The sequence below is a fragment of the Synechococcus sp. RS9902 genome, assembly GCF_014279635.1.
In the GTDB taxonomy this organism is placed as follows: Bacteria; Cyanobacteriota; Cyanobacteriia; order PCC-6307; family Cyanobiaceae; genus Parasynechococcus.
Genome location: NZ_CP047949.1, coordinates 947,868 through 1,164,348 on the forward strand (window position 1 = coordinate 947,868; position 216,481 = coordinate 1,164,348).

General features: G+C 56.8%; 237 protein-coding genes, 3 tRNA genes, 7 pseudogenes and 1 riboswitch (1 of these 248 running past the window's edge). Of the genes and pseudogenes, 136 read left to right on the forward strand and 111 right to left on the reverse strand.

The annotated features are described in order from the left end of the window. On the forward strand, window positions 1-447 hold the 3' portion of the coding sequence (locus SynRS9902_RS04990) for an EF-hand domain-containing protein (protein ID WP_186510199.1). Its footprint begins 18 nt before the window's first position; 447 of the gene's 465 nt are visible here — the last part of the coding sequence; its start codon lies beyond the left edge, outside the window; its stop codon occupies window positions 445-447. Here SynRS9902_RS04990 and SynRS9902_RS04995 read toward each other — a convergent pair. The 3 genes from SynRS9902_RS04995 to SynRS9902_RS05005 are packed head-to-tail and all read right to left on the reverse strand — an operon-like array spanning window position 432 to window position 2,030. Further along, window positions 432-800, reverse strand: a complete 369-nt coding sequence (locus SynRS9902_RS04995; RefSeq protein WP_186510200.1) for a hypothetical protein — start codon at window positions 798-800, stop codon at window positions 432-434. The two genes, SynRS9902_RS04990 and SynRS9902_RS04995, sit on opposite strands and share 16 nt — an antisense overlap. Before the next feature lie 59 nt (window positions 801-859). Further along, window positions 860-1,474 carry a DUF4335 domain-containing protein gene (locus SynRS9902_RS05000; protein WP_186510201.1) on the reverse strand — a complete coding sequence of 205 codons (615 nt, stop codon included), beginning with the start codon at window positions 1,472-1,474 and terminating at the stop codon, window positions 860-862. A gap of 7 nt (window positions 1,475-1,481) precedes the next feature. Beyond that, window positions 1,482-2,030, reverse strand: coding sequence for a DUF3038 domain-containing protein (locus SynRS9902_RS05005; RefSeq protein ID WP_186510202.1), 549 nt, complete (start codon window positions 2,028-2,030; stop codon window positions 1,482-1,484). A 7-nt stretch (window positions 2,031-2,037) separates the two neighbouring features. Here SynRS9902_RS05005 and SynRS9902_RS05010 point away from each other — a divergent pair, with 7 nt between their 5' ends. Continuing rightward, window positions 2,038-2,592, forward strand: a complete 555-nt coding sequence (locus SynRS9902_RS05010) for an adenine phosphoribosyltransferase (protein ID WP_186510528.1) — start codon at window positions 2,038-2,040, stop codon at window positions 2,590-2,592. On the opposite strand, the gene SynRS9902_RS05015 is transcribed toward SynRS9902_RS05010, so the two are convergent. The 5 genes from SynRS9902_RS05015 to dapB all read right to left on the reverse strand — a co-directional run bounded on the left by SynRS9902_RS05015 (window position 2,583) and on the right by dapB (window position 5,833). Then, window positions 2,583-2,795, reverse strand: a complete 213-nt coding sequence (locus SynRS9902_RS05015; RefSeq protein ID WP_186510203.1) for a DUF2949 domain-containing protein — start codon at window positions 2,793-2,795, stop codon at window positions 2,583-2,585. The two genes, SynRS9902_RS05010 and SynRS9902_RS05015, sit on opposite strands and share 10 nt — an antisense overlap. A 20-nt stretch (window positions 2,796-2,815) precedes the next feature. Then, on the reverse strand, window positions 2,816-3,961 hold the full coding sequence (locus tag SynRS9902_RS05020) for an FAD-dependent monooxygenase (RefSeq protein ID WP_186510204.1): 1,146 nt from the start codon (window positions 3,959-3,961) through the stop codon (window positions 2,816-2,818). A 41-nt stretch (window positions 3,962-4,002) separates the two neighbouring features. Further along, window positions 4,003-4,254 (reverse strand): high light inducible protein, encoded by a 252-nt coding sequence (locus SynRS9902_RS05025; RefSeq protein ID WP_114987899.1) that lies wholly within the window; start codon window positions 4,252-4,254, stop codon window positions 4,003-4,005. Window positions 4,255-4,332: 78 nt separating this feature from the next. Further along, a complete protein-coding gene (locus SynRS9902_RS05030; RefSeq protein WP_186510205.1) occupies window positions 4,333-4,989 on the reverse strand; it encodes a hypothetical protein in 657 nt (218 codons plus the stop codon). A 10-nt stretch (window positions 4,990-4,999) separates the two neighbouring features. Next, entirely contained in the window at window positions 5,000-5,833 is an 834-nt protein-coding gene (gene dapB, locus SynRS9902_RS05035; RefSeq protein ID WP_114987897.1) for a 4-hydroxy-tetrahydrodipicolinate reductase, read from the reverse strand. A 117-nt stretch (window positions 5,834-5,950) separates the two neighbouring features. Between dapB and SynRS9902_RS05040 the strand changes: the two genes are divergently transcribed. Next, window positions 5,951-9,961 (forward strand): magnesium chelatase subunit H, encoded by a 4,011-nt coding sequence (locus tag SynRS9902_RS05040; RefSeq protein ID WP_186510206.1) that lies wholly within the window; start codon window positions 5,951-5,953, stop codon window positions 9,959-9,961. 80 nt (window positions 9,962-10,041) lie between these two features. Here SynRS9902_RS05040 and SynRS9902_RS05045 read toward each other — a convergent pair whose 3' ends face one another. Genes SynRS9902_RS05045 through SynRS9902_RS05060 form a run of 4 tightly spaced genes read right to left on the reverse strand, consistent with a single transcriptional unit; the run spans window position 10,042 to window position 12,806 of the window. Beyond that, entirely contained in the window at window positions 10,042-11,025 is a 984-nt protein-coding gene (locus SynRS9902_RS05045; RefSeq protein WP_186510207.1) for a GlcNAc-transferase family protein, read from the reverse strand. Then, window positions 11,022-11,867 (reverse strand): dihydropteroate synthase, encoded by an 846-nt coding sequence (gene folP, locus SynRS9902_RS05050; RefSeq protein ID WP_255446210.1) that lies wholly within the window; start codon window positions 11,865-11,867, stop codon window positions 11,022-11,024. Before folP ends, SynRS9902_RS05045 begins: the two co-directional genes overlap by 4 nt. Further along, entirely contained in the window at window positions 11,845-12,576 is a 732-nt protein-coding gene (gene tpiA / locus SynRS9902_RS05055) for a triose-phosphate isomerase (RefSeq protein WP_186510529.1), read from the reverse strand. Before tpiA ends, folP begins: the two co-directional genes overlap by 23 nt. Window positions 12,577-12,608: 32 nt before the next feature. Next, window positions 12,609-12,806: an RNA-binding S4 domain-containing protein gene (locus tag SynRS9902_RS05060; RefSeq protein ID WP_041435023.1), complete on the reverse strand. Its 198-nt coding sequence runs from the start codon at window positions 12,804-12,806 to the stop codon at window positions 12,609-12,611. 39 nt (window positions 12,807-12,845) lie between these two features. Between SynRS9902_RS05060 and SynRS9902_RS05065 the strand changes: the two genes are divergently transcribed. Continuing rightward, a complete protein-coding gene (locus SynRS9902_RS05065) occupies window positions 12,846-14,591 on the forward strand; it encodes an ABC transporter ATP-binding protein (RefSeq protein ID WP_186510209.1) in 1,746 nt (581 codons plus the stop codon). 49 nt (window positions 14,592-14,640) lie between these two features. Continuing rightward, a complete protein-coding gene (locus SynRS9902_RS05070; protein ID WP_186510210.1) occupies window positions 14,641-14,871 on the forward strand; it encodes a DUF6447 family protein in 231 nt (76 codons plus the stop codon). Window positions 14,872-14,930: 59 nt separating this feature from the next. Here SynRS9902_RS05070 and SynRS9902_RS05075 read toward each other — a convergent pair whose 3' ends face one another. From SynRS9902_RS05075 to carB, 3 genes are read right to left on the reverse strand one after another with little or no spacing between them, the layout of a single operon-like run. After that, window positions 14,931-16,283 carry a sodium:alanine symporter family protein gene (locus SynRS9902_RS05075; protein WP_186510530.1) on the reverse strand — a complete coding sequence of 451 codons (1,353 nt, stop codon included), beginning with the start codon at window positions 16,281-16,283 and terminating at the stop codon, window positions 14,931-14,933. A gap of 56 nt (window positions 16,284-16,339) precedes the next feature. Then, window positions 16,340-17,005 (reverse strand): DUF3386 domain-containing protein, encoded by a 666-nt coding sequence (locus tag SynRS9902_RS05080; RefSeq protein WP_186510211.1) that lies wholly within the window; start codon window positions 17,003-17,005, stop codon window positions 16,340-16,342. A 35-nt stretch (window positions 17,006-17,040) separates the two neighbouring features. After that, window positions 17,041-20,364, reverse strand: coding sequence for a carbamoyl-phosphate synthase large subunit (gene carB, locus SynRS9902_RS05085; RefSeq protein ID WP_186510212.1), 3,324 nt, complete (start codon window positions 20,362-20,364; stop codon window positions 17,041-17,043). Between the two features lie 104 nt (window positions 20,365-20,468). Between carB and SynRS9902_RS05090 the strand changes: the two genes are divergently transcribed. The 6 genes from SynRS9902_RS05090 (at window position 20,469) to SynRS9902_RS05115 (ending at window position 24,769) form a co-directional block, all read left to right on the forward strand. Beyond that, window positions 20,469-21,104, forward strand: a complete 636-nt coding sequence (locus SynRS9902_RS05090; RefSeq protein WP_186510213.1) for a DUF3318 domain-containing protein — start codon at window positions 20,469-20,471, stop codon at window positions 21,102-21,104. Further along, on the forward strand, window positions 21,097-21,453 hold the full coding sequence (gene rsfS / locus SynRS9902_RS05095) for a ribosome silencing factor (RefSeq protein WP_038554011.1): 357 nt from the start codon (window positions 21,097-21,099) through the stop codon (window positions 21,451-21,453). Before SynRS9902_RS05090 ends, rsfS begins: the two co-directional genes overlap by 8 nt. A gap of 11 nt (window positions 21,454-21,464) precedes the next feature. Then, entirely contained in the window at window positions 21,465-21,959 is a 495-nt protein-coding gene (locus SynRS9902_RS05100) for a CGLD27 family protein (RefSeq protein ID WP_186510214.1), read from the forward strand. Window positions 21,960-21,975: 16 nt separating this feature from the next. After that, window positions 21,976-22,944 carry an asparaginase gene (locus SynRS9902_RS05105; RefSeq protein ID WP_186510215.1) on the forward strand — a complete coding sequence of 323 codons (969 nt, stop codon included), beginning with the start codon at window positions 21,976-21,978 and terminating at the stop codon, window positions 22,942-22,944. A 45-nt stretch (window positions 22,945-22,989) separates the two neighbouring features. Beyond that, a tRNA-Met gene (locus tag SynRS9902_RS05110) sits at window positions 22,990-23,066 on the forward strand. 59 nt (window positions 23,067-23,125) lie between these two features. Beyond that, complete coding sequence (locus tag SynRS9902_RS05115; RefSeq protein WP_186510216.1) at window positions 23,126-24,769, forward strand: GMC oxidoreductase; 1,644 nt, start codon at window positions 23,126-23,128, stop codon at window positions 24,767-24,769. Here SynRS9902_RS05115 and SynRS9902_RS05120 read toward each other — a convergent pair. Next, the gene (locus tag SynRS9902_RS05120; RefSeq protein ID WP_186510531.1) at window positions 24,750-25,016 is read right to left on the reverse strand and encodes a DUF2811 domain-containing protein; all 267 of its coding nucleotides are present in this window, start codon (window positions 25,014-25,016) and stop codon (window positions 24,750-24,752) included. The two genes, SynRS9902_RS05115 and SynRS9902_RS05120, sit on opposite strands and share 20 nt — an antisense overlap. A gap of 405 nt (window positions 25,017-25,421) precedes the next feature. Next, complete coding sequence (locus SynRS9902_RS05125; protein ID WP_186510217.1) at window positions 25,422-26,519, reverse strand: sirohydrochlorin chelatase; 1,098 nt, start codon at window positions 26,517-26,519, stop codon at window positions 25,422-25,424. Here SynRS9902_RS05125 and SynRS9902_RS05130 point away from each other — a divergent pair. Both SynRS9902_RS05130 and SynRS9902_RS05135 read left to right on the forward strand, forming a co-directional pair. Then, window positions 26,460-27,773: an FAD-binding oxidoreductase gene (locus tag SynRS9902_RS05130; RefSeq protein WP_255446211.1), complete on the forward strand. Its 1,314-nt coding sequence runs from the start codon at window positions 26,460-26,462 to the stop codon at window positions 27,771-27,773. The two genes, SynRS9902_RS05125 and SynRS9902_RS05130, sit on opposite strands and share 60 nt — an antisense overlap. Before the next feature lie 30 nt (window positions 27,774-27,803). After that, window positions 27,804-29,366, forward strand: coding sequence for a SulP family inorganic anion transporter (locus SynRS9902_RS05135; protein WP_186510218.1), 1,563 nt, complete (start codon window positions 27,804-27,806; stop codon window positions 29,364-29,366). Here the strand turns inward: SynRS9902_RS05135 and SynRS9902_RS05140 are convergent. Then, window positions 29,345-29,668 carry a hypothetical protein gene (locus SynRS9902_RS05140; RefSeq protein ID WP_186510219.1) on the reverse strand — a complete coding sequence of 108 codons (324 nt, stop codon included), beginning with the start codon at window positions 29,666-29,668 and terminating at the stop codon, window positions 29,345-29,347. The genes SynRS9902_RS05135 and SynRS9902_RS05140 overlap by 22 nt on opposite strands. A 90-nt stretch (window positions 29,669-29,758) precedes the next feature. Here SynRS9902_RS05140 and SynRS9902_RS05145 point away from each other — a divergent pair, with 90 nt between their 5' ends. From SynRS9902_RS05145 to SynRS9902_RS05160, 4 genes are read left to right on the forward strand one after another with little or no spacing between them, the layout of a single operon-like run. Beyond that, on the forward strand, window positions 29,759-30,820 hold the full coding sequence (locus SynRS9902_RS05145; protein ID WP_186510533.1) for an amino acid ABC transporter substrate-binding protein: 1,062 nt from the start codon (window positions 29,759-29,761) through the stop codon (window positions 30,818-30,820). Then, the gene (locus SynRS9902_RS05150; protein WP_186510220.1) at window positions 30,820-31,710 is read left to right on the forward strand and encodes an ABC transporter permease subunit; all 891 of its coding nucleotides are present in this window, start codon (window positions 30,820-30,822) and stop codon (window positions 31,708-31,710) included. The genes SynRS9902_RS05145 and SynRS9902_RS05150 overlap by 1 nt, the downstream gene beginning before the upstream one ends. Then, entirely contained in the window at window positions 31,710-32,684 is a 975-nt protein-coding gene (locus SynRS9902_RS05155) for an amino acid ABC transporter permease (protein WP_186510221.1), read from the forward strand. The genes SynRS9902_RS05150 and SynRS9902_RS05155 overlap by 1 nt, the downstream gene beginning before the upstream one ends. Then, window positions 32,681-33,424 carry an amino acid ABC transporter ATP-binding protein gene (locus SynRS9902_RS05160; RefSeq protein WP_186510222.1) on the forward strand — a complete coding sequence of 248 codons (744 nt, stop codon included), beginning with the start codon at window positions 32,681-32,683 and terminating at the stop codon, window positions 33,422-33,424. Before SynRS9902_RS05155 ends, SynRS9902_RS05160 begins: the two co-directional genes overlap by 4 nt. Window positions 33,425-33,451: 27 nt before the next feature. Here SynRS9902_RS05160 and SynRS9902_RS05165 read toward each other — a convergent pair whose 3' ends face one another. The 3 genes from SynRS9902_RS05165 to SynRS9902_RS05175 all read right to left on the reverse strand — a co-directional run bounded on the left by SynRS9902_RS05165 (window position 33,452) and on the right by SynRS9902_RS05175 (window position 34,657). Beyond that, on the reverse strand, window positions 33,452-33,784 hold the full coding sequence (locus SynRS9902_RS05165) for a hypothetical protein (RefSeq protein ID WP_186510223.1): 333 nt from the start codon (window positions 33,782-33,784) through the stop codon (window positions 33,452-33,454). A gap of 99 nt (window positions 33,785-33,883) precedes the next feature. Further along, on the reverse strand, window positions 33,884-34,273 hold the full coding sequence (locus SynRS9902_RS05170; protein WP_186510224.1) for an AbrB family transcriptional regulator: 390 nt from the start codon (window positions 34,271-34,273) through the stop codon (window positions 33,884-33,886). A 198-nt stretch (window positions 34,274-34,471) separates the two neighbouring features. Further along, the gene (locus SynRS9902_RS05175) at window positions 34,472-34,657 is read right to left on the reverse strand and encodes a hypothetical protein (protein WP_186510225.1); all 186 of its coding nucleotides are present in this window, start codon (window positions 34,655-34,657) and stop codon (window positions 34,472-34,474) included. Between the two features lie 88 nt (window positions 34,658-34,745). Between SynRS9902_RS05175 and SynRS9902_RS05180 the strand changes: the two genes are divergently transcribed. After that, window positions 34,746-35,660, forward strand: coding sequence for an AEC family transporter (locus SynRS9902_RS05180; protein WP_186510226.1), 915 nt, complete (start codon window positions 34,746-34,748; stop codon window positions 35,658-35,660). Here the strand turns inward: SynRS9902_RS05180 and SynRS9902_RS05185 are convergent. Further along, complete coding sequence (locus tag SynRS9902_RS05185; protein WP_186510227.1) at window positions 35,651-36,235, reverse strand: alpha-ketoglutarate-dependent dioxygenase AlkB; 585 nt, start codon at window positions 36,233-36,235, stop codon at window positions 35,651-35,653. The genes SynRS9902_RS05180 and SynRS9902_RS05185 overlap by 10 nt on opposite strands. 59 nt (window positions 36,236-36,294) lie before the next feature. Between SynRS9902_RS05185 and SynRS9902_RS05190 the strand changes: the two genes are divergently transcribed. Continuing rightward, window positions 36,295-36,612 carry a hypothetical protein gene (locus SynRS9902_RS05190; protein ID WP_186510228.1) on the forward strand — a complete coding sequence of 106 codons (318 nt, stop codon included), beginning with the start codon at window positions 36,295-36,297 and terminating at the stop codon, window positions 36,610-36,612. 25 nt (window positions 36,613-36,637) lie between these two features. Here the strand turns inward: SynRS9902_RS05190 and SynRS9902_RS05195 are convergent, their stop codons facing one another. The 8 genes from SynRS9902_RS05195 to SynRS9902_RS05230 all read right to left on the reverse strand — a co-directional run bounded on the left by SynRS9902_RS05195 (window position 36,638) and on the right by SynRS9902_RS05230 (window position 44,677). Further along, entirely contained in the window at window positions 36,638-37,531 is an 894-nt protein-coding gene (locus SynRS9902_RS05195) for a homoserine O-succinyltransferase (RefSeq protein ID WP_186510229.1), read from the reverse strand. Window positions 37,532-37,548: 17 nt separating this feature from the next. After that, on the reverse strand, window positions 37,549-38,874 hold the full coding sequence (locus tag SynRS9902_RS05200) for an O-acetylhomoserine aminocarboxypropyltransferase/cysteine synthase family protein (protein ID WP_114988009.1): 1,326 nt from the start codon (window positions 38,872-38,874) through the stop codon (window positions 37,549-37,551). A gap of 28 nt (window positions 38,875-38,902) precedes the next feature. Further along, window positions 38,903-39,574 (reverse strand): hypothetical protein, encoded by a 672-nt coding sequence (locus SynRS9902_RS05205; protein ID WP_186510230.1) that lies wholly within the window; start codon window positions 39,572-39,574, stop codon window positions 38,903-38,905. A gap of 43 nt (window positions 39,575-39,617) precedes the next feature. Then, window positions 39,618-40,637, reverse strand: a complete 1,020-nt coding sequence (locus SynRS9902_RS05210; RefSeq protein WP_186510231.1) for a lytic transglycosylase domain-containing protein — start codon at window positions 40,635-40,637, stop codon at window positions 39,618-39,620. Window positions 40,638-40,676: 39 nt separating this feature from the next. Then, window positions 40,677-41,252 carry a DOMON-like domain-containing protein gene (locus SynRS9902_RS05215; RefSeq protein WP_186510232.1) on the reverse strand — a complete coding sequence of 192 codons (576 nt, stop codon included), beginning with the start codon at window positions 41,250-41,252 and terminating at the stop codon, window positions 40,677-40,679. Between the two features lies 1 nt (window position 41,253). Beyond that, window positions 41,254-42,384, reverse strand: coding sequence for a phosphotransferase enzyme family protein (locus SynRS9902_RS05220; RefSeq protein ID WP_186510233.1), 1,131 nt, complete (start codon window positions 42,382-42,384; stop codon window positions 41,254-41,256). A 70-nt stretch (window positions 42,385-42,454) separates the two neighbouring features. Further along, on the reverse strand, window positions 42,455-43,969 hold the full coding sequence (locus SynRS9902_RS05225) for a hypothetical protein (protein ID WP_186510234.1): 1,515 nt from the start codon (window positions 43,967-43,969) through the stop codon (window positions 42,455-42,457). A gap of 144 nt (window positions 43,970-44,113) precedes the next feature. Then, the gene (locus SynRS9902_RS05230; RefSeq protein WP_186510235.1) at window positions 44,114-44,677 is read right to left on the reverse strand and encodes a glutathione S-transferase family protein; all 564 of its coding nucleotides are present in this window, start codon (window positions 44,675-44,677) and stop codon (window positions 44,114-44,116) included. 287 nt (window positions 44,678-44,964) lie between these two features. Between SynRS9902_RS05230 and SynRS9902_RS05235 the strand changes: the two genes are divergently transcribed. Further along, the gene (locus SynRS9902_RS05235; protein ID WP_255446212.1) at window positions 44,965-45,387 is read left to right on the forward strand and encodes a hypothetical protein; all 423 of its coding nucleotides are present in this window, start codon (window positions 44,965-44,967) and stop codon (window positions 45,385-45,387) included. Here the strand turns inward: SynRS9902_RS05235 and SynRS9902_RS05240 are convergent, their stop codons facing one another. Further along, window positions 45,388-46,692, reverse strand: a complete 1,305-nt coding sequence (locus SynRS9902_RS05240; protein WP_186510236.1) for a Rieske 2Fe-2S domain-containing protein — start codon at window positions 46,690-46,692, stop codon at window positions 45,388-45,390. Between the two features lie 180 nt (window positions 46,693-46,872). Between SynRS9902_RS05240 and stpA the strand changes: the two genes are divergently transcribed. From stpA to SynRS9902_RS05265, 5 genes are all read left to right on the forward strand, one after another. Next, complete coding sequence (gene stpA / locus SynRS9902_RS05245; protein ID WP_186510237.1) at window positions 46,873-48,081, forward strand: glucosylglycerol 3-phosphatase; 1,209 nt, start codon at window positions 46,873-46,875, stop codon at window positions 48,079-48,081. A 75-nt stretch (window positions 48,082-48,156) separates the two neighbouring features. After that, window positions 48,157-49,110 (forward strand): arsenosugar biosynthesis radical SAM (seleno)protein ArsS, encoded by a 954-nt coding sequence (arsS, locus tag SynRS9902_RS05250; RefSeq protein WP_186510238.1) that lies wholly within the window; start codon window positions 48,157-48,159, stop codon window positions 49,108-49,110. Window positions 49,111-49,152: 42 nt separating this feature from the next. Continuing rightward, window positions 49,153-49,374, forward strand: coding sequence for a DUF3721 domain-containing protein (locus SynRS9902_RS05255; RefSeq protein WP_255446213.1), 222 nt, complete (start codon window positions 49,153-49,155; stop codon window positions 49,372-49,374). Window positions 49,375-49,377: 3 nt separating this feature from the next. Beyond that, window positions 49,378-49,773 (forward strand): GLTT repeat protein, encoded by a 396-nt coding sequence (locus SynRS9902_RS05260; RefSeq protein ID WP_045172888.1) that lies wholly within the window; start codon window positions 49,378-49,380, stop codon window positions 49,771-49,773. Between the two features lie 104 nt (window positions 49,774-49,877). Further along, entirely contained in the window at window positions 49,878-50,078 is a 201-nt protein-coding gene (locus SynRS9902_RS05265) for a hypothetical protein (protein ID WP_186510239.1), read from the forward strand. A gap of 15 nt (window positions 50,079-50,093) precedes the next feature. Here the strand turns inward: SynRS9902_RS05265 and SynRS9902_RS05270 are convergent, their stop codons facing one another. After that, a complete protein-coding gene (locus SynRS9902_RS05270; RefSeq protein WP_006851655.1) occupies window positions 50,094-50,549 on the reverse strand; it encodes a Fur family transcriptional regulator in 456 nt (151 codons plus the stop codon). Between the two features lie 146 nt (window positions 50,550-50,695). Between SynRS9902_RS05270 and SynRS9902_RS05275 the strand changes: the two genes are divergently transcribed. From SynRS9902_RS05275 to SynRS9902_RS05285, 3 genes are read left to right on the forward strand one after another with little or no spacing between them, the layout of a single operon-like run. After that, window positions 50,696-50,962 (forward strand): DUF3764 family protein, encoded by a 267-nt coding sequence (locus SynRS9902_RS05275; protein ID WP_186510240.1) that lies wholly within the window; start codon window positions 50,696-50,698, stop codon window positions 50,960-50,962. Then, window positions 50,962-51,195 carry a TIGR02450 family Trp-rich protein gene (locus SynRS9902_RS05280; RefSeq protein WP_186510241.1) on the forward strand — a complete coding sequence of 78 codons (234 nt, stop codon included), beginning with the start codon at window positions 50,962-50,964 and terminating at the stop codon, window positions 51,193-51,195. The genes SynRS9902_RS05275 and SynRS9902_RS05280 overlap by 1 nt, the downstream gene beginning before the upstream one ends. Then, window positions 51,173-51,934 carry a metallophosphoesterase gene (locus SynRS9902_RS05285; RefSeq protein ID WP_186510242.1) on the forward strand — a complete coding sequence of 254 codons (762 nt, stop codon included), beginning with the start codon at window positions 51,173-51,175 and terminating at the stop codon, window positions 51,932-51,934. Before SynRS9902_RS05280 ends, SynRS9902_RS05285 begins: the two co-directional genes overlap by 23 nt. A gap of 2 nt (window positions 51,935-51,936) precedes the next feature. On the opposite strand, the gene SynRS9902_RS05290 is transcribed toward SynRS9902_RS05285, so the two are convergent. Then, entirely contained in the window at window positions 51,937-52,188 is a 252-nt protein-coding gene (locus SynRS9902_RS05290; RefSeq protein WP_186510243.1) for a hypothetical protein, read from the reverse strand. A gap of 42 nt (window positions 52,189-52,230) precedes the next feature. Continuing rightward, a complete protein-coding gene (locus SynRS9902_RS05295; protein ID WP_115081914.1) occupies window positions 52,231-52,944 on the reverse strand; it encodes a putative 2OG-Fe(II) oxygenase in 714 nt (237 codons plus the stop codon). Between the two features lie 67 nt (window positions 52,945-53,011). Here SynRS9902_RS05295 and SynRS9902_RS05300 point away from each other — a divergent pair, with 67 nt between their 5' ends. The 3 genes from SynRS9902_RS05300 (at window position 53,012) to SynRS9902_RS05310 (ending at window position 55,311) form a co-directional block, all read left to right on the forward strand. Next, window positions 53,012-53,512: a L,D-transpeptidase gene (locus tag SynRS9902_RS05300; RefSeq protein WP_186510244.1), complete on the forward strand. Its 501-nt coding sequence runs from the start codon at window positions 53,012-53,014 to the stop codon at window positions 53,510-53,512. Between the two features lie 406 nt (window positions 53,513-53,918). After that, a complete protein-coding gene (locus SynRS9902_RS05305) occupies window positions 53,919-54,920 on the forward strand; it encodes a hypothetical protein (RefSeq protein WP_255446215.1) in 1,002 nt (333 codons plus the stop codon). 43 nt (window positions 54,921-54,963) lie between these two features. Further along, window positions 54,964-55,311 (forward strand): hypothetical protein, encoded by a 348-nt coding sequence (locus SynRS9902_RS05310; protein WP_244275867.1) that lies wholly within the window; start codon window positions 54,964-54,966, stop codon window positions 55,309-55,311. On the opposite strand, the gene SynRS9902_RS05315 is transcribed toward SynRS9902_RS05310, so the two are convergent. The 3 genes from SynRS9902_RS05315 to SynRS9902_RS05325 are packed head-to-tail and all read right to left on the reverse strand — an operon-like array spanning window position 55,312 to window position 57,108. Continuing rightward, window positions 55,312-55,902 (reverse strand): pyridoxamine 5'-phosphate oxidase family protein, encoded by a 591-nt coding sequence (locus SynRS9902_RS05315; RefSeq protein WP_186510246.1) that lies wholly within the window; start codon window positions 55,900-55,902, stop codon window positions 55,312-55,314. It abuts the gene before it with no gap. Continuing rightward, the gene (locus SynRS9902_RS05320; RefSeq protein ID WP_186510247.1) at window positions 55,899-56,816 is read right to left on the reverse strand and encodes a histone deacetylase; all 918 of its coding nucleotides are present in this window, start codon (window positions 56,814-56,816) and stop codon (window positions 55,899-55,901) included. The genes SynRS9902_RS05315 and SynRS9902_RS05320 overlap by 4 nt, the downstream gene beginning before the upstream one ends. 40 nt (window positions 56,817-56,856) lie before the next feature. Then, entirely contained in the window at window positions 56,857-57,108 is a 252-nt protein-coding gene (locus SynRS9902_RS05325; RefSeq protein ID WP_186510248.1) for a hypothetical protein, read from the reverse strand. A gap of 227 nt (window positions 57,109-57,335) precedes the next feature. Here SynRS9902_RS05325 and SynRS9902_RS13595 point away from each other — a divergent pair, with 227 nt between their 5' ends. Genes SynRS9902_RS13595 through SynRS9902_RS05335 form a run of 3 tightly spaced genes read left to right on the forward strand, consistent with a single transcriptional unit; the run spans window position 57,336 to window position 58,342 of the window. Beyond that, window positions 57,336-57,461 (forward strand): hypothetical protein, encoded by a 126-nt coding sequence (locus tag SynRS9902_RS13595; protein WP_006850800.1) that lies wholly within the window; start codon window positions 57,336-57,338, stop codon window positions 57,459-57,461. Beyond that, window positions 57,458-57,856, forward strand: coding sequence for a hypothetical protein (locus SynRS9902_RS05330; RefSeq protein WP_186510249.1), 399 nt, complete (start codon window positions 57,458-57,460; stop codon window positions 57,854-57,856). The genes SynRS9902_RS13595 and SynRS9902_RS05330 overlap by 4 nt, the downstream gene beginning before the upstream one ends. 3 nt (window positions 57,857-57,859) lie before the next feature. Further along, window positions 57,860-58,342: a DUF427 domain-containing protein gene (locus tag SynRS9902_RS05335; RefSeq protein WP_186510250.1), complete on the forward strand. Its 483-nt coding sequence runs from the start codon at window positions 57,860-57,862 to the stop codon at window positions 58,340-58,342. Between the two features lie 81 nt (window positions 58,343-58,423). Here the strand turns inward: SynRS9902_RS05335 and SynRS9902_RS05340 are convergent, their stop codons facing one another. Next, window positions 58,424-58,582: a hypothetical protein gene (locus SynRS9902_RS05340; RefSeq protein ID WP_170950551.1), complete on the reverse strand. Its 159-nt coding sequence runs from the start codon at window positions 58,580-58,582 to the stop codon at window positions 58,424-58,426. 155 nt (window positions 58,583-58,737) lie between these two features. Beyond that, entirely contained in the window at window positions 58,738-58,935 is a 198-nt protein-coding gene (locus tag SynRS9902_RS05345) for a chlorophyll a/b-binding protein (RefSeq protein WP_186510251.1), read from the reverse strand. Between the two features lie 144 nt (window positions 58,936-59,079). Between SynRS9902_RS05345 and SynRS9902_RS05350 the strand changes: the two genes are divergently transcribed. Then, window positions 59,080-59,310, forward strand: a complete 231-nt coding sequence (locus SynRS9902_RS05350; RefSeq protein ID WP_186510252.1) for a hypothetical protein — start codon at window positions 59,080-59,082, stop codon at window positions 59,308-59,310. 614 nt (window positions 59,311-59,924) lie between these two features. Here SynRS9902_RS05350 and SynRS9902_RS05355 read toward each other — a convergent pair. Beyond that, window positions 59,925-60,854 carry a pectate lyase gene (locus tag SynRS9902_RS05355; protein WP_186510691.1) on the reverse strand — a complete coding sequence of 310 codons (930 nt, stop codon included), beginning with the start codon at window positions 60,852-60,854 and terminating at the stop codon, window positions 59,925-59,927. A gap of 487 nt (window positions 60,855-61,341) precedes the next feature. Between SynRS9902_RS05355 and SynRS9902_RS05360 the strand changes: the two genes are divergently transcribed. The 3 genes from SynRS9902_RS05360 to SynRS9902_RS05370 all read left to right on the forward strand — a co-directional run bounded on the left by SynRS9902_RS05360 (window position 61,342) and on the right by SynRS9902_RS05370 (window position 62,866). Beyond that, on the forward strand, window positions 61,342-61,602 hold the full coding sequence (locus tag SynRS9902_RS05360; protein ID WP_186510253.1) for a hypothetical protein: 261 nt from the start codon (window positions 61,342-61,344) through the stop codon (window positions 61,600-61,602). Window positions 61,603-61,892: 290 nt separating this feature from the next. Then, the gene (locus SynRS9902_RS05365; RefSeq protein WP_186510254.1) at window positions 61,893-62,060 is read left to right on the forward strand and encodes a hypothetical protein; all 168 of its coding nucleotides are present in this window, start codon (window positions 61,893-61,895) and stop codon (window positions 62,058-62,060) included. A 590-nt stretch (window positions 62,061-62,650) separates the two neighbouring features. Beyond that, entirely contained in the window at window positions 62,651-62,866 is a 216-nt protein-coding gene (locus SynRS9902_RS05370) for a hypothetical protein (protein ID WP_114987852.1), read from the forward strand. Between the two features lie 124 nt (window positions 62,867-62,990). Here SynRS9902_RS05370 and SynRS9902_RS05375 read toward each other — a convergent pair whose 3' ends face one another. Next, window positions 62,991-63,152, reverse strand: a complete 162-nt coding sequence (locus tag SynRS9902_RS05375) for a hypothetical protein (RefSeq protein WP_255446216.1) — start codon at window positions 63,150-63,152, stop codon at window positions 62,991-62,993. 95 nt (window positions 63,153-63,247) lie between these two features. Here SynRS9902_RS05375 and SynRS9902_RS05380 point away from each other — a divergent pair, with 95 nt between their 5' ends. Both SynRS9902_RS05380 and SynRS9902_RS05385 read left to right on the forward strand, forming a co-directional pair. After that, on the forward strand, window positions 63,248-63,481 hold the full coding sequence (locus SynRS9902_RS05380) for a hypothetical protein (protein WP_255446217.1): 234 nt from the start codon (window positions 63,248-63,250) through the stop codon (window positions 63,479-63,481). A gap of 73 nt (window positions 63,482-63,554) precedes the next feature. Further along, window positions 63,555-63,716: a hypothetical protein gene (locus SynRS9902_RS05385; RefSeq protein ID WP_186510256.1), complete on the forward strand. Its 162-nt coding sequence runs from the start codon at window positions 63,555-63,557 to the stop codon at window positions 63,714-63,716. A gap of 526 nt (window positions 63,717-64,242) precedes the next feature. Here SynRS9902_RS05385 and SynRS9902_RS13790 read toward each other — a convergent pair. Next, entirely contained in the window at window positions 64,243-64,389 is a 147-nt protein-coding gene (locus tag SynRS9902_RS13790) for a DUF3104 domain-containing protein (protein WP_186510536.1), read from the reverse strand. Window positions 64,390-64,533: 144 nt separating this feature from the next. On the opposite strand from SynRS9902_RS13790, the gene SynRS9902_RS05395 reads away from it, so the two are divergent. The 13 genes from SynRS9902_RS05395 (at window position 64,534) to SynRS9902_RS13600 (ending at window position 71,993) form a co-directional block, all read left to right on the forward strand. Next, on the forward strand, window positions 64,534-64,722 hold the full coding sequence (locus tag SynRS9902_RS05395) for a hypothetical protein (RefSeq protein WP_115081747.1): 189 nt from the start codon (window positions 64,534-64,536) through the stop codon (window positions 64,720-64,722). 1,178 nt (window positions 64,723-65,900) lie between these two features. Next, window positions 65,901-66,044, forward strand: a complete 144-nt coding sequence (locus SynRS9902_RS05400; RefSeq protein ID WP_186510257.1) for a hypothetical protein — start codon at window positions 65,901-65,903, stop codon at window positions 66,042-66,044. Window positions 66,045-66,052: 8 nt separating this feature from the next. Then, window positions 66,053-66,238: a hypothetical protein gene (locus SynRS9902_RS05405; RefSeq protein WP_186510258.1), complete on the forward strand. Its 186-nt coding sequence runs from the start codon at window positions 66,053-66,055 to the stop codon at window positions 66,236-66,238. After that, complete coding sequence (locus tag SynRS9902_RS05410) at window positions 66,231-66,440, forward strand: hypothetical protein (RefSeq protein WP_186510259.1); 210 nt, start codon at window positions 66,231-66,233, stop codon at window positions 66,438-66,440. The genes SynRS9902_RS05405 and SynRS9902_RS05410 overlap by 8 nt, the downstream gene beginning before the upstream one ends. An 834-nt stretch (window positions 66,441-67,274) precedes the next feature. Next, window positions 67,275-67,436, forward strand: a complete 162-nt coding sequence (locus tag SynRS9902_RS05415; RefSeq protein ID WP_186510260.1) for a hypothetical protein — start codon at window positions 67,275-67,277, stop codon at window positions 67,434-67,436. Window positions 67,437-68,011: 575 nt separating this feature from the next. After that, entirely contained in the window at window positions 68,012-68,176 is a 165-nt protein-coding gene (locus SynRS9902_RS05420; protein ID WP_186510261.1) for a hypothetical protein, read from the forward strand. Window positions 68,177-68,210: 34 nt separating this feature from the next. Then, the gene (locus SynRS9902_RS05425; protein WP_186510262.1) at window positions 68,211-68,489 is read left to right on the forward strand and encodes a DUF3764 family protein; all 279 of its coding nucleotides are present in this window, start codon (window positions 68,211-68,213) and stop codon (window positions 68,487-68,489) included. A 241-nt stretch (window positions 68,490-68,730) separates the two neighbouring features. Then, on the forward strand, window positions 68,731-69,018 hold the full coding sequence (locus SynRS9902_RS05430) for a hypothetical protein (protein ID WP_186510263.1): 288 nt from the start codon (window positions 68,731-68,733) through the stop codon (window positions 69,016-69,018). An 84-nt stretch (window positions 69,019-69,102) separates the two neighbouring features. Continuing rightward, window positions 69,103-69,321 carry a hypothetical protein gene (locus SynRS9902_RS05435; protein ID WP_186510264.1) on the forward strand — a complete coding sequence of 73 codons (219 nt, stop codon included), beginning with the start codon at window positions 69,103-69,105 and terminating at the stop codon, window positions 69,319-69,321. Between the two features lie 48 nt (window positions 69,322-69,369). Beyond that, window positions 69,370-69,642 (forward strand): hypothetical protein, encoded by a 273-nt coding sequence (locus SynRS9902_RS05440; RefSeq protein WP_186510265.1) that lies wholly within the window; start codon window positions 69,370-69,372, stop codon window positions 69,640-69,642. 30 nt (window positions 69,643-69,672) lie between these two features. After that, window positions 69,673-70,206: a TM2 domain-containing protein gene (locus SynRS9902_RS05445; RefSeq protein ID WP_186510266.1), complete on the forward strand. Its 534-nt coding sequence runs from the start codon at window positions 69,673-69,675 to the stop codon at window positions 70,204-70,206. A 375-nt stretch (window positions 70,207-70,581) separates the two neighbouring features. After that, on the forward strand, window positions 70,582-70,851 hold the full coding sequence (locus SynRS9902_RS05450; protein WP_186510267.1) for a hypothetical protein: 270 nt from the start codon (window positions 70,582-70,584) through the stop codon (window positions 70,849-70,851). Between the two features lie 677 nt (window positions 70,852-71,528). Beyond that, a complete protein-coding gene (locus SynRS9902_RS13600; RefSeq protein ID WP_255446218.1) occupies window positions 71,529-71,993 on the forward strand; it encodes a hypothetical protein in 465 nt (154 codons plus the stop codon). Window positions 71,994-72,528: 535 nt separating this feature from the next. Here SynRS9902_RS13600 and SynRS9902_RS05460 read toward each other — a convergent pair. From SynRS9902_RS05460 to SynRS9902_RS05475, 4 genes and pseudogenes are all read right to left on the reverse strand, one after another. Then, a pseudogene (locus tag SynRS9902_RS05460) lies at window positions 72,529-72,714 on the reverse strand (tyrosine-type recombinase/integrase); the annotation flags it as partial. Window positions 72,715-73,154: 440 nt separating this feature from the next. Beyond that, window positions 73,155-73,228: transfer RNA gene (locus SynRS9902_RS05465), tRNA-Pro, on the reverse strand. 13 nt (window positions 73,229-73,241) lie between these two features. After that, window positions 73,242-74,393 (reverse strand): NAD(P)-binding protein, encoded by a 1,152-nt coding sequence (locus SynRS9902_RS05470; protein WP_186510269.1) that lies wholly within the window; start codon window positions 74,391-74,393, stop codon window positions 73,242-73,244. A 211-nt stretch (window positions 74,394-74,604) separates the two neighbouring features. Continuing rightward, window positions 74,605-74,676, reverse strand: a tRNA-Lys gene (locus tag SynRS9902_RS05475). Window positions 74,677-74,755: 79 nt separating this feature from the next. Here SynRS9902_RS05475 and SynRS9902_RS05480 point away from each other — a divergent pair. From SynRS9902_RS05480 to SynRS9902_RS05515, 8 genes are all read left to right on the forward strand, one after another. Further along, window positions 74,756-75,268, forward strand: a complete 513-nt coding sequence (locus SynRS9902_RS05480; RefSeq protein WP_186510270.1) for a gamma carbonic anhydrase family protein — start codon at window positions 74,756-74,758, stop codon at window positions 75,266-75,268. Window positions 75,269-75,461: 193 nt separating this feature from the next. Continuing rightward, the gene (locus SynRS9902_RS05485) at window positions 75,462-75,584 is read left to right on the forward strand and encodes a photosystem II protein Y (protein WP_025362202.1); all 123 of its coding nucleotides are present in this window, start codon (window positions 75,462-75,464) and stop codon (window positions 75,582-75,584) included. Window positions 75,585-75,631: 47 nt separating this feature from the next. Then, window positions 75,632-77,002, forward strand: a complete 1,371-nt coding sequence (trmFO, locus tag SynRS9902_RS05490) for an FADH(2)-oxidizing methylenetetrahydrofolate--tRNA-(uracil(54)-C(5))-methyltransferase TrmFO (RefSeq protein WP_186510271.1) — start codon at window positions 75,632-75,634, stop codon at window positions 77,000-77,002. Further along, window positions 76,999-77,964: a cation transporter gene (locus tag SynRS9902_RS05495; RefSeq protein WP_186510272.1), complete on the forward strand. Its 966-nt coding sequence runs from the start codon at window positions 76,999-77,001 to the stop codon at window positions 77,962-77,964. Before trmFO ends, SynRS9902_RS05495 begins: the two co-directional genes overlap by 4 nt. A gap of 24 nt (window positions 77,965-77,988) precedes the next feature. Further along, entirely contained in the window at window positions 77,989-79,545 is a 1,557-nt protein-coding gene (gene crtH, locus SynRS9902_RS05500) for a carotenoid isomerase (RefSeq protein ID WP_186510273.1), read from the forward strand. Window positions 79,546-79,580: 35 nt separating this feature from the next. Then, a complete protein-coding gene (locus SynRS9902_RS05505; protein WP_186510274.1) occupies window positions 79,581-79,865 on the forward strand; it encodes a hypothetical protein in 285 nt (94 codons plus the stop codon). After that, entirely contained in the window at window positions 79,862-80,416 is a 555-nt protein-coding gene (locus tag SynRS9902_RS05510; protein WP_186510275.1) for a hypothetical protein, read from the forward strand. Before SynRS9902_RS05505 ends, SynRS9902_RS05510 begins: the two co-directional genes overlap by 4 nt. 801 nt (window positions 80,417-81,217) lie before the next feature. Continuing rightward, window positions 81,218-81,610 carry a hypothetical protein gene (locus tag SynRS9902_RS05515; RefSeq protein ID WP_186510276.1) on the forward strand — a complete coding sequence of 131 codons (393 nt, stop codon included), beginning with the start codon at window positions 81,218-81,220 and terminating at the stop codon, window positions 81,608-81,610. Here the strand turns inward: SynRS9902_RS05515 and SynRS9902_RS05520 are convergent. Continuing rightward, window positions 81,575-82,501 (reverse strand): hypothetical protein, encoded by a 927-nt coding sequence (locus tag SynRS9902_RS05520; protein WP_186510277.1) that lies wholly within the window; start codon window positions 82,499-82,501, stop codon window positions 81,575-81,577. The genes SynRS9902_RS05515 and SynRS9902_RS05520 overlap by 36 nt on opposite strands. A gap of 773 nt (window positions 82,502-83,274) precedes the next feature. On the opposite strand from SynRS9902_RS05520, the gene SynRS9902_RS05530 reads away from it, so the two are divergent. From SynRS9902_RS05530 to SynRS9902_RS05540, 3 genes are all read left to right on the forward strand, one after another. Further along, a complete protein-coding gene (locus SynRS9902_RS05530) occupies window positions 83,275-83,895 on the forward strand; it encodes a primase-helicase family protein (protein WP_186510279.1) in 621 nt (206 codons plus the stop codon). Further along, window positions 83,895-84,056 (forward strand): hypothetical protein, encoded by a 162-nt coding sequence (locus SynRS9902_RS05535; protein WP_186510280.1) that lies wholly within the window; start codon window positions 83,895-83,897, stop codon window positions 84,054-84,056. The genes SynRS9902_RS05530 and SynRS9902_RS05535 overlap by 1 nt, the downstream gene beginning before the upstream one ends. Window positions 84,057-84,316: 260 nt before the next feature. Next, complete coding sequence (locus tag SynRS9902_RS05540) at window positions 84,317-84,514, forward strand: AlpA family transcriptional regulator (RefSeq protein WP_186510281.1); 198 nt, start codon at window positions 84,317-84,319, stop codon at window positions 84,512-84,514. Between the two features lie 576 nt (window positions 84,515-85,090). Here the strand turns inward: SynRS9902_RS05540 and SynRS9902_RS05545 are convergent. Both SynRS9902_RS05545 and SynRS9902_RS05550 read right to left on the reverse strand, forming a co-directional pair. Beyond that, window positions 85,091-85,498 carry a hypothetical protein gene (locus tag SynRS9902_RS05545; protein ID WP_186510282.1) on the reverse strand — a complete coding sequence of 136 codons (408 nt, stop codon included), beginning with the start codon at window positions 85,496-85,498 and terminating at the stop codon, window positions 85,091-85,093. Then, a pseudogene (locus SynRS9902_RS05550) lies at window positions 85,452-85,613 on the reverse strand (winged helix-turn-helix domain-containing protein); the annotation flags it as partial. The gene SynRS9902_RS05545 and the pseudogene SynRS9902_RS05550, both read right to left, overlap by 47 nt. 167 nt (window positions 85,614-85,780) lie before the next feature. Between SynRS9902_RS05550 and SynRS9902_RS13795 the strand changes: the two are divergent. Next, window positions 85,781-86,002: pseudogene (locus SynRS9902_RS13795) on the forward strand (hypothetical protein); the annotation flags it as partial. Window positions 86,003-86,206: 204 nt separating this feature from the next. Here SynRS9902_RS13795 and SynRS9902_RS05560 read toward each other — a convergent pair. Both SynRS9902_RS05560 and SynRS9902_RS05565 read right to left on the reverse strand, forming a co-directional pair. Next, on the reverse strand, window positions 86,207-87,010 hold the full coding sequence (locus SynRS9902_RS05560; protein ID WP_186510283.1) for a bifunctional 2-polyprenyl-6-hydroxyphenol methylase/3-demethylubiquinol 3-O-methyltransferase UbiG: 804 nt from the start codon (window positions 87,008-87,010) through the stop codon (window positions 86,207-86,209). Window positions 87,011-87,253: 243 nt separating this feature from the next. Then, window positions 87,254-89,623: a tyrosine-protein kinase family protein gene (locus SynRS9902_RS05565; RefSeq protein ID WP_186510284.1), complete on the reverse strand. Its 2,370-nt coding sequence runs from the start codon at window positions 89,621-89,623 to the stop codon at window positions 87,254-87,256. An 83-nt stretch (window positions 89,624-89,706) separates the two neighbouring features. Here SynRS9902_RS05565 and SynRS9902_RS05570 point away from each other — a divergent pair, with 83 nt between their 5' ends. From SynRS9902_RS05570 to SynRS9902_RS05610, 10 genes and pseudogenes are all read left to right on the forward strand, one after another. Continuing rightward, window positions 89,707-90,885, forward strand: coding sequence for a polysaccharide biosynthesis/export family protein (locus SynRS9902_RS05570; protein ID WP_186510285.1), 1,179 nt, complete (start codon window positions 89,707-89,709; stop codon window positions 90,883-90,885). A gap of 144 nt (window positions 90,886-91,029) precedes the next feature. Beyond that, the gene (locus SynRS9902_RS05575; RefSeq protein WP_186510286.1) at window positions 91,030-92,217 is read left to right on the forward strand and encodes a glycosyltransferase family 4 protein; all 1,188 of its coding nucleotides are present in this window, start codon (window positions 91,030-91,032) and stop codon (window positions 92,215-92,217) included. An 8-nt stretch (window positions 92,218-92,225) separates the two neighbouring features. Further along, window positions 92,226-93,575, forward strand: a complete 1,350-nt coding sequence (locus tag SynRS9902_RS05580; protein ID WP_186510287.1) for a hypothetical protein — start codon at window positions 92,226-92,228, stop codon at window positions 93,573-93,575. A 652-nt stretch (window positions 93,576-94,227) separates the two neighbouring features. After that, window positions 94,228-94,749, forward strand: a pseudogene (locus SynRS9902_RS13800) (ABC transporter transmembrane domain-containing protein); the annotation flags it as partial. A gap of 447 nt (window positions 94,750-95,196) precedes the next feature. Beyond that, window positions 95,197-95,820 (forward strand): annotated as a pseudogene (locus tag SynRS9902_RS13805) (ATP-binding cassette domain-containing protein); the annotation flags it as partial. Window positions 95,821-96,056: 236 nt separating this feature from the next. Beyond that, window positions 96,057-96,734 carry a sulfotransferase domain-containing protein gene (locus tag SynRS9902_RS13810; RefSeq protein ID WP_186510289.1) on the forward strand — a complete coding sequence of 226 codons (678 nt, stop codon included), beginning with the start codon at window positions 96,057-96,059 and terminating at the stop codon, window positions 96,732-96,734. A 104-nt stretch (window positions 96,735-96,838) separates the two neighbouring features. Beyond that, window positions 96,839-98,074, forward strand: a complete 1,236-nt coding sequence (locus tag SynRS9902_RS05595; RefSeq protein ID WP_255446220.1) for a glycosyltransferase — start codon at window positions 96,839-96,841, stop codon at window positions 98,072-98,074. A 218-nt stretch (window positions 98,075-98,292) separates the two neighbouring features. Next, entirely contained in the window at window positions 98,293-98,655 is a 363-nt protein-coding gene (locus SynRS9902_RS13605; protein WP_255446266.1) for a putative colanic acid biosynthesis acetyltransferase, read from the forward strand. A 94-nt stretch (window positions 98,656-98,749) separates the two neighbouring features. After that, the gene (locus SynRS9902_RS05605; protein WP_222929479.1) at window positions 98,750-99,622 is read left to right on the forward strand and encodes a glycosyltransferase; all 873 of its coding nucleotides are present in this window, start codon (window positions 98,750-98,752) and stop codon (window positions 99,620-99,622) included. A 444-nt stretch (window positions 99,623-100,066) separates the two neighbouring features. Continuing rightward, entirely contained in the window at window positions 100,067-101,308 is a 1,242-nt protein-coding gene (locus SynRS9902_RS05610) for a glycosyltransferase WbuB (protein WP_186510291.1), read from the forward strand. Window positions 101,309-101,572: 264 nt separating this feature from the next. Here the strand turns inward: SynRS9902_RS05610 and SynRS9902_RS05615 are convergent, their stop codons facing one another. The 9 genes from SynRS9902_RS05615 to SynRS9902_RS13615 form a co-directional block, all read right to left on the reverse strand. Then, entirely contained in the window at window positions 101,573-103,075 is a 1,503-nt protein-coding gene (locus SynRS9902_RS05615) for an undecaprenyl-phosphate glucose phosphotransferase (protein ID WP_255446221.1), read from the reverse strand. 24 nt (window positions 103,076-103,099) lie between these two features. Continuing rightward, entirely contained in the window at window positions 103,100-104,302 is a 1,203-nt protein-coding gene (locus tag SynRS9902_RS05620; protein ID WP_186510292.1) for a glycosyltransferase, read from the reverse strand. A 1,298-nt stretch (window positions 104,303-105,600) separates the two neighbouring features. Continuing rightward, window positions 105,601-106,506, reverse strand: coding sequence for a glycosyltransferase family 4 protein (locus tag SynRS9902_RS05625; protein WP_186510293.1), 906 nt, complete (start codon window positions 106,504-106,506; stop codon window positions 105,601-105,603). A gap of 125 nt (window positions 106,507-106,631) precedes the next feature. Then, window positions 106,632-106,793, reverse strand: a complete 162-nt coding sequence (locus tag SynRS9902_RS05630; RefSeq protein WP_186510294.1) for a hypothetical protein — start codon at window positions 106,791-106,793, stop codon at window positions 106,632-106,634. Between the two features lie 21 nt (window positions 106,794-106,814). Beyond that, window positions 106,815-107,975, reverse strand: coding sequence for a hypothetical protein (locus SynRS9902_RS05635; protein WP_186510295.1), 1,161 nt, complete (start codon window positions 107,973-107,975; stop codon window positions 106,815-106,817). 290 nt (window positions 107,976-108,265) lie between these two features. Then, complete coding sequence (locus SynRS9902_RS13815; protein WP_186510541.1) at window positions 108,266-108,484, reverse strand: recombinase family protein; 219 nt, start codon at window positions 108,482-108,484, stop codon at window positions 108,266-108,268. 493 nt (window positions 108,485-108,977) lie between these two features. After that, on the reverse strand, window positions 108,978-109,322 hold the full coding sequence (locus SynRS9902_RS05645) for an SGNH hydrolase domain-containing protein (RefSeq protein ID WP_186510296.1): 345 nt from the start codon (window positions 109,320-109,322) through the stop codon (window positions 108,978-108,980). Between the two features lie 44 nt (window positions 109,323-109,366). After that, window positions 109,367-110,356 (reverse strand): acyltransferase family protein, encoded by a 990-nt coding sequence (locus tag SynRS9902_RS13610; RefSeq protein WP_255446222.1) that lies wholly within the window; start codon window positions 110,354-110,356, stop codon window positions 109,367-109,369. A gap of 77 nt (window positions 110,357-110,433) precedes the next feature. Further along, window positions 110,434-110,991: an acyltransferase gene (locus SynRS9902_RS13615; RefSeq protein ID WP_255446223.1), complete on the reverse strand. Its 558-nt coding sequence runs from the start codon at window positions 110,989-110,991 to the stop codon at window positions 110,434-110,436. Between the two features lie 243 nt (window positions 110,992-111,234). On the opposite strand from SynRS9902_RS13615, the gene SynRS9902_RS13820 reads away from it, so the two are divergent. Then, window positions 111,235-111,402 carry a YgjP-like metallopeptidase domain-containing protein gene (locus SynRS9902_RS13820; protein ID WP_186510297.1) on the forward strand — a complete coding sequence of 56 codons (168 nt, stop codon included), beginning with the start codon at window positions 111,235-111,237 and terminating at the stop codon, window positions 111,400-111,402. A gap of 656 nt (window positions 111,403-112,058) precedes the next feature. On the opposite strand, the gene SynRS9902_RS13825 is transcribed toward SynRS9902_RS13820, so the two are convergent. The 3 genes from SynRS9902_RS13825 to SynRS9902_RS05670 form a co-directional block, all read right to left on the reverse strand. Continuing rightward, a complete protein-coding gene (locus SynRS9902_RS13825; protein WP_186510298.1) occupies window positions 112,059-112,277 on the reverse strand; it encodes a hypothetical protein in 219 nt (72 codons plus the stop codon). 33 nt (window positions 112,278-112,310) lie between these two features. Further along, window positions 112,311-112,559, reverse strand: coding sequence for a hypothetical protein (locus tag SynRS9902_RS05665; RefSeq protein WP_186510299.1), 249 nt, complete (start codon window positions 112,557-112,559; stop codon window positions 112,311-112,313). A gap of 157 nt (window positions 112,560-112,716) precedes the next feature. Further along, entirely contained in the window at window positions 112,717-113,553 is an 837-nt protein-coding gene (locus SynRS9902_RS05670) for a hypothetical protein (protein WP_186510300.1), read from the reverse strand. Between the two features lie 1,411 nt (window positions 113,554-114,964). On the opposite strand from SynRS9902_RS05670, the gene SynRS9902_RS05675 reads away from it, so the two are divergent. Next, the gene (locus tag SynRS9902_RS05675) at window positions 114,965-115,141 is read left to right on the forward strand and encodes a hypothetical protein (protein WP_186493457.1); all 177 of its coding nucleotides are present in this window, start codon (window positions 114,965-114,967) and stop codon (window positions 115,139-115,141) included. A gap of 81 nt (window positions 115,142-115,222) precedes the next feature. On the opposite strand, the gene SynRS9902_RS05680 is transcribed toward SynRS9902_RS05675, so the two are convergent. Further along, window positions 115,223-115,990 carry a response regulator transcription factor gene (locus SynRS9902_RS05680; protein ID WP_186510301.1) on the reverse strand — a complete coding sequence of 256 codons (768 nt, stop codon included), beginning with the start codon at window positions 115,988-115,990 and terminating at the stop codon, window positions 115,223-115,225. 74 nt (window positions 115,991-116,064) lie between these two features. Here SynRS9902_RS05680 and SynRS9902_RS05685 point away from each other — a divergent pair, with 74 nt between their 5' ends. Then, window positions 116,065-116,337 carry a DUF6761 family protein gene (locus SynRS9902_RS05685; RefSeq protein ID WP_115082587.1) on the forward strand — a complete coding sequence of 91 codons (273 nt, stop codon included), beginning with the start codon at window positions 116,065-116,067 and terminating at the stop codon, window positions 116,335-116,337. Between the two features lies 1 nt (window position 116,338). On the opposite strand, the gene grxD is transcribed toward SynRS9902_RS05685, so the two are convergent. Genes grxD through SynRS9902_RS05705 form a run of 4 tightly spaced genes read right to left on the reverse strand, consistent with a single transcriptional unit; the run spans window position 116,339 to window position 118,290 of the window. Next, the gene (grxD, locus tag SynRS9902_RS05690; RefSeq protein WP_006851683.1) at window positions 116,339-116,662 is read right to left on the reverse strand and encodes a Grx4 family monothiol glutaredoxin; all 324 of its coding nucleotides are present in this window, start codon (window positions 116,660-116,662) and stop codon (window positions 116,339-116,341) included. A 19-nt stretch (window positions 116,663-116,681) separates the two neighbouring features. Then, window positions 116,682-116,930, reverse strand: a complete 249-nt coding sequence (locus tag SynRS9902_RS05695) for a BolA family protein (RefSeq protein ID WP_186510302.1) — start codon at window positions 116,928-116,930, stop codon at window positions 116,682-116,684. Between the two features lie 48 nt (window positions 116,931-116,978). Next, window positions 116,979-117,506, reverse strand: a complete 528-nt coding sequence (locus tag SynRS9902_RS05700) for a hypothetical protein (RefSeq protein ID WP_186510303.1) — start codon at window positions 117,504-117,506, stop codon at window positions 116,979-116,981. 28 nt (window positions 117,507-117,534) lie between these two features. Further along, the gene (locus SynRS9902_RS05705; RefSeq protein ID WP_186510304.1) at window positions 117,535-118,290 is read right to left on the reverse strand and encodes a lysophospholipid acyltransferase family protein; all 756 of its coding nucleotides are present in this window, start codon (window positions 118,288-118,290) and stop codon (window positions 117,535-117,537) included. A 26-nt stretch (window positions 118,291-118,316) separates the two neighbouring features. Between SynRS9902_RS05705 and SynRS9902_RS05710 the strand changes: the two genes are divergently transcribed. The 7 genes from SynRS9902_RS05710 (at window position 118,317) to SynRS9902_RS05745 (ending at window position 127,233) form a co-directional block, all read left to right on the forward strand. Further along, a complete protein-coding gene (locus SynRS9902_RS05710) occupies window positions 118,317-119,066 on the forward strand; it encodes a pyridoxine 5'-phosphate synthase (RefSeq protein ID WP_186510305.1) in 750 nt (249 codons plus the stop codon). After that, window positions 119,063-119,383 carry an MgPME-cyclase complex family protein gene (locus SynRS9902_RS05715; RefSeq protein WP_186510306.1) on the forward strand — a complete coding sequence of 107 codons (321 nt, stop codon included), beginning with the start codon at window positions 119,063-119,065 and terminating at the stop codon, window positions 119,381-119,383. The genes SynRS9902_RS05710 and SynRS9902_RS05715 overlap by 4 nt, the downstream gene beginning before the upstream one ends. After that, a complete protein-coding gene (locus SynRS9902_RS05720; RefSeq protein WP_114987829.1) occupies window positions 119,383-119,718 on the forward strand; it encodes a hypothetical protein in 336 nt (111 codons plus the stop codon). The genes SynRS9902_RS05715 and SynRS9902_RS05720 overlap by 1 nt, the downstream gene beginning before the upstream one ends. 67 nt (window positions 119,719-119,785) lie before the next feature. Next, window positions 119,786-120,406, forward strand: a complete 621-nt coding sequence (locus SynRS9902_RS05725; protein ID WP_186510542.1) for a metallophosphoesterase — start codon at window positions 119,786-119,788, stop codon at window positions 120,404-120,406. Continuing rightward, on the forward strand, window positions 120,400-123,654 hold the full coding sequence (locus tag SynRS9902_RS05730; protein WP_186510307.1) for an exodeoxyribonuclease V subunit gamma: 3,255 nt from the start codon (window positions 120,400-120,402) through the stop codon (window positions 123,652-123,654). Before SynRS9902_RS05725 ends, SynRS9902_RS05730 begins: the two co-directional genes overlap by 7 nt. 1,207 nt (window positions 123,655-124,861) lie before the next feature. Further along, entirely contained in the window at window positions 124,862-125,833 is a 972-nt protein-coding gene (locus SynRS9902_RS05740) for a UDP-glucuronic acid decarboxylase family protein (RefSeq protein WP_186510309.1), read from the forward strand. Beyond that, complete coding sequence (locus tag SynRS9902_RS05745) at window positions 125,833-127,233, forward strand: nucleotide sugar dehydrogenase (RefSeq protein WP_186510310.1); 1,401 nt, start codon at window positions 125,833-125,835, stop codon at window positions 127,231-127,233. Before SynRS9902_RS05740 ends, SynRS9902_RS05745 begins: the two co-directional genes overlap by 1 nt. Before the next feature lie 877 nt (window positions 127,234-128,110). On the opposite strand, the gene SynRS9902_RS05750 is transcribed toward SynRS9902_RS05745, so the two are convergent. Continuing rightward, complete coding sequence (locus SynRS9902_RS05750) at window positions 128,111-128,281, reverse strand: hypothetical protein (protein WP_186510311.1); 171 nt, start codon at window positions 128,279-128,281, stop codon at window positions 128,111-128,113. A 196-nt stretch (window positions 128,282-128,477) separates the two neighbouring features. Between SynRS9902_RS05750 and SynRS9902_RS05755 the strand changes: the two genes are divergently transcribed. The 6 genes from SynRS9902_RS05755 (at window position 128,478) to SynRS9902_RS05785 (ending at window position 136,896) form a co-directional block, all read left to right on the forward strand. Further along, window positions 128,478-132,134, forward strand: coding sequence for a UvrD-helicase domain-containing protein (locus SynRS9902_RS05755; RefSeq protein ID WP_255446224.1), 3,657 nt, complete (start codon window positions 128,478-128,480; stop codon window positions 132,132-132,134). Then, the gene (locus SynRS9902_RS05760) at window positions 132,131-133,711 is read left to right on the forward strand and encodes an ATP-dependent RecD-like DNA helicase (protein ID WP_186510312.1); all 1,581 of its coding nucleotides are present in this window, start codon (window positions 132,131-132,133) and stop codon (window positions 133,709-133,711) included. Before SynRS9902_RS05755 ends, SynRS9902_RS05760 begins: the two co-directional genes overlap by 4 nt. 13 nt (window positions 133,712-133,724) lie before the next feature. Then, on the forward strand, window positions 133,725-134,066 hold the full coding sequence (locus tag SynRS9902_RS05765; protein WP_186510313.1) for a phosphomannose isomerase type II C-terminal cupin domain: 342 nt from the start codon (window positions 133,725-133,727) through the stop codon (window positions 134,064-134,066). A 104-nt stretch (window positions 134,067-134,170) separates the two neighbouring features. Next, entirely contained in the window at window positions 134,171-135,952 is a 1,782-nt protein-coding gene (locus tag SynRS9902_RS05770) for a DEAD/DEAH box helicase (protein WP_186510314.1), read from the forward strand. Beyond that, complete coding sequence (locus SynRS9902_RS05775) at window positions 135,952-136,200, forward strand: hypothetical protein (protein ID WP_186510315.1); 249 nt, start codon at window positions 135,952-135,954, stop codon at window positions 136,198-136,200. Before SynRS9902_RS05770 ends, SynRS9902_RS05775 begins: the two co-directional genes overlap by 1 nt. A gap of 411 nt (window positions 136,201-136,611) precedes the next feature. After that, window positions 136,612-136,896 carry an RNA-binding protein gene (locus tag SynRS9902_RS05785; RefSeq protein WP_186510316.1) on the forward strand — a complete coding sequence of 95 codons (285 nt, stop codon included), beginning with the start codon at window positions 136,612-136,614 and terminating at the stop codon, window positions 136,894-136,896. A 3-nt stretch (window positions 136,897-136,899) separates the two neighbouring features. On the opposite strand, the gene SynRS9902_RS05790 is transcribed toward SynRS9902_RS05785, so the two are convergent. Then, complete coding sequence (locus SynRS9902_RS05790) at window positions 136,900-137,094, reverse strand: hypothetical protein (RefSeq protein ID WP_186510317.1); 195 nt, start codon at window positions 137,092-137,094, stop codon at window positions 136,900-136,902. Between the two features lie 101 nt (window positions 137,095-137,195). On the opposite strand from SynRS9902_RS05790, the gene SynRS9902_RS05795 reads away from it, so the two are divergent. The 3 genes from SynRS9902_RS05795 (at window position 137,196) to SynRS9902_RS05805 (ending at window position 142,126) form a co-directional block, all read left to right on the forward strand. Continuing rightward, entirely contained in the window at window positions 137,196-138,953 is a 1,758-nt protein-coding gene (locus tag SynRS9902_RS05795; RefSeq protein ID WP_186510318.1) for an ABC transporter ATP-binding protein, read from the forward strand. A 62-nt stretch (window positions 138,954-139,015) separates the two neighbouring features. Then, entirely contained in the window at window positions 139,016-141,115 is a 2,100-nt protein-coding gene (locus SynRS9902_RS05800) for a cation:proton antiporter (RefSeq protein ID WP_186510544.1), read from the forward strand. Window positions 141,116-141,181: 66 nt separating this feature from the next. After that, a complete protein-coding gene (locus SynRS9902_RS05805) occupies window positions 141,182-142,126 on the forward strand; it encodes an LCP family protein (RefSeq protein WP_186510319.1) in 945 nt (314 codons plus the stop codon). Here the strand turns inward: SynRS9902_RS05805 and psbP are convergent, their stop codons facing one another. Then, window positions 142,127-142,681: a photosystem II reaction center PsbP gene (gene psbP / locus SynRS9902_RS05810; RefSeq protein WP_255446225.1), complete on the reverse strand. Its 555-nt coding sequence runs from the start codon at window positions 142,679-142,681 to the stop codon at window positions 142,127-142,129. Window positions 142,682-142,815: 134 nt separating this feature from the next. Here psbP and recR point away from each other — a divergent pair, with 134 nt between their 5' ends. Both recR and lipA read left to right on the forward strand, forming a co-directional pair. After that, on the forward strand, window positions 142,816-143,391 hold the full coding sequence (gene recR / locus SynRS9902_RS05815; protein ID WP_025362207.1) for a recombination mediator RecR: 576 nt from the start codon (window positions 142,816-142,818) through the stop codon (window positions 143,389-143,391). After that, window positions 143,388-144,287 (forward strand): lipoyl synthase, encoded by a 900-nt coding sequence (gene lipA / locus SynRS9902_RS05820; protein WP_186510321.1) that lies wholly within the window; start codon window positions 143,388-143,390, stop codon window positions 144,285-144,287. Before recR ends, lipA begins: the two co-directional genes overlap by 4 nt. Here lipA and SynRS9902_RS05825 read toward each other — a convergent pair. From SynRS9902_RS05825 to lysA, 9 genes are all read right to left on the reverse strand, one after another. Continuing rightward, window positions 144,272-144,769, reverse strand: coding sequence for a hypothetical protein (locus tag SynRS9902_RS05825; protein ID WP_186510545.1), 498 nt, complete (start codon window positions 144,767-144,769; stop codon window positions 144,272-144,274). The genes lipA and SynRS9902_RS05825 overlap by 16 nt on opposite strands. Before the next feature lie 34 nt (window positions 144,770-144,803). Beyond that, a complete protein-coding gene (locus tag SynRS9902_RS05830; RefSeq protein WP_186510322.1) occupies window positions 144,804-145,775 on the reverse strand; it encodes a DUF952 domain-containing protein in 972 nt (323 codons plus the stop codon). 48 nt (window positions 145,776-145,823) lie between these two features. Beyond that, window positions 145,824-146,822, reverse strand: a complete 999-nt coding sequence (locus SynRS9902_RS05835) for a rhodanese-related sulfurtransferase (RefSeq protein WP_186510323.1) — start codon at window positions 146,820-146,822, stop codon at window positions 145,824-145,826. Between the two features lie 64 nt (window positions 146,823-146,886). Then, the gene (locus SynRS9902_RS05840) at window positions 146,887-147,057 is read right to left on the reverse strand and encodes a hypothetical protein (protein WP_006851366.1); all 171 of its coding nucleotides are present in this window, start codon (window positions 147,055-147,057) and stop codon (window positions 146,887-146,889) included. A 450-nt stretch (window positions 147,058-147,507) separates the two neighbouring features. After that, the gene (locus SynRS9902_RS05845) at window positions 147,508-147,933 is read right to left on the reverse strand and encodes a cupin domain-containing protein (protein WP_186510324.1); all 426 of its coding nucleotides are present in this window, start codon (window positions 147,931-147,933) and stop codon (window positions 147,508-147,510) included. 55 nt (window positions 147,934-147,988) lie between these two features. Next, window positions 147,989-148,984: a biotin synthase BioB gene (gene bioB / locus SynRS9902_RS05850; RefSeq protein WP_186510325.1), complete on the reverse strand. Its 996-nt coding sequence runs from the start codon at window positions 148,982-148,984 to the stop codon at window positions 147,989-147,991. Further along, the gene (locus SynRS9902_RS05855; protein ID WP_115082547.1) at window positions 148,981-149,763 is read right to left on the reverse strand and encodes an isoprenyl transferase; all 783 of its coding nucleotides are present in this window, start codon (window positions 149,761-149,763) and stop codon (window positions 148,981-148,983) included. The genes bioB and SynRS9902_RS05855 overlap by 4 nt, the downstream gene beginning before the upstream one ends. Further along, window positions 149,760-150,590, reverse strand: a complete 831-nt coding sequence (cdaA, locus tag SynRS9902_RS05860; RefSeq protein ID WP_186510546.1) for a diadenylate cyclase CdaA — start codon at window positions 150,588-150,590, stop codon at window positions 149,760-149,762. The genes SynRS9902_RS05855 and cdaA overlap by 4 nt, the downstream gene beginning before the upstream one ends. A gap of 22 nt (window positions 150,591-150,612) precedes the next feature. Then, window positions 150,613-151,992 (reverse strand): diaminopimelate decarboxylase, encoded by a 1,380-nt coding sequence (lysA, locus tag SynRS9902_RS05865; RefSeq protein ID WP_186510326.1) that lies wholly within the window; start codon window positions 151,990-151,992, stop codon window positions 150,613-150,615. Between the two features lie 3 nt (window positions 151,993-151,995). Between lysA and rimI the strand changes: the two genes are divergently transcribed. From rimI to SynRS9902_RS05890, 5 genes are all read left to right on the forward strand, one after another. After that, complete coding sequence (gene rimI, locus SynRS9902_RS05870; protein ID WP_114987812.1) at window positions 151,996-152,511, forward strand: ribosomal protein S18-alanine N-acetyltransferase; 516 nt, start codon at window positions 151,996-151,998, stop codon at window positions 152,509-152,511. A 176-nt stretch (window positions 152,512-152,687) separates the two neighbouring features. Then, window positions 152,688-155,228 (forward strand): ATP-dependent Clp protease ATP-binding subunit, encoded by a 2,541-nt coding sequence (locus tag SynRS9902_RS05875; RefSeq protein WP_186510327.1) that lies wholly within the window; start codon window positions 152,688-152,690, stop codon window positions 155,226-155,228. Further along, on the forward strand, window positions 155,228-156,328 hold the full coding sequence (locus SynRS9902_RS05880; RefSeq protein ID WP_186510328.1) for an iron-containing alcohol dehydrogenase family protein: 1,101 nt from the start codon (window positions 155,228-155,230) through the stop codon (window positions 156,326-156,328). Before SynRS9902_RS05875 ends, SynRS9902_RS05880 begins: the two co-directional genes overlap by 1 nt. Continuing rightward, complete coding sequence (locus tag SynRS9902_RS05885; RefSeq protein WP_186510329.1) at window positions 156,325-157,191, forward strand: alpha/beta fold hydrolase; 867 nt, start codon at window positions 156,325-156,327, stop codon at window positions 157,189-157,191. Before SynRS9902_RS05880 ends, SynRS9902_RS05885 begins: the two co-directional genes overlap by 4 nt. Then, window positions 157,184-157,804 carry a DUF2993 domain-containing protein gene (locus SynRS9902_RS05890; RefSeq protein WP_186510330.1) on the forward strand — a complete coding sequence of 207 codons (621 nt, stop codon included), beginning with the start codon at window positions 157,184-157,186 and terminating at the stop codon, window positions 157,802-157,804. The genes SynRS9902_RS05885 and SynRS9902_RS05890 overlap by 8 nt, the downstream gene beginning before the upstream one ends. A gap of 6 nt (window positions 157,805-157,810) precedes the next feature. On the opposite strand, the gene SynRS9902_RS05895 is transcribed toward SynRS9902_RS05890, so the two are convergent. Both SynRS9902_RS05895 and SynRS9902_RS05900 read right to left on the reverse strand, forming a co-directional pair. Then, window positions 157,811-158,677: a phosphatidate cytidylyltransferase gene (locus tag SynRS9902_RS05895; RefSeq protein ID WP_186510331.1), complete on the reverse strand. Its 867-nt coding sequence runs from the start codon at window positions 158,675-158,677 to the stop codon at window positions 157,811-157,813. A gap of 84 nt (window positions 158,678-158,761) precedes the next feature. Further along, window positions 158,762-160,165 carry a lysine decarboxylase gene (locus tag SynRS9902_RS05900; RefSeq protein ID WP_186510332.1) on the reverse strand — a complete coding sequence of 468 codons (1,404 nt, stop codon included), beginning with the start codon at window positions 160,163-160,165 and terminating at the stop codon, window positions 158,762-158,764. Between the two features lie 50 nt (window positions 160,166-160,215). On the opposite strand from SynRS9902_RS05900, the gene SynRS9902_RS05905 reads away from it, so the two are divergent. The 6 genes from SynRS9902_RS05905 (at window position 160,216) to SynRS9902_RS05930 (ending at window position 165,990) form a co-directional block, all read left to right on the forward strand. Next, window positions 160,216-161,865, forward strand: a complete 1,650-nt coding sequence (locus SynRS9902_RS05905) for an AarF/ABC1/UbiB kinase family protein (RefSeq protein ID WP_186510333.1) — start codon at window positions 160,216-160,218, stop codon at window positions 161,863-161,865. A gap of 71 nt (window positions 161,866-161,936) precedes the next feature. Continuing rightward, window positions 161,937-162,356: a hypothetical protein gene (locus SynRS9902_RS05910; RefSeq protein WP_006850033.1), complete on the forward strand. Its 420-nt coding sequence runs from the start codon at window positions 161,937-161,939 to the stop codon at window positions 162,354-162,356. Window positions 162,357-162,463: 107 nt separating this feature from the next. Further along, window positions 162,464-163,192 (forward strand): response regulator transcription factor, encoded by a 729-nt coding sequence (locus SynRS9902_RS05915; protein WP_186510547.1) that lies wholly within the window; start codon window positions 162,464-162,466, stop codon window positions 163,190-163,192. A gap of 7 nt (window positions 163,193-163,199) precedes the next feature. Further along, window positions 163,200-164,330, forward strand: coding sequence for a HAMP domain-containing sensor histidine kinase (locus SynRS9902_RS05920; RefSeq protein ID WP_186510334.1), 1,131 nt, complete (start codon window positions 163,200-163,202; stop codon window positions 164,328-164,330). After that, window positions 164,327-165,079 carry a pseudouridine synthase gene (locus SynRS9902_RS05925; RefSeq protein ID WP_186510335.1) on the forward strand — a complete coding sequence of 251 codons (753 nt, stop codon included), beginning with the start codon at window positions 164,327-164,329 and terminating at the stop codon, window positions 165,077-165,079. Before SynRS9902_RS05920 ends, SynRS9902_RS05925 begins: the two co-directional genes overlap by 4 nt. Next, window positions 165,070-165,990 carry a RodZ family helix-turn-helix domain-containing protein gene (locus tag SynRS9902_RS05930; protein ID WP_186510336.1) on the forward strand — a complete coding sequence of 307 codons (921 nt, stop codon included), beginning with the start codon at window positions 165,070-165,072 and terminating at the stop codon, window positions 165,988-165,990. Before SynRS9902_RS05925 ends, SynRS9902_RS05930 begins: the two co-directional genes overlap by 10 nt. Here SynRS9902_RS05930 and malQ read toward each other — a convergent pair. Continuing rightward, on the reverse strand, window positions 165,924-167,492 hold the full coding sequence (malQ, locus tag SynRS9902_RS05935) for a 4-alpha-glucanotransferase (RefSeq protein ID WP_186510337.1): 1,569 nt from the start codon (window positions 167,490-167,492) through the stop codon (window positions 165,924-165,926). The two genes, SynRS9902_RS05930 and malQ, sit on opposite strands and share 67 nt — an antisense overlap. Before the next feature lie 32 nt (window positions 167,493-167,524). Next, the gene (locus SynRS9902_RS05940; RefSeq protein ID WP_186510338.1) at window positions 167,525-168,553 is read right to left on the reverse strand and encodes an NAD(P)-dependent oxidoreductase; all 1,029 of its coding nucleotides are present in this window, start codon (window positions 168,551-168,553) and stop codon (window positions 167,525-167,527) included. Between the two features lie 79 nt (window positions 168,554-168,632). Here SynRS9902_RS05940 and SynRS9902_RS05945 point away from each other — a divergent pair, with 79 nt between their 5' ends. Further along, window positions 168,633-169,565, forward strand: coding sequence for an LCP family protein (locus tag SynRS9902_RS05945; protein WP_186510339.1), 933 nt, complete (start codon window positions 168,633-168,635; stop codon window positions 169,563-169,565). Here the strand turns inward: SynRS9902_RS05945 and SynRS9902_RS05950 are convergent. Further along, window positions 169,562-170,062 carry a hypothetical protein gene (locus SynRS9902_RS05950; protein ID WP_186510340.1) on the reverse strand — a complete coding sequence of 167 codons (501 nt, stop codon included), beginning with the start codon at window positions 170,060-170,062 and terminating at the stop codon, window positions 169,562-169,564. The two genes, SynRS9902_RS05945 and SynRS9902_RS05950, sit on opposite strands and share 4 nt — an antisense overlap. Window positions 170,063-170,118: 56 nt before the next feature. On the opposite strand from SynRS9902_RS05950, the gene SynRS9902_RS05955 reads away from it, so the two are divergent. The 3 genes and pseudogenes from SynRS9902_RS05955 to SynRS9902_RS05965 all read left to right on the forward strand — a co-directional run bounded on the left by SynRS9902_RS05955 (window position 170,119) and on the right by SynRS9902_RS05965 (window position 175,213). Beyond that, a complete protein-coding gene (locus tag SynRS9902_RS05955) occupies window positions 170,119-171,114 on the forward strand; it encodes a ribose-phosphate pyrophosphokinase (protein WP_186510341.1) in 996 nt (331 codons plus the stop codon). Window positions 171,115-173,801: 2,687 nt separating this feature from the next. Further along, a pseudogene (locus tag SynRS9902_RS13620) lies at window positions 173,802-173,960 on the forward strand (phosphoribosylpyrophosphate synthetase); the annotation flags it as partial. Between the two features lie 146 nt (window positions 173,961-174,106). After that, the gene (locus SynRS9902_RS05965; RefSeq protein WP_370586337.1) at window positions 174,107-175,213 is read left to right on the forward strand and encodes a glycoside hydrolase family 10 protein; all 1,107 of its coding nucleotides are present in this window, start codon (window positions 174,107-174,109) and stop codon (window positions 175,211-175,213) included. 153 nt (window positions 175,214-175,366) lie between these two features. Here the strand turns inward: SynRS9902_RS05965 and SynRS9902_RS05970 are convergent, their stop codons facing one another. Both SynRS9902_RS05970 and gmd read right to left on the reverse strand, forming a co-directional pair. Then, a complete protein-coding gene (locus SynRS9902_RS05970; protein ID WP_186510344.1) occupies window positions 175,367-176,362 on the reverse strand; it encodes a GDP-L-fucose synthase in 996 nt (331 codons plus the stop codon). After that, window positions 176,359-177,446 (reverse strand): annotated as a pseudogene (gene gmd, locus SynRS9902_RS05975) (GDP-mannose 4,6-dehydratase). The gene SynRS9902_RS05970 and the pseudogene gmd overlap by 4 nt, the downstream one beginning before the upstream one ends. A gap of 897 nt (window positions 177,447-178,343) precedes the next feature. On the opposite strand from gmd, the gene SynRS9902_RS05980 reads away from it, so the two are divergent. The 4 genes from SynRS9902_RS05980 to SynRS9902_RS05995 all read left to right on the forward strand — a co-directional run bounded on the left by SynRS9902_RS05980 (window position 178,344) and on the right by SynRS9902_RS05995 (window position 180,085). After that, window positions 178,344-179,078 (forward strand): YdcF family protein, encoded by a 735-nt coding sequence (locus SynRS9902_RS05980; RefSeq protein WP_186510345.1) that lies wholly within the window; start codon window positions 178,344-178,346, stop codon window positions 179,076-179,078. 173 nt (window positions 179,079-179,251) lie between these two features. Continuing rightward, complete coding sequence (locus SynRS9902_RS05985) at window positions 179,252-179,443, forward strand: hypothetical protein (RefSeq protein ID WP_186510346.1); 192 nt, start codon at window positions 179,252-179,254, stop codon at window positions 179,441-179,443. 227 nt (window positions 179,444-179,670) lie between these two features. Next, window positions 179,671-179,904 (forward strand): hypothetical protein, encoded by a 234-nt coding sequence (locus SynRS9902_RS05990; RefSeq protein ID WP_186510347.1) that lies wholly within the window; start codon window positions 179,671-179,673, stop codon window positions 179,902-179,904. Between the two features lie 16 nt (window positions 179,905-179,920). After that, window positions 179,921-180,085: a hypothetical protein gene (locus SynRS9902_RS05995; RefSeq protein ID WP_186510348.1), complete on the forward strand. Its 165-nt coding sequence runs from the start codon at window positions 179,921-179,923 to the stop codon at window positions 180,083-180,085. Window positions 180,086-180,100: 15 nt separating this feature from the next. Here the strand turns inward: SynRS9902_RS05995 and SynRS9902_RS06000 are convergent, their stop codons facing one another. Further along, the gene (locus SynRS9902_RS06000) at window positions 180,101-180,895 is read right to left on the reverse strand and encodes a metal ABC transporter permease (protein WP_186510349.1); all 795 of its coding nucleotides are present in this window, start codon (window positions 180,893-180,895) and stop codon (window positions 180,101-180,103) included. Continuing rightward, window positions 180,888-181,577, reverse strand: coding sequence for a metal ABC transporter ATP-binding protein (locus tag SynRS9902_RS06005; protein ID WP_186510350.1), 690 nt, complete (start codon window positions 181,575-181,577; stop codon window positions 180,888-180,890). Before SynRS9902_RS06005 ends, SynRS9902_RS06000 begins: the two co-directional genes overlap by 8 nt. A 105-nt stretch (window positions 181,578-181,682) precedes the next feature. Between SynRS9902_RS06005 and SynRS9902_RS06010 the strand changes: the two genes are divergently transcribed. Beyond that, window positions 181,683-182,600, forward strand: coding sequence for a metal ABC transporter substrate-binding protein (locus SynRS9902_RS06010; protein ID WP_255446226.1), 918 nt, complete (start codon window positions 181,683-181,685; stop codon window positions 182,598-182,600). A gap of 48 nt (window positions 182,601-182,648) precedes the next feature. Then, window positions 182,649-183,728 (forward strand): hypothetical protein, encoded by a 1,080-nt coding sequence (locus SynRS9902_RS06015; protein WP_186510352.1) that lies wholly within the window; start codon window positions 182,649-182,651, stop codon window positions 183,726-183,728. A 77-nt stretch (window positions 183,729-183,805) separates the two neighbouring features. Here SynRS9902_RS06015 and SynRS9902_RS06020 read toward each other — a convergent pair whose 3' ends face one another. The 3 genes from SynRS9902_RS06020 to SynRS9902_RS06030 are packed head-to-tail and all read right to left on the reverse strand — an operon-like array spanning window position 183,806 to window position 186,748. After that, complete coding sequence (locus SynRS9902_RS06020) at window positions 183,806-185,128, reverse strand: hypothetical protein (RefSeq protein WP_186510353.1); 1,323 nt, start codon at window positions 185,126-185,128, stop codon at window positions 183,806-183,808. Further along, on the reverse strand, window positions 185,125-185,778 hold the full coding sequence (locus SynRS9902_RS06025; protein ID WP_186510548.1) for a TIGR03943 family protein: 654 nt from the start codon (window positions 185,776-185,778) through the stop codon (window positions 185,125-185,127). Before SynRS9902_RS06025 ends, SynRS9902_RS06020 begins: the two co-directional genes overlap by 4 nt. Before the next feature lie 13 nt (window positions 185,779-185,791). Next, on the reverse strand, window positions 185,792-186,748 hold the full coding sequence (locus SynRS9902_RS06030) for a permease (RefSeq protein ID WP_186510354.1): 957 nt from the start codon (window positions 186,746-186,748) through the stop codon (window positions 185,792-185,794). 119 nt (window positions 186,749-186,867) lie between these two features. On the opposite strand from SynRS9902_RS06030, the gene SynRS9902_RS06035 reads away from it, so the two are divergent. From SynRS9902_RS06035 to SynRS9902_RS06075, 9 genes are all read left to right on the forward strand, one after another. Then, window positions 186,868-190,521: a hydantoinase B/oxoprolinase family protein gene (locus tag SynRS9902_RS06035; RefSeq protein ID WP_186510355.1), complete on the forward strand. Its 3,654-nt coding sequence runs from the start codon at window positions 186,868-186,870 to the stop codon at window positions 190,519-190,521. 25 nt (window positions 190,522-190,546) lie between these two features. Then, window positions 190,547-190,831, forward strand: coding sequence for a hypothetical protein (locus tag SynRS9902_RS06040; RefSeq protein ID WP_255446227.1), 285 nt, complete (start codon window positions 190,547-190,549; stop codon window positions 190,829-190,831). 118 nt (window positions 190,832-190,949) lie between these two features. Then, complete coding sequence (locus tag SynRS9902_RS06045; RefSeq protein WP_186510357.1) at window positions 190,950-191,255, forward strand: hypothetical protein; 306 nt, start codon at window positions 190,950-190,952, stop codon at window positions 191,253-191,255. An 81-nt stretch (window positions 191,256-191,336) separates the two neighbouring features. Next, window positions 191,337-192,041: a 16S rRNA (uracil(1498)-N(3))-methyltransferase gene (locus SynRS9902_RS06050; RefSeq protein ID WP_186510358.1), complete on the forward strand. Its 705-nt coding sequence runs from the start codon at window positions 191,337-191,339 to the stop codon at window positions 192,039-192,041. Window positions 192,042-192,075: 34 nt separating this feature from the next. Next, a complete protein-coding gene (locus SynRS9902_RS06055) occupies window positions 192,076-192,384 on the forward strand; it encodes a hypothetical protein (protein ID WP_186510359.1) in 309 nt (102 codons plus the stop codon). Continuing rightward, complete coding sequence (locus SynRS9902_RS06060) at window positions 192,381-192,632, forward strand: hypothetical protein (RefSeq protein WP_186510360.1); 252 nt, start codon at window positions 192,381-192,383, stop codon at window positions 192,630-192,632. The genes SynRS9902_RS06055 and SynRS9902_RS06060 overlap by 4 nt, the downstream gene beginning before the upstream one ends. Window positions 192,633-192,659: 27 nt before the next feature. Next, a riboswitch (cobalamin riboswitch) is annotated at window positions 192,660-192,809 on the forward strand. Between the two features lie 7 nt (window positions 192,810-192,816). Next, window positions 192,817-193,449: a HupE/UreJ family protein gene (locus tag SynRS9902_RS06065; RefSeq protein WP_255446228.1), complete on the forward strand. Its 633-nt coding sequence runs from the start codon at window positions 192,817-192,819 to the stop codon at window positions 193,447-193,449. A gap of 70 nt (window positions 193,450-193,519) precedes the next feature. Then, window positions 193,520-195,106, forward strand: coding sequence for an iron uptake porin (locus tag SynRS9902_RS06070; protein ID WP_186510361.1), 1,587 nt, complete (start codon window positions 193,520-193,522; stop codon window positions 195,104-195,106). Between the two features lie 320 nt (window positions 195,107-195,426). Then, window positions 195,427-195,975 (forward strand): Crp/Fnr family transcriptional regulator, encoded by a 549-nt coding sequence (locus tag SynRS9902_RS06075; protein WP_186510550.1) that lies wholly within the window; start codon window positions 195,427-195,429, stop codon window positions 195,973-195,975. 348 nt (window positions 195,976-196,323) lie between these two features. Here the strand turns inward: SynRS9902_RS06075 and SynRS9902_RS06080 are convergent, their stop codons facing one another. Continuing rightward, window positions 196,324-196,938 (reverse strand): ferritin, encoded by a 615-nt coding sequence (locus tag SynRS9902_RS06080; protein ID WP_255446229.1) that lies wholly within the window; start codon window positions 196,936-196,938, stop codon window positions 196,324-196,326. Window positions 196,939-197,053: 115 nt separating this feature from the next. After that, window positions 197,054-198,100 carry an extracellular solute-binding protein gene (locus tag SynRS9902_RS06085; RefSeq protein ID WP_255446230.1) on the reverse strand — a complete coding sequence of 349 codons (1,047 nt, stop codon included), beginning with the start codon at window positions 198,098-198,100 and terminating at the stop codon, window positions 197,054-197,056. Between the two features lie 81 nt (window positions 198,101-198,181). On the opposite strand from SynRS9902_RS06085, the gene SynRS9902_RS06090 reads away from it, so the two are divergent. Beyond that, entirely contained in the window at window positions 198,182-198,847 is a 666-nt protein-coding gene (locus SynRS9902_RS06090) for a Fe2+-dependent dioxygenase (protein WP_186510362.1), read from the forward strand. 35 nt (window positions 198,848-198,882) lie between these two features. Beyond that, window positions 198,883-199,164 (forward strand): hypothetical protein, encoded by a 282-nt coding sequence (locus SynRS9902_RS06095; protein WP_370586326.1) that lies wholly within the window; start codon window positions 198,883-198,885, stop codon window positions 199,162-199,164. Window positions 199,165-199,258: 94 nt separating this feature from the next. Here the strand turns inward: SynRS9902_RS06095 and SynRS9902_RS06100 are convergent, their stop codons facing one another. Together SynRS9902_RS06100 and SynRS9902_RS06105 are read right to left on the reverse strand one after the other, a co-directional pair. Continuing rightward, on the reverse strand, window positions 199,259-200,803 hold the full coding sequence (locus tag SynRS9902_RS06100) for an iron uptake porin (protein WP_186510363.1): 1,545 nt from the start codon (window positions 200,801-200,803) through the stop codon (window positions 199,259-199,261). Between the two features lie 391 nt (window positions 200,804-201,194). Next, the gene (locus SynRS9902_RS06105; protein WP_186510364.1) at window positions 201,195-201,770 is read right to left on the reverse strand and encodes a helix-turn-helix domain-containing protein; all 576 of its coding nucleotides are present in this window, start codon (window positions 201,768-201,770) and stop codon (window positions 201,195-201,197) included. A 680-nt stretch (window positions 201,771-202,450) separates the two neighbouring features. Here SynRS9902_RS06105 and SynRS9902_RS06110 point away from each other — a divergent pair. Beyond that, window positions 202,451-202,621, forward strand: a complete 171-nt coding sequence (locus tag SynRS9902_RS06110) for a conjugal transfer protein TrbI (RefSeq protein ID WP_115161875.1) — start codon at window positions 202,451-202,453, stop codon at window positions 202,619-202,621. A 15-nt stretch (window positions 202,622-202,636) separates the two neighbouring features. On the opposite strand, the gene SynRS9902_RS06115 is transcribed toward SynRS9902_RS06110, so the two are convergent. The 7 genes from SynRS9902_RS06115 to SynRS9902_RS06145 form a co-directional block, all read right to left on the reverse strand. Then, window positions 202,637-202,921: a hypothetical protein gene (locus SynRS9902_RS06115; RefSeq protein WP_186510365.1), complete on the reverse strand. Its 285-nt coding sequence runs from the start codon at window positions 202,919-202,921 to the stop codon at window positions 202,637-202,639. Beyond that, window positions 202,918-203,139, reverse strand: a complete 222-nt coding sequence (locus SynRS9902_RS06120) for a DUF3721 domain-containing protein (protein WP_186510366.1) — start codon at window positions 203,137-203,139, stop codon at window positions 202,918-202,920. Before SynRS9902_RS06120 ends, SynRS9902_RS06115 begins: the two co-directional genes overlap by 4 nt. A 4-nt stretch (window positions 203,140-203,143) precedes the next feature. Next, window positions 203,144-203,401 carry a hypothetical protein gene (locus SynRS9902_RS06125; RefSeq protein WP_186510367.1) on the reverse strand — a complete coding sequence of 86 codons (258 nt, stop codon included), beginning with the start codon at window positions 203,399-203,401 and terminating at the stop codon, window positions 203,144-203,146. Between the two features lie 258 nt (window positions 203,402-203,659). Then, on the reverse strand, window positions 203,660-204,766 hold the full coding sequence (locus tag SynRS9902_RS06130; RefSeq protein ID WP_186510368.1) for a GTP-binding protein: 1,107 nt from the start codon (window positions 204,764-204,766) through the stop codon (window positions 203,660-203,662). Window positions 204,767-204,882: 116 nt separating this feature from the next. Beyond that, complete coding sequence (locus tag SynRS9902_RS06135) at window positions 204,883-205,593, reverse strand: phosphoesterase (protein WP_186510369.1); 711 nt, start codon at window positions 205,591-205,593, stop codon at window positions 204,883-204,885. Beyond that, window positions 205,593-206,408 carry a metallophosphoesterase gene (locus SynRS9902_RS06140; RefSeq protein WP_186510370.1) on the reverse strand — a complete coding sequence of 272 codons (816 nt, stop codon included), beginning with the start codon at window positions 206,406-206,408 and terminating at the stop codon, window positions 205,593-205,595. Before SynRS9902_RS06140 ends, SynRS9902_RS06135 begins: the two co-directional genes overlap by 1 nt. 5 nt (window positions 206,409-206,413) lie before the next feature. Next, window positions 206,414-207,193 carry a GTP-binding protein gene (locus SynRS9902_RS06145; protein WP_186510371.1) on the reverse strand — a complete coding sequence of 260 codons (780 nt, stop codon included), beginning with the start codon at window positions 207,191-207,193 and terminating at the stop codon, window positions 206,414-206,416. 150 nt (window positions 207,194-207,343) lie between these two features. Between SynRS9902_RS06145 and SynRS9902_RS06150 the strand changes: the two genes are divergently transcribed. Next, a complete protein-coding gene (locus SynRS9902_RS06150; RefSeq protein ID WP_186510372.1) occupies window positions 207,344-207,613 on the forward strand; it encodes a hypothetical protein in 270 nt (89 codons plus the stop codon). Window positions 207,614-207,621: 8 nt separating this feature from the next. After that, entirely contained in the window at window positions 207,622-207,798 is a 177-nt protein-coding gene (locus SynRS9902_RS06155; protein WP_255446231.1) for a hypothetical protein, read from the forward strand. Between the two features lie 425 nt (window positions 207,799-208,223). On the opposite strand, the gene SynRS9902_RS06160 is transcribed toward SynRS9902_RS06155, so the two are convergent. Beyond that, the gene (locus tag SynRS9902_RS06160; RefSeq protein ID WP_186510374.1) at window positions 208,224-208,406 is read right to left on the reverse strand and encodes a hypothetical protein; all 183 of its coding nucleotides are present in this window, start codon (window positions 208,404-208,406) and stop codon (window positions 208,224-208,226) included. Window positions 208,407-208,537: 131 nt separating this feature from the next. Beyond that, entirely contained in the window at window positions 208,538-208,714 is a 177-nt protein-coding gene (locus tag SynRS9902_RS06165; RefSeq protein WP_186510375.1) for a hypothetical protein, read from the reverse strand. A 168-nt stretch (window positions 208,715-208,882) separates the two neighbouring features. Between SynRS9902_RS06165 and SynRS9902_RS06170 the strand changes: the two genes are divergently transcribed. After that, a complete protein-coding gene (locus SynRS9902_RS06170; RefSeq protein ID WP_186510376.1) occupies window positions 208,883-209,302 on the forward strand; it encodes a hypothetical protein in 420 nt (139 codons plus the stop codon). A gap of 532 nt (window positions 209,303-209,834) precedes the next feature. Then, entirely contained in the window at window positions 209,835-209,999 is a 165-nt protein-coding gene (locus SynRS9902_RS06175) for a hypothetical protein (RefSeq protein ID WP_170950627.1), read from the forward strand. Between the two features lie 11 nt (window positions 210,000-210,010). Here the strand turns inward: SynRS9902_RS06175 and SynRS9902_RS06180 are convergent, their stop codons facing one another. Then, complete coding sequence (locus tag SynRS9902_RS06180; protein ID WP_186510377.1) at window positions 210,011-210,886, reverse strand: GNAT family N-acetyltransferase; 876 nt, start codon at window positions 210,884-210,886, stop codon at window positions 210,011-210,013. Between the two features lie 165 nt (window positions 210,887-211,051). Here SynRS9902_RS06180 and SynRS9902_RS06185 point away from each other — a divergent pair, with 165 nt between their 5' ends. Further along, window positions 211,052-211,444, forward strand: coding sequence for a DoxX family protein (locus SynRS9902_RS06185; protein ID WP_186510378.1), 393 nt, complete (start codon window positions 211,052-211,054; stop codon window positions 211,442-211,444). Window positions 211,445-211,460: 16 nt separating this feature from the next. Here SynRS9902_RS06185 and SynRS9902_RS06190 read toward each other — a convergent pair whose 3' ends face one another. The 3 genes from SynRS9902_RS06190 to SynRS9902_RS06200 form a co-directional block, all read right to left on the reverse strand. Next, a complete protein-coding gene (locus SynRS9902_RS06190) occupies window positions 211,461-213,221 on the reverse strand; it encodes a gamma-glutamyltransferase family protein (RefSeq protein ID WP_186510379.1) in 1,761 nt (586 codons plus the stop codon). A gap of 639 nt (window positions 213,222-213,860) precedes the next feature. After that, window positions 213,861-214,040 (reverse strand): hypothetical protein, encoded by a 180-nt coding sequence (locus tag SynRS9902_RS06195; RefSeq protein WP_041434861.1) that lies wholly within the window; start codon window positions 214,038-214,040, stop codon window positions 213,861-213,863. Between the two features lie 70 nt (window positions 214,041-214,110). Beyond that, on the reverse strand, window positions 214,111-214,398 hold the full coding sequence (locus SynRS9902_RS06200; RefSeq protein ID WP_186510380.1) for a DUF1651 domain-containing protein: 288 nt from the start codon (window positions 214,396-214,398) through the stop codon (window positions 214,111-214,113). Between the two features lie 446 nt (window positions 214,399-214,844). On the opposite strand from SynRS9902_RS06200, the gene SynRS9902_RS06205 reads away from it, so the two are divergent. Together SynRS9902_RS06205 and SynRS9902_RS06210 are read left to right on the forward strand one after the other, a co-directional pair. Continuing rightward, complete coding sequence (locus SynRS9902_RS06205) at window positions 214,845-215,132, forward strand: hypothetical protein (protein WP_115082438.1); 288 nt, start codon at window positions 214,845-214,847, stop codon at window positions 215,130-215,132. Continuing rightward, the gene (locus tag SynRS9902_RS06210; protein ID WP_186510381.1) at window positions 215,125-215,379 is read left to right on the forward strand and encodes a hypothetical protein; all 255 of its coding nucleotides are present in this window, start codon (window positions 215,125-215,127) and stop codon (window positions 215,377-215,379) included. The genes SynRS9902_RS06205 and SynRS9902_RS06210 overlap by 8 nt, the downstream gene beginning before the upstream one ends. 42 nt (window positions 215,380-215,421) lie before the next feature. Here the strand turns inward: SynRS9902_RS06210 and SynRS9902_RS06215 are convergent, their stop codons facing one another. Both SynRS9902_RS06215 and SynRS9902_RS06220 read right to left on the reverse strand, forming a co-directional pair. Then, on the reverse strand, window positions 215,422-215,811 hold the full coding sequence (locus SynRS9902_RS06215; protein WP_186510382.1) for a putative quinol monooxygenase: 390 nt from the start codon (window positions 215,809-215,811) through the stop codon (window positions 215,422-215,424). A gap of 111 nt (window positions 215,812-215,922) precedes the next feature. After that, window positions 215,923-216,123, reverse strand: coding sequence for a hypothetical protein (locus SynRS9902_RS06220; RefSeq protein ID WP_255446233.1), 201 nt, complete (start codon window positions 216,121-216,123; stop codon window positions 215,923-215,925). Window positions 216,124-216,481 lie beyond the last annotated feature (358 nt).

The following is a 216,481-nucleotide window of genomic DNA, read 5'->3' on the forward strand; positions in this document are numbered from 1 at the left end:
ATCCGTGTGCTCGGCCCTTTGGCGTTGGCGCTGAGTTCGATGGCGTTGCAGGCTGCTCCGGGCGACAAGACCATGCGTGTCTACAGCACCAGGATGGAAACTCTGTTCATCCGCCTGGACGTCAACGGAGACGGTCGATTGGATGCCTCGGAAGTGCAGGGTCGACGTGCCCTGAGCCGTGTACTCAAGCGGCAGAACAATCGCTCCTATCTCCTCTTGAAGGACCTGCGTTTTCAGGATTCATCGCCCAGTGGCCCACGTCTGAAGCGCCATTTCCGCCAGGCCGATCGCGACCGAAACCATCGCTTGAATCGGCAGGAAGCCAAGCGCATTCCCTGGATCAGTCGCAACTTCAACGCTTTGGATGGCGATCGGGATGGAAGCGTGACCCTGGAGGAGTTGTGGAACCATCAGCGCTCGCTGGCACCGCCTCAGCGCCTGCCTTGAGTGGGGGGAGAGACCACCAGGCGGATGATGCGCATCAACCTCCAGAGCGCACCAAGCAAGAGGATGCCCGCCAAAAGTGCGATGGCAGCGATCAGCACGATGGCGGCGAGCCCGAGCATGGCTTCCAGCAGTTGCTGAACGCCGCCAATCAGGTCGTCAATGGCCTGGCTCAGCAGCAGCATGATGTCCACCTGCTGTGGCAGCTGATTCAGCAAGACAGCGATCCCTGCGGCAGCAGCCAGCATCAGCACGACAACCGTTGACTGCCGCAAGACGGGGCCATAGGGGAAGCGGCGACGGGGGCGGAAGACCCGTCGTTGATCACGTGTGCTGCTTCGGCGCGCCTTCCTCATGGCATCGGTGTGATCAGGGTGCCATCATTGCGGCGATTCTGAAGCGTGTTTCCTGCACGTCAACGGTCGGACTGCGTTTCAGGCTTGTCCACCGGTGCTGCTGCCGGCGATGTCTCCTTGGTTTCCTGGGGCAGAGGCACAAGCCAGGCGGTGGCGATGCTGCACGCCAGAGCAACCCCAGCCAGAAGGGGAGGTCCGAGGCGTTTCTGCAGAGGTATGCGATCGACGATCTCCTGACGCTTCAACGGGCGGTCTTCGGGGAACGTCCAGGTCAGCTTGACCCGGTTGTCGAGCCGCAAGCGATCGAGGCAACGCACCAGATCGGCCAGTTCGGCGTCATCGAGCTTGAGCTGCAGTGGCTCGACGCCCTCTCGGCTGCTGCGCAGTTCCAGCCGATGGTTGGCCTGATCCGGCGCGATGCTTACAAAACCGTTCTCCAGGCCAAAGCGGCGCTGCACGCCGGACAAGCGATGCCTGGCGTACGGCATCACCGCTGCCATCAGAGCCTCGAGATGATACCGGGTTCCTTCCAGTTCCGGTGCTCCGATCAACTGCAGCCGCCAGGACGACAGGATGCCGATCACCTCATTCGAATGTCCGGCGGAGAGGTCAGGCAAGCCCTCCACCACCAGCCGTGCTGCGGTCTGTTCGTATTGATATGTCGTTTTCAACATGGTCGGCCTAGGGCGTGGGGTCGAGCAGGGTTGCGCGGAGACGATCGATTCCTCCTGGGCCTGCGCAGAACGCCAGGGTGCTGATCAGCTGACGGTGCACAGGACCTGCCGGCTCCATCGTGAGCAGGCGAACAACGGCTTCCCGGCGCTGATTCATCCGCTCCTCGATCAGGTCCCGCAGGCGCTCGTGGAACAACTGCCAACGCTGTTGGGTGAGCTGTTCCGGTTCGCGGCTCGAGAGGAGTTGATGGAGCATGGGGTAGAGCCGATCAGCCATGGCACACACCAGGCAGATCAGCGATTCGGCGTCCACCGGGTCGAGCTGGTCCCGCCGGGTGGTGCGCCGAAGCGGGTTGTGACAGCGCCGCTTCCAGAGTTCAACCCGGTTGGGGAATTGCGCCTGGAGGCCCATCTGTTGGCTGGTCCAGACCATCGCCTCGCCACCATTGAGATCAAGAGCCTCGATGGTCAGCAGCAACAGGTCGAGGCGCTCGACGCCCCGTCGGCTGAGACGCGCGCCGTCAGTGGGTGCGCTGGGGGCTGAAGCTTCAGTCATGGCTGCGATGATGCCAGGGGCACTGCCATTGCGTCACCTGGATTTGGATCTTCAGTCGCACATTCGCTCAATTCCAGATTTTCCCAAGCCTGGAATTCTGTTTCGAGACATCAATCCGATGCTGCGGTCCCCCGAGGCCATGGCTGAGGTGATCCGACAGTTGGGCAAGTTCTGCGATCAGGTGAAGCCTGATCTGATCGTGGGAATCGAATCCCGGGGATTCATCTTCGGGGCACCCCTGGCCAGCGATCGACGGCTTGGCTTCGTGCCTGTGCGCAAGCCCGGAAAGCTGCCCGGTGAGGTGGTGGGCCTGGACTACGCCCTGGAGTACGGCACCGATCGGCTGGAGATTCAAGCCGATGCTTTTGAGAATTCACCCCGGGTGCTGGTGGTGGACGATCTGTTGGCCACCGGTGGAACGGCTGCAGCAACGGGACGACTGGTGGAGCAGGCCGGTGGTTGCTTGGTGGGCTTTGCCTTTGTGATCGAGCTGGAGGGGCTTGGAGGCCGTCAGGCCTTGCCCGCAGGCCAGCCCGTGGACGCGTTGTTGCGCTACGGCTGAGTGTTCTGCCAGTCGAAGACCTCTTCCAACTGCTGCAAACTCAACAACCCGAAGCTCCACAGCACGATCGGGAGGGGGGCTTGTTCCAGTTCCGCCTGGCGTTGTCCCAGCTCCAGTGCGCTTGGACTCAACCCCAAACGCCGCTGAAGAAATTGCAGCAGGGCGTCCGTTGCTGGGGGTTGCCGCTGGCTGGACATCACCATGGTCGCGACCCGCGCTTGGCTCAGTTTGGCAAGGCCCGCCAGAGCTGCATGGGGCCGTCACTCATGGCCCGCAAGCTGAGCTGGCGCAGCCCAGAAAACTGTTTCAGCAGCAGCAATGCAAAGCGCCGCAGGGGAAGCAACAGTGGTTGGCGGTTGGAGAACACCCGCACCAGAAGATCCGTCGCCACACCCACCTGGAGCACATCGAGCCAGCGGCTCATCCCGTAGCGCCGAGCGATTGTTGTTGCGCTGCCGCCCCGCTCCACGGCGCGCAGCAACCCTTCCACATCACGCCAGCAGAGATTGAGCCCCTGGCCTCCCACGGGATGGCAGCGGTGGCCCGCTTCGCCGATCAGCACGCCCCGTCCGCGATGAAAGCGGCGAGCCAGCAGCCATTGTTGGGGGAAGGCTCGGGGCTGATCCAGAAGGAAATCCGGTTCAATCCCCTCCGGCAGAACAGCGGCCAGCTGATCGAGAAAGGCGCTGCGCTGCAACGTGCTGCGCTGCTGGCAACGCTGCCAGGGTGCACTCCACACCACCTGGAACCTGCCCTCCCCCAAGGGCAAAACGGCGAGAGGGCCTTCCGGGCGAAACAACTCGCAGGCTCTGTCGTGGGGGAGTCCCCGCAGGGCAACCTTGGCGGTGAGACACCCCTGGCGATAGCGGATGCCCCAGTGACGGATGCCCCAGGCCTCTCGTGTGGGGGAGCGCGGTCCATCAGCCGCCACGATCAGAGCATCAGCGCTTGGATCAGGGCATGGTTCGGCCAAGTGCATCGCCACGTTGCCATTGGCCTCCAGCCGAGCCAGCAACAGCTTCATCAAGGGTCGGTGATCGAGGATCCAGCCAATGCCGTCGTGGTGTCGATTGGCTGCTGCCAGGTCCTCCTGGCCGAAGAGAACGCGGTCGTTGGTGGCCCCGTCCCGCAAATCCAGATCACGGAAAGGCACCAAGGCATCGCCCAGGTCGTGCCAAAGCCCCAGGTTGGTCAGCAGTCGGCGGCTGGAGTGGGTGATGGCGTACGCCCGACTTCTAGCTTGAAGTTCCGATGCCGTCAGCGGGTCAAACAGGACCACGCTCTGACCACGGAGGCCGAGGGCAAGAGCTGTGAGGGCGCCGGTGGGGCCAGCGCCCAAAACATGAATCTCTGGAGGGGATGGAGCCATTCAGGGAGTCTGGCCAGCCATCCCGATCCAGCGCGAGGCGATCAGCCCAGGCCGAGCAGCCCGTGAACGAAGGATTCGCCGCCCAGGGCCAACTCAGTGGCCAGCAGGGCAATGAAACCGAGCATGGCCATGCGGCCGTTCAGTTTTTCGGCGCGATCGTGGAAACCCCAACCCTGGGTTGCTTCAACCACTTCCATGCGGGGTTCCGTGGCGAAGGCGTTGAGGCGGCCGCCGTCTTCCGTGGTGACCTGTGCACCGCGCACGACAGGAGTGGTGGGAGAGGACTGGGACATGGATGCCGCCGTTTGATTACTAAGAAGTGTAAACCAGGTTTAAGAAATGTTCAGCAGTGGCTGCTCGACGCCGGCTGTTCAACGCCGGCTGTTCAGGCGGAGTTGGCAGAGCTCCTCAAAGGCGGGGCGGAGCAGGAAGGGGTACTCGCCAACCCACATCCGCATGCCCGGGAGCCAGGCATCGCTGAGGGCTCCGATCTTTGAAAAATCCTTGCGCTCGCTCAGCACCAGGCACCGGATCAGGCTGCCGCGGCGGATCGACTGATGCTTTTTCTCCATAGGAAAGGCCACCCTGCCGAGGTAACCCTCCTCGTCTTCAAGTTCGAGCAGCATCCAGGTGCGTCGGTTCTCCACGAGTTCCAGCTGCCCGCGGCTGTCGGCCTGCTCGTGGCGATTTTCCACCCGTTCACGCGTGATCACGTCCGCCACCTCGCCCTCAAACAGGGCAGCCGCGGGATAGCGCCGCAGCGTGGCGTTGCGCTGGCCGGCCTGAACGATCGGGCCCCAGAGCACATAGAGAAAGAACACAACGCTGATCACCAGCCAGACGGGGCCCCAGCGGCTGCCGAGCTGCGCCTGGTTGTAGATCAGGAACGTGATCACTCCCCCGATGGCGGCGATCATCAGGCGCTGCAGCACCTCCTGGGGGTTGCCGAGGGCAAAGCGGAACTGGTTGCCGGTGGCAACGGCCGGGATCAGCCGTTGCAGTTCACCGGGGCGGAGGGGAATGAGCATGGTGTCGCCTTCAGATCAGGCGCTCAAGGCCGTACACAAGGCTGCCGAGGCTGCCCACCTTGCGCACCGTGAGCAGCACCCCGGGCATGTAGGCGGAACGATCAATGGTGTCGTGACGCAGGGTGTAGGTCTCCCCTGGGGCACCGAACATCACTTCCTGGTGAGCCACCAGGCCCGGCAGCCGCACTGAGTGCAGCCGCAGGCCGCTGTCCCGCTGTCCGCCGCGGCAGCCCGCCAGGGATTCGTGCTCATCCACTTCCTCGGGATTGAAGCTCTTGCCCAGCTCCTCCATCAGCTCAGCGGTTTTGATGCAGGTGCCGCTTGGGGCATCCGCCTTGCGGTTGTGGTGCAGTTCCGTCAGTTCCGCGTGGTCGTAGAACCGTGCCGCTGCGGCTGCGGCTTGCTGCAACAGCACCATGCCCACGGAGAAATTGGGGATCACGGCCCCACCCACGGACGCTTTGGCCGAGAACTCGGTGAGGTCGTTGAGTTGTTCAGGCGAGAGCCCTGTGGTTCCGATCACGGGGTGAACGCCGTAGGCGATCGCCGCGCGGGTGTGCTCATAAACAACGGAGGGGTGGGTGAAATCCACCAACACGGCGCCGCTGCCGCTGTCCCGCACCGATTGGCTCACAGCGCAGAGACAGCCTTCGAAATCAGCCGTCACGGCCACCTCCAGCTCGCCAAGGCCCAGCTCCAGACCCACGTCTGCCCCTTCTTTGCCGGGGGTGTTGTCGATGGCGCCAACCAGGCTGCAGTCTTCGGCTCCCACCACAGCCTTGATCACCTCGGCGCCCATGCGCCCCAGGGCACCGGCAACAACGACGGGAATCGGAGCGGTCATGAAAGCGCAGCAGACGCTCCAAAGCCTATGGGTCTGCTCGTGTAACGGCCGATCAGAAATCCTCGCGCGCTAAGGGCCAGTCGCCGTAAGGTTCTTCACACTGCTCAAAGTGCGCTGATGTTCACACAGGTCCGCTCCGCCGATCGCCGCGTTGCTCCTGTGGAGGGCCAGAACCACAAGTCCGTCATGAAGGCGGTTTATGTGGTGCTGGAGCCCCAGTACCAAAACGCCCTCACCCAGGCAGCGACGGCTCTCAATGCCTCCGGTGGCGATCTCGGAATCGAGCTGAGCGGCTATCTGATCGAAGAACTGCGCGACGACGACAACTACGCCGGCTTCTGCGCCGACGTTGCTGAGGCTGATGTCTTTGTGGCCTCCTTGATCTTCATTGAAGATCTGGCTCAGAAGGTTGTGGACGCCGTCGCCCCACACCGCGACCGACTCAAGGCGGCTGTGGTCTTCCCGTCCATGCCGGAGGTGATGCGGCTCAACAAGCTGGGCAGCTTCTCGATGGCCCAGCTCGGTCAGAGCAAGAGCGCCATCGCAGGCTTCATGAAGAAGCGGAAGGAAGCCGGAGGTGCTGGTTTCCAGGACGCGATGCTCAAGCTGCTGAACACGCTGCCCACCGTTCTCAAGTACCTGCCCGTTGAGAAGGCGCAGGATGCCCGCAGCTTCATGCTCAGCTTCCAGTACTGGCTGGGCGGAACCCCCGACAACCTGCGCAACTTCCTGTTGATGCTGGCGGACAAGTACGTCTTCCCAACTGCAGAGGGCGAGGAGCGCCCGGCAATGGAAGTGGCGGAGCCCGAAGTGTTCCCCGACCTCGGCATCTGGCACCCCCTGGCCCCCTCGATGTTCGAGGACCTCAAGGAATATCTGAACTGGACTTCCAGCCGCACCGACCTTTCTGAGGAAGCCCGCAAAGGGCCGGTGATCGGTTTGGTGCTGCAGCGCAGCCACATCGTCACCGGTGACGATGCCCATTACGTGGCCACCATCCAGGAGCTGGAGTTCCGTGGCGCTCGCGTGATTCCGATCTTCTGCGGCGGTCTCGACTTCTCCAAGCCGGTCAACGCTTTCTTCTACGACCCGCTGAATCCCGAGCAGCCCCTGGTGGACGGCATCGTCTCCCTCACCGGTTTTGCGCTGGTCGGAGGTCCGGCCCGTCAGGACCACCCCAAGGCGATTGAGTCGCTTAAGAAGCTCAACCGTCCCTACATGGTGGCGCTTCCCCTCGTTTTCCAGACCACCCAGGAGTGGGAACAGAGCGACCTTGGCCTGCACCCGGTGCAGGTGGCCCTGCAGATCGCCATTCCGGAACTGGATGGCGCCATCGAGCCCATCGTTCTCTCGGGTCGCGACGATGCCACCGGCAAGGCGCACACCCTTCAAGACCGGGTTGATGCCATCGCTGAGCGGGCCATCCGCTGGTCATCGCTGCGGATCAAGCCCCGCAACGAGAAGAAGCTGGCGATCACCGTGTTCAGCTTCCCTCCCGACAAGGGCAACGTCGGCACTGCGGCTTACCTCGACGTCTTCGGCTCCATCCACCGAGTGATGCAGGAGATGAAGGCGAAGGGGTACGACGTGCAGGACCTGCCTTCCACGCCTCGTGAGCTGTTGGAGGCCGTCATCAATGACGCCGATGCCATGCAGGGCTCTCCGGAGCTTTCAATCGCCCACCGCATGAGCGTTGAGGAGTACGAGCGTCTGACGCCCTACTCCGAACGGCTCGAAGAGAACTGGGGCAAGCCCCCCGGCAATCTCAACAGCGATGGCCAGAACCTGCTGGTTTTCGGTCGCCACTTCGGCAACGTTTTCGTTGGCGTTCAGCCCACCTTCGGCTACGAGGGTGATCCGATGCGCCTGCTTTATTCCCGCAGCGCCAGCCCCCACCACGGCTTCGCGGCTTACTACACCTATCTCCAGAAGATCTGGAAGGCTGATGCGGTGCTGCACTTCGGCACCCACGGCTCGCTCGAGTTCATGCCCGGCAAGCAGATGGGCATGAGCGAAACCTGCTACCCCGATTCACTGATCGGTGCGCTGCCCAACCTCTATTACTACGCCGCCAATAACCCCTCCGAGGCCACGATCGCCAAGCGGCGGGGTTATGCCTCCACCATCAGCTACCTCACCCCTCCGGCTGAAAATGCCGGTCTTTACAAGGGCCTGAAGGAACTGGGTGAGCTGGTGGGCTCCTACCAGCAGCTGCGTGAGGGTGGCCGCGGCATTCAGATCGTCAACACGATCATCGAGACGGCACGTCAGTGCAACCTCGATAAGGACGTTGACCTTCCTGAGGAGGATGCCTCGACCCTCGACCTGGAGGGACGTGATGCCTTGGTGGGCGCCGTTTACCGCCAGTTGATGGAGATCGAAAGCCGTCTCCTTCCCTGTGGCCTGCACACCATTGGTAAGCCTCCCACCGCTGAGGAAGCCGTTGCCACGTTGGTGAACATCGCTGCTCTCGAGCGTGAGGAGGATGGGCTGCGCTCACTCCCCGGCCTGCTGGCTGAGGCGATGGGCCGCTCGATTGAAGACATCTACAAAGGCAACGACGAGGGCGTCCTCGCCGATGTTGAGCTGAACCGCACGATCACGGAGACATCCCGCGCTGCGATTGGCGCCATGGTTCGCACGCTCACTGGCCGTGATGGTCGGGTCAGCCTGCGCAACAGCTTCGGTTGGTTCTACGACCTGCTGGCCAAGTTCGGCTTCAAACTTCCCTCCCCGTGGCTGAGGGCCTGCTGCAGTGCTGGCTTCGTGCAGATCGATGCCACCGAGCTCGACAAGCTCTTTGCCTACCTGCGCTTCTGCCTCGAGCAGGTGTGTGCCGACATGGAGATGGAGAGTCTGCTGAAGGCTCTCGATGGTGAATACATCCTTCCGGGCCCCGGTGGTGATCCGATCCGGAATCCTGGTGTGTTGCCCAGCGGCAAGAACATCCACGCCCTCGACCCGCAGGCGATTCCCACCCGTGCCGCGGTGGCTGCAGCCAAGAGTGTTGTCGACAAGTTGATTGAGCGTCAGCGCGAGGAGCAGGGCACCTGGCCCGAAACCATCGCCTGCGTGCTCTGGGGAACCGACAACATCAAGACCTACGGCGAATCCCTGGCTCAGATCCTCTGGTTCGTTGGCGTCAAGCCGATGCCGGACTCCGTGGGTCGGGTCAACAAGCTTGAGCTGATTCCCCTGGAAGAACTCGGCCGCCCCCGCGTTGATGTGGTGGTGAACTGCTCTGGTGTGTTCCGCGATCTGTTCATCAACCAGATGGCGCTGATCGATCAGGCCGTGAAGATGGCTGCCGAGGCTGACGAGCCTCTGGAGCAGAACTTTGTGCGCAAGCACGCCCTCGAGCAAGCGGAGAAAGAAGGCACGAGCCTGCGCGATGCAGCGTGCCGGGTGTTCTCCAATGCCAGCGGCAGCTACAGCTCCAACGTGAATCTCGCGGTGGAGAACAGCACCTGGGAGGAGGAAGGTGAGCTGCAGGAGATGTACCTCTCCCGCAAGACCTTCGCCTTCAATGCCGACAATCCCGGTGAGATGAACCAGAAGCGGGAAGTGTTCGAGAACGTGATGAAGACGGCGGATGTCACCTTCCAGAACCTCGATTCGGCTGAGATCTCCCTCACCGATGTGAGCCACTACTTCGACTCCGACCCCACCAAGTTGATCGCTGGCCTGCGTGATGACGGCAAAGCTCCCACCAGCTACATCGCCGACACCACCACGGCCAACGCTCAGGTGCGTTCGCTGAGTGAAACGATCCGCCTGGATTCACGCACCAAGCTGCTGAATCCCAAGTGGTACGAAGGCATGCTCGACTCCGGCTACGAGGGTGTGCGTGAGGTGGCCAAGCGGCTCAACTTCACGCTGGGTTGGAGTGCCACCAGCGGTGCCGTTGACAACTTCGTCTACGAAGAAGCCAACGAAACCTTCATCAATGATCCTGAGATGCGCAAGCGTCTGCTGGAACTCAACCCCAACAGCTTCCGTCAGATCGTGGGCACCCTGCTTGAGGTGCATGGCCGCGGATACTGGGAGACCTCGGATGAGAACATCGAGCAGCTTCAGGAGCTGTACCAGGAGGTTGAGGATCGGATTGAGGGTGTTGTCACCGACTGATCGTCGACCAAGTGTTGAACATCAAAGCCAGAGCCCGGTAGGAACTCTGGCTTTTTTGTTGGCGATGAATGATGGGCAACTCAGGCTTTCAGGGCCTTGAATTCTGCATCCCTTGCTGCTCGGCTGATCTCTGCCGTTTTGAAATCAATTCCAGCCCATTGTTGATACATCGACAGGCTGCGTTTTCTCCCTAATCCGAAGGGTTTAATTTCTACAGGCTGATCATTGAAGCAGCGGATTGATGCCGGCGCATTGTTGAGACTTCCAAGCAGTGTGTGTACACGTTTGAGTGCGCAAAGGTTGTAATGGTGCCAATTGCTGTGATCGCCCCAATGGGTGGCTGCATGCTCTTGATCTGTTTGTTCTGTCTTGTAGAGATGAAACAGCAGCAGGCGATTCGGGGCGTAGATGTTGAAACCCGACGTCCAGAGTCGTGCCGACATGGCAATCTCTTCCCCATAGAAGTAAAGCTCGGGGTCGTAGGGCACTTCGCTCACGATTGAGCCAGGGCCGAACAGGAAGCCTCCGGCGATAAACGCCCCGGGGATGGGGCGATCGGGTTGTTCTTCTGGAAGTTGGAATCGGCTGATGCCTCGCAGCTTGAGGATGCCGTTGGTATCAAAGCCGCAAGCTCCCATCACAGGCAGGGTTGATGTCTGCAAACGGCATGGCAGTTGAAAGCCGTTCGGATAAACACTGAGAACGGCATGCGCATCGCCGCATTCCTTCCAGGTTTTCAGAAGCAGCTCATCCCAGTGCCCCACGGCCCGCATGTGGCTGTCTATCTGCAGCAGAAAGTCTTCCCCGCCGTAAATACCCTGAGCCTGTCGTCGGGCCCAGCAGGCTCCGCGGCTTTCCGCGGCATCGAACCGGATGAACTCCAGCTGGGGATGATCCGGAAATGCGCTTGTTCCCCAGTGGGGCGGGTCATCAGCCGCCAGTTGCAGGCAGATGCCGAAGCGCAGGCGCTCTGGCTTGGCCGCCCGCTCGACCAGGTTGTGCAGTGTGGCCGGGAGATCCGGATCCCTGTAGGCCGCGATCTGAACAAAGATCGTGGAGATCACCAGAGTGCAGCCGCCATGCGCAGCGTCTGGCTGATGGGCCCCACATCGTGCACCCGCAGCACGGCAGCACCCGCCTGGGCGCAGCGGCAGGCCACGGCAGCAGTTCCCCAGAGACGCGCTTTGGGTCTGGGTTCATCCAGCACGGCACCGATGAAGCGTTTGCGCGAAGGGCCGATCAGCACCGGTCGCGGTCCTGCTGTGAGTTGTTCCAGATCCCGCAGCAGCTGCAGGTTCTGCTCGTGGGTCTTGGCAAAGCCGAGACCTGGATCCCAGATGATTTGGCTTTCATCAACGCCGGCTTGAATCGCAGCTTCACTGCGCTCCAGCAACGCCGCTTTCACATCTGCCACGACATCGGCATAGGTCGTGAGCTGATCCATGGTTTGGCTGTCACCGCGGCTGTGCATCAGCACCACCGGACAGCCCGCATCGGCGACCACCCGCAGCAGATCGGGATCCCGCCGGCCACCGCTCACATCATTGATCCAGTTGGCCCCTGCTTCCAGTGCTTCGGCGGCCACCGGCGCCAGAAACGTGTCGATGGAGATCAGCGCCTTTGGGCAGTGTTTCCGGATGCTCTTCAGCGCTGGTAGGAGACGCCTCAACTCCTCTTCGGCGCCCACCTCCTCTGCTCCGGGTCGGGTGCTTTGCGCCCCCAGATCCAACACGTCCGCACCACGGCTCAGCTGCCGCTGAGCTTCAGCAAGGGCCCGTTCGCTCGCCAGAAATCTCCCTCCATCACTGAAGGAATCCGGGGTGACGTTGATCACCCCCATCACAGCTGTGCGTTGGCCCCAACCCTGGGGCCAGCCGCCTGAATCAGGCCGCTTGGTAGTTGGCAATCCGTCCAAAGCTTTCGGGCTCCAAGGAAGCACCCCCCACCAGCACTCCGTCGATATCGCTCATGCCCATCAATTCATCAATGTTGCTGGGTTTGACGGAGCCGCCGTACTGAATCACCAGATCGGGGGAGCCCACCCAGCTTCGGATCAGACCGCAGATGCGATTGGCTTCTTCGGCAGCGCAGGTCTTGCCTGTGCCAATCGCCCAGATCGGCTCGTAGGCCACCACCAGTTTCTCGGCATCGAGACCCTCCAGGCCCTGCTCGATCTGGCGGCGGATCACCCGTTCAGCTTCGCCCCGCTCGCGCTGCTCATCGCTTTCGCCAACGCAAACGATCGGAATCAGACCGTTGGACTGGGATGACCTGGCCCGGTGGTTGATCTGCTCGTCGCTTTCACTGAAGTATTTCCGTGGTTCGCTGTGGCCCACGATCGTGTGAGTCACCCCGTGCTCTTTGAGCATGGCTGGGGAGATCTCCCCGGTGAAGGCTCCATGGCCTTCCCAGTGCACGTTCTGGCTTGACAGGCAGACGCGAGAGTTCTGGCTGAGTTCCGCCATGGTCGACAGCGCCGTGAAGGGTGGTGCCAGCACCAGGTCGCGGTCGTCAGGGGTGTCAGCAATCAACGGCAGGAAGGCTTCCATGAACTCCCGCGACTGGGCACAGGTCATGTGCATCTTCCAGTTGCCAGCGATCACCGGTCTGCGCACGCCTTGCTTCCCCATGGAATGTGGCAGCCAACTTACGGCCCGGTCGCGTTTTCATCCCCGACAACGGACTCCTCACCAGCAAGCACAACCCGATCTCCCGGGGAAAGCTGACGGCCCCGCCGGGTTTCAACGCTCCCATTCACCTCCACTTCACCCATCTGGATGCGTTGCTTCGCTTCACCGCCGGTGGAGACCCAACCCTTCCATTTCAGGAACTGATCCAGCTTCATTGGGCAGAGTTTTGAGCTCACCATTGATACTGTGCCGCGATGCTGACCCCATCCCAGGCCGGATTCCGCCGGCTGCTGCCGTTGCTTCGCCCTCATCTGCGGGAACTGCTCTGGGGGGGCTGCTGCATGGTGTTTTACGTCGGCAGCTTTCCGCTGCTCGTTCAGCTGGCCGGGGACTTGTTTCCCGCGCTTGGCTCGGGTGATTTGGCTCGCGTGCTTCAGCTGATCGGGCTGGCGTTGCTGATCTTTGCTGTTCAGAAGATCGCTCAATTCGGTCAGGACTCGCTTCTTGCCGGGCCTGCATTGCTGGTGAGCCAGGACTTACGGCGTGATCTGTTCCGCCGCCTGCAGACCGTGGAGCTGGGGGCACTGGAGAAGCTCTCGGCCGGTGATCTCACCTACCGCTTCACCGAAGACGCCGATCGCGTCAGCGAGGTGCTGTACAAGACCATTCACGACACGGTCCCCAGCGTTCTTCAGCTCGTTGCGGTGCTGGGGATGATGCTCTGGCTCGACTGGAAACTGACGCTGGCCATCCTTTTGCTGGCGCCGGTGATCGTCTGGCTGATCAGCCTGTTTGGTGCTCGCGTGATGGCGGCCACGGAACGCAGTCAGAAAAAGGTGAGCGAACTGGCCGGTCTGCTGGGTGAGGCCATCGAAGGTTTGCCCCTGGTGCGTGCTTTTGCAGCCGAACCCTGGCTGCAGGACCGTTTCGAGACGGAAATCGATCAACACCGGCAGGCCCGCCACCGCACCTACAGCCTTGTGGCGCTCCAGCATCCGGTGGTTGGCATCATCGAGGTGGTGGGTCTGTTTGCCGTTCTGGCCCTTGGAGCCTGGCGAATCCAGAGTGGTGATCTGAGTATTGCCGGCCTGAGCAGCTACCTGACAGGGCTGATCGTGCTGATCGATCCCATTGCCCACGTCACCAACAACTTCAACGAATTTCAGCAGGGGCAGGCGTCGCTGCGACGTCTGCGGGAGATCGAGCGAGAGCCTCAGGAGGCTGCGGATCCAGCTGATGCGCAAGCCATCGGTGCACTTCAGGGTGATCTGGTCTTTGACCAGGTGAGCTTCGGCTATGACCCAGCCCAGCCGGTGTTGCGTCAGCTGAATCTGCGGGTGGATGCGGGCCAGGTGCTGGCCATCGTTGGCCCTTCCGGTGCGGGTAAAAGCACCCTGCTGTCGCTTCTGCTCCGGTTCAATACGGCGCAACAGGGCGAGATCCGTCTCGACGGCACCGACATCAGCTTGATGCGCGCCCGTGAGCTGCGTCAGCAGGTGGCTTTGGTTCCACAGCGCACAACCGTGTTTTCAGGAACCATTGCCGAAGCGATTCGGTTCGGCCGTCGTGCGACGGATGACGAGGTGCGCGATGCGGCGCGCTTGGCCAATGCGGATGATTTCATCCGTGCCTTGCCCGATGGGTATGACACCCAGCTCGAAGAACGGGGAACCAATGTTTCCGGTGGCCAACTGCAGCGGATTGCCATTGCCCGGGCGGTGCTTGGCAACCCAGCGCTGTTGCTGCTGGATGAAGCCACCAGTGCCCTTGATGCTGAAGCCGAGGCTGCGGTGCAACTCGGCCTGAAGCAGGCGATGAAGGGACGAACGGTGTTGGTGATCGCCCATCGTCTGGCCACGGTGCAGGAGGCCGATCGCATTGTGGTTCTTGAAAAAGGTGCGGTTGTCGATCGAGGAACCCACGACGAGTTGATGCAGCGTGGTGGGCGATATCGCGAATTGTGCGAACGACAGTTCATTCGAGATCGGCAAAAGTCCTGAATCCCTCTACGATCTGGCCGCTGGTTCTACGTAATCCCGGCAACGAACGATGACTGACTCCGCAGCCAACAACCCCGTCTTGACCTTTGAGGGCAAGCGCTACGACCTCAATACGCTTCCCGATGAGCTCAAGGAGCTCGTGCGTGGCATGCAGGTTGCTGATGCTCAACTGCGGATGCATGAAGACACCCTCAAGGTTCTGGCGGTGGGTCGTCAGAGCCTCGCCATGCAGCTCAATGAAAAGCTCAAGTCCGTGACGCCGTTGCCTGATCAGGGTTGATTGACTGCCAATAAAAAAGGGGGCTGTTACGCCCCCTTTTTTATTACCGGTCGTTCTGCTCACTCGCTGAAGCTGTAGGCCTTGGTGAGTTTGAACACGGTTCCGGACAGCAGGATCAAGGCCACAAGGTTGGGCAGAGCCATCAGGCCATTGAGGGTGTCGGCAATCGACCAGATCACTCCGCGGTCGCCGGCGACAGCACCAATCACGACCACAGCCACCCAAGTCAGACGAAAGGGCAGCACGGCGGAATCACCGAACAGGTAGGTGGTGCAGCGTTCGCCATAGAAGCTCCAACCGAGAATGGTTGTGAAGGCAAAGATCACCAGTCCCAGGGTGACCACCACGCCGCTGCCGGCGATGCCGGTGTTGAAGGCAGCGATGGAAAGGTCTGCGCCGCTGAGCTTGTCGCCGGCTGCATCGAGGATCAGATTGGCTTTGGTGGTGATGATCACCAGGGCGGTCATCGTGCAGATGATCAGGGTGTCGATGAAGGTGCCCAGCATGGCCACCGTGCCCTGACGAACGGGATCGTCGGTTTTGGCAGCTGCGTGAGCGATTGGAGCGCTGCCCAGGCCCGCTTCATTGGAGAAGATGCCCCGTTTGAAGCCCATCAGCACCACCTGACCGAGGGCCCCACCGGCTGCGGCTTGGCCGGAGAAGGCGTTGGAGAAAATCGTGCCGAAAGCTTCAGGCACGCTGCCCAGATTGGCCAGCAACACGAGAAGGCAGGCAGCGACGTAGAGGATCGACATCAACGGAACAATGGCGGAGGCCGCCTGGGCGATGCGTTTGATGCCCCCGATCACAACAGCGAAGACCAGGGCTGCCAAAACGACTCCGGTCGCCAGCTTCGGGATGCCGATCAGGCTCAAGGCAGACGACACCTCAAAAGCCTGAACCCCATTGCCGATGCCGAATCCCGCCAACATGCCGAAGAGGGCAAACAGGCCCGCCATCCAGCTCCAGCCGCTGCCGAGTCCGTTGCGGATGTAATACATCGGCCCACCCACGTGGTTGCCGTCGCCATCGGTTTCGCGGAACTGAACCGCGAGCACCGCTTCGGCGTACTTGGTTGCGATGCCGAAGATCGCGATGATCCACATCCAAAAGACGGCACCGGGCCCACCAACGGCGATGGCTCCGGCAACACCGGCTATGTTCCCCGTGCCGATCGTGGCCGACAACGACGTCATCAGGGCTTGAAAGGGACTGATCTCCCCTTCTGTTTGTGTTCCAGCCGGCCGCAGCATCATCGAGATGCCATAGCCCAGCCGTTGCAGGGGCATGAACCGAAGGCCCACCATCAGAAGAATGCCCGTCGCGGCAATCAAAAGGACGGTGGGCCATCCCCAGACGATGCTGTTGATCGGGCCATTGATGGCCTGAATGGTCGACTCGACTCCGCCCATGCCTTTCAACAGGTTTGGGCGGATGGTCTCATAGCCGGCTTGCACCGGCAATCAACTCAGAGCGATTCGAGATCTTCAAAACGGAAGGTCTGACTTCCGGCGGGGGTATCGCCATGGGCCTCGGTGGTCACAACCCGCTCGGTCAGCACCCATGGACCATCTCCAGGAAGAGCAGCGAAGCTGTCTTTGAAGCTGCTGCGGCCGCCCCGGGCTTCTCCCGTTGCCGGGTCGGCGTACTGACTGGTGTAGGTGTGGCTGAGGTAGCCCGCACCCGTGTCGGTGACATCGGTGGTGTAGATCGTCACGACGGTGCCGTGGATGTGGCGATGAACCATGGTCACCACGTCATCTTTGATGCGGTATTTGTCCCCGGCTCCCTTGCCGCCGACGAGCACTTCGGTTCCCACTTCGTTGGTGTCTCCCGCGGTGAAGGTGTTCTCACCGTGGGTCTGCTCGAAGCTGCGACGCACACGATGGATCGCGACTTCCCAGAGCTGGGAATTCACCGCCTTGAGGATCTCTTCGTTTTCAATGCCGTCCACCTTGGCTTTGAGATCGGCACCGATCTCAAAGGTGCCCTCGACCCGTTGATCGCCCTGCTGCCAGATGCAGCGGCCGCGATAGCCGGAGAATCCAGGCGCCCAGGTGTAGCGGTTCTCGTAGGCGCGACGGAAGTCATCACGCAGGTCGCTTCCAGGCTTAACGGGAACGGAGGCTGTCACAGCGTTGAAGTGGCTCTCGCAACCCTACCGGTGGCCTAAGGCTGCATGGCGTGCACGTCCTGCAGGGCATGGATGCTGAGCCTCGGCTCTTGCTGGAGCGCTGAGATCGCCTCCACCGCTGCCCGTGCTCCAGCGAGGGTCGTCACCGTTGGAACGGCGTAATCGAGCGCTGCCCGACGCAGGTACTTGTCGTCATGGGCGGCTTGGCGGCCAATCGGTGTGTTGATCACCAACTGCACCTGATTGGAGCGGATCTGATCCTCGATGTTGGGGCGCCCCTCGTGCACCTTGAGCACCGATTGCACCTTCAATCCCGCGTTGGCGAGCGCCTGAGCCGTGCCTGATGTGGCCGTCACATCGAACCCGAGTTCGATCAGACGAGCGGCGATGGGCACCAGCGCCTGTTTGTCGCGGTCGTGGGTGGAGAGGAAAACCGTCCCCTGGGTGGGCAGCGCTTCTCCAGCGCCGAGCTCAGCCTTGGCATAGGCCATGCCGAAACTGTCGGCGGAACCCATTACCTCTCCCGTGGAGCGCATTTCCGGCCCCAGTACCGTGTCGGCCCCCGGGAAGCGCCGGAACGGCAGCACCGCCTCCTTGATCGACTGAAGCGGCGGCTTCGGCTCGCTGGTCATGCCGATGTCGGCCAGGATTTCGCCCGCCATCAGTCGGGTTGCCAGGCGAGCGAGAGGTTGACCTGTGGCCTTGGCGACGAAGGGGACCGTTCTGGAGGCGCGGGGGTTGGCTTCGATGATGTAAACCACTTCCGAGCCATCGGTGTTGCGCTGCACGGCGAACTGAAGGTTGATCAGACCCCGCACCTCGAGCGTTTGCGCCAGGGAGCCACTCCACTCGCGAATCGTGTTCAGTGCCGCCTCGCCGAGGGAAACCGCGGGCAGGCAGCAGGCTGAGTCGCCGGAATGGATTCCCGCCGGTTCGATGTGCTCCATCAGACCACCGACGATCACAGCACCGGTGTGATCGCAGAGGGCGTCCACGTCCACCTCAACGGCGTTTTCGAGGTACTGGTCAATCAGCACCGGATGGTCGGGCTCCACCTGTACGGCTTCGCGCATGTAGCGGTTGAGTTCCTCTTCGTCGAACACCACTTCCATGGCCCGTCCGCCCAGGACGTAGGAGGGACGCACGACGACCGGGTAGCCCACTCGTGTGGCCACGGCCCGTGCTTCCTCCTCGCTGCGTGCCAAGCCGTTGCGGGGTTGGCGGATGTTCAGATCGCGGAGGATGGCTTCGAACTGCTCGCGGTCTTCGGCCCGGTCGATTGATTCAGGGGAGGTGCCCCAGATGCTGGTGCCCGTGGCGCGCCCCTCATCGCTGTCCAGCCAGCGCAGCAGAGGAATGGCGAGTTTCAAAGGCGTTTGTCCACCGAATTGGACCACCACGCCATCAGGACGCTCCGCTTCGATCACATTGAGAACGTCCTCCAGGGTGAGCGGTTCGAAGTAGAGGCTGTCGCTGGTGTCGTAATCGGTGGACACCGTTTCTGGATTGCTGTTCACCATCACCGTGGTGATGCCTTGATCCTGCCCGGCAAAGGAGGCATGGCAGCAGCAGTAGTCGAATTCGATGCCTTGTCCGATCCGGTTGGGTCCACCGCCGAGGATCATCATCTTGCGGCCGTCCTCACGACGACTCACCTCGGACGAGGCGGGAAGGGGCTTGAGGGATCCGTCGGCTTGCAGGGTCTGCAAGGGACGCTCGTAGGTCGAGTAGTGATAGGGAGTGGAGGAAGCGAACTCCGCTGCGCAGGTGTCGACGGTTTTGAAGACGGCGCGAACATCGAGCTGATCGCGCCGCTGACGCACCGACAATTCGTCGCTTTTGGTGTGCCAGGCGATCTGTCGGTCTGAAAAACCCAGCTGCTTGGCCTCAAACAAGCTGTCGGCATCCAGCTGATCCAGGCTTTTGCCCTTGATCAGCCTGGCCTCCGCCTCAATGATCCGCCGCAGTTTGGCCAGGAACCAGGGGTCAATCCTGCTGATCCGATGAATCTCCTCATCGCTGCGTCCGCGCACCATCGCCGTTCGCACGCTGAGGATGCGCTCCGGAGAGGGGGTCCTCAGCTGACGATCCAGCTCAGCATCCGTGAGTTCCGGTTCCTCCCGGTCGCCTCCCCAGCCCGAGAACCCTGTTTCCAGGGAACGCATGGCTTTCTGGAACGACTCTTCGAAACAACGGCCGATGGCCATCGCTTCGCCCACCGATTTCATTGAGGTGGTGAGCACCGCTGGACTGCCTCGGAATTTTTCAAAGGCGAAGCGCGGAATCTTGGTGACGACGTAATCGATCGTCGGTTCGAAGCAGGCAGGGGTCTTGCCGGTGATGTCGTTGAGGATTTCGTCGAGGGTGTAACCGACGGCGAGGCGAGCGGCGATCTTGGCGATCGGGAAGCCGGTGGCCTTGCTGGCCAAGGCCGACGATCGGCTCACCCTGGGATTCATCTCGATCACCACAACGTCGCCGTTGTCGGGATTGATCGCGAACTGGATGTTGCTGCCGCCCGTCGCGACACCGATCTCCCGAATGATGGCGATCGATTGGTCCCGCAACCGTTGGTATTCCCGGTCCGTGAGGGTCTGGGCTGGAGCCACCGTGATCGAATCCCCGGTGTGCACCCCCATGGGGTCGAGGTTTTCGATGCTGCAGACGATCACGACGTTGTCCGCCAGATCACGCATCACCTCAAGCTCGAATTCCTTCCAGCCCAGAAGCGATTGCTCGATCAGAATCTGAGACACCGGACTCGCTTCAAGCCCGCTCTTGCAGATTGCTGCGTATTCCTCGGGGTTGTAGGCAATGCCCCCGCCACTTCCCCCCAGCGTGAAGGCGGGCCGGATTATCCGGGGGAAGCTTCCGATCGCGGCCCCGACGGCTTCAGCTTCTTCTTGAGATGAGGCGATGCCCGAAGGGCAGACCTTCACCCCGATGCGCTCCATGGCCTGCTTGAACAGCAGACGGTCTTCCGCCTTCTGGATCGCTTTGAGATCGGCACCGATCAACTCAACTCCAAAGCGATCGAGGGTGCCGTTTTCCGCCAGGGTGACCGCCAGGTTGAGGGCGGTCTGCCCCCCCATGGTCGGCAGCAGAGCATCCGGGCGCTCCTGCTCGATCACCCGTGTCACCACGTCCGGCGTGAGCGGCTCGATGTAGGTGCGATCGGCCATTTCCGGGTCGGTCATGATCGACGCCGGATTGGAGTTGATCAGGATGACTTCATATCCCTCGGCTCTAAGGGCCTTGCAGGCCTGGGTTCCGGAGTAATCGAACTCACAGGCCTGGCCGATCACGATCGGACCAGATCCCAGCAGGAGAATGCGACGCAGATCAGACCGCCTCGGCATGGGAAATCGTCCTTGGCCAAACAGATCAAGCCTCTCACGCGGCCTCGCCCCAACTGGGGGACTTGGCCTCGCTACGGTGAAGGGAGATCAGCACCAGAGTTGCAATGAGTGAGCTCCAGCGCCTGAAGGGGCTGCTGCCACCGGAAATGCAGAGCTGGGTGTTTGTGGAATCAGCTGCTGCAGTCGATCCTCCATTGATCACCCTTGAGGAAATCGGCCGGGATGAAGTGGAGATCCAGGTGGATCTCGACGAATGGGATGCCCTGGCGTTGGATCACCGCAATTTGCTGTTTTGGCATGAAGTTGGTCGGATCCAGAACGACACGATTCCCCGGGACGGTTGGGAGATGGCTGCTCTGGCCATCGGCCTCGGAGGTGCCATCGGTGAATTGTGGGTTCAGGACGGCCTGCTGCTGTTGATGGCCCTCGGGCTTTCCGGCTTTGCGGGGTATCGGCTTTACCTGAAGAACAATTCCGAAAAACGCCTGCAGGACGCCATCAGTGCTGACGAGCGTGCGATTGATCTGGCCTGCCGATTTGGCTACAGCGTTCCGAACGCTTATCGCAGTCTTGGCGGCGCGTTGAAGGAGCTGGTCGAAAAGACCCGCAAGAAGAGCCGCCGCAGCTACTACGAAGACCGGCTTGAGGCGCTGCGCAAGAGTGCCAGCAAGGCCAGAGCTGAAATGGCCCAACAGGAGGGCTCACGCAGCTCCGTTACCAGTGAGAACGTTTATGGATAGCGAAAAGCTTGCTGAACTGGTGGCCGATGCTTGCGATGACCGCAAGGCCACCGACATCCGTCTGATTCGTGTGGATGAGGTGTCCAGCCTGGCGGATTGGATGGTGATCGCCGGCGGCCAGTCCGACGTTCAGGTGCGTGCCATTGCCCGGTCGGTTGAAGACCGCCTGGAAACTGAGGCTGACCTGCTTCCCTTGCGCAAGGAAGGGTTGAATGAGGGGCGCTGGGCGCTTCTTGATTACGGCGATGTGATCGTTCACGTGCTGATGCCCGATGAGCGCGGTTACTACGACCTTGAGGCGTTCTGGAGTCACGGCGAAAGCCGAACCTTCTTACCGTCGGTGAAGTAACCGCTTGATCCATGCCAGAAGCGGTGTCCTGCCCCGTTCCACCGGAGCAGCGGCCTCTTGAGGAGTTTCAACAGCTCTGCGAGTCATGGTTTTTCTCCTGGCCAGCGGGTCAGGAACCTCGCCTGAGCCAACGCCTTGTGGGCTTCTGGTTGCTGATGCTGCCGGTGTGCAGCCTGATCGCCAGTGGGAGCTGGACCCTGAAGCAGGATCCGCCCCGGCTCCTGGCTGCAGCCGCCGTGGCTGCTCTTGTGCTGCCCCTGCTGTTGCTGGTGCGGCAATGGCTGGGCTGGACCTACGTCATGCAGCGGCTTTTGCGTGAGTCCGTCGACTACGAGGAATCCGGCTGGTACGACGGGCAGACCTGGGAAAAGCCTCTGTCCTGGCGGGAACGCGACCTTCTGGTGGCCCGGCATGAGGTTCGTCCGATCCTGGGTCGTCTGGGACGGGCCATGGCCACCTCAGCGGGTTTGATGCTGGCCGGTGCCAGTCTCTGTCAGGCTCTCTGAACCAATCGGGGTTCCGATGACTTTGCCCTCGGGCTTCAGCCCTGCAGCCCGGACCGGGTCAGCCCCCCTTGAGGTCTGCTTGCGGCGCGGATCGATCACTGAATCGGTGCATCGCGTTCATGCCGTGGTCTGTGATGGCCGAGGACGGGTGTTGATGTCGGCAGGAAATCCCGGCATGGAAAGCTTCATTCGTTCGGCACTGAAGCCTTTTCAGGCCCTGCCGTTTCTCAGCAGTGGCACCGCCGACCAGCTGGATGTTGATGAACGGGGCATCGCCATCAGTTGCGCGTCCCATGCGGGCACCAATGCTCACGCCCGGGAAGCCTTCCGGTTGCTCTGGAAAGCGGAGTTGGACAGCGCATCACTTCAATGCCCTGTGCCGAATTGGGCCGACAGTCCGCTTCAGCACAACTGTTCCGGCAAGCACGCTGCCTTCCTGGCCACCAGCCGAAAGATGGGCTGGCCGATCGAGACCTATCTCCAGCAAGACCACCCGCTGCAGGTCGAAGTGAACCGCAGGGTCGCTGAACTGATCGGCTTGCCTGCTGAGGAATTGGTTGCCGAACGGGATGACTGTGGCGCTCCCACCCTGGTATTGCAGTTGGCCCAGATGGCCTTGCTCTATGCCCATCTCGGTGCTTCACAACATGCCGAACTCGAGCAGATCAGTCGGGCGATGCTGAGTCATCCCGACCTTGTGGCCGGTGAAGGTCGTTTCGACACCGAGCTGATGCGGCGCAGCCACGGTCAGGTCTTGAGCAAGGGCGGTGCAGAGGGCATTCAATGCCTCAGCCGTGTTGGTGAAGGTCTTGGAGTAGCCATCAAGGTCGAAGACGGCTCCCGTCGTGCCAAGCAAGCGGTTGCCCTGCACCTCTTGCGTCAGCTCGAGTGGCTCACACCCATGGGGCTTGATGAGCTCGATGAGCAGGTGCTGGTCGTGAACCCGAGCGTCAAGCTCAGCGTGTCCGGTGCCTTTCAGTCGTGACTTTGCTGTCACCTGCGACACCGACATGTATGATTTCTAGGCCGTCGCGGGGTAGAGCAGTCTGGTAGCTCGTCGGGCTCATAACCCGAAGGTCGGGAGTTCAAATCTCCCCCCCGCCACCAATTCTGATTGAATCAACAATCTCCCTCTTGGGAGATTTTTTTTTGTCTGTCGTACCTCCATGAGCAGTCGCTCCATGAACTGCGATGGCCCCTGGGACGCCATTGTTGTTGGCTCGGGAGCGAGTGGCGGCGTGGCCGCCATGACCCTGGCTGAAGCAGGAGCGCGAGTGCTTGTGGTGGAGGCAGGACCTGACCTCAACAGCACGCAGGCCTTCGGGGCTGAACCGGGAAATCTGCTGCGCCGGATCGTGGGCCTGACCAGCGGCAGCCATCGCCAGCAGTCCCAGCATCCCGGCTACTGGAAAGCCAACCCTCGTCTGTATGCCGACGAGCGTCTGCATCCCTATGAGCACCCGGCGGATCAGCCGTTTCTGTGGACGCGAGGCCTGCAGGTTGGCGGCCGCAGTCTCACCTGGGGTGGTATCACCCTGCGTCTCTCGGATGAGGATCTGGGCGGTGTGGATGTGGAGGGTGAACAGGTCCGTTGGCCGTTACGCAGCGGTGAGCTGACACCGCACTACGCCGAACTGGAGCGCTGGCTGGGCGTTCATGGTGGGCGCGATGGTTTGCAGCATCTGCCGGACGGTGAAACGCAACCGGCTCTGGCGGCGACGCCCGCGGAACAGCGTTTTGCTGAAGCTGTGCGGCAACGGTTGGGCTATCCCGTGATTCCCTCAAGGGGGTTTGGTCCGGCGCCGAAGGGGGAGGATCCCACCTGGCCCCGCTCCAGCAGTCGTGGCAGCAGCCTTCCTCGCGCCATGGCTACAGGACGCACCCAGCTGCTCTCTGCGCATCTGGTGGAGCATCTCTTGATGGATGCCGCCGGAGACAAAGCCATTGGTGTGGTTGCCGTTGACCAATCCAATGGCAACCGCAGGGAGTTGAAGGCGGATCTCGTCGTCCTGGCTGCTTCCACGATTCAGACCGTCTCCATCCTGTTGCGCTCCCGTCGTGGCGAACAGAGCAACGGTTTGGATGACCCTTCCGGACGACTGGGCACACGCTTGATGGACCATGTCTCCACATCGCAGTTTTTTGCCTTCCCCGAGCCTGTTCAGGGGGAACAGCCCATGCTCACGGGTGCTGGAAGTTTTTTCGTTCCGTTTGGCCGACACCTGCCATCGGCTGATTTTCAGGGCGGCTATGGCCTCTGGGGTGGCATTGGACGGTTTGATCCGCCGCGATGGTTACGGCGTCGCCCTTCAAGCATCACCGGGTTCCTGATAGGTCACGGCGAAGTTCTTCCCAGGGCTGATAACAGGGTGACCCTGAGTGAGCGCACGGATCGCTGGGGCGTGCGTGTTCCCTCGATTGCCTGCCGTTGGAGCAGCAATGAACTGGCCATGGTGAGGCACATGCACGCCTCGATCCAGGCCTGCATTGCCGCCGCCGGAGGCGAAGCCAAATCGATCAAAGACCTCTTTTACCTCCCCTTGGTTGAACCTTTCCTGGAGGGTGCTGTCGCTCTTTCTGAAGGTGCAGCCCCCCCGGGGTATTACATCCATGAGGTGGGAGGGGCTGCGATGGGGGGAAGCGAGACCAGCAGCGTCGTTGATTCCTCCAACCGTCTTTGGCGTGCGCCCAACGTTCTTGTGGTGGATGGCGCCTGTTGGCCGACGTCGGCCTGGCAGAGCCCAACGCTCACGATGATGGCCTTGAGCCGTCGGGCCTGCCTGCTGGCCCTCAGTGGTCGGGGCGGATGAACAGATCGTCGAGATAGCGCTCGGTCACGGCGCGGTCGTCACAGCCGTTCTGAAACAGGAAGTGGGCAAGAGCAGAACTCATCACGCGGTATTGGTCCCAGGTGGGGTGCTCCCCGATGAAATCCTTCATGCCTCGATAGAGCACCTCGGGAATTTCCGTCTCAAGACTCACGTAGCTGGCTTTTGAAGCAGTCCCGCGCTCCGTGGTTCCCATTTCATGGCATCGCTCGAGGTGATTTCGATTCATTCCGTCCAGCTTGTCCCTGTCCAACGCCCACCAAGAAAGCCACATCACCGGCGCTTGCGTCAAAGCCGTCGCCATTTGTTGAATTGCGGCTGAGACGAGATGAGACAGCAGTCTGTGACTGGGTTTGGGAGTGCGGGAATTGACGAGGTGCGGTTGCTTTAGGCCGAATAGACGGTCTGTCAACCCGGTGGTGCGATTCCCTCGGAAATTCACAGGTTGACCGTTACAGCCGGCGAGCCAACTTCAGCCTGTGGAAAACGACGTTTTTTTATGTGGAAAAAGGGGTGAAACCTGGCGAAGCAATTTTGATAAGAAAACCTGATCTTTGCTCCGTCGCTGCCGTCGCTTTCGAGAACCGTGTCATTGGCGACAAGCCAGCTGCAGGTTCTCTTTGGATCCATGGAATCAATCCTTAGGGATCCCGTTATTGCGTTTCAACGTGGTAGGTCCAAGCGGATGGTCGGCATGGGGGTACGGGGGGTGATGGTGGTCGTGGTTGTGGTCCGAGCCATGGCTGTGATCTGAAGAGTGGCTGTGGTCATGGCTAATCGGGATGCCGTCGGGTTGGCAGGCACCGGTGCACTCCAGTTCGCAGAGCGTGCAGCTTTCCGCAAGGCCTTCCACATGGTGGTGGTGGCTTTCCTGGGCGCGTCCCACGTCCTGTTCGAAGCCCAGCACCTGGGCGCGGTACTTGCAGAGCGAGCAGTTCATGGCGGTGTCCCCCCGCAACACCTCCTCGACCCGTTCCTTGAAGGTGTCCACCACCAGGGTGTGGTCGCCCAGATAGCCCGCAGAGAGAAACTCCACCTCGGGGTGATCGGCAGCCACCAGCTCGGTGTGTTGGCGGATTCGGCTCACCAGAACCCCTGAAAAGAGGAAATAGGGCACCACCACCACCCGGCGGAAGCCCAGTTTCACGGCGTGACGCAGCCCCGGTTCCACCAGGGGGAAGGTCACGCCCGAATACACCGTTTCTCCCCAGCCGAAACCAAATCCCTCCACCAACAGCCGGGTCACCTTGGCCACGTTGGAGTTGGCGTCTGGATCCGAGGAGCCTCGGCCCACCACCACGAGCAGGGTTTCGGCCAGGGGAACGTCGTGCTTCGCCGCATCCAGGCACTCCTGAACGCGAGCTCCGGCGGCCGACACCATCAACCGGTCCACACCCAGCTCCCGGCCGTAATCGATCGGTAACCCCGTTTCGGCCGTGTACGTGTTCAGAACGGAGGGGATGTCGTTCTTGGCATGCCCGGCTGCAAAAAGCATGGCGGGAATGGCCAGCACCTTGGTGACGCCTTTCTGCCGTAGGGCCTCAAGGCCATCGCGAAGGATGGGGCGGGCAAATTCCAGATAGCCGTGTTCCACCGGCATCGGGGCAAGCCGAGGCCGCAGGGCATCCACCATCTGGGCGAACTCCTCAACGGCCAGTCGGTTGCGACTGCCGTGGCCGCAGATCAGAACGCCAAGACGCTCGTTGCCGGTTTCCGCGTGCTGTTCGGCCAAAAGGTCGCTCTGCTGTTCCAATGGTTTGACGATATCAGTCGCATCGCAATGGATTCAGACCGTCCCGTTTTCTTCAGCGCGCAGGCGGCTGATGCGAGGCGATCCGGTCTGGTCTCCCCTCGACCAGCGGAGTTGGCGGAGTTGGTTCAGAACTGGTCCGGTCCCCGGCCGCTGCGTCTCTGTGGCGGGGGCACCACATCTCGGGCCGCCGTGGCCGACCACTGGACCCTGGATCTGCAAACCCATTTCCAACGTGTGGAGTGGCAACCCGCGGATCAGTCGGTCTGGATTGGCGCGGGCTGCCGCATGGGAGACGTGCTGGAGGCCTTGCTTCCCCACGGCCGAACCGTGGCGGCTGGTTTGTCGGGTCTGCCTGGTCTTGGCTACGTGCTCACGGGTGGCATGGGACCGCTGAGCCGGCAGGTGGGGCTTGCTGTGGATCAAGTGCTCGAGATCCATGGGGTCTGGGGTGATGGCAGCCCCTTTGCCCTATCTCGGGCTGCCGATGCTGGTTCGCTGGAGTGGAGAGGCCTCTGCGGTGCAGCCCCGTTTCTGGGGGTGGTGAGCGCGCTGCGCATGGCCACCCAGCCGCTCCTGCCGCTGTGGGTGGAGCAATGCGTGGTGGCTCCGGATCAACTGCCTAAGCTCATGCTCAGGGCCGAAGCGTCAAACGCCAGCACCAGTCTGCAGTGGCATTGGGAGAGGGCTGACGCGGTGCAGTTGCTCCGGATTGCCGATACCCCCTGGACCGGTGCGCAGAAGATCGAAGGCTTGCACCAGCTCCCACCCTTGCGGGGATCGGCTCCGATGCCTTCGCGATCTCACACGGAGGTGGTTGGCTTACTGGGGCCGGCCGCTGCTGAGCTCTGGAGGGCGTTGATCCCCGACTTATGCCGTTTGCTGCAACATCGTCCCCATCCCTTCTGCAGCCTGGCCTGTCAGCAGCTGGGGGCGGCGACGCAACAGGTTGCCGTGGAGGCCAGCTCGTTCGTGCACCGCACGGCCGAGTGGAAGCCCTGGATCACCGCCGCCTGGACTCCGGGGGATGCCCTGGGCCAGAGGCACAGCCTTGCTTGGTTGGAGGAGGTCTGGCAGGTCCTTCAGTCGGTCTGCCCTGGTGTGCATCTGGCGCAGTTTCATGACCATCTGCCCTTTCATCACAAGGAGTTGGAGGCGGCGTTCGGCCCCTGGTTGCCCGAGTTGCGAAAGCTGAAACAGCGCTTGGATCCAGCAGGCACCCTGCCGACGCTCTGATTTACCGTCGCCCCTAATCGGCATCCTTTGATGGCCAAACGATCCAGCCCAACCCTGGTGAATCAGTGGTTGGCCAACCCCAGCAAAGATCTGCTCTCGGGTCTGGTGGTGGCTTTCGCGATGATTCCCGAGGCCATCGCCTTCTCGGGGATTGCTGGGGTGGACCCCAAAGTGGGCCTGTTCGGAGCCTTCTGCCTGTCGCTGACCATCGCCGTCGTGGGTGGTCGCATGGCCATGATCACCTCAGCCACGGGCTCCACGGCCCTGTTGATGACAGGTCTTGTGGCCACCGGTGAGGCCCGGGGGCCAGGCCTGGGGGTCCAGTACCTGATGGTGGCGGGGTTGGTGACGGGTCTGCTGCAGATCCTCTGGGGGTATCTGCGTCTTGCTTATCAGATGCGCTTTGTCCCCCAAGGGGTGCTGAGCGGCTTCGTTAATGCGCTGGCCTTGCTGATTTTTCAGGCCCAGCTGCCCCAGCTCGGTCTCAACCTTCACGCTGGAGATGGTGACCATGGGGCCTCATCGTTGCTCCCCCACGGCGGCCAGATCCCCGTCGTCTGGGGCTTGGTCCTGCTGGGCCTGGTGATCATCTATGGCCTTCCCCGGATCACCCGGGTGGTGCCTTCACAATTGGTGGCCATCATTGTGTTGACCGCGATCAGCGTGGGATTCAGCTTCGACATCCCCACGGTCAGCAGCCTCGGCACCCTTCCTTCAGGTCTGCCTTCCTTCAGCCTTCCCTTCGGTGAGGGGGGCGTTCCCTTCAGCTTGGACACCCTTGGCTTGGTGCTCCCCACCGCCTTGGCCATCTCCCTTGTGGGTCTGATGGAAACCTTCCTGACCCAGGACATCCTCGACGATAAGACCGACACCACCACCAACAAAAACGTTGAGGCCCGGGGTCAAGGCATCGCCAACATCGTCTCCTCCCTCTTCGGTGGCATGGCCGGCTGTGCCCTGGTGGGTCAGTCCGTGATGAATGTGGACAACGGCGGCCGCACGCGACTGTCCACCCTGTTCTCGGGGGTGAGCCTGCTGGCGATGATCCTGCTGGCCGGGCCCTGGCTCAAGCAGATTCCGATGGCGGCTCTGGTGGCCGTGATGATCAGCATCGCTGTCAGCACCGCTGACATCAATGGTCTGCGCAACCTGCGTCGCATCCCCAAGAGCGACACCTCGGTGATGTTGATGACCTTTGCAGTCACGATGCTCACCACCCCGCACAACCTCGCCCTTGGCGTGTTGGCCGGCGTGGCGCTGGCAGGAATTCTGTTCAGCCGCAAGGTGGCCAAGGTGATTCAGGTGGAGGCTGTCGAGATCAGCGATCAAGAGCGGTTGTACCGGGTGTGGGGGCAGCTGTTTTTTGTGAGCAAGGTGTATTTCCTCCAGGGATTCGATCTTCACGACCATCCAGAGCGCATCACGATTGACCTCTCCCAAGCCCACATCTGGGACCAGAGCGGCGTGGCTGCGCTGGATCAGGTCATTCGCAAGTACCGCAGCGGTGGATCTGTGGTCAGCGTGATTGGCCTGAACGAGGAAAGTCTTGATCTGTTCGAGCGGATCGGCGGTCAGGAATCAGCCCATGCATGAGCCTCAGCTTGGTCTACAAGACAGGCCCTGAGGTCTTGGCGCATCGCCATGAGCCGCTGCTGGATCTGCACGTCCTCAAGGTTGGTCTCTACGTACCGCTCGGTGACGTCGTTGCTGATGCTCATCAACAGGCAAAGGGTTTGAACATCACGTCCGGCCCGTTGCTGAGCACTCTCTAGAAGAAAGCCCAACAGCGCCATTTTGTTGTTGTAAGTACCACGGTCGTGCTCTTCCCACGCGACAGCAGCGGGAGTCGTGCTTCCAGCGATCAGTCCGGCCAAAAGGCAGGCCCAGACCTTCATTGCAGCCAGGCTGATTGCCGTGAACGTAGGTCGGATGTGGGGGATTTGCTCGGGATCTGGGACAATCCCACCCGATCCGTACCAACGCTGATGTTCCGATCCAGTTCGCGTGTTCTGATCGTTGCGTTGGCCGGGTTGTCCTCGTTCCTGGCGTCCTGCGCGTCACTGGACAGTGCAGCTGGCTCGCGTCTGGATCTTGTCAAAGCGCGAGGCGAGTTGCTTTGCGGGGTGAGCGGCAAGATTCCAGGCTTCAGTTTTCTCAGTCCTGATGGGCGTTACACCGGCCTGGATGTCGACATCTGCCGTGCCATGGCTGCTGCTTTCGTTGGTGATGCCGAGAAGGTTCAATACCGGCCCTTAACTGCGCCCGAGCGGTTCACGGCCTTGCGATCGGGTGAGATCGATCTTTTGTCTCGCAACACCACCCACACCCTCAGCCGCGATGCGGTGGGGGGCAATGGTTTGCGCTTTGGGCCTGTGGTGTTCCACGACGGACAGGGCTTGATGGTGAATGCCGCCAGCGGAGTGCGTTCGCTGGCTGACTTAAGCGGCAAGGCTATTTGCGTGGGATCGGGCACCACAACCGAGCAAAACCTCAACGACGCCTTCGCCTCCGAGGGGCTTCCCTACACACCGATCAAATATCAAGATCTCAATCAGGTGGTGGGCGGCTACCTCCAGGGGCGCTGCGCAGCCATGACGTCTGATCGCTCGCAACTGGCGGCGGCACGCTCAGGGTTCAGTGATCCCCAGGCGCATCAGATCCTCGACGACCGGATCAGCAAGGAGCCCCTGGCTCCAGCAGTGGTGGGGGGAGATCAGCCCATGGGTGATGCGATGACCTGGGTGATCAACGCTCTGATCGAAGCCGAGGAACGGGGCATCAGCCAAGCCAATGTGGATGCGGTGGTGAAACAAGCCGCAGCCGATCCCTCCCAGACCGCTCTGCGGCGTTTCCTGGGGGTGGACCCAGGCCTGGGTCGCAAACTCGGACTCGCCGATGACTTTGTCGTTCAGGTGATCCGTGCCACCGGTAATTACGGCGAGATCTACAACCGCCATCTCGGACCGGACAGTGCCGTGGCGATACCCCGGGGGGCGAACCGCCTGGCCGGTGAAGGTGGTTTGATGATTTCCCCACCGTTCACCTGATGCGGCAGCGTCGTCTCCTGGTTCAGGTTGGTGTCGCCGCCCTTCTGATCGGCCTTCTGGCTCTGCTGGTCAACAATCTGGCGGTCAACCTGATTCGGACGGGCTTGGGACTGGGTTTTGGCTGGCTGGGCCGACCCGCTGGTTTTGCTCTGGCGGAAACCGCTCTCCCCTATGCCCCATCCGATAGTTACCTCTGGGCTCTGACCATCGGTTGGCTGAACAGCCTCAAGGTGATCGCGGCTGGCCTGGTCTTGGCCACCGGCCTGGGGGTGGCTGCCGGCGCAGCCCGCGGTAGCAACAACCGTCTGCTGCGCAGCCTGGCCGGAAGCTACGTGGCCTTAATTCGTCAGATTCCTCTGCTGCTGCAGTTGCTGTTCTGGTATTTCGTGGCCTTCCTTGGCCTTCCCTCGGTGCCGATCGGTGGGTTGATCCGGCTTTCGAATCAGGGCATTCAGCTGTTGGGCCTGAACCTCAGCGTTGAATTTTGTGCGGTTCTTGTGGGACTCACGGTGTTCACGGGTGCATCGATTGCCGAGATCGTGCGCGGTGGCATCAACGCGGTGCCGCGGGGCCAGTGGGAGGCCTTCCGCAGCCTTGGGATTGGAGAAGGGCTTGGGCTGCGGCGGATTGTGTTGCCTCAGGCCCTGCCGGCGATTCTTCCTGCGCTCACGAGCCAGTACCTCAATCTCGCCAAGAACAGCACCCTGGCCATTGCCGTGGGCTACGCCGATCTCTATGCCGTCAGTGACACCACCATCACCCAGACCGGCCGCGCCATTGAGGGCTTCCTGCTGCTGTTACTTAGCTTTCTGCTGCTGAATTTGTTGATCAGCGGCGGCATGGCTGCCTTCAACCGTGCCGTGCTGGGTCGTCTGAGCAGGAGCCGCTGATGAACCGTTGGTTGGATCGTGGGATCACCCTGCTGCTGCTGGCTCTGCTCGGATGGGCTGGCTGGTCCATGCTGCATTGGCTGCTGGTGGCAGCCGACTGGTCTGTGGTGACCACCAATCTCCCGCTGTATGCGGTGGGCAGTTTCCCTGCGGATCAACGCTGGCGTCCGTTGCTGTGGATGGCAGCACTGATCACACTGACGCTGCTGACTCTCACTGGTCCGAAGCGTGGCTGGGTTCGCCGTTGGTTGCCGTTGGTCTGGATCGCGATGGCACCGCTGGGGCTCTGGCTGTTGGCCGGAGGTTTGGGTCTGCTGCCGGTGGGGACACGCAGTTGGGGTGGTTTGACGCTCACGCTGCTGCTCACGGGAGGCAGTGGTGCTTTGGCACTTCCGTTGGGGATCCTCCTGGCTCTCGGCCGGCGCAGTGAGCTGCCGGTGCTGCGTTGGAGCAGCGCCGCTTACATCGAGTTGATGCGGGCTGTGCCGTTGATTGCGGTTCTGTTCTTTGGGCAACTGTTGATCCCGTTGTTCCTGCCGCCAGGCCTTGAGATCAATCGGGTTCTGCGGGCGGTTGTGGCCTTCGCCTTGTTTGCAGCGGCCTATATCGCAGAGGATGTTCGCGGTGGATTGCAGGCGACTCCGCCCACCCAGCGGGAGGCTGCAGCCGTGCTGGGGCTGTCGCCACGTCAATCGCTGCAATTGGTGGTGCTGCCGCAGGCGCTGCGGATTGCGCTTCCTTCGCTCACCAACCAGGCGGTGGGTCTGCTGCAAAACACAAGCCTGATGGCGATTCTCGGCTTGGTGGAATTGCTCGGCATCAGCCGCAGCCTCTTGGCGAATCCGGCTTTCATCGGCCGCTATCTGGAGGTCTACCTCTGGCTTGCTGCGGTTTACTGGCTTGCGTGTACCGCCATGGCACTGCTGGCCCGCCACCTGGAAGTTCAGCTTGACCCTGCCCGCTCCGCTTCATGACTGTCGCCATTCGTGCCACTGATCTGGTCAAGAGCTATTCCCAAGGGGTTCGAGCTCTCGATGGCGTCACCCTTGAGGTGAACAGCGGCGAAGTGCTGGTGGTGATGGGGCCTTCCGGCTCCGGCAAGAGCACGCTGATTCGTACGTTCAACGGTCTGGAGTCGCTGGATGGCGGAGCCTTGGATGTGCTCGGGGTTCCCTTGGACGCCACCCATGGGGAACGTCAGGTGCGGGAGATCCGCAAGCGCGTGGGGATGGTGTTTCAGCAGTTCAACCTTTTCCCTCACCTTTCCATCCTCGACAACATCACCCTTGCCCCGATCAAGGTGCAACAGCGTGCCAAGGCGGCTGCCGAGCAGCGGGCGATGGATCTCCTTGACCAGATGGGCATTCGCGAGCAGGCCTACAAGTACCCGGCGCAGCTCAGTGGTGGTCAGCAGCAGCGGGTGGCGATCGCCCGGGCTCTGGCTCTGGATCCTGAGGTGATGCTGTTCGACGAGCCCACCAGTGCCTTGGATCCCGAGCGGGTGAAGGAGGTGTTGGATGCGATGCGCCAGTTGGCCAAAGGCGGCATGACGATGGTTGTGGTCACCCACGAACTGGGTTTTGCCCGTGAGGTGGCGGATCGGGTGATGTTTATGGATCGGGGCCAGGTGGTGGAGACATCGGATCCAGAGAAGTTTTTCAGCAATGCCAGGGAGGAACGCAGCCGCAGATTCCTCAATCAGATGCAGCACTGAATGGTTTGCGCAACCTCGTGCAGGACCTCAGGCTGACTGTCGTTCTCTCCAAGCCTCAGTGGGCTTCCGGTTGTGCTTGTCGTGTGTTGAAGCTTTTCTGACCGTCCGAGGCATCGCCTGTTGCCCCGTCCAATGGAAGTAGGCCGTCACGCTGATCAGCCAAAACGCCACAAAAGCGAGGGTCAACGCCAGTCCGTGCATCCGAAAAAAGGTCAGCACGATATGGATGGACAGGGCGACTGAGCCCCCCAACAGAAAGGTATTGCTCAGGAACGATGCGACGGTTTCCCTGAAGGATTTCAACTCTGCCGCGCCACTTCGGCTCACATTACCGAGCAGCAATTGTGATGCCAGCCCCATCGTGGTTGCGGACGGACCTCTGTTGCTCCATTGCAAAAAAAAACTCCCCACATAGGGGAGGGCTCAAAGGGATTCAGCTGGGGATGATGGATACGTTGATCACTCGTCAACCTGGTCAGCAGCTTCGCTGTGCTCTGCAGCTGCACCCGTAGGGATCAGACGGATGGCTTTCTTGCCCAGCTTGATCTCAAACTCGTCACCGGGTTCCAGGTTCAGCATGGCGGTGTAGGCCTTGCCGATCAAAAGATTGCCATTGCCCTGCACCTTGGCGATGTAGCTCAGCTTGCGACCGCCTTTGCCGATCGCAGCACCACCGCTGCTGAGATTGACGCCCTTGGCCTCGAGCAGAGCCTCGTAGAACGCAGTGAAATTCAGGCGATCACCACCACCTTTCTTGTCAGAGACGTATCCGCAAGCTCTCACCAAATCGGATTTGGAAACATCTCCAAGTTCTTTGACCTTGGCAAGCAGATCGGAACCGGTCAGCATTTTAGATGCGTCTCAATGGATACATAGTTCATAACTGGTTGTCTGGCTGGATGTCAATCAATCGAGCCGATATTGCCCAGGCTCAGTGCTTTGAAAGGCTGGTATCTAGGGATGCGTCTCTGTGGTCTGGTTTTTGAGACTGCTCTGCTGCGATGAAGCCTGACGGGCTGATATGGAGGCCTTCTCAGTGGTTACAACCTAAGGACTCTCTGAGGCTTCACAAACGATCGTGTACTCGACACGATCATCATCAGAGCAGCAAAAATCGCCGTAGTAACGCTCAAGTTCATCGTAGGCAGCGTCGTAGCTGTCGAAGCGCTGCCGTGTCAGCCCATCCTCTGATTGATCACTGCGCACGATGCGATGGCGTGAAGCTGGTTGCATCAGCTTGATCCACGCGGCCGATTGGGATTCAGATTAAGCCTGGGGCTGAGGCATCAGTCATCTCAGGTTTCTAGGGTCGATTGATCTGATGGAGGTGCCAATTCTTCGGTTTTTGCTGGAGCTTGTGCCCTCTCTTCTGATTGGGTTCTGGGCTGGTCGACGCCATGAAACCCTGTCCACTCGCTTGGCTGCACCGCTGGTGCGGTTCGGTGTGCCGATCAGTGTGATGGGCCTGCTGTTGAAGGGTGGCCTCAGCGTCGACATGTTGCAGGCAGCAGGTCTTGCGGTGCTCGCCATGGGCCTTGTTCTGGTGGGGGGCTCGCGCCTGCCGGGATTGGCTGAGTTGGCGTCTCCCACGCTGCGGCTTGGCAGTTGCACCGGAAACACGGCCTATTTCGGGGTTCCTCTCGCCCTGGCTTTCCTTCCCGATGAGGCTCTGCCCATCAGCATTGGCTACGACCTCGGGGCGACTCTGCTGGTCTGGAGCCTGGGACCGCTGCTGATTGGGGGGCAGGTCGATGGATCTCAGCGGTTGCGAGGGTTGCTGAGCAGCGTTGCTGGGAGTCCGGCAACCCGCGGGCTCATCGGCGCTTTGCTGGTTCAGGCGACCCCATGGTCTGCGTCGGTGGCCGATGCGCTGTGGTGGCCTTCACGCTGCGTGATTGTGCTGGCTCTGATGGTGGTGGGCATGCGCCTGGGCAGCATTCATCGCCAGGGCATTGCGCCGGAAGCACGTCCCCTGCAGCTGCTTAAGCCACTGGTGGCCAAGCTGCTGCTCTACCCGTTGCTGCTTTGGCTTCTGGCGTCTCTGCTGCAGTTCAAGCCTTTGATGGTTCAGGCGGTTGCTCTGCAAGGCGCCGCGCCGACGGCAATCTCTCTTTTGCTCATTGCAGAATCAGTGGGTTCTGATCAGGAGCGGGCCGCAGGGCTGGTGTTTTGGAGCACGTTGCTGGCCCTAATTTCAGCGCCTGCATGGGGTGTGCTGCTGCGATCTCAGTTCTGAAAACGGCGAAAGGTGAGGTTGATGCGGGTGCTCTGCACTTTGCGCCGCTGAGGAACACTGTGCATCCATCGGCTCTGACAGCCCGGGTGCATAACCAGAAGGTCACCATCGGCCAATGGCAGAGACATTTTTAGGTGTGCAGTTTTGCGGTGGCGGAGCTGAAAATCCCGCGTTGCCCCGAGTGAAAGGGAGGCAATTGGAGCCCGCTGATCAATTTCCGGTTCGTCATCGGCGTGCCAACCCATGCGGTCATCGCCATGGCGATACCAATTGAGCAGGCATCCGTTGAAGTTGGTCTCACAGGCTTCATTCACCTGGTGCAGCAATGGCTTGAACCATGCAGGCCAGCCATCACCGGTGTGAATGGCACCGCTGTAGCGGTAGTGAATTCCTTCATTGGCAAGAAACACCGTCAGTCGGGGCACCGGGTGGCGCTTCCCATAGACCTGAACCACGGGCTGCTCCCACTGGAGCTGTTGTTCAAGCTGTGTTTGCCAGTGCCTGGCAAGCTCTGGCTTCAGCCAACCCTCATGCAGGGACCAGTCCGTTTCAGCTGCAGCTGGATGGATGGTCATTCGTGACGTCGGATGACGAGGTCGGTTCGATCCCGAGACTGTCCCATACATTCGGTGGCATGGGAGCCCGAATCACCCAAGACGAATTTCTCAAGCGCGCCGTGCAGCGCTTCGGTGATCAATTCGATTACAGCTTGATCCGCTGGCGGAGTTACAAGAGTCCTGTTCAAATCCGTTGCAACGCCCATCCGGTTCAACCGATCACGATCACACCGGAAAAGCATCTGCAAACCCTGGGTGGATGCCGTCATTGCCTTCGCGAGAGACGCATTGCCTCGCTGGAGCGGGAACTCAATCGCAAATCCGCTGAGCGTCCAGAGGCCGTCGCTCAGGAGTCTTCGGCCAATCTGGAACCCACTCCGAAACGACACGGTTAAGGGGTGCTGCTGCAACCAAGCCTGATCAGGCTTTGAGGCTGACCCGCTGATAGCAGAACCAGAGCCACTGCTGGAACAGAAGGTTCCGGTGGGAGCGCCAGAGGGTCTGGGGTTGGGCCGCATCGAAATTTTCGGGCGGCGGAACATCTCCGCGGGCTCGGTCGCGTTCCATTTCTCCGAGGATCCGCCCCACGTTGTACTCGGGGTGGCCGAGGTGCATCAGCTGCCGCTGATCCGGTGTCTCGAAAATGGTGTAGCCCACTTGTTCGCCATGGGCGAGCAAGCGAAGACGTCCGTCCCGTTCGGCGGCTTCCATCGCGGCATCCGGCAGTCCGGCATGACGGCTCTGGGGGCAGACGAAATGGTCGTCCTGGGTTCCCATCAATGGATGCCCCGGGACAAGGCTGCGCATCGGGTAGATCCCGAACAGCTTCTGCTGGAAGGGCACCTTGTCGACGCCCGCAAGGTAGGCGAGGGCGAAACCGGCCCAGCACAGTCCGAGGGTGCTGGCACAGGTGCTGCGCGCTTCCTCAATCAACTGGACCAGTTCGTTCCAGTAACTGACCTGTTCAAAGGGCAGGTGTTCCACGGGGGCACCGGTGATGATCAAGCCATCCAGAGGACCCTGGGACAAGGCTTCATCCCAGCTCACATAGAGCTGGTCGAGATGGTTCTGATCCCAGCTCTTGTAGGCGTGGGAGTTGAGGCGAATCCAAATCGGTTCGATCTGCAGAACCGATAGGCCCAGCGGATGCAGCAGGTTGAACTCGTACTGCTTGCCCAGCGGCATGATGTTCAAGATGCCGATCCGCAGGGGCCGGATGTCCTGGCGTTCAGCCTGTTCGGGCTCAATCCAGGAAATCCGGTTGCGTTCAACCTCCGCGATTTTGTGGTAACTGCCAGGAAGGATCAGCGCCATGGAAGCTGGGACGTCATTCAGCTGAGAACGGCGAGGGCCTGTTCGAAGTCGGCCTTGATGTCGTCGATGTGCTCGAGTCCGACGGAGACCCGCACCATCGTGGGGGTCACGCCAGCCGAAGCTTGCTCCGCCTCACTGAGTTGTTGGTGGGTCGTGGACGCGGGGTGAATCACCAGGGTTTTGGCATCGCCCACGTTGGCGAGGTGGCTGGCCAGCTTGAGGCTGTCGATGAAGCGAACCGCATCGTCATAGCCACCGTTGAGGGAGAACATCAGCATGCATCCCATGCCACGGCCTGTCAGGTATTTCTTCGCGGCAGCGTTGTAAGGATCACTGGCCAGACCTGGATAGCTCACATGGGCGATGGCGGGATGGTCCTGCAGCCAGGTGGCCAGGGCCATGGCGTTTTCGGTGTGGCGCTCAACGCGCAGGCTCAGGGTTTCCAGGCCCTGCAGCAGCAGGAAGCTGTTGAACGGACTGACGGCCGGCCCCCAATCCCGCAGGCCCTCCACCCGGGCCCGCAGGGCGAAGGCGATGTTGCGGTCATCGGGCAAGCCCAGCATTTTGCAGACGTCACTGCCGAAGCCAAAGGCATCCCAGTGCACCAAGCCGTGATAGGCCGCGCTGGGCTGGCTCATCAACGGGAACTTGCCGTTGCCCCAGTTGAAGGTGCCGGCGTCCACGATCACTCCCCCCAGGCTGGTGCCGTGGCCCCCGATCCACTTGGTCGCACTTTCAACGACCACATCAGCGCCGTGGTCAATTGGTCGCAGCAGAGCTCCACAGGCTCCCAGGGTGTTGTCGACGATTAAGGGGATACCTTTCTCTTTGGCAAGCGCTGAAAGACCCTCAAAGTCGGGGATGTTGAAGCGGGGATTTCCCATCGCTTCCACGTAGAGCGCCTTGGTGTTGTCGTCGATTTGCGCTGCAAAGCTTGCGACGTCGTCGCCTTCGGCAAAGCGCACGTCGATTCCCAAGCGAGGGAACTGCACCTTGAACTGGTTGTAGGTGCCGCCGTACAGGTAAGACGTTGAAACGAAGTTGTCTCCCGCCTGCATGCAGTTGGTGATCGCCAGGAACTGAGCCGACTGGCCTGAGGCTGTCGCCAGTGCGGCCACCCCGCCTTCAAGGGCGGCGACGCGTTTTTCAAACACGTCGGTGGTGGGGTTCATCAGGCGGGTGTAGATGTTCCCGAATTCCTTCAGACCGAAGAGGTTGGCTCCGTGTTCGGCGTCATTGAAGACGTAGGAGCTGGTCTGATAAATGGGAACCGCCCGCGCGTTGGTTGCACTATCCGGGGACTGCCCGGCGTGCAGCTGCAGGGTCTCGAAGCGGTGAGACATGGTCTTCGGCGGGGCCACTGCCCCAGTTCTAGTCGTCAGAGAGCTCGGGTTTGTCGGTTTCCGCCAAAGAAGGGAATGTGTTGCGGATCACCTCTTGAATATCGCGGTGCGCTTCGCTGCGGAATCCAGCCACGCCATCGGCGCTGAGCAGGGGATAGGTGCGATCACTTGCATCCACCTCGCGCAGATGCTTCCAGCGGTTGCTGCTGTCTTCTGCTTTCAGTGCAATCAGGGGCGCCTGGAAGTCGTAGGCCTTGGTGTTGCCGAGAGCAGCCACTTGGGCCGTGAGCTTTTCACGCACAGGGCTGAGGGCTTTGGCTTTCAACGTGTCGGGCAAGCCGAGCACTGGTTCGTAATGGTCGAGCAAACGGAGTTCAGCCTCCAGCAGCACCGTCCATGCTCCGCGTTCACCGTCGCCAAGGCCCATGCCCGCCTCGGCTTCGGTCATCGCATCGAGATGGAAGCGCAGCCAGCGGTAGTAGGTCTTGTCTTTGATTGATTTCTTGGCGGCGGCCCGTCCGGTCACAATCGCCGGCAGAGCTTTTTCGGCTTTGCGCAGGAACAGGCGATCCTCCCGTTCCAAATTCATGGCCCCCCAGCGCTGCCGGTATTCCCACAGCTCGACGTAGCGAGCCACATCCGCCTCGGACCAGCCGAGACCCTTCAGTTCATCACCGCGATGGGAGGTTTCCTTGGACACCCGCTTCCTGGATCACGCCAGGTCTCAGCGTAGGTGTCGGTGCTCACCCGTTTGGTGATCTGCTGGCTGGGTTGGCCTGCAGATGCTGCTCAACCGTGATGCGCTGCGGTTGGTTGTAACCCACCGGCAGCCAAAGATCACCGGCCGCTGCACTGAAGTGGATCTCCCAGTGATACAGGCCGGTGTAGGCCGCAGGGTCCTCCTTCATCAGTGAGGCATAGAGCAGCACGGCGCGGCCGTAGTAATCGCTGTTGTTGTAGCCCCAGAGGCCGCGGCGAATGTCCTGCAGTCCGCCCCGCCTCACCAGGTAACGCGCTGCTGCCTGGATGGCGTCGTGGGGATCGCGGATGTTCCCGGCGCCAATGCCGGGCTCGGCCCAGGTGGTGGGCAGGAACTGCATCGGGCCCTGGGCATTGGCCACGGAGATGCCATCGATGCGTCCCATTCCGGTTTCCACGAGGTTCACGGCCGCCAGAACCTCCCATTCGATTCCTGTCGCTGCCTCGGCCTTGCGGTAATAGCTGAGCAGCTTCGCCGCTGGTTCGGGCTGGATGATCCGCCAGGCGGGGAGCATCGTCGCTCCACGGCCGCGGCTCATGCGAACGAATTCACGCCGTGCTGCCAGGTGGCGTTTCGCCACGCTGCGCCAGCGCGGGGGTAACGCGTCAACGACCTGCTGAGATCTGGGTTGGTCCGTCGACAAGACCCGGTAGATCACCTGTTGTTGGTGGCCGAGATCGGGCAGGGCCTCGGCCGCTGTGGCGGGATCCCTCAGCGCCTGTTCAACGGCCGCCAGCAGTGTTGCCAGCTCGGCTGGCTCAGCGGGCACAAGGGGGTACTGCCGGCCATCTTTGGTTTTCGGTTGGCTGGCCTGGGCAGGAAGCAGCACAGGTGATTTCACCCCTGGCTCAGTCACCCCGGGCTTGCTGACAGCCTGCTTGGTGACAGCTTGCTGGGAAACAACCGCTTCGGCTGCGGCCTGCGGCTGTTTTGGTCTCAGCCACAGCCCGCTCAGCAGGCTTGCCGTGATGGCTGAGACAACAAGCACATTGCGGCTGCGCATGGTGGGGCAGGGGCGCTGTGTTGACCCTACCGGTGCGGTTCAGGCGGCAAGAAAGGTGCTGCGGTCGTGAAAGTCGGCCTTGGGGCCGTGGCGGAGGGCCCAATGGCTCAGCCCCTCCTGTCCACGGTCAATCACGGCTGTCAGTGCCAGGTCTGGGCAGACGTCTGGTGTCCACCAAGGCTCCAATGCAATACGGGCGTCGAGCCGCAGTTGGTGCAACCCACGTTGCAGCCGCACCGTTGGGGGTGTGCTCAGTTCCTGCTGCGTTTGTCCACTGCGATAGCCATTGAAGCGATAGAACACCCAATCGCCATTGGCAGCCAGATTCACTTCCCAGTAACGCTGCTCCCCGGGGGCAGCGATGAAGGCTTCGAAGCAGGTGGTGGTCCAGAGCTCATTTTTGCGCTGCCCCTGTTGGGGCCCATCCTTCAGCCCTGCCGGCAGCTTCAGGACGCCAATGCCCTTGGCCGCGCGGGCCAGAACCCCATAGCTGAGTTCCAGCCAACCCTCGCGCCTCCACACCAGCTCAGCGCTGATCTGGACCCCAGCTGGAATGGACCGTTCAAAGGGAATCAGGCGGCAGGCCTGACGCAGCATCACGGCAGAACGCGCCATCTCAGAGGTTTGGACTTGGCTGCTGCTTCAGCCGAGCAACCAGTTGCTCCAGGGCGTTGAACTGTTGCTCCACCGCTTCGGTGAGTCGGAATTGCACCAGGGCCCGTTGCAGGTTGTGCCCAGGTCGATCGCAGCGGAAATACACATCGCCCTCCAAATGATCCGTGAGAAAGCGCAGGCCAAGCTCGAGGGGGGTCAGGCGGATGCAGTGGGGCAGATAGTGCAGGTCCCAGTCACTCAGGAACCCACCAGCAACGGAGAGGTAGCCCGTGAGGATCGCCTCACAGAGCTCCATGTCGAAGCTCACATCGTCGAGGCAGAGGGTTTCCTCACCGGCTGGATTGCAGCAGGAGCGCACACAGTCACCGATGTCGTAATGAATGAGCCCCGGTTTGACGGTGTCCAGATCGATCAGACCGATCGCCTGGCCGCTGGCCTCATCGATCATCACGTTGTTGATCTTGGGGTCCCCATGGATGGGGCGGTGATGGAGTTCACCGCGGCTGAGCGCTGCTTCCAGCACATCGATGCCCTGACGACGTGCCTCGATGAACGCGCAGGCGTCACGTTCGGCAGGCCCAAGGCGGTCTGTGGCTTTGGCGACCGCATCGAAGTGTTGGAGGTAGGCCGGCGTGACGTGGAAATTCTCGAGGGTGTCCGCCAGTTGATTGATGGGTAGATCGCTGATCAGGTGGTGGAACATGCCCAGCCCGTAGCCCACTTCCTGGGCATGGGCACTGTCCCGGATGACATCGCTGGTGGTTGCCGCGCCGATGTACGTGATCGAGCGCCAGAACTCTCCGTTCTGTTCGATCCAGGGGGAGGCCTCTCGCCGAGAAGGAACCACCCTGGGCACTTCCCAGCGCCGCCCCTTCAATTGTGGGGGTGGAGAGGCGAGACGGCGTTCCATGTGGTCGCCCAGGGCTTGCAGGTTCTGCATCACCAGGTCAGGCCGATCGAACACGTTTGTGTTCAGGCGTTGCATGACGAAGGCGCCATCCTGTCCCTCGTGGGTCACGAGGAACGTTTCGTTGACGTTGCCCGAACCAAGGGAACGGATGGCTTTGATCCCCTCACGAGGATGGAAGCGATCGGCAATGGCTTCCAGGGCCTCGGTCATGAACGGTCGCATGGGTCTCACATGGCACCTTGCCGTTCTTCCGGTGCCTTGCCCCGTTCAGGTGTGCAGAACCACAGCCGACTCAGGCATCGAGCTGGCTTTCGATCACATCCATGAGCTCCAGGTAGGCCGGTGCCCCGGTCTCACCGTTCTCGTCCAGAGCCATCTTGCTGCCCATGGCCTGATTGGCGTTGTCGGCAATCACGGCATTCACCACCAGCTCGAGGGCTTTGGGAACATCGAGGTTCTGAAGTGCCTCGGCGTAGCGACGGCTGTGGCTGGGCCGCACGGATTCCTGGCAGTAACTGGAGAGTTCACGGCTTTCCGTCATCACCCGGTAGGCAGTCTTCTTCACGCCTGCCCGCCCGTAAATCGCCATGTACAGCAGGTTCACCATCGAGGCGTCGTTGGCTGGGATGGCGTACTTGCGGGCGATCTGAGGCCAGTACCGCAGGGATTTGAGCCCCTCCAGTCCACCCTTGCGCAGGCCTGCGGCTTCACACCACTGCTCCAATTCCTCCATGGAATGGGGGCAGCGGCCTTGATCGCGCATCGCCTCGGCCATCACTTGCCCGGCCTGGAAGTTGCGGGTGGGGCTTCCGGAGACCGGCAGCATCATGCTGCCGCGCACATCGGCCACCATCGCCGTGAGTTGGCTGAAGGTGTGGTCCCGCACCCGCTCAAAGTCGCCATCGCGCACCAGGGTGGATTCAATCCTGGGGACGGCGTAGCCCAGTTCCGTGAGCGGAAATGGCTGCCGGTGGTACAGCCGTTGACGGTCGGGGCGTGCCATCGACACTGTGGCCGCCTGGTCCAAGCACTGGTTCAGCAGCAGGGTCAGCAGCGTTGGCAACACCCCGGGGTTGTCCTGATGGAAGCCGTAGCCGAAACCGGCGAACACCGAGGCCATGTTTTTGGCGGCCTTGATGAACTGCCCCTCTACGTTGTGAACACCGGCCGAGACCTGGATGTTCGGGGACAGTTGATCCATCAGTTGAGCCCCCAACATGGCCGTCAGGGCATTGGGATGGCAGAAATTGGCGGTGAAGCTGTCGAAGGGGTTGCGCAGAGCCCCATGGCGATGGAAGCCGGAGAAGAAGGCGAGCTCGGGTTGTTGTTCGCACAGCACATAGGCGCTGTTGCTGATCGGGTCATGGCTGAAGGATCCCGCCAGGCAGGCCAGCACCACCTGCTCCCGATGGAGCTCCTTGCGCAGGCGGCAGGCTTCCTGGAGGTCTTCTTCGATGTGATTGCTGTTGGCGCTGAGCACCACAAGCTCGCAGCGCTGGATCAGATCGCTCAGGGTGTTGGCAACCAGCTCACCTCCGATGCGGTGGCCGCCCATGTTGAGCACGGTCTCCACGTGCTCATCGTCCATCGTTGCAATCGTCTCCTGGGGGAAAGCTCCTAGGAGGTCCCGGCCGGGGCGAGGGGCCAGCAGCAGACGCCCTTTGGCGTTCTGCATGGCGCAGTTGTAGGCCAGCGAGGCTGGATAAAGCCCGACGCTGTAGAACCCCACCTTGCCGGTCGAGAGCTCCTGCACGCGCCGACGGATTGCGCCGGCGTCGAGGCTCTGATCGAAGAAGGAATTGCGCATGCCGGCAAGACTAAGCAGCGTTCCGGATAGGACTGCTCACAGCAGACAGACACCAGTCCCTTGGGTGATGCGGAATTGGAAGCATCGAGCAGGGCGGGAAATTAAATGAAAGAAAGGCGTGAAATTCAACGGCAATTGAATGATTCAAAGCCCCATGATTGCTCTGTAATTCGGGTTGGATCGTGTTCGCTCATTGAGAGCCTGGATTTCGGGATAAGCGGAGAGGTCTTCGTTGGGATAGAAAATAGGGAGGTAGCCGAGGTATGCATTGACTGCACAGTCTGCTGCGGTCCAGCAATCCCCAACCAGGAAATGTTTCTTGGTATAGATGTCATTCAGGGTTGCCATCAGCCTGGGGAACTCTCGTTCCTTATTGGAGGGAACGAACAAAGCAATCGCCAGTGTGGAGTTGGCAAAAAGAATCCACTGGCTGATCGAGGCCCGTGTTGCGGCGTCATGGACTTCGTTGGCGTAATTCTCAGACAGATACTGAAGAATGGCGCCCGACTCAAACAGCACCAAACCATTGCTGGCGTCTTTGAGGGCAGGCAGTTTGCCGAAAGGATTGACCTCTAGATAGCTCGCTGCAAGGTTTTGACGAGCTGCCAGGTCGATGTTGACGTATTCGTAAGAAATTCCTTTTTCTGCTAAGTACCATTTCGGCATTGAAACTCGGGTCTTCGGGCCGCCGTAGAGATAAAGCGTCATCGCTGACTATTAACTTTCTCCATGCTATCCATTGGAATGAACCAGTGACGTTGCGTGGTGCAAGCTCTGGTGGGGTTTGATGTCAATGTTGCCCGCAATTTGGATGCCTTGTTGGATGCATTGATGGCGATCCCTTTGTGGTGGACAGGTGACATGTCAATCTTTTGCTTCGGCGTGCACGCAAAAACATCTGGTCGATAGCGGCCTGATGTGGCTGGGCGGTCGTCATCACGGGCAGGACCGGGTCAAACACGCTGTAATGCGCTCAAACCATTGCCCAGAGGCCTGTGACCAGCCGTGATCTGCTGATGGCGTATCGCTGGCCTGCAGCGGTTGTGTTGTCCAGCCTGGTTCTGGCGGTCACGGCCGCCAAGCTTTTGAGTCGGCCCATCCCCATCGCGATTAAGGGCGGATTGCAGGTCGACAAGTTGGTGCTTCCGCCCAGTGTCACCATCCGCTCCGATACCCCTTTGCCGGTCGTGGTGAAGGAGCAGGTCACCATTGGTGGCGCTGCGCCCCTCGCGATCGAAGGCCCGGTGACCATCAGCGGAAATGCCCCTCTGGCGGTTGAAGGAGCTGTGTCCGTCACAGCTGAAGACCCGCTTGCGGTACGGGCAGACGTGTCTGTCGACAACAAAGTCACCATCGGCGGCAAGGTCGACATCCAGGGCAAGGTGAAGCCGACCTTGCTTCCTGTTCCGGGGCTCTGATCAGCGGTTGCGGGGGGCCGCGCCGCTGCCAATGGTCAGCCCCTGCTCCCAGCGGTTGAGTTGTCGCAGTGCCAGGGCCGACAGTGCGGCAGTGACCAAGCCGGTGCTGCTCCAGCTGCTGCCCTGCTGGATGCCCACAAGCACGGCGGATCCCCAGAGCAGGGCCCAAGCCCAGGGGCGTGCCGCACGAATCCGCTTCAGCGCCGAGGAGCAGCTGCGGCAATGGATGGTGTGGCTGTTGTATCGATCCATCAGCGCCGTGGTGCTTTGCCGTGGAGGTAGGGGTTGTCCTGCAAAGGGCTCGCCGCCGTTGGCGTTCAACCAGCGATGCAGAGCCGCCACGTAGACGTCTGCCGTTGTGGGCATGAAAAAACTGCGTTCCACGGCGGGGCTGCCGCCGGCTCTCTCCAGCACCCGCTCCTGCCAGTGCAGGAACACCTGATCGTCTTCCAGCACCTTGTGATTGCCGATGTGTTGCAACCAGCGGGGCCTTAATCCGATCAGCAGCCGGGGGACGGCGGATTGGAACTGGAAGGGGAAGCGGGCGAAGAGGCGGCACTCGCCGCGGCGAATCGGAACGGCGTAAACCACCGTGAGAATTCGCCCGAAGCCCTTGGCGGTGAGGTCATGACACATCAGCTGCGGGGCATGAAAGGTGGTGGATTGGGCGCCGAGTTTGCCCCGACGCGGCCCCTCCTCCCAGTGGGCCGTGAAGCCGCTGGCGTCTTCCCCCGTGATGGAAGCTTCCACCGGCGCGGCGTTCTCCCGTTTGCCGACGGTCTTGTGGTGGGTGAAGGGAACGTGGCTCACATCCAGCACGTTCTCCAGCAGGGTCACGGCATCCATCGGCAGATCCCGGAAGGTGTCCTGCACCGTCCAGCTGTCGGGGTTCTCCTCCAGGGCTGGCACCAGGGGGAGCTGACTGGGGTCTGCGGCATCGGGGGCCCCCATCCAGACGAACAGCAGCCCCTGCCCCGTGGCTGTGGGAAGGCTGGCGCAGCGGGATCGACGGTTGTTGGGCTGGGTGTTTTCGAGAGCCTGCGGCACGCGCTGGCACTGGCCGCCGCCGTCGAAACTCCAGCCGTGATAGGGGCATTCAAGTAGCCCTTCCTCGTTGATCCGCCCTTCGCTGAGGGGCACCAAACGATGGGGGCAGACATCCGGGAAGATCCGCCAGCTCGATGCGGCGCGATCCCACCAGATCACCAGATCCCGTTCCAGCAGTGTGAACCGGCTCGGCTGATTGGGGTCGAGGTCCTGCACATAACTGATCGGCCACCACTGTTCGGTCCAGGTGGGGTGCATGGCAGGAGCATCAAGGCCGTCATGTTCGCTGGCCGGATGGCTTGGCTGTGGTGTTTCGCTTGTTATCCGTGCTTCTGACTGCCTTCCCCCACTGGACTTCTTACGGGTTTGGCACTAATCAGTTGCGCGATAAAAGTGCACCGCTGTTCCGTCGGCTGCAGCGACCTCCCCTGAACCTCCATGCCCCGTTTGACGCCCGACCAGTTGCTGCAGGAACTCACCGGTGCTGAGGATCTGCTGATCGTGCAGGACCTGGACGGCGTCTGCATGCAACTGGTGAAGGATCCACTGACGCGGCGCATGGACCCGTCCTATGTGGATGCGGTCGCCGCTCTGGATGGTCAATTCGCTGTGTTGACCAACGGCGAGCATGAAGGGCGGCGCGGGGTGAACCGCCTCGTGGAGCAGGCCCTGGGGAATTCCGATCTCCCCAGACATGAGGGCCGTTATCTGCCAGGCCTGGCGGCTGGAGGGGTGCAGCTGCAGGATCGCTTTGGCGACTTGAGCCACCCCGGGGTCTCGCCGGCGGAAATGGCGTTCCTCGCTGCAGCCCCCACCCGAATGGAAGCTCTATTGATGGAGCGATTGCCCGGCCTGCTGCCGCAGCTGGGTGTGGATGATCTGGCCGAGGTGGCCAAAGCCGCGGTGTTGGACACCCAGGTGTCACCCACCATCAATCTCAATGGGATTTTTGAACTTGTCCCCGCTGATGTCACCACTCAGCAGGCCCTGCAGACGATGCTCTCGGAGCTGATGCATCAGTTGCTTGCTGAGGCGGCAGGCCAGGGCTTGGAGGAATCGTTCTTCCTGCATGTGGCTCCCAACCTGGGCCGTGATGCGCAAGGTCAGGAACGGATCAAGCCCGCTGCTGCAGGTGATGTGGGAACCACCGACATTCAATTCATGCTCACCGGGTCCATCAAGGAGGCCGGCCTTCTGGTGCTGCTCAATCAGCACATCCAGCGCCGTTGGGGTGAATCTCCCTTGGGTGAGACGTTCAATGTGCGAACGGCTCCCCACGATCCCGAAGCGCTGTTGGCGTTGGTGCAGCAGCGCATCCCCGCGGAACGGATGCCGTTGCTGGTGGGTGTGGGAGACACGGTCACATCCACGGCATCGGCTGAAGGCACGGGCTGGTTGCGGGGTGGGAGTGATCGCGGTTTCCTCAACCTGCTGCAGGACCTCGGTGCCTGGTGCGGTCGATCCAATCGCGTTGTCCTTGTTGACAGCAGCCATGGAGAGGTGGATCGCCCCAGCCATGCCGATGGGACTTTGCGAGGCATCACCGATCCGGAGGATCCCCTGCGGATTGACACGCTCATGCCCGATGGCCCGGAGCAGTACATCGCCTGGTTCCGTCAGCTTTCTGAGCGTCGCCGGGTGGGTTGATCAGCTGCGCATCAGCGGGAGCATCCGTTTCTTTCGCCAGGACATGTTCTGTCTGGAAGAATCAGCCTCATCCGCGTGGAGCCGGTGGCTGTTGTTGAGACCGTTTTCCCGCCCCTGAAGCGCGGACAGCTCACAACGTTGCAGGTCAATCTCGGCTACCGCTGCAACCAGAGTTGTGCCCACTGCCATGTCAATGCAGGGCCCACCCGCACCGAGATGATGAGTGGAGATCTGCTGGCGTTGATTCCGCAGATCCTTGAACGGCATTCCATTTCCTGCCTCGATCTCACGGGGGGAGCACCGGAGTTGCACCCGGGTTTTCGCGCGTTGGTGCGCCAGGCACGTTCACTCGGCACCACCGTGATTGACCGCTGCAATCTCACGATCCTCAGCGAACCCGGCCAGGACGATCTGGCTGAATTCCTGGCGGAGCAGGGCGTTTGCATCACCGCCTCCCTGCCCTGTTACAGCGCCGAGAACGTTGACCAACAGAGGGGCGATGGCGTGTTCGAGCGCAGCATCAGCGGACTGCGCCAGCTCAATGCCCTGGGCTATGGAACGGGTGATCCAAACCGGCAGTTGGATCTCGTTTACAACCCGCTGGGTCCGGTGCTGCCTCCTCCCCAGCAAGCCTTGGAGGCGGATTACAAGAAGGTCTTGGGCGGGTTGGGAATCCGTTTCGATCGTCTGCTCACGTTGGCGAACATGCCCATCCAACGTTTCGCCAAGCAACTGGAACGCAGTGGCGATTTGCAGCGTTATCAGACCCTTCTTGAGGATGCGCACAACCCCGACAATCTGGGGGCTGTGATGTGCCGTCAGCTGATCAGTGTGGATTGGCAGGGCCATCTCTACGACTGTGATTTCAATCAGCAGCTCGGCCTGCCCTGCCCCGGTGAGGTGCGTCACCTTCGTGATCTGATCCAGCTTGAGGCCGTTCCTCTCGATCAGCCCATCCACACGGCCCCGCATTGTTTCGGCTGCACCGCTGGCGCCGGCTCAAGTTGTGGCGGGGCGCTTCAGGGCTGATCAGCGCGTTATGGGCATAGTGGGTGGATCTGTGAAGAGGCCATGCCGCTGCAACGCATCTGTTTTGCTGTCGCCGCGTTGATGTTCACGGCAACAACGGCCATGGCTGGATCCCACGGCAAGCCCAAGCAGGCGATGTTCAAAACGCAGGCTGAAGCCGAGGCGGCGGCCCCGGGCTTTGGCTGCACCGGTGCTCACCAGATGGGCGAGATGTGGATGGTCTGCGACAAGCACGGTGATGCGGATCACCAGGGAGCCCACTGATCCATGACTGAAGGCGGGCATTGCGGCAGCAAGCCGAAGCGGATCGCGATCGGCGTGGCTCCCCTCGGCACCATCTCCATCGGCATCGTGCCGATGGGGGTGATCTGCATCGGTGTGGTGCCGATGGGTGTGGTTTCGATTGGTGTGGTGGCGATGGGCGTGATCAATGCCGCCATCGTCGGGATGGGATTGGTGGCGGTTGGTGTCAACACCATGGGGGTGATCACCGCCGGCCCGATGAGCATGGGCTTGATTCAGATCCGCTCCACCACCAATCCCCGCTATCTGGCTTATCCCAGTCGCGAAGAGGCGGAGGAACAGGCGCGCCAATTGGGTTGTGAGGGTGTGCATCGCATGGGCGATCGCTACTGGATGCCCTGCAACGAGCATCCTCAGTAGGCAGCCCGCGCGTCTGCTTCACAAAAGCTTCGGAAGACTTCTGTTGCTAACGCCTTTTCAGCGGCTGTGCTGCTGGCTTCAGTGTGCGAAACAGGGCGCATCTGATGTCACCATCGTCGCCACGCCAACGTCTTCAAACCCTGCTCAGTGCCAGATGGTTTGAGATGGGTGAAGTGTCATTGATGCATCACCGCCAGGTTCAGATCTTGCTGAACACGTTGAGACGCGAAAAGGAACTGGTGTCCGTTCAGCTGATCGAGCTTCTGGTGGCTGATCTCTACGACAAGGAATTTCGCACCGAATGATTCCGGTGTTGCGATCTATCCCTGACATTTGGGGCAGATCGCACGCACGTTCAGGCTCGATTCAATCAACTGAAAACCAACGTGGGCGGCGGCGGCAGCTCCTGCTGCCAGCACGGGCTCACTTTCGAATTCCTCGGTGCGGCCGCAGCGGATGCACACCACATGGTGATGTTGGCGGTGATCGTCAACGGCGAGCTCAAAGCGTCGACCCCCTTCACTGAGCTCCAGTTCCTGGAGCAGACCCATATCGGCCAGCAGGCGCAGGGTGCGATACACCGTTGCCAGAGACACCTTCATCTCAAGGGCCGCTAGCTGCTGGTGCACCTCTTCGGCACTGAGGTGGCAGCCGGACCCACAGCGCTCGAACAGCTCAAGAACCCGTTTGCGCTGCGGCGTCAGACGGCGACCGTCCTGATGCAGCCCCTGCTGCAAGGTGATGTCCGTTGCGGCAGGCGCGGAGGACGATGTCACAGCTTCTCCTCGCTCATTCTCAAGAGTAGGCCTTAATGAGAGTGCTGTCTTGCCCTCAGGATCAGGTCCCTCGTCGGATCCCAACGGTCGCCGATGAGGACGATGAACGTTGGTGATAGCGTCCGCCGACGCTGTTGTTCTGGTCGATGGAAACCCACGTCCTCACCTTCACCATCACCAAGTCATTTGCCGAATGGGTCGCCACCTATGACGCATCCCTGCCGCTTCAGAAAATCGCTGGCATCACCTCGCTCTACCGAGGTGTCAGCAAGGACGACCCCAGCAAGGTCTGCGCGGTGATGCAAGCCGCTCCCGGGGTGATGGAGCAATTCATCACCGACAACACCGACATGATCGCGGCTTCGGGGCACGTGATTGAGAGCACCGTGAGTCAGGTGTTCGTCGCCAGCTGATGGCCTGGCGTCCTGCCCGGGCCTGGACCAGCCAGCGCCCGGTGGCCGGTTACCGCCATTTCGAGCTGATCACGCAAGGCGGGCGTGGTCCGCTGCGATGGGTTGAGTTGGCGGCTGTGCTGGCTCCGTCGCATCGCGAGCGGGTGCTCTGGAGTGAGCTCAAGGATCCAACCCGCTGGAGCAGCGGCTGGCAGTCCATTCCGGAGAGCGATGAGGATTCTTCACCTCAGTGATCCACACCTGGTGGCCGCTGATCAGGGGCTGGTGCGCGGTTGGCCGGCCCTGGCTCACTTCGAGCGAGCTCTCCAGCTTGGTGGGGCCTTGAACCCCGATCTGGTGCTGGTGACGGGGGACCTTTGCCAGGACGAAAGCTGGGGGGGATATGTCCGGCTTCGGCGGGTCCTGAGCCAACACGTGCGCTGCTCGGTGGCTCTGCTGCCCGGTAACCACGATCATCCGCTGTTGCTCGATGCGGTGCTGGGGAGACGCTGGACGACGGCACCAGCTGATCTGTTGGTGCAAGGCATGAGAGTGCTGCTGCTGAGCAGCCATCGGGTGGGTTCAGCCGCCGGTGCCCTTGGCTCGCTTCAGCTCCAGTGGCTGGCGCAACGCCTGCGGTGCTCGGAGCGCCGTGATCTGCCTCTGGTGGTCGCCCTCCACCATCCACCGGTCGCCATCGGTGATGCCGGCATGGATGCGATCAGGCTCGTCGATCAGGCAGATTTTGAGGATCTGTTGCGTCCCCATCGGGCCCTGCGGGCGGTGCTGTTTGGACACATCCATCAGCATTGGCAGGGGGCCTGGGCCACGCGGCCAGACGTGCTGCTGCTCGGATGCCCATCCACGCTTTGCAGTTTCAAAGCGGTGCAGCCCTGCCCCCTGGATCGCGCCGATGATCCGGGGGGCAGGCTGCTCGATCTGACGCCAGATGGAGCCGTTCAGCACCGGGTGCTGCGTTGGAGCAGCATCTGAATTCAGCCCATTCCCTTCTGCGACTCGCGGAAGGCCTTGAGTTTGTCGATGTCCTTCTCTTCGTCGATGGAGTAGTCCGTCAGGATCAAGGCCTTGCCGATGGTCCCGAGGGCGTATTCGATCCGGTCGAGATCGCGGCGCCCATCGTCATCCAGTCGTGCTGCACGAATCACCTCAGGGCGCAGCTGGTCGGCCAGCTGCTCCAGCGCCGCTGCGATCGCTTTGGCCTGCTGGAGCGGCGTGGAGTCACCCATGAATCCTGAACAGATGCAATCGGACGACTCTGACAGTTCTCCTCAGAATCCTTTGGCCGTGGGTCGCTGACTCGAGAGCGAGACGTTCCCCAGGGGTTGTTGCTGGGGGGCGGGCTGCTGCATCGCTGTGGGTGGAACACCGGGGGCCGCCACCACATTGAACGCCAGCGACCAGCGTTCCCCGTCCCCGCGGAAGGGCATCACTGAATGGGGTTGCCAGGCCGGGAACACATAGAACTCACCGGGCACAGGCAGCACGTAGTGCGCCATGCCGGTGCGGAACGACTGAATGTGCCAGTCTTCCGGGCCGTGGAAGCAGAGTTGGCCATCAAAACTGTTGGCGGTGATCTGCGGTGGCACCTTCAGAAAGATCACTCCGGAGAAGCTGCCGCCATGGGTGTGGGTGGGGTTGTAATCACCGGCGGTCTGGCAATTGAGCCAGAGATCAATCATCTGCAGGCGGTAGCGACCGGGAACCCAGGGGCCGCGACCCTGGGGAGGCTGACGGTCCATCACATGGCGGATCCAGCGATCACATGCCGGCAGCAGGTGGTTGTTGCTGAGCTCCTGCACGCCGGGTTGATCAGGTCTCAGTTCGCGCTGCTGACGCAGTTGACCCGCCAGCTTCGCTGATGCATCGGGGCTGGACTCGGGATGGGCGAGAACGCTTTCGCTCAGCGCAGTCAGCTGTTGGAGCAGAGGATCCGGAAGGGTGCCCCGAAGGATGGAGCGGGGAAACAGATCGAGAACGTCCACCAAGGCTTGGTCTGCTGCAGGCCATCGTGGCAGCCCCAAAGTGGGTGCAGCGTTCATGATGATCCTGATGCTGCGCTCCGCCCTTCTGGTGTCTGTGCTGCTGGGGAGTTGCGTCGCTGCAACGGCCGCTGATCTCCCTGGGCAACAGGGGCCAACGACAGCGTTGCTGCAGGGCGGCCCACTGCAGCTCAGCACCCGTCGTACGGCCGAACTGTTTCCGGACGGCAACCGCATCTGGAAGGTTGAACTGCATCGCGGCCCGCGTCTGCTGGCCAGCTGGCCAGCAGCCAGTGGTGTGGCCCGGCGTCAGAGTGCTGATCGTCGCTGGAGCCCCGGCAATGCAGCCCCTTTGCCCGCTGGTGAGTACAGCCTGGGGCGTCCAGAACCGTGGGGGAATGATCTGTGGTTTGACCTGACCCCTCGCTTCGACACCACCCGAAGTGCAATGGGCATCCACCGCTGTTATCCCGGCACGGGTTGCATCTGCATTCCCGAGAGGGCTGATATCGATGCGCTCGCGAATTGGGTCAAGGCCACTGGGATTCGCAGCCTGAAGGTGGTGAACTGATGCGACTGTCTTGACGTGCAGCAGTCCCAAATTCGGTCTCGAACGGAATTTGTGAATGTCGAAAAATCGTCGCCGACATTCCTGCAATCTCGTTCTTTTCGGCTCATTATGCGAGGGCCAAGCCGCTAAGGGGCTTGGAAGGCGGGCCGAGCGATGCCCGACGGGAACTGCGATTTGGCTTCGGCTGGTGCTGAGGTCAAATCCGTTCGTTCTTAAGACATTTGGGTGTGTATCCCTAAACACCGATCCGTTCGTCAACGTACGTTCGTGGTCGAATCGCTCCGGTGGTGCATCACCGTCGACCACACAACATTCCTTGATCACGACACGTTTGCGTGGCCTGGAGCACCGACTTTCCTCCTAGAGCTCCTTACAAGGAAGGAAAACCATCGGCTTGATCGGATTCATGGACGTCAGCATCTGGATGCTCGTCGGATTCCTGCTGGCGGCCTATTCCGTGGTGGCAAACGATTCGCTCCAGACCCTCGGTACCTATCTCTCTTCCAACCGGAAACGCACGCCGAAACCCCTGCAGATGCTGTTCATCTGCACGGTCACCTGTGGAGTGCTGCTGTTGGGCTGGTTCCTCAACAACGGTGATCCCACCTGGGGCCGCCTCAGTGTGCCTGGCAAGGAGTTTCCTTGGCCTGAGCCGTTCACCTGGGTGTATGTGCTTCCACCGCTCGCTGTTGTGGCCTTGACCCAGTGGGGAGCACCGGTGAGCACCTCGTTTCTGGTGTTGTCATCGTTCATGCCGTCCAACATCGGCACGCTGCTCAGCAGCTCGCTGACGGGGTATGGCCTCGCCTTCGCCGTAGGCCTGGCGGCCTACGGCCTGGGGTTGTGGTCACTGGAGCGCTGGGTGTTCTGCCGTTCCCAGGAGGGCAAAGACCCCAGCAAGGTCTGGTACGGCCTGCAGTGGTTCTCCACCGGCTTCCTCTGGTGCATGTGGCTGGTGCAGGACCTGGCCAACATTTTCGTGTTCCTGCCGCGCCAGTTGGACCTCGTCCCGATGCTCATCTGCACGCTGGTGCTCTGCATGGGCCTCTGTGTTCTGGTGGCCACTGGGGGAGGGCCGATCCAGGCCGTGCTCCGCACCAAGACCAACAGCTCCGATTTGCGTTCGGCCACGCTGATTGATCTGTTGTTCGGTCTTTGCCTGCTCTACAAGGCCTTCATCTCCAGCTTCCCCCTCAGCACCACTTGGGTGTTTCTGGGGCTGATCGGCGGCCGTGAGTTGGCCTTGCGGATCAAGCAACAAACATCAGATCTCCCGTTCACCAACAGGGACGGGGGCAGTCTGGCCAAGGTCATCGGCACGGATCTCTGGAAAGCCGCCGTTGGCGTTGTGGTGAGTGTGGTGATCGCCCTCAGCATTCAGCCCCTCGCTCAGCTCACCGCAGGCTGACCCCAGTGGTCAGCGCTCCGATCCATGGCTAGGTCAGAGAGGGATGAGCCTCTCCATGGCCCGTTGTGTTGTCTTGTCGCTGTTGCTGCCCTGGTTGGTGGGCGGGTCTGCCTTGGCCAGACCTGAGCCGCAGCTCAGTGCCAGGCAAACCATCCTTGAGGCGAATCGCCACCTGATTGCCGATGGCTGGCGTCCCGCGCCGGAAAAAAAGCCAACGCCTGAGGAGCGGCGCTGGGCCTCTGTTGCGCTCGAGAGCCTTTCGGCCTGTTCCGGCACGGGCGTCGGCTTCTGCCGATTTGATTACCGACGAGATCTGCAGCGGCTGTCGGTGGTGACGGTGCCCAGTGAACCGGGCCGGCCGTCGGTTGGTCGCGTTGAGCGCTGGTGGTGATCAGGGGTTCAGCGGTTGCTCCTGCCAGAGCGTGTCCGCGTTCCAACGTGTGCGTTGATGAGGGTGGGGGCCGAGGTTGAGCCGCTCAACGCTGATCACCTGCAGCCTCAGCACCACGAAATGCTCTGGCAGTGGTGCAGTTTCAGCCAGTTGATCGGGAAAGGCCGCCGTGGGGTCCAGTGGATCTGCCGGGGTGGGCCAGCCCCAGACGGCTCGTCCTGTGTCGGAGAGCTTTTGCCAGCGCTGCTGGCAGAGATCAGGTTGTTCGGTGGCTGTGATCAACGTCACCTTTCCCCGCAGGCGGTACTGCTGGCGAGCTTTGGGGAACAACCAGCACAGTTCAGCGGCTCCGTCGTTGGCAAGTTCCGTCACCTTCTCGCTGCGCTGATCGCTGAACAGTTCGAGCTGGTCTGCACCGGCCCAGCCGCGGAATACCAGGGTTCGCACCCGAGGTGCGCCATCGCGTCCTGTTGTGGCCAGTTGCACCCAGCGGGCGGCAATGGAGCGTCCCTCCCGCTGCATGGCCGCGCGCAGTAGAGGTCTCCAGGGGGGCATGTTCCCAGTGATGGCCCCAGAGATTTCCTCAGTCATGGAAGGTCGAACAAGCGAGCCTGCTCGGCAGCAGCACGCACCACGATGGCGTGGCGCTGCACCAGGGGAGCGAGGGCGTCGTAGCCCCCGCCGATCACCGTTGCGGTTGGAATCCTGCGGCGCAGACAGGCATCGAGCACGAGTCGATCGCGCATGTTTAATCCCGCATCGCTGAGGGCGAGTCGGCCGAGTCGATCATCGCGATGGGGGTCGACGCCCGCGTTGTAGAGCACCAAGTCTGGGGCGATCCTGTCCAAGGCATCAGGCAACCTGTCGGCAATGGCAGCGAGATAGTCGTCATCGCTGGTGCCGTCGGCAAGGGGGATGTCGATATCCCCGTCCACTTTGCGCAAGGGGAAATTGCTGGCGGCGTGCACCGAGAGGGTGGTCACCCTGGGGTCGTGTTGAAAGCAGGCTGCCGAACCATCCCCTTGGTGCACATCGAGATCCACGATCAGAATTCGCCGCACCTCCCCTGTTCCCAGCAACACCCGAGCGGCGACCGCACAGTCGTTGAAGATGCAGAAGCCACTCCCGAAGCCGGGGTGGGCGTGGTGGGTGCCGCCCGCCAGATGAGAGGCCAAGCCCCGCTTGAGAGCCAGTCGTGCCGTCAACAGGGTGCCGCCCACGGCAAGCCAGGTGCGCTGCACCAAAGGCCGCGTGGCCGGAAGCCCGATGCGACGTTGCTCCGGTCGGGTCAGGTGATCACGGCTAAAGGCTTCGTGATAGCTGCGTGGATGAACGTTCTCAAGATCTCTGCGGGCGATGCTCAGGGGCCGATGCACCTCGTTGGCCTGAACGATCCCCTGCTCCAGCAGGAGTTGATGCAGCAGCCGGAACTTCGCCATCGGAAAGCGATGGGTGCTCGGCAGTGGCGCGGAGTATTGCGGGTGGTAAACGACCGGAAGCGGCAAAGGGTTGTCTCACCCGGGATGGCTCAGCCCCATTCAAGGGTCAGGCAGGCTGCTGATGCAGTAACCAGTCATTGAAGCCACTGGTGTTCAGTTCGCTGATGCAGCTCTGCAGTTTGCGCAGATGGCTCTGCTTGATCTGGGTGAGTCGCTGCCCTTCCGGGGTTGTTGGCCCGACGCGGATGCGCTGCTGATTGAGCAGATCCATCTCGCGGTCGAGATGTTCCATCAGGTTGAGCAGCGAGTAGCCCTGCTTGATCTCCTGCGCGCTGAGCTGCCTAGCGAAGTGACCCATGCGGCAACCCTTAAGGATTACTTAATCATCCCATGATGAGGCGCGCTGGACTCATGAAGGGGTCTTGGTCCGTGTGTGAGGGGCGTCTCGTTCCCCGAATGAAGTGTGATGGCAGTGGTCTTGTGAAGGATGACCAGGTTGTGGTGAGGCGTGCCCAGGTGTGACTGGCGTTTGCGCTGCTGCTTCGGCCCGGACTGGTTAAGGTCCGCAAAATTGGCAGACATTGCATGGGTGACTACACGACAGCGATATGGGTCACCATTGGCCTGACGGTCGCCCTCACCGTTCCTGTCGTTTGGCAATTTCTGCAGCCCAACGACGATGATTTCGGTGATCTCACCCGCAGAAAGTGAGCCAACACGACGCCGTCACCATCCGTTGCTGGCAGTTGACGGGTGAAACAGCACTCGAGGACATGGTTCTCGGGGTCGACGAACGTGCTGTCCGTGATGGGGTCAATGTGCTCTCATCCGACGATTTCGATGCCTGTCTGGCCATCGTGGTCTGCCGCATCGGGCCCAATTTCTATGCGCACCTCTCGCAGGTGGCGGGGCATTACAAGGGTGACGCCAGCGGGATCTGGGACCGCAGTCGCGGTTCCGGTGCTCCCGAAGGGACGGCCTACGAGATCAAACCTCTCACGCGCATTCATCGTGTTCCCGAGGCGTTGATCGGCCCCGACTCCCCAGAAGGCATTGCTGTGTCCCATCGGGTTGCCGTCATGCACTATCTGCTCGATATGGGGTAGGCCATGCGACCCGTTGAAACGGATTCGAGCTATCCCCGTCCTCCCCTGATTGAGCTGGTGTCCGGTTCTGTGGAGATCTTGATTGCAGGGCAGCAGATCGCCCTCGATCAGCGTTATTTGCGCGTGTGTGAAACCTTCCACCCGCCCACGATCTATCTGCACCCATCAGCGTTTAGCCCCGGCACGCTCCACCCCTCCACGGGGCGGCCTTCGTTCTGTGAATGGAAAGGAGTGGCGGCTTACTGGGATGTGAGTGCTGCTCATGGAACCGACCGCCGTGTTCGGGCCGGCTGGAGTTACCCCAAGCCAACAGAGTCTTTCTCTCTCCTGGCCGGATGGATCAGTGTTTATCCCCGCCGCGTGGATCGCTGCAGGTTGGAAGGAGAGGACGTTCTGGCTCAGCCCGGAGAGTTTTATGGCGGATGGATCAGTCCATGGATCCAAGGACCTTTCAAGGGAGATCGCGATCGTCCCGAGTTGATCTGATGACTGTGGAGTGAGTGGACTTACTCCGACAAATGATTAAACAGATTTATGTCTTCGTCTGCCGCTGGCTTGAGGTGCCTGTCAGTTCTTGGGGCGGTGGAAGGGGGCTGCGGACGACTCGAGCTTGGCGTGGGCCTTGTCTGCCTTTCTCAAGATCTTCTGAGCTTCATCGCGGGTCAGGCACTCTTCAGCGGCGAGCTGGAGGGACTCGAGGCGTGAATGGGCGGTGCTTGTCTTCATCTCTTCATAACCGATTCATAACCTTTTATCGCAAAACGCCTGCAATATCAAGCATTTCAACCCAAAAAATGTGATCTGTTAGTGCTTGGCGACAGCCAATGGGGTGAGGAACGCGTGATTTCAATGTCACTTTCTGCCCCATTGGCCTGATCGATTCAGTTGCAGCCGAACACGCCAAAGGTGATCTGGCTCACGATCCCGTGCCCCGTCAGAGCTTCCGTCAGCACGCCCACCACAAAGCCGATCATGGCGGCGCGGCCATTGAGGAGCTCTGCCCGTTCGAAACGCTCGCTGCGGATTTGAGCTGATGCGGCGCTTTGGAACCAGTCGTCGTCGGGAGTTGAAGAAGCCATTGCTCGTAGGTGAGTTGCGAAATGTTAAGCCTCTTGTAACGGTTTGTAAATGGGTTGTGCTTGGGCTCCCTAAGAAGCATCACCAATTGCTGCAAAGCAGCTCGGTCCGTAGCCAGACCGGATGTAGGTGCAACCGCTCCAGTCATGTCAACGTCGCGAAACCGAGCCCACAGCCGCTTCTCCTCCCGTCGAATCGACCAGGAGCTGCAGGGAGCTCAAGACGCTTTGATTGCCTTTGAGGGGTATGGCTCCAATGGGCCAATGCTGCATGCCTCGGCATTGCAGCGGCCTGCTGGTCGGCGCTCAGGCACATGGCTCGACAAGCTTGTCGAGCCGATTCATCAACTCCTGGCTGCTTTCAGCCGCGGGAACTGAATGAACGGGTGGTGCGAACACCGCGTTGTTGATTCCTTCGTTGTTGGGATCCAACGGCCAGGTGGTGAAGTTCCTCTGGATTCAATGGACGCACTGCAGACATCAGTGCGTCATCAGTCCAATAGTCGGGACTATCGAGAACTCCCAGCCGCAATGGGCAGGATGGGCCAGAAATCATGGCTTCTCCTTTAAGGATGTCTTCAGCATGAAGCATCACAATTCCGAGGGGTTTGGACCTCCTGATCCAGATTTAGTGTCTCCTCAAGGCGGGCTTCCTTGCACTGGATGCAGTGCTGCTGTTGCGTTATCTGGCCACTTCACGCATGTTCACCAGAGTCTTAAGTGAGTGTTGACGTCCACTACATCTGGTGTTTGGTGGGTATTATTTTTTCATTGCATCAAAGATTGGTGCAGATCGCCGGGTGATGGGGATTGCCTTGGCTATGGAGCCGCTCCAGGGATGGAGCGGTTTTTTTGTCTGCACCAGACGATTTATACCCTTGGTGCCCTGTGGATCAAGTCCGCTGAGGCTGGATCAGGTCAGCTGTGTATCTGCACCTGAACCCCTTGCTTGGAGAGTGGCAAGGCGGAGGCCGGGCGCATTGAGCAGTTGTTCAGTGGCTTGGTTGCGGTTGAGCGTTGCCAAGAAGGATGTAGGTTCTCAATAAGTTCAGACCAGCAGCGAGATAGAGGAGAAATTCGGCCCATTCTTGATCGATATTGATCACAAGCTCCGTTCCCGACTCTGTCGCCACGAAGTAAGACAGAAATGCCGCGCAGAAGAAGAGGGGCCAGAAGTATCGCGGAATGAAAAAGTTGCTGTTGGGAATCCGACCTTCATCAAGGATCGTTGTGCGCATCCTTCGAATTGAAGGCCGCCACAGCACCAACACCAAAAGCATGACCGAAACCAGGAAAAGATTGAGGTCGAGGTAGTTCTGGAAGAACTCAAGGTTGTGAAGCGTTGTCTGGTTTTGGGCGTTGACTGCAGCGATGTTCTCAGGTGTTTTCCAGCCGAACAGGATTTGCCCCCAGGCAATCTCTTCCAGGCCAACCAACAGCATCACGAAAGCAATGATCGCGTAAACCACTGAATGCAGGCGCATGGACAAGCGCTGGCGGAAATCTTTGGAGATGAGCCACCCGATCCAAGCGGATGTAAAAAGAATCAGGGCTTGTGAATACTCGAGAATTCCTCCTTCGCCAAGCAGGCGTTTGTAGCGATAAATGTCCTGAACAGAAAGTTTCAGTAAAACAACGCAGCCGATGATGAATGATGAAAGGGCGAGCATGAAAAGGGCTCGTCTTGCGTGTGCTGAAGGATTGTTTTCCGACAGCAGTGTTGTTATGAATGCTGAGTTTCGAAAAATTCGACCTGCCGCGACCAAGATCAAGCCAGCTGTACCAAGTTGCAACTCAGGCCAAGGCGAAGCATCAAGCCAAAAAGCGCTGATGAATTTATAAAGAGAGACCCCGAGAACAGCGCTTCCAAACCACACAAGGGCCTGGCCGCAGATCCGCTGCACCGTTTTCTGTCTGGTCAAGCTCTCGGATCGCCTCTTCCTTTGGGACGAATCAGCCTCGAAGTCGTGCGTTAGGGGGCGATTCACGAAGCAGCCTTCTCATTAAGAGGAGGTTATGACGCGATCGCGTGGATTTGTGCCAGGGGAATCAGGATTCTTATCCGGTCACGCGGGCATCTCGGAATAACGCAGTGGTCGAACCAGTGACATCGATCTTGGGGGGATGGGACCTCAACCAACCAATCTGGCTTGCCGAATCAATTCAAAATCGATACCCATCACTTTGGTTAGAACGAGGTATCCGCCCCAAGCGACAACGTTGAGGCCAAGGGCCCAGAGATAAAGCGTGCGTCTGGCTTGGGTTGAGTCATCGCTCATCGGTTATTTCCGGTTCATCAGGCACCAGGCACCATAAAGGGCAAGGCCAAGCAGGATCCAGGGAAAGATTGCGCGCAGCAGTGTTAATCCAATCAGGACGACCACAAGTGTGATCGCAGATCGCTTCACCATGGCTTTGCTGCTGTCAGTCATGAACTGCCAGCGGGGAATCAAGGCCATTGCAACAACGATGCTGAACAGCGTTCTAGGAGACTTGGACGCAAATTGCCAACCTTTCTCTCAGGCTGGTCAGTTCGCCATTCAAGGCTTTGGTTGGATGCCTGTTACGTCGCTGTTTTTGGTTCTGATGAATCAGCTTGTGGCTTCAGCAATCGTATTCGAGATGAGATTTCTGCTCACGCTTGCCAAAATCGGCCTCTTTCATCTGTGATTCGTCATAAGCCCAGTCGCTGTAAATCCTTGATTCTGAAAAGCTCTTTTTAAGACGAAGTGCAGTGATGCGTTGGCCAAGTAGTTCGAATGACCACTTCGCTGCTGAAAGAACCTTGCCCATGACACCTCTTTGCAACGCTACCTATGTGATAGCCCATGGATATCAATTGAACATTGGTGCATATGCTCATTGAGGCTCGGTTTGATTCAAGACTCCTCGACGGAATCATCGACGTTTTGTTTGATGCCCTGTTGGCGTCGACTTGATTCACAGTTCCGGCACTCCTGTTGATCCAAGCCAAAGAAATTCAGAGGTTTGATGTCACCGCAGCTGATGCACTGACGTCCCTCTGCTGGGGGGGCTTCAAAGGCCATGGTGGTCACTCCTTGGTGTTGATCGGCGTTGGTTTGATCCGTTCTGACAACGCCTGGGGAGACCATAGGCGCCTCTGTTGATGGCACTGGGGGCAGTCCCCTCTCAGGCTCGAGTGCATGTGACCACAGTGCGCACAACAAATCAGTGCCATGGCTGTTTTTGCTGATGCACCACGCTGATTGTTGAGATCGCATCAGGCATCGGTGTTTGTCCCTAGTTCGATCCCAAGGTTTGGCGGTTCTCAGGATTGATCAAAGATCTTTTGCAGGGCAGTTCGCTCGTTTTGAAGCGAATTTGCCCTCATGGGGTTGCCCAGTGGCCTTGGCTGCCGGGGTCGATTCAAAAAGACCTTGCTGAGCCACCAGAGCTGAAGCCCGACAAACGCCAGGGCGAGTAGTGCCAGTTCAGTTGCCCCCTGCATCAATAGTGCTTGCCGCGATTGTCGATCGCATCTGTTTTAAAGCACTCCAACTCTTCGGGTGTATGCAATGGGGGTTTCTCCCGTTGGCCAGTCCATCGCCGAAGCAGCTGCAGCAATCGTTTCATCCCTTGAAAGTTGGTTCATCACAGCCATGTGCCATCAGGCTAGGGCAATCCTGATTTCATTCGGCATCGAATTAATTGATGCCATTGGATTTAGACTTGTCCGAATTGGAACAGTTTGTTTCTCGTGACCTTTAAAGAGCTTGTGGCCAGTTTCAACAAACAAGGCACGAGCTGGGATGAGCTTTGTCTTGAAATCAGGTGTGAGAGCTGTTTTGCATCGGTTTTTGATGAAGTGAACGAGCAAATGGGCTCTTCAAGTGATGTACTTGCTCGGCTTGCCGATGAATTTCCCAATCACTACAAGAGTTATGCCAAGGAGAGGGGCCTGGTTCAGCCTTGATCAAGAGGTGTGAGAGAGGCAGTAGGTCGTGACACCACCCACCAAATCAAGCAACCACGCCCGAAGAGGTCTCCCTCTCACCTTCAAATCCTAGTTGTGGCTCGGGCCTCCGTCAGCCCCGGGTTCACCGAGAGGCAGCCAAGTTCGCTTTCGCTGCTTTTAGGGCTTCCTCGCAGGCCGCTTGGTCTTCGCTGTCGATGTCACCCTGACTGCCGTTCAAGCGTGCCTCCCGGAAGGCGATCTCATCAATCCAGTAGGCCCTGTCTTTGCCTTGTTGATCAGTCACGCGTTTGGAAAGGTGCCAGTCCATCGCACCCTTCATAGAGGAACGCTGCCCAGGCGGCTGCCACCACTGTCTGGTTTGTTCATGGCTTTGGGCTTGTGCGCTTAGAGGACGCAGACTGGGTGGATCTGAAGAAGGAGCGCATCGCCATCGACGAGACGTCTCCAGTTACCCCCATGACCGCGCTGGTCATCGATGCCGATGGGCATCTGACGTATATGGGTGAAGACGGATGCCGCCGGCAGATTGTTGGTGATCCAGAGCTCTTGGCGCGTTTGCAAGAGTTGCAAGGGAAGGACTGCACTGATGGCGATAGCGATTGGCAGTTGTAGTTGGTCTCGCCAGATTTCCCAAGATCAGCCGAAGATTTCTTCTTTCTTCGGAGCTGAATGAGTCTTTTGACCGATGGGCTGTTTTGTTCGCTTTCCTTATGACGAGCAAAGCAATCTTGAAGTCATGGACACAATGTTTTTCGTTGGCGTGAATGCGGGGCTTCTGATCCTGCTGATTTTTGGTCTTGTATCTGCCAAAGCCAAGATCAAGGCCGGCCGTAAAGAGATCATCTGAGCTACCAACGGTGCCGGTTTCATTGCTGGTATGGGCAAGAAAAAAAACTCCGGCGCGTGACGGCACTAGGAATCTCTTCATCACGAAGATCAAAGTCCTGTCTATTTGGTCAGGGCTTTTCCTCGGTGGTCGTCAGAGCTGCCAGTGATCTTTCGACTTGTTCAACTCCTTTTGTTGGGTGGGGGTGCGAACGCCCCTGTAGGGGGGCAAACGGGTTGTCGTTCAGAGTCCTAAACCCAATCATCTGAATACTTTGTCTTGGTGGCGCTCAGTTCACGGATGTCTTCTGTGAGGTGCTGTGCTGCCCACATGCCTCTGACGACTTGGCAGACGCCTTCGTGGTCGCAAACTCTGTAGTACTCGAAGCCCTCTGGAGCGGTGGTGAGTCTGGTCTTGGTTCCTTTCATGTTCTTGATCGCTGCTGACCCAACAGATAGGCAGCGAAATGAGTCCCGACTAGGCGAATTGAGACAAAGGGTTCGACTTGTTACAAATCCTTGGATGGCTTACCAGGCGGAATCTAAATTCAGACCCTTGGCGCGCTGTGGGTGACCAGGTCAGCGTTGATCAAGTTGATAACGCTGATGTCCACGTCCGCGACCTGGAAGAGGTTGGGGGCTTGGGATTTTTGTCGCCACCTGCGATCACTTCGGGTACGTGACCCTCGATCAATGCCAAGTGCTCGGCAGCTGTCGCCTCAGGCAGGGCTTGCTGGCCCCAGGAGCGCACCCTCTGAAGAGCTGTGAGTCTGGGGGTTCTGCTCATAGGTGAACCCGCACAACGGAGTCGTATTGCCAGGCGCTGCCATCATTGATCGATGGCAAAGAAATCCAAGAAGTCGAAGAAGGCGAAGCAGCCGTGCTCAGTCCTGCTTTGGCACAAGACCTACATCAAGCGGATCAGGCAGCGGTTTGGTCTGAGCAAGTACCAAATGCTCTGGATCACCTTCGTTAAGGGCCTGCTGATCGGCTTCCTCCTGGCACTCGTAGTTCACGCCATCAACTAGCCAATGGACGCCACTCAGAAGCTCGTAGAGAGGCTCATCGAAAGACGAATGCAGAACACTGGTGAGTCACAAGCGGTGGCCACTGCAAACGTTCTGGCTGCTTACGAGAAGCTCAAGAAGATAGAGACCTAGCCCGCAGCCGGCTAATCGCTGTACGTGACGGTGCACCAGTAGCGGGTCGACATCCCAACGTCTTGACTCCTGCAAGCGGTGTCGGTCACCGATGCACCTTTGGGAACTTCACGCATTGCCTCAGCAGTCGCGAATTCTTCTGATATTCCTTCAGCTGTGACCTTGGCCTCATGGGCAAACACAGTTGCTGGGGCTAGCAAAGCCAGCGATAGGAGTACAGCGAGTCGCATCGGATACTACGCATCACTTCACCTTGATAGCCACTGAGGTTGAGATCGAGGCAAGCAGAGCTACCGCAAACGTTCTGGCGGCCTTCGAGAAGCTCGAGAAAAACGAGAGCTAGTGGGTATTAATTCTCATCGTGGGTGCTGAATCCACAGTCGTGTCAACGGGTTTTTTACATTTCGCAGACGCAGAGTTTGCGACTTCTCCGGACAGCTCGACTGGAGAAATCAGATCAGGTGGGTAATGCACGACCCACCTTTTTTATGCGCTTTTTTCTACACCGTTGGGCTCGTCTGCGAAGGTCTAGCGGTCATCCGTACCTCCGCACCCAGGCCTCGCTTCATAGCTTCAACGGGTCTGAATGCAGAGCTGCATCAGGCAGTTGGACGGTCTCCAGTTCTGAGGGGTTCTGGAGATTTTTCTTTCAGTATTGTGGGAGGTGCGGGTTAGCGCCCAAACGCAAACGAACTGGGGTCGAGGCCAGCACGGTATAGGCCGTAGGCAACGGCAGCCATTCCGAGCTTGACTCCCACCAAGATTCCCGCGTACTTCCAGCTGAACAGCTTTTTCAGCTCGGTGGTCACTACTAAGGCTCAGCCAAAAGCATCATGCGCCATTAACGGGCTGGGCTCCCGAAGTGGGCTGAGCCAACGAGTTGCATCTGGTCATCAACCCCAATCGTTCTGATCACACCCTGGTCATGTGGGTGCATCAACTTGAGGTCGGCGAGAAGAGCTGCACCCCTGGAACTGAAACCTCCAGGGGGCTTTCTTGTCCTTTGCGATGGAAGTAAGTTTTTCGCTCTCCTCGGCTTCTGCGCCATGGATCTTCTGAAGGCTTGCGACGAGATGAAGGAGTTCATCGAAACTGCGCAGAAGTTGGTCGATGCCTGGGATGCAGATCCAGACAACTACTCGCAGTTGGAAGAGGGACTAACCGCCTTGAAGGCTGCGCTGGAGAAGTGAGGGAAGCTATGAAAACCTTTTCCCAGGTTGGTCTGGTCATCCTGCTGGTTGTGGCCGTCGGTGCTGGGTTCTGGCTCAACCGCATGACATGGCGCCATAGGCTTCTGGTGTGGCAACTTCAGGCTGCAGTCTTTGCTGGTGGCGTTGGTTTTGTCGCTGGTCGACTTACCGCTGGCAAGGGCTCTGATGACTGACCCAGCAATCCCCTCCCCAGAGGAGCCGATGAAGCCCAGAGCGTTGACCTACACCGAGATGATGAACGGCGGCCGTCAGCAGATGGATGAAGCCGAGCACGTCCGCGAGCAACAGCTGCAGCAGCGGGTCGAAGACCTGGAGAAGGATGTTGATTGGCTTGAGAAATTACTTAAGGGCGGTATCGAAAGCGCCAGTCCGTAATTGGTGGCTAAAAGCAGGTAGCCACACCTGAAGAAAAGTGATCGCTCCTCTGTCGTCAGTGCTGGCGAGAATTATGCGATTTTTTTCATTGCCTAAATTCCGAGATTCTGACTGGCATATGCCGGTGGCGGCAGCGAGCTTCTCGGGGCTGTCGATATTCGAGCCAACGACGATCTGCCCAAGTGGGGGCTCAAAGAGAAAGGTCGAAGCATCTGGCTTAAGGCAACCCTGGAGCCAATGGATCCAGCAACTATCAGCTGACTGACCCACGGCGAGCTATTTCTGATGTTTGAGGAAGGTCGCTGAGGTCTTTAAGCAGCCTCTGCATCAATGTTGTCTACGGTTGCCTGAGTGTCTTTTAAGACCTGATCAGCCTTTTGCATCAATTTGTAGTAGGTATCTTTGTCTGTGGCGGTGTACGCAGCTTCCATTAAGAGGATGTACTTCTCTTTTGGAGACATCTGCTCGCTGTGAGTCAGCCGATAATGCCACAATCCTGAAGTTGTGCAGTAGCCAAAAATGCTTAATCCTTCCCCGTCAATGTATTAATAGCTACTTAGCTAAAACACTTGAATCCTGAAGGCTTTTCAAGCAGCACTCGGCATCCCATCGGTCAGCAAATTCCAGGCAAAGCCCACTCGACACGCACACTACAAAGCGCTTGTCATCAAGCTGATGCACCATCGGCGGAGTCCGCGAAATAATGCTGAATTCTTGGATCATCTCTCTTACGCTTTGTCTGATGGTCGGTTAATCACCCGCTCTTAAATGCATCAAGTGGTACATATTGACCACAACTTGCGGAAGCTTGATGAGATGTGTTATCTAGAATTTATGGACACTGAACTGCTCAAAGAATCCTGGGCCAAGTTGACAGAACTTGGTTACACGCTGAATAGCCCTGCTCCTGAAGTGGTGAATATCATCACGCCGACGGGTTACTCGACGCAGATTCGCCTGAAACGACTGCCCAGCTATGCCCGTTATGTGAGGTGATTGTCGAGTCACTCGTCTTCTTAGTTCGGCGCAGCCCCTTCTATCGGTGGGGCTGACTTCCAACAGCCTTACCGAATCAATGATGTGAGGCCACGGAACCGCGAGGAGAACATCGTTCTCCCCGAGAGATGCGGTTGCCGTTCCATAACTTTGACGAGGCGTTACGTATTTCGGTGCGATGCACTAAATCTTTCCCGTTGTTGGAAGACGGGGTTAAGCGCAGAAAGCCAGCCCCATCACGCTTGCCGTGTACTGGGACTGGATTGTCTGCCAGCCAACGGGTCGCTCTCCCGTGCTGCTGCGATGCCTCCTCAGCCGTATGAGGAAGTGCCGCAGGAACCATTAATAGAGACTCACCAGTGACACCGCACACCATTTTTGGGAGACCTTTGGGATCAAGAATTTCTTTCGTGTGCCTCTATTTCGCTGGTATCACTGACTACCGACGAAAAGCTGGTTGTTCACAACCGATTTTGCATAAACCGCTAGCCCAGTTGTCAAAATGAATGATCCGGGGAAGAGTCTTTGCGGCCCTCGAACCATTGGGCGTGAACGGTCGCCATTGAAGGTTTGAAGTGACAGAGCTTCTTCTGCTGCTGCTCGCTATAAAGCCAGCCCTCACCAACGGGCTTCTCTGGCGGTTCGTGGTTGCTGCGGTCCCTGTTCGCCATCGCTGGAGTCTGGCGAGCGTGGAGCACTCACTGCAGCAGCAAGTGAGCTGGACTACGGAAGTGGGATAAAAGAGATCTGTCACGAATGAACATCCGCTAAGCCATGACCGAGACAACTGCTCTGGACTTCAAGCTCAGCAACACGTTTGAGGAATATCGCGCACATATGAATGCTCCTGAGCAGCAAGCGATGTTTGCCGAGATGGGGGTCAAGACCTTCTTTATTGGCGTCTGCAAGGACGACCCCCAAAGAGCGACAGTGATGTTTCAAGGACCCGAGGACGTCCTCTACAACATCTTCACGAACCCAGAGACCAAGCCAATTGTTGAAGCTTCGGGTCACGTCTATGAAGGCACCGTGATCACTCGTTGGCTTGCATAAGACACTCCACTCCCCTGTGTCATTTGCCATGATGTTTTCTCTGTTGGGGAAGCCCTCGGCCAGGTTTCGTTATTCGAGGGCTTTTTCTAGGCAAGCGAAGCCACCCTTTCGCTAGGTGACCTCGCCGCTCCCAAGTGCAAATCAACGGGAGCAATCCATTTTTAGCTATTGAATACTGGTAGCAATTGCATCAACCAATACAAATACTCTTCAATATAAGTGGGTTTAATGCATTGGCTCCATGAAATTCTTTTTATTCGTCGCGGCAAGCCTCCTGCTTGCGCTTACTGCAGAAGCTGAGGTGCGGGGGTATGGAGAGCTGACTCTTGATTTCAAGCGAGCAAAAAAGACGGGCCAGTCAATCGTAATTCCAGCTGAAAACGGTCAAAAACAAAAACTATATGTCGCGGTTGTATGCGAAGGCAGAGTTTTTAACTCTACAGATGACGAAATGATATGGGGCGAATGGAGGGAGCCTAATAACATTTTTGAATCTAGAATTGTAGCTGATGTATGTAATTTTATTTGAAATAAGCTAAATCACCCTGTCGCAAGGCGGAGTTTTTATTGCCCGAGCAGAGCGGGGAACACTCAAGACAGTCACTACTGACCAATGACCCTCGACACCCGCATTGCTCTGTTCCTGATGGGGGAGCTTGTTGCTTGCCTACGCGCCAACGACCCTGATGCCTTCAGAGGCTTGCTTTCCGAGGGGATGCAGGAGCCTGGAGTGACAGAGGTGGAAGAGCTGCTCCTGGATTGGCTCTACTCCTTCCTGACCCCAGTGGAGCAGGACAGGCTGACGGGTTGGCACCTGGGGGTACGCCTCTAGTCCTTTTGGGGGATACGGCTAAGAAAGATCTCATCAAATACTCCCCAAATGAGTGAGGTGATTTGCCGCTGGAAGGGAGATGGTGTGTTCACGGGGCGAGAGTCCAACAACAAAAAAGGCATGGAATACCGAATGAGTGTGGAAGAGCAGCGAGTCTTCGAGGCTGCAAAAGTCTTCCTACTTACTTGCATTGCAGCACCATTCATTTACATCAACACAGCGGTGTCTATGGCAGCTCTTGGAATCACAGCTGGCGGTTCGATTGGTGTCCCAGTCGGCGATTTAATTGAAAAAGTAATTCCAAAACAATCTCAAAATTGACCCAATTACAAATCTATCGATAAAACGAAAATGACTCAAGCACTCACGCATGGAATCAAGCCTGCAAAGCAAAAAGAGGTTGTCTTTCTTTGTTGGGCAGCAATCTTCATTGGTGCAGGTGGAATTCAACGTCTATATGTAGGCAAGATTGGATCTGGATTACTCTACCTATTTACATGGGGAGTATTTGGCATCGGTCAGTTTGTAGATCTATTCCTCGTTTCAGAAATGGTCGACGACTACAATAGAAATTGTGGATACAACCTGCCAGGCGCCTATTCTTCTCCATTGGCACAGCAACAAGTTGTGGTCAACGTAGGCGAGAGCATCAAGTCAGCCATCTCAGAAATACAAACCCCACAGGGCGAGGATACAGCTTCAAAAAGTGATGAACAAGCGATTCTCAAGGCTTGCGTAGACAAGCCTCTCACAGTTGCGTTGATCTCGGTAAAAACAGGAATCGATCCGAAGCGCATTAAAAGCTTGGCAGAACATCTGGAAGCTGAGGGGATGTTGAGCACAACCATTACAGAATCTGGTCAAATCAAGTATTGGATTAATTAATTTGGTATTCATTTGTCGGGAAGCCTGATGCCTCACGGCTGAATGAAAGCCATACAAGACCCGCAAGGGGAAAGCAGGGGGCGGTGATGTTGTCGCTATCCATCTCCCGACAGAACATTTACCCCATCAGCAATGGCTGGGATTTTGATTACTGGTTAGTCACTCCTCATCTACTGGTGTTCAATCGACAACCTCATAGATAACCTCAGCCAGCCTCAACAGACTCTGAATGCTTGAAAGCTTCCGCTTCAGCTGTCGTGTGTCTGCCTTCCAACGTTCATCTCCTCTCGGCAGCAAAAACCTGAGAGCAGGTATGAGAACCTATTGATTTTGTATTAGTTGCTACTAAAATAGGCATAGAACCTCCATCGGCCTATGGCGACGTTGCATTCAGTCGGGAGAAAAATCCTGACCTATATATCACCAAGAGTCAAGGAACAATCTGCTTATTTTAAAATCACAAGAGATATTTCTGAGGCACAATTCTATCTTGGAAATAGATTCCAAGAGCTTTATCTATGGCAAGAGGTCGCGGATCGTGATATGGAAGTTTCTCGGATAGAAAACCTGTTGTATGGATGCTTCTTCCATGACGACGAAGAAGCAATGGTTGAAGCGGACAGAGAGTATATGGCAAGAAAATAAAATCCGTGGTGGGGATAGTCCCAAAATTCTTCTATGCTTATATTACTTTTAGCGCTGATTAGGTCAAAAGAGGCTGTTAGCTCGCTTTAAGGAAGCAACGCTCACACGATTTAAGTCTAGGGCTGATCATTGAGCTCGGAAAGCTCTTTCATGTTTTCCTCTATTTTTCTTATTAGAGGGCCAGAGTGCTTGCAGGCTTTGGGATCTACGGCCAAAAACTCATCCCTGTAAAGCATCAATTGAAGAATCTCAATTTCTTCGCTTAGGCAATCGCGGTAGGTATATTCCATAACAAAACTCCTAGTCGTAAAGAACATAGTCTCGTGATGGCCTGCGAAGCTCACGCTGTTCCTTCTCGTGCTGAATCCTCTGCAGTCGGTAATACGCAGAGGCGCAGCGGGGGCACTCGCAAGGAACACCACAATCCTCAAGCTGACGCATTGCAATATCAGCTTGATAATTTTCTGACCTGGTATATGGAGACACTCAATTTACGGTGAAAGTCCTATCAACCATGCACGAATTTCAAACAAGCTGTGGTCCAAGTGAATCAATGTGCGGAACTCAACAACACAAACTGTGTACTGAGTTACACGTCTATCGGAGATCCCACTTCGAATGGTTCCTGGCAGCTGTCTGAGTACAGCCCCCTTCATCCCCTGCCTTTGGGGCGGCTTGTGAAAGCCGCAGCCCTTGGTGGGCAAAGCTCAATTCCTAGCCAGACTGTCTGGTATCCCGAGCCATTGGACTTGAACCGGCTGCTGCTGCTCCTGGCTCCAGTGGTCTTAGCAGACCCAGCCATTGCCTTTGATGGAGGGGGCTTTGAGGCAGAGGAAAAAATTGAAGTTCCTACTGATCAGTCAAAAACAAAAACTCTTACCAAGTATTCAGAGTTTCACCAATCCTGCATGGACATACAAATGACCATGTGGGGAGAAGTTGCAGAACTAATGGAAGATCTGGCTACAGCGCACTGCTACTGCGAATACACCAAGCTTGAGGGCTTGGAGACTGTTACTTGGTCTGATAGGAATGATGCTGAAATTGCATGTGCCAATGAAGGCATCATCAGCAAAAAGGACGCTTTCATCAGGTGGGCTCTTCCCCTACATCGTCGTCGCTTAGGAGACGAGCGGCGATAGTTGTTAGCCCTCGTCAGCCAGTTCAATCATGCTGCTTGGCGTTCAAGCCTGAGGAGGTGTCGGCGTCCCGCTGCTGCGGCTTGCTTTTCCTCTTCTAGTTCCGACCGTAGAAACCGCTTTCTCTGAGCTGACTCGTAACCACTCAGATCTTGCTGTACAGCAAGATGTGTTGTGCGCTTTGGCTTGTCTAGACCCATCAACAGCGGGTGGATTCCTCTTCGGCTCATTGGACTGGTTCGATATGTGATTCTCGCGTAGTGGTCTGCCTGACCCAGCCGCGCAAGCTAATATCTCGCAGCTGGGCAAGGATTGCGGTATTGGGGGCGACATTTGCTCTCAAAGGTCGAACATGTTGAGCATTAGCTCTCAAATCAATCACGTTCCGCCGAGTCACCCACTGCTGTTCTATCCATGCTGGAGGCCCACACTGCGGCAGGTCCAGATGCTCGTTGGTTTCCCAGGTCAGAAAGGGCCATCAACCCAACTTGAGAGATGAACTCTCGCCAGGCTCAGCAAGAACGTAATGAGATGTGGCTCACGTCGAGCTGTGGCCGAGCGTGGCTGAGAGCGTGAAAAGATCCACCCCCAGCCGAATCGCATGATTGACATGGGTGTGTCGGCAACGGTGCGGATGGAGCCGGAGGTTTGCTCCCCGTCCCCACACCGCCATGCGAACGGCCAGCGTCTGAAGGGTCAATGGGCCATTCCTTTTTTTACTTGGGAAATATGTGGCGCCTGTTTCTTGATGCGGCGCTTATGAGATCAGCCGCTTTATGTGTGCGTGCGGGGTTCATTTGGCTGCCTCCACTCCGCCAGTGAGTTCAACGGCGCGGTCGCGTTGCCATTGCTCTTCTGCTGCCAAGTCCCAGCCGATCTTTCCGTTGCGCTGGCCACTGAGCCAACGCTATGCGTTCCCGCGACCAACTGGCCTTCAGCGCGGATACGGTTGAGTGTTGTTCTGGAGAGTCCGAGGCGCTGGTTAATGGCCTCGGTGGGAACCCAGATAGGTGCATCGGTTATTAAGTGGATTCCGCTCAAAGCAGGGCGGAAAGAAGGCCCTTGCCGATAGACCTGGACCTGATCCACCAGAAGGCATTTTCAATAAAAAAGCCACCCTGGGGTGGTGGCCGAATCTCTAGTCAGGGACTAGCTTTTTTCGCATCGGGGAGACAGGATTCGAACCTGCGGCATCTTGCTCCCAAAGCAAGCGCGCTACCAAACTGCGCCACTCCCCGGCGCATATAGAGATTAGCGGTCAGCGTGCAGCTGTTCAGCCAGGTTGACGCCGCTGCTGATCGCTCCCTCTGCTTTACCGAAGCCAGGCCCTGCGATCCAGTCGCCACAGAACCCAACAGCGCTGGTGGGGCACCACTGCAGTTCTTGTGGCAAGGGGTTGTTGAGGGGCCGTGAGGCGCCCCAGCGCATCACACCCAACGGCGTCACCTGGTTCAACGCAGCTGAAACAACCGGCAGGGCTTGCAGCAGTTCGGGCAACAGCTCCACCAGGCGCTGTTGCTCCTGAGCCAGCAGGTGCCCCTGGCTTTCGGGCGTGATTGCTTCCCCGGAATCCAATCCATGCACCACAAGCCCCCAGCGTCCATCGCTTTGCGGCTGCAGCACGAGGCGTTCCACCTTCCAGCGCGCCTTGGCGGCGTCGTCCAACCAGATCTGAGCGGGAAGCTCCTCAGCGTTGAGCGCGAGCACGCCCAGATCCACCATCAGGTTCCAGCGCACTTCGGCTTGGCTGTGTTGCAGCAGGCTCAATGCCTTGTCGAGGTCGTCATCCACGCCTTCTGCAACGGCTGTGCGCAGGGGTACGTCATCCCAGGCCAGCATCTTCAGTGAGCGGGGATGCGCCAGCAGGGTTCCACTGAGCACAAGGCGCTTGGCCCTGAGGCTCCAGGTTCGATCCTCGTTCTCCAGCAGCCAATGGTCCCGGCGTCGCTCCAACCAGCGCACACGAGTTGCGAACTGACAGCTCAGTTGCGCGGTGCCAGCCGTATCGAGCAGCGCCTCGCAGATGCTGGCCATGCTGGGTACACCATGCCACCAGCCACCATTTGGCCAGGCGTTTGGGCTGGTGGCAGGCGACAAACCGGCTTCAACATTGAGCGAAAGCACAACTCGCTCGTCCCGCTGGAGCACACCTGCTGCCCGCAATGGCTTCAGCAGTGAATCCATGCCCTCCGGCATGGATTCACTGAGGTTGAATCCCGGTGCTCCATGGTTGAGCAGCCAGCCACTTTGGTCGCGTCTCCTGCGGGTGGCCGTGCGTCCACCTGGCCCCCGGCCGGCCTCGATCAAAGCGATGTTGAGGTCAGATCCCAGCTGCTGGAGCCGGCCAATCAGGCTGCAGCCAGCCAGTCCTGCACCGATAACGGCGAGATCAACCTCAGCCACGTTCGCTGAAGCCTCTTCCGCTGATCACATCCAATAGCGCTCCGCGGCCACTCGAGAAAACAAACCACCCAGCAATGCCAGAAGAATCGTGACGCCAAAGAATGCGAAATACGCCATCTGAACTGTTGGCCTGATCAGAAATTCACGGCTTTCTAACAGCCGTTCGGTCGTCGGCTCGGTTGAGTCACGAGACGACATCAAATCGTGGATATGGGTCGCCTGAGATTCGAACTCAGGACCAGCCGGTTAAAAGCCGGATGCTCTACCGCTGAGCTAGCGACCCGTGCCCGCTTGGACATGCCATTTCGGCACCTGATGAGGCTATCACTCAGGTCGCCGGGGAGACTGGTGGCTGCTGAACCATGGCCATGACTGGCTCCAAGCCCTGGCCCGATCCCCAGATCGATGCCAACGCCTGGGTTGCTGAATCCGCCGTTGTGATTGGCAATGTGCAGATGGCAGCGGGCAGCAGCCTCTGGCCCACGGCCGTTGCGCGCGGAGATCTCGAGCAGATCAGCATCGGAGCGGGCAGCAATGTTCAAGACGGTGCCGTGCTCCATGGCGATCCGGGACAGCCGGTTCGCCTCGGTGCTGACGTCACCGTGGGGCACAGGGCCGTCATCCACGGCGCCACGCTCGAGGATGGATGCCTGGTGGGCATTGGGGCCATCGTTCTCAATGGCGTCACCGTCGGTGCAGGCGCCCTGGTGGCTGCTGGTTCTGTTGTCACCAAGGATGTGCCTCCCGGAACCCTGGTGATGGGTGCGCCAGCGGCGGTGAAGCGGGAGTTGTCGCCTGAGGCGATTGATGAACAGCGCTGCCATGCCCGGCGTTACGCGCAATTGGCGGCATCCCACGTCCAGATCAGGCCTTGAACGCACTCCTCTGATTGCTGCGAATTCGATCAGCTTTCAATGAAGGTCGTGGGATCAACGGAGAAGTCCGTAAGATCGGCGACACAGATTTCCGTTTTCAAGAATGGTCCGAGTTGCCATCGGTCTGGTCCTCATCCTGGTGATCGTCGGTTACTCGGCCTTCAGTGTGATCACCACGGGCCAGGTTCTGGGTATCGATGCCCGCCTGTTCCTGGTGGTTGCACCGATCCTGGCCGCCGTCAGCTGGGCTGCTTTCAACATCGGCCGTGCGGCTGTGGGTCAGCTGCAGCTGATGCTCAAGCGCAGCCGCGCCTGATCCAGGCAAGCGAGCTTCGTAGGCTGAAGGCTGCTTGATGCAGCCGGTTGTCTCAATCTCCCCATGTCACCGTTCTTGGTGCCGGTCTGGCCGGTACAGAGTCGGCTTGGCAGATCGCCCGAGCAGGGGTTGCGGTGACCCTGGTGGAGATGCGTCCGATTCGGCGCTCCCCTGCGCACCACAGCAGTGATTTCGCTGAACTGGTGTGCAGCAATAGCTTTGGCGCTCTGAGCAGCGACCGTGCCGCAGGCCTGCTGCAGGAGGAACTGCGCAGGCTTGGCTCTTTGGTCATCGGCACGGCCGACACCCACGCTGTGCCGGCCGGCGGAGCCTTGGCTGTGGATCGTGGCCGCTACAGCGCTGCCCTCACTGAAGCTCTCGACCAGCATCCTCTGGTCACGATTGAACGGCGCGAGCAGCAGGCTTTACCGCCGGAGGATGCGATCACCGTTCTGGCGACGGGGCCGCTCACGAGTGAACCATTGGCGGAGGATCTGCGCCAGTTCACGGGCCGCGCCGACTGCCACTTTTTTGATGCGGCCAGTCCGATCGTGCATGGGGACAGCATCGATCTGTCGGTGGCCTTCCGCGCCAGCCGCTACGACAAGGGGGATGCGGACTACATCAACTGTCCGATGGACAAGGAGCAGTACCTGGCGTTCCGCCAGGCCCTGCTGGAGGCGGAACAGGCGGAACTCAAAGACTTCGACAAGAACGACGCCACTTTCTTTGAAGGCTGCCTGCCGATTGAGGAGTTGGCGCGTCGTGGTGAAGACACCATGCGTTATGGCCCCCTGAAGCCGATCGGGCTGTGGGATCCCCGTTGGGGCGATGTGAACGATCGCGATGTGCGCCGGGCCAAGCGCGCCTACGCCGTGGTGCAGCTACGCCAGGAAGACAAGGACGGGCGCCTCTGGAATCTGGTGGGTTTCCAAACGAACCTCAAATGGGGTGAGCAGAAGCGGGTTCTGCAGATGATTCCCGGGCTGGGCCAGGCGGAATTCGTGCGCTTCGGGGTGATGCACCGCAACACCTTCTTGGAGTCGCCGCAGCTGCTGCAGCCCACCCTGCAGTTCCGCCAGCGCCCCAACCTCCTGGCGGCAGGCCAGATCACCGGCACCGAGGGCTATGCCGCCGCCGTGGCCGGTGGCTGGTTGGCCGGCACCAATGCGGCCCGGCTGGCCCTGGGCCTGGAGCCCATTGATTTGCCGGCCACCTGCATGAGTGGAGCCCTCACCCATTTCGTCAGCGAGGCACCAACGGCCAAGTTCCAGCCGATGCCCCCCAACTTCGGTTTGTTGCCGGAGCTGCCGGAACGCATTCGTGACAAGCGAGCGCGCTATGGCGCCTACCGCGATCGTGCCCTGCAGGATCTGGAGCCGATGCGGGCTCTCCAGCCGGAGACCGTGACGGCATGACAACCCCTGCGGAGGCTCGCCGGATCGAACAGCGCTCCCTGCGCTTCGGGGTCGGAGCCAATGCAGTGATGGCCCTGGCTGGGTTTTCCGCCCATGTGCTCACCGGATCCTCGGCCCTGCTGTTGGACGGCCTTTATTCCGCCGTGTTGGTGGGGTCGTCCTTGATTGCCAGTCGCATCAGCCGCAACGTGGTGCGGCCACCGGATCGAGCCTGGCCCTATGGCTACGAAGGCCAGGAAACCCTGTATGTGCTGTTTCGCTCCCTGGTGCTGCTCGGGGTGATCGGCTTTGGCGTCGGCAGCTCCTGCTCCACCTTGATCGATTGGTGGCGGGGAAACAGCATTGCGCCGCTGCATCTGGAGCCGGTGGCGCTCTACACCGCTTTGATGACGGCGCTTTGCGGACTGCTGGCTTGGCGACACCGCCGGGATTGGCGCCGCACCGGGCGGGTGTCGTTGCTGCTGCTCACAGAGGCCCGCAATGCCCGGATCGATGCCGTGATCACCCTGGCCACCGGTCTGGCCCTGCTGGCGTCGCCCCTGCTCTTGGCAACGCCGTTGTCTGCCCTGGCGCCAATCACCGATGCCCTGCTGGTGCTGGCGGTGAGCCTGGCCTTGCTGCGCGAACCGCTGGCGGCGCTGCGGGATGCCATGGCCCAGGCGGCGGGCTGTGCCGCCGACCCGGATGTGCTTCAGCGCACGCGACTGGTGTTGATGCAGGAACTGGTGGGGCTTCAGCTGCAGATGATGGATTTCACGGTCCAGCAGCTGGGCCGCACGGCCTTTGTCGTGGTTTACATCAATCCGCTGCAGCCCCAGGAAAGTCGGGTGATTGATGGGTTGCGCCATCACATCGATGCCCGCTGCAGTGCTGAACTTGGTCGTCCGGTGCGCTCTGAGGTGATCCTCACGGTAATGCCGCCGATTCACCGCCCGGATCCAAGGCCGCAGACGGCCCCTTAGCGTCACCCCCAAAGAAGCGATGCCATGAGCGAGTACCAGCAGTGGGATGCCGTTGTGATCGGTTCCGGCATCGGTGGTTTGGTCACCGCCAGTCAGTTGGCGGCCAAGGGAGCCAAGACCCTCGTCTTGGAGCGGTATCTGATCCCCGGTGGAAGTGGTGGTGCCTTCAAGCGCGAGGGCTACACCTTCGATGTGGGGGCCTCGATGATCTTCGGCTTCGGCAAGAAGGGTTTCACCAACCTGCTCACCAGAGCCCTGGCCGATGTGGGGGAGCAGTGCGACACCATCCCCGACCCCGCCCAGCTCGAGTACCACATGCCCGGTGGGCTGCGCATCGCGGTGGACCGCGACTACGAGCAGTTCATCGCCGACCTCACGGCGCGGTTTCCCCATGAGGCGAAGGGGATCCGCCGCTTCTACGACACCTGCTGGCAGGTGTTCAATTGCCTCGATGCCATGCCGCTTCTCTCGCTGGAGGATCCGGCCTACCTCACCAAGGTGTTCTTCAAGGCACCACTGGCCTGTCTGGGGCTGGCCCGCTGGCTTCCGTTCAACGTCGGTGCGGTGGCCCGCCAGCACATCAAAGACGAGCAGCTGCTCAAATTCATCGACATCGAGTGCTTCTGCTGGTCGGTGATGCCGGCGGATCGTACGCCGATGATCAATGCCGGCATGGTGTTTTCCGATCGGCATGCGGGCGGGATCAACTACCCCAAAGGAGGCGTCGGCGTGATCGCCGAAAAGCTGGTGAAGGGATTGGAACGTCACGGCGGCGCCATTCGCTACAAGGCCCGAGTCACCGAGGTGTTGATCGAGAACGATCAGGCGGTTGGCGTGAAGCTGGCCGATGGCGAGGTCATCCGCGCCAAGCGTGTGATCTCCAATGCCACCCGCTGGGACACCTTCTCGGGAGCGGGGGATGAGCAGCGTCGCTCCGGCCAATCCCTGGTGAATGCCGCCCACACGCCGGGTAAGGAGCAGTTCTGGCGCAAGCGTTATGTGCCTTCCCCTTCGTTCCTTTCGCTGCATCTGGGGGTTCGGGCTGACCTGATTCCGGCTGGCAGCCACTGCCATCACCTTCTGCTCGAAGACTGGAATCGGATGGAGGACGAGCAGGGGGTGATCTTCGTGTCGATGCCCTCGCTGCTGGATCCGGATCTGGCCCCGGCCGGGCATAACATCGTGCACACCTTCACGCCCTCATCGATGGAGGCCTGGCAAGGACTGACCCCCAGCCAGTACCGCGAGAAAAAGGAGGCGGATGCGGCACGGTTGATCCAGCGGCTGGAGGCGATCCTTCCCGGCCTCGCCGATGCCATCACCCACAAGGAGATCGGTACGCCCCGCAGCCACCGGCGTTTTCTGGGTCGCTTTCAGGGCAGCTACGGCCCGATTCCGGCGATGCAATTGCCGGGACTGCTGCCGATGCCGTTCAACCGCACGGGCCTGAAAAACCTCTACTGCGTGGGTGATTCCTGTTTCCCCGGCCAGGGCCTCAACGCTGTGGCCTTCAGTGGGTTTGCCTGTGCCCATCGGGTTGGGGCCGACCTGGGCCTCAATCCCTGGGCGCTGCCGGCCTGATCTTCTGCCTAGCGTGATCGTCCATAGGAGTTGGGATGCCGTCTGAGTTTCAGCCGTCGTCGGACGATCTGGCCCGCTACCTCGAGCAGAGGGGCGAGCTGACCAAGCCCTGGAATCTGCAAATGCTGCGGCTCAAGAAGCTCAAGGAAGCCAAAGACTCCATGGATCCTCAGCTCTACCTCGAGAAGGTGCAGGAGGCCCATGCCGATCTGATGCGGCTCGGTCAGTACTGGAAAGGCCGTGAACAGGAGGTGTTTGGCGGTACCTATCAACCCTCTGAACTGATTGAACCGCTGCCCGGTTCTCCAGACGACCGATGACCGGCATCGAACGCTTCGGGTTATCACCCCTGATCCGCTTCACCCTGCTCAGTCTGTATGGGGCCTTGGTGCTGCCCTTGCCGTTGCTCGCCCCTGCGGAGTCGCGCTGGCTGATGGTGGCAGGGCTGCTGCTGGGCTTGGTGTTGGTGATCGGTCTGTTGAGTGAACGGGTGGAGACCGATGCTGAAGGCATCCAGGTGCGTTACCCCGCCTGGATTCGCTGGTTGCTGCGGCGCGGCTGGTCCATGCGTTGGCAGGACATTCGGGCCCTGGTGCCCGTTGGCACCAGTCAGGGGGGAACGGTGTATTACGTCAAGGCAGCCGATCTGCGCCACCAGCTCCTGCCGCAACGCATCGAGCGCTTCGATCGATTCCTGGAGCTGCTGGCCGCCAACACCCCTGTGTCGACCAAGGGCATCGGGCGTCTGACCCCGCCATGGACGTATCAGCTCTTGGCTGGACTGGCCGTGGTGATGATCGCCGGCGAACTGGTGACTTCTCTGGCGCTGGCTCAGGGCTGGATCAGTTTGCCGGCGGGTTATCCAGGCTGACCAGAGCTGGTTGATCAACAGAAAACCCCTCCAGTGCTGACGGGGTGGAGCGTGTTTGGTTTGGTCGAGAGATGGATGGCAGCAATCAGCGCCCCCGCTTTCCCTTGACGGGTCTTGTATGGCCTTCAGCCTGTTTCAGAGACGCTCTCGGCAGGCATCAGGTCTCCGCAATTCACTTCCATGTGGGCGATGGTGAGCTTTGGATGCTTGGTGTTCTCCTCTCTGAGCACACCCTCTCCGTTTTTAGGGCATCTTGAGTTGTTCAAGGTTATCCAGAATTCATTGCACTGCAATGAGTCTGGGCATTTTTATTGTCTGGTTTTGTCCTGCCTTGTGCGTGATTGTGCATCAGCGGTGTTAGGTAAAGTGTTAGATATTTACAAGCAAGTGTTAGGTATTAAAATTCGCCTTAGGTAATCCTTCAGATGCCTTTCCCTGATAGCAATTTAAGGGGGTAAAAACCGCAAGCGAAGCAACATCGCGTTATGAGTGGGAAAGGTCTGCTTGTAGTCGTCTATCCGAACGGCAGCAAGTACTTCGTCTGGGGATACCGCTTCCCGCTTGGTTGTGGTGGTCAGCAGAGGTGGCACCACATCGGTGTGTAGGGGCATGGTTCAGGGCAATGGACCCTCAGGCAGCACGGGATGAGAAGAACAGTCTGGACCTGATGAGGAAGGAGGGGCAAGACCCCAGGGCAGTGAAGGCAGATGCAAAAGAGCAGTAGAGGAGCAAGCAATTGTTCCCAACCTCAAGGCAGTCGCTTAGGACTACCTGGAGCGTTCACGGAATCGCCAATCAACCGTGAACGACTACCGCAACATGCTGTTCAACCAGTTGTTGCCTTTTCTTGGTGAGGAGTCACCTGTGAACCGCTTTGAGTGGGACAAAGGAGGCATGCAGAAAGTCCTGGACCTGAAGAAGGGGATAGAGGCAAGAGGGTCGCTCTATCAGTCTGACAAGTGCCTCATGGTGATGAGGTCGATGTTTGAGCACGCCATCGACAAAGGGTGGATGCAACCACCGCACCCAGCACTGGGGTGGAAGGGTGCCAAGTCGAAGCACGAACCCAATCACCACCCAACGCTGGAGTGGAACCAGTTGCCTGACTTCTTTGACGCTCTGCACAGGAACGATTCAAATGGTTCGTTCGTTGTGGTGTCAGCGGTCAAGATGACTGATGCTGTATGGCTTTAAGCTGGATCGGCAGTCAGGGCTATTTAACAATGCATAAAGTTGAGTGTCATTTAAATTTTCTTTGACATTGCTTTTCCACAAACAACTTGTCCTTAGCTGTGATCTCGACTCAAATATATTGAAATTTCCCAAGCATATTGTGCTTACGCCGGTTACTTCAGAGCAGTACCAAAACCAAATATCATCAGCTGATGGGCAGTAAGTATTTGCAACTTCAAAATTGCCTAATTCTTTTCTGAAACTTTCGACCTTAGGATATAGAACCCCACCTGCCCCAGTTGGAAAAGTCGAATTATTAGCTGCCTGGGGAGAGGCCGGTGGCCAATCGTTATAGCTTTTGCAAATTTGACCATTCTCTATAGGAATCTCCCGGCATCTATGTGCAATGACACATCCTGGGTTGAATTCAGAAGAAGTAACCAAACTTCCTAGCCTAGTTTTTTCATAAATGATGTCATCATCGAATGTAACAATTTTGCAGTCTTCGTACAGGCCCAGTATTGGAATAAGCTTTTTGTAGCTCTTGAGATTTTTGCTAGTCCAGATTACTTTAACGCCTCTACGTATTTGCCGTTTGACTATAGAGGGTAAGTCCTTATCCTTGAATTCTTCAGTTGAAAGTACTAGCACAATCTCGCGACACTTGTATTCCTGCTGTATCAAGGATTCAATCGTTAGCCAAGAATTTTCGATTCTCTCTGGGAAAGAGGTCAATGAACAAACTACATCACTGTTCATTTCCCATTTTGGTTTTAAAAAAGACGAAAGATAATAATAAGATACAATTAGTCTGTAGCGTATGGCTGCGAATAATCTATCGACCATTCTCTTTTTTACTTTTCTGGACACACTCCCAAGATTTTTTGGGAATTTATTTGTATAGTTTTTCACTCATAGCATGTATTTTGTTTAAAATTTTATGATTTATTTACGCCCTTGTCAATTCAGATTAATTTTTCGTAAACAATGATTGCCTCGTGCTGATTCATCTGGCTCTGAAGAGTTATGTGCTTCGTAGGTGGCGAATCCGTGAAATTTCTTCTGATTTAGGTGCTCCTTCACCTTACTCTGATAAGCATTTGAATCAATGTCTCTTTCAGTCATGAACACTCACTGCTACTTGCTGCTGGAAGGTCAGAAGTTCTCTTTGGGGCTCCATCCCGATTCCGTGATTACTAAGGATCACCCACCCTCAAATGGTACATCAGTCCATATGATTGTCGGGGAAGAGGAGCAAGACAAATTGTTTGCTCTATAAGGAAGGCTTGATGAAAAGGGTTAATTGCTCCATCTAAGGACTTTTCGAATCCAGAAGACCTTCATGAATATTACTCAGTCGCTGTCTACTGCCCTTTGCTGCGTTGTGTTTGGTAGAAGTGCATTTAAGTTACCTCTATCAGGTGCCCCAACCTCCCCTTAAGGATATTGACGAGCAGGCACACGTCTGCTTTCAGAATAGGGTGGTGGTGGTCACCAAGCACCGACCCCCGACCCTGATTACCTACGCATACCTGCCTCCCGAAATCTTTGTCTGGGGGAAGCAGATCCGTCCTGCCAACTTCGAAGAAAACACCCTTGAGGAAGGACCCTACGGCAAGTGGTGGGACTTTCTGCAGAACCTGGCGCAGGAGAAGCAGTCAGGTCGTTAGGTGGTCAATCACGGGATGATTCTGACCCTGGTGACCTCTTACGGATACCTGCTCCACAACTTCTATCCACCTGAAAACAGACGGGCGATCGTCTTCTACGACCGCACCAAGGAGTGGAAGGCAGGGGGTAACGGCAAGTCGATCGTTGCCAAGTCCCTTCAGCACATCAAACCCTGGCACTTCTTGGACATTAAGAACGAGAAGACAGGGGACAACCGATTCCTGATGTCCGGTTTCACCCCTGACAAGCAGATCGTCGTGCTGTCCGACACAACCAAGGACTTCGAACTGGAGACCCTCTACAACCAGATCACAGATGGTTTCACCGTTGAGGACAAGGGTGTCGACAAGTTGATGATCGATGAGGACAAGGCACCCAAGTTGGTTATCGCGACCAACTACACGATCTGCACGACACAGCGGTTAGACCGCAGCCGCATCTGGTTTGCACCGATCAGCACGTACTACGGAGAGCAGGAGGACCTGACGGGCAAGACCCCTGCCGACTTCCACGGAGGACGACTGTGCGACAAAAAGGTCCTTGACACCAGCGAGTGGTCTGCCCTCTACACGACCTGCGTCTACTGTATGGACCAGTACCTCAAGACGGCCTGGTCAAGTTCGAGGACAACGTGATGGCAGAACGTCAGTTGCTCAAGGTCTGCTACGGAGACCAGATGCTCTTGGACGAACTGACCAAGTTCATTCAGTGGGGCGTCACCAACGGTTCAGAGGTCAGCAAGGACGAGGTAATTGCCTTCTACGGGTATTACCCGGAGTTCGAACGGTTCTCTTAGTACTCCTCCAAGTGGAAGACCAGCACTTTTAAGAACGCATGCACTGGACTTGGATACAGGGTCAACCCTGATCGACCCAATGGTCGGTGGTTGAAGACGGTGAACGGTGAGAACAAGGACTGGTAGCCCCTGGATGCACAGAAGGGGGGCATGACTGGTGTCAAATACGGTGCCACACCCCAGGAATCTGAACAGGCATCCGTTGTGACTGGCGGACGTTTCACCGACTTCCTGTTCGATCCAGAGGAAGAGTCGGTCTGATGCCTAAGCAAGTCACTTTACCCCGCTTTCTACGAGTCACGGAGGTCCTGGAAATGACGGGGATGTCCCGTTCATTCATCTATGCCCAGATGGCAGAGGGCGCCTTCCCCAGGCAGATCCACCTGGGTCCTCGCATCATCGTCTGGAACAAGCAAGAGGTGGTCCAGTGGATGGAAGACCGTATAGCGAACCGATGACCCCAGCACCAATAGACCTCAGCAGGCAGGGCACTCACGGGTGCTCTGCCTTTTTTTGTGCCTGCTTGAAATCGTTTGTGGTGCGAAATCGTTTAGGGCATTCCCCTTTGTGAGATCGCATAGAGCACTTCCTCAGCCCAGTGCAGGCCTGCACCGTCCAGTGGGTGTGTTAGGTAATGTGTTAAGTAATTTCAGGCAAAATCATCCTGAGGTTGTCGAAGATTGCGTGAGAATTTCCAAAAATGAGTGAATTGGACTTCCACCCTCTCCTTTCTTATCTGAGAATAACTCCCCTATTTGAGGGATTTGTTCACCAGCGCAGCTCCCCCATTCCAGGGACGTCATCCTACCAGCCACTCCTAATCCGGACGTGAAACGCTGTCTCGCGTCAGACCGGTATTGCCGCCTCGATCTCCCAGTCGTCGTTGAGCAGCTCCTCGGCCCGTTTCGAAGCCTCTTCTGAGGCAACATCGATGAGTAGAAATCTATCTCCTTGGTTGCAATACAGCCTGGTTAATCCGATCACGGCGGGGTCTCCCGGGTGTCGACAGGTCCATTTTGACTCGGTCGCGCTGATCAAGCAATGATGAGGCTCCTGCATGCAATTTTTGATTTTTTCCAGATGTTGGGCGTTGCCATGGGTCTCTCAGACGTTGAAATTTTTGCAGTTGTTCCGATCGGATGACAACCGAACTCACCAACCTCCCCTGCGGAACGGTTCAGCTCAAAGTTTGCTCGAATCACCTCTGTGAATGGGGTTGGGTGACCTCGTACTATCTGGTCCCGACCAAAGAGGCTCAGCTGAAGCAGGCCCTGCGTCATCACAAGACGAATTAAGGCTTTTCCAAGGGCTTGAGCACCAAGTTTTGTTATGGGGTTGCGTTGATTCCTTCCGATCCCGTAATTCCAGTCTTTGACTGAAATTACTTCAATTGACTCAGCTGGCTGGCAGGTTGTCGAGGCTGAAGCGGTAGCCCCGCTCACGCACGGTGGTGATTTCACCGCCCTCGCCAAGACCGGCCTGCTCCAGCTTTCTGCGCAGGGTCAGCACCTGAGTGTCCACCGAACGGGCGCCACCGCTGAAGGGAGGTCTGAGCATCGAATGGATGAAGGATCCATACGTGAAGGGTGAGGCAAAAAAAAGAACCCTGAGGTGCTCACACCTCAGAGGACCCGTTTCTGTAAGGGCCGTGAACAGGAGGTGTTTGGCGGTACCTATCAACCCTCTGAACTGATTGAACCGCTGCCCGGTTCTCCAGACGACCGATGACCGGCATCGAACGCTTCGGGTTATCACCCCTAATCCGCTTCACCCTGCTCAGTCTGTATGGGGCCTTGGTGCTGCCCTTGCCGTTGCTCGCCCCTGCGGAGTCGCGCTGGCTGATGGTGGCAGGGCTGCTGCTGGGCTTGGTGTTGGTGATCGGTCTGTTGAGTGAACGGGTGGAGACCGATGCTGAAGGCATCCAAGTGCGTTACCCCGCCTGGATTGACCGTGCTGATGATCGCCGGCGAACTGGTGACTTCTCTGGCGCTGGCTCAGGGCTGGATCAGTTTGCCGGCATCCAGGCTGACCAGAGCTGGTTGATCAGCAGAAAACCCCTCCAGTGCTGACGGGGGGTCTGCCAGGGAGATATAGAATAGCTGGTCTGGATCTATTAAATTGAAAACTCGAGACCTCAAAGAAGTAGTTATTCATTCTGGAACTTTGAGAACGAAGCAAGATCCATAGCAAAGCTTACGCTTTAATCTAAGGGGTAAAAAATTGGTCATAATCTCTGTTTTTTTGACAATAAACTTTGGAAGCAGGTTGAGGAGCTTCTGCAATTTGACGTGTCCGCATGTAAGAGAATTCCCAAAAAAATCATGACTTAAAACTTCTAATCCAAGATTTCTAGCCCAACCTCTTATCTCACTTTCATGAAGTAAAAAGATATGATCGTCACCATCAGGACCAAACTGGGTGCTCTCAAATATTTCGGGGTTCGGAAAGTCGGAATACTTCGGTAGCGAGTTTTTGAAATATTCTCCATTAGGGGTCGTCAAAACAATGAAACCTCCTTTCTTGACAAGCTTGACTAACGACTTTAAGAACCTGTCAGGATAAGCAACATGCTCAATAACCTCGCCAAGCAAAAGACAGTCAAAGAGGCGATCAAATTTCACTTCAAGGCAGTTACCAGGAACAAAGCCAATTTCACCCAATTCGTCTTTAAGCTTGACATATCCAATTAAATCAGCTCGTATATCATTCCATGTGACCGTGTATCCCATCTCGCTAAGCCTGATACAAAAGTTTCCTTGAGCAGCAGCGATTTCTAAAATACTTGAATTCCTTTCAACATATTGTGAGATCGATTGTATGATTATTGAAGACCGAAGTCTGTAAAACAGTGAATAACCAAGCTTGGGTCTTTCTCCATAAACTTCAAGTAGATCAAATTGATAGCTTTTTCGCCAAGAGGGCTTCCAGTCCTTGGCAGGGCTTATCCTTTTCATATACTAAATTTAACAAAAACTATTAATTAATTATACAACAATTAACTCCCCAAGGCAACATTGATTTCAGCGTTACTTGATAATATTTGTTAAAAGTGCTGAGGCTGTTGGCATGGCCTTAATTGTCGCTAAATATGGTGTGCACGCTTTCTATGGATTGAGGATAAATGAATTGCTTTACGTATGGCGCAGCTAAACAAATGAAGACAGCATTGAAGAGTAAATAATATAAACAACTATTGTTTAAGTAATAACCCAATTCTTGAATCTAACATACATCTTTGTAGCTGAGTTAATCGTCTTATTAACAAATGAAGTATTTGATGCGCGACGCATAAGCCTTTTTAGGCTTGATGCCGACGAAACAAGATTTTCTTGGCCGGACTCTTCATTAGAGGATTTGAACATTGATGATCTGCTGTAATAGCTGGAGTATTGTTTTGAATAATCGTCTGGAGAAGTTAATTCGAATTTAGTAGAGTTCGAAATAGCACCCAGGCAATTATCATAAACGGTTGTGAAATCATCTATGGCCTTAATTGCTATATTTTTTTTGACATTCCTTAAAGATACTATGTAAAGAGAAGTTGAACAATATCGAGTGATCATGGAAGCATCGGAACAAATAAGTGCTGGAGGTGTGTCAATCAGGATGAAATCATAGGAGGTTGAATCATGCAACAAATCCATCAATATTTTAAGGCGAGTAGAGCTAAATAACAGAGTCGGTTCAGTCAATGAGTTTCCTGCAGGTATTAGATCAAGATTGTCAAAATTGGAGATTTTATTTGTTACATCTTTAAATTGCAGGCTGTTATCATCTAATAAATTAGAAAATCCGTTTTCCAGTTTTATATTAAGTAACCTATGGAGCCGAGGCTTACGAAAATCACCATCGATCAGCAGGACTTTGCGGCCCAGTTGAGATAAAAATATTGCAAATGATGAAACTATCAGAGATTTACCCTCTGAAGCTACTGAGCTTGTAAAGACAATTGATTTAATATTCTTGTCGTAGTGTACAAACTTGATGATGCTGTAGAGCTTTCGGAACGAGTTTTCATATTCAATTAATGAATCAACATTTTTGGCAGAACCAAAAAGATTGATCATGATTCTGTCACTGGGACCGTTCTGGTCGTTATCAATCTTTGAAATTGAAAATGATTTCAATTTATTTAAAACTGGTACAAATGGAATGTGAATGATGCTCGCAAGTTTTATGGAAGAGAATACCGACTTTGAAGAATAGAATACATTTTGACGTAAATCAAAGACATAAGCAATTGCTGCACCGGAAACCAAAGAAAAAACAAAGGCAACTATAAAATCACGTTTTGGTCTGGGAGAAAAAGGAATGTGTGACATTCCAGGAGGCGAAATAATACGCCATGGAACACTATTCTGAGCACTATCAAGCTCAAATGCCTCGCGCGCGCTCACCAGACCATTAAGTTTGGATCTGGCTTGATTTAAACGTTCTTGAAGACTCTCATATTCCTTTATAATATTTTGAATCGAAAGAAATCTTTTTTCCGTATCTTCTGCACGTTTTTCTGCATTAATTAGACGTCCTTTATTCAACGCCAGAGCAGCATCGACAGCGTCCAGTTGGTTTGAAATTAACAGTGGACGTAAATTTTCCAGTCTCTTTGATAAGCCTCTCACCATAAGTGAATCGGGCTGATATGTTGAACGAGCAGCAGCAAGTAGAGACTCAACTTTCTGCATCTCTTTCAATAGGCTTTGGTCTACATCAGAGATTGTAAGCTGAGCCCCAGAACCCCTGTCTGTTATGCCTTCTTTATAACCTAAAGCAGAAACATTTCCAGCAACAATCTCAGAGCGAGCTTGTAGAAGGCGATCTCTAGACTTTTCAATTTCCAATATCTCATCTCGAATTTTATTCTCGTTTTTTTTGATATTTTCACCTGTTCTGAGTGGATCAACCATGGAGTGAACACGCCTAAAATCGGCAAGCTTTAATTGCATGTTTTCAACCTCTTTTTCTAAGTCTGGTGACTGCCTATTAAGAAAATCAATACCCTTTTGCAGCCGCAATTCCTTTTCTTTCTGTGAAAAATTTAAGATTGTATCCGTGAATAAATCAAGAATTTTCTTGCCCTCTGATCTGTCGTGCCAATTTAAAGAAATCTGCAAGATTCCTGCTTCTCCTCCGCCTCCTCGCATGGCTGCAAGCCCACCGCCGCCAGCGTTTTCACCCTTAGCAATGATTTCTATGGATCTAACCAATTTTCCATAAAAAATGTCATTGGATGCTGATAATTTTCCAAGTACAGACTTGCTTTTGAGTACCTCGATTAATGTGGGTATATTGGTTGCCGTATTGTTTCTCGCTAACTCTTCGAAAAATTGATTGTCTAAGCCTCCGCTTGGCATTCCTTGGCCGCCACTCGACTCTCCAAAAGGATCGACGATTAGAATTTTGACACCACCTTTATATTGTCGATTAAAGCTCCAATTGTAAAGTATATATATTGTATTGAATGTGAACAGTAAGCTGAAGGATATGAAAATAATTTTCCAACGACGTTTGAGTGAAAATGCTATCTCTGATAAAGAAATAGTATTTTCTGAGCTGTTTTCAGGCATATTAGTTGTCATTGGCTGCAGCCCAAGTGGACCTAGAACTTTCCACTTGCTATATTACCTCTTATAGAACGAAAGTCTTCTCGATGCTGCTCAGCACATATTTAAAGGGCTTTGTGGCATCAGTTGTAACATCACATACTTTTTTGGGAGTTGTTCAGGCATATGCCCAGGATGCAGGGCAATTAAGAGTTCCTAGCATTAGCAGTAGCAACAGCCATATTTCATCTGCTTTTGAGCGAGGTCAGTATTTAGTTGGCCCCGGTGATCTTTTCAATTTAACAGTATTTGATGCAAAAGAATTGTCGGGTAAATTGGAGGTGTTGAATGATGGATCTATATCTTTACCATTTGTTGGATCGATCAATGTAGAAGGGCTTACAATTAATCAGACTATAGATAAAATTAGATTAAACTTAGCCCGAATATTATTGCGGCCTGATATTACGCTTAGTCTTGTCACTCCGAGGCCTGTTCGTATTGCTTTGATTGGCGAAGTTGAGCAACCCGGCTTATATACCTTGGGTACTCGAGAGACCTTGGGAACAGAAGGTGCTGTAAGAGTGTCAGTTACTGGATTGCCAACAATTGTTGATGCAATCCAAAAAGCTGGAGGAATCACCCAAGAGGCAAAACTTGATGGAGTAATTTTAAAACGAAGAACGCAAAAAAAGTCAGATCAATATAGTGAGCTTACACTTGATCTGATTGATCTTATGCTAAGGGGAGATCAAACACAAAACCCATTTCTTTATGACGGCGATGTAATTGAGATACCAAAAGACAAAAAGCTATCAGCCGAAATCATAAAGATTGCAGCAATAAATTTATCTCCTCAAACCATTGAAGTCAATGTGATCGGAGAGGTTGAGAAACCAGGACGACTTAGAGTCAATTCAAATACTACATTGACACAGGCTATCTTGATTGCAGGTGGTTCTCATCAATATAGAGCAAATGAAAGAAAAGTCGAGCTTGTTCGAATGAGCAGAAATGGTACAGCAACTTTAAATAAATTTAAGTTAAACCTTAAAGAGGGTGTTTCATCTGACAAAAATCCAATATTAAAAAATGGAGATACAATACGTGTGAAAAGAAATCTTTTTGCTAAATCAACAGATATCCTAAACGAGGTTTCTGGTCCCATGGGTGATATCATGACAGCAATATCTCTATATAACATGACTGATGATACTTTTAACCTTAAACTTAAGGAGAATTTTGTGTTATTTGACAGAGAGGAAGATGGTGGAGCTTCTCAATGATTGTAAATACCTTCCAATATTATTGGTTTATAAAAAATCCCCTATATGAATTGTTTTGGGTAAATATATATACGATTTTAATCGGCTAAGATTTCAACCAAAATGATTATATTATCTCATCCTACTGGGAACTTTAATGTACGCATGACTGCAAAAGTATTGTACGATTGCGACCTTTTGCAGGAATTCAATACTTGTATTAGCCTTCCAAAATACAACCCTATCATAAATTCTCTTGGAGGAAAAATAAAAGATGAATACTTCCGTCGAGTTTTCAGTGAAATACCTGAATCAAAACAAGTTTGTTATCCGTATCGAGAGATTCTTAGACAGGTATATGCTCGAATAAGTTTTTTTCAGAGAATAAACCAAGAATCTCATCCTCTATCTGTCTATTCAGTTTACAAATGTTTTGATCAAAATGTTGCATCCAGGATTAAAAAAGGTACAACAGCTGCCGCGGTGTATTCATATGAAGATGGAGCAAGAGATACTTTTATTAATGCAAAGAAACAGGGATTAAAGTGTATTTATGAGTTGCCAATTGGATATTGGAAAAGTGCTAGAAATATATATGAGGAGGAGATGGAACTAAATCCTGATTGGGCTAATACTTTGCCTGGCTTAAGTGATAGTCAAGAAAAGCTCCGAAGAAAAGATGATGAGCTAGAATTAGCAGATCTAGTTATAGTCGCCAGTACATTTGTAAAATCAACACTAACAGAAAACTCTAAAGTTAACAAAAACACTTTTGTTATTCCCTATTGTTCTCCCATAAAATCATTACTGAAAGAACCTCCTAATCATAAAGGTCCACTACGTGTTTTGTATGTTGGATCATTGACGCAACGTAAGGGTCTTTCTTACGCAATTGATGCCGTTAATGCCTTAAAAGATAGAGTAATATTTACAATGATTGGGAAAAAAACGACACAGGACTGTGAACCATTAAATAAAGCCCTGGATCATCATGCTTGGATTCAAACACTTCCTCATGATCAGATTCTTCATCAAATGAAAAATCATGATGTCTTGCTGTTCCCTACGTTGTTTGATGGATTTGGTCTTGTGATAACTGAAGCATTGTCGCAAGGAATTCCTATTATCACAACTATTCATTCTGGTGGACCAGAATGTATTCGTCATGGAATAGAGGGATTTCTAGTACCAATAAGGGATACTTACTCCATTATAGAATGTTTAGATCTTTTAGATAAAGATAGGGATCGGTTGCGATGCATGAAAGAGGCATGTCTTCAGAGATCTAAATACCTAAGCTTCCAATTGTATCAGCAGCAATTAGTAAGAGCCATCAATAGTGTTACTTGTTGAAAATCCTTATGAATTCCCAAAAAAAGAAAATTAAATTTCTTCTTTGGTCCTATCTTTTTTTATTGATATTTGAGGGTGCATTACGTAAATGGTTCTTGCCTTTTTTATCGACTCCTTTGCTACTTGTACGAGACCCTATCGCTTTGCTGGCTTTGTTCTGGGCGTGGCCTTTACTTATAAAATCAATCTATTGGGTTAGGATTCAAATCCTTATATATATTGGTTTAATTGGCTTCATCTTGGCTCTATATGTTGGTCACGGCGATTGGTTCACTGCCCTTTATGGTTTAAGAATATATTGGATTCAGCTACCGCTTATTTTTGTTTTTCCGTTAGTATTCACCAGGTCAGATGTATTGCGTGCCTTGTGGGCTACGATGTTAATTAGTGTGCCGATGGTTTTATTAATTACTGCACAGTCTTCAACCCCTCCATCTCATATATTAAATGTTGCTCCAGGTGGATCTGGGACATCAGCATTTAGTGGTGCTGCTGGAAAATATAGACCCTCTGCTATTTTTAGCTTTACCAATTCTGTGGCTACTTTCTTTACATTTAGTGCCGCATCTTTGATGTCTGTTTTGTATGGCTCAACGCTTGAAAATCGCAATAAAAATTGCAAACAGAAATATATAGCACCCGTTAATCTGAAACGTCTGATTATTTTACTCTGTTTATTATCTCTAGTTATTGCTCTACCCGTTTCCATTAGTAGGCGTTTGATGGCAAATTATGCGATAGTATTTGTAACTACAATGGTTATATCTATTGTCACTAGAACGCGTATACTGTCACTGATTTATGGTCTTATTATAGTTTACTTTTTATCCTTGGCTGCCCTTAGCGTACCTTTGGTAAAAGATGCTACTGATGCTTTTGCTTTGAGATGGGAATTAGCAGCACAGGCAGAAGCAAGTGATGGATCTGAAAGCAATGCAGAAGTTGTAGGAGATCTTCTACAAGGTCGGGTGTTAAGCCAATACACTGCCCCCATCATACATAGAGATTCTTACCCTCTGTTAGGGCACGGCATCGGAATGGGCAGTAACATAGGTGCCGTTAGATTGAGTGGTAACAGGAAGTTTCTTTTGGGAGAAACATCTTGGGGTAAACAAATGGGTGAGCTGGGCTTGTTTCTAGGCACTATCTTTATTTTTTGGAGAATTTCACTCTCATACTACATAGTAAGGCTTTTTATCAATGAAATAATACATAATCATAACCTAACTACAGCAATACTTGCATCATCTTCTTTGTGGGGTGTCTTAAGTGGTCAGCTTGGCCAATCATCCGGTCTTGGTTTTATCGTTGCAACAACTGGCCTAACTTTAGCATCAAGTGTTCTGGATAATGAATGATTTAGCCATCACTCAATATTGACAATTATTCCACGGATAAATAATAGAATCGATCACTAGCTCAAAATATCTTTGCAATTTATTTACTCAATTATGGTTGCACTTGATTTTTTGCCTTCTTTAAATCCAGGGACATAAATTGTAGTTAAAGCTACAAAATAAAGACTTTGGCTCTTGTTTGAGGAATCCTATGTCTTCACGTGTTATGGTATGAGGGAATCTATTCTTGATTTATACAGTAAATAGATCATTCAGTTCTATCCAATATGCATTTGTATCCCCCGAAAATTCGTGTTTCAATCTCGACTTACTTAGAAATCTTTTAGTCTTAACTTTTCGACAATATGTAATACCCTAATAAACAACTTATCCCCTTACACTTTTAAAGTCTATTTACATTCTTGCGATGATTGTTAAAGTAGAAAAATTTAATAGCACTCTCAGAGATTATTTTTTTCTGCTTGGACTATTATCGAAAAGGAGAAGATTTCAAATTATTAGCCTTTTTGCGCTAAGTATTCTTTCTGCCATTTGTGAGGCTTTGAACATAGGAACATTGATTCCGTTTTTGGGAATACTCTCAAACCTTGAAAATAACATATACAAGTTAGGAATATTTGGGTCTCTATTCAAACATCTACCTTCTAATCTAATGTTGCCGGGGCTTGGGCTCTGTTTCATCATATTGATAATTGTTAGTTCTACTATACGAAGTCTTACAATTAGGAATCAGCTACGATTAGGCTCATTAATATGTGCAGATTTAGGTAAAATAACTTTCAAATCTGTTCTTAATAATTCCTATGAGTGGCATGTTCAAAACAATAGTAGCAACATTATATCTCTTTTGACACAAGATGTTGACCGTGTAGGTTCTATTATCAAGGGTCTTCTCACTCTTTGCGTTAATTCTACTCTTATACTCATTGTAGGTATTTACTTGTTTTTAATATCTCCACAAATTATGGTTTCAGCCTGTATTTCAATTTCTCTCTTCTATATTTTAATATTTCGTCTTTTTCGCAAAGACTTTCGGAAGATCGGCAAGGACCGAACGCTCAACTATCGTAAAAGTCTCAATATTTTACAGGAAAGCTTAGGTGGAATTCGAGAACTTATGTTGGGCAATCACTACAATATATTCGTCGATAACTATGATTTTTACAACAGGAAGCGCTTATTAAATGATGCTGTAATTCTTATCAAATCATCTATTCCTAGATACTTGGTTGAAGGTTTCCTGATAATAATAATTACTTTAGTCGCACTTTTTTATGTCATTCTTGGCAATGAATTAACTTTTTTGTTGCCAACACTAGCTGCTGTAAGTTTAGGCGCATACAAACTTATGCAACCGCTTCAGCAATGTTTCAATACGTTGGGATCATTGCAAGCAAACAAATCTCCATTAGAGGAATTTAAAAAGCACACTGGTACCAACGATTCATTTAATGACAAGTTTAAAGATGTTTCAATCTCATTGCCACAAAATTACTCCGATGAACCTCTTATTAAGTTTAATAATGTATGTTTCCAATACGCCAATGACGAAAATTTAACTCTACAAAATATTGATGTCTCCATTTCTAAAGGTGAGTTTGTAGCGCTTGTTGGCGTTACCGGTTCTGGCAAGTCTACATTCGTAGATCTTGTTTTAGGGCTGTTAAAGCCTAGTAAAGGTAATATTTTGATTGATAATGAAGATGTTCATCAAAATCAAAAATTTATGGAATCGTGGCAGAAACGTTTAGCACATGTGCCTCAATCCATCTACTTATCAGATAATGATATTGAATCTAATATTGCATACGGAGTACCATATTCTGACATAAATCGATCAAGATTGCGCTTAGCTGCACAGCAAGCTTCCATTGATAGTTTTATAGAAACCTTGCCAAATGGATTTAATACTACTGTAGGTGAAAGAGGTATTTCTTTAAGTGGAGGCCAACGACAAAGGATTGGCATAGCAAGGGCTTTGTACAAACAATCAGAATTATTAGTGCTTGATGAAGCCACAAGTGCCCTAGACAATTATACAGAGCACCAAGTTATGACCTCTATAAAAGAGTTAAAAACTAGTGTGACTGTGATTGCTATTGCTCATCGACTTTCAACGATAATGCATTGCGACCGTATTATTGTTTTGGATAAAGGTACCATTAAAGGTATCGGAACTTATGACGAGTTAATTGCCAATAATTCCATTTTTAGAAGTCTTGTCAACTCATCCGCAAGCGGATGAGCCGCTAAGATTTTAATTAAATACTTCATTTTTTATTATTTTACCATGTCTTGACCCATATTAAATAATTGCCACATTTTAAATTGATCTCAAATATTTCCCTTTTTTATTTCAAGATTTTGTTGATTTTGTAATCGGCCTTTGTGATGAGTTCACTTTGATTTTAAAAGTATCGTTTTCCTCACTTTAGATATTTGTGTTTAAATTTTGCTAGTATTTACTTTTAGAACATTTAGGTGAATCATCCTGTAGTTATTCTTGGTGCACCCAGATCAGGTACAACATTACTTGCCTCAATATTATCGTGCTCTGGCATCAGCAGTGGCTTGCCGGACAGGGAGTGGAATCCCAGCTCTGGATATTATGAGCATCCACTTTTGATTTCATGTTACGGAGATCTGAAGAAGTCAAGATTATTGGCTAACTATTCCGATTCTCTTTCCAATTATTTTCGTAATAGAGCTCTTCAGAAGCTTAGGAAATTGTCTTCTTTATCTCAGCTTTTCAAGTTTCCGCTTCTGTCGTATATGTTGCCGCCACTATTAATGGATCTTGGTTTCAATCCCATAGCAATTGTTATCTATAGATCTTTTTCTGATTATGCAAACAGCTATTTCAAGCTTAGACCTAGCCTTGCTTTTTCTGATATTAAGCAGATTTTTCTAGAGACTTACAATCAATCGCTCTTGTTGCCCAGTATATGTACAACCTTATATGTCTCCTATGATGAGCTATGTTCTTCGGCAGAGTTACAGCAGTTTTCTGTTTTAGAGAATTGTTTAAATATTGATAAAGGTAATTTGATTCAGTGTCGAAATTCGTTGGTAAGGCAAGCTTCTCGTCCAGCCGTTTCACCAATTTTAGATTCCCAATGTGATTCACTGTACGATTTACTTTCTAACAAATCTTTCTGAGATGATTCTTGGCTTCGAAGGATTTCTCATTCACATTCTCTCTATTTCTTTGACTGCTCTAACTTAGATTCCCATGTGTTTATATATTTTTTTGTCTGCTGTGTTTGATTGCTAACCTGCTTTGTCAATCATTCAAACGTTTTCTAAGATCATTTTGTAATTGTTTTTTTTTGAAAATACTTCGCCTTATACACTCGTTTGACCCTCGTGGAGGCGGGCCAGCTGAGGGGGTTCGGCAGATTTCGCCGCATCTTGCTGAGTTAGGGGTCTTTTCTACAGTCGCAAGCCTTGATTCTCCCAATTCTCCTTGGCTATACAACGAGGATCTTAAGGCGATTGGTCTAGGTCCTGTTTTTGGTAGTTATGGATATCGTCGCAAACTTCCTTGTGATATTCGAACTCTCGCCCTCGAGTCTGATTGTGTAGTCATTCACGGCCTGTGGCAATACCATGCCTTAGCAACTTGGCGTGCCTTGAGGGGAAGCGGTGTTCCTTATTTTGTCTATCCCCACGGAATGTTGGACCCCTGGTTCAAGCGCGCTTATCCGCTTAAACACCTTAAAAAATGGTGTTATTGGCCCTGGGCTGATTACCGAGTTCTCCGCGATGCATCAGCCGTTTTATTTACCACCGAGCAAGAGCGTTCGCTTGCAAGGCAGTCATTTGGGCTTTATCAAGCTAACGAAAAAGTTGTCGGATATGGTACTTCTCAACCTCCTTGCCACAAAGAACGGCAGCGTACTGCGTTTCTCGATCAATTTCCCCATTTGCGTGGTAAGCGCTTATTGTTGTTTCTCAGTCGCATTCATCCAAAGAAAGGCGTCGACTTACTTATTGAGGCTTTCGCGGCTGTGGCCTCACTCGAACCCAGTTTGCAGCTTGTCATTGCTGGGCCTAATCAGGTGGGATTTCAAGAAACTATGCAACAACGTGCCGCTGATCTTGGTATCGCAGAACGTATTACCTGGCCTGGCATGCTCTGCGATGACCTCAAGTGGGGGGCTTTTCGTTGTGCTGAACTTTTCTGCTTGCCTTCTCACCAGGAAAACTTTGGCATCGTGGTGGCTGAAGCTCTTGCCTGTGGACTGCCAGTCGTTATTGCCGAACCGGTGAATATTTCCGCCGATGTTGCTGCTGCTGATGCTGGCATTGTACATGCTGATAATATATTAAGTACTATTAACGCCTTACGTCAGTGGCTGTTGATGACGCCAGCTGATCGCACGGATATGGGTGAGCGTGGCCGGAAGCTTTTTTCCGATAAGTTTGACTTTGCTTCTGTGGCAAAAAATCTGATTCCGTTGTTTGATACCGCTCTCAAAAACAGCCGAAACAGATGATTCTGGCGAATTCGAATTCATTTGAGGGCCCTAGCTTTAGTCGGCTTAATCGATTAGCCAGATTGTTATGGCACCTTGTTTGGCTGTTTCTTTTCCGACCAACCCCGCCCTTGATGCATGCCTGGCGTTGCTGGTTGCTTAGGTGTTTTGGGGCATCCATCGCACCTGGTTGCCATGTTTACAGCGAGGTTCGTATCTGGGCTCCATGGAATTTAAAAATGTCTTCTAAGGCCTGTCTCGGCCCGCGCGTCAACTGTTACTGCATTGCTCCGGTCGTTCTGGGTGAACGAGTGGTTGTTTCCCAGGGTGTTCACCTTTGTACTGGCAGTCACAACTACAATTCGATTACGTTTTCCCTTTATGCTAAACCGATTACTATTGAATCAGATGCTTGGATCTGTTCAGAGGCTTTTGTGGGTCCTGGTGTTTCAGTTGGGGAGGGAACAGTTATCGGTGCTCGAGCCGTCGTGATCCGTTCTCAGCCGAGATGGATGGTCTGTGCCGGTAATCCTGCCCGGCCTCTCAAGGCTCGCATACATCCCAAAGCTGTCGATTCCCATTCTGGAGACACACAAATCTAATATTTTTTGGCTACTTCCTTGATTCAATAATGAGAGTACATTTGAGATATGTTTTTTACTTTCTTCCAACCGCATTTCTTCACTTTATTTCATCGTGACTAGTTCTAATTGCATCCTGACTCAACTCACGATAGCCATTCCTGTTAAAAACGAAGAATCCAACCTCGCTGTTTGTCTTCAAGCCATTGGTTCGGATTTTTGTAGTCGTGTTGTCGTCATCGATTCTTCGAGCAGTGATTCCACCTCTGATGTTGCTCGCAACTATGGCGTGGATGTTATTGATTTCCACTGGGACGGGCACTTTCCAAAAAAACGCAATTGGTTTCTGCGACACCATACTCCAAGCACGGAGTGGGTATTGTTCCTTGATGCTGATGAGATTCTTACTTCTGCTGTGAAGCTCGAGATTGCTTCCGCCCTCTCGGACTCAACCCATCAAGGATTTCTGCTTAGCTACACCAACTATTTCCTTGGACGACGCCTACAAGGCGGTTACCCCTTGCGAAAGCTTGCCCTTTTTCGTGTAGGCGAGGTCGAATACGAACGTATTGAGGAAGATCGGTGGTCGCAGTGCGATATGGAGGTCCATGAACATCCTGTTGTTTCTGGCTCTATTGGCTTGATCCGCTCCCGAATTGACCATCGTGACCTTCGTGGTATTGACTCTTACCTTTGCAAACACAATGAATATGCCGCTTGGGAGGCTCATCGTCTTTATCAATTTCGACATTTTCCCCCTTCTCAATCTGCTTGGAAACCTCATCAGCGCTTTAAGTACAGTCTGATCAGTTCACCGTGGGGGGGGTTGGCCTTCTTCCTTGTGAGTTTCTTTGCAATGGGTGGATGGCGAGATGGTTCAACTGGCTTCGCATTTTGTCTACTTAAGGCTGCTTATTTTACTCAGATTGCCTGTCGTTTGCGTGAATTGGAAAATCAGAATCATACCCCCCTGCCTCCAGTTTACTGATTGTTTGTAATTTTATATTAGGCTTCTTGCCGCCTTTTTTTTGATTTAATACCTTCAGTTATGTCATCTGGTCTGATACTACCTTCTTTTATGTTCCTAGGCTGAGATATTGCGGTGATGTAAGTGTTTTGAAGTCTGATCGTGCGCTTGCTATGGATTTTGATCAAAGCTTGTCAATTGTATATTTTTCTCTATCTCTATTGTGGATCCAGGAAAAATTTATTCACTACAATTATAATTCTTTTCCACAGACCATCTATTAGCGTTTGCTAAACCATTGCAATAGTGCCAATCAATATTTCTGTAGATACCGTAAGAATTTCTGCATATTATGCGGTAGCCACTGGCATCCTTTTCAACTGACACCAATAGGAGCGATATGCTTGTTTAGATTACAAGCGGTTATGTTGTTCGCGATTTTTCTAGTCTACCTCCCCATTTTTTATGAAAATTTTGCTTTACGGCCTTAACTACGCTCCCGAACCAGTTGGTATCGGTAAGTACAGCGGTGAACTCGCTAAATGGTTGTGCGCTCAGGGTCATCAGATTCGTGTGATCACTGCACCGCCTTATTTTCCAGCTTGGCGTGTATCACCTGGGTTTCTCAACTGTTATGGGATTGAAGTAGATGAAGGTGTGAAAATTTACCGATGTCCCATCTGGGTACCGCGTCGACCTAGAGGGATTACAAGGTTGTTGCACCTTGCAAGTTTTGCATTATCTAGTCTCGGCCCGCTCCTTGCTCAGTGCTTCTGGACCCCCGATGTTGTCATCACCGTTGCACCAGCAGTTTTTTGTGCTCCTGGAACTTTGCTCCTTGGTTCTCTTTGTGGAGAGCAAACCAATACCTGGTTGCATATTCAGGATTTCGAACTCGATGCTGCCTTCGAGTTGGGTTTGCTCAAGGGCCAATTGCTTCGTTCTTTGGCGGAAGCCTGGGAACGATCTACTTTGCGTCGTTTTACTCGAGTCAGCAGCATTAGTAATTCAATGGTTTCCAGACTCGGTGTTAAAGGTGTTCAACTATCCCATACTTATAAGTTCCCGAACTGGGTTGACCTTAATTTGATTTATCCACAATCCAATCACTATCGTGATGATAATTCATACCGTCGTGAGTTGAATATTGCCTCTGACCAGCTAGTGCTTATGTATTCAGGTTCCATGAACAAGAAACAGGGCCTTGATCTTCTTGTAAGGGTAATTCACCAACTTTCTGACATTCCTCATCTTACGTGGTTGCTCGCTGGTGAAGGTCCTACCAAGGCTGAGTTGGTTTCTGCCACACAAGGACTGTCCCAAGTTCGTCATCTGCCCTTGCAACCGTTAGAGCGTATGAACGATTGGCTTAACGTGGCAGACATTCATCTTCTTCCTCAAAAGGCCGAAGCTGCTGATCTGGTTTTGCCCTCTAAGCTATTAGGTATTCTTGCAAGTGGCCGACCAGTTGTGGCTACCTCAACGCCGGGTAGCGAATTAGCATGTATTGCTGATGAAGCAGGTTTCTGTGTCAATCCAGGTGACGTTGATACTTTTTCAACTCGAATTCGAAGTTTGATATCAGATTCGCAGTTAAGGTCCCGTTTGGGTACACAAGCAAGGAATATAGCTGTTAATTCTCTGGATAAAAATACTATTCTTAGGCGGTTTGAGGAGCAACTTCTACTTTTATCAAAAAATGGTTGATCATGTTTCGTTTTTGCGTCAATCTTATTGCCATCCTGAATAATATTTCCTTCTGTCTTGCTTACCTTAACTAATTTTTTATGTCCTAAGGAACGCTTTTATTATTAGATTTAGCAATGTTATGGTCCTTTATTTATTACATTGATATAAGACTTTTGCTTAATATTTATTTAGTACAGCGCATTAGCGTTTATCTCAATGTCTGAATATCTTGAAAGCAGTTTATAGATTTGTAATTTTACACCTTGGAGTTCCTTTGTAATGTTAATAGGCTTCTGAAGATGCCAAAGTAAATATTGTCCTGAATAATATTTCTATGTCAACTATTAGGCTCCAATCCTTTTGATACTCGAGATCTGCCTCTATTCTTGCCTGCATTGCTGAAATATCTTTTGTTTCACCACGATAGCCACTTACTTGTGCAAGCCCTGTCATTCCGGGCTTAAAGACATGTCTTTGTGTATAACCAGTGATTAATTCCCTATATATTCTATCGTGTTCTAATGCATGTGGCCTTGGTCCAACTAAACTCATATCTCCAAGAACTACATTTAATAATTGTGGTAATTCATCTAGGCTCCATCTCCTAAGAAACTTTCCGATGCTTGTCACCCTAGGATCATCCTTTGTTGCTTGTTTTAGATCACTTGTCTTACTTTCTGTATCAACATACATGGACCTAAATTTATAACACACGAACGTCTTACCATCTAGACCACATCTCTTTTGCCGAAATAATATTGGCCCTCGGCTTGATAATTTAATTCCAATCGCAATAGCGATTAATGCTGGGAGGATTACAACTATTCCTACCATTGAGATCGTTAAGTCAAATAATCTCTTTAAAACTATTTCATCGTATGTTTGTTTTGCACCCCATATTTCGATACAATGTTGATTTCCTATAGATTCACATTCAAATCTCATTGATTCAACATACCAATCAGGTGCGTAGAGAACTCGTGAACATGTATTTCCAAATATGTTGAAGATATTCTGATTTACCGATATCTTCTCTGATGATGATGAATTGCTAAACACAATGCAGTTTACACTATTTTTATCGCACCATTTCTTTAGTTCATCTATTCCGCCAAGACATTTAGGTAAATTACTAGGTTGTTCCTCTACTATTACTGGCGAGAACCAAGCTACTATTTTATAGCCCATCCATGGGTTGTTTAATAGCTGATTTGAAAAGTTGTATGCTGCCTGTGGATCCCCCCAATATAATACCGTTCTGCTATTTAGTCCTATTCTCCGAATACTACGCAAATACATTCTTGATAATATGTGCGTGCTAATTAACCAAATCCAACTTGATAAAGCCCATGCAGTCATTGCAATGCGCGAATAATATTCACTACTCTTGTTTAAAAATGTTGCTAGAACAACAAAACATACAACTGAAAACCAGGTTGAGTTAATTCTTTGGAGCATACGATTAAGTGTTTTATGACGATAGCTTTTGTATATTCCAGCTTTTGGAAGCAAAATAGCTGTAATTGTAATTACAATGTATATTGTAGGAATGCTCACAAAGCTTGCCGTCCATGCTGATCTAGGCTGATATCCATAAAATATTAACCCAATTATCAATATGTCTAATAATCGTTGAAGTCTTCCAATGCTTTTACCATTTGCATAAAGGCGACCTGAATGTAAAATACTTCCGATTAGTTTTTCAGCCATAATTCTTATTCTGTCCTCACCCAATAAGCTTCTATTCATTTTAACAATTTGCCCTCTGTACTTGGAGTTATTCACTATTTTAACGGGGCTCCAATTGTATTAATCGCTACTGTCTTTCTTGTTGATGCCCAGTGCGTCTTCATATGCCCTTCTGTACTCTTGCGCGAATGCCTTACGACAAAATCGTTTAACGTTTTGGAACCCTAACTCTGCCTGCATTTTTTTCCTATCTTTACTCCAGTTAATTACCTCGTTGGTTATCTTTGCGGCAGATACGCTATCTGAAGGGTCTATATATATCGCAGCACTTCCTCCAGCTTCTGTCATTGGTTCCTTACCTGTTGTAACTACTGGGCACCCACAAGCCATTGCTTCAACGATTGGCCAACCAAATCCTTCTTCAATTGAAGGAAATAGTAGTAAATTAGCCAAGGAATAGAGAGCGTTTATTTCTTTGTTTGTTGGTGATATTAAAAATATAATTTTCAGATCTCTATGTTTTTCTGCAAAGCATACAAGTTCTCTTGTTGGCTTCTTTCCTGCTAAGATAAGAGGTATTCTCGACTGATTTAAGTTAGATCGTATGCTATTTAATTCATTGTATATAGCACAGAGTCCCATTCTATTCTTGTACCATTGATTGCCACCAACATGCAATATAAAACCGTTTTCTATACATTCATTATACTGCACTATTTGTTTGATAACTATTCTAATTGCTTTCTCTTTTTTTATAGGTTCGAATTTATAATTTAATGGCTGCAATACAGTATTTATTTTTGTATTCTTATCATCTACCAATTTCCTGATCTCATTTTCCGTTTTTTTAGAAACGCAAACAATTCTATGATTACATTTAATTCCTACAAGAATTAATTTTTGCAGCAGCTTACCACTAAATTTTAGTCGTTTCTTTGGATTTTTCCCTAGCATTGAATTAATCGCCAAAACGTCGTGACATGTGATGACCTTAGCTTTATTTAGTAAGCATAGTGAATATATTGAATTAGAATGATCAGTTATATGATATACAATATTTTTGTTGTAGTAATTTAATATATTGTACCCGATTAGTTCTATAGAAAATATAATAAACTTGTCTATATAATTTAGCCATTTCTCCATTTTCGGGAAAATTTTTCTGAATTTGCCGATACGGTCAGTAGGACGCAATGTTTTGGTTTTTAATCCCTCTTCTTCGACAATATTTCTATACAGAGTAGATACTCGCAACATGCTTTCTTGCTTGTCTGGCAAGTAATTGGCAATAATTACTATTTTATATTTTGGTATGCTAGTCATTTAGTCGACTCCTACTCGTCCTCTAATATTAGCTATTAATACTGCACTACGTGTTATCAACTTAGATTAATATTATATTTTAATCTTTCTTCTGCCAAAATCTCAAATCTCTTGTAATTAACTTACCTCTACCTTTTCTTAATGTATTGAACCAACCTCCTCATTATACATATTTTCTCCTTTTTTCTCATCAATATTTGGTCTCGCTTTTTATCCCTTTACTTTAATGGTGATCATATCTTGTTTAACTGTCATAGGCTATATCTATTGGTAAAGACCTAAGCATTAATTCTATTGAGTATTCTGGTTGCGGTAATGGCTACCTCTTATGGCTTGTTCAATAGTATCGGTAAATATCTTCCTTCAAGTTGATAGTAAGTAGTTATCTTATATGAATTGAACTTCTTTACTACAGAGGACAATCTTTTCAGGAATTCCTAATGACTTTGCTATCACAATTGCATGTAATGATGTCCCTATTACTCCACTATATTTGGCAATCAATTCTCTTTTAAGCTTATATTTCTAGAGGATTGATAACTGTCAAATTTTCAGGTATTACACTTAATATTTTGATATTATAGAGATTTGGGTTAAATATTTCTTTTCCCCTCTATTAGCTGTGTTAGATAGGCCATGATTCTTTTATTTAGGAAATTAATTTGGAATCATTAATCCTCGGTATCTTTATACTTTTGGGCATTTTATTCAATTTTTTCATGATCTTCTCTTGACCTTAGCCCTAGGTCATCTCTATGTCTAGTATCTTAAATTTTAATTGATTTCATTCTAGCCTTCTCTGTTCATTTCATAACCATAAATTAGAGACTTTTTTGCAATATTCATTACCGTATTAATTCTTAATAAGTATTGGCTATCTTGATTTTTGTTCACTTTCACAAAAATGGTTTCAACCTTAAGTGCCTTACCCATTGTATCCATAAATATAGGGTTAAGAATATTCCCAAGGTTATTAATTCTTTTTTATTGGTATATAAGAAAATGGTTTTGTTTTTAATCTCCTGACTCTTCACTTTTACGATTATATATTTCTTCTAATTTTATCAGATATATTGCTTTACCACATCTCTCTTCTGTTATTTCCTAAATCCACAATGAATCTCAATCTAAGCTTCTCAAGTTCCTTTTTTATGTATCAAGGATATTTTATAGTTTCTCTTGTGTGTTTATCACAACCCCGATGATGAAATTTCCCCTCTATTAATCTTAATGATTTTGCGATTATCTATGTCATTTTGATACGCCTGCTACATGTATTAATATCAACCATTTTTAAATCAATATTTGTTTGGCTGATTTTGATTTTTCCTATTGGAATATGCTCTTTCAAGTACATTTAGATATTTATTGCATACAACATCTTCTAAGTGATTGCTGAGATGCTCTTTTATATGTTTTCTTATATTCATTTCAACATTCTTATTCTGGTAAATAAAAGCTATTTTCTGAACCAAATCATCTATGCATCCTCTTTTAAAGGTCAACCCCGCTTTGCCAACCGCGTCAGGAAGTCCTCCACCATCGGATGCCAGTACCAAGCAACCACATGCCATTCCCTCCAATGCAACATTTCCAAATGGTTCTTCCCAAAGGGATGGAATAACTAATATTTTGTGTGTGTTCAGCTCCTTAACAAGATTCTCACCATATAAATTTCCAGTTAATCGTAGCCTTATTCCAACTTCGTTTGCTAGTTTTAAGTATTTTGTTTCATCGTTCCCTGAGCCTATTAGCGTTAATGGAATATTAGTGAGATGTGTTCTTGAATATGCCTTTATCAATAGTTCAATACCTTTATCCGTCACGAAACGACCTAGGTATGCGACCGTATCCCTTCTTTCTATATCATCTATAATTTTAAATAGATTACTTCTATACGGATTTCCAATTATTATTGAGTCTTTATATGAATCTTTTCTTATCGCATCACTTATAGATATTACGTATTCCGCAAACATAAGTGTAACCCTTTTTAGATAATCAACAATTCTCTTTTTACCTTTTGGACTTCTTACCCAGGTTCTTATGGCGATTACATAGGGTTTACGGAATAAGATATTTGGCCAAAGTGATCTTAGTTCTATATTATTTTGATAAATTATATCGGCCCAAGCATATTGTCTTAGAACCGTGAATATTGCTGGCTTGCGATAGATTTTGTATGGTCTCGTCTTTTCGTCCATTTCACTCGTTCGTGTAATTAATCGAACTTGGTGGCCTCTAGATGAAAAATACTCAGCCAATATTTCTGAGTTGACTTCTATGCCTCCAACATCAGGGCTAAATCTGTGACTTGTGAATAATATTTTCATGGGAATGAATCACCTTCTTCTCCACTTTTTATGATTTCAGGATTATCTTTAGAGGCTGTAATTTTGGGTGAGAGATTACAATCATTGTTGTTTCGGTTTGCTGTTTCTATATTTTGTTTTTCTTGCTTCATCATAGTTCTATTTTTAGTTAGAGCCATTGTTGTAAGTCTACCAAATTGTTAATTATACGCACGGGATAAATCAGATTCAAATTTTTTTATTATTTCATAAAATGAATCAGTTGGTCTATCAATTTTATTTACTGTCCCTAGTTTATCCTGAAAATCCTTGTTAAGTAATATAAATCTTTCTCTCTCCATAAGAGTCTTTTTTAATGTATCGTGTTGTCCCGATATCCTGCTGACTATTACGGGTAATCCATGGCTCAACATAGCTGCTACTGACCCACTTTTCTGAAGCAAGGCGGAGGGTGTTGTTGATAGCCCAAAGTCAGAGGTCTGTAGATGTAAGGATATTTCTTCCTGTGAAATTTCTCCTTTGTAGTGAAACGTGAATGCAGGGTACAATGTTTTGGCTAAGATATTTATATCCTGCCATATTCTTTTTCCCCTTTCACCAGTTTTACCAATTGATAAGAATTCGCAGTGATCAATCCCATGCTTTATGCGGGCTTTTTCTACATTTGCGAGGAGTTCATATGGATTCCAGAATTCCGTGATCCTTCCGAATATCACAAATTTCCATGAATTACTATTTTTCGTGATCGTTTCTTTGATTGGGATAAATGGAATATTGCTGAAGACTGGCAGTATGTCTGAGCATATTCCATAACTTGCTAGTCTTAACTGGTATGAATGGTTGGAGACATGTACAATGTTCGGTCTGCAGATATATGTTATTGCGAGGATTATGGTTTTCTGAGCTTCTCCGATGATTCTCTTTATGATGTTTTTTATTGAATCATTATTGTTTTGCAATACCCATAGTTCATGGAACATGATATGCCATTTTACTTTTTTGCTTGTAAATAATATCAATGCGATTAGGGGCAAAGCCAACCCCTTGCTATTGAAGGCATATGGCACAAATTGTATAGACACTAAGTTTGGATTTAACGCCTCAATTCTCTTTTTTGTAATTTGAATTCTCTCCCACCAAGTTATCTTCGATGATAGTCTCAATAATTCGATATTCTCTGTGCCAGTAAGTTTTGTTCTAATCCTCTTCTCTGTGCAAATATGTTTATCATTTATGGCTATGCATGTGCAATTGTACTCTTTTTTGCCTAGATATGCGCATACCCGTCTCACGTAGTCAGAAACCCCGCACTTGTGTTCCTCCAGAGTCCCGAGTATAAATATTATATTTAATTTGCTCATTTTGGTTGCCCTGCTGGTTTTCTAATTAACTATTTTTGGATTAAATTGGATGTTATTTCTGCTTTCTTGCTTTGGCCCTTAGATTAAAATAGTTCATTGTGATACTTTTCTAAGATCCTTCAATTCAATCGGTTGATCATGCGACTCCTATATCACATCATATTTTATCATTTTTGTCCTAAAAACTTCTATTTATTTAAGGTCGTCTCATTTTGTTGTATTGTTTTCCGTTTCTCTCCCGAATTTTGCATCTCCACATGTAAGTTCGTCCCTTCTGTTCTTTAGTTGTATTAATGTTCCGACGTTCGGTCACTAGGCGTATTCAACGTCTTGATTGCGACCCCTCGCTCAATTAATGCGGTGTGCTCGAGCATCTCGACCATGGAGCGTTCGAGTCTGTTGAGTTTATGGACCACAAGGTTGTCTCCAACACTGAGATTATCCAAGCACTTTGAGAGTTCAGGGCGTTCTTTATAAGCAGAGATCTCAGTGATCTGTTCTCCATAGATTTGCTCGCATCATGCTTTTTTTAGCGTTATTTCTTGGCGATTGTTGCTCTCTTCGATGGTGGTTGTCCTCCCGTAACCCCGAGTTGCCATTGCTGTCATTTCTAATATCTGTCGAAACAGTTGTACATTCCAGATTCTGTTTTTTGAAGGGAAAAAAATCTAGTTTTTCTCGCTTTGTCTTGTTCGTAGTTGAGTCTTTTGTCTTTCGACACTCACAAACCTTAAGTAACTCTCCCTCAACTGTGCAGCGCAAACCCCAATGATCATGGTTGCGGTTGCTGAATTGTTACTTCAAAGGTTAAGTTTATCGCTATCGACCTAAATGAATCAGGCGATTTGTTGCTTATGATCATGTAGCTGTGAGTCAATGACAAATTAGTCTGTACTTAAATTTTAGCAACTATTTTTAAACCAATTTATGGAATCAATCAGAGCGAGTTCTGGTGAATTGTCAAGCATCAGATATTTGGATTTATCTATGGATTTTGCTGACTCAGTTGAGTTTATTTAAGAGACCTTTGCGCAGGGACAGAGAACCTGATTTAGAAAGGTGCCATTGATCTTTGTATTTTTCTGGAGTGCAAATCTCTTTGGACTCTGGACAGAGTTCTGAACATATATCGAAGATCTTGACATTTGAATGACTTCTTGCAACATCATTTAATGCCTCATTGACCTTACGATAGTTTTCGGTCAAGCATTTCCTATCCACCCCAATGTTCCGCTTGCTCAATGAATTAAACCATTGTTTGCTTGTGCCTGTGATTCTATTTGGGAATGTTCGAATAGAATTAAAGATAATCACTTCAATTCCCTTGTCGGCGGATTTTTCTGCCAAGTCGCCAAAAAGTATCTTCCATTAATTAAAGGCATTTTTTTGATTCAGGATTTTGTTATTTGCATCGTAGTATGAAAACTCATGTCTCTTTGTTGCTGAGGGATTGGGCGTTTCCCCCACCTTAATTCATATCGAGATGACAGAATCATAATGTCACCCTTCTCTAGTTGAGCAAAGTAATAATCAAAGTGATCTAACGTTTTTTTGTAATGCTTCCTGAAGTCATCAGGGCTTTTGTTATTTGTTCTTCTTGTTTCTGTCAATGATGGGAAGTTGGTCCCACTCGATTTATAGAACAATATATCAAAACCATCAACCTCGTTAAGCATTTCCAGCAGCGGTCTTAAATGCCTAGATTGACTATCGCCAATTACCAGCAGTCTCCTTCCATTGTTTGACTTAAGAATACAATCTTCAACCATTTCTAGTTTGAATTCTCTTCCGACAGGGCAGTTATCCCCTGTTAATCTCATGAATTTGCTTTCATCAGATTTATCACCAAGGTAAAAACTTCCCTTTAGTTGTTTACCAAGAACAACCAGGCCACCTGAAAGAGTAACCAATACACCACCACCAAGCACTAAGGTTTTCCATCGTTTTCCATGCCAGTTGCCCTTACGAAGTGGTGTCTCGATCCATCTGTACGAAGTAACCGCCATACACAGCATCACTGCGACCTGGAACGGCACTGACCACCAGTGGATGCCAATAGTCCAACGACTGATTGAGAGCACACCCCAGTGCCATAGATACAACGAGTAGGAGATCAGGCCGACATAGACGACCTTAGGATTGGTGAAGACCTTGAATGCTGCTGTCTGCTTCTTCAATGAGGCGATCAGGATGGATGACAGGGCAACCACTGCTACGGTGGATGCTGCCGCTAATGACATCGGTAAATACATCACAACCACAATCAATGCCACCACCAGAAAAGGTGGCACCTTCTCTAGCAATTTTTCAATAGATGCTCGCTTCTGAAATCCAATAAAGTTCAGACATCCTGCTGCCATCTCCCAAAATCGCGTCGGCATCAGAAAATATGCTGCTAATTGGTTGGTTGGGTATAGATAAATAAATGCAATAAGCGAAGCAATTGTCAGTGATGCAATTATGAGGAAAAGATTGCGAGACCATTTTTTGTTTGTCCTCCATATCCTGAGAACCAAATTAGAAAGGGAAACAATATGTAGAATTGCTCTTCAACTCCAAGGGACCATGTATGAGTAAAGATGTTGAGTTCTGTTGACTGTGCAAAGTAATCAGTCGATTGCTTGAGAAGGTAGAGATTGGATAGACCAAATAGTGATGTTAGACCAGTCCGTAAAGATGATCCTGCTGTTGGTTTAAGCAAGCAGATCGCGACGCTCGTGATTAGAACAAAAACAGATAGTGCAGGGACTAGTCTTTTGATCCTGCGTTCATAGAACCCACTTATGAAATCCTTGAAATCTTTGCTTGGCCTTCCGAACAGTGATGAGGTTATGACATATCCAGATATGACAAAGAAAATATCAACTCCTAGATATCCACCTGGAAGAATGTCCTTGTTGAAATGGTTGATGATGACTGCGACTACGGCAAATGCTCTTAATCCATCAATCTCTGGTCTATACCGACTTTGCTTTGATGGAGTATTTGAGTGAGTGTCGCTATACCTCGCAGTCATCTCATCCTGGGCGTCGAATTACTTTACAGTAAATTCACAGGTTCATACCTAAAAAGATGTTTGCATCCCTTTGCGATGCCTGATATGCCCCAGGTCTTTCTTGTTCCCTTGGACTTAAGGAAAGCAATGACTGACCCTTAGATTTTCGTTATGTAGTTTGCTGCTATTTATTTGGTTCCTTACCTGGCAGAGATCTTCGGCGAGGACTCGGCGGAGTCGGCATTTGCAACTACTGCATAGTTTTTGTCAGCAGAGGCATCTTATGTCATTACTGACAATGTGGTGGTTCATGAGTTGTGCAACCCGGTCCATCCCAATTATTCCAAGGGTTTCGGTGTGTTGGTCAGGCGGTTTGACGCTGCTCATAAGGAGCACAGTCAGTGGTTGAAGTTCACAGGGACGCTGCACTGAAGGTCTTCTGCATGTACTCGCTGTTGCTGGTGTGTAGCAACTCAAAAGATTGGATGCACCCAGGCACTCCCTTTTACGTTTTTTCACCATGTTGGAACCTCCTGCCAATTGAGACAATGGTTCTGACAAGGCTCCAAACCCTCGGATATTGGAATTGGTTCTGCAGGTCATGACTAATTTTTGTTCGCAACTTCCTACCAGTGCTTAGCGTTTAAATCCAGTCGTAGCCTGAGACATGTTGTCTCTAGAGTGATTTCTTTCCTAGGTCACCTCCTCAATTCCTTATATGTTTTTCGCGATCCTCATTCAATCTGAGGGTGAAACTGTTTTTCTTTTCAGACCGGTATATCCTCTTTGATCTCCCATCTATTGTTGAGCAGCTCTTCGGCCCGCTTCGAATCCTCTTCTGAGGCAACATCGATGAGGAGAAATCTCTCTCCCTGGTCGCAATACAGTCTGGTTAATCCAATCACGGCGTGCCCCTGGGTGTCGATAGCGCCATGTCGATCCGGCTGCGCTGATCAAGCGATGAAGACACTCCTGCAAGCAACTCTTGATTTGTCCAAATGTCCAGCGTTATTATTCATTCTTTTTTTCAATCTGCCCTTTTAATGATTGATTATATTGCTTCATAGTTTTTTTAATTCTTTTGATAATTATACGCTTGGGCCTCTTCTACCAATTTGTTTTGCAGGATTTCCTGCATTTCTCGTGTATTCATCATGCTTCCTATTTACAAGTGAGCTAGCACCAATAATGCAACCCTTACCAAGTACAACACCACTCTGCACAATTGAACTAGATCTGATCCAAACATCAGAATTGATAGTTATCGGTTTGTAGTTCGCATCTTGTGATTTGATGGTTATATTCACCAATTCAAAATTATGATTGGCGTCAGCAAAAATTCAACCAAGCGCTATTAATGATGAAGATCCTACAAAGAATTTTGATCCAACATTTATCTGCATTCCATAACCTATAAAACAGTCACTACTAATTTCAATTGTTCCTCTTTGCCATGAGCCTCCAGATCTAAATCTAACATTATCTTTAATAATACAATTGTCTCCAATTTTCAATAATTCTGGGAACGATACATAAACTTTCCCTAATGATATATTTTTACCTATTGATGCTCCCATCGCCCGAAGCATTTGAATTCTAAGTTTTGATTTGTATTTTTTTGCTATAGGCTTATTCTAAGTAGTATTTGATGGTGCATTCGTCTTTTCTTTCTCTCCATTTTTACACGTCGTATACTTCTCTATGCCTTAAACCTTTATCCGTGATTTTCAAATTGACAATCCAATATTAAGTTTTCCTAATAATTCTTGATATCAGTTTTGATAACTTTAATTCAATCCTTTTGTAGCTGCATTTGCCCTTCTTGAAAGCCGGGCAAGGATAATTCGCGTATCTCCAGAACAAAATATCTACAAGTCTTACAGGTTTACCTTTAAATGCATCAGCAATGAAATTACGTCTCCACGGCTTATTTTTTCCTATTGCATGTGGTATCAAACGCACCCCACCTTCCACAAATCCCATGGCATCCGGCCCTAGTGTGACAATCGATTTCTCAAACAGCATTAACGCCATATTTAATGTATCTTGATTCGGTGAAAAAATGCTATTCCATCGACCACCTATTCTCCAATCGCTAATATCGCCCTTGCCATTTATTGCAACGTCATTGGCTCCATACTTATCTATAAGATCAATCCATAAGTCCAGAAAATCTAAATCAGAGTAATTTATTGACAAGAATCCTGAATTGAAATAAATTTCCAAATCTCTTTTTGCTAGACACCCTGTCATTTCAAGCCATCTCAATCGTGATGGATGATTTGCCGACATATGGTAATTTACATCTGCACAAACAGTAGGTCCATTCTTGCACCATGATAAAATAAAATCGACTGGGCAATTTGCAACTATGTCCGGATCGAGATATGTGATAGTTGTTGCTTCGTTTATGTTGTTTGATATGAGCTTCATAAAGTTCGGTTTATAGTTTGCCAAGTGTATCGACGGATTTATCTTCTCCAAAACTAAGTCATTAGATTCACTCACGAAATTTCTGATATCTTCGCTTAAAGTGATCATATTTCTATAACCAATTATAAAAATCCCCTCAAAACCGTTCATCTTTAGTGAGTTATACAATACCAGAGCACCTATAATGTGATCAAATTCAGCCAGTGTTACTATTATGTCCATTTAGTGAATTTTTTATATATTTTAGCGCATTAGATTGTTCTGTCAATGGGGCTCTCGTGGTCTTAATCATTTAATTGCATCTGATATTTGATTTGATTTTTTACTACGCCTTTTGTCTGTTTATCCCTTCTATTCTATCGCTCCCCCTATTCCTTTGTGCTCTTCAGCTAACATTATGGTCTGGTTTAAGTGGTTTTCCTTTGTCACGGTTCCATTCTTTAATCGTACCTAATTGTTTTAATTTCCATTCATCGTTATGATTTTTTTGCTGGTCTAATCCTTGTTTACCTTCACCCTTTCGTGCATCACTCTTTTTTCTTTTAGATGCTCAATTTTACACCACTCCATTACAAGCCCTTTCTTGTCTCAACAGATTGTTGGAATTGCGATTTCTCTTTCCGAGCCATTATTGCAATTGTGTTGTCATTGTCAAATTTCTTCTGCATGAACTGCCCTCATTGCTTTTCTAGCGTACTTTTTATCCTTTCTTAATTGTATCTCAAAGAATTTTTTTAAATAACTCTTGATTTCCACTTGTTTGTATTTCTTGTGTCCCCCTCTTCTGGCTTTTTCGAGTTTGAATGCGTGTTACTTTAAATTTTCAAATTACTATTGTTAGTATCAATCTGACTTTTGTTTTTTTGGCCCTTAGGTGACAGTCTGATCATATTTTCAATCCATATTCCCTTCCTTTTGACTGACTTATTGTGTATTTGCGTCTAGTTTTACTTTTTTCTTGCTGTTACTTTGTGATTGTTGGGCCGCGTCAGATTGAAGATGCTCTTTCCTTTTCCTCGATAGTAAACCGTTTTTGCTTGATTCATTTGTATCGTTCTCATATTAAATACCTATCTGCTTGCGTCAAGCAACTGTACCGTGAGTTCTCAACTTTCCTCTTTTTTTTGCAACTTTGAATCTTTGAAGTCTGATGTTCATCTCGCTTTTCGCGTTTCGTCTGCGTTTTCTTTTAAAAACAATCTCCTACCCCATTGAATGCCTGCCGGTTTCCGATTCCCTTCCAATCTGTTCGTAAAGGGCTTCTAAGATCAGACCGGTATTTCCGCTTCGATCTCCCAGCCGTCGTCGAGCAGTTCCTCGGCTCTTTTCGAAGCCTCTTCAGAGGCAACATCGATGAGAAGAAATCTTTCTCCCTGGCTGCAATACAGCCTGGTTAATCCGATCACGGCGGGGGCTTCCGGGTGTCGACAGCTCTATGTTGTCTTGCCTGCCTTGATGAAGCAATGAGGATGGTCTTTTCAACACCTCTTGATTTTGTCCAGATGTCTGGCATTGCCATGGGTCGCTTAGACGTTGAAATTAATGCAGTTGTTTCGATCGGATGACAACTGAACTCACCAACCTCCCCTGCGGAACGGTTCAGCTCAAAGTCTGCGTGAATCACCTCTGTGAATTGGGTTGGGTGACCTCGCACCATCTGGTTCCGACCAAAGAGGCTCAGCTGAAGCAGGCCCTTCGTCACCACAAGACGAATGAACTGTTCCCCACAGGCAGCTGATGATATAAGTTGCGTCGTGCAGGATATTGATTGGCCCTGACCACAAAATTCCAGTCTCTGACTGGAATGAATTCACTTGATTCAGCTGGACGGCAGATTGTCGAGGCTGAAACGATAGCCGCGCTGACGCACGGTGGTGATTCCACCGCCCTCGCCAAGACCGGCCTGCTCCAGCTTGCGGCGCAGGGTCAACACCTGAGTGTCCACCGAACGGGGGCCACCGCTGAAGGGAGGCCATGCCATTCGCAGCAGTTCCTGTCGGCTTCGCACCAGCCCAGGCGGCATCAACAGCGCACAAAGCAGGGCAAATTCGCGGGGGCTGAGCTCCACCGGCTGCTCCCGCAGCGTCACCTGACGGAGGAGCAGATGCACCTCCAGCGGACCAACGGTGACCCGCTCCTGTAGGCCGCTGTGCCCCCGCTTGAGGAGGGTGCGGCAGCGGGCGGCGAGTTCCTCGAGGCCAAAGGGTTTGCGCAGCACATCGTCTGCACCGTCATCCAGCAGGCCCACTACCGGTTCGGCTCCGGCCCGTGCGGTCAGCACCATCACCGGGCAACGCAGCTGCTCCGCTAAACGCAGGGCGGAGCTGCGCTCCAGCAGTTCTGCACTCACCAGGAGATCCGGTGACTGTTCCTGACAGACCTCCAAAGCTTCAGCGGCACTGCCCACTGCTGCGGTGAGATGACCGTCCTGACGCAGCCGCTGCACCAGCACCGTGCGCAGGGTGGGGTGCGGTTCGACCACCAACACTCGAGAAGGTTCCTGACCGGTGCTGGGGCTTGGCATCACCACCGGATCGGTGCTGGCTGCAGACGCTTCCGCCGTGAGGTCGTGGGGAGTGGAGGTCACTGGATCGGCCCGGGCGCGCCTACGCTAAGCCGAAATTCCTGTCAGGCTGGTAGCAGGGGCTGCTGTTGTATCTCATGACATCACTCGACGACCCTGAAGCCATCCGCCATTTCCAATCGCTCTGCGATGCCTGCCAGGAGCTGACGACGAGATATCACACCCCGTCGGAGCTTCGGCTGTATTCCGACGGCTACCTGCATGCATTGCGGAAGTCAGGCTCGCTTGACCCCCGCTCTCAGCATCGTCTCGAGCAATTGATCGATCGCTGGATCCTGGATCCTTCCAGCTTCATTGGCCCTGACGGGGATGTGAGCACCTTGTATATGCGCCATCCCCAGGGCTATTGAGTTAACTGGCGAGAGCGATCTCCAGCTTTTCGCGAAGTTCTCCGGAGTTGTACATCTCGATCAGGATGTCGGAGCCGCCGATGAATTCCCCTTTCACATACACCTGGGGGATGGTGGGCCAGCTGGAAAATTCTTTGATTCCCTGACGAATCTCTGGATCAGAGAGAACGTCAAATGTCTCGAATGCCACACCGAGGGAGTGCAGGATCTGCACCACATTGTTTGAGAATCCGCACTGGGGCATCAGCTTGGAGCCCTTCATGAACACGAAGATCGGGCTGGAAGCGACCAGAGTTTCGATGCGAGCTTTGGTGGAGGGGTCCATCGTTGAGCGTGAGTTGGCGTTAAGCGGACGCAGCGTCCGAAGGGGTTGAGGTGTTGAGGGCGAGGGCGTGAATCGCTTCGCTGGCCAATTCCTGCTGCAGCGCGCCGTACACCATTTGATGCTGACGGATGCGTGAAAGGCCAGCAAAAGCAGACGACACTACCGTCACTTGGAGGTGATCACCGCCACCGGTGAGGTCATCAACGGTGACGTTGGCGTCGGGAATGACCTGTTGGATCGCGGCTTCAACGGCATCCGGCTGCACCATGGCGGCAGTTGTGCAAAAGGGGACTGGCTCAGATGCTGACAGACCGGCTCATTGGCCGGCAGCCGATTCACCCCGGAATTCGGTTTCAACGAAGCCCAGTTCCAGCAGGCTCTGATAGGCCTTTTGACCCTGAGGCTTGGCCGGCGTCATCAGCTTGACCACCTCGACAAGAACCGGGACAGCCACTTCAGGCTGATTCTGACGGCGGAACAGGGCTGCCAGGCGGAGGTTGGTTTCCGCCAGCAGTTCCAGGGCTTCACGGCCCTTGGTGTCCATCTCACGGGGGATCCGAGCATCAAGCCCCCGGAAGGCACCACTCAGGTCGCGATAGAAGGCCAGGAGCTGCTTGGAGGCTTTGCGGGCTTTGTCGTAATCAGCCCGTGCCTCGGCCAGATCTCCCCGGCTGGCTGCAGCATCGCCCTCAGCCAGCATCAAACGAACGGCCGCCGGGTTGAATCCACCCTGGCTCTGAGCCAGAACGCGGTTCTCGGCTGAGGTTTGGGCGATGCCGGGAGCTGCGGTGACGCCCAGGGTTGCCACCAGTGCAGCAGTCGTCAGCAATGCGCGACAACCCATTAGACCAGCAAGAAAACGTTGGCGGACTTTAGAAGCTCTGAAGCGGTCGGCCAACGGCAGCACGGGCCGCTTGTTCAGCCGTATGCATCGCCCGAGCGAGTTCGCTGTTGAACTTCCGCGTCGCCTCACGATCTCCCTTGGCTGGCACGCTGAGCGGTGCTCCGAAACAGAGCGCTGCCCGACTGAAGGGCCGAGGTGGGGCCTGGCTGTAGCCCAAGCCAACGGGAACCACAGGAACGGAAACACCTCGGCTCTGGGCCAGTTGGGCCAGACGCACCAGGCCTGGCCGCAGCTCAATCGCTGCGTCCTGCCGGTGAATCCTGCCTTCGGGGAACATCACCACTTGCTGTCCGTCGGCCAACAGGTCGATGGCCAGACGCAGGGTGGTCATTGAGGGCCGTCCCTGGTCCACCGGGAAGCAGCCGAGCCGTTGCAGAAACCAGCCCTGCAGCCCCCGCATTTCGGTGGTGGTCACCATGAAGCGGCAGTCGCGGCCACTGACCCGACGGCCAGCGGCCATCGGCAGCATCAGGGCATCCCAGCGGGCGCGGTGCGTCGGTGCCAGCAGCACCGGGCCCTGATGGGGGAGATGCTCTGGGTTGAGCACCAGACGCTCACGGAATTGAAGGCGCAGCGCCAGATCCTGGGTGGTGAACATCGCCAGGGGGGCCCAGAAGCTGTCGATGCCGACACGCAGGCTGTTTTCTCGGGTCGCCAGGGCCGCTTGCAACGGGCTGATCGGATTCGATGCCTGAGAACCTAAATCCCCCAGGCAAAGCTGCATAGGATCCGGCCAACGACTGCCCCGTCATGGCCAGCCTCGGCGTCAATATCGACCACATTGCCAACATCCGTGAAGCGCGGCGGACCGTCGAGCCAGACCCGGTGTCGATGGCACTGCTGGCCGAACTCGGTGGGGCCGATGGGATCACCGTGCATCTGAGGGAAGACCGGCGTCACATCCAGGATCGGGATGTGGAGTTGCTGCGCCAGACCGTGCGCTCCCGCCTCAACCTGGAAATGGCCGCCACCGAGGAGATGGTGGCGATTGCGCTGCGGATCAAGCCCGACATGGTCACCCTGGTGCCGGAACGGCGGGAGGAGGTCACCACGGAGGGGGGCCTGGATGTGGCCGGACAAGAGGCCTCCCTGGGGGGAATGGTGCACACCCTTCAGGCCGCCGGGATACCTGTGAGCCTGTTTGTGGATCCGGAGGCCACCCAGCTCCAGGCTTGCAAAGCCATGGGGGCCTGCTGGGTGGAATTGCACACGGGGCGCTATGCCGATGCCGACTGGAGCACCCAGCCCCAGGAGCTGGCGCGCTTGCAGGAGGGCACGGCCATCGCCCGGCAGCTCGGTCTGCGGGTCAATGCCGGCCATGGCCTCACTTATCAGAACGTTGAGCCCATCGCGGCCATTCCTGGGATGGAAGAACTCAACATTGGCCACACGATCGTGGCCCGCTCTGTCGCCGTCGGACTGCAACAGGCTGTGCGGGATATGAAGGTCTTGGTTCAGAATCCCCGCCTTGATCCCCTTTTCGGACAGGCGCCCGGATGACCACCTACCACTTCGTTGCAGCCAGCGAGCGCTTCCTCACCGTGGAGGAGCCGTTGGAGGAAGTGCTGCGGGAGCGCCAACGCAACTACGCCGAAACCGGTAAGACCATCGATTTCTGGCTGGTGAAGCAACCGGCTTTCCTGTCTTCCCCTGGGCTGGCTGAGCTCAAGGCAACCATTCCCCAGCCCGCTGCCGCTGTGGTGTCCACCGATCCCACCTTCATCACCTTCCTCAAACTGCGCTTGGAGTACGTGGCTGTGGGGACCTTTGAAGCTCCCTCCGCGGGGATTCCCGATGCCCTTGCCGGTGCCGTCTGATGAATCCCAGTTCCCTTCCCGTTCAGCAGCGCATTGCACTGCTGGTGCAGGCCCTCGATGGTGCGGAGAAAACCAACAAGGCGTTGGCCACTTGCCCCGACGGGGACGCGATGGTGGACATCCTGCTGGGGGCTTCAGCAAAGCTGGGGTTGGGGCTGACCCGCCGTGATCTCACGGAGACGCCGCCGATTCGCGACTGGATCTGGTTCAAGAACAACGATCCCCTGGTCACCGTTGGTGATGCCAAGCCCCGCTACCGGCGCGAAACCCCCGAAAAACCCAAGCCAGACCCGAGCCAACCCAAGGAACGCAAGCGCTTTCTCGGTTTGTTCTGATCTGCATGCCGGATTCTTGGCGATGCCTGGCTGAGCATCAGAATTGACGCATCTCCAGGTTGTTGCTTTGAACCTGCACAGCCGTCGGCACTGGGTGATTGGAGATGTGCATGGCTGCCATCAGCCCCTTTGTCATCTGCTCGCCACCCTGCCGCCGAACGACCATCTGGTCTTCTGCGGGGATGTGATCAACCGTGGTGAGGCCATTCCCGCCACGATGAATCTGGTCTGGGATCTGGTCCAGGCCGGCCGTGCCACATGGCTGCGCGGGAACCATGAGCAAGACCTCATTGATGCCCTTGAATCCAGGGATGGCTTGATTCAGCACGCCACCTATGCCCAGTTGGGCGACAGCAGCGTTCGCCAATGGTTGCCGCGCCTGCAACAGCTTCCGCTCGTTTATCGCGGTGACGGTTGGTGCGCCACCCATGCCGGGTTCGATGCAGCGGGCCAACCGGATCTCTCCATTCGTGATCCCTTCTGGGAGGCCTATGACGGTCGTTTTGGCCAGGTTGTTGTGGGCCATACGCCCCGTCCCCATGTGGAACGCCTCGGCGCGATCGTTCTGATCGACACCGGTGCGGTCTACGGCGGTTGTTTATCGGCCTACTGCCCGCAAACCGATGCGGTCGTTCAGGTTGAAGGAGCTGCAACCGATGCCGTGCTGGCTGGAGTTGGCCCTTGCTGACGGTTTATCGAAGCAACAGGGCTGAATTTCTGGCTCGCTTGCTTTCCCGTCAGTTGATCGAGCAGCAGCCGGGCCCCCTGGAAACGGTGGAGGTGATGGTCAACACCTGGCCCACCAGCCGATGGTTGGGGGAACAGCTGGCCACGGCCAATGGCATCAGTTCCCTGGTGCGGTTCCCCTTCCCGGGCAGTCGCCTGCGGCAGCTGGTGCGTCAGGTGCTGCATCTCCCCGCGCAGGAGGACGATCCCTGGCGGGCGGGCCAGCTGGTGTGGGCTGTGCTCGAGCTGCTGCCGGAGCTGTTGGAGCAGCCCGTCGCCCAGCCGCTACGGACCTGGCTTACCCAGCGTGAAGGAACGGCCTCGGGGTTGACGCGGGACCGTTGGCAGCTGGCACGCACCATCGCCGATGCCATGGACGATTACGCCCTCTACCGCCCCGATCAACTGGAGCAGTGGAAACGGCCGCGGCCCGATGACGACTGGCAGCCCGTGCTCTGGCGATTGCTGGCCCAACGGCTTCCCCGGGCTCCCTTTGGCCTGCAGGTGCGTGAGGCCGTCGATCGGCTCCGGCGAGGAGACGTTGATCCAGCCCTGCTGCCGGATCGGCTGCGGCTGTTTGGCATCAGTGCTCTCGCACCGGTCCAGGTGGATCTGATTCAGGCCTTGTCCGGTCTGCTGGAGGTGGAGATCTACCTGCTCACCCCGTGTCCGGATCTGTGGCAACGCTGCGGCAGTCGGCGTGCTTCGCTCGGGGATGACTGGCTGGTTCCGCCCGATGGGGGGTGGTTGGCGGAGGCGCCGCGCCTGGAGGCCGTGCTTGGGCGGATGGGTGCCGAATTTCAGCAGTTGCTGGAGGGCTCCGGTGAAGCGCAGCTGGGGGAGCGACGCGAAGGGGATCTGTTTGCAGGTTCTCTGCAGATGGCCGCAGCGGAAGAGCGCCAGCCCACCCTGCTCGATCAGCTTCAGCAGCAGCTGGTGGATGCCGACAGCGTCGCCGCATTGGAGCGTTCCTCCGACGACCAGTCGCTGCTGTTTCAAGCGGCGCCGGGACCTTGGCGGGAGGTGCAACTGGTGCGTGATCGCATCCTGCAGTGGCTGGCGGCCGATCCCGATCTCGCGCCCCGCGATGTGCTGGTGATGACGCCGCAGATTGAGCGCTATGCACCGCTGCTCAGCTCCGTGTTCAACGACATGGCGGCCATCGGTGTCGATTTGCCCTGGCGCCTCACCGACCGCAGTCAGCAGAGCAGTCCGGGGTTGTCGATGGCGATGTTCACGCTGCTGGAGCTGGCGGCCACACGCCTCACCGCCACGGGGCTGGAACGTCTGCTGGCCAATCCGGCCCTGCAGGGCCAGCAGGGACTCACGCCGGAGGAGGCGGTGCTGATCACCCAGACACTGCAACGCAGTGGTTTTCGTTGGGGCTTGGATGCCCGCGAGCGGGGTGGGGATGAGGTGCACAGCCTGCGTTGGTGTCTCGACCGTTGGCTGCTGGGCCTGGTGCTGCCGGTGGAGCCGGGCCTGGCTCCAGCAGGGGCGGCACCGTTCCAGCAGGAGCTGGATCCCGATCGCCTGGTTCGCTGGTGGACGCTGCTGGACCGTTTGGCGCGGATGCTCGATCGCCTGCGACAGCCCCGGCCGTGCCATGACTGGGTGCAGCTGCTGCAGACCCTGTTGCAGGAGCTGTTCGCTGAGGGTGGGGCCTGGGCCGATGAGTCGCAGAGCTGGGCGGCGGCCCTTGAGGAGTGGCGATTGCGGGCCCAAGACTGCCCCCTGGACCTCGATGCAGCCGTGGCCTTGGAGGTGTTGCAGGAGGCCTTGTCGGTGGACAGCGGTCGCTTCGGTCACCGCAGTGGCGCCCTCACCATCAGTGCCCTGGAGCCGATGCGGGCGATCCCCCACAAGGTGGTGGTTTTGATGGGCCTCGACAGCGCCGACTTTCCACGCCCGAGCCGCCGCCCTGGCTTTCATCTGCTCGAGCAGCAACGGCGCCTGGGGGATCCCCGCAGCAGCGACCAGGACCGCTACGTGCTGCTGGAGGCCTTGATGTCGGCACGCCGTCATCTGCTGATCAGCTGGTGCGGGCGGCTGGAGCGCACCGGTGAGCCCCAGCCGCCTGCTGCGCCGGTTGAACAGTGGCTTGCAGTGCTGCAGGAGCAGTTGCAACGGGCCGGTGTCTCCACGGAGGGATTGTTGATCATGCCGGCGGCTAACCCCCTCTCCCGTGAGAACTTCCGGCCCGAGGCGCCGCTCAGCTGTGATCGGCGTCAGCTGGAGGCCAGGCGCTGCCTGGATGCTGCTCCGGCTTCAGTGCCGAACGCCCAGGGCCTGGCCTGGGCATCGCTCTGGCAGCCGGAGATCAACGATGACGAGGCCGAGGGACGGGACGGAGATGATCTGGCCCTAGACCCTGAAGCGTTGCTGGCCTGGTTGCAGCAGCCCCAGAAGGTCTGGTTGCAGGCGCGGGGGTTGCGGCCTGGGGAAGGCATTGAGGCGGTGGAGGATCTCGAGGCGCTCGAGTTGGAGGGCCTGCAGCGCTATCTGCTGCTCAACCACGAGCTTGAGGAGCACTTCATTCTCGGATCGGCTCCGGATTGGACGGCGTCGCTGGCGGGCCAGGGTGTGCTGCCGGCGGGGGCTGGCGCGGCCCTTGAGCAGGAGGAACTGCAGAGGCGTTGGCAGGCCCTGCAACGGCAGCTCGCATCGCTTGGTCCCTGCCGCCGGGAGGTGCCGGTGCTCGCCGGCCTGCCGATGCCCCTGCTTTACGCCGGCGACACCCAGGTGGTGGTCCAGCCCGGGATGCTCACGGCCGCGGCGGTAATGCGCGGCTGGTTGCAGCATCTGTTGCTGTGCGCTGAGGGATCGGCGCCCGCTGCCGGCTCAGCGGTGGTGGCCCGCAGCACCCGGGTTGCCGGCGCAGAGGTGCACCTGCGCTGGACGGCGTTGCCGACGGCTGAAGCCGAGGACCAGCTGCAGCAGCTGGTGCGGCTGGCACAACAGGGGTTGGAGCGGTGCTGGCCAGTTCCCCCGAAGAGCGGCTGGCAGATGGTGGCCAAAGACCGGCGCAAACCGGGGGAGGGGCCGCAGGACTTCCGCAAGACCTGGCAGGAGGAAGGGGCCACCCCGGTGATGCAGCTCTGCTTCGGCACGGATATCGCTGCGGAGCAATTGATGGATCAGGCCGGATTCCAGGAGGCATGCCAGCTTCTGTATGGCCCGCTGTTGACTTATCTGAGATTGACAAAATAGCTTTCGCAAAGAACCGATTTTCAGGCCATTTCTTGAGAGATTTATTAGGCTATTCTCTCCGTTATCTGATTGGTAATTTCAGCCTGAATTGAGGTTCTGTTTTTTGTGATTGCTTGGCTCTTGTTGACGCCAGTAATAGATAAGGATCAATGGGCGGATTTTTAAGTACTTCCAGTGCATTAATCTGCGCTGAACTTTGTTGATTCATCTAAACAGTTTTTTGAAGGTTGAAAGCTTTTATTGCTCGAAATTCGGGTTCGGCTTTGAGTTGATATGAGCTATGAATTTTCAGTCGGATGCTGCAGCCTCTTTGCTGTTTTATCGGGTAGCGATCCTTTGAATTTGGATCATTTTTTCGATGCCTTGGGGGCAGATTTGCCTTGTCTTGTTTCTACTCGTCGCACAATTATTGTTGTTTTCGTGGTGATCATGCCTCCGTAGTTATGCTATCAAGCGTGTCGACCAGTCTTGGAAGCTCGACCATGTCTGCGTGGCCCTAGTCCTTGGTTGGTCTGCGCTTGTGTTCCTTAATCCCACAAGTTTCTCTTTACCTCTTCTATGCTCATCATTTTTTTGATTACTCTTTCGTTCCTTAGAGTAAGCGAAGCTGGAAGCGACAATTGAGCTGAATTCAATTCTTGCTCTGACGTATTCTTGTCTGAGATTTGTTGGGGATGGCTTTGGTTATTCAAAGGATTGTTGGCTCGGCTTGTCTTTTCTAGAAGGTGGCGAATGCTTAAGTTCGATGATTCATTTGGGCTCCGGTCGCTGATCGAGTTTTTCCCTGTTGTCGGTGAATTGTAGATCTCAATTATAACTTCTTCTATAGATGAATCCTTGACCAAGGGTTGCGTCAGCAGCCTGTGGATGTTCTGCCTTTTGGCTAGTCGGAATGATGGCTTGTTATATTTCATGCTTCTTGGGGGAGTGAGGTTCCATTAATTCGATCAGCGCCGCCTAAGGGACGATGATTTGATCTGAGCGAGAAATTTTTTGGAAATCGTTTGTTTCTCGGAAGTGTAGAATTCTTGACTTCAGATGCTGTTCTAGCTAGATTAGATGAGTCTTGTTTTGATGTTGCTGTTTGCAGCGCCGTGTTGCAAACTTTTCTAGCATCTAAATAACGCTTTTGAAGCGCGCGATTGGCTGTTTTGAGCATCCGCTTTTCGTGAAATCCTGACATTGCTAATCGTTTGTGAAACCTGACATGCCTTCTGGAAGGTCCGTCAAGAACATCCACCTTGTTACCGGCGGTGCCGGCTTTCTCGGCTCGCATTTGGTCGACCGGCTGATGGAGGCCGGCGAAGAAGTGATCTGTCTGGACAACTATTTCACCGGGCGCAAGGTCAACATCGCCCGCTGGATCGGCCATCCCCGCTTCGAACTCATTCGTCATGATGTCACCGAACCGATCAAGCTTGAGGTGGATCGGATCTGGCATCTGGCTTGCCCTGCCTCGCCGATTCACTATCAGTTCAATCCGGTCAAAACCGCCAAAACCAGCTTCCTGGGTACCTACAACATGCTGGGCTTGGCGCGGCGGGTGGGGGCACGGTTGCTGCTCGCCAGCACCAGTGAGGTGTACGGCGATCCTGAGGTGCATCCCCAGCCAGAGAGCTATTGGGGCGCGGTGAATCCGATCGGAGTGCGCAGTTGCTACGACGAGGGTAAGCGCATCGCCGAGACCCTCTGTTTTGACTACCAGCGCACGAATGGGGTGGAGGTGAGGGTAATGCGGATTTTCAACACTTATGGCCCGCGCATGCTCCCCGATGACGGCCGGGTGGTGAGCAACTTCATTGTTCAGGCCCTTCGTGGTGAACCGTTGACGCTGTATGGCGATGGCAGTCAGACCCGTTCGTTTTGTTACGTGAGTGATTTGATCGAGGGCATGATGCGATTGATGAATGGAGCTCATACGGGACCGATGAATATCGGCAATCCGGATGAATTCACGATCCGGCAGCTGGCAGAACTGGTACGCGCTCGGATCAACCCGGCTTTGCCTTTGATTGAGAAACCTTTGCCGCAGGATGATCCGATGCAGCGCAAGCCTGTCATCGACTTGGCTCGAGAGCAGTTGAATTGGCATCCGACTGTGTCACTGGAGCAGGGCTTGGATCCGACGATCGATTCGTTCCGTAAGGTCCTGAATTTTCGAGATCACCCTGAGGCTTGATGACTCAACGGATCTGCTGCATCGGTGCGGGGTATGTGGGCGGGCCGACCATGGCGGTGATCGCTGATCGCTGCCCGCAGATTCACGTGCAGGTGGTGGACATCAACCAGGCGCGCATCGACGCCTGGAACGATGCCGACCTCAGCAAGCTGCCGGTGTACGAGCCCGGGCTTGATGTGGTGGTTGGCCGGTCACGGGGGCGCAATCTGTCGTTCTCCACCGATGTGTCGGCTGCGATCGCCGCTGCCGACATGGTGTTCATCTCCGTGAACACGCCCACCAAGACCAAGGGGCTTGGCGCTGGACAGGCCAGTGACCTCCGCTGGGTGGAAGCCTGTGCCCGTGAGGTGGCTCAGGCGGCCACCGGTCACACGATCGTTGTGGAGAAGAGCACCCTGCCGGTGCGCACGGCTGCTGCCATCAAAACCATCCTGGAAGCTGCTGGTGACGGAGAGGATCAGCGCACCTTTTCGGTGCTCTCCAATCCTGAATTTTTGGCGGAAGGCACGGCCATCCGCGATCTCGAGGCCCCCGACCGGGTGTTGATCGGTGGCGATGATCCTGCATCCATCGATACCCTCGCTGCGATCTATGCGCATTGGGTGCCGCAGCGGCAGATTCTGCGCACCAACCTCTGGAGCAGTGAGCTCTCCAAGCTCACCGCCAATGCCTTCCTGGCGCAGCGGATCAGTTCGATCAATTCGATCGCGGCGTTCTGCGAGGTCAGTGGGGCGGACGTGCGCGAAGTGGCCCGGGCCATTGGCACCGACAGTCGGATCGGTCCAAAATTCCTCAATGCTGGCCCAGGTTTCGGTGGCAGCTGTTTTCAGAAGGACATTCTCAATCTGGTGTATCTATGCCGGCATTTCGGCCTGCCGGAGGTGGCTGATTACTGGGAGAGTGTGGTGGCTCTGAACACCTGGCAACAGCACCGCATTGCCCGGTTGGTGGTGGAAAAACTGTTTGGCACGGTGACCGGAAAGCGGCTGGCGATTCTTGGTTTTGCGTTCAAGGCTGACACCAACGACACCCGAGAGGCTCCGGCGATTCGCATCTGCCGCGACCTTCTTGAGGAAGGCGCTCAGCTAGCCATTCACGATCCCAAAGTGGCTGTTCAACAGATGGCCCGTGACCTTCAACAGAAGGCAGAACCCCAGGAAGACGCACTCAGTGGAACTGGCAGTTGGGCTGAAGCTTGCACTGTTGAAGAGGCTGTAACCGGGGCCGATGCGGTACTTGTGCTCACTGAATGGCAGGAGTACCGCACCCTCAACTGGATGTCTCTGGCCCCTCGGATGCGCAAGCCGGCCTGGGTCTTCGATGCTCGGGCGATCACCGATCACGAGCAGGTGAGAGCGGCAGGCCTCACCCTTTGGTGCGTTGGGGATGGAGATGTTTGACTGTAAGGAATATGACTTATCTAAGGAAATATTGTGGTAATTGTTTTTTCTGTTAATTCGTATGTGTGTTGATTTCTCCTGTTGATTGCAATTCGTTTTCCGTTGCACTTGCACCTTTTGGTTGGATAAAGATTGTTCGCTTTGTGTTTTCTGGTCAATATTTTGATGTCTTTGGCTCCCTGATTGACTGTTTGGCTTCCTTGTGTGTGGTCTTATTTGTGTGTAAATAGGTGTGGAAAGTGTCGAGTGGTCTTTGGTTCAATTTTTAATATCGCGAGCAGACGGGGGTTGGTCTCGCTTTCCTTGCTGGCCTCCGCGGATTCTCTATTATTGAAATTAATTGGAATGTGGTATAGGTTTTGTAGGGCTCAAATCGGACTTGTTGGAGCTCTATATAGTCAGTGAATTATTTGCACTTATTAGTTTCTCGATGAGAGAATCTTGTGTTAAGAGGTGGAAATATGTTCTAATTTTAGGATAATCCTAGTGAATTCTAGTCTGAGGTTAGGCGCTAGGTATTTTCGGTTTCTTGTAATCGTGTTGTGTGGGGATTAGCCCTGGATTAAGGTAATATTTAGACATCCTTTTGGTGGTTTTTTATTGATTTTTCTTAGTATGTAATCATTGTCTCCTGGGATTATTTGTCTTATTAATTTTGTGGTGATTCCTGGTTGACACAGCGTGTAATTTAAACAGGCTGAATACTTTTTATTGCTTGGAAAAATGCTCAACTTTGATCGGTTTGATGTTGGCATGATTAACCAGGTATTGGCGATTTCTCTTTTTTGTCACTAATAAAGTGCACTGCTTGCCCTGTTGTGTTACTGGTTAAATTTCTGTTTTCGCGCTGTTGATTTCCCTTTATGGCGAACCTGCGTTAGTCGAACAGCTCATCGAGCATTTCGCGCATGCGTTCGTTGGAAATCACCATCGGCTCGCCGGCCTGCCGGCGGAAGAAGTAGGCCCGATGTTCTTGGCTGATGCTTTCAACAGCGGCGGCCTTGCGCACCAGCAGCTGGGCCAATTTCTGACGACGTTCGGGGGACACAACAGGCCGGTGGCTTTCCCCAACGTGTTGGCCTGATGGCCCCGCACCCGCACAAGCCCCTGTTCTCTCAAGGGTTGGGTTGCATCCGTTCACAAGTCCATAAAAAGCGAGGGTTCTTCAGGCCCTCGCTCAGGTCGTCTTCTGTTCCGGGGTGTGACGACACCCAGTCCAGTTCGCAGCTTTCGCCGGCTGCTTCATGGAAGTTAACACTGGTTTTGAGGCCGGAGTTGAGCAGACTCCATCCATGGCTCAGCGCTTCGATGCCAACACCTACCCCCTCGACCCTGGGGTTCGCCTGCTTGAGGCCAGCGCTGGCACGGGAAAAACCTTTGCCCTGGCGCATCTCTGCCTGCGGCTGATCACGGAGGCCGACCACCCTCTCGAGGCGTTGTTGGTGGTGACCTTCACCGATGCGGCGGCCGAAGAGCTGCGCTCCCGCATCGGACAGCGGCTGCAACAAGCGTTGCAGGGGCTCGAACAGCTGGAGCAGGGGATGGAGGCTTCCGCTCCAGACCCCGTGCTGGCGTACTGGCTGGCGGGTTCCGAGCCAGGGGAGGCGCGTCAGCGGTGGATTCGGCACCTGCTGGTGGCCCTGGAGCAGTTGGACCGGGCCGACATCACCACCATCCATGGCTTCTGTCGCCGCAGCCTGCGCCGTCTGGCTCTCAGCAACGCGGCGGCGATGGAGCCCCAGCTGGACACCGACGCCACCGCGCTTCAGGCCGAGGTGGTGCAGGACCTCTGGCAACAGGAACTCCTCAGCCTGCCGCCGGATCAGTTCAAGGCGTTGCGGCAACGCGGCCTCTCGCCCCAGACCCTGCGCAAAGGGTTGGCGCAACTCGATGGCGAACAGCAGCCGCGGTTCAGGGGCGCTGATGGGGCGATCGATCTGGATCAGCCCCTCGCTCCTCAGCTGGAGCACTGGCTGGCGCAGCTCTGGCAAGACTTCGTGCCGCTCTGGCAGCGGGACCATGCCGACCTGGATGCTGGGTTCCGTCAGGCGGCCGAGCAGTGGAAAGCCCAGGGCTGTGGAGCCACCACCCCTTATTCCGCCAAGCCCAAGACCGATCGCTGCGCCCAGATCAACCAGTGGCTGGATGGGCAGACCGCAGCGCCATCGCTGCTGGAGATTGCCGCCCGTGAGAAGCCGCTGAAGGAGTACTTCCACCCCGGCAGTTGGTGCAAGGTCGCGCGCAAGTGCGGTGAGACCGACCCCAGCCTGGTGACGCCGGCTCTGCAGTCCGCCGTTGCGGCGCTCTGGGATGCACCGATTGAGCGCACCTGGCAGTACCTCTTGGAACGGGGCTTGCAGGAGCTGGACCGCCGCCGTCGCCGCCGTGGAGTGATCACCTTCGGCGGCTTGTTGGCCGCCATGGATCCCGGCGATGGCGATGTTGCCTGGCTTGCACCGCTGCAACAGCGTTACCGGGCTGTGATGGTGGATGAGTTTCAGGACACCGACCCCGTGCAGTGGCGCCTGTTGCAACGCGCCTTTGGTGCTGGTGAACGCCACCTGCTGCTGATGGTCGGGGATCCCAAGCAGGCGATCTACCGCTTCCGTGGTGGTGATCTGGCCACTTACATGGCAGCGCGCGATCAGGTGGAGAGGATCGATCACCTGCTCGACAACTTCCGCACAACGGCACCGCTGATGGAGGGGTTGAACCGCTTGATGGCTCCGGGGCTCCCCAGATCTGAACTGCCGGTGCCCGCGGTGCAGCCCCGCAGCTCCGCCACCCCGCCGCAGGATGCCCCGCCGCTGCAACTGCTGCTGCTTTCCACAGAGGCGCCCTCCAGCCGCAATGCCCTGGAAGCAGAGCTGCCCCGACGGCTCGCCGCGATGGTGCTGGAGCAACTGCAGCAACGGGACGACCTCACCCCAGCGGATCTCTGTTTGTTGGTGAGTCGCCATCAACAAGCTGAAGACCTGCGCCGCGCCCTGGGGGCCTGCGGCCTTCCCACCCGCCTGGTGACCCAGGGGGATGTGCTCGACAGTGAAGCCGCGTTGCTGTTGCAGTGGTTCCTCGATGCCCTGGCGGAACCGGGCGATGACGCTCGCCTGCGCCTGCTGGCCTGCTCGGGATTGATGAACATCGCGCCCGATGCTCTGGAGCCGGGGCGCTTGGATCAGCTGGCGCTCCAGCTGCGTGGTTGGGCTGAGCTGATGCCGCGGCTGGGCCTGCTCGGGGCTCTGGCCGATCTGCTCAACGGTGAACAGATGGCGGGGCTGTCGGAACGGGGCCGGATGCTGGGGGATCTGCAGCAGGCGGCGCGGCTTGTGCAGGAGGCGATGCACCGCCAGGGGCTTGATCTGGCCACCGCGGCGGATTGGTTGCGGCGGGAGCGGTTGCACCCCAGCCAGCCCGTACCGGAGGCCCGTCAGCCCCACAGCGATCAGGCCGACAGCGCCATCGCCGTGGTCACCGTCCACCGCAGCAAGGGGCTGGAATATCCGGTGGTGATCTGCCCCTATCTCTGGCAGTCGCCCCCAGCGGTGTCCGGTCCGCTCTGGCGTGATCCCCGCTCCGGGGAGTGCCTGGCGCGGGTGGATGTGCATTGGGGGGAGGGCTGGCAGGCCGCGCAACAGGCGCAGCAGGACGCTGCGGCGGAGGCCGAGCGGCTGGCCTATGTCGCGGTCACCCGAGCCCAAACCCAGTTGATCCTGATCTGGGCCAGGGCCAACGGTCAGGAGGATTCCCCGTTGCCCGCCTGGTTGTTCGGAGCTGAGGCCGCTGGGGATGCGATCGACAGCCTCACCGATGAGCGGCTGAGCCAAGCCCTGGCAGAGCGACAGGTCCTGATCAGCATCGAAGGCCTGGTCGAGAGTCTGCCCAGTGGCCAGCGTTGGCGGCCTCCGTTGCTGGCCGAGCCCTTGGCCCTTGGTTCCATCCCCAAGCGGATCGACCGGAGTTGGGGCCGGGCCAGTTACTCGGCCTGGATTGCCTCATCCGACGACGTTCAGCTGCATGAACAGGGTCGCGATCGCGATCCCGGTGCTGAGGAATCAATCTTGGCTGCGACAGAACCGGCATGGTCCGAGACCGGGCCGCTGGCGGCCTTCCCGCGCGGGGCCGGGGCCGGGGACTGTCTGCACCGGATCCTGGAACAGTTCCCCTTTTCTGCGGCGGAGGCCACGGAACCCCGCCAACGGCACAAGCTGATCGCCGCCGAGTTGCGCCGGGCCGGGCTTGATCCCGATCTTCAGAACGTTGTGTTGATGGGGTTGGAGCAGGTGTTGCAGACGCCCCTGGGGGGACCGCTGGGGGCGTTGTCGCTGGATCGGCTAGGGCCGCACCAGCGCCTGCCTGAACTCAGTTTTGATCTGCCGGTGCAGCACATGCGCACGGCCGATCTGGTGGCCGCCTTCGGTTGTGATGCCGAGGCCCGTTTTGGCCGCTCCTACAGCCCGGCGCTGGCATCGCTTTCAATCAACAGCCGCGGGTTTCTCACCGGTTCCATCGATCTGGTGTTTCAGGACCCCCAGCACCAACGCTGGTGGGTTCTCGACTGGAAGAGCAATTGGATCGGTGAACGGCGCACCAGTGCTGAGCCGGGACTGTGCGGACCGCATCACTATTCCCAGGAGGCGATGGAGGCGCAGATGTTGCACCACCACTACCCCCTGCAGGCCCACCTCTACCTGGTGGCCCTGCACCGCCATCTGCGTTGGCGGCTGCCGGATTACAACCCGCAGCAGCATCTGGGGGGCTACGTCTACTGCTTCCTGCGGGGGATGCCCGGAGCCGTGGCTGTTTCTCCGGAGAATGCTGTGGGGCCGGGGCGCATCGTTGAACCCGTGCCGCTCAAGCGCATCGCAGCCCTGGATCGAGCCCTGGGGGAGGTGCCGGCGTGACGGAGTTGCTGCCCCCCGGAACCAGCACCTGGCCCTCCAGCTTCACGGCCGGACTCCATGCCGCCCTGCGGCGACGGATCCCGCCCCAGGTGGATGGCCCCGCCCTGGAGGAGCTCAGCCGCGATCTGGTGCTGGCCTTGGAGCAGGGGGAGTTGACGGTGGCGCTGACGCCGGAGCGGCTGGTCGCTGCCCAGGCCAGTGGCTGGCTGGAGGGGGATGCCTCCCCCCTGCTGCTTCAGGCTGATCGGCTGGGCTGGCGCCGCTGGTTGCAGGCCATGGAGCAGGTGGTGGCCGAGCTGGTGGAGCGGGCCCATGCTCCGGTTCCCAAGCCCGTCAAGGCTGCCGATCCCGAGCTGTCGGATCGTCTCAACGCTGAACAGTGCGCCGCCGTGCGCGCCCTGGATCAGGCCTCGGTTGTGCTGCTCAGCGGTGGTCCGGGCACGGGCAAAACGAGCACGGTGGTGGAGATTCTGGCCAGGGCGGAAGCCCGCCATCCCGGCCTGCGCATCGGTTTGGCGGCCCCCACCGGCAAGGCGGCCCGGCGCCTGGGGGATGCGGTGCTGGCGCAACGGGCTCCGTTGCCCTGCAGCACCCTCCACCGCTGGTTGGAGGCCGGCAGCCGTGGCTTCGGCAGGCACCGCCAGCGTCCCTTGGAGCTGGATCTGCTGGTGATCGACGAGATGTCGATGCTCGATCTGGCCTTGACCCAGGCCCTGCTCGAGGCGTTGCCCAGGGGTTGTCGGCTGCTGTTGGTGGGGGATCCAGCCCAGCTGCCGCCGGTGGGGAGTGGAGCGGTCTGGCACCGGCTTCAGCAGCCGGACGTTCGCAGTCGATTTGGTGAAGGGGCGGTGCATCTCGAGCGCACGTACCGCAACCGCGGTGCCCTGGCGCAGGTGGCGCAACAGCTGCGCCAGGGGGATCTGGCCGCGTTCGCTGCGGATCTGGCTGCCTTGCCTGCACAGGCCAATCTGCAGGTGCACCCCAGCCCCCTGCGTCGTTTTCCAGCCCTGGTGCGTGAGCGCTGGCTGGAGCGCCTCCAGCAGCTGCAGGCGCTGACGGTTGATCTCAACCGCTGCAGAGAGCAGGAGCTGATGGCGGAGTCCCGGCCCTTGTTTGCGCTGCTCGAGCAGGACCTGTTGCTCTGTCCGCGCCGCCGGGGGCCGTGGAGTCTTGATGATGTGCACCGCACGCTGCTGGGGGCCAATGCCGCCGGCAGGATCGAGCGTTGGCCGATCGGCTTGCCGGTGATCTGCGGCAGCAATCAACCGGAACTCGGCTTGGCCAATGGCGACCTCGGGGTTGTGATCGGGGCAGGCTCTGAACGACGCCTGCTGTTCCAGGTGGTGGATCCGGACGGCCAGCTGCAGGTGCGCCGTCTGCATCCAGCCCGTTTGCGGCGTCTGGAGCCAGCGGTGGCGCTCACCATCCATCGGGCCCAGGGCAGTGAGGCGGATCGGGTGATCGTGCTCTGGCCCGATCCCCTCGAGGATGGTCCGGCTGCTGAACATCAACGCCGTTTGCTCTACACAGCGATCACGCGAGCCCGTGCCAGCCTTGATCTGGTGACGCTGATCTGACGCGGGTGGACTGATGCGGGTTGAGCGTCCCTGGGGCTGGTACGAAACGTTGACCCAGGGGGACAACTATTTGGTCAAACGGCTGCTGGTTCATGCCGGGCAGCAGTTGTCTCTGCAGCGGCATCGTCATCGCAGCGAAAGTTGGACCGTGGTGGCCGGTTCGGGGGCTTTGCTCTGCGGCGAGACATGGCAGGCCGCCAGCGCGGGCGTCATGCTCTCAATCCCCTGCGGCGCTGTGCATCGCGCCCGTGCAGACGATTCAGATCTGCTGATTCTGGAAGTTCAGCACGGTGATGATCTGCGGGAAGACGACATCGAACGGCTGCAGGATGATTACGGCCGGGTGATAACTTGAGGGCTAACCTTTGAAGCGTAGGCAACACAACCAGAGGGCAACTCTTACGTTGCAGGGAGGTTGTGAGCCTGATTTCAGAGATCAATCAGGCGAAGCCACCTTTCATGACTGAACAGCAACAGCAGCGCGACGATTCCGCCTGCGCAGTGGATCTTTCTGCATCCGACCTGCCGGAAGCCAACTCAAATGCTGAGGTGTTCACCACTACCATCACATCGGCTGAACCGGAATCCGGTTTCGCCGGTTTTGGTTTCAGTGAAGCCCTGCTCCGCACCCTGGCGGACAAGGGATACAGCGAACCTTCCCCCATTCAGAAGGCGGCCTTCCCCGAGCTGATGCTTGGCCGCGATCTGGTGGGACAGGCCCAGACCGGCACCGGCAAAACAGCAGCGTTTGCGTTGCCGTTGCTCGAACGTCTCGAGAGCGGCCAGAAAACACCCCAGGCCCTGGTGCTCGCCCCCACACGGGAGCTGGCCATGCAGGTGGCCGAATCGTTCAAGGCCTATTCCGCCGGCCATCCCCATCTGAAGGTGCTGGCGGTGTACGGCGGCACGGATTTCCGCTCCCAGATCAGTGCTCTCAGGCGCGGTGTGGATGTGGTGGTGGGCACCCCTGGCCGGGTGATGGACCACATGCGTCAGGGCACGCTCGACACCAGTGGTCTGCGCAGCCTGGTGCTCGATGAAGCGGACGAAATGCTCCGCATGGGCTTCATCGACGATGTGGAGTGGATCCTCGATCAGCTTCCTGAGCAGCGTCAGGTGGTGCTGTTCTCCGCGACGATGCCTCTAGAGATCCGTCGTCTGTCCAAGCGTTACCTCAAGGACCCTGCTGAGGTCACGATCCGCACCAAGGATCAGGAAGGCAAGCGGATCCGCCAGCGCTCGATCACGGTGCCGATGCCGCACAAGCTCGAAGCCCTGCAACGGGTTCTCGACGCCTGTGGTGGTGAGGGTGTGATCATCTTCGCCCGCACAAAGGCGATCACCCTGACCGTGGCTGAAACCCTTGAAGCCGGCGGCCATCAGGTGGCGGTGCTCAATGGCGACGTTCCCCAGAACCAGAGGGAACGCACCGTGGAGCGGTTGCGCAGTGGATCGGTCGACATCCTTGTGGCCACCGATGTTGCGGCGCGGGGTCTTGATGTGGAGCGCATCGGTCTGGTGATCAACTACGACATGCCGTTCGACAGCGAGGCCTATGTGCACCGCATCGGCCGGACGGGCCGGGCTGGACGCACCGGCGAAGCGGTTCTGTTCGTGACCCCACGGGAACGGCGCTTCATCCGCAACCTCGAGCGGGCCACGGGGCAGCCGATCGAAGCGATGGAGGTGCCCGGCAACACGGCCATCAACCAGGGACGGCTCGACCGTTTGCGCAAACGTTTGAGTGATGCAGCCCAATCCCAACGCCCTGATGCCGATGAAGCGGCCTTGCTTCAGGAGTTGATGCAGCGGGTGGCCACGGAACTCGAGCTCAGCCCCGAGCAGCTGGCCATGGCGGCACTGAATCTGGCGATCGGACCCGATGCGCTGCTGCGCAAGGGTGACGACGACTGGATTCAGAACACCCGTCGCAACGACCGCGACCGCGATCGCAATTCAGGAGACCGCCGTGAGCGGCGTGAGCGTCCGGCACGGGCACCTGAAGAGAACATGCAGCGCTACCGCGTTGAGGTGGGTCACCGCGATCGGGTCAAACCCGGCAACCTCGTGGGAGCCATCGCCGGCGAGACCGGACTGCAGGGCCGGATGATCGGCCGCATCCAGATCTTTGACAATCACAGCCTGGTGGATCTCCCCAAGGGCATGCCGGAGGATGTGTTCAGCAGCCTCCAACGCCTGCGCGTGATGAACCGCGAACTGCAAATCAGCAAGGCCTCCTGATGCGTGCGCTGCTGGTTGTTGGCCTGCTTTCGGCTCCCCTGGCCGCTTCAGCTTCGGACAACAGCCTGATCACCAAGTTCTGCAGAACCGCTGTGAAGGCCGAGCTGCAACGGGCAGGCACTGTTCCTCCGGAGGGAATGGTGGACGACACCTGCCGTTGTTTTCTTGCCGAGGTTCAGAACGGGGCGGGGATCCAGACGGCCCAGGCCACCTGCAAGGCCAGGGCGGCCGAGACCTACGGCCTCTGATCCCCGGGGATCAAGAACGGTCAGAGGTGGCTCACCTGAACGGTGGCCTCGGTTGTTAACAGAGCCAATTTCTCCACCATCTGAATCAACTCGATCTGCTCGCTCGGCGTGGCCTGCCGGATCAAGTTGTTGAGCAGCACAAGTTTGTCCGCTGGATCCAGCTCTCCATCGGCGGTCTAGCTCAGAGCCTGGAAACGAAGGCCCTCGAATGTCATCTCTCTCCTGTGTCAGGGTCTTCTGACAATGGAGTGGATGGCTCGGTTGCTGGCGAGTCTTCGCAATTGCTTCTTTTTTTGTGTTGATTCGTGCGACTGCCCTGTAACGTCATCGGGTTCACGCCTGAGCACTGGCCCTTTCCGAGCTTTCGGAACCGGCTCAAGCGACTGAGCACGTTCAACGGTTCCACGGTCCATGACCATCTACATCGGCAATCTTTCGTTCCAGGCGGAGCAGGAGCACCTCTTCGATCTCTTCAGTGAGTACGGCGAGGTCAAGAACTGCAGCCTGCCCCTGGATCGTGAGACCGGCCGCAAACGCGGTTTCGCCTTCGTCGAGATGGTCAACGATGCCGATGAGCAGAAAGCCATCGACGATCTTCAGGACGTGGAGTGGATGGGCCGCATGATCCGCGTCAGCAAAGCCACCCCTCGGGAGCGCTCCGGCGGCCCCCGTGGTGGTGGCGGTTACCGCGGCTGAGGCTCAGGTCTCGGCCTCCATCAGGTCCAGTTCGATTTCTCGCAAGCTCAGCCGACGCAGCACGTCATTGCTGTCGTCTGCTGGGCTTTCCTGATGATCACGGGCGTCCTGGAACTGGGGCAGGACAGCCCGCAGTCCGCGGCGTTTCTGCCGCGCAAGGTAGCGGTGAAAGCGGTTGAACGACCTTGATCGGCTCATGGCACCTCCTTCAGTTGTGGTTCTGTTGTAGTGCGTCTTCAGGGGTGAAAACCGTGTCGGAACGAACCCTCACGAAAGCTTCAGCAACGCGCTCCCCCCTGATGCGGTTGTTGCGCCATCTGGCGCCCCAGCGCCGCCTGGTGGTTGCAGCTGTGACGTGCTCCCTGCTCAACAAGCTCTTCGATCTGGCCCCACCGATCTTGATCGGCTTGGCCGTGGATGTGGTGTTGCTCAAGGAGCAGTCCCTGCTGGCGGGTTTCGGGCTGAGGACCGCCGGCCAGCAGCTGTGGGGTCTGGCCCTGCTCACCTTTGTGATCTGGGCGGCGGAGTCGCTATTCGAGTACCTCTACGACGTGCTCTGGCGCAACCTGGCGCAAACCACCCAGCACAGCTTGAGGCTTGAGGCCTACGACCATCTGCAGAAGCTGGAGCTCTCCTTTTTCGAGCAGGACAGCACCGGCCGCCTGATGGCAGTGCTCAACGACGACATCAACCAGCTCGAACGGTTTCTGGATCGGGGTGCCAATCAGATCCTGCAGTTGATCACCACCGTGCTGGTGGTGGGCATCGGCATGGCGATGGTGGCGCCGGAGGTGGCGCTGTTCGCTTACCTGCCGATTCCGGTGATTCTCTGGGGATCACTGCATTTCCAGCGCCAGCTGGCGCCCCGCTACCGGGAGGTGCGGGCCCGGGCGGGTGACCTCGCCTCCCGGCTCGCCAACAACCTGGGGGGGATGCTCACGATCAAGAGCTTCACCGCTGAAGCTCTTGAACTGGAGCGCCTGCGGGCTGAAAGCCTGGCCTACCGCCAGAGCAATGCCCGGGCGATTCGTCTCTCGGCGGCCTTCATCCCTTTGATTCGCTTCGCGATTTTGTTCGCCTTCCTGGCGATCCTGTTGATCGGTGGGTTCAAGGCTCTGGCCGGTGAACTGCCGGTGGCCACCTACAGCGTTCTGGTGTTCATCACCCAGCGGCTGCTCTGGCCGTTAACCGCCATTGGCCGAACTCTGGATGAATACCAGCGCTCGATGGCCTCCACGCAACGGGTGCTTGATCTGATTGACACGCCGGTGTTGATCCAGGGAGGAACGGTGCCGGTGGTTCCGCAGCGGCTGCGGGGTGAGATTCGCTTTGAAGCGGTTGATTTCGCCTATGCCGGCCGATCAACGCTGCTGCAGGGCTTTGATCTCACCGTGCCGGCGGGATCGACCCTCGGCATCGTCGGGGCAACGGGCTCCGGCAAGAGCACCGTGGTGAAGCTGCTCTTGCGGCTGTACGAGTGCGATGGCGGACGCATCCGCCTGGATGGGGTGCCCATCGACAGCCTGCAGCTGCAGGACCTGCGCCGCTGCATCGCCCTGGTGAGTCAGGACGTCTACCTCTTCCACGGCACCGTGGCCGAGAACATCGCCTATGGGGTCGCGAATCCCGATCCGGTGGCGATTGAGCAGGCCGCTCGCCTGGCGGAAGCTGCTGGATTCATCGACGCTTTGCCCCAGGGGTACGACACCCTGGTGGGAGAGCGGGGGCAGCGCCTCTCGGGCGGACAGCGCCAGCGCATCGCCCTGGCTCGCGCCATCCTCAAGGACGCGCCGGTGCTGGTGCTCGATGAAGCCACCGCAGCGGTGGACAACGACACCGAAGCCGCGATTCAGCGCTCCCTGGCGCAGATCACCCAGCAGCGCACCACCGTGGTGATTGCCCACCGGCTCAGCACGGTCCGCCATGCCGACTGGATCGTGGTGATGGACCAGGGTCGGATTGTGGAGCAGGGCTGCCACGACAGCCTGGTGGCCCAGGGCGGGATCTACACCAACCTCTGGCAGGTGCAGGCCGGCGAAGGGGTTATCGCTTCCTGAAGCAGCTGTTGTTGCCGTCAGATCCGGCGACCATGCTGGGTCAGCAAGCCGGCGGTGCAGCCATGGCCATGCAGGCCTCGATCAGCCACGTCATGCATCACCCCCTCGGGGTGTTCTCACTGTTGGTGGCGATCAGTGCGGCAGCGCCGCCGTTGATCCGGCGGCTGGGTCTTCCCGATCTGGTGGGGTTGCTGGCGGCGGGCGTGGTGGTGGGTCCCCACGCTTTGAACTGGGTCGACAGCAGCAGCGAAACGGTGCGACTCCTCTCCGATCTCGGGGCGGTGTATCTGCTGTTCACGATGGGTCTTGAGATTGACCTCGAGGAGTTCAACCGGGTCAAGCGCCGCTCGTTCATCTATGGCCTGCTGATCCTGTTGATCGGCGTGTGCACGGGCGTGTCGATCGGCCTGATGGCGGGCTTCGCCTCGGTGTCGTGCCTGTTGCTCGGTGCCCTCATGGCCACCCACACCCCCCTTGGCTATCCGATCGTGCGCAGTTACGGCGCCCAGAAGGATGAGTCGGTGGTGGTGAGTGTCGGCAGCACGATTTTCACCGACATCGTGGCCCTGCTGCTGCTGGCGGTGGGGCTGGGGCTGGGCCAGGGCAGCCTCAGCGGCCTGGGCCTGGGCCTGCTGCTGTTCAAGATCGGTGGTTTTGCTCTGGTGGTGGTGATCGGCATCCGCTGGCTGGGCCGGCGCCTCGTGCTGCGGGGCATCAGCGATGAAAACCGGATGGTGCTCGCTGTTCTGGTGGCCCTGTTCCTGGCGTCCCTGGGGGCCGAGCTGGCCGGCGTCGAGAAGATTGTCGGCGCCTTTCTGGCTGGTCTGGCGGTGAATTCCGTGCTGCCCGAGGGCCGGGTGAAGGAACAGGTGATTTTTGTGGGTGGGGTGTTGTTCATCCCGATCTTCTTCATCGACCTGGGATTGCTGCTGGATCTGGGCAGCCTTGGCGACAGCCTGGGCAACTTTCAGTTCACCGCGCTGATGCTGGTGGGGGCCATCGGCGGCAAGGGTCTGGCGTCCTGGCTCAGCGGACGGCTGTTCGGTTACCGCCGCGCCCAGATCATGATGATGTGGTCACTGACGATGCCCAAGGTGGCGGCGACCCTGGCCACGGCCTTCATCGGCTACCAGGCGGGTCTGCTCAATCAGACCGTGCTCAACAGCGTGCTGGCGGTGATGGTGGTGACGGCCACTCTTGGGCCGATCCTCACCGAGCAATCGGTGACACGGCTCAAGGATCCCAGGCCTGATGCGGTGCCGGTCAGCTTCGGTGAGGAGGCGGCGGTGCTGGATGGCGTCAATGAGGTGGTGCAGCGCCCCCTGCGCATCGTGGTGCCGGTGGCCAACCCCAGCACCGAGAAGGGGTTGTTGAGCATGGCGGCCCGCCTGGTGCAGGGCTCATCGGGGGCTGAAGGGTTGCTGCTTCCCCTGGCGATGGTGAATCCCAGCCTCGAAGAGATGCGCGGCGGTTTGAACAGGGCCGTTGCGGCAGCGCGCGGACGCCTCAGCACAGCGGAGAGCATCGGTGCCCAGTTAGCGGTACCCACCCGCAGCCTGCTGCGGCTGGATGAAGACATCGCCGGTGGCATGAGCCGCACGGCCTTGGAACAGGCTGCGGATCTGTTGCTGATCGGTGCGGCCCGCAGCGATCAACTTCGGGCCTGGCTGATGGGCGACATCGTCGATGGGGTCTGCCGCACGGCCCACTGTCCGGTGGTGGTGGTGAACCTGGGCCCTGAGACCGATAGCGGCCTGGGCCGGATCCTTGTTCCGATCAAAGACCTCTCCGCTAACGCCCGCGAGCAGTTCGAACTGGCGCTGCGGGTGATCAATTCAGCCCCGGAGGATCAGCGCGTCCGGATCACTCTGCTGCATGTGCACGATCCCCGCTTCAGCGGGCAGGACCGTCATTGGATGGAACAGCAGTTGATCCGCTGGCGTCCACCGGGCATCCCTGAGGAGCGGTTTCACATCGTGATCGTGCGGGGGCCCGGCATCGATGGGGCCATTCATCGCCTCAGCCGCGAACACGACCTGGTGATCCTGCGCACCCAGCGCAGGCGGGTGGCCGGTCTGCCGATTCCCGGCAGTGATCGCACCAGCAAATTGATCCGCCAGCTCCCCTGCGCCTCGATGGTGATCAGCGACCCCTTGGTTTAACGGAGGGCTGCGCCCCCCTACCGGAGACGGGACGAGCGCGCCAAAATGCTGCGTAGCGTGTGTTCCATGCCACAAGCCCCCCCTGCTAAGGCGTCCTCGGTGGCCATGAACTGGCCGGTGGCTACTGCTGTGGTGGCGGGTCTCAGTGGCGGTCTGATTCTCTCGGTTCCCCTGAGCCGGTTGATCACAGCGCCATCCAGCACGGAAGATGAACCCCTCGCGCTGCCTCAACCCTCGCCGCTTGCCAACCCGTTTGCTGGCTGGACCGGCTTAGGGGCCAGGGAGGTGGTGGTGCTGGGCCGGGACCGCTCCGGCAGCAACACCGATGTGATTTTCACGGTGCGGGTGGATGGCACCACCACATCAATCACCCAGATCCCCCGCGACAGCTACATCGATGCCGAGGGCTTCGGTGGCATCAAGCTCAATGCCTTGATGGCCTACGGCGGTGTGGAGGCGGTGGAGCGGGAGTTGTCTCGCCTGATGAACCGCCCGATCCGCCATCACATTGTGGTGCGCCTGGATGCGCTCGAAACCCTGGCCAACCTGGTGGGGGGTATCGAAGTGGACGTTCCCAAGCGCCTGTATTACGTCGATCGCAGCCAGAATCTGGTGATCGATCTGCAGCCAGGCCCCCAGCTGTTGAAGGGCAAGGATCTGGAGGGTTTTCTGCGCTGGCGCAACGACGGCCGCGGCGATTTCGGCCGGCTGGAACGGCAGCAGCTGGCGCTGAAGGGGCTGTTTGAGCAGATGAAACAACCGCAGAATCTGATCCGTCTGCCGGCGTTGATCACTGCGGCGGGCCAGGCCTTGGAGACGGATCTGGGGCCGATGGAACTGGGTGGATTGATCACCGCCATGGGCACCACCGATCTGCAGGCGTCCAGCCTGAAGGCGGTTCCGTTCAATGCCGATGGCATCAGTTATCTGGACACGGAGTGGCCGGCGACGTCGGGCAGTGGCACCGATGCCCGTGAAGCCGGTGGGGGGGGCTTCCGGTTCTTGTTCTGATCAGATCAGCAGGGTTAGTGAACGAACCACCCGGCCGCAGAGGTCACCAACCTTGGCCCAGCGGTCTTCGTTGACGCTGGTGGCCAGCGTGTAAAGCCTGCCCCGATCCACCACCACAGTCGCCAGCTCGTGGCGGTCGCGGTCTTCCAGGTGCACGGCGTATTCCAGGTCGTAGAAGGTGTGGCCATTCACCTCACGTTCCTGCGCTTCCACCAGCTCAGCGGTGCGGCCGCTGCCGGCGGTGGCGATGACTTCGCGGCGCAGGCGTTCGCCAACGGCCACGGCGCTGCCCAGTTCACTCAGCTCGTTGTCTTCGTTTACCTTGTTGATCATCAGGCTCACGGTTTCATCGCTGTGGATCAGGTCGTGAAACACCACCCGGGGGCCGTTGCTCACCTGCACCTCGGTCCAACCGGTGGGATAGAGGAAGGCGAAGCGGCCATCCGGGCTTTGGTACGACTGCAGCCCTGCCGTTGGTCCCGCCGCGCAGGCCCCCAGCACCAGTGCCAGGGCGCCGCAAAGGATCACGCGACTCAGAGACTGGAGGAGCTGCATCAGCGGGGCGATCAATCCACGGGCCATTCTGCCGTTGAGGCCTGATGGTCGTGACCACTGTTGCGGCAGATGATCTCCGCAACTCCTACATTTCCCGCATCGGCGGCAGATCCCTGAGCGGCTTCACCAAACCGTTGGCTCGGCTGATTGATCAGTTCGAGCGTCTGCCCGGCATCGGCCCGCGCACGGCCCAGCGACTTGCGCTGCACCTGTTGAACCAACCGCAGGAGCAGATCCATCAGTTCGCTGATGCTCTGTTGGCGGCCCGCACCCAGGTGGGCCAGTGCCAGACCTGCTTCCACCTCTCCGCCGATCCCGAATGTGAGATCTGCCGCAATCCCGAGCGTCGCAACGGCGTGATCTGCGTGGTGGCCGATTCCCGCGATCTTCTGGCGCTGGAGCGCACCCGTGAATTTCAGGGGCGCTACCACGTGCTCGGTGGCCTGATCTCACCCATGGACGGCATCGGCCCGGAGCTGCTGCACGTCACTGAATTGGTGCAGCGCATCACCAACGAGGAGATCAGTGAGGTGATCCTGGCCCTCACCCCCAGCGTGGAAGGGGACACCACCAGCTTGTATCTGGGGCGGTTGCTCAAGCCCTTCTGCTCGGTGAGCCGGATCGCCTATGGCCTGCCGATGGGCAGTGAACTGGAATACGCCGATGAGGTCACCCTGAGCAGGGCTCTTGAAGGGCGCCGGCCGGTATGAGCAAGTACAGCGCCATCCCCCCTGCCGAGCGACTGCCGGACTGGCTGCGGCGGCCGATCGGCAACGCCTCGGAGTTGGAGCGGGTGCAGGGGCTGGTGAAGCAGAACCGGCTCCACACCATCTGTGAGGAGGGGCGCTGCCCCAACCGCGGCGAGTGCTACGCCGCCGGAACGGCGACGTTTCTGTTGGGTGGCTCGATCTGCACCCGCAGTTGTGCCTTCTGCCAGGTGGACAAGGGCCAGGCCCCGATGCCGGTGGATGCCGCCGAAGCCGAGCGGGTGGCCGATGCGGTGGAGGCGATGCAGCTCCGTTATGTGGTGCTCACGGCGGTGGCCCGGGATGATCTCTCCGATCACGGCGCCAGCCTGTTCACCAGCACCATGGCGGCGATCCGTGCACGCAATCCGCTGATCGCCCTTGAAGTGCTCACCCCCGATTTCTGGGGGGGTGTGGCGGATCACAATCAGGCCTTGGCGGCCCAACGGGAGCGGCTGGCCACTGTGTTGGCGGCCCAGCCGCTGTGTTTCAACCACAACCTGGAAACCGTGCAGCGGCTGCAGGGGGAGGTGCGCCGCGGTGCCACCTATGCGCGGTCGCTCGGCTTACTGGCGGCCGCCCGGGAGTTGGCGCCGGAGATCCCCACCAAAAGTGGCCTGATGCTTGGCCTGGGGGAAAGCCGCGACGAGGTGATCGCCACCCTCCACGACCTCCGCGCTGTGGATTGCCAACGGATCACCCTGGGGCAGTACCTGCGTCCCTCACTGGAGCACATTCCGGTGGCCCGCTACTGGATGCCGCAGGAGTTCGATGAGCTGGCGGACGTGGCCCGAGAGCTGGGCTTTGCTCAGGTGCGCAGTGGTCCGCTGGTGCGCAGCAGCTATCACGCCGCCGACTGACGCCAGCCCCGCAGACTGCGCTCCAGCACGGTGGCCAGATCACCACTCATCAAGGCACCAGCACCGCCCCAGACCATGCGCAGGGGTAGATCCCAGAGCGCCGCTTCCACATCGCGAGTTTTGCTGAAGCCGCGTTGGCGGAAGTAGCGCACCAGCCGGCGGTGCTGCTGCTCGTCGTCGCGGATGGCCAGCAACCGGGCCCGTGAGCAGGGGGTGGTCTCCTGGGCCCAGGCCATGGTGGCCGCCCAGATCAGATCACCCACGCCGGCAGGCGCCTTCGGCATCACCCGCATCGTGTCGAGCTGCAGGCCCGTGGCGGCGGAATAGGCCCATCCCTTCATTTCCCCCAGCAGCAGCAGGCTGCCGCTGGCGGCTTGCTGGGCCACCACCAGCCGCAGGCTCCACAGCCCCAGGGGGCGGCCCACTTGCAACCTCAGCAGCAGTCCCCGTTCACGGGCTTCGGCTTCTAGTTGCTCAAGCATCGATCGGGATCTGGCCACGGTCATGGTTGTCCAGTCATGCTGCCGCGGGCATGGTGCCCACCGAGCGCACCGCCTTCAGGGGCAGCGGCCCGTAGAGATGGGGGAACAGTTCGCCGGTGGGGATGGCATCGGCCCGCAGCGGGGCGTTCACGGCCGCGGGATCAATCTCCAGCAGCAGCACCTCGCCGGTGTCGGCATAAAAGCGCTCAAAGGTGGCCTGCACCTGCTCCTGCCAGGAGCAGTGGATGAAGCCCACCTGCTCCAACGTCATCCCCCGGGTGGAGATGCGGTAGCTGCCGCTGGTCTGGGCGGCCTGCCAGTCGGCCTTGAGGGCCAGGTGAAACAGGGGCTGATCCAGGGGCACCGCCACGGCATCTGCGGGGAAGTGGTGTTGTTGCCCCCCGGCATTCCAGGGGTCGGCCCGTTGCATCAGCCGCTCGAAGCGGGGATCCTCGAGGAAGCGCTGGAGCCAGTGGCGCAGGGCTTCCAGGCTGTTGTCGTTGTCGAATCCTTCGGGATCGGCGATGCGCCACTGCCGCACGAACGGCCAGAGGGCGGCATCGGCCAGCGAGCAGTGTGTGCCCAGCAGCCAGCCCTGGTCGGCGATCCTCTGGTTCCAGCTCTGAAGGATCGCCAGACCGGCGGCGCGTTGCTCGTCTTTGTTGGTGCCGGGGTAGCGGTCGGTGTACTTGAAGCGGTCGAGATGATGTTTGAACGCGCCGTCGTTCTGCTCGATCAGCGCTGAGGCATCGCCGGCGTTGCGCAGCTCGCGAGGGTCCGCCTGATCCAGGGCCCAGTGCATTACCGCCAGGCTTTCCTCGATCACGCTGCCATCCGGCAGCACCAACACGGGCACCGTGCCCTTGGGGGAAACCGCCAACATCTCTGTCGGTTTGGCCTTCAGTGCGATCTCCCGCCACTGCACCAACAGTCCTGTCTCCAGCAGAGCCCAGCGGGCGCGCATGGCGTAAGGGCAGCGTCGAAAGCTGTAGAGGATCGGCAGCACGGCATCGGGGTGGTCCCTGGCAGGGATTGTCCGATGCGGCCTGACTGTTCAGGCCTGCTGCCGGCCGATGTTGTGTTGATCGATCTGACGTTGATCAATCTGGCGTTGATCGATCTGGCGCTGGCGCATGGCGAAGCGTTCCCGGTCGGCATCGCTGAAGCGATCCACGCAGTGCAGGCACTGCACCCCCTTGATGTAGCTCGGCAGTTCGCGTTGCTGGGCTGACACCGGCAGGCCGCAGGCGTGGCAAAGGCTGTGCTCTCCTGGTTCCAGCCGGTGGTTCAGCGCCACCCGTTGATCAAAAACAAAGCACTCCCCTTGCCAGCGGCTTTCGGCTTTCGGCACCTGCTCGAGGTACTTGAGGATGCCGCCGCGCAGGTGGTGCACCTCCCCGAAACCCTGTTGCTGCAGATAGCTGCTGGCTTTCTCGCAGCGGATCCCACCGGTGCAGAACATGGCGATGCGTTTGCTGCCCTGCTGTTCGATCAGGGGCCGCAGCGTGGACTCTGCCCATTGCGGGAAGTCGCGGAAGCTCTCGGTGCTGGGGTCGATGGCCCCCTCGAACGTGCCGATCGCCGTTTCGTAGCTGTTGCGGGTGTCGATCACCAGGGTGTCGGGATCATCCACCAGGGCATTCCAGTGTTCGGGTTCCACGTAGGTGCCCACGCTGGTGCTGGGATCCACGCTGGCCACGCCGATGGTCACGATTTCCTTTTTGCGGCGGGCCTTGAAGCGGCGGAACACCGGTTTGTCGGCCCAGCTGCGCTTCACCTCGAGCCGTGCGTAGTGGTCGTCGCCCAGATCCAACGAGGCGCGCAGGTGATCCAGCACCGCATCAACAGCTGATTCCGGTCCACTGATCGTGCCGTTCACCCCTTCATGGGCCACCAACACCGAGCCGAGCACGCTGCCATTGCGGGCCAGGGTCGGCAAGCTGCTCAGCAATGTCTCCCGACGCTCGTCATCCAGGGGCGTGAAGGCATAAAACGCCGCCACCAAGAGTCGGCTGTCGTTCGCTAGCCCAGGCTCCAGGTTGCTCGGGTTCACGCTGCTACGGGTTTAACAGTCCTCCAGCCTGCATCAGGCCGGGTCATGCCCCCGTGGTTCGTCCTCAGGCCTTCTTGCTGATGCGCACCGAAGCCGGCTTCAGGGGACAGGCCAGGGCATGGAAGGGCTTGTGTCCCCCTTCAAAGATCAGGCTTCCCATGGGTTGAGCGTTGGCGCTGTCGATCTTCATGGCTGAGCCACAGACCAGCACGGTGTAGCTCAACCGGGATGCCACCCACAATGAGTGTTTTGTGCAGTGTTTCCGGTTGGTGACAGTCGGGATGGTTCGCGCAGAACCTGTCCGGCCCGATCTCAATAGCGGTGATGGTGGTGACGCTGCCTGTCGTCCTTGATCGCTTCCAGGATCACCGAGAGAACTAACAGACCGAGCAGCGAGGGGATGACGATGGGATCAATCACGGCGCCTCATCGAAGGGCTTTTTCCGGTCTAGCCCTGCGCCCGCTCAGCCTGTGTGCCAGTCAAGAGATCTTCATAAGGGCTTCTTTGGGATGTTGCCCATCCCTCATTTGGGGGAAAGAGGATGGTCCAGCAATCCCTCCGTTGAGGGAGGTTGGATCCGGTGGGTGGCTCCAGACCACCTGGTTTGACCATTCATTCCGATGACCCATGAACCTTCCTCCCTCGACCGATTGAACGACGCTTTGGATGAAGCGGAGTGATCGCTTAGTTCATCTGAACCATGTTCGGGAGGCCTTCAACACTGGCGAAGGTCACGATCGCCTCTGCTGGTTCAGGGCCTTGGTTGGTCACGTAGTGCGGTTCATCCGGATGGCCCTCGAGAAAGCCATCACCAGGCCGCACCACGCTCACAACCTCCTTGCCGTCCACCAGGCGCACGTTGGTCATCGCGCCCTTGGTCACCACAACGATCACGGGTGATGGATGGGTGTGGAGTGGAATCGTTGCTCCCACCGGCAGGCCGACGCGAACCACCCGCATCTCCGGTGTTCCTTGCGGATAGGCCACCACCCGATCGCCAGGGGTACGACTCGCCTTGAACAACTCCTGAATCTCAGGCTGAGGAGCAGCTTGAACGCTGCTGGCCAGGAGCATCAGCCCGGCGGCCCAGCCAACTTGTTTGAGGTGCATGGTTTCGAAGCGATGCACCGTCTTAATCGATTTATTGAAGCCTGCCCTGAGCTGATCAGAGGGGCGAGCAGCTGGCCGGAGCCGCCGCGCCCTCCTGCCAGTTGGCGGTCACCCCCGCATCGGCGAGCAGTTGGCGGTCGGCCTCCACGTCCGGGTTGCCGGTGGTGAGCAGAACATCGCCGTAGAAGATCGAATCGGCCCCCGCCTGGAGGCAGAGGATCTGCGCTTCCCGGCTCATCGATTCACGGCCGGCGCTCAACCGCACCCGGGCATGGGGCATCAGGATCCTTGCCGTCGCCACCATCCGCACCAGCTCCAGCGGTTCGAAGGGAGTCTGCTCTTCCAAGGGGGTGCCTTCCACCGCCACCAGACCGTTGACCGGAACGCTTTCGGGATGGGGGTTCATGCTGGCCAGCACCTGCAGCATGGAGGCGCGGTCCCGCATGGTCTCACCCATACCGATGATGCCGCCGCAGCAGAGGGTGACGCCGGCCTTGCGCACCCGTTGCAGGGTTTCCAGTCGCTCCTGATAGGTGCGGGTGGAGATGATCCGGTCGTAGTGCTCGGGGCTGGTGTCGAGGTTGTGGTTGTAGGCCGTTAGGCCGGCTTCGGCCAAACGTTTCGCCTGCTGGTCGGTGAGCATCCCCGCGGTCACGCAGGCTTCCATCCCCATGCCGCGAACCCCTCGCACCATCTCGAGCATCGCCTCAAAGGGAGCGCCATCGCGGATCTCCCGCCAGGCCCAGCCCATGCAGAAACGATCAGCTCCGGCTTCCTTGGCGGCCCGGGCCCGCTGAAGCACCGGCTCCACCTGCATCTGGGCTTCAAAGGCCGTCACGTCGCTGCTGTTGTGGATCGACTGAGAGCAGTAGGCACAGTCTTCTTCGCAGCCCCCCGTTTTCACGCTCAGCAGCGAGGCCAGCTGCACCCGGTAGCCCGGGTTGGCTTCCCGATGCACGGTTTGGGCCTGCCAGAGCAGCTCCATCAAGGGAAGTTCCAGCAGGGTCTGGATCTCCTCGGTGGTCCAGTCGTGGCGGATGCTGAGGGTCATGGGCGGATCGGATCAAGACCGCCGAAGCGGCGGTGGCGACATTGGAAATCGAGCAGGGCGGCTTTCAAGGCATCGGCATTGAAGTCGGGCCAGAGCACATCGGTGACGTGAATTTCGGCATAGGCCAGCTGCCAGAGCAGGAAATTGCTGATGCGGTGTTCCCCGCTGGTGCGGATCAACAGATCGGGATCCTGTTCGCCAGCTGTGAACAGTTCGGCGGCGATGCTGTTCTCGTCGATGCTGTCGGGGTCCAGCTCTCCCGCAGCAGCGCGTTGGGCCAGCCGTTGAGCGGCCTGCACCAGCTCCCGTCGTCCGCCGTAGTTGGTGCACACGTTGAAGTGAATGCCGTTGTTGCCCGCCGTGCGGGCCGTGGCATCGGCAATCAGCTCCTGCAGTTTCTGGGGCAGGGCTTTCAGATCGCCGAGAAAGCGGATCCGCACCTGTTCGGCCTCCAGGGCCTGCAGTTCGGCCTGCAACACCCGTTCGAACAGGGTCATCAGGAAATTCACCTCCTCCCCCGGGCGCGACCAATTCTCCGTGGAGAAGGCATAGGCCGTGAGGGCTTGGATGCCCCAGTCGCTGCACAGCCGCAGGGTGGACTTCAGCGCTTCAACGCCGGCACGATGCCCCATCACGCGCGGCAAACCCCGGGATTTCGCCCAGCGACCGTTGCCATCCATGATCAGAGCCACGTGTTGCGGGAGCCGACCTGGGTCGAGGTCCGCAGGCAGAAGCGAACGATCGGCCGTGTCAGTGCTGGTGGCCGGAGGGCGGCTCAAGACAGCGATTCGGACGGAGCGCTACCCACCGTACGTCGTGCCGGCGGCATCGATTCGGCCGTACTGAACAGCTCCTTGAGCAGTTCCTGAAGGCGTGAACTGGTGATCGGTCGTTCCAGCTTGCCCTGGTTCGCCAGCGACAGCGTTCCGGTTTCTTCCGACACAACGATGCAGATGCAGCGATCGAAGCGTTCGGTAATCCCTAGGGCCGCCAGATGGCGGGTGCCGAAACGGCTCACGCTGTCCCTCGACAGGGGAAGAATCACCCCCGCCGATTCGATTCGATTGCCCCTTACCAGCACGGCACCGTCGTGGAGGGGGGTGTCGGCGGCGAACAGGTTGAGCATCAGCTCGCGACTCAGCACCGCACCAATGGGGATGCCGGGATTGAGAAAGTCCTCAGGCCTCAGGTCGCTGCCCAGGTCCACCACGATCAAGGCTCCACGCCGCAACTGCGACAGCCGGCCTGCTGCCTCGGTGATCTGGCTGACGGTGCCTGCCGAAGCGCTGAACTCTTTCTGGGGATTGCCCAGCAACACGGCCAGACGGCCAGTGCCCAGTAGTTCCATCAGACGGCGCAGCTCCCCTTGCCAAAGGATGGCCAGGGAGAGCGAACAGGCCATGACGAGCGCGTCCACCAGCTTTGTGGTGAGGGGCAGGTTGGCGAAACGCTGGACGAACCAGGCCATCGCCACCAAAAACAACCAACCCCGGAGCAGCCAGAGGGTGCGCTGCTCGTTGACGCGGGAAAAAAGCAGAAAGCCGATGGAAGAGGCAAAGAGAACGTCGAGCACAAGGCGCGGATCCACCACCGCCAACACGTTCACTCCGCTCTTCTCAGCACTGCTGTCAACGTAACGCGTTGAATCGTTCTGGCAAAACGTCGTAGCGCAGCAGGTCATCCGGCTGCTCCCGCTTCTGCACCAGTTCAGCTGCCCCGTCGTGCACCAGAACGGCAGCGGGCCTCGGGATCCGGTTGTAGTTCGAACTCATCGAGGCGTTGTAGGCACCGGTGGCAAACACGGTGACGATGTCACCGCTCTCGGTGGTGGGCAGGGGCAGGTCCTTCAGCAGCACATCGCCGGATTCGCAGTGCTTGCCCACCAGGTTCACGCTTTCGTCTGGCTTGGCCAGGGGGCGATCGGCCAGGCAGCAGGTATAGAGCGACTGGTAGGTGATCGGGCGAGGGTTGTCGCTCATGCCACCGTCGATGGCCACGTAGGTGCGCACGTTCGGGATCGTTTTGCGCGAGCCCACCGAGTACAGGGTCACGCCTGCGGTCGCCACCAGGGAACGGCCCGGTTCGCACATCAACCGCGGCAGCTCGAGGCCCCGTTCCTGGCAAGCGGTGGTGACGGCTTCGGCTACCACCTGGATCCACTGCTCAATGCTTGGGGGGTCGTCCGACTCCACGTAGCGGATGCCCAGGCCGCCGCCCACGTTGAGGTCGCTCACGGGATGGCCCAGGTCACGGGCCAGTTTCAGCTTGTCGGCCATCACCGCCGCCAGATCCCGGTGGGGCTCGAGTTCAAAAATCTGGGATCCGATGTGGGCGTGCAGCCCGGTGAGTTGGGCCCAGGGCTGTCCCACCAGGCTGCGCAGCACGGGTTCCACCTGGTCGGGATCGAAGCCGAACTTGCTGTCCAGGTGACCGGTGCGGATGTATTCGTGCGTGTGGCACTCGATGCCTGGGGTGAAGCGCAGCATCAGGCGAGCCGGTTCGGCTCCAGCGGGCACCAGTTCGGCGAGGCGATCGAGATCGTGCTGGTTGTCCACAACGATCGTCACCTTGTTGGCGTACGCGAGCAGCAGCTCCTCGTCGGATTTGTTGTTGCCGTGCAGCACCATCCGCTCTCCGGGCATCCCACCGCGCAGTGCGGTCAGCAGTTCACCGGCTGACACCGCATCCAGACCCAGCCCCTCGGAGGCCGCCAGGCTGCTCATCACCAGAGAGCTGTTGGCCTTGGAGGCGTAGATCGGCAGGGATGGTCCGGCGTAATGCTTTTCCAGGGCCTGGCGGTAGGCCCGGCACGTGGCCCGAACGGTGGCTTCATCCAGCACATACAACGGTGTGCCGTAACGTTCGGCCAGATCGCTGAGACGACACCCGCCCACAACAAGACGGTCGGTGTCGTCGAGTTCTGTGGTGATCGGGGTCAGGTTGCGATTGGGGCTCTCCGCATCCCGGTTGGCCTCGAAGGGCCGTTGACTGGTGATGGTTTGGGTCACGGAGTGGCGGCGTCGAAGGGCAATCTAGGAATCGACCCTGCAGGGGGCGAACCGACTGCGCAGATCCTGCGCCTTGACCCGTCCTGGCAGCAAGCCTGTCTGGCACTGGATCAACGGGCGCTCAACGGCCTCTGGACCGCAGAACAATGGCGGCGTGAGCTGGACGACCCCCGGCGCCTCTGCATCGGTCTTGTGCAGCCCGAAGCCCTATTGGGGGTGGCCTGCGGCTGGATGGTGGCCGATGAACTGCACATCACGGCGGTGGCTGTGGATCCCGACAGGCGTCGCAGCGGCCATGGAGGTGTGCTTTTGAAAGCACTGTTGCAACGGGCACGACAGCACGGTGCCGTGCACGCCACCCTCGAGGTGGCTAGCGACAACGTTGCCGCTCTGGCGCTTTACGCCAAAGCCGGTTTCCGTACCGCAGGCACCCGTTCCGGGTACTACTCCGATGGTCGCGACGCCCTCATTCAGTGGTGTCGCATCCCGTCAGCGCCGTCGCCCACGTCGGCGGCTTGAAGTTGTTCGGTTTCCCGTCCCTGGGAGACAAAAAAAGCGGTGAATCTTGTGGGATTCATTATTATTTTTTGTGCGCTTCAGGCCAGTCTCAGACTGGAAAGTGACCGAACAAACCGAACACTCGCAGCAGTCCCTCAACCCTGATAGCTTGGTTACATCACTGCATTGGCCCAGCGATGTTTGAACGCTTCACCGAGAAGGCCATCAAGGTGATCATGCTGGCCCAAGAAGAGGCCCGCAGACTTGGTCACAATTTCGTTGGTACTGAGCAAATCCTCCTCGGCCTGATTGGCGAGGGAACGGGGGTTGCCGCCAAGGTGCTCAAGTCCATGGGGGTGAACCTCAAGGATGCCCGGGTTGAAGTTGAGAAAATCATCGGCCGTGGATCCGGCTTTGTCGCTGTTGAGATCCCCTTCACACCCCGCGCCAAGCGCGTACTGGAGTTGTCTCTGGAAGAGGCCCGTCAGCTCGGTCACAACTACATCGGCACAGAGCACCTGCTGCTCGGTCTGATCCGTGAGGGCGAAGGTGTTGCTGCCCGTGTGCTGGAGAACCTTGGCGTCGACCTGGCCAAGGTGCGCACCCAGGTGATTCGCATGCTGGGTGAAACCGCTGAAGTCTCCGCCGGTGGCGGTGGCGGCGGTGCCAAGGGATCCACCAAAACTCCCACCCTCGACGAGTTCGGCAACAACCTCACTCAGCTCGCTACCGAAGCGAAGCTCGACCCGGTGGTGGGCCGTCACAACGAGATCGACCGCGTCATCCAGATCCTGGGCCGCCGCACCAAGAACAACCCTGTGCTGATCGGCGAGCCCGGTGTCGGTAAGACCGCTATCGCTGAGGGCCTGGCCCAGCGCATTCAGCAGGGCGACATCCCCGACATCCTCGAAGACAAACGCGTCCTGACCCTTGATATCGGTCTGTTGGTGGCTGGCACCAAGTACCGAGGTGAGTTCGAGGAGCGCCTCAAGAAGATCATGGAGGAGATCAAAGCGGCCGGGAACGTCATCCTCGTGATCGACGAGGTGCACACCCTGATCGGTGCCGGCGCTGCTGAAGGAGCGATCGACGCCGCCAACATCCTCAAGCCGGCCCTTGCCCGCGGTGAGCTCCAGTGCATCGGTGCCACCACCCTGGATGAGTACCGCAAGCACATCGAACGGGACGCCGCCCTTGAGCGCCGTTTCCAACCGGTGAATGTGGGTGAGCCGTCCATCGACGACACCATCGAAATCCTGCGCGGCCTGCGCGAGCGTTACGAGCAGCACCATCGCCTCAAGATCACCGACGACGCCCTTGTGGCGGCCGCAACCCTCGGAGATCGCTACATCTCGGATCGCTTCCTGCCCGATAAGGCCATCGATTTGATCGATGAAGCCGGATCCCGGGTGCGTCTGCTCAACTCGAAGCTGCCCCCTGCGGCCAAGGAGGTGGACAAGGAACTGCGTTCCGTCCAGAAGGACAAGGAGGATGCCGTCCGCGATCAGGACTTCACCAAGGCCGGTGAACTGCGCGAGAAGGAAGTTGAACTGCGGGAGCAGATCCGTTCTCTGCTGCAGGCCAACAAGGATGAGGCCAAGGCTGACACCACTGCTGATTCCGGTGAAACGGCGTCCACCGAGGCGGCTACTTCAGACAGCTCACCGATGGTGAACGAGGAGGACATCGCTCAGATCGTTGCCTCCTGGACTGGTGTTCCGGTGCAGAAACTCACCGAGAGCGAGTCGGTCAAGCTGCTCAACATGGAGGAAACCCTCCACAAGCGACTGATTGGCCAGGACGAAGCCGTCAAGGCGGTGTCCAAGGCCATCCGCCGTGCCCGGGTCGGCTTGAAGAACCCCAACCGCCCGATCGCCAGCTTCATCTTCTCTGGCCCCACCGGTGTGGGTAAAACCGAGCTCACCAAAGCTCTGGCCACCTACTTCTTCGGCAGCGAAGAGGCGATGATCCGCCTCGACATGTCGGAATTCATGGAGCGCCACACGGTCAGCAAGCTGATTGGTTCGCCTCCGGGCTATGTGGGCTTCAACGAGGGCGGTCAGCTCACCGAAGCGGTGCGTCGCCGGCCTTACACCGTGGTGCTCTTCGATGAAATCGAGAAGGCGCACCCCGACGTGTTCAACCTGCTGCTGCAGCTTCTGGAAGACGGTCGTCTGACCGATTCCAAGGGCCGCACGGTCGACTTCAAGAACACCCTGATCATCATGACCTCGAACATCGGTTCGAAGGTGATCGAGAAGGGTGGCGGCGGCCTCGGCTTCGAATTCTCTGGTGAAAGCGCTGAGGAGTCTCAGTACACCCGGATCCGTTCCCTGGTGAATGAGGAGCTCAAGCAGTACTTCCGCCCTGAATTCCTCAACCGTCTCGATGAGATCATCGTTTTCCGTCAGCTCAACCGCGACGAGGTCAAGGAGATCGCCGAGATCATGCTTAAGGAGGTCTTTGGCCGCATGGGCGAGAAGGGCATCACCCTGACTGTGTCCGATGCTTTCAAGGAGCGCCTGGTGGAGGAGGGCTACAACCCTGCCTATGGCGCACGTCCTTTGCGTCGGGCCGTCATGCGTCTTCTCGAGGATTCCCTCGCCGAAGAGGTGCTGTCAGGTCGGATCAAGGACGGCGATCATGCCGAAGTTGATGTCGACGAGGACAAGAAGGTGGTGGTCCGCCACAAAGGTCAGGTGGACACCGCACCGCAACTCGCCGGTGCCAGCGTCTGATGGTTCGATCCATCTCGTCCCATTCCATCGCCCCCGCGAGCGTTTTGCGGGGGGATGGAGCCTGGGATGAGGCCTTGCCTCAGATCAAATCCCTTGGCTCTCGTCCGCTGGTGCTCGGTCGCAGTGCTTCCACTGCGGATCAGCGTCAGCGGTTGGTCTTGGATCTCCAGGCCCAGGGGCTCAATCCCCTTCAGGCTCAGCTTCAGTTCGATTGCTGTGAGCTGGATCTCGAGAGGGTGGCTGCGGAAGCCAAGGGCTGTGACGCCGTTCTGGCCGTTGGGGGCGGAAAAGTGCTGGATGCCGGCAAGTTGCTGGCCCACCGCCTCTCCCTTCCCTGCATCACCGTTCCGCTGAGTGCCTCCACCTGTGCCGGTTGGACGGCTCTCTCCAACATTTATTCCCCTCAGGGTGCTTTCGAAGGGGATGTTGCCCTGGCTCGTTGCCCGGATCTTCTTGTCTTCGACCATGGCCTGGTGCGTCAGGCGCCACCGCGCACCTTGGCCAGTGGTGTCGCTGATGCCCTGGCCAAGTGGTACGAAGCCTCAGTGAGCAGCGGCGACAGCAGCGATGGTCTGGTGCAGCAGGCTGTGCAGATGGCGCGGGTGCTGCGGGATCAACTGCTGATCGACAGCCCAGCGGCGCTGCAGGACCCAGACAGTGCCGCCTGGGTGCGCACCGCTGAAGCCTGTGCTCTAACTGCTGGCGTGATGGGGGGACTGGGCGGTGCCCGTTGCCGCACTGTTGCGGCCCATGCCGTTCACAACGGCCTCACCCAGCTGGAGGCCTGTCACCACGTTCTGCATGGCGAGAAGGTGGGCTTCGGAATTCTTGTTCAGCTTCGCCTGGAGGAACGTCTGGGCGGCAACCGGCTTGCAGGCCAGGCACACCGCCAGCTGTTGCCGTTGCTGCGGCAGCTTGGTTTGCCCGTCAGCCTTGATGATCTGGGTCTGGCGCAGGCCAGCCTCAGTGAGTTGCAGGAGGTGTGTCGCTTCGCCTGCCGCGAGGGTTCCGATCTGCATCATTTGCCCTTCGCTGTGACGCATGGTGCTTTGCTGGAGGCCCTTGTGGGTGCTGCGGAACTCAGCCCCAGCAGCCTTTGAAGACGCTCCTGGATCAATTGCGGCCGGTTCTGCTTGACCCGCAGGCCGAGTCCCTCGCTGCTCAGGTGCAGTGGTGGAATTTGCCTGGCCTGGGTGTTGATGATCCCTTTCCGGTGGCGGTGCTTGGCCAAGGCTCTCCGTTGTTGCTGCTGCATGGTTTCGACAGCAGTTTTCTCGAATACCGGCGCCTGGCTCCCCTCCTGGCGGATCGGTTTCAGCTGTTCATCCCCGATCTGTTCGGTTTTGGTTTCTCGCCCCGTCCCCTGGGCCTCAACTACGGACCGGAACCTGTTTTGCGGCATCTCGATGCCCTGCTGAAGCGGCTTCCCACCGAGGCTCCAGTGGGTCTGATCGGGGCCTCAATGGGAGGGTCCGTGGCTGTGGAATTGGCCCGGCGTCATCCCGAGCATGTGGCGTCGCTCCTGCTGCTGGCTCCAGCCGGTCTCACGGGGCGTCCGATGCCTGTGCCGCCCCTGCTGGATCGTGTCGGTGCCTGGTTCCTGGGTCGTCCCGGCGTGCGTCGGGGGCTGTGTCGCCAGGCTTTCGCCGATCCCGATGCGGACGTGGGAGCTCCGGAAGAGCAAATCGCCTCGTTGCATCTGCAATGTCCCGGCTGGGCGGAGGCCTTGGCGGCCTTCGCCCGCAGCGGTGGTTTCGCTGGCTCTGGCGATCCCCTGCCCTCCCAGTCACTGCACGTGATCTGGGGTGATAACGATCGGATTCTGCATGCTCCGCAGAAACAGGCACTTCAGGCCTTGCTCGATCAGCCCGTGGAGACCTTTCCCTCCTGCGGCCACCTCCCCCATATCGATCAACCCCGCAAGGTGGCTGAGCGTTGTCATGCCCTGTTGACCCATGGCTGATCCCGTTCTCAATGTGCTGGCAGGGGCCCTGCGCCTCTGGATTCGCAGCCAGTGCGACAGCCTCGGCAGCCTCGAACTGGCCCTGAACGGTTCCAGCTGGTCATTGCTGCGGGGGCGTCTGGATGGTGTGACCCTCACGGCGAGGGATGCCTGTTTCCAGGGGCTGCCCTTGCAGCATGTTCAGTTGCGCAGCGGTTCGATTGAGGTGGACATGAAGCTGCTCAGTCCCGGTCAGATGCTGGCCCTGAAGCAGCCGTTCCAGGTGGCGGGCGAGGTGAGCTTCAACGGCCGTCAGCTCAACAGCGCGTTGCTGGCCGAACCCTGGCGCTGGCTCGGGGACTGGATGGCTGAACAGCTGATGGGGCTCAGCCCGTTGGGGGCGCTGCGCATTGACGTGGATCTGCTCGAGTTGCAGGTGCCCGTCGCGGCCCATCAAGACCCTGTTCGCCGTCGCTTCCGCCTCAATGCGGAACAGGGAACGTTGTGCTTCCGGCCGGAGGCCGCCGATGAACCGCGCACCTTGCTGCCGATGGACCCCGCGATTCGAATCGAGCAGGTGCAGCTGGCGGGTGGCCAGCTGGCCCTCAAAGGCCAGGCCAGCGTCAACCCATAGCGCTGCTTATGGGGCCAACAGTGGTTGGCACAAAGCGATCGCGTAAAAGACCACCGCTGGGGTGAACAGATAGCTGTCGATCCGGTCCAGGATCCCGCCATGGCCGGGCAGCACGTCACCGGAGTCCTTCACGCCTGCATCGCGTTTCATCATCGATTCCGTCAGGTCTCCCACCAGGGCGAACAGAGCGATCAGCGCCCCCAGCAGCAGGCCCGGCAGGCCATGCAGCGCCCAGCCCATCAGCTGGCCGCAGATCAGGCCGATCAGCATGGCCGAGATGAATCCCCCGATCGCCCCCTCGATGGTTTTCCCTGGGGAGATCGGTGAGAGGGGCCGTCGCCCGTAACGCCGTCCCACGGCCCAGGAGCCGATGTCGGCGGCCACGATCATCAGGCAGGCCGACAGGGTGATCTCCAGACCGTTGTCCAAACCGCGCAGACTCAGCCAGTGGCTGGGCAAAAAACCCAGGTAGAACAGCCCGAAGATCGATGCTGCAATGTCGGCGATGGACCCCGTCACCGGTTGCAGCAGCAACCAACCGCAGATGGCGGCTCCAGAGAGGGGCAGAACAGCGTGGGCCACATCAGCCGGCAGCCCGCCCTGGATCGCCCACTGGGTGGTGAACAGCAGCAGTTGGCAGGCCACCAGGGTGGTTTTGGTGGCGGGGCGAATTCCCTTGAATTGCGCCATCCGGAAGAACTCCAGCAGGCCAAGGTGCACCATTCCCCCCAGAGCGGCGGTGAACCACCACCCCCCCAGGCTCACCACCAGCAGGCCAAAGCCGCCTACACCGAGGCCACTGATCAAGCGCTTGCGCAGGGCTGCTCGGGCCGCTGGTGCTTGGCTCTGATCGAGGACAACCTCACGGATCACGCTGATTGGAGGCGTCCTGGTTTCACACTATCAATCGCTGTTGGCCGTGATCTCGAGGCTTGAGGCCACCTTTGCTGTCCCAGCTCAGCCCCCACTCACCACAGTCAGTGCGTCTGGGATCTGGTCACCCCAGAACAGCTGCTGGCGTTCAAGCCAGTGCTGCCGCTGGCGATCGAGGCGTTCGCCGGGAATCAGCAGGGGGATGCCCGGTGGGTAAGGGCACAGCAATTCAGCCGCGATGCACCCCTCCGCATCCTTCAACGCCACCTGTTGATGCTCCGCCGTCCAGGCCTGGGTTGGTGACTGGGCTGGGGAGGTGACCAGCGCAAGCGGTGGGGCTTCGAAGGCCGGCAAGGGAGTGCGATCGGGGAAGCTCTGCAGCAGGTTCTGCCAGTGGTGTCTCATTTGCCGCTCCAGCCCTCTATGGCGTACCAGCCCCAGGCAGAGGGTGAGGCTGGCTGGCTCCGGCAATTCGCCAACCAAACCGCGGGGCAGGAACCAATCGTCGGCATCCAGGCCGGTGATGCCCGCCTGCCCCGTGTGCAGGATCAGGCGCAGAGGATCCTGGTTGCTCAGCAGAGGCACGCCGCTATGGCGCAGGCCATCGGCGAGCGCTTCCGCCTCCTGCAGACGCCGCAGCAATTGCTGGCGTCCCTTGCGCCGCTGCCAGTGTTGAAGGGCTTCTTCGCAGGAGGCCAGCAGCAGCGCACTGGGGCTGGTGGTTTGCAGCAGGCCCAGGCTGCGTTCCACGCGCACGGGGTCCAGACGCTCTCCCTGCAGCCAGAGCACCGCTGTTTGCGCCAGTGCTGCAGCCGACTTCTGCAGGGAATGCACCACCAGATCAGCGCCGCAGTGCAGAGCGCTTGGGGGGAGGGGATAGTCCACCCCAGCGGCGAAATGACAGCCGTGGGCTTCATCCACCAGCACGCAACAGCCCTGTTGCTGCAGCCGCTGAATCACCGCCGTCGGGTCATTGGCATAGCCCTGGTAGGTGGGATGCACCAGAACCGCTGCACGGATCGGTGCTCCATCGCGGGGTAGGGCCTCAAGCACCCCTTCGATCCAGGCCGAATCCGCCGGAGCTGGCTGGCCCCGGTCGCTTTGAAAGGGGAGATCGAACAGCACCGGCCGCAGGTCCCCAAGAACGCAGGCCTGAATCAGGCTGCGATGCACGTTGCGGGGCAGCAGCACCCGTTCTCCGGGCCGGACCATGGCCAGCAGTGCGGCCTGCAGCAACCCCGTGGCCCCGTTCACCCCGTACCAGCAGCGCGCTACCCCCATCTGTGCCGCGGCGGAGCGTTGGCTGTCTGCGATGGCGCCGTCCGCTTCCAGCGGACCGCCAAGGGCTGGCAGTTCCGGCAGGTCCCAGACGCCGGCGCGGCGTCGCAGCAATTGACGCAGTCCATCCGGAAGGGCAGCCCCCCGTCCGTGGGCCGGCAGAAACAGGGGCTGACTGATGTGACGGGTGAGCTGGGGCAGAAGCGCCATCAAATCCGCCTTATCTCCTTAAAGTCTCCCTCTGTACTCAGCGCGATGCGATGCGTTACGACCCCGGGCGGGATCTCGGCTGGCTGCTGCTGCGTCCCTGGGTCGCCATTCCGCGCCTTGTTCAGGTGCTGTGGTCCCTGGCGGGGCTGGTGCTGGTGCTGGTGCTGCGTGGAGGCAGCAATGACCCCGCCGTTCAGCAGGGGCTGGCGCGTCGAATTCTCAACACCCTGACGGGTCTGGGGCCCTGCTTCATCAAGCTGGGACAGGCCCTCTCCACCCGACCGGATCTGGTGCGTCGGGATTGGCTGGAGGAACTGACACGCCTGCAGGACGATCTGCCGGCCTTTCCCCATGCCACCGCTCTGGCTTGCATCCGCGAGGAACTCGGTGCGCCGGCAGAGGAATTGTTTGAGGAGTTTCCCGACACGCCGATCGCCGCCGCCAGCCTGGGCCAGGTGTACAAGGCCCGTCTGCAGGGCCAGCACTGGGTTGCGGTGAAGGTGCAGAGGCCCAATCTCACCTTCATCCTGCGGCGGGATCTGGTGTTGATCCGGGCTTTGGGGGTGATGACGGCGCCGCTTCTGCCGCTCAACCTCGGTTTCGGGCTGGGCGGAATCATTGATGAGTTCGGCCGCAGCCTTTTCGAGGAGATCGATTACGGCCTGGAAGCGGCCAATGCCGAGCGGTTTTCGGCGCTTTTCGCAGATAACGATGCGGTCTACATCCCGAAGGTGGAGCGGATGCTCAGCTCCACCCGGGTGCTGACCACCACCTGGATCGATGGCGCCAAGATGCGCGATAGCGAAGAGCTGCGTTCCCAGCGTCTTGACCCAACGGCGTTGATCCGCACCGGCGTGATCTGCGGCCTGCAGCAACTGCTGGAGTTCGGCTACTTCCATGCCGACCCCCACCCCGGCAACCTCTTCGCCCTGCCGGGTCGCACCGGCGATCTCGGCCATGTGGGGTACGTCGACTTCGGGATGATGGACTCCATCAGCGACAGCGACCGGCTCACCCTCACCGGTGCTGTGGTTCACCTGATCAACCGTGACTTCTCCGGGTTGGCCAAGGACTTCCAATCCCTCGGGTTTCTCAGCCCCACGGCCGATCTCACGCCGATCATTCCTGCCCTTGAAGAGGTGCTCGGCGGCAGCCTCGGCGACTCGGTTGGATCGTTCAACTTCAAGGCGATCACCGATCGTTTCTCGGAGCTGATGTTCGATTACCCCTTCCGGGTTCCAGCGCGCTTCGCCTTGATCATCCGGGCCGTCGTCAGCCAGGAAGGCCTTGCCTTGCGGCTGGATCCGAACTTCCGAATCATTGCTGTGGCCTATCCGTACGTGGCCCGTCGACTGTTGGCGGGTGACACCAGCGAGATGCGCGAGAAGCTGCTGGAGGTGATCTTTGATGAATCAGGCCGCCTGCGCCTGGATCGGCTGGAAAACTTGCTGGATGTGGTGGGTCAGGACGCTCCCGCTCCTGGGAAGGAATTGATCCCTGTGGCTGGGGCAGGTCTGCGGCTGCTGCTCAGCCGAGATGGTGCCGACCTGCGCAAACGTCTGCTGATGACGCTGATCCGTGACGATCGTCTTCACACCGACGACGTGCGTGCCCTGGTCGGCCTGCTGGGTCGCACCTTCGGCCCAGGGCGTCTGGCCGGCGGCCTGTTGCAGCGTCTCAACCCGTTGGCGGCAGCGTGATCCTGAGATCACGATTCCAGCGAGATTGTGGAACTCACCGCTAAGGTCTCAGCTCTTTGAGATCGGCGTCGATGCCTGAGGAGATCAGCGCCCAGGAGCTTGAGCAGCTGCTCCAGATGATGACCCTGCCCCAGCCCCCCTACCTGCTGGCAGGCATCGGTTTGTTGATGGGTGTGCTCTGCGGCCTCACCTTTGGCCGTCAGGTGCAGAACAAACTGGATGGCTGGAAGCAGGACCGACTCCCTCTGATGCCCCTGGGGACTGCCGAGATCAACCTCAGCTATGCCGGCACCCTCATCGGGGTCACCCTGTTCATCGGCTGCTGCCTTCAGATCTTCGGGTTTGCCTCTGGCGCTGCCCTGTTGGTGGCCCTGCTGCTCTCGCTGCTGACCGGTGGTGCCTTGTTTTCTCAGCTGGAGCGCCTGATGCAGCAGGTGGAAGCGGGCAAGTTCAAAGCGGTTGATTTCGACAACTTCGACGAATTCTTCTGAGCGATGTTTCGCTGGGCCTGCTCCTCTGGGATCTGGGCCCTTAAGCGAAGCCGCTGTTCTGCTCCGTCGAGATGCGTCCCCGGCCAGAATGGACGCTCTCCCGCCTCATGGACGTGACAACCCTGTCTGCGGCTGTCTCCACCCGTCGTCTCCTCGTGGTGGAAGACGACGACAGCATCCGGGAAACAGTCGGAGAGGCCCTGCGCGCGGAGGGCTTCGAGGTGAAAACCTGCGCCGATGGCGCCTCAGCCCTCAATCTGATCACCGTCGAAACTTCAGATCCGGTGGATCTGATCGTGCTCGATCTGATGCTCCCCGGCTTGGGGGGGCTTGACCTTTGCCGCGAGCTCCGTCGCATCAACAACACCACCCCGATCCTGGTGATCAGCGCCCGAGACAGTGAGACCGATCGGGTGCTGGGGCTTGAGGTGGGCGCCGACGATTACCTGGTCAAACCCTTCGGGCTGCGTGAGCTGGTGGCCCGCTGCAGGGCCTTACTGCGGCGGTCAAGTCAATCGGAGACGTCGCCCTCCCAACCGCATTCCTTCACTCACGCCAACCTGTGCCTGTATCCCAGTGAATGCAGGGTCACCCGGGATGGAACGGATCTGACCCTCTCTCCCAAGGAATACAAGATCCTCGAGCTGTTCATCCAGAACCCCAAGCGCGTCTGGAGCCGCGATCAGCTGCTGGAGAAAATTTGGGGTGTCGACTTCATCGGTGACACCAAAACCGTGGATGTTCACATCCGCTGGCTGCGGGAAAAGGTTGAGCAGGAGCCCTCATCGCCTCAGTTGATCCGTACGGTTCGCGGCTTCGGGTATCGCTTCGGCTGAGGCCGCTGTGGTGATCTCCGCCGCACTCGGTTTTGCAGCTGGCATCGGGATCACGCTTCTGCTGCAGCGTCGCCGCCGTGTTCTGGCCTCCAGGCGAACGCCGAAGGATCGCTCCATCGTCTTGAACGCTCCCCAGCTGCTGGCCTGGATTGATGCGGCCACCCAGGGCTGGATGATCCTGGCCCCGGATCACTCCATCGCCTACATCAACGACCGGGCCGAACGCCTTCTTCACATCCCCTTCAATCGCCTGGTTCGTGGCATGAAGCTCCGGGATGTCCTCGACATTCCTGCCTTGGAGGAGTTGATCTTCAGCAGCGGATATCAGCTTCGTTCCCAGCGTTGTGAATGGGATCAACAGGGGACTCCGCTCGAGGCCGTTGTTCTGCCGGGAAGTGACGAATGCTGGCTGGTGCTGATCCAGAGCCGTCAGTCCCTCGAAGCCCAGCAACAGCAGCAGGAACGTTGGGTGAGTGATGTGGCCCATGAGCTCAAGACCCCCCTCACCGCCCTGATGCTGGTGAGCGATCGGCTGGAACTGGCCGTTAAGGAGGACGACGCGGCTCTGGTGCAGCGGCTGCAGAAGGAACTCCGGCGTCTTCAGCTACTGGTGGAGGACCTGCTGGAGCTGTCGCGGTTGGAGAACAGCCTGCCTCAGGACGACAGCGGGCATGTGCCCCTCACCCTGGAGGAGCTGGTGGACAGCGCCTGGGGATCGATTGGCCCGATTGCGGAGGAAAGGCGGGTGACGCTGCAGCTGGACCGAAGCGAATCCGGGCCCCTGCATGGTGACCAGCGCCGTTTGCACCGTGCGGTGCTCAATCTGCTCGACAATGCTCTGCGCTACACCCCTGATGGGAGCAGCATTGACGTGTCGGTGCGCCAGAGCGGCGGCTGGTGGTTGCTCAGCATTCGTGACCATGGCACTGGCTTGAGTGAGACCGATCTCACGCGCATGTTTCAACGCTTCTACCGGGGGGATCCCTCCCGCTCCCGCTCCAACCGCAGCGGCAGCGGCCTTGGCCTGGCCATCGTGCAGCAGATCGCCATCAACCATGGCGGCCGCATCGAAGCCCGCAATCATCCCGCCGGTGGAGCCTGCATGGATCTGCTCCTGCCCCGGGAGCCCCTGGGATGACGCGCCAGCGCCTGCAGAAACTGATCGCTGCTGCCGGCCTCTGCTCCAGGCGCCGGGCTGAGGAATGGCTGCAGGCCGGCCGCGTGACGGTGGATGGTCAGGTCGCCCGCGTTGGCGACCAGGCCGATCCGCAGCAGCAGACGATTCATGTGGATGGTCAGCCGTTGCCGTCCCGTGGTGTGGCGCGGGTGCTGCTGATGAACAAGCCGGTGGGCGTGATCTGCAGCTGCGATGACCCGCAGGGTCGCCGCACGGTGCTTGACCTGCTGCCTCCGAAGCATCGGGCTGGTCTTCACCCCGTTGGCCGCCTGGACGCCGACAGCCATGGTGCCCTTCTGCTCACCGATCTGGGCGAACTCACCTTGAAACTCACCCACCCGCGTTACAGCCACGCCAAGACCTACCGGGTGTGGGTGCAGGGTGTGCCGCTGGAGCCAGTCCTCGATCGCTGGCGTCGGGGTGTGCCCCTGGATGGGCGCTTGACCCGCCCCGCTCGGGTGCGCCGGTTGCGGACTTGGGGTGACCGCTCGCTTCTGGAGATTGAGCTGCGGGAGGGGCGCAACCGACAGATCCGTCGGATGGCGGAAGCTCTTGGCCATCCGGTTCTTGACCTGCAGCGCACGGCGATTGCCGGGTTGCCGCTCGGTGATCTGGCCGAGGGGTGCTGGATCTGGTTGAGCGAGGGAGAATGGAAGCCCCTGCTCGAGCGGGCTGGTTCGATGGATCCGCCCAACAGCCCATGCGACTGAAGCGTCCAGGACTCTGGTGGCGACGTCCCCGCAAGGGTTCCAGCCCTGATGCCGGCACGGTGGAGGCCCAGGAGCAACAGCGCCAGGATCTGGGGCTGATGCTGCGGCGTCGTCGTGAGGAACTGGGCCTCTCGCTTCGAGATCTCGCCAACGAGACCCGCATCACCACCCCCGTGATCGAAGCTCTGGAGCGGGGCTGGCGAGATCGCCTGCCCGAGCGGGCCTATCTCGCCTCGATGCTTCCGCAGATCGAGCGTCGTCTGGCCCTGCCCGGTGGCTGCCTCAACCCCCTGCTCCCCCCGCCGGTGTTGCTCCGCCGCGGACCCGCCAAAGCGGGTCTGGGCCGCTTCACCCTGGGCAACATCGATGTGTTCACCACCTGGCAGGGAACGGTCGTTTATGCGGCGGTGATCGCCTTCAGCCTGCTGGCCATCAACCGCCAACAACAGGATCTGGCCATGCGCAACAGCCTCAGCCTTGAGCCCGTGCGCGCCGATGTTGAGGCGATCAGCCGTGGTCCGAACCTGGCGGGTTCAGACGAAGGCATCGCGGCCCTGCGTCCCTTGGAACAGGTCCAGCAACGCACGCCTCAGCAGTGGTTTGAGCTGGTGCGGGACGCCCTGCCGCAGTCCCAGGGGGTGCTTGAGGTTGTGGTGGCTGAGCCGAGAGCGCTCAAGCTCTCCAGCGGTGGGGGAGACCGGGTTCAATTCATGGCCAGTGCCGGCAGGTTGACCCTGCAGTTGCAGGCCCCGATTGAGGTCCTTCTGGACCCCCCCGCTGGTGCTGAGGATCAGGTGCTCTGGAACGGAGAGCCTCTGACTGTGGATCAAGAACGGCCGGGGGTTTATCGGGTCAACAAACTGCCTGCTCCCGCAAGCGACCGTCCCCAGACGGCTCCCCTGCTTCCATAGCCGCTCAGTGCATTCCCCAGCGCGGCATCAAAGCTTTGAAGCCTCCAGCTCCAGTTGCCTTCGCTGGTGCCGGGGGTGTTGAACCTGGCCCGGTCGTCCAAGTGCATCAGATCCTGCAGTGGGGCGATCACCAGGCCTGCGGTCGTGGCAAAAGCCATGTCGAGCAGATGCCAGGCTGGAGCTGTGATCTCACCATTCACCCGCGCGGCGATGCGGTCCCGGCTGTCGGCATCCAAAGCGTTCCACCAGCCCAGGGTTGTGGGGTTGTCGTGGGTGCCGGTGTAGACGACCCATCGATGCCCATCGGTGTTTTCCGGCAGATAGGGGTTGTCGCGCTCGCCGTCGAACGCGAACTGCAGCACTTTCATGCCAGGCAACCGGAAGGCATCGCGGAGCTCCTCCACATCCGGTGTGATCACGCCGAGATCCTCGGCGATCAAGGGGAGAGCACCACCGGCATCTCTGCGCAGCTTGCGCAGCAGGGCATGGCCCGGGGAGGGCTGCCATTGACCGTTCTCAGCGGTGCTGTCGGCACCGGGGACGGCCCAGAAGGCCGCAAGGGCACGGAAGTGATCAAGGCGCAGCAGATCCACAAACTCTCTCTGGCGCGCGATTCTTCGCCGCCACCATCGGAATCGAGTGATCCGATGCTGGCCCCAGCGGTACACCGGTGAGCCCCACAGCTGTCCGGTCTCTGAGAAGTAATCGGGCGGCACACCGCTCTGGGTGGTGAGCTGGCCGTTCTCCTTGACGGTGAACAGCGAACGGTTGCTCCAGACATCGGCGCTGTCACTGCTCACATAGAAGGGCAGGTCGCCAAACAGCTGGATGCCCAGGTTGGCCGCCTGACGGCGGATCGCCTGCCACTGCCGATCGAGATGCCACTGGGTCAGTTGTTCCTGCAGCAGCGCGTCATGGTGTTGCTCAGCCCAGGCCCGCAGGGCCTTGTTGTCATGCCGTGCCAGGGGGAGCGGCCACTCCCACCAGGGTTTGCGGTTTTGATCGTGCAGGACGCGAAAACGGGCGTGGTCGTCTAGCCAGGAGCGCTGCTGGTCCGTCCAGCGCTTGAAGTCGGCATGTCGCGCTGGATCCTGATCAGGCCAGGCATCAAGCAGGGCATCGCCGAGGGCAGTGGACCGTTGCCTGGCGAGGCTGAAGTCCACACGCTCCGCTCCCTCCAGCGGTGCATCAGCTCCGGGAGCAGCTCTGAGGGCGTCATCGCTGATGAATCCCTCATTGGCCAGGTCCTGGCCGTCCAGGAACCAGGGGTTCAGCGCATTGCAGGAGGGAGAGCTGTAGGGCGAGCCGGTGGGATCCGGCGGGGCCAGCGGCAGCATCTGCCAGACGCCGATGTCATGGTCGGCCAGCAGCTGGAGCCAACGGCGACAAGGCTCTCCAAAGCTGCCGCAGACGGGACTGCCCGGCAGGGCGGTGGGGTGCAACAGCACCCCGGTGCTGCGCGCAGGTCCAGCCTTGGCCTTGTCTACAATGGACTGATCCATGGGGACCTCTTCGTCTCCCAAGGATGGCTGCTTCAGAAAAGTGCGGCATCCCCCAGGTCCTGCCCGGCCATGCCCTCCCGTGCCACACGCTCGAAGAACTGTTCCAGCGTGTCGGTTCCATAGGATGGGGTGGCATCCGCGTCGTAGCGCTGCCCCTGCTCGTCCCAGACGAGCATTGATTCGCTGGCGTAGTAGCGGCCGATGCGTCCAAACTCCGCCGTGTCGTTGATGCCTGGGAACAGCCGAGCCAGGGCGTTCAGCAGGGCGATCGGCCCATCCATAAGGGCAATCGGCACCGACAGCATTCGCTCTGGCTTATTCAGCGCACGGAAGAGCATCTCCCCTTGCTCCCGGGCATTCAGCGCCGGACCCGGTCCCCCGATGGGCAGCACCTGGTTGCGTTTGGACTCGTCATGGATGCAGTCCGCCATGAACCGGGCCAGGTCGGCTTCGCTGATCGGCTTGCAGCTGGCCAGAGTTCCACCTCCGAACATCACGTAGGGGCCGCCCTTGCGGCAGCTTTCCACCTGTCCACCCAGGCTTTTGAAGAAGGCGGTGGGGCGAACGATGGAGTGGGTCATCTCTTCATCCGCCTGCAATACGGCTTCGAAGGCCAGCTTCGCCTTCTGAAATTCCAGCAGTGGTTTCTGCACGCAGATGGCTGAAAGCAGCACGTAATGGGCTGCTCCTGCAGCGCGTCCCTGCTCGTAGGTGTTGAGGGTCGCTGCGTGGTCAATCGCCCAGGAATCCTTGCGGCCGCCGGTGCGGGATGCGAGGCAACTCACCACCACATCCGTGGGTTGATCGAAGGCCTCGGCCGCGATCGAGGCTGGATCGGTGACATCCCCGAAGCGCACCTCAGCTCCGGGGAAATCGGCGATGACTTCGTCTCTGCTCTGGCGACCACCGACCCCGCTGCGCTCGCGGGCGAAGGCGACCACCTGGTAGCCCCGCTCCACCAGCTCCTTCACCACAAAGCGGCCGATGTAGCCCGTGGCACCGAACACCACCACGCGCACCTGTTCGGGTGGTCGGCTGCGGTAGTCGTGGCGGAGGGACATCGATGACGGCTTCACGGGGCCCAGGCTAGGAACTGGAGATCTGGGCGAAACTAAGCGCCATTGCGGTTGGTCCAGCGAAATGAACTGGTTGTCGCCACCCCGAGTTCGCGGTGCGCTGTGTGTCGGTGCTGCCGTGCTGGGGATTGGTGTGACCGGGTGGTTGCTGGCGAGCCTCTGGCCGAAACCCGATCGTGTGGCTGCGGGCGCTCCGCTGAGTGCGGATCAACCTGAAACTCTGGCCCCTTTCCCTGAAGCCCCTGTCACCGTGTTGGTGATTGGTCTGGATGCGGATCGCCTGGGTGCGGCCTCCAATCAGGCTGCGCCCCAGGGGCCCGCCAATGCCGATGCACTGCTGCTGGTACGCATTGCCGCCCAGGAGCCGCTTCAGGTGCTCCAGATTCCCACCGAGCTCGGCGTTCAGCTTCCTGGTGACAAGGATCCGGGAAGCTTGGCTAAGTTGTGGCGTCGGGGTGGCGTCGGTCTTCTCAGCGATGCCATCCGCGACATTGTCGGCCTCCAGGAGGGTGATCCAAAGCGCTATGTGGTGATGCCCCGCGCCGCCCTGCGCCGCCTGGTGGATGGTTTGGGCGAGGTGGAGGTGGTGCTGACCGAGTCCTACAAGCGCCAGGACAAGACGCAGGACTACACCGTTCTGCTCCAGGCCGGACGACAGCGCCTCAACGGAGACCAGGCGGAACAGCTGGTGCGCCATCTGCCTGACCCGAAGGCTGGGTCCCAGCGTCGCCAGCGTCAAAACATCCTTGTGGAGGGTCTGATTGAACAGGTCAAGGACCCCAGTGGCATTGGGATGATTTCTGGGCTGGTGAACCAACTGAACCTCGAGCTGGAGACCAACCTCAGTCGTTCGGAACAGCTGAGCCTGGCTGCGGCGCTTATTGCCAGCCCTGAACCCGCACGGATCAGCCGCCTGCCCCTGGCCGAGCGGGCCGGTGAGCAGACCTTGCGCCAGATCGACGCCGGTGCCAGCCGTCCTCTCTGGCCCAAGCCTTAAGCAGGGCTGCGACGTTGAAGTCTCCGGGCGAGGGCGTCGATGCATTCGGCCTGTTCCGGATGCTGTTCATCAGGAATCCAGCCCAGCCAGCTGAGGCCGTCCCGGCGTCGCGCTGGGCCGTTCCAGGGGCCCTGGAGCTGCACCAGGCCGAGCAGCGGCACCTGCAGTTCCCGGCAGAGGGCGGCATAGGCCGCGGCTGCGCCAGAGATCGAACCGTCCCGGTCTGCATTGGTCAGCAGCAGCACCGGCTGACGCCAGTCGGCCAGGGCCTGCAGCCAGCTGGCATCACCCTCCGGGGTTGGCCTGGCTGCGTCACCGCTGAGCCGCACCAGCCCTGTTGCCGCTGGGTTGGTCTGCAGGACTTCAGCCGGTGATGCACCACTGGCCACGGTGGTGAGAGAGCAGCGGCAAGCCCGGGCCAGGGCTTCGCAGGCCTGGCGCATTTTGAGCTCAGGAACGGGGCCCGCACCCACCAACAGTGGGAAACCTGTGGACATGGGGGCACTGCTCACCTCTACCATCGGATTACAGCAGAATTCGTTCCGCGGGCGCCGTGACCAGTTTCCTGACAGCTGCCCGTGCCGAACAGGAGCAGATGGCTCCTGACAGCCGCCGCCTGCGTCTGTTCAGCGGCACCTCGAACCCTGCTCTGGCCAAGGAGATCTCCGCCTATCTCGGCGTGCCCGATGGTCCCCGCGTCTGCAAGCGTTTTGCCGACGGTGAGCTCTACGTGCAGATCCAGGAGTCGATCCGGGGCTGTGATGTGTTCCTGATCCAGCCCACCTGCGCACCGGTGAACGATCACCTGATGGAGCTGCTGATCATGGTGGATGCCTGCAGACGGGCCTCCGCACGGCAGATCACCGCCGTGGTGCCCTACTACGGCTACGCCCGAGCTGACCGCAAGACTGCCGGTCGTGAATCGATCACCGCCAAGCTCACGGCCAACCTGCTGGTGACGTCGGGTGTTGACCGCGTGCTCGCGATGGACCTGCACTCCGCCCAGATCCAGGGCTACTTCGATATCCCCTGCGATCACATTTATGGATCCCCGGTGTTGGTGGACTACCTCTTCACCCAGGATCTCGGAGATGTGGTGGTGGTGTCCCCTGACGTTGGGGGCGTGGCGCGGGCCCGCGCCTTCGCCAAGCAGATGAACGATGCCCCGCTGGCAATCATCGACAAGCGCCGCACCGGCCACAACATGGCCGAAAGTCTCACGGTGATTGGTGATGTGGCCGGGCGGACAGCGATCCTGATCGACGACATGATCGACACCGGCGGCACGATCTGCGCTGGTGCACGGTTGCTGCGGGAGCAAGGGGCCAAGCGGGTGCTGGCCTGCGCCACCCATGCCGTGTTCTCGCCACCGGCCAGTGAGCGCTTATCCGCCGAGGGCCTGTTTGAGCAGGTGGTGGTGACCAACAGCATCCCGATCCCGCAGGACCGGGTCTTCCCTCAGCTGAAGGTGCTCTCTGTGGCCAACATGCTTGGGGAAGCCATCTGGCGCATCCATGAAGAGAGCTCCGTGAGCTCGATGTTCCGCTGATCGAATTGCAGGCTGACTACTGAAATCCCTTTTGATGGGACGACACTTGGAAGAAGCCTGACATCAAAGTCGCACCATGGCTGGACCGCTAAAAGTATTACAACCGTGATCCAACATGACTTTATGCGGCTCATCATCTAAGGCAATACACTGACTCGCCGCCAGACAAAAAGTATGGGTTTTGGATACGTAGAGTACCCCCCCCCCATAAGTCGAATAAAACGAGATAAAAGATTCCGGAACGGAGTGATCACTCTGGATGTCTGATGAAGTGGGAATTGAGAGGTTTATCTCATCTAAAGCTGATGGCTCCAAGGATTGAAAAAACGTCAGAACACTGGAGTTGCAAGTCAGCCAGATAGCCGAGCGAGAGCAGCTACGAGGCATTAGGCCGAGAGATTTTGTGATATAGGCTGACGATGTAAGAAAGAGCAAGAAAAATGGGCTGGACTAAAGCAACATCCGGTAAGAAGATGTTTGTATTGATTAGATATGACCTCTTTGGAGTATTAACAAGCCACAACACAGGTCTTGACTGTATGGATAGTGGCTATGCAGAAGGTCGAGTCGGGTTGACATGAGATCGAGATCAACCGAAGCCACTTCAGATCACTAACTAACACCTGCATCAGATAAGGGCTGTTTTATGAATTTAAGGGGGGAAAATTACTTTTCTTCTTTGAGAATGCCTGCTTTCATGCAGTCTTTGTTAAACTTGCTCTTCCAGAAATATGGCCGGAGTTTCCATTTCAATGAGCATTGGCAAGCCTCTTCCATTATTCGTTGCATGTTTTTTTGACTTAAGTGTAGAAGCTTAGGCTTGCTCTAAGTCAACTCTCAGGCAAGTCTTTCGGAGAATTCATGCAAGAAACGATTGATTTCCATAGGATTTGGTCAAAAGTTAATTGCAGATGTCGAATATAGGCGGATGGGATATACCTTTTTTGGGATGTATTTCCCTTTCAAGTGGTTTATGGCTAGTGATCATCCTGGGTGGTGTAGAAGCAATTCAAGCTCTCAAATCCCCTCAAGAAAGCAAGATAGTTAGGAACATGGATCAGTCACGGCTTCATCCGTCACCTATTCCGCCAGAATTAAAAACAATCAGGGGATTGCTTAAAGATAAGTTTTAGGGCAAAGCACACTGTGACGGTTCGAACCAGCAGCAGCAGGCCGAATGTCTGCATACCCACCACTCCCGCCCGAGGTGATTAATGACTTGGTAACTTCATCAGTCGTCAACAGCCATATGCCCCGGAGGTACTGCATCCGAAGATTCCCTTTGGGATGTTTTTGTTTCACCGTATTAACTCTCGGGAAGGGTGTCGATGCTTACAAACAAAATTACTGCACTCCTTGATGATGAATTAAGTCGTACAAGGATTGATGACTAGAAGCTCTTGGCTAAAGTCTCCAACTAGGTGCTCCATTAGCTCGACTTGGCAGTCTTATCTCCCGCAGTCGACACAGTCGTCGACATCCCAATCCGAAATCACCAAGATTGAGTCTTCATCTAGTTCCGTAGATGCCTCGCCACCACAGAAGTGATCTAAGTTTGCTGTCTTCAAGAGACGGCATTAAGCAATTTATATTGATCAAGCTGCTTTTCTTGCTCTATTTTTCAGGAAGCGGTCTGAGGCAGCTTCCTTTTTGTATATCGAGATGAACCTGGCTAGCACTCTTGCAAAACTGAAGTGCCGTTGGCAGATGCCTATGCCAGAGATCGTCATTACTTCTATTGGATATGAAAAAATGTATGAAGCTCGTTCCACTTTTGAATGACGATAGCTCTTTAGTGTTTTTGACGAAGCAGCTAGGCAGACTCAAAAAGTCACCGAAAGATCAACCGCTATTAAATACGTATCTTTATCCGTAGGAGCATCACTCTCTATTCCGTCTAGATTTATAAGGACTTGATTTCATCGGCAGCATTTAACCTATGGGCAATTTTGGAAGCTCTGTGGACGTTTGTTCCCAAATCAAGTCAACCGTTGGATTATAATTTTTATTGCAATTTTATGTATTTTGTTTTGCAGTCGTCTATTAATCAAGAAATTGAGGCGAACAGATGAAAAAAAATGTTCAAATTGTAAAACTAGTTTATAAGCCCAGGAAATCCACTGAAGCCAGTATTTCAGAAATAGAAAAAAATAGCCCATGCATGCAGAGTGTGCGAAAAAGTCGCGCACTTTCTAAGATGCAAATAAAGGGGTGGGGTATTCCACTTTTAGGATGCTTATCCATTAGTGCTTTTTTTTGGTGCTTAACTTACTGGTCTGGAAGCTTTCTGCTGAAAATCGGTGAGTCATATCATTTTTTTAATTCTTATTCTCTCCCAGTCAATCCTGCAGAATCCAATTCCTCGGCCTCCCGATGACCCCGAAGCCTACACAGCTTCTTGCGCAACAACATCACTTAAGAAGTCTTAAATGACGGGAAGAAAGCTGGGAAGCACCATGATGAAGAGTCGATACGTCTTCAACTTATAGAAGGGTCTACTGCTCAATTATCCGCCACTACCCCTGGAGGTAATCGAGGGCATGGCTCCCATTGCGCTTGGCATCGAAGTTACCTACATACAGTCATCCCTTCAGATCCGCATCAATGCAACAATGACTTCCGAGTAGATGAAGGTTTCACCGCCGCGGTGCCTCTCGTGGTGTTAACCGTGTCGATGCAGGTGTAAATCCGAGGGCCTGTTTGAGCAGTTGGTGGTGACCAACAGCATTTCGATCCCACAGGACCGGGTCTTTCCTCAACTGAAGGTGTTCTCTGTGGCCAGCATGATTTGGGCAGCCATCTGGCGCATCCATGAAGAGAGCTCCGTGAGCTCGATGTTCCGCTGATTGTTGGCCTCGGGCCATGGACTGTTGAACGAGCGGGCTTGGATCGGCTTGATCAGCATTGATTCGGGCCATCCTTGAGGCCTGGTTCTTCAACGGCGTTGGTTCTGCAATGGGGGCCACTGATTGGTGTTGCTCTGGCCAGCCTGATGGCGGGGGCTCCGGCTCCTCTAATGGCCGAACCTCGATTGGATCGGCTGCTACGAAGCCGCAGCACCATGGGGGTGTGGCTGACCAACAGCCCCAGCAAGCTCTATTACGACCGGAAGCGCATCAGCGTTGCGATGCAGCAGCTGCAGGATGCCGGCTTCAATCGCGTGGTGCCCAACGTTTGGAGCCGAGGCACCACCTTTCATCACAGCCGTTTCGCTCCGGTGGAGCCACCGCTGAAGAAGGCTGGGCTCGGTCTTGATCCCATCTGTACCCTGGCCGAGGAAGGTAGGCGCCGCGGCATCAAGGTGATGCCCTGGTTTGAGTACGGCCTTATGGAACCGGCTGATTCAGCGGTTGTTCATAAGAACCCCAGCTGGGTTTTGGCCAAAGCCAATGGCCGGCGTTGGATGGCTATGCATGGCAACTATCGGATGGCTTGGCTCAATCCAGCCCATCCGGAGGTTCGTGCCCGTTTCATCGGTTTGGTGATGGAAACCCTCAAGCGCTGTCCGATGGACGGCCTGCAATTGGACGACCACTTCGCCTGGCCCGTTCAGTTCGGTTATGACCCCACCACCGTGGCGCTCTACCGGCAGGAGACGGGACTGGCGCCTCCTCGGGATCACAGCAATCGACATTGGATGAAATGGCGCCGCAATCAACTCACTTCGCTGCTGCGTGAATTGCGGCAACGTCTCAAGCAGGAAGGCCTCTCCACCCGGATCAGCTTGTCTCCAGGCCCCTTCCGTTCGGCCTACAACCTCTGGCTGCAGGACTGGGAGCTCTGGGCTTTAGGCGGGCTGATTGAAGAGTTGGTGGTGCAGAACTATGCCTATTCAGTTCGTGGATTTGCCAAAGACCTGGATCAGCCGGCTCTGCGCAAAGCCCGCGACTGGGGCATTCCTTCGCAGATTGGTGTGTTGGCGGGATTCGGCAAGCGCACCACCTCGATGGCCGTTCTGGAGCAAAAAGTCCGTCTGGCTCGCCAACGCGGTCATGGTGTGATCTTTTTCTATTGGGAAGGGCTATGGGGATCACATGTCCCTGAGTATGCAAGAAAGAATCGTCGAGAATCTTTCGCCCGAATGGGTTCTTTAAAATAGGCCTTTTGTCTTGATTGCAACTTAATCGTGGAGAATTAAAATTTCATATGAGGACAGAAGGCCATTTTGCGACGGTGTGCTGATGCATTCTTGAACTTGAAGCTGCTCACTGCATTAGAGCCTTCAGGTGGAGCAGGATGGAAGCATTACAGCTCATCCCCTTAATTGTTCAGTCGCCAGAGCTTCTTTGAAATCCGCGTAAGCACGCTGCAGGCCTTCGGTCAAAGAAATCGATGCCGACCAGCCCATAGCTCGCATTCGACTGATATCCAGCTGCTTTTTCGGCGTTCCATCTGGCTTACTTGGGTCCCACAGTAAGTTTCCGTTGAAACCCACCACGTCTGCGATCTGCTCCGCCAAGGCACGGATCGTGAGGTCTACGCCGGTTCCCACGTTCAAAAAGGCCAGGGGCTGGTTAGCGTCGCTTTTGGGGGCATCTTCCGCTAGGGCGCTCCAATGCTCTAGGGCGAACACAGATGCTTCACCCAGATCATCGGCGTGCAGGAACTCTCGTAGTGGAGTGCCGCTGCCCCAACAGGTCACTGCCGAATCGCCACGGATTTTGGCTTCATGGAAGCGGCGCAGCAGGGCCGGCAACACATGACTTTTTGTTGGGTGGTAATTGTCCCCTGTGCCGTAGAGATTGGTCGGCATCAGGCTGATCGCGTCGAAGCCGTGCTGGCGCAGCAGGGCCTCACACAGCTTGATACCGCTGATTTTGGGGATTGCATACCACTCATTAGTGGGTTCGAGAGCCCCGGTAAGCAGCGCTTCTTCGCGAATCGGCTGGTTTGCGAACTTCGGATAAATGCAGCTGCTGCCTAGGAACAGCAGCCGCCGGGCACCATTGGCCCAGGCCGCCTCGATCACATTGGTTTGGATCTTGAGGTTGTCCAGCAGGAAATCAGCCGGAAAGCTTTTGTTGGCATGAATACCACCAACTCGGGCAGCAGCCAGAACTACCACATTTGGCCGCATCTGCTTCATCCACTGCTCCACGGCAGTTCGATCTAGACAATCCAAGGCATCCCGGCTTGGCGTTAAGAGCGACCCATAACCGCGCTGCTGCAAGGCCCGGGTGACGGCACTGCCCGCCATCCCCCGAGCCCCAAAAATGGCAATTCGGTCGGTCACAGAAACCAAGGTCATTCGTGCGTCCCGACAACGTTGAAACCTTCCCGCTTCAGCAGCGCTTCCTTGCGCGCTTCCTCGTGGTCGGCCTCCACCATTTCAGCTACCAACTGCTCGAGCGTGGTGGTGGGTGTCCAACCCAGTTTCTCTCTCGCCTTCGTTGGATCCCCTAGCAGGGTCTCCACCTCAGCGGGACGGAAATAGCGTGGGTCGATCCGCACCACCACGGCACCGCTATCGGCACGACGGCCAACCTCCTCGAGCCCATCGCCTTCCCAGATGATGCCTTCCCAGCCAATCTTCTGTGATGCCAGTTCAATGAAGCGGCGCACACTTTCCTGGCGCCCAGTCGCGATGACGAAATCTTCGGGATGCTCCTGTTGGAGCATCCGCCACTGCATCTCGACGTAATCACGAGCGTGGCCCCAGTCGCGCTTGGCATCGAGGTTGCCCATGTACAAGTAGTCCTCCAGACCCGCATCAATGCGGCAGAGGCCCCGGGTGATTTTGCGGGTGACAAAGGTTTCACCGCGGCGGGGACTCTCGTGATTGAACAGCACGCCGTTGCAGGCATACATCCCGTAGGACTCGCGGTAGTTCACCGTGATCCAGTATCCGAACAACTTGGCGACGCCGTAGGGACTGCGGGGATAGAAGGGTGTCGATTCCTTCTGGGGAATTTCCTGCACCACGCCGTAAAGCTCACTAGTGCTGGCCTGATAGATGCGAGTTTTCTTGGTCAGTCCAAGCATCCTTACCGCCTCAAGGATGCGCAGGGTTCCCAAGGCATCGCTGTTGGCGGTGTACTCCGGGGCCTCAAAACTGACGGCCACATGGCTTTGAGCACCAAGGTTGTAGATCTCGTTGGGCTGCACCTGCTGAATGATGCGGATCAGGTTGGTGCTGTCGGTGAGATCGCCGTAGTGGAGGATCAGCCGTGGATCTGCGGCATGAGGATCTTGATAGAGGTGATCATTCGCCCGGTGTTGAAGCTGCTGGACCGGCGCTTGATGCCATGCACTTCATACCCCTTTTCCAGCAGAAGTTCGGCCAAATAGCTGCCGTCCTGCCTTGTGATCCCTGTAATTAAGGCTCTTTTCACGGTTGTATTACATGTATTGATGGACAGCAATAATTGACCAGTGCCGCTTGAAAGACCAAGATCGTCCTACCCGATGTCGTATAAGTCTACATCTGGGAAACACCGAAGTGCAATTATCCTAGGTGTGTTTAAATTCAAATAGGATGAATTCCTAGTTTGAAGGGCCTTTCTTTTTTATTGTTTGGTCAAATGTCTATCGCATCAATATATATTCGCCTTTAAAGGGTGAATTTGAGTGAATAAATCTAATGTTGGCTCCTCGTCGCTCCAGGTCTTGAGTTGCTGTTTTTTGGTTGACATTAGTATCCTGCGCTCAAGATTTTGCAAGTCCCACTGCAAGAATGTTGCGCCAATTGCATCTGTTGTTGCTCAATTCGCTTGATCTATGATTTAAGCTTATCAATTTTGATTGGTCTATGTCGTATTAGGTTGTGTGCCAGCATGAATGCAGATAGTTTGCTGGGGTATTGATTTGTCGAGAAGCCTTGAGAATTGCTTTAGTTGATATAAGTATTTGTACCTCAATTGTCAGTCGTACCTGTTGACAAAATCAAGGATTTGGATTGTTATCCCTTTTGGTAATGTTTAGGCAAGGCGCTGTCTTGATGGATTTCCTTGTCCTGAGAATGCAATGTAAGTTAATAAAATAATAAAATTTCACTAGCTTTGTCACTATTCGTGCAAGCCCCCAACACATCTAAAATCGATTCAAAGATTTTTTGGATCTTATATAATTCTACCGTTTTATCCCGAGTCATATAGGCCTAGGACAAGTGAGAGAATTTCATGCTGAAGACTCTCTCGTGTTACTCATGGAAATCGTGTATGAACGGATTTTCATTGTCATATTGTATATAGTTCCCGTTGGGCTTATATTTCAAGTCGTTGCTTTTTCGGTTGTTTCCTTTGATCAATACTCACTGGACCACTTGCGTTGATGAACAGCATGCATATCTCTTTGTCCGAAAACTTATTTTCTTTCTATTGTTTCAACCACTTGGTTCCTCTTTGCTGGTCTTTATAGTATCAATTTGTTTGCTAAGTCTGGTTCTTAAAAGTTATAAATTTTTGACAAGAGTGCTTTTATCCTTCTTGATTGTTCTTCTTTTCAGCCTTCAGTATCAGCCACTGACGACGAGGTATCTTACTAATCTCCTGTCTGCTGATATTCCATCTTCTGCGATTCATGATGGTGTTAATTCGTCAAAAGTTATTGTATTGGTTGGCCGAGGGCAGCAAATTGCCAAGGCAACCACGAAAGTTGCGATTGAAATATTTAATTCTCAAAATATTGACTCTGTTTATATTTCAGGTGATGATCCCAGGACCGCTCTACGCTTAATAGATGGTGGAATTTCTAGTGAATTAGTTTTTGGCGATTCCTGCGCTAAAAACACTTGGGAAAATGCTTTGTATGCTAACACTTGGATTCAAAACAATTACCCTCACGCTGATGTGATTCTTGTGACGGATATATGGCAGTTGAAACGAGCCAATCAGGCTTTCTTGCGATTTGGTGTTAATACAAGCCCTGTTTTTGCGGTACCTGATCTGTCAGAGCGTGCAAAAAACTTCCTTGCTAAAAGAGAGTTTCTTGCTTTGATGTACTATTATGTGACTGGCCGATACTGATTTATTAATAGCGGCTGTTTTTTGTCTTGCGCCAATTTCTTAATATTGATATCCTCTGAAGTCCTTGGGGCAAGCATGTGGCGGAGCGGTATCGAGATCCTCGTCGTGCAGCATTCACCAAACTTGGATCTGATTGACCAGCAGGTCTTGTTGAACACTTCTTTTTGCGCTGCATGAAACAGTTCACCGAAACCAGTTCCGACCCCTATGACCGTCATCACTACCGCGTTTGGTTGCGTGATGGATCGTTCAAGGATGTGGAGAGCTACGACGAAGCGCAACGGGTTTGGTACTCCAGTAAGACAAGGCCAAAGACGATTGAAGTGATGCAACCGAAGCGACGCGGCAGTGCCAAAGGTTTTTAGGGATTTTGAGGAACCTGACCGTGATCAATCGAGTTTGGGATGACTTGCTCTGACATCAGTGAGCTTTCTTTTCTTGGGGGACCACGTCAAGAGTTCGGTCTCGCTAAAATGATGAATCAAAAGTTTCTGGATCCGATTTTTTGACGTATGGTTGGTGTTTTCGACGTTGATTCGTTCGGAAAAGGAATTCAATGTTCGTGGCTGAAAAGTTGTGAGATTTTTGAGTGATGAATCAGTTTGAACTCAACCAGATCCGTTCCAAGCTTCGTCGGCTCGATCTCGATGATCAGTTCATCGAGCGGTATCTCGAAAAGTTGATCCGGAACAAAGAACCGTTTGTGACGGCATCGAAGGCCATTGATCGTTGGGAGAAGAAAGATTCAGGCCAATTTGTGCTTCAAGCCCTCGCCTGTGGCTTGATTGCAGCCCTGGCTGGTGGTTGGTTCGCTGTTGTTCAGTAGTGGGGTGAATGGAGTCATGAGCGATGCGAGCTTGATCGCCCTCTTCAGCGTGGGGATGGCCTCAACGCTGACTGTGTTGTTCCTGGCCTTTCGGCGCACCTTCCGCCAGGAGCAGGAACGCACATTGATGCGGAGAATGCGGCGCCGCCTTGATCGGATGTTCCTGCAGCAAAAGCCGTAAAGAAGGCTTCCCTTATTACCGTTGCTCTGCAGTGTTGCCCCTGTAGGTGAACAGAAGTGCCAGGCACAGTGTTCCGATCAGTGGGCCCGGGGGCAGGTCAACAGCAATCGCCAGCATCATTCCGCCACCACACAGAAGCAGCCCCGTGCTCGCGCTGCGCAGCATGAGTTCCTTCAGGCTTCGGCTGCGCTCCACGTGCATCAGCACCGGAGCGCACAGCAGGCCAATCACCAGAATCACGCCCACGGCAGTGATGGCACTGATCACCACCAGGGCGGTGATCAGGCTGCAGATCAGCCGGATCAGGAGCACCGGTCGTTTGGCGATGGCCGCTCCCTCAGGGTCGATGCCAACGAACACCAGGTCGCGGTAGCCCCACGCCAACATTGCGATCAGGGCGCAGGTTGAAAGCGCTGTTCGCAGCAGATCCGTTGCGTTGGCGGCAAGCAGGTCGCCGAACAGAATCGTTTCCAGGTCCACCCGGGCATCCAGCAGGGGAACCAACAGCACGCCCAGGGCCGTGAAGCCCGCTAGGACGGTGTTCATTGCGCCCTCGTCCCTTCCCTTGAAGCGCCGGTTCAGGCGTTCAGCCACCAGGGCGCCCAGCAGTCCACTGATCAGACCGCCGATGCTTGGCTCGATGCCGATGGCCAGGGCGATCACCAAGCCGGGCAGAACGGAATGGGCCATCAGGTTGGCCAGCAACACCCGGCGTTGGGTGATCAGCAACGCTCCCGTGGCCGGGCAGATGGCTCCGATCAGCAGCGAGATCGTGAGTGGCAGAAGCCACCAGATGTCGGGCTCAGCCACAGCAAGAACTCCCCATCATGCAAGTCAGATCGCTCAGTTTTTCGCGGACCGTGTCGGGTGATCCGTTGGCCAGGATCTGGCCGTCCATGACCACCACCTGGTCGTAGCTGTCGAGGGCGCTGCCCCAATCGTGGCTGCTCACCAGCAGCGTCTGGCCGACTTCCGCCTGATCCCGCATCACCTTGAGCAGGTGCTCACGCGTTGGTGGATCGATGGCGCTGCAGGGTTCGTCCAGCAGCAGGATCTCGGTCTGCTGCATCAACGCTCTGGCCAGCAGGACGCGTTGTTGCTGGCCGCCGGAGAGCTGGTTGAGGCGCCGGTTCCCCATGGCTCCCATGCCGACCCGTTCCAGCAGCTGATCGCAGTGGTCCGCTGCTGTGGCTTTGCCCTTTCTGGGCGCCCCCAGCTGCACCATGTCGCGGGCGGTGATCGGAAACGACCAATCAATGGCGGCCCGCTGGGGCATCAGGCCGATGGGCTTGCTGGAGTTGACCGTTCCCTGGCTGGGTTTCAGTCGCCCCTTCAGCAGGTGCAATAGCGTTGACTTGCCGGCTCCGTTGGGCCCCACCAGCGCCGTCAGTGTTCCCGCTTGGAGTTGCAGGTTGACGCGGTCAACGGTGTTGCGACCCCCGTAGCTGAAGCACAGCTCGGTTGTGCTCAGCACGCACGACGATTGGCTCATCAACTCTTCGGTGGCCGGACTTGGGCCTCTTGATGTTTTGCACACCCCATGTTGGCGAGGGATCAAGTGCTCAGCAAAATGATAATCATTCTCACTAAGACGTCCATGCGTCCTGTTTTGGCTCGATCGGCGGGGGTCAGCCTTGCTTTGGCCATTGGAGCTGCCGTAGTTCCGGCCCATGCGGCTCAACCTGTGGTGGTGGCCGTCGACGGCACGCTCTGTGATCTCACCAAGACCCTGGCTGCCGGTGCCGCCTCGGTCACGTGCCTGATCACTCCTGGGGGTGATCCCCATTCCTATCGCTTGAAGCCCAGTGATCGCAGCCAGATCGCCAAGAGTGATCTGGTTTTGCACATCGGTTTCGGGCTGACCCCGTCGGCCAAAAAGCTCAAGTCACCAGGAACGGTGGTGGCCGTCGGTGAAGTCGCTCTGCCGTCCTATGGCGGCAGCGACCCCCATGTCTGGCACGACCCGGCCAATTCCGCAGCAATGGTGCGGGTGATCTCAAGTTCTCTGGCCCCCGTTCTTCCAGCCAGTGATCGTGCGGCCTTGCAGCAACGCACGGCTCGTGCCGTTGCTGTTTTACAGGCTTTGCAGAGCTGGGAAGCCAAGCAGTTCAGTTCTTTGCCCCCGGCCCAGCGGGTCCTGGTGACCGATCACAGGACCTACAGCCATCTCGCGGATCGCTTCGGGCTTGTCGAGATTGCGATGTTGGACAGTCACACCACCGGTGGCGTTTTGCGGCCCTCCAGCCTCAAAACAATCACCCAAGAGGTGAAAGCATCCGGTGCCAAAACCATCTTTTCCCCTTCGGCTTCTCCGAACAAAACCCTGAGGCGCATCAGCAAGTCCACGGGATTGCCGATCGCGTCCACACCTCTTTATGGAGAGGGCATTGCTGCCGGTCGTAATGCCGTTTCAACAGCGACCCTGAACGTCTGCACGATCGTCAAGGGCCAGGGAGGCTCCTGCGACACCGCTGGGGCTAATGCCTTGAACACGCAGTGGTCATCGATCCGGTGACGTAACGCCTTTTCCTCTTCGGTCTTCTTTTTTCTTCCTTCTCGTCTCATGCTCCGTTCACGCCTTGCCCTGCTGGCTCTTCTGTTGAGCCCGTTCGCCTCCCTTTCACCTGCTGAAGCCCATGGCTCCCATGGTGGTGGTGGAGAGTCTCTCGAGGCCGGTGAATTCGATTTCACGCCCATCATCACCATCGAAGGCCATGGTGGATTTGACACCAACCTTGAGGGGGATCCCAAGCACTACGCCATCGATGGCATGTTTGGTGGCGTCTTTGAGTGGGGCCTCGCAAATGGCGGTTCTTTTGCGATCGAAGCTGCAATTGGGCCTGCTTTGGTTTGGGGGGAAGCAGAACATTTCTACGGCAAGGTTCATATCGATGATCACGACGATGATCATGAAGAAGAACATGACGATCATGATCATGAAGAAGAACATGACGATCATGATCATGAAGAAGATCATGGCAATCATGATGATCACGACGACGATCATGATGAACATGAAGACGATCATGATGATCACGAAGGACATGATCACGAAGGACATGATCACGGTCATGACCACAGCCACGACACCGACTTCAAGCGCACCGATATCAAGGGCTTTCTTCAGGCCCGTTATGCACCCAATGACCGCTTAAGTTTTGAGCTGTCCTGGAACCCCTATTACGTCACCCAAGACCAAGGTGATGACATTCAGGGCTTGAAGAATGAGCTTGGAGCCAAGGCGATCTGGGCTTTGGGTGATGGAGATGTGAATTTTGCCCTTGGTGATGGCATCGAGGATCTGGTGAATGGTGTTTATCTGTCAGTCGATCACCGTCAGGGTTGGGAATCCGACGGGATGTATGTGGGCAACTACACCGATCCTCGTGTGGGTTTGGGATTCACATTTGGCGCTGATGAGATCTCGTTGATGATCGAAGCCGGTCCGCGTTTTTATGTTCCCGGCAGCTACGCGGGATTGGATCAGCGCACGGATGTGGCTGGTGAAATTGAACTTTCAGTTCCCGTTGGTGATGCAACGTTATTCCTGCACTGGCAGCAGACTTACAGCTGGGACGATGCTCCGGGCTGGGGAGAAGGTTGGCAGCACCATGTCGGCACTGGGGTGACATTCACCTTCTAAGTCTCAACAATCGCTTGAGATTTGTTTGATCAGGAGGGCAGCTTTGTCCTCCTTTTTTGTTACTCAGTTTTTGTTGCTCAGCCTGCATTCAGCCACTGGGCTTCGCTGATGGCTGTGTTGATCACCTTGATGAGCTTCAAGTTGTCGCCATCGATCAGGCCGGCACGGGCATGGGTTTGCTTCGGTCGCGTCAGCGTCATCAGCACTTGATTCGTCACAGGGTTCCACTGGATGGGGCTGCCCGCCTTGAGCGTCCACGGCTCCAGGGCCCTGCGTTGTGTCACCTCTCCCGCGTCGCTGATCAGCACCAGTTCGTGATTGCCCCGTTGCTGCTCCCATCGCCCCAGCACAGCCCAGATCCGTTTGCCGCGGTTGTCGCAGGCCACCCCCAGCACCGCTTGATCACCGAGGTGCAGTTGCTTTGGTGCTTGCCCTGGAACCACCAGCTCGATCGAGCGCCTGTAATCCGGCCAGTGCCGGATCAGCACGGCCCGTCCTGAGGCACCGCAGAAGGCCCCTAGCTCCCTGCTCCCAGGCAGCATCTGCGGCTTTTGCTCGGTTGCCTGCAGGGGGCGGAGGCTCAGGCCGTTGCTGGTGGGCATCACCACCCCCCCTCCAGCCGGAAGCAACTGCATCGGCCCGGAGGGTTTCAGTGCCAGAGCCTTGCGTTTGCCATCGGCCTGCAGCAACAGGGCTTGGTCACTGCCTGGCTGGAACCCACCGCTCTGCACCAGCAGATCCCCATTGAGATTGCTGCTGAGATGGGCGAAGAGCACCTCCCCTTTCAGCAGGGGTTCCGTGCGGCTCAGCGTTGGTGGCCCCAAGGCCGCCAGATGGTTGGCGGTGCTGCGGGGCGTCAGTTGGTCCCACCACACCTGTTCGGTGCCGTTCTGATCGCGTCCCACCAGGGCAATGCCCCGGCCATTCCCAAGGGGGACGACGCTGGGGATGGCGGGCCAGATCCGACTGATCGGCATCCACGCTCCCGATCGCGTCTGCAGTTGAACCTGCTCACCTCCCGGCACAGGTCGCGTCGCGATCAGCCAGGGTCTCGGGTCCCACCACCATTGCTGCTGCCCCAGCTGCAGCCCGCGCTGGTCGTCCCCTGCGACCGATAGCTCGAGCGGAGCCGTGAGCACGACATCCGCATCAATCACCATCCGCAGTGGTGTCGTCTCCCCCAGCCACTGATGGGGTTCGGCTGGAGTGATTCGAGTGGCCTCGCTGACCCTCGGCCGAGCCATCGGGCGACTGAACTGCAGATCCAGGGCCGCGCTGCCGCTTTGTACCTGCTGGGGCACCAGGCGCAGCAGCCGCGGAGGCTGTCGCAACAGCAGTTGTTGCTGCGCCAGAACTGCGGCGCAGGCCATCAGCATCAGCAGCAAGGGCCGCCGCGTCATGGTTCCAGGGGCCGCTCGGGCCTGGCAATCGGCGTGATGTTTTGGGGAATCACGACGGGGATGCGCCGTTCCTTCCGCGTCTGCACGCCCATCGTTCCCTCGATGGCCAACCACTGGTTGGTTTGGGGGATGAACGACTCCGGCCATTCCACGGCCAGGCCAGCGGGTGTGGCATCGGCCAGGCAACAGCGCACCGTGAGCCGGGCGATCAGAGGTGGGCCCTGGGGTTGCCTCCAGATAAAACCGCTGATGCGCACAGGATTGCCGGCCACAAGGTCGGGATCGGGCTGGCTGCGCAGCAAGCGCACCCATTCCGTGAGGCTGCGTTGTTCGGGGGGCAGAACAAAGGCCAACTCCGGTGGATCGGGCAGGCCCTGGGGGCGGTTGCTGGCCAGATCGCTGAAGGAGGGGCTCGGCGGAAGGACCAGCACCAGCGCAGCCATCACGCCGCTGACCAGCCAGGGCAAGCGCCAGCGTTCGGCTTGCTTCTCTCTTTTCAGCAGAAGGGCCACGCCCAGCATCAGCAAGACCAGGCCCGTGACCCCCACCAGGCCATGGAAGACCCCGCGAAGCAGCAGATCGAGGCGTCCGCTGTGGAAGCTCCACAACAGCGTCAGGCCCCAGAGCAGCAGCAGGGTTCCGCGCTTCAGCACAACCGGCCCCTCACAGCAGCCACAGGTTGATCCACTGACCGATCAGCAGCACGCCAAGACTGGCACCGATCGCCGTGATCAGGATTGCCCTTGGCCGCATCAGCACGGTGAACAGGCCTGCGAGTTTGAGGTCCACAACGGGCCCCAGCAACAGGAAGGCCAGCAGGGCTCCGGGGGTGATTTGAGCGGCAAACCCCAGGGCAAGAAAGGCATCCACGCTGGAGCAGACCGACACCACCACGGCCAGCAGCATCAAGGCCAGGATCGATGCTGTCGGCGCGCCCCCCACGGCCAACAGCCAACTGCGCGGCAGCCAGGTCTGCACCAGGGCCGCAATCACGCACCCCAGCACCAGCAGAGCCAGCAGATCGAGAAATTCGCGGCAGCTCTGGTCCAGCACCTGCCAGCCCTTGAGGCGCCTGCCGCGCATGGATCGGGGGGGGCTGGGTGATCCGCCGATAACACCACTGCTGCGCTGCAGCAGCCCCAGGTTGCTGAGGGGCTGGCTCATGCGGCGTTCCTCCAGAAGGGCTGTGGCCAGGAGCTGCGTCTCGGGCAGCTGCACCAGCAACAAACTCAGCAGGATCGACAGCAGAAAGGCCCCCAATGGCCGGGCCACCAGCAGCCAGGGCTGATCAGGAAACGCTGCCCACGTGCTGGCCAGCACGATGGGATTCAGCACTGGGGCTGCAAACAGAAAACCGAAGGCCGTGCCCATCGGTGCACCGCTGGCCAGCAAACGGCGGGCGACGGGGACGTTGCCACATTCGCAGGCTGGGAGGGCAAAACCCATCAGGGCCCCGATGATCGGAGCCAGCAGAGGGTTCTTGGGCAGCCGCTCGATCCAGGCACCCGGTGGCACCGCCCATCGGGCCAGCCCTGCGATGGCAACGCCGAGCAGAAGAAACGGAATGGCTTCCAGCAGTAACCCCTGAAAGATCGCCCAGGCCGTGGCGAGCTTGTCCAAGCGTTCGGGCGGCGGTTGCTTCTCAACGTTCTCAGTTCAGCTCGCCCATCGGGGGGCGTCGACATGGTTTGTTGATTGGCCTAGGCGGCAGGCTGGGACGACGTTGGCCAGGGCCTGAGATGGGGTGGTGCTTCTGGATTGATCGCGGTGGCACCTTCACCGATCTGATCGGTCGCGATCCAGAAGGCCAGCTGCACGTGCGCAAGGTGCTCTCGGAGCAGGCCGGGGCTGGAGACCCTGCGGTGTCGGCGATGGAAGCGATGTTGGCGTCGGCGTCTCCACCCGTGGAGTTGGGCGACATTGACGACGTGCGTCTCGGCACCACCGTGGCCACCAATGCTCTGCTGGAAGGGGCTGGTGCGCCGCTGCTGTTGCTCACCAATGCCGGACTGAGGGATCAGCTGTGGATCGGCGATCAACACCGCGACGATCTGTTCGCACTTGAGCAGCCCCAGCGCCCCTTCTTGGCGCAAACGGTGCTGGAGCTGACCGGTCGGCTCGATGCCCGGGGTAAGGAGGTGGAGCCCCTGGTGCTGGATCAGTCGCTGCGGCGGCGTCTCGAGGAGCTGCGCCGTTCCGGCCTGGACGTCGCCGTGGTGGCGTTGTTGCATGCCCAACGCAACCCAGCCCATGAGCAGCGCTGTGCTGCATTGCTGTGGGAACTTGGCTTTCGCACCGTGGTCCTCTCCCACCAGGTGAGCGTGATGCCCCGCCTGGTGCCGCGGGGGCAGACGGCCTTGGTGGAGGGGGCCGTGCATCCGGTGCTGGATGGCTACCTGCAGCAGGTGCAGGGGGCGTTGGGCGCCGCCACGCCACTGCGGGTGATGACCTCCAGCGGAGCGTTGCAGGCTCCAGGCAGGCTGCAGGCCAAAGACACCATCCTTTCGGGGCCGGCGGCGGGGATGGTTGGTGCGATCGCCGCGGCGCGGATGGCCGGCTTTGACCGGGTGCCGGTGCTCGGCTTCGACATGGGGGGCACGTCGACGGATGTGTTCTGTGTGGCTTGTGCCGATGAACAGGCTTTGCGGCAGGTGAAGGAACAGACCGAGATCGCCGGCCTGCAGTTGCTGGCCCCACGCCTGCCGATTGAAACCGTGGCGGCCGGTGGCGGATCGGTGCTGGAGCTGCAGGGGGAGCGGTTGCGGGTGGGGCCACGCTCCGCCGGAGCACAACCGGGGCCGGCCTGTTATCGCGCCGGCGGACCGCTCACCATCACCGACGCCAACCTGTTGCTGGGGCGTCTGCAGGTGGACCGCTTCCCGGCGGTGTTCGGCCCGTCTGGGGATCTACCCCCGGATGTGGAGGTGGTGCGGCATCGCTTCGCCGAGCTCGCGGCAGCGCTGGGGCAGACCCCGGAGCGGGTGGCAGCCGGGGCGTTGCAACTTGCGGTGGAAACCATGGCCGCTGCGATCCGCCGGGTGTCGCTGCATCGCGGTGAGGACATTCGCGGCGGGGTGTTGGTGGCCTACGGGGGGGCTGGTGGTCAGCACGCTTGTCGCTTGGCGGACGAACTGGGGCTGTGCACGGTGCTGTTGCATCCCATGGCCGGCGTTCTCTCCGCCTTTGGCATGGGTCAGGCCCGCCAGCGCTGCCGGCGGCAGGTGCATCTCGGCACTGCCCTCTCGCCCGAGCTGTTGGCGGCCCTGCCGGATCAGGTGGAGCGACTGATGGCTGAAGCAAGGGAGATGTTGCATCGCCAGGGGGATGGTGCTGATGCCGAGGCGGGGGAGCCGGAGGTCTGGGTCAGCCTCGCCCTGCGTTATCCCTCTGCTGAACAGACCCTGGTGCTCCCTTGGGTCGCCGAGCAAGGCGTTGATGCCGTGATCTCGGCCTTCCAGTCGAGCCATCAGCAACGCTACGGCTACTGCATTGATGCCGATCAGGCCCTGATCGTCGAACAGCTCAATGTTGAGGTCACGGCTCCCCAACAGTTCGACGCCACAACCGCAGCTACAGCAACAGCCGCAGCTGAGATGGCCGAACCAACGCCAGAGGTGCAGCCATCGCCGCAGGTGTCGATGCACCTGGAGTCAAGCGGCTGGACGCAGGTGCCGTTGCTGAACCGCAGTGCCCTGCGGCTGAATCAGCGGCTTGCAGGCCCGGCCCTGATCGTCGAAGCCACGGGCTGCACGGTGCTGGAGCCGGGCTGGCAGGCCAGGGTGGCTGAGGGGGGCACGCTGTTTCTGGAGCGCTCGCATCCCCCAGAAGAATCACCGGAGCTGGCACAGGCCGGTGCCCACGACCCGTTGCAGGCGGAACTGTTTCGTCACCGCTTCATGGCGATCGCTGAACAGATGGGGGAACAGCTGCGGCAGAGCAGTCGCTCCGTGAACATCCGCGAGCGCCTGGATTTCTCCTGTGCGTTGTTTGATGCCACGGGGGGCCTGGTGGCCAATGCCCCCCACATTCCGGTGCACCTCGGATCAATGGGCGACAGCGTCCGCGACCTGCTGGCCCAGGTGGCGAGTGGTGATGTCGCACCGCTGCAGCCCGGCGACACTTTGCTCAGCAATGACCCTTTCCACGGCGGCACCCACCTGCCCGACATCACCGCCATCTCGCCGGTGTTCTGCGATGGGGATCAGCCCAGCTTCTTTGTGGCCAGCCGTGGCCATCACGCCGATGTGGGTGGCATCGCTCCCGGATCAATGCCGTCCTTCAGTCGCACCATTGCCGATGAGGGCCTGCTGCTGCGCAACCAGCTGTTCGTGCGCCAGGGCCGGGTTCTCGCCGCTGATCTGAAAGCGGTGTGGGGCGGCATGGCGACGCCGCCCCGCAACCCTCCGGAACTGCTGGCCGACCTGCAGGCGCAGGTGGCGGCCAATCAGGCGGGGATTGTGGCGCTGCAATCCCTCGTGAAGCGGGAGGGGCAGACCCTGGTGCAACGGCAGATGACCCTGCTGCAGCAAGACGCAGCCCGCAGTGTTCAGCGGCTGCTGTTGCGCCTGACGGACGCCCGGCATCAGCTGGCCCTGGATGACGGTTCCTGCCTGGTGGTGCAGGTGAGCCTTGATCCCAAACGCCAACGGTTGCGTTTGGATTTCAGCGGAACATCGCCCCAACGGCCGGGCAATTTCAACGCCCCCCTGGCGGTGACGCGGGCGGCTGTGCTGTACGTGATCCGTTGTCTCCTCGACAGCGACATCCCCTTGAACGAGGGGTGTTTCGCGCCACTCGATCTGGTGGTGCCGGAGGGCTGTCTGTTGAATCCGCGGCCCCCCGCCGCTGTGGTGGCCGGCAACGTGGAGGTGTCTCAGGCCCTCTGCAATCTGCTGTTCGCGGCTTTCGGCGCCCAGGCGGCCGGCCAGGGAACGATGAACAACCTCAGCTTCGGCAGTGGCCGCTGCCAGTACTACGAAACGGTGGCCGGTGGTGGCGGCGCGGGTGAGGGTTTTGCCGGATCGGTGGGGCTGCAATCGCACATGACTAACTCGCGGCTGACGGACCCCGAGGTGCTGGAGAGCCGTTATCCGGTGCGCTTGGAATCCTTCGCGGTGCGCTCCGGCAGTGGCGGCCAGGGCTTGTGGCCCGGGGGCGACGGCTTGGAGCGCACGATCCGCTTCCTCGAGCCGATGAGTGTGTCGCTGATCAGTGGCTCGCGGCAGGTGGCCCCGTTCGGTCTCAACGGTGGGGCCAGTGGTGCCTGTGGCGAGAACCTGCGGCTGGACCGTGAGGGGGTGGCCCATTCCCTGCCCGGTGCTGTGCAGCTGGAGCTCCAGGCGGGCGAGGCCATTCGCATGCTCACCCCAGGGGGAGGCGGCATGGGACGTTGAGGAGGGGATGCCTTCTGGTGGTGTGATGCTGATGCGATCACAGGGTTGGTGGTTGAGCGTGCTGCTGGGCTGCAGCCTCAACGGGGCTGCCCATGCCAGAAGCCTCGACCAGCAGATGTTCCAGTTGCAGCTGGTGATGGATCAGATCCGTCTGGCCCGTTCCGTGGGGGATCGCGTTGGCGTTTGCGTTGAATCCCGCCGGGCCAACAATCTTGTGCTCGATCTTCTTCCGGCCCTGCAATTGCATCGTCCAGGCCTCAATCACGCTGGCTTGCAGGACAGGATTCTTTTGGGATTTGATCAGTGTTGATCGAGCCCTTGATCGATCATTCCTGATCGGCTTTGGTGCTGCTGTTTGAAAACCAGCATGACGACCCATTGTCGATCGGCATCTGCGGATTCAATCTGAATGCAGCCAAGCTGATGGCATGGGTTTGCTTCAAACGATCCAGGGACGGTTGCTTCAGTACGACTCCCCGTCGCGGCAGTTGCAACAGGCCCATTTCGACGCAGCCCGACGCCTGGCCCAGGCTCAATTTCAGCTGGCTGATGCTGAATTAAGCCAACGCCTCTGGCAGGACGTGGCTGATCGTGATCTCGATGTTGATCGGATCCTGAATCTCCTTTATGGCTGCTGGTTCCAGGACGATCCTGCGGCGCTGCATGCTGCCGACGCTGAGTTTCAGGCGCGCCGCGAGCAGGAGTTGATCCCCGGGGTGTTCGAACACTGCTGAGGATTGTGGGCCTGAAAAGTTGTTGTGCTGAACTGACGGATCTGTTGGTGACGGCGTGCTGTTGATCCCTGAGATCCAGCCATGAACATCGTTGTTCTCAACCGCTCCGATTGGCTGGATGAACGGAGGGTTCGTCTTGTGGATCGTCGGGCGAATCACATCCGTTCGGTGCTTAGAGCTGCGGTGGGCGACAGCATCCGAGTTGGTGAGCTGAATGGCGATCTGGGCCAGGGCCGCATCTGTGCCCTGGATGCAGATGCCGTGGTGCTGGAGGTGGACCTCAACCAGCCACCGCCGCCCCGCCATCGGTTTGACATTGTTCTTGCCTTGCCGAGGCCAAAGGTGCTGCGCCGTCTGTTCCGCACCGTGGCCGAATACGGCGTGGCCAACCTTCACCTGATCAACTGCGCCCGGGTTGAAAAGAGCTATTGGCAGTCGCCTTTGCTCGCACCCGAGAAGGTGCACGAGGCCCTGCTTGCGGGGATGGAGCGCGCCAGCGACACCGTGGCGCCCCGGGTGCATCAGCACAGGCGCTTTCGACCCTTTGTCGAAGACCAGCTCAAGGATCTCTGTACCGGACGGCCCTGCTGGATCGCCCAGATGGGGGCCTCCCTTCCCTTGCGCGACACCCCAGCGGGGGCCGCTGTGGTGATGGTGGGGCCGGAGGGTGGTTTTGTGCCGTTTGAACTGGAGTTGGCTCAGGCGGTGATCGCGCAGCCCGTGCATCTGGGATCGCGCACCTTGAGCGTGGACACGGCCCTCACCACCGCTCTGGCCCAGGGATGATGGTGGTGCGTGTGTTGCTTCAACAGCGACGGCAATGAACGATCTGGCTGGCTTGCAAGCTCTTGTGGAGGACGTTGGGTCCGGCAACGTCATCGATGCTGAACTGCTCGATGGGTGTCCGGTTGAAGCCCACGAACTCGATGAAATGGATGCGTCCCAGGCCGCGCAGGTCGCCGCCCATTGCTTCGGCCTGCTCTTTGATCACCAGGTGGAGCAGCTGGAGGGAATCGAGGCGGATATTGATTCGGGCCTGTGGACCGGCACCGTTGATGGCTTCGGTTTCCAGATCAGCCGGGATGACGTTGGCGATCTGGTGCTCGATTTCTCGAGCCAGCCGGCGTGACGGTTGATGAGCTGCGCAGCGACCTGACGGCTCGGCTTGGTGAGCAGGTGGAGCAGGTGTTCAGCCGGGATGGAGCCCCTGTTGACGACATCACCGAGCTCTATCACCCCTCTCCGGCGGGTTTTGGCGGCCAGCTGCGACTGAAACGGAGCGGCCGCCGCCTGGCCTGGGAGCTCTGGCTGGAAGACGGTGATCGCTGGAATTTCCACACCACCGACCTTGCCGATGCACCGCCACAGGCCGAATGATTGTTGGTCAGGGGCGACGGCCAAGCGCCGGTAGGGTGGGGTGCTGGTTTCAGCGGGGAACAGCCGCTGAAGGAAACGGGGAAAGAGCAGTGAAAATCTGCCGCTGTCCCGCAGCTGTGAAACGTCGGCTCTCCGCCCACGTCAGTCAGAACGCCCGCCAGATCAAACCGACGAGGATCGACTTTTGAATTCTTTGCCACTGGCCCTGCGCAGGCCACTGCAGATCGCCGGCCCTTCGCTTCTGGCGGTTCTTCTCCTGGCCAGTCCGGCGTTCGCCCACCACCCCTTTGGCATGGGCGACAGCGCTGAACTCACCCCCCTGCAGGGATTGTTGAGTGGCATTGGTCACCCGCTGCTGGGTCCTGACCATCTCCTGTTCCTGCTGGCCATCGCCTTCATCGGCCTGCAACGTCCCCGCGCCTGGGTGATTCCTCTGCTGGCTGCAGGCCTGGGCGGCAGTGTTCTTTCGCAGTTCATCCCCCTGCCGGATGCCGTGGCTCCCTGGGCGGAGGCCATGGTCTCCCTCAGCCTGGTGGTGGAGGGTTTGATGGCCCTCACCGTGGCCTCCACCCGTTGGTTGCTGCCGCTGGTGGCCCTGCATGGTTTTCTGCTGGGCAGCACCATCGTTGGTGCGGAACCCACCCCGCTGTTCACCTATTTCCTGGGCCTGCTGATGGGCCAAGGCGCGCTGCTGCTGGTGGTGAGCAACTGGTCCAAGTCTCTGGTTGAGCGCCTCGGCTCCCAGGGGCAACGGCTTGGTGCCGGCATCTGGATGGGCATCGGCATGGCCTTTGCCTGGGTTGCCCTGATCGACTGATCACGAGCACGGTTTTTTTACCGCTTCTGACCCCAGGGATCACCTCTGGGGTTTTTTTCTCTTCCCAGTCATGACGTTTGTCCAGCAACTGCTGGTGGCGCCCGCCGCCCTTGGTCTGATCGCCCCTTTGGCTGTGGTCAACAGCCCAGCCGCCCAAGCCACCGAGCTGAACATCAACGGCGTTTCTGATGACGCGGCTACTGCCAGTGGCAACAGCCTTGAGCAGGTCACCAGCGTCACCCAGTTCGCCGACGTTGTCCCCACCGACTGGGCCTATCAGGCTCTGGCCAACCTGGTGGAGACCTACGGCTGCGTCGCCGGTTACCCCAACGGCAGCTTCCGTGGCAACCGGGCCATGACCCGCTACGAAGCGGCTGCCTCGCTGAACGCTTGCCTCGACCGGATCACTGAAGTGACCGACGAGCTGCGTCGTCTGCTCAAGGAATTTGAAATCGAGCTGGCCATCCTCAAGGGTCGCGTTGACGGCCTCGAGGCCCGCGTGGGCGAACTGGAAGCAACCCAGTTCTCCACCACCACCAAACTCAAGGGCCAGGCCACCTGGGTGTTCGGAGCCAGCCGCTTCAAGGGTTCCGCGTCCCGGCTGCGTTCGGACAGCAATTCCGAGTTCGGCGGAACGGTATTCAATTACGACCTCCAGCTGGCTCTGGAGACCTCCTTCACCGGCAAGGATCAATTGACCACGGTGTTGCGTGGCGGCAACTTCGACGGAGACGGCAACGTTTTCGGCAGTGGTGGCCCGTCGGGTCTGGCCACCCTGGAAACTGCGTTTCAGGAGGGTGATCGCCCCAATCTGGTGGCGATCGACAAGCTCTTCTATTCCTTCCCGTTGGGGGATGAGATCACCATCACCACCGGCCCGATTGTTGGCCAGGAAGACATGCTCGCGATCTGGCCGAGCGTCTATCCCAGTGACCCGATTCTCGATGTGCTCACGGTGAATGGAGCTCCGGGGGCCTACAACAAAAACAAAGGTGCGGGCGTGGGCTTCAGCTGGGCTGCGGAAAGCGGAGCCCGCGCTTCGGCCAACTATGTGGCGGCCAATGGTGCATCAAGCGACACCCGTACCGGTGGTTTCTCCACCGACGAGGCGGGGGGAACCGGCACCCTGCAGCTGGGTTGGGAGGGTGACAACTGGGGCGTTGCTGCCCTCTATTCCAAGGTTCAGAACGGTCAAGATCTGATCGTCTACGCCACGCCCTTTGTCAAGGATCGCTTCAGTGATCGGGGAGTGACCCACGCCTATGCCCTGGGTGGTTTCTGGCAGCCATTGGAAAGCGGCTGGCTTCCATCGCTGTCGCTCGGTTGGGGCATCAATCAGTCCGATACCCAGCGTGAAGGCCAGTTGAGCACCAGTCAGTCTTGGAGGGCTGGGCTGGAGTGGAACGATGTGTTGGTGGCGGGGAACAACGCCGGAATGGCTGTGGGCCAGCCCGTTTTTGCGACGGATCTGCGTGGTGGCGACACCGCTGCCGATGCCCAGTTCATCTGGGAGTGGTGGTATCAGTTCCAAGTGACCGACAAAATCAGCGTCACCCCTGCGCTGTTCTATCTGTCGCGACCGATGGGTGAGCTCACACCGGATGGTTCAACCTTCCAGCAACTGGGCGGCCTGATCAAAACGACATTTGTGTTCTGAGCCGTGAATCAATAGCGACGTCGCGCGGTTGCAACGGATCAACCTCCTGTTGAAGGCCCCGTTGAACGTGGTGGCAGCCCGTCACCACGCCAATGCTTCGGATTCAAGGGGATGCCCAGTTGCTCCGCGCCCTGCTGTTGCACGCCAACGAGCGGGTGTCGGCCGCAGTTGAGAAAAGATCTCAATTTGGGGGCCTTATTGAGAATGACTTGCAATATCGACAAGAGATCTGTATTGTTGCGAGTAATTCTCAATCGCGATAATCCGTGACCACGTCCGCCTACCGCTTCCTGCCGGACAATCCGATTGCTCCGTTGAGCATGCCCCGCTCGCAGACGGTGCTGATTGATCCAGCCGGGCGTGATCAGGCCACGGTTCTTGAGGTGATTGAAGGGGTGTGCCGCGTGTATTGCCCCTGCGAAGAAACGGAGGGAATGACCCTGGCGTTTTTGCAGTCGGGCGATCGCCTGCGCACCGATCGTCTCTGCAGTGATGGCGTGTGCATCGAGGCCCTTACAGCCTTGAAATTTCGGCGTGATGCTGTCTCAACGGATGAGCTGGGGCTTGATGCGGTGAACGAATGGACATTGCAGCTTCTCCGAGTCCGCCATCTCGGTCAGGCAGAGCAGCGTCTTCATGCTCTTTTGGCCCTTTTGGTGAACCGTTTAGGCGTCCGTTGCAGCGATTGTTATCAGCTTCCTTTTCGTCTCACTCATGATCGCTTTGGTGAGCTGATTGGTGCTACACGGGTAACCACAACACGTCTCCTCTCCAAATGGCGTCAAGCGGGTTTGGTGGCTATGGCATCTGGAGATGTCACCATGCGAATTTCGCCTGAGCTCATCGATTCTTCACCACTCCAATTCTGAAAGTTGTGAATTCGCTCGGTTTACTTGGTGACCTTTGCAGCGAAGTTGATTGGATTTGGCGGCGTATGCAATGTGCCACTCGATCAATTCAACGATGCCAGGATCAGGGATTAGTAGAACGGCTTCTTGCGGAGATATCTTTCTACCAATGCCGATGTTTGTCGATAAAATCCATATTGCCGGAAATTAATTGCTATTCAAAACCGCATTCGATGCAAAGATTATTGCTTGAAGAAATGCTCCGAAGGTGTTTTAGAACTATTCAAATGACATGTTGGATGCGCTGAATAAAGTTAGAAAGTATTTGTGGTCTTGTATGTCATTCGAATTTCTTTCGTTTAATCTCTTCTATCCTTGAAGAGATGCAGGCTTGTTATTTCCTTGATCAAGCTCATTGTCGATGAGTAATAAAGCTGCAGCTTGATTATCTGCAAACTTCACGCGTCCAAGAAGGTGCGCGAATTCGTGTTCTGACTGGGTTTGCATTTCCACCATCGGGTCGAGAAACACTGTGGTACGCGTATCGTTCACTCTCTCTGCCATCGAATAAAGCTGTTGCAACGAAGCTGTGACATCAACCTCCATTTGAAATGCTGTTGCCATCACATCTGCAGGAGATGCCCAGCTCTGCAAGGGGGCTTCGACCACTTGTAGTGCAACGCTTTGCCCTCGAGCAATGATGTATTCCGCGAATTTTGCAGCATGTACATGCTCGCTGTTGGATTCGTCTCGGAAGAATCGGGAAAATCCTCTCAACTCCCGTTCAGCAAACCAGATTGCAGCAGCGAAATAGGAGGCATGGCCTTGCCTCTCCATGTTGAGGTGGGCTTGGACTGCGTTCAGAAGATCAGCATCAATTGCTTCGGCAATTGCCCGACCTGCCGGTCCGCAAGCAATTGAAGAAGAGGGGCTTGAATTAGATGTTGAAAGCACTTTTTGCCTGCTGATATTTAAACGATACATACCGGTGAATTGAAATGCACGCTTGGCGTGTCATTTGCACCAAGTTAAATGAGACTCATTATCAATAACCAGTCGATCTTAGAACTTTCTCCTGCAAATAACTTAAAAGTTACTTTTAACGCCAGCCAGCCTGCGCCATCACTTGAATCGCTTTCTTCTGGTTAGCACCGATCGCGCTGATGGAGACGTTGTCTGGGATGAATCGTCCGTACTGTTTCAGCACGCTTGAGGAGCCCTGACTTTTCAGAGGATATTCGTGGGTTGGTCCAGCAAGCGTCTGGCTCCCCTTCGGAGATGAGAGAAATTCAATCAACTTCAGCGCTTCCCGTTTGTTTTGGGCTGAGGTGGCAATGCCCGCCGCACTGATGTTCACGTGTGCTGGATTGGGCATGATCAATTTTACATTCTTTGCTAGCTCCTGATCACCCTTGCCATTGTCTCCGGCTTGCATGCGTGCCAGGTAGTAGTGATTCACAACGCCAACGCCACATTTGCCCTGGCCAACGGCACGAATGAGGGATGTATCTCCGGAGAAGAATGGCTGCTTGACATTGCCCACCATGGACCTGACCCAGGCTGTTGCTCCGGCTTGACCCTTTAAGACAATTTGGTCAGCAACAAGGGATTGGTTGTAGACATTCTTTCTCTTGCGCAGGCAAAGCTTTCCTTTCAATTCCAGCTTGCCGAGATCGTCGTAGCTGTTGATCGTGGAGGGATTAACCAGCTTGGGGTTGATGATGATTGAGCGCACGCGCCTTGTTAGGCCAAACCAGCGGTTGGATGGATCCCGATAGCGCTCGGGGATGTTCGCTTTCAGGGTGTTGCTCTGAACCGGCTGCAGCAATCCTGCATTGGCTGCATCATTGATGCGCGCAGCATCCACCAACAGAATCACGTCTGCTTTGGAGTTGCTTCCCTCTCGCTTGAGTCGTTCCACCAGAGAGATACCGGTGGCTTCAATCAGGCGAACTTTGATTCCTGTTGTTTCACTAAAACGTTTAAAAACCTGTCGGTCAGTGTTGTAGTGGCGACCTGAATAAACACGCACTTCCTGCGCACCAACAGCTGCGCATCCAACCAAGGGAGTGATTAGGCAGAGTCCAGCAAGAATCTTCAACATGGATTTACTCTTAATCACTCCATCATAGGTCTTGGATGTCATCTGACTGTGCTGATTTGCGCGATGTTTTCGTATCATTTGGTCAACTGCCTAGGGTGAGGAAAGCTTTTGCCCTCATTGCCGATGGATCATCTTGTGCGTCCACTGCTTTCGCAGGCTGATGTTGGTTCCATTCATCAGCAACTGAGTGCTGCCGACTTGCCTTGGCTGGATGGACGACTCACGGCGGGAGAGCAAGCGGCCTCGGTTAAAAAGAATCATCAACTTGATCCTGAATCCCCTTTAGCAAATCGGGTGGCGAACTTGGTGTCGAAGGCCTTGAAAGCAGATCCTTTGATCAAGAGTTTTACTTTGATCCGCAAAGTGCACAGTGTCTTGATCTCCCGCTGTGCACCCAGCGATGGATATGGATGGCATGTGGATAATCCGTTTTCCCGTTACGGCCGACGCGATCTGTCCTTCACCGTTTTTTTAAGCGAGCCGTCCTCCTATCAAGGGGGAGTTTTGCAATTGCAGACGGGGCAGCATGGTGAGGAATTTCGTTGTTCTGCTGGTGAGGTGGTTGTGTACCCCAGCTCCTTACTGCATTGCGTTGCGCCAGTGATGCAGGGGACGCGTTATGCCTGTGTCGGCTGGATCGAAAGTTATGTGAAATCCGCTGAGGATCGTTCCTTGCTGTTCAACCTGGATGCTGGGGCGCGTGGATTGCTGGCCAAGTATGGACGTTCGGATGAGCTTGATCTCATTTTTCAGGCCTATTCCAACGCTGTACGGCGGCTCTCCGATTGATGGTGTTTCAAATGATGCGTTGACCTGGCTCATTCGTGGCGGCTTGGGCGCTAGCGTTATTCATAATGAATTTTTGGCGTTGCTACATGGCCAAACCCTCTGCAGTCACTGTTTTTCTGGCCGCTTCATCTCTGCTGCTGGCTTCAGCTGATTTACCGGTATTGCAGGCCCAGGATGGCGGCGGCTTGAAGGAGTGGTCGACGGATCAAGCTGTCGATGACGACAGTGTGATGAATGAAGAGGCTGAGGCTCTTCTCAAAAAAGCTGAACAAGAAGATGTTTGTGTTCCCATTGGTGAGGGTGAGAACTGCTGGTGAATCCGTGATTCAGGTCGTTTGAGGGGCGCTAGCCCCTCTTTTTTTGCAAAAAAAACGCCCCGTAGGGCGCCATTTGTTTGATTGATGTTGGTAATCAGAATTTGAACGTGGTCTTGACCAGGCCGCCAAACTTGTTGGCACCATCAATTTGATCCTTGCCCTTGGCATCATCAACCCAGAACACTGCAGGAGTGATGGTGATGTTGTCGGTTACAGCGAAGTCGTAGTAAGCCTCGATGGCGAAGTTTTGGTCGCCGCCATTTGGCCGGTCACGAATCTCGGTGGCGTAGCTGGAATAGGAACCGAAGCCCAGTCCCAGTTTGTTGCCCTCCATGAAGGCATTTTTCCAGTTCAGGCCAACCATCCACCCTTTTACGGCCTCGGCATTGCCGTAATACTCACTATCTGCCCAGCCGAAGTCCAATCCCGCACTGATCGTGGGAATGAATCCGTCGTCCTCAGGTGACCAGTAGCCGCGTAGGCCGACGGCGTGCAGGGGGTGAGCCAGGTTTTTAGCAGTGGGGGTCGAATACCCCATTGCTGCCTTGGCCTCCGTAACGCCATCGTCTTGTTGCGCATTCTTCAGCGCATAGAGCGCTGAGATGAACCACTTGCGGTTGCCATAGCCCACTTGGCTCAGCAGATAGGCATCGGTGTTTTCACCGAACATGCCTTTTTCTGAATTGCTCAGGGCACCGTCACCACCATCGGCGACGTAGTTCACTGCGATGTTGAAGGCTGCATCGCCAGGATCAACATCCTGACGCCATTGCACACCAAAGCCCTGGCCGGTGCTTGCACCAAGAGCTGCACCGTACCCGCCCAGTTTGAACGCCTTCAGGATCGGCTTGTAACGGGTGGGCGTCTCGATCATGTAGTAGTTCTCGATCAGCGCACCAACGGTGACCTTGAACTCATTGCCGATGGGGAAGCTGTACCAGAGCTTGTCCACCTTCATGGTGTTATCACCACTCTTGGCATCAGACAGATAAGAGTCTGTTTGCGTCCAGACGTTGTCCATATTTCCCGTGCGCAGACGGGTGTACAGCCGATCCTTACCAGTGAAGGAGGTGTCCAGATTCAGCGTGTAGCGATAGGAGAAGTTCAATCCATCGCTTTCGCAAGCTCCGGCTACTTCCTCGTTGCATTCATCACGGTCGTCATACTTCACGGCACCCATGAAGAAGTCGGCCTGACCACGCAGCTTGGTGGTGGTGGAGAACTGGGTTGCTTCCAGTTCGCCCACGCGGGCCTCGAGGCCGTCAACGCGACCCTTGAGGATGGCCAGCTCGGTTTCGAATTCCTTGAGCAGGCGACGCAGCTCGTCGGTCACTTCAGTGATCCGGTCGAGGCAAGCGTTCAGCAGGGCAGCCGCTTCGTAGCGGGTCATGGCCCGGTTGCCACGGAAGGTGCCGTTGGGGTAACCGGCGACGCAGCCGTAGGTCTCCACCAGGTTGGCCAGAGCCTGGTAGGCCCAGTCGGTGGGGTAAACGTCAGAGAACTGGGTGACGCTGGTGACCTGATCAGCGGAAGCCGCGTAATCAGAAACGCTGTTGATGTTCAGCTCGGCGGCATTAGCGCCGGTGGCCAGAAGGCCAAGGGCAGCAGGAGCCACCAGCAGTTGCTGGAAAAGCTTCATTGGATTCCTCACACGGGAAAGCCCATACGGGCGACCCCATATTGCGCTTCCGATGTTTTGCCTGCTACTCGTTTACTTCATTTCAAAGTAGCTTTTTATACGCCTGCGAGTTCTTTTGATTTAGGCCCTTACTGTTTGTTTGTATCTCCTTGAGTGCCCGAAATCTTATGCAGAGATTACTTGACTCTGATCAGATGACTTACGAGCTTGTGTCTTTTGTTGCTTCTCCAGGGTGGTTCTAACCCAGAGATGAGCAGTATTGTTGTTGAAATGAATGTCTAGGATCATGGCTGATTCTTCCGAAAAGCGTCTTTCGATAAATAAGAAAAAGGGTTGCAAGAAATCCAAATGCTCCAAGTGGAAAGGTGGAACATGTCGTTGTGGGCGTTAATTAATTCACGGGTAGAACGATCTGGCCCCTTAGCTCATCAATATAAATTTGACGGGTCTTCCTAAGAGTGCTAATCGTTCTTGATACGGTTGATCTCGTAGACCCAACGATTTCAGCAATACGTGCATGAGACAGTGTGTGCTCTAGTAGTAGCCCTTCTGATGTCCTCTTTCCTAGTCTTGTTATTAGTAATCTAAAAAATTTTATCAGTCGATTTTCTAGATTTGTCTCATGCCTCACAATATGCAGTTGAATGATCCAGTCCATAATTGCATCGCTTGTGTCGGGTTCTGTCTTGCTTATTGATTCAACTGTATATGTTGTGTCTGTTATTGCCTCTATCGAGAGTTCTAGGTTTTTTGGATACTGGAATTTGAAAACATCTGTTTTGCATGTAAAGGCTAAAGTTATGTCTTCTGCATTATTGAATTCTTTCGCTGCAATCCGGATGACTCCGTTTTTGACTATTAATTCTATTTTCTTTCCGGCTTGAGGCCTTTCTAGGCCGATTGTTTCGGACGGATTCAGGGATATTGGTCTGCCTCTCTTGGACCGGGAGTTGTTATCTGTATTCATTGATGTGCTGACTTGTGATTTTTGCTACGCCAAGATGCGCTTAATTTTTTTGCTAAAATCTTTTTTCTATGTATCAACAGATTGTTCAAGATTTTGTGCGTGTTTGATGTTTTTTATAGCACGATGTGGCTTACTGCTTTTGTCTGCTCTTGTGATATTTGCTTTCTTCGAGGTAAGATATGACACATTGCGCCGGCGCGATAAAGGGGCTATGTCTGTTAGTTCTCGACCCATAGCGTCTCTTCGGGCTTAGCGTTCTGGAGTGCTTCCATGTGCTCTTCCGTTAGGGCTTGCGCTGCCTGGTCGTGTCCTGTGATTGAAAGGTGAGATGCGCGTCGGTAGCACCATGCATTGATTTCTCGCAGCGTATTGCTTCTCAGTTGATCATTTCTGTTCATGTTCTTTGAGGCGCTGCTCTCATTATTTTTCTGCTTTCTGATTGATTCGTAGTGAATTTAATTGCTTCCGCTTGTGCTATTTGGCCTATTGCGCTGTGATTGTTGGCGTTTATCTTGTAATTCTTCTTCATTGCTGCTATTGGGAGTGGCCCTTTGCTTATAGGTCGCTGTGTGACGTGAGAATCATTGTCAATCTTTTCGTGTGAATTGTGTGTGGAAATGGTGTGTTTGCTCTGTGGTCATCTTTTTTCGGCTTAGACTACAGTTGATTGATTTGTTGTGATGGCTCCTGCTGCTCCCTGTGCCTGTCCGCGTTGCACCTGTGAGGTGCAGGCGTCCCAAGCTGTTGTTCGCGATGGCCAGAGTTTCTGTTCAGAGGCCTGTGCCACCGGCCATCCCAACCACGAGCCCTGTCATGGCAGTGGCTCCTGCGGCTGCACTTGCGCGGAGTAGGCGGACGGGGTGATATCAATTCCCTGTCGTACGGGCTGGCCTGAGCAGCATCGTCAGCCCAGACACGGTCACAACAATGGTGAGAGTTCCCAGCAGGATTGGGTACACGGGCTGGAGATTGAGCCAGCCGAATTGTCCTGTGTGCAGCTTGAGCAGCCAGAAAGCATCAATGTTCTGCTCCATCAGCAGGCTGTAGAGGGAGCCGGTTCCTGCGGTGATCAGCAGTGGTGCTGCGGCGATCGGCACTAGCCAGCGATGGATGCGCCGTGCCTGCCGGCTGGTTGTTCTGGAGGCTTTCATTGCTTCCGCAGCTGTTGGTGGAGTTCCCGTTCATCAGCGCAAGGCATCCAGCGCCCGTCGTTTTTGTGAACGGCGGTGCAGCCGATCTCAGCGGCTCGTTGCTTGGCTTCGGTTTCGGTTGCGTAGAGGCCTTTGCCGTGGGCCAAACCCGGCCTTTGGTTCACCAACAATGCCAAAACGCCGAAGCTGAGAGCCGATAACGGTTGAATGACGCGCATTGGTTCAGAAGCCTTCGCAGTGTTCAACGGCTTTGAGGTAGTTCATCTTGCCGGGATCTGTGCCTCCCTTGGGATTGATGCTGGCCCGCATGGTGATCTGTGCATCAATGCAGCGGTTGTAGCGATGGGTTTTGACCGCTTGCGGCATCAGCAGAATTGCGATGCTGAGCAGGCTGAGGCTGCTGACGGCAGCCAGTACGGGGTAGGCGTGGGCTCGCACCATCTCGCGAGCCGTGAGCGTTAGTTGGTTATGGTCGTTCATGCGTCGCTTGTTAGTGGTTTCAACGTATTGACAGCCTTGCGCGTTGATTGGCCTTGAGCAACGTTGCTGATCAGGCGTTACGGCAGAAGAACGCGGAGGTTTTGATCAGCGCGCATCGCGAGCTCGATTTCATTACTGAAAAATGACCGCTCTGGGTGCTGAGCAAAGGCGATTCCGTTGTCACGGGGCCTACGAGAACCAGCGCCAAGACGGAACCACCACAACGCGAGTTTTGGAGGGGTTGCGGGTTCTTTTGTCTCAATCAGCCACACAGGCCTTGAGTTGCTTCCGCAGGGTGGTGTGGTCGATGTCGCGGCCGATCAGCACCAATTGATTCTTGCGATCACCGGTCCAGTCGGTGTCGTCGATGGAAAAGCGTTTGCCCGCCAAATGGAACACATGGCGGCGTTCGCTTTCGTTGAACCAGAGGATTCCCTTGGCTCGGAACACCTCCTGGGGCATCTGGTTGTCGAGGAAGTTCTGGAACTTGCGCAATGCGAAGGGCCCATCACTCTGGAACGACAGGGAGGTGAATCCCTCGATGTCCTGATGGTCACCGTGCTCATGGCTGTGGTGATGGTGTCCGTGGTCATGACCGTCCCCATGGTTGTGGGCATGACCGTGATCGTGCCCATGGCTGTGATCGTGTTCATGACCGTGATCGTGGTCATGGCTGCAGTGGCCATGGTCGTGGTCGCAGTCGCTGTGATCCAGGCTCGGATCGTCGGCAGGGGAACTCACCTTGTCGGATTCGAACAGTCCGACACTGAGCAGCAGGGGCAGAGGGACATCTCCTTTCACCGAGCGCAGGATCCGGGCGTCGTTCTTGACGTCCCTGAGTTGCTGCTCGACAGCCTCAAGCCGCTCCTTGGAGACGAGGTCGCATTTGTTCAGCAGCAGGATGTCGCCGTAAATCACTTGGGCCCGGCCAACTTCCGTGTCCAGAACGACGTCGTCGAAGTTTTCTGCATCGATCAAGGTGATGATCGAATCGAGGCGGGTTTGATCCCGCAGCTCACTGCCAAGGAAGGTCATGGCCACCGGTAGGGGATCGGCCAGACCGGTGGTTTCCACGACGATGTAATCCAGCGGTTCTGGGCGTTCAATCACCCGTTCCACCGCCTCCATCAGCTCGTCGTTGATCGAGCAGCAGATGCAACCGTTGCTCAGCTCGACCATGTCTTCATCGGTGGTGATGACCAGATCGTTGTCGATGCCGATTTCACCGAACTCGTTCACCAGCACCGCGGTCTTCACCCCCTGCTGATTGCTCAGGATGTGATTCAGCAGCGTGGTTTTTCCCGCTCCGAGGAAGCCGCTGAGAATGGTGACGGGAACGTTGGTGCTGGTTGGTGCAGTGGTCATTGGGTCAGAAAATCAGAGGTGATCTTTGGGATCAAAGGTTGTGAAACGACGTTCCTGTGATCAGCCGAGCAACTCACTGAGCAGTTGTTGCGACAGAACATCTCGAGATGTGGCAGTCAGCCAAAGCCCCGTCCCGAAGCGTTGGAAGGTTCTCCCGCAATTCGAAATTCGATGTGATCGGTTGCGGGGTCATAGAGGGTGTAGTGCCTCCCCCCACCAATGCCGATCACGCTTCGTTTGGGCACAGCCTGTTCGCTCTGCTGTTCACCGGCATGGTCTTTGACGAGGGATTGGATGGATCCACCGGAAAGCTCCAGTCGGAACTGACGCTGACAGCGCGCCGTAAACAGCCGGTTCACATCCAGCCGCGTCAGCCGGTCCAGCAGCACCAGGGCTGAAGTGTCTTCCGTCAGCCGGTCGCCGACGTCGGCGGAGCTGCCATGAATCAAAGCGCAGTCGAGTTCGATGAAGCCGAACTGCAGCGATGCCAGCCAGTTGAGATGGTCAGTGTCCACCGAAGCGAGAAGTTCTCCGACCGCCGCCTCGCCTTGTTCTGCTCTGAGGGCTTCAGCTTTGCGTTCGCCGCGGTAACCACACTCTGCCAGAAGCTGCTCTTCCCACCAGCCATAGATGCAGTCGGGCTGAAGATCAGCGCGCTTCGGCTGCCTCAGCCGCTCGAGCAGAGCATTGCACTTGCGTTGTGACCCGATCAGATCACCGAGAACGAAGAGATTGGCAACACCCCGTTGTTGTTTCAACTCCTTTTGAATCTGTTCGTACAGATCCAGGTCTCCTTGGAGACCACTCACCAGGGCCCAGCGTTCCATCAGCGCTCACACACGTGGCTGGCGTCTTCAGCCCGCTCGGCGTATTCGAAGCCGTGGCTGAGCCTCCAGGCAAACACCTCCGGTAAGCCCGCATCAACGATCGCTCGACAGGTTTTGGCGACGTCGTAGTCGACCTCACGAATCGTCACCTCTCCGGTGTTGTCGTTATGGATCACATAGGTGGCCTTGGTGCTGCCATGCCGCGGTTCCCCCACAGAACCAGCGTTAACGATCCGCCGCATCGGCAGTTCCAGCTCCTGTTCTGTTGGTGCGCCTTGATCGCGTTGTTGCACCTTTACCCGAATGGACCCCTGCCGTAGTTCGCGCACATAGGGCTGGTGGGTGTGGCCGCAGAACAAGGTTTCCGCTCCTGCTGTTTCCACCCGTTCAAGGGCAGCAAAAGCATTCATGTCGGGCAACAGATATTCGTGCTGACTGTTCGGACTGCCATGCACAAACAGCAGCTTGTCGCGCCGCAGTGTCATCGGAAGTTCAGCCAGAAAGGCCTTGTTCTCCTCCGTCAGCAGATCGGCTGTCCAGTGATGGGCGCGATGGCCCCGTCGTTCCGCCAGCTGGGAGGGATAGCTGCATTCACAGGCATTCAAACCGTCAATGATGTCCTCGTCCCAGCACCCCTGACAGCTGGGAATCTCGCGCTGACGCACCAGTTCCACCACTTCATTGGGCTGGGGTCCGTAGCCCACAAGGTCGCCAAGGCAGGTGATGGTTTCGATACCATGGGAGTCGATATCGTCGAGCACCGCCTCCACGGCGGCAAGGTTGGCGTGCAAACAGGAGATGACGGCGTGGTTCATGTCAATCAGCCTTGCGATGTGAGTTGTTGTTGCTGGAGCTGTTGTTGCTGCATGGCGAGCACGTCATCCGCGAGCAGGCAGTCGTTGATGGTGGCTTGAATGCCTTCGGGGTTGAGTGCCTTGCCCTGAACAACGAGCTCTGAGGTTCGACAGGGGCGACCCTTCGTCGGTGCCGTGGCGTCCAGGGGCAGGAACTGGGATGACTCCTGGCTCACCATCCAATTGCAGAAAAATGCCCGCCCGTCAGGAAGATTCATTAGGCCTTTGGCGCGGTACACATCGCCGTAGGCACCGTTCACGAGTTCAAACCAGAAGCTGCTCAGGCTGTTGGGATCCCAGACACAACCCGAAAGAGAGGTGTGCCAGGCCTCGAGCTTGCTGAACTCCAAGGTGTCCTTTGCAGGCAATTCAGGGTCTCGCCCGAAGTGCAGGAGTTGGTCGGGGTGCAGCTGCAAGGCCTCCAGCTTGGAGCGAACGTCGTCTCCGAGCCCTTCAACTCCTTCCTTGCTGGGGGGATGGAACTGCTGCACTTCGATCAGGGTCAGCCCATCGTTGTCCTGCTTCAGATCCGTTGCGTTGGCTGTTGCCGGTTCCTCAAGCCTGGGCACCTGGTCCTTGAGCCAGGTCAGGTCGATTCCGCTGTCTTCCCCCTGTTCAAGCCCCGCTGTCTTCTCTCCCTCCAGCCGCAGGTAGGCGCAGGGGCCTTGATGCTGCTGAAGCCTTTGGAGCGCCCAAGTTGTTTTCCCGCACCCCGGAGGGCCTGAAATCAGGCACACCTGGCCCATCGCAACCTCCTCGACATCCGAGAATCATTCTCATTATGAGCCGCCACCGACGCCCTGTCCCGTTCTCTTCGTGCCTTTGGTTGCTTGGTATCGCTTGCTATGGCGCTCCCTGCTTCTCTCGCTAATGTCGTCAGAACCCGGTTTTGATCTATGCAGGCCTTGGAGTTCCTCGCCCTCGTGCTGGTGAACTTGGCTCTGACGGTTTATCTGGTTGAAAAGGGAACCAAGTTTTGGAAAGAGCAGCGCCGCCTCAAGCGCCTCGTCAACCGGCATCCTGAAATGAAAGGGGTGCATCCCGATGAGGATGGTCTCTTTGTGTTCGAGAGCGATGATTCGCTCAAGGTGCTCGTGCTGGAGAACGATCAGCCCGGCTCTGATGAACCCTTTTACGTCAGGGAAGAGGATCTCGAAGAGGACTGAATCGATTGGTGCAGGAATGGAACGATGAGTTCATCACCCAGGCTCAAGTAGAGCTCAAGGGGATGGTGGCTGACTGGAAATATGACTACGGCGTGAGTGATTGCGATTGCTCGGCCATGTTGCTTTGGATGCTGATCAAGCTCAATCCCGACGCCAAGATCGATGCTGGCCTGCTTGATCGCTGATGCGACCTTCGCTAAGTGCAATCACCGATGCCGTTTGGTTCCTGGGGATACAGAATGAACTGGTGACCCCCAGCTCAGAACAGGGGGAAACTGCGTCGAACAGGGGAGGGACTAGGGAACCCTTCCTTTTTTATGGACCCCCCCCCTTGCAGTGTTTGCCCCGGCGCTACATCTGGGGTGTTGCTACAAAAAAGCCCGCCGAAGTGGGCGGGCCGGGTGATGGGGCCTCTCAACATAACCCCGATGGCCACCACATGCAGCGTTGATGTGTAATCAACGGGCTTTGCATAAGTAATCGTGCTCCCCCTAGATCTGGGGCTGGATGAGTATTATCGAGCCAACGCATCAAGATCTGGTGCTATGAGCCGGGTGATGGGGATTGCTCCGGCTTGATGATTCGCTCCATGGCTGGAGCGATTTTTTTGTCATCGATCTGAGCGGTGGTTGTGTTCCACTTCAGGCACGTTGCGACTGAGGTAGAGGGCGTTGCTGAGCCCCATCACAACGGTGCATCCGGCTGGTCCGCAGACCCGATACAGGTGATTGCCGATCGATTCCACGGTTCCATTGCCTTGAACGGAGTAGGGCAGACGCAGGGTTTCGGCCATGGGATCACGCTTGAAACTGCAGCCGTCCTACGGATCCATGATTGGACCGGGCTGCGACAACCGATACTGGTTTGGCTTTCTTCGCGTCTCTCAGCATTCCTTAAGAATTGAGCCCTTTGGCTCTTGATGGTTCAGGTGCCTGGGAAATGGCTGGCCTTGAGCCGATCGAAGTGATCGCGCACTTCCAGATCGGGCATGCGCATCACCCGTTGCATCAGGTTCTCCCGATGGGCATAAAGCCCTTTGCATCCCTTCAGCGGTTCGATCAGCAGATCGAGCAATTGAGCTTTGGCGGTTGTGTTGGTCATGGTTTTCGGTGCTCCTCGCCTCGTGTTCCATCAGCATCAGCAAAACCTGAGATCCACGCATCACCCACTTGAGGGGTTGTGGAGTGGTGATCCAAATCGATGTCTCCCTCATCTGAGGGGACGTCGTCTGATGACTCCCCTTAACGTGACCTGGCTTCTGGGGTTCCGATGAGGGTTCTGCAATCCGTTCTGGCGTTGTTGCTGGTGCTGGTGTTCGGTTGTGCAACAACCTCAACGGTGTCTGCGGCAACGCTTGAGGAAGCGGCCAGTGGTGATCTGATTGCTACGCTGGAAAAGGCGCGGGATGTTCGTGAGCAGGCCGACATCAAGATCCGGGAAAACCTCAAATTGATGGCGTCGAGTTGTCTGTATATGAGTGATTCGTTGAAAGAGTTGATGGCTCTTGAGAATCAGTTTGAAGACCGCCAGATCGAAGATTTCACCGTGGGAATGGCAGACGCGGTTGAGCTGGAGTTGCTCGATGAGGAGTCACGCAAGATCAAAGCGCTCTATCGCAGATCCCACTGTGATGATCCGATCATCCTGCGGGAGCAACTGCGGCAGGCCGATCAAAAGCGCAAGGCCTGAACCAGCAGCAGACCCCCGGTCCCTGTGACGGAGGGGCCGGGGGTCTGTGTCTGAACGGTTCTGTTCAGAGTTGGAGTGGCCGACCCGTTCCGTTGAACAGGCGGCCTAACTCGCTCGTTTGTTCATGACGCAATCCATCAGAAGGGGCTGAAGGAAGCTCGAAGCGTCTGGCTTATGGCGCCTGGGGCCATGTTCCAAGGGGTCGGGTGATGGGAGCTCCTTAGGGCACCTGGCACGGTGCAGATGGAGTGCCGATCGGCCTGGCCTTTCGCACAAGGCCTGTCGAAGGGCGCACCCAACAAGAGGTGTGAAAACTGTTGGAGCAGGGGCCTGAAAGTCAGCTTGCTTCTGACGTCTGCTCGGTTGGACCGTCGTCTCGCATGGACGCCTCCGATCTCGATGCACACAGTCTTGGGGCTGGGCCATGCCCTGGCAATCAGCACGAACACGCATTGCCTTTCAGGCCAGAACCGCCTGAAAGTGGGGCTGGCGTGGCTGCGATCTGACTAGCCTGAACTTCCGCGCGTGGCTGATGACCATTCCCTTCGGCACGCCTGAGCCTTCGGACGGTCTGCTCAATAAGTCGGTGTCGTCCACCCGACTGCGCGCCTGGCTGAACACCCGCCTCCGCAAGCTCGCGGTGGGGCAGCGGATTCAGGATGCGCGGGCTTTGCGCAGCGAATTCCTGGTGGAGTGATCGTTCAGCGATCAACCCAGCTCGAGGCAGGCCAGGCCGTAAATGTTGCGGTCGTGCCCCCTGGGGATCACGCCCTTGTACATCCGCACCGTTGACGTCATCGGTTTAAAGCCCCTGGCGCTGAGGATGGTTTTGGCGCTCGGGTTGTGGCCGGGGGTGTCGATCAGGACGACACCGTTGTGGTGGTCCAGGGCGTTGTTCAGCAACAGCGAGGCCATGCCGGGGTCTTCGGCGAGCCAGGGGCCCACCCGCCAGCCCTCGCCGATTGGCAGCAGGCAAGGCCGAATGCGCACGTAGCCATGGCATTCGCCCTCGGCATCCCTCGCCGCGAACACATCTCCGGCTCTGTGGCGGAGCCATAGCTCAAGGAAGTGGGGCCTTGGGCTGATCTCATGGCGTTCGTCGTAGCGCTGAATCGCCTCCAGCGACACCTCGTGCAAGGGCACGACGGCAACGTCGCTGCGCTGGCTGGGGCTTGCGTCCAGTGATGCCTCGCTGCGGAACAGCATCTGCCGGCGGGTGGTGATGCAGTCCTTCTGAAATCCAGCTCGTTCGTAGAAGCCCACCATCTGCACAGCGGCCTCCAGGCCGATGCACTGCACGCCGCTCAGGGTTTTCAAAGCGTGCTGCCAGAGCCGACGGCCGATCCCCTGGCCCCGATGCTCCGGCTTCACCACGAACAGCCCGATGAAGGCGTAGTCGGGGTTGTAGGTGACCGCCGCGATGCAGCCCACCGGTGCGTTGTCCTGCCAAGCGAGCCAGACCCCCTGGCGATCGGTGTTGGCGTAGATCTCGATGTCGCCGATTCCTGGGGCGAAATCCTGCTCACGGGCCAGGGCCGTGACCACGTCGAGGTCGGCGGGGGTGAAGGGTCTGATCTCCAGCATCGAGCTCGGCCCATCCCGACCCTGCTGAACTCCGTCTTACCGCCTTTGACGGTTGATCTCCATCCCTGGATCAGCTCATCCTCTGGGGCATGTGAATGTTCTTGCTGAACAGTTGCTCTCTAGGGTGCTTCTCACGATTCCTCTGCCTGAGGGCTATTGATCCCCATGACTGCTTCGAAGCTGTTCGATTTCCTTGGCCGGGTGCTGATGGCGGCCGTGTTTGTGAATGCCCTGCCGGCCAAGTTCACCAACTTCGCTGAAATCGCAGGCTTCATCGCCTCCAAGGGAATCCCCGAACCTCTGGCTTCTGTGTTGCTCGTGGCGGCGATCGTGGTGCTGATCGCCGGATCGATCCTGCTGGTGTTCGGCAGCAACACGGTGCTGGGGGCCTCGCTGCTGCTGCTTTTCCTGGTGCCCACCACGCTGATCTTCCACACCTTCCCGGTGGACAGCGGCTTTGCGATGAACCTGGCTCTGATCGGGGCGTTGATCCTGGCCATCACCCGTGCCTGGGGCAATGGCGTGCCCAGCTTCACGCACCTGCGCTCCAAGGGTTGATCGCTTGTTGGCTGGATCAGGGCAGGGCCAGGGCCGTTCCTTCGCGGCGCGGATCAGCGGCCCCCTGCCAGCCACCACCGATTTTTTGAATCAGAGCGGTGCCACTGCCGATGCTCTGACGCCGGGAGTTTGCTTCGCTTTTGAGCTGCTGCAGCGGAAACGGCCAAGGCAGCGGCGGATCGCTTTCCAGCACCAGCGTTGTGCCCCGGCGCGAAAGATGGGGAAGGCCCACCGCCCGCGCTGGCGGTTCGTTCCAGACCAAGGACGCCAGCAGAACCCGGCTGAGCAAATGGGGAATGCTGCGGCCGCCGGGGCTGCCGAGGGCCAGCACCGGCTCGCCGTTGCGGAACACCAGCGTCGGCGCCATCGACGACATTGGCCGCCGTCCAGGCAGCCGGCGGTTGGCGACCAGTTTGCCGCCAAGGCTGGGCTTGAAGGCGAAATCGGTGAGCTGATTGTTCATCACCATGCCTCCAACAAGGTGCCGACTCCCGAAGATCGTCTCCACCGAAGAGGTGTAGGAGGCAATGTTGCCGCTGGCATCCACGATGGTGATCTGGCTGGTGCCTTGCTCGATGCCCTGATCTGGCCTGCCGTAGGGATAACGATCGATGCCTAGCGGCAATCCCGGCGTTGGTCTTTCGCCGTTGGCGCCCTGCATGGCTCTCGCCCGGCTGGCGATGTAGGCCTGATCCAGCATGGCTGCGCTGGGCACTGCTCCATCGATCGGGTCGTGCACCCAGTAGAGCCGGTCGGCATCGGCCCAGGCCTGGGCGCGGGCCAGCTGACGCCACACCTGCGGCTCACCTGCACTGGAGTTGGTCAGGTTGGTGCTCTGGTTCAGCAGCGCCAGGGTTTGCAGCAGCGCCAAGCCACCGCTGCTGGGGGCCGGCACCGTGCAGATCCGGTGCTGCAGCTGCTGGCTGCAGAGGGGAGTGCGCCGGACCACGGCATAGCTGCTTAGATCAGCGGAACTCCATCCGCGGAAGTTCGGCTCGCTGGCCCGCAGGGCATTGACCCCGCCCAGGATCTGCTGCGCCAGAGGCCCTTGATAAAAAGCTGGTCCCCCTTCCCTGGCCAGGAGCCTCAGGGTGCGCGCCAGGGCAGGGTTGCGGAAGGGTTGATCTGCTGCTGGCGGCTGGCCGCCGGGCAGGTAGAGCGCTTGAAACTCAGGACTGTGGGCCACGCCGAAACGCTGGGCCAGGCGAATGGAGCGCAACAGACGCGGGCTCGGCAGAAAGCCTGTGCTGGCAAGGCGGATCGCCGGTTGCAGGATTTGTGACCACGGCAGCTGGCCATGGTTTTGATGGGCCTCCCAGAGCAGAGCCACGGTGCCGGGAATGCCGATGGCGTTGGCTTTGCTGGTGGCCTGTCGCCAGGTGAGGGGATCTCCCGCGGGATCAAGCAGATCGCCGGGGCGGCTGCGTTCGGGGGCCACTTCACGGCCATCCAGCATTTCAAGCTGGCGTTGCTTGGCTTCCCAGTGGAGCAGAAAACCACCACCCGCCAGGCCGGAGCTCTGGGGTTCCACCACCGCCAGCACTGCTTGGGCTGTCACCAGAGCATCGATGGCGCTGCCGCCGTTCTTCAACGCATCCAGCGCTGCCGTGCTGGCGAGGGGATTGGCGGTGACCACCACGGTGGATCCGCGGGCGGTGGAGATGCCTCCGCTGCTGGGGTCACTGGATTCCGGATCGTCGCGGCTGATCGGGGCTGCCGCGGGGATGCTGCTCCAAAGGCTCAGCGCCAGCAGCAACGCTTTGAGCTGGGGGAGCACAGCTTTGGATCGGCTGGTTTCAGTCTTGTGGCTGGTGAGGCGTACTGCTGGCCTTCTGATCAAAAAAAAGAGCCGGCCCCTCAGCCCGCTCCTGCTTGACGCATTGAAGGCACCACTGCCTTCACTTTAAGAGTGGATCAGTGGAGGGCCGTTCGAGGTGCGATCGGAGCGTTTCTCAGGGAATTCTCAGGAGGTGGAATAGGCATTCCTGCTCAATGAGAATCATTTCTGGATGGCCGAAGATCGTGCCTGCGCGAGCACCACTGCAAACGCTTCTGGAGGGAAAAAGGAGCAGGTTCCCTCGCCTGCTCCTCTCCTCTCGGCTGTTAGCGAGAAGCGGCCGTTCAACAGGAGGAGATGTATCCGCAGGCCCACCTACGGGATACATCACTCACCTTGTGGAAACTTACCCAAAAAAAGGTTCCCGAAGAGCCCACTCCCCGGGAACGACTCGTGCATGCGAGGAGAACTTAATGCTGCGCAATCTCCCTTAACAATGGGTAATTGTGCTCAGTGCGAGATGGCTGGGTCTCGCTTTGATTGCCCTGGCGTCTGAGGCGCTTGGCGCGTCTCAGGTATCCAATAAAAAACCCCTGCCTGATGCAGGGGCTTATAACCGTTTTGTTGTGGCTGATGGGCTCAGAGGCCCAGGAATTTGGCGGGAATTCCGTCGAGGCTGTTGTTGCCCAACATCTGGAAGATGACGTTGATCAGCATTCCTCCGATGTGGAAGGCTCCCACCAGAGCCAGGCCTCTCCAGAGTTTTTCGGCTGCTGCTGGGGGCTGATTGTTGGCCCAGGTGCCGGATCCGTTGGTCATCGATTGATCGCAACTTCGATCACGTTGGCGAAAGAGGTGTCAGGGGTCCAGCAGTCGTCACTGAGGTTCATCAGCGCACGGGAGGTGAACAGCGCCGCCAGCCCGTTTTGAGCATCGTGTTCCAGGCTTCGATGGCGTTGTGCCGCAGCATCCGTCGCCGGGTCTGGGGCACCGGTGGATTGGGTGGAATCCAGCTGTAGCTGCGTACCACCACCCACTGGGCATGAGCGGTGGATGCATCTGGCTTGAACTGCACCAGCTTCTGCTGCTCGGCGCTCACCAGCCAGCCCTCTCCGCTTGGCTGTTCCGGCGGTTCGTGGGTGGCGCGGTAACGGGGCAAAGGGTGGGGCGACGGCAAACAGAAGACAGCTCTGCAAAGCATCTGCTGCCGAGGCGATGCCCCGGCTTCACGATGGCGAATTCGCTGATTGAACGGTGAGGCACATCGAGCAGGACGCTGTTCAGGCCTAAACGATGCTCACGAGTCCGACGGTCTATGGATGAATGAGTTGTTGTTGTCCTCGAGGAAAAGAAGCTTGTCTCAGTCAAAAAGAGGCTTGAGAGAAGCTTCTGGTGGCCTTGGCTTGCGACCACGGTCCAACCAAGGCAAGACACCTTTGCATCGGTCGATGCATCGATCGAGGTCTTGGGAAAGGATTTTGAGCAATTTTTTGTTTCTCCAAGAAAAAACACGAAGTTTCTTTGCTGATCGATAAGCAAGAATGCGAAATTCAACGCATTGGTTCAAAAAGTTATTAGGGCTTCATTCTTTTCTCGCATACATTTCGGCAAATCCAAAGAACGATGCCCTGCCGTCAGGTTGAAGATTTTTCCCAGAAAATTGCCTCAGACTTTGCCGCAGCCTGCAGGACTGATGAGGAGAGTGACGATTGTTTTGGGACGGCTTACAACTACGGTCGCGACCATGTGACCCGTTTAACGCACGAGATCATTCGACTTCAGCGGGAGAGTGGTTTGTCGCGAAAGGAGATTATTGAATCGATCAAAGATATGGCCAGTCACATGAATGCACTCTCCTATGTGTTTCTTGTGGCGGCCGATGTTGCCGAGAAAGCCTTGGATCATGATTGATTCTGAGGACGGGCCCGCACAGAACGAGTCAGCTGAAGATGCTCCTTGTTATGCCCCGCGGGGTGATTTTCTGATCGGTCTTGCTCAGGAAGCGCTTTCCTTCACCAAGAGACGGAAGCTTGAGAAGGAGATCGCAGTGATCAAATCAGCGCTGAAGGGCCATGACGACAAACCCACAACCCGTCGCGCCGAGCAACTCAAAACCCGTCTCGACAAGCTCAAGGAGGAACTGAACAGCCCCCCGTAGGCGTGATTGCCACAACTCGAGGGATGTTTCCCGCCAGGTTGTTCAGACCCTGCTGTATCCGAGCTTGGTTTCGAAGATCTTGAGTGGAAGCCCAAACGACTCCATCAGCTGCCGGCAGTCATCGCCGACCGTGCCGTAGACCTCAACGCTGAAACCATCGCCAAGCTCCGCATGCTTTTGCAGATACTCCTGAACGGGAGGGTTGGACACATGGGCGCTGAACGCCTCGTCGTTGGCGTAGACCTCTGACCACACGAATGCGTGGGGATCGTCCGGGTCCTGATCAAAGGTGTGGTGAATCATGCCTGGCTCAGATGCCTGAACGGCTTCGTCGGTGATGCGAGCCAGCTCCAGGTACTGGTCAACACAACCGGGTTTGACGTGGATTCGCGCCAGCAACATGAACGGTGAGGAATTGTCGAAGCTGGCCATTGGATCTCAGGCGGTGCCCAAGTGTTCCATGGATTCAGGCTGAAAAACCCCTGGAGGTGCACTCTCAAGGAGAACCCATGCATGTTTCAAGCCACGAACCGATGGAGCTGATCAGGCGGCTAGAGGCTGTTGTTTCAGCGACAAACGACCGCCAGCCATCGAGTTGTGAACCAGGTCTTCGGCGTAGCGGCGGCCTGCTTGTTGTGCTTCTCGAACGCTTCTGTAATTGCCGACAAAGTCGTATTCCTTTCCATCAACCGTTGCTGCAACCGCATAGAGCTTGTCAGTCACCTTGCTCACAGACCAGCGCAAGAAGCAGGCCGGGGAGTTCTTCTGACTGTGCATACTGTCCTCCATGAAATAACGAGACGACTTAAGCACTTGCTTGTTTGTTGCATCTCAAAGCTTTAAATATCGCAAATAGGTAATTATATTTCTTTCATGATTTGCTCATCAAGTGCACATTGAATCGATTGGTGTAGAGGGGAGTGGCCGAGGTTTTCGAGCAGCTCCCTCTGCCGCGATGGCTGACCTTCAACCAAGCTGCGACTTAACGATGTGGAGCCACGGAACCGCGAGGAGAAGCGAGTCCTCCCCGAGCGATGCGGTATCCGCATAAACACGTTCGTCACGTCACACTGATTCGCGCCTGATGCACTGAATTTCTACA

What these genes read in the sequence shown, in the direction of transcription:
- SynRS9902_RS04995 (WP_186510200.1), bottom strand. Translation starts at nt 800, where the DNA reads ATGAGGAAGGCGCGCCGAAGCAGCACACGTGATCAACGACGGGTCTTC.
- SynRS9902_RS05000 (WP_186510201.1), bottom strand. Translation starts at nt 1,474, where the DNA reads ATGTTGAAAACGACATATCAATACGAACAGACCGCAGCACGGCTGGTG.
- SynRS9902_RS05005 (WP_186510202.1), bottom strand. Translation starts at nt 2,030, where the DNA reads ATGACTGAAGCTTCAGCCCCCAGCGCACCCACTGACGGCGCGCGTCTC.
- SynRS9902_RS05010 (WP_186510528.1), top strand. Translation starts at nt 2,038, where the DNA reads ATGATGCCAGGGGCACTGCCATTGCGTCACCTGGATTTGGATCTTCAG.
- SynRS9902_RS05015 (WP_186510203.1), bottom strand. Translation starts at nt 2,795, where the DNA reads ATGGTGATGTCCAGCCAGCGGCAACCCCCAGCAACGGACGCCCTGCTG.
- SynRS9902_RS05020 (WP_186510204.1), bottom strand. Translation starts at nt 3,961, where the DNA reads ATGGCTCCATCCCCTCCAGAGATTCATGTTTTGGGCGCTGGCCCCACC.
- SynRS9902_RS05025 (WP_114987899.1), bottom strand. Translation starts at nt 4,254, where the DNA reads ATGTCCCAGTCCTCTCCCACCACTCCTGTCGTGCGCGGTGCACAGGTC.
- SynRS9902_RS05030 (WP_186510205.1), bottom strand. Translation starts at nt 4,989, where the DNA reads ATGCTCATTCCCCTCCGCCCCGGTGAACTGCAACGGCTGATCCCGGCC.
- dapB (WP_114987897.1), bottom strand. Translation starts at nt 5,833, where the DNA reads ATGACCGCTCCGATTCCCGTCGTTGTTGCCGGTGCCCTGGGGCGCATG.
- SynRS9902_RS05040 (WP_186510206.1), top strand. Translation starts at nt 5,951, where the DNA reads ATGTTCACACAGGTCCGCTCCGCCGATCGCCGCGTTGCTCCTGTGGAG.
- SynRS9902_RS05060 (WP_041435023.1), bottom strand. Translation starts at nt 12,806, where the DNA reads ATGAAGCTGGATCAGTTCCTGAAATGGAAGGGTTGGGTCTCCACCGGC.
- SynRS9902_RS05065 (WP_186510209.1), top strand. Translation starts at nt 12,846, where the DNA reads ATGCTGACCCCATCCCAGGCCGGATTCCGCCGGCTGCTGCCGTTGCTT.
- SynRS9902_RS05070 (WP_186510210.1), top strand. Translation starts at nt 14,641, where the DNA reads ATGACTGACTCCGCAGCCAACAACCCCGTCTTGACCTTTGAGGGCAAG.
- SynRS9902_RS05075 (WP_186510530.1), bottom strand. Translation starts at nt 16,283, where the DNA reads ATGGGCGGAGTCGAGTCGACCATTCAGGCCATCAATGGCCCGATCAAC.
- carB (WP_186510212.1), bottom strand. Translation starts at nt 20,364, where the DNA reads ATGCCGAGGCGGTCTGATCTGCGTCGCATTCTCCTGCTGGGATCTGGT.
- SynRS9902_RS05090 (WP_186510213.1), top strand. Translation starts at nt 20,469, where the DNA reads ATGAGTGAGCTCCAGCGCCTGAAGGGGCTGCTGCCACCGGAAATGCAG.
- rsfS (WP_038554011.1), top strand. Translation starts at nt 21,097, where the DNA reads ATGGATAGCGAAAAGCTTGCTGAACTGGTGGCCGATGCTTGCGATGAC.
- SynRS9902_RS05100 (WP_186510214.1), top strand. Translation starts at nt 21,465, where the DNA reads ATGCCAGAAGCGGTGTCCTGCCCCGTTCCACCGGAGCAGCGGCCTCTT.
- SynRS9902_RS05105 (WP_186510215.1), top strand. Translation starts at nt 21,976, where the DNA reads ATGACTTTGCCCTCGGGCTTCAGCCCTGCAGCCCGGACCGGGTCAGCC.
- SynRS9902_RS05115 (WP_186510216.1), top strand. Translation starts at nt 23,126, where the DNA reads ATGAGCAGTCGCTCCATGAACTGCGATGGCCCCTGGGACGCCATTGTT.
- SynRS9902_RS05120 (WP_186510531.1), bottom strand. Translation starts at nt 25,016, where the DNA reads ATGAATCGAAATCACCTCGAGCGATGCCATGAAATGGGAACCACGGAG.
- SynRS9902_RS05135 (WP_186510218.1), top strand. Translation starts at nt 27,804, where the DNA reads ATGGCCAAACGATCCAGCCCAACCCTGGTGAATCAGTGGTTGGCCAAC.
- SynRS9902_RS05140 (WP_186510219.1), bottom strand. Translation starts at nt 29,668, where the DNA reads ATGAAGGTCTGGGCCTGCCTTTTGGCCGGACTGATCGCTGGAAGCACG.
- SynRS9902_RS05145 (WP_186510533.1), top strand. Translation starts at nt 29,759, where the DNA reads ATGTTCCGATCCAGTTCGCGTGTTCTGATCGTTGCGTTGGCCGGGTTG.
- SynRS9902_RS05150 (WP_186510220.1), top strand. Translation starts at nt 30,820, where the DNA reads ATGCGGCAGCGTCGTCTCCTGGTTCAGGTTGGTGTCGCCGCCCTTCTG.
- SynRS9902_RS05155 (WP_186510221.1), top strand. Translation starts at nt 31,710, where the DNA reads ATGAACCGTTGGTTGGATCGTGGGATCACCCTGCTGCTGCTGGCTCTG.
- SynRS9902_RS05160 (WP_186510222.1), top strand. Translation starts at nt 32,681, where the DNA reads ATGACTGTCGCCATTCGTGCCACTGATCTGGTCAAGAGCTATTCCCAA.
- SynRS9902_RS05165 (WP_186510223.1), bottom strand. Translation starts at nt 33,784, where the DNA reads ATGGGGCTGGCATCACAATTGCTGCTCGGTAATGTGAGCCGAAGTGGC.
- SynRS9902_RS05170 (WP_186510224.1), bottom strand. Translation starts at nt 34,273, where the DNA reads ATGCTGACCGGTTCCGATCTGCTTGCCAAGGTCAAAGAACTTGGAGAT.
- SynRS9902_RS05175 (WP_186510225.1), bottom strand. Translation starts at nt 34,657, where the DNA reads ATGCAACCAGCTTCACGCCATCGCATCGTGCGCAGTGATCAATCAGAG.
- SynRS9902_RS05180 (WP_186510226.1), top strand. Translation starts at nt 34,746, where the DNA reads ATGGAGGTGCCAATTCTTCGGTTTTTGCTGGAGCTTGTGCCCTCTCTT.
- SynRS9902_RS05185 (WP_186510227.1), bottom strand. Translation starts at nt 36,235, where the DNA reads ATGACCATCCATCCAGCTGCAGCTGAAACGGACTGGTCCCTGCATGAG.
- SynRS9902_RS05190 (WP_186510228.1), top strand. Translation starts at nt 36,295, where the DNA reads ATGGGAGCCCGAATCACCCAAGACGAATTTCTCAAGCGCGCCGTGCAG.
- SynRS9902_RS05195 (WP_186510229.1), bottom strand. Translation starts at nt 37,531, where the DNA reads ATGGCGCTGATCCTTCCTGGCAGTTACCACAAAATCGCGGAGGTTGAA.
- SynRS9902_RS05200 (WP_114988009.1), bottom strand. Translation starts at nt 38,874, where the DNA reads ATGTCTCACCGCTTCGAGACCCTGCAGCTGCACGCCGGGCAGTCCCCG.
- SynRS9902_RS05210 (WP_186510231.1), bottom strand. Translation starts at nt 40,637, where the DNA reads ATGCGCAGCCGCAATGTGCTTGTTGTCTCAGCCATCACGGCAAGCCTG.
- SynRS9902_RS05215 (WP_186510232.1), bottom strand. Translation starts at nt 41,252, where the DNA reads ATGGCGCGTTCTGCCGTGATGCTGCGTCAGGCCTGCCGCCTGATTCCC.
- SynRS9902_RS05220 (WP_186510233.1), bottom strand. Translation starts at nt 42,384, where the DNA reads ATGCGACCGTTCATGACCGAGGCCCTGGAAGCCATTGCCGATCGCTTC.
- SynRS9902_RS05225 (WP_186510234.1), bottom strand. Translation starts at nt 43,969, where the DNA reads ATGCGCAATTCCTTCTTCGATCAGAGCCTCGACGCCGGCGCAATCCGT.
- SynRS9902_RS05230 (WP_186510235.1), bottom strand. Translation starts at nt 44,677, where the DNA reads ATGACGCTTTATCTCTACGGCGGCCCGAAGACCCGAGTTTCAATGCCG.
- SynRS9902_RS05240 (WP_186510236.1), bottom strand. Translation starts at nt 46,692, where the DNA reads ATGCACCCCACCTGGACCGAACAGTGGTGGCCGATCAGTTATGTGCAG.
- stpA (WP_186510237.1), top strand. Translation starts at nt 46,873, where the DNA reads ATGCCCCGTTTGACGCCCGACCAGTTGCTGCAGGAACTCACCGGTGCT.
- SynRS9902_RS05255 (WP_255446213.1), top strand. Translation starts at nt 49,153, where the DNA reads ATGCCGCTGCAACGCATCTGTTTTGCTGTCGCCGCGTTGATGTTCACG.
- SynRS9902_RS05260 (WP_045172888.1), top strand. Translation starts at nt 49,378, where the DNA reads ATGACTGAAGGCGGGCATTGCGGCAGCAAGCCGAAGCGGATCGCGATC.
- SynRS9902_RS05265 (WP_186510239.1), top strand. Translation starts at nt 49,878, where the DNA reads ATGTCACCATCGTCGCCACGCCAACGTCTTCAAACCCTGCTCAGTGCC.
- SynRS9902_RS05275 (WP_186510240.1), top strand. Translation starts at nt 50,696, where the DNA reads ATGGAAACCCACGTCCTCACCTTCACCATCACCAAGTCATTTGCCGAA.
- SynRS9902_RS05280 (WP_186510241.1), top strand. Translation starts at nt 50,962, where the DNA reads ATGGCCTGGCGTCCTGCCCGGGCCTGGACCAGCCAGCGCCCGGTGGCC.
- SynRS9902_RS05285 (WP_186510242.1), top strand. Translation starts at nt 51,173, where the DNA reads ATGAGGATTCTTCACCTCAGTGATCCACACCTGGTGGCCGCTGATCAG.
- SynRS9902_RS05290 (WP_186510243.1), bottom strand. Translation starts at nt 52,188, where the DNA reads ATGGGTGACTCCACGCCGCTCCAGCAGGCCAAAGCGATCGCAGCGGCG.
- SynRS9902_RS05300 (WP_186510244.1), top strand. Translation starts at nt 53,012, where the DNA reads ATGCTGCGCTCCGCCCTTCTGGTGTCTGTGCTGCTGGGGAGTTGCGTC.
- SynRS9902_RS05305 (WP_255446215.1), top strand. Translation starts at nt 53,919, where the DNA reads ATGGACGTCAGCATCTGGATGCTCGTCGGATTCCTGCTGGCGGCCTAT.
- SynRS9902_RS05310 (WP_244275867.1), top strand. Translation starts at nt 54,964, where the DNA reads ATGAGCCTCTCCATGGCCCGTTGTGTTGTCTTGTCGCTGTTGCTGCCC.
- SynRS9902_RS05315 (WP_186510246.1), bottom strand. Translation starts at nt 55,902, where the DNA reads ATGACTGAGGAAATCTCTGGGGCCATCACTGGGAACATGCCCCCCTGG.
- SynRS9902_RS05325 (WP_186510248.1), bottom strand. Translation starts at nt 57,108, where the DNA reads ATGGGTCACTTCGCTAGGCAGCTCAGCGCGCAGGAGATCAAGCAGGGC.
- SynRS9902_RS13595 (WP_006850800.1), top strand. Translation starts at nt 57,336, where the DNA reads ATGGGTGACTACACGACAGCGATATGGGTCACCATTGGCCTGACGGTC.
- SynRS9902_RS05335 (WP_186510250.1), top strand. Translation starts at nt 57,860, where the DNA reads ATGCGACCCGTTGAAACGGATTCGAGCTATCCCCGTCCTCCCCTGATT.
- SynRS9902_RS05340 (WP_170950551.1), bottom strand. Translation starts at nt 58,582, where the DNA reads ATGAAGACAAGCACCGCCCATTCACGCCTCGAGTCCCTCCAGCTCGCC.
- SynRS9902_RS05345 (WP_186510251.1), bottom strand. Translation starts at nt 58,935, where the DNA reads ATGGCTTCTTCAACTCCCGACGACGACTGGTTCCAAAGCGCCGCATCA.
- SynRS9902_RS05350 (WP_186510252.1), top strand. Translation starts at nt 59,080, where the DNA reads ATGTCAACGTCGCGAAACCGAGCCCACAGCCGCTTCTCCTCCCGTCGA.
- SynRS9902_RS05360 (WP_186510253.1), top strand. Translation starts at nt 61,342, where the DNA reads ATGGCTTTGCTGCTGTCAGTCATGAACTGCCAGCGGGGAATCAAGGCC.
- SynRS9902_RS05385 (WP_186510256.1), top strand. Translation starts at nt 63,555, where the DNA reads ATGGGCTGTTTTGTTCGCTTTCCTTATGACGAGCAAAGCAATCTTGAA.
- SynRS9902_RS05395 (WP_115081747.1), top strand. Translation starts at nt 64,534, where the DNA reads ATGGCAAAGAAATCCAAGAAGTCGAAGAAGGCGAAGCAGCCGTGCTCA.
- SynRS9902_RS05400 (WP_186510257.1), top strand. Translation starts at nt 65,901, where the DNA reads ATGGATCTTCTGAAGGCTTGCGACGAGATGAAGGAGTTCATCGAAACT.
- SynRS9902_RS05405 (WP_186510258.1), top strand. Translation starts at nt 66,053, where the DNA reads ATGAAAACCTTTTCCCAGGTTGGTCTGGTCATCCTGCTGGTTGTGGCC.
- SynRS9902_RS05410 (WP_186510259.1), top strand. Translation starts at nt 66,231, where the DNA reads ATGACTGACCCAGCAATCCCCTCCCCAGAGGAGCCGATGAAGCCCAGA.
- SynRS9902_RS05415 (WP_186510260.1), top strand. Translation starts at nt 67,275, where the DNA reads ATGGACACTGAACTGCTCAAAGAATCCTGGGCCAAGTTGACAGAACTT.
- SynRS9902_RS05425 (WP_186510262.1), top strand. Translation starts at nt 68,211, where the DNA reads ATGACCGAGACAACTGCTCTGGACTTCAAGCTCAGCAACACGTTTGAG.
- SynRS9902_RS05430 (WP_186510263.1), top strand. Translation starts at nt 68,731, where the DNA reads ATGAAATTCTTTTTATTCGTCGCGGCAAGCCTCCTGCTTGCGCTTACT.
- SynRS9902_RS05435 (WP_186510264.1), top strand. Translation starts at nt 69,103, where the DNA reads ATGACCCTCGACACCCGCATTGCTCTGTTCCTGATGGGGGAGCTTGTT.
- SynRS9902_RS05440 (WP_186510265.1), top strand. Translation starts at nt 69,370, where the DNA reads ATGAGTGAGGTGATTTGCCGCTGGAAGGGAGATGGTGTGTTCACGGGG.
- SynRS9902_RS05445 (WP_186510266.1), top strand. Translation starts at nt 69,673, where the DNA reads ATGACTCAAGCACTCACGCATGGAATCAAGCCTGCAAAGCAAAAAGAG.
- SynRS9902_RS05450 (WP_186510267.1), top strand. Translation starts at nt 70,582, where the DNA reads ATGGCGACGTTGCATTCAGTCGGGAGAAAAATCCTGACCTATATATCA.
- SynRS9902_RS05480 (WP_186510270.1), top strand. Translation starts at nt 74,756, where the DNA reads ATGGCCATGACTGGCTCCAAGCCCTGGCCCGATCCCCAGATCGATGCC.
- SynRS9902_RS05495 (WP_186510272.1), top strand. Translation starts at nt 76,999, where the DNA reads ATGACAACCCCTGCGGAGGCTCGCCGGATCGAACAGCGCTCCCTGCGC.
- crtH (WP_186510273.1), top strand. Translation starts at nt 77,989, where the DNA reads ATGAGCGAGTACCAGCAGTGGGATGCCGTTGTGATCGGTTCCGGCATC.
- SynRS9902_RS05505 (WP_186510274.1), top strand. Translation starts at nt 79,581, where the DNA reads ATGCCGTCTGAGTTTCAGCCGTCGTCGGACGATCTGGCCCGCTACCTC.
- SynRS9902_RS05510 (WP_186510275.1), top strand. Translation starts at nt 79,862, where the DNA reads ATGACCGGCATCGAACGCTTCGGGTTATCACCCCTGATCCGCTTCACC.
- SynRS9902_RS05530 (WP_186510279.1), top strand. Translation starts at nt 83,275, where the DNA reads ATGATTCTGACCCTGGTGACCTCTTACGGATACCTGCTCCACAACTTC.
- SynRS9902_RS05535 (WP_186510280.1), top strand. Translation starts at nt 83,895, where the DNA reads ATGGCAGAACGTCAGTTGCTCAAGGTCTGCTACGGAGACCAGATGCTC.
- SynRS9902_RS05540 (WP_186510281.1), top strand. Translation starts at nt 84,317, where the DNA reads ATGCCTAAGCAAGTCACTTTACCCCGCTTTCTACGAGTCACGGAGGTC.
- SynRS9902_RS05560 (WP_186510283.1), bottom strand. Translation starts at nt 87,010, where the DNA reads ATGAAAAGGATAAGCCCTGCCAAGGACTGGAAGCCCTCTTGGCGAAAA.
- SynRS9902_RS05565 (WP_186510284.1), bottom strand. Translation starts at nt 89,623, where the DNA reads ATGCCTGAAAACAGCTCAGAAAATACTATTTCTTTATCAGAGATAGCA.
- SynRS9902_RS05570 (WP_186510285.1), top strand. Translation starts at nt 89,707, where the DNA reads ATGCTGCTCAGCACATATTTAAAGGGCTTTGTGGCATCAGTTGTAACA.
- SynRS9902_RS05575 (WP_186510286.1), top strand. Translation starts at nt 91,030, where the DNA reads ATGACTGCAAAAGTATTGTACGATTGCGACCTTTTGCAGGAATTCAAT.
- SynRS9902_RS05580 (WP_186510287.1), top strand. Translation starts at nt 92,226, where the DNA reads ATGAATTCCCAAAAAAAGAAAATTAAATTTCTTCTTTGGTCCTATCTT.
- SynRS9902_RS13605 (WP_255446266.1), top strand. Translation starts at nt 98,293, where the DNA reads ATGTCTTCTAAGGCCTGTCTCGGCCCGCGCGTCAACTGTTACTGCATT.
- SynRS9902_RS05610 (WP_186510291.1), top strand. Translation starts at nt 100,067, where the DNA reads ATGAAAATTTTGCTTTACGGCCTTAACTACGCTCCCGAACCAGTTGGT.
- SynRS9902_RS05620 (WP_186510292.1), bottom strand. Translation starts at nt 104,302, where the DNA reads ATGACTAGCATACCAAAATATAAAATAGTAATTATTGCCAATTACTTG.
- SynRS9902_RS05625 (WP_186510293.1), bottom strand. Translation starts at nt 106,506, where the DNA reads ATGGACGAAAAGACGAGACCATACAAAATCTATCGCAAGCCAGCAATA.
- SynRS9902_RS05630 (WP_186510294.1), bottom strand. Translation starts at nt 106,793, where the DNA reads ATGGCTCTAACTAAAAATAGAACTATGATGAAGCAAGAAAAACAAAAT.
- SynRS9902_RS05635 (WP_186510295.1), bottom strand. Translation starts at nt 107,975, where the DNA reads ATGAGCAAATTAAATATAATATTTATACTCGGGACTCTGGAGGAACAC.
- SynRS9902_RS13610 (WP_255446222.1), bottom strand. Translation starts at nt 110,356, where the DNA reads ATGCCGACGCGATTTTGGGAGATGGCAGCAGGATGTCTGAACTTTATT.
- SynRS9902_RS13615 (WP_255446223.1), bottom strand. Translation starts at nt 110,991, where the DNA reads ATGACTGCGAGGTATAGCGACACTCACTCAAATACTCCATCAAAGCAA.
- SynRS9902_RS05665 (WP_186510299.1), bottom strand. Translation starts at nt 112,559, where the DNA reads ATGCTTCGGGCGATGGGAGCATCAATAGGTAAAAATATATCATTAGGG.
- SynRS9902_RS05670 (WP_186510300.1), bottom strand. Translation starts at nt 113,553, where the DNA reads ATGAACGGTTTTGAGGGGATTTTTATAATTGGTTATAGAAATATGATC.
- SynRS9902_RS05675 (WP_186493457.1), top strand. Translation starts at nt 114,965, where the DNA reads ATGACAACTGAACTCACCAACCTCCCCTGCGGAACGGTTCAGCTCAAA.
- SynRS9902_RS05685 (WP_115082587.1), top strand. Translation starts at nt 116,065, where the DNA reads ATGACATCACTCGACGACCCTGAAGCCATCCGCCATTTCCAATCGCTC.
- grxD (WP_006851683.1), bottom strand. Translation starts at nt 116,662, where the DNA reads ATGGACCCCTCCACCAAAGCTCGCATCGAAACTCTGGTCGCTTCCAGC.
- SynRS9902_RS05695 (WP_186510302.1), bottom strand. Translation starts at nt 116,930, where the DNA reads ATGGTGCAGCCGGATGCCGTTGAAGCCGCGATCCAACAGGTCATTCCC.
- SynRS9902_RS05700 (WP_186510303.1), bottom strand. Translation starts at nt 117,506, where the DNA reads ATGGGTTGTCGCGCATTGCTGACGACTGCTGCACTGGTGGCAACCCTG.
- SynRS9902_RS05705 (WP_186510304.1), bottom strand. Translation starts at nt 118,290, where the DNA reads ATGCAGCTTTGCCTGGGGGATTTAGGTTCTCAGGCATCGAATCCGATC.
- SynRS9902_RS05710 (WP_186510305.1), top strand. Translation starts at nt 118,317, where the DNA reads ATGGCCAGCCTCGGCGTCAATATCGACCACATTGCCAACATCCGTGAA.
- SynRS9902_RS05715 (WP_186510306.1), top strand. Translation starts at nt 119,063, where the DNA reads ATGACCACCTACCACTTCGTTGCAGCCAGCGAGCGCTTCCTCACCGTG.
- SynRS9902_RS05720 (WP_114987829.1), top strand. Translation starts at nt 119,383, where the DNA reads ATGAATCCCAGTTCCCTTCCCGTTCAGCAGCGCATTGCACTGCTGGTG.
- SynRS9902_RS05740 (WP_186510309.1), top strand. Translation starts at nt 124,862, where the DNA reads ATGCCTTCTGGAAGGTCCGTCAAGAACATCCACCTTGTTACCGGCGGT.
- SynRS9902_RS05745 (WP_186510310.1), top strand. Translation starts at nt 125,833, where the DNA reads ATGACTCAACGGATCTGCTGCATCGGTGCGGGGTATGTGGGCGGGCCG.
- SynRS9902_RS05755 (WP_255446224.1), top strand. Translation starts at nt 128,478, where the DNA reads ATGGAAGTTAACACTGGTTTTGAGGCCGGAGTTGAGCAGACTCCATCC.
- SynRS9902_RS05765 (WP_186510313.1), top strand. Translation starts at nt 133,725, where the DNA reads ATGCGGGTTGAGCGTCCCTGGGGCTGGTACGAAACGTTGACCCAGGGG.
- SynRS9902_RS05770 (WP_186510314.1), top strand. Translation starts at nt 134,171, where the DNA reads ATGACTGAACAGCAACAGCAGCGCGACGATTCCGCCTGCGCAGTGGAT.
- SynRS9902_RS05775 (WP_186510315.1), top strand. Translation starts at nt 135,952, where the DNA reads ATGCGTGCGCTGCTGGTTGTTGGCCTGCTTTCGGCTCCCCTGGCCGCT.
- SynRS9902_RS05785 (WP_186510316.1), top strand. Translation starts at nt 136,612, where the DNA reads ATGACCATCTACATCGGCAATCTTTCGTTCCAGGCGGAGCAGGAGCAC.
- SynRS9902_RS05790 (WP_186510317.1), bottom strand. Translation starts at nt 137,094, where the DNA reads ATGAGCCGATCAAGGTCGTTCAACCGCTTTCACCGCTACCTTGCGCGG.
- SynRS9902_RS05795 (WP_186510318.1), top strand. Translation starts at nt 137,196, where the DNA reads ATGCGGTTGTTGCGCCATCTGGCGCCCCAGCGCCGCCTGGTGGTTGCA.
- SynRS9902_RS05800 (WP_186510544.1), top strand. Translation starts at nt 139,016, where the DNA reads ATGGCCATGCAGGCCTCGATCAGCCACGTCATGCATCACCCCCTCGGG.
- SynRS9902_RS05805 (WP_186510319.1), top strand. Translation starts at nt 141,182, where the DNA reads ATGCCACAAGCCCCCCCTGCTAAGGCGTCCTCGGTGGCCATGAACTGG.
- psbP (WP_255446225.1), bottom strand. Translation starts at nt 142,681, where the DNA reads ATGCAGCTCCTCCAGTCTCTGAGTCGCGTGATCCTTTGCGGCGCCCTG.
- lipA (WP_186510321.1), top strand. Translation starts at nt 143,388, where the DNA reads ATGAGCAAGTACAGCGCCATCCCCCCTGCCGAGCGACTGCCGGACTGG.
- SynRS9902_RS05825 (WP_186510545.1), bottom strand. Translation starts at nt 144,769, where the DNA reads ATGCTTGAGCAACTAGAAGCCGAAGCCCGTGAACGGGGACTGCTGCTG.
- SynRS9902_RS05845 (WP_186510324.1), bottom strand. Translation starts at nt 147,933, where the DNA reads ATGCACCTCAAACAAGTTGGCTGGGCCGCCGGGCTGATGCTCCTGGCC.
- bioB (WP_186510325.1), bottom strand. Translation starts at nt 148,984, where the DNA reads ATGACCCTCAGCATCCGCCACGACTGGACCACCGAGGAGATCCAGACC.
- SynRS9902_RS05875 (WP_186510327.1), top strand. Translation starts at nt 152,688, where the DNA reads ATGTTTGAACGCTTCACCGAGAAGGCCATCAAGGTGATCATGCTGGCC.
- SynRS9902_RS05880 (WP_186510328.1), top strand. Translation starts at nt 155,228, where the DNA reads ATGGTTCGATCCATCTCGTCCCATTCCATCGCCCCCGCGAGCGTTTTG.
- SynRS9902_RS05890 (WP_186510330.1), top strand. Translation starts at nt 157,184, where the DNA reads ATGGCTGATCCCGTTCTCAATGTGCTGGCAGGGGCCCTGCGCCTCTGG.
- SynRS9902_RS05900 (WP_186510332.1), bottom strand. Translation starts at nt 160,165, where the DNA reads ATGGCGCTTCTGCCCCAGCTCACCCGTCACATCAGTCAGCCCCTGTTT.
- SynRS9902_RS05905 (WP_186510333.1), top strand. Translation starts at nt 160,216, where the DNA reads ATGCGTTACGACCCCGGGCGGGATCTCGGCTGGCTGCTGCTGCGTCCC.
- SynRS9902_RS05910 (WP_006850033.1), top strand. Translation starts at nt 161,937, where the DNA reads ATGCCTGAGGAGATCAGCGCCCAGGAGCTTGAGCAGCTGCTCCAGATG.
- SynRS9902_RS05915 (WP_186510547.1), top strand. Translation starts at nt 162,464, where the DNA reads ATGGACGTGACAACCCTGTCTGCGGCTGTCTCCACCCGTCGTCTCCTC.
- SynRS9902_RS05925 (WP_186510335.1), top strand. Translation starts at nt 164,327, where the DNA reads ATGACGCGCCAGCGCCTGCAGAAACTGATCGCTGCTGCCGGCCTCTGC.
- SynRS9902_RS05930 (WP_186510336.1), top strand. Translation starts at nt 165,070, where the DNA reads ATGCGACTGAAGCGTCCAGGACTCTGGTGGCGACGTCCCCGCAAGGGT.
- malQ (WP_186510337.1), bottom strand. Translation starts at nt 167,492, where the DNA reads ATGGATCAGTCCATTGTAGACAAGGCCAAGGCTGGACCTGCGCGCAGC.
- SynRS9902_RS05940 (WP_186510338.1), bottom strand. Translation starts at nt 168,553, where the DNA reads ATGTCCCTCCGCCACGACTACCGCAGCCGACCACCCGAACAGGTGCGC.
- SynRS9902_RS05945 (WP_186510339.1), top strand. Translation starts at nt 168,633, where the DNA reads ATGAACTGGTTGTCGCCACCCCGAGTTCGCGGTGCGCTGTGTGTCGGT.
- SynRS9902_RS05950 (WP_186510340.1), bottom strand. Translation starts at nt 170,062, where the DNA reads ATGTCCACAGGTTTCCCACTGTTGGTGGGTGCGGGCCCCGTTCCTGAG.
- SynRS9902_RS05965 (WP_370586337.1), top strand. Translation starts at nt 174,107, where the DNA reads ATGGCGGGGGCTCCGGCTCCTCTAATGGCCGAACCTCGATTGGATCGG.
- SynRS9902_RS05970 (WP_186510344.1), bottom strand. Translation starts at nt 176,362, where the DNA reads ATGACCTTGGTTTCTGTGACCGACCGAATTGCCATTTTTGGGGCTCGG.
- SynRS9902_RS05985 (WP_186510346.1), top strand. Translation starts at nt 179,252, where the DNA reads ATGAAACAGTTCACCGAAACCAGTTCCGACCCCTATGACCGTCATCAC.
- SynRS9902_RS05990 (WP_186510347.1), top strand. Translation starts at nt 179,671, where the DNA reads ATGAATCAGTTTGAACTCAACCAGATCCGTTCCAAGCTTCGTCGGCTC.
- SynRS9902_RS05995 (WP_186510348.1), top strand. Translation starts at nt 179,921, where the DNA reads ATGAGCGATGCGAGCTTGATCGCCCTCTTCAGCGTGGGGATGGCCTCA.
- SynRS9902_RS06005 (WP_186510350.1), bottom strand. Translation starts at nt 181,577, where the DNA reads ATGAGCCAATCGTCGTGCGTGCTGAGCACAACCGAGCTGTGCTTCAGC.
- SynRS9902_RS06010 (WP_255446226.1), top strand. Translation starts at nt 181,683, where the DNA reads ATGCGTCCTGTTTTGGCTCGATCGGCGGGGGTCAGCCTTGCTTTGGCC.
- SynRS9902_RS06015 (WP_186510352.1), top strand. Translation starts at nt 182,649, where the DNA reads ATGCTCCGTTCACGCCTTGCCCTGCTGGCTCTTCTGTTGAGCCCGTTC.
- SynRS9902_RS06020 (WP_186510353.1), bottom strand. Translation starts at nt 185,128, where the DNA reads ATGACGCGGCGGCCCTTGCTGCTGATGCTGATGGCCTGCGCCGCAGTT.
- SynRS9902_RS06035 (WP_186510355.1), top strand. Translation starts at nt 186,868, where the DNA reads ATGGGGTGGTGCTTCTGGATTGATCGCGGTGGCACCTTCACCGATCTG.
- SynRS9902_RS06040 (WP_255446227.1), top strand. Translation starts at nt 190,547, where the DNA reads ATGCTGATGCGATCACAGGGTTGGTGGTTGAGCGTGCTGCTGGGCTGC.
- SynRS9902_RS06045 (WP_186510357.1), top strand. Translation starts at nt 190,950, where the DNA reads ATGGGTTTGCTTCAAACGATCCAGGGACGGTTGCTTCAGTACGACTCC.
- SynRS9902_RS06050 (WP_186510358.1), top strand. Translation starts at nt 191,337, where the DNA reads ATGAACATCGTTGTTCTCAACCGCTCCGATTGGCTGGATGAACGGAGG.
- SynRS9902_RS06055 (WP_186510359.1), top strand. Translation starts at nt 192,076, where the DNA reads ATGAACGATCTGGCTGGCTTGCAAGCTCTTGTGGAGGACGTTGGGTCC.
- SynRS9902_RS06070 (WP_186510361.1), top strand. Translation starts at nt 193,520, where the DNA reads ATGACGTTTGTCCAGCAACTGCTGGTGGCGCCCGCCGCCCTTGGTCTG.
- SynRS9902_RS06075 (WP_186510550.1), top strand. Translation starts at nt 195,427, where the DNA reads ATGCCCCGCTCGCAGACGGTGCTGATTGATCCAGCCGGGCGTGATCAG.
- SynRS9902_RS06080 (WP_255446229.1), bottom strand. Translation starts at nt 196,938, where the DNA reads ATGTATCGTTTAAATATCAGCAGGCAAAAAGTGCTTTCAACATCTAAT.
- SynRS9902_RS06085 (WP_255446230.1), bottom strand. Translation starts at nt 198,100, where the DNA reads ATGACATCCAAGACCTATGATGGAGTGATTAAGAGTAAATCCATGTTG.
- SynRS9902_RS06090 (WP_186510362.1), top strand. Translation starts at nt 198,182, where the DNA reads ATGGATCATCTTGTGCGTCCACTGCTTTCGCAGGCTGATGTTGGTTCC.
- SynRS9902_RS06100 (WP_186510363.1), bottom strand. Translation starts at nt 200,803, where the DNA reads ATGAAGCTTTTCCAGCAACTGCTGGTGGCTCCTGCTGCCCTTGGCCTT.
- SynRS9902_RS06105 (WP_186510364.1), bottom strand. Translation starts at nt 201,770, where the DNA reads ATGAATACAGATAACAACTCCCGGTCCAAGAGAGGCAGACCAATATCC.
- SynRS9902_RS06110 (WP_115161875.1), top strand. Translation starts at nt 202,451, where the DNA reads ATGGCTCCTGCTGCTCCCTGTGCCTGTCCGCGTTGCACCTGTGAGGTG.
- SynRS9902_RS06115 (WP_186510365.1), bottom strand. Translation starts at nt 202,921, where the DNA reads ATGAAAGCCTCCAGAACAACCAGCCGGCAGGCACGGCGCATCCATCGC.
- SynRS9902_RS06120 (WP_186510366.1), bottom strand. Translation starts at nt 203,139, where the DNA reads ATGCGCGTCATTCAACCGTTATCGGCTCTCAGCTTCGGCGTTTTGGCA.
- SynRS9902_RS06125 (WP_186510367.1), bottom strand. Translation starts at nt 203,401, where the DNA reads ATGAACGACCATAACCAACTAACGCTCACGGCTCGCGAGATGGTGCGA.
- SynRS9902_RS06130 (WP_186510368.1), bottom strand. Translation starts at nt 204,766, where the DNA reads ATGACCACTGCACCAACCAGCACCAACGTTCCCGTCACCATTCTCAGC.
- SynRS9902_RS06135 (WP_186510369.1), bottom strand. Translation starts at nt 205,593, where the DNA reads ATGGAACGCTGGGCCCTGGTGAGTGGTCTCCAAGGAGACCTGGATCTG.
- SynRS9902_RS06140 (WP_186510370.1), bottom strand. Translation starts at nt 206,408, where the DNA reads ATGAACCACGCCGTCATCTCCTGTTTGCACGCCAACCTTGCCGCCGTG.
- SynRS9902_RS06145 (WP_186510371.1), bottom strand. Translation starts at nt 207,193, where the DNA reads ATGGGCCAGGTGTGCCTGATTTCAGGCCCTCCGGGGTGCGGGAAAACA.
- SynRS9902_RS06150 (WP_186510372.1), top strand. Translation starts at nt 207,344, where the DNA reads ATGCAGGCCTTGGAGTTCCTCGCCCTCGTGCTGGTGAACTTGGCTCTG.
- SynRS9902_RS06160 (WP_186510374.1), bottom strand. Translation starts at nt 208,406, where the DNA reads ATGGCCGAAACCCTGCGTCTGCCCTACTCCGTTCAAGGCAATGGAACC.
- SynRS9902_RS06165 (WP_186510375.1), bottom strand. Translation starts at nt 208,714, where the DNA reads ATGACCAACACAACCGCCAAAGCTCAATTGCTCGATCTGCTGATCGAA.
- SynRS9902_RS06170 (WP_186510376.1), top strand. Translation starts at nt 208,883, where the DNA reads ATGAGGGTTCTGCAATCCGTTCTGGCGTTGTTGCTGGTGCTGGTGTTC.
- SynRS9902_RS06175 (WP_170950627.1), top strand. Translation starts at nt 209,835, where the DNA reads ATGACCATTCCCTTCGGCACGCCTGAGCCTTCGGACGGTCTGCTCAAT.
- SynRS9902_RS06180 (WP_186510377.1), bottom strand. Translation starts at nt 210,886, where the DNA reads ATGCTGGAGATCAGACCCTTCACCCCCGCCGACCTCGACGTGGTCACG.
- SynRS9902_RS06185 (WP_186510378.1), top strand. Translation starts at nt 211,052, where the DNA reads ATGACTGCTTCGAAGCTGTTCGATTTCCTTGGCCGGGTGCTGATGGCG.
- SynRS9902_RS06195 (WP_041434861.1), bottom strand. Translation starts at nt 214,040, where the DNA reads ATGACCAACGGATCCGGCACCTGGGCCAACAATCAGCCCCCAGCAGCA.
- SynRS9902_RS06205 (WP_115082438.1), top strand. Translation starts at nt 214,845, where the DNA reads ATGCCCTGCCGTCAGGTTGAAGATTTTTCCCAGAAAATTGCCTCAGAC.
- SynRS9902_RS06210 (WP_186510381.1), top strand. Translation starts at nt 215,125, where the DNA reads ATGATTGATTCTGAGGACGGGCCCGCACAGAACGAGTCAGCTGAAGAT.
- SynRS9902_RS06215 (WP_186510382.1), bottom strand. Translation starts at nt 215,811, where the DNA reads ATGGCCAGCTTCGACAATTCCTCACCGTTCATGTTGCTGGCGCGAATC.